The organism is Arthrobacter sp. MMS24-T111, assembly GCF_054888995.1.
This window is the reverse complement of the sequence record NZ_JBTZRO010000001.1, coordinates 3,992,955-4,223,640: the sequence shown is the minus strand read 5'-3', so window position 1 is coordinate 4,223,640 and position 230,686 is coordinate 3,992,955. Positions and strand designations below refer to the sequence as shown.

Here is a 230,686-nt window from a genome sequence, read left to right as displayed (position 1 = left end):
ATGGCCGGCACGCGGGCCCGGCACGTCAGGAAGTGTCCGGCGACAACGGCGAAGGCAAAGCAGGCGATGCCGGCAAGCAGGAGCTTCAGGATGTCGTCCGGTCTGGTTGCCACGATGTATGCAGGAGGCGCGATCAATGCGGCCATCAGCCCCAACCGCAGTGCCAGGACTTCCCGGCTGCGGCCGGCCGCCCTTCGCCGCGCCCAGACAGCGGCCAGCTGCTTATCCCGGACAGCCTGGGCTTTGATACGCCATTGCCGCTGGGAACCGAGGTGAAGCCGCACGAGGGCGCGGGCGGCAGCGAGCTCTTCAGGGTTCTCGCGTCGAAGCGCTTCCACAGCCGGGTCTGGTTCATCCGCCCAGGCGCTCCTCAGCCGGCGGTCAATGGCTGCTGCCATCACGTCCAGGCTAAGGTTCGCGGCGCCCTCTGCCACCTCGGCCGGAGCAGAGCCCGGCGGCGCCGCCTGCACTGCGCTCGCCGAAGCTGTGCGGTGCCCATAGCGTGGCGAGCCGTCGGCGAGTTGGTATTCATTGCTCATGTTTCCCCCAAGAGGGCCCCGCCGAGGCAGTAGCCCTAAGATCTGTTCCAGTCCCTCGAAGAAAGTCTTCGCCGCATGGACTGCTGAAAATATTGTCCGGGAGGCGGCGGGCGTAAAGCGCAATTCTTGGCAAATCCTTCGACGCTTTTGAGCCGACGTTGAGGAATCCAAGGAAGTCTTGAGGTCGCTCTGGTCGAATCAGCCGGACATGTTGTCCGGATACCGAGGGAACCCTGGGGTAGTCTTAAACTTGCAAAGGAACGTCGAGGTAGTTTCCTACCCCGACGTTCTTTTCATGAATTCGATATGCTACTTGGTGCTGGAATTTCCGGAGCAAGAAGCCATCGCACCCGTGCCGGAGCCGCTGTTCTTGGAGACACTCGCGCCGTCTACCAGGATTTCGCAGGTAACAGAAGTGGTAGCGCTGAAGTCGCCTGTGACGCTGAGGGTGCTGAAGCTGATCCCCTTCGCGGTCAGGTCTTTCTTCCAGTTGGCGGCAATGTCCTCGTTTGAGGAACCATTACCGTTCCAGTAGGTGACCTTCGCAGGGCCTGTGGTGGTCACGACGTACTCAACCTTGTGTTCTTTGTTCAGCGCATCGTTGACCCCGTTCGCAGCTGCAGCGACCAGCGACGTCACGATGATGGCAACTATGATGGCGACCGCGCCCAAGATAAGGCCGGCGATGGAAGTGCCCTTTTTAGTGAATTTCCGGGTCAGGCCAATAGCCCCGAAGATTATGGCCAGTGGGCCAAGAATGAATGCGACAGTTCCCAGAATCGGAATGATTGCGAAGACGATGCCGACAATGCCGAGGACCAGGGCCGTGGTCCCGAATCCGTTACCTTTCAGCGGCTGGTTGGTGCTCGGCGTGGAAGAACCTTGGGCAAGGGGAGGGGAATAGGGTTCACTCATGACTGTCCTTTGTGTGATGCGGTCTAGATAATGCCGCGGTCAACCAATTCAGGTGGAGTGACAAGTTAGGCTCGTTCCCCCCAAGCAACGGCGATCTCAGTGTATGCAACTTTTGGACGAATGGCGTGCTCTTTCCCTACCCAACTGAATTATTTCGATTCGGACATTGAAGTTGCAGGCTGGAGCAGGTGAATTTGATTGGATCCTGCGGAAAACCTGCGCCAAAACTTTAGTTAGGCCAGCCCCGATGGGGCTATGATCTGCGAACGGGTTGAGATGGAGCTCATTCTGTTTTTCAGGGGGAAATTTGAAAGTCTATAACTCGCCGAACAACTGGCCTCGACCGCCACTAGGCTGGCAGCCACACGAGGGCTGGCACCCGGATCCTGCGTGGGGACCTGCTCCTCCGGGACACAATTTCTGGATTGAAGTTCCTGAGACGGCTTTTGCTCCGGAGCCGCAGGGTAAGACGCTTACGACAACAGCATTCGTGCTGGCGGCTGTGGCAATCGTCTTGTGTTGGATTCCGATTCTCAACATCCTGGGATTTCTCTTGGGACTCAGTGCGGTGGTTATGGCCATCATTGCTTTGACTACCACGCGACGTACTGGGTTCCCGGTGCAGGGTATGACTATAGCCGCCCTGGCTATCGGAGGAGTCTCGCTAATCGGCGTTATTACATTTCAGATGGCTTACTCCTCATCTTCGAACGAACGACACAACGCAGGCGCTTCATCAGCGGTTACGCAGTCGGCCGTGCCGTCGGCTACTTCGGCGCAGCCGCCAACGAGCAGCCCCGAAGCAGTTGTGGCTGTGGAGGGGTCTGCTGAAAAGCCTCACTCCCTTGGTACCGCTGCCATTGTGGGAAGCGATTATCAAGTTCAAGTTCTTAGTGTCAAGCTCAACGCGACTGACGAGGTAGTCGCCAACAACATGTTTAACAAGTCTCCAAAGGGAAGGTACGTCCTCGTCGATCTTGCCGTGACCTACGCAGGGGCTAAAGAGGGGAATCCTTGGATTGACTTGTCACCAACGTTTGTAGGCACAGATGCCAGGCAATATGACGCCAGTTCGTGCGGGGCTTCTCTGGACAATGGAGCCATGCAGGTCCCGACCCTTGAAAAGGGCGGTCGGGCAGACTATCAGGTCTGCATGGACGTGCCCATCGGGGCGATTGACGGTGGCAAGATCTTCATCCAAAAAAGCTTTTCCACGAATAGCAACTCCAGGATCTACTGGGGACTGAGTTAGTGCTGAAATGGGGGACCAATGACCGAGAACATCCCGTCGATACCGCCCGCGCCGAGGTCTGTGCCGAATTACCCGTCGCACGCGCCTTCTGGATCCGCCCCGGGCCATGAAGCGGCCTACGGAACGTCGCAGCCCTACGACCTGTCGCCGCCCACCTTCGGCCAGCAACCCCAATTTCAGCATCCTCAGTACGGCGAAACGCCTCTGCAATTTGCGCCGCAGTGGTACACGCCGGCGCCAGAACCCAAATCTTCGGGCTTACGGGTTGCAGCGGGCATCGTTGGCATAGTGCTCGGCGCCCTCCTGTTGTTCCCGGCTTTGGCGGGATTCGCGCACAATGTGATCGCTGGCTTCCTCTTGCTAGTGGCGGCACTGGGGAACGTCACCACCGGAATTGTTCTGTTAGCCAGTCAGCGCAGTCGCAACCGCGGTGCGCCAATCACCTCCCTAAGCTTCGCCGGATTCGCCCTCTTAACGGCCCTTCTGGCGGTCCCGTTTCTCGGCGGGGCTGTGCTCGTCTTCGCGGTTCTTCTGGCGATCCCGGTCGTAATCCTCATGGGCATTGGGCTCGCACGGGAGAAGAGTGCCGCTTAGTCCGTCTGGGTACCTGAGCCAAGCAGTCCTGACTTTTGTCGTCGCGGCAAGGGTACTCGCATTGCTATCCGGGCACCGCTGCCTTCGCCGCGCGGGTCGCGTTCATCCACTCGGTCAGCCATGGGGCCCGGACGCTTGAGGTGATCCGGCAGTCCGCAACAAAAGTTCCGCGAGCGCCGGCGTCGATCCAGTGCTGCAAAGCGGACAGGTCATCCAGCGAGCGGATCACCGCCGACTCAGCCCCCAAAGCCCGCGCGACGCCACTGAAGTCCACCTCGGGGATCAGCATGGGCTTCTCGGTCAGGCCCTGCGAGCCGTACTGGTGGATCTCGGCCCCGTAGGCGGCGTCGTTGTAGATCACCACGATCGCGCTGCGGGCCGTACCGATGAGCGACTCGAGGTCGGACAGGCCCATCAGGAATCCGCCGTCGCCGGAGGCCAGCACCAGGGTGCGGCCGTCCTCCAGCGCGCGGCCGGCCCCGACGGCGCTGGCCAGGCCCAGCCCGATGGTCTGGTAGGCGGTCCCCACCATTACCAGGTCCTGCGGCCGCGGGATGTTCCAGTACATGGGCGCCCAGCCGATGAAGTGGCCGCCGTCCTGGACCACCGTGCGGCGCTCCGGCAGCACGGCGTCGAGGGCGGTGGCGAGGGCGCGCGGGTCCAGCCGGCCGTCCACAGTTTCGGCCGAACCGGGGTGGTGCCCCGGCCCCGCAGCCAGTCGCCGGGAAGCTTCCGCCCGCCAATCAGCCACAGCAGCCTCGCGGTCCAACAGAGACAACAGCCGCGAAGCAGCGGCCTTCGCGTCCGCGCTGACGAACAGGTCAACCCGCGGGTTGGTCGGCTGCAGGGCGGTGTCGATCTGGATGACGGTGCTGTCCGGGCCCAGCAGGTGCCCGAAGCGCATGGTGAATGGGCTCAGGCTGGCCCCGGCCACCAGGACCACGTCGGCCTCGCCCATAAGTCCGGCCGCGGTGTCGGTGCCGAAACCGCCGGCGACGCCCAGGTACCCCTCGCCATTGAGGAGGTTGAGCGCCAGGGCGGTTCCGGCGGTCAGTGCGCCGAGCCGGTCGGCGAGTTCGCGGAGCTCCTGCCCGGCGCCGGCGAGGTGCGCACCCCGGCCGGCCAGGATCAGCGGCCGCCTGGCACCGGCGAGCAGGCGGACAACCTGCCCAAGTCCGCCGTCGACGTCGTCCGCCACCTTGGGTGCCGTTGGCTCCGAAAGGTCCTCGTCCGCAGCCTCGAGTGCGGCGAGGTCGTAGGGGATGGCGAGCACGACGGCGGTGCGCCGGGTGAGTGCGTACTCCACGGCCTGTCGGGTGATGGCGCCCGCGGCGTCGCGGGTGACGGTGAAGGTGGCCGCGCCGAGGCCGGCGGCGATGGCCGCCTGGTCCACGTCCCAGGGCCGGGCGCCGGTGGTGGGGGCGTCGCCGGTGACCAGCACCACCGGGATCTGCGCCTGGACCGCCTCCGCGAGGGCGGTGAGCGCGTTGGTATAGCCGGGCCCGTAGGTGGTCGTGCTCACTGCCAGCCGCCCGGAGGTGCGGTAGTAGGCGTCTGCCGCGGCGATGGCGGCGCCCTCGTGCCGGACCGGCGTGAAGCGCAGGCCCTGCTGCTCCGCGGCGTCCAGGAAGTACACATTGCCGTTGCCCATGACGCCGAAGACGTCGCTGACGTAGCTGCTGAGAACCTGCGCCACGCGGCCGGAGACGGTAAGAGAAGTCATGCAGGCATCGTGTGGCCTGCATCTCATGTTTGCAATACCGCAGGATTCAGCTGGGACTTTTGGCAGTAAGGGGGTGAGAAGGTGACAAAACGCCCAGCTAAGCCAACAACTGAGGTGCGGAGCCACTCTTTAGTTGGAGTGTTTCAGTAGGGCCGGCTCACCCGTCGACGCCTAAGTTTGAGCGCCAGATCGCTGAGGGACCATCCGGTAGCGCCACATAGGTATGGCTGCTGCTCGTGAGATCAGCAGCCATACCTATGGAATTAGCGAGGCCGAGCAAATTGGTGCGGTCCTACCCTGCGTAGACCGTCACGGTCATATGCTGCGGGGTCAGTTCTTTTTGAGGTTTACCGTCAGGGTAGTTCCCAGTGCACTGACCTTGTAGCTGATGCTGCCGCCTTCGTACTTGAATTCCTTGGTCGCGTCACTGGATGCGAGGAGTGCCGACTTGGTGGCATCGACATCCCGTTGCGACGTCCAGGTGTAGGGCTCACTGGCGCTGGTGGGGCCGGCGAACGTGCCAACCCAGTAGATCGAGGTCGTATTGCCACCGTCGGAAACCCACTCGATAGTCATCTTGTCGGCGGTGATGCTTGCCTGCTGGTACGACTTCTCGCTGTTCGGGTTGCTCTGCTTCCAAGCGCCAGTCAGGTCTGGGACCTTCGGAGCCTCCTGCGTCGTCTTGGAGTCGGAAGCAGCGCCCGCGGTGCTTCCTGCGCCGCCGCAAGCCGTCAAGGCAAGAACGGCAACGAGAGCAAGTGATGAAATGGACTTTTTCAAGGATTCCCCCAAATGGAAATAGGTAATTGAAGCATCAAGAATCATATGCCGGGGGACCGCCGGTGGTCGCACGCAGAACCACGAGTCGCGCGCCCAACAATAGAGACATTCTGTTGCGGCAAAGTTGCAAACATTCCAAGCGCCTCTATGTGGGTCCTTCGGATCGCTATGTCACCGCGCCTAGTCAGCCGGAAGCGATTCCTGCTCCGACAGCCGGCTGATCAGCCCGTCATACCGCGGCGGCATGAGTTCCAGGATGGAGATGGCGGTGCTGGTCCGCTCGATCCCGTCGATTTCCAGGATCTCGTTGGTGATGCGGTAGAGGTCGGCCGTGCCGCGGGCCACCACCTTGGCCATGAGGTCAGCGTCCCCGGTGGTGGCGTGCACCTCGATGACTTCCGGGATGGCGGCGAGCCCGTTCTCCACCGAGCCTGTCCGGGTCTGGCTGATGGAGAGGGAGAGGAAGGCCATGAGTTCGTAGCCGAGTGCGGCGGGGTCCAGCCTGCGGCTGAAGGAGCGGAGCGCACCGCTGCGCTCCAGCCGCGCCAGCCGGGCGTGGACGGTGTTGCGGGCGACGCCGAGCGTCCGGGAGAGTGCCAGGGCGCTGGCTTCGGGGTCCTTGTCCAGGGCAAGGATGATCCGGCCGTCGAGCGAATCGAGTGTGCGAGAGTTCACGATGGTCATATTTTCACCAGAGGTACTAGAAGTTGAGCAGAAGTCCCAAGCACCGGAGCCTACCTTGCATTGTGGTCCGGGTCACTTCCATGATCGGACTTCATGACCAGTGATCAGCTTGTGGCCGCCCCCGAAACTGCGTTGCCCACCCTGCGTGGCGCAGTGACCGGGCTTCCGTCCTACGTCCCGGGCCGGCGTGGCGCGGGCGCGGACATCGCCGCCCTTGCCAGCAACGAAAGCCACTACGAGCCCCTGCCCGCAGCCACCGCTGCCGTGGCCGAGGCGGCCGGCAGGATGAACCGCTACCCGGACATGGCCGCCGTCGAACTCCGCGAACGGCTCGCCCGGCACCTGGGCGTGACCGCAGAGGAGGTGGCGGTGGGGCCCGGCAGCGTGGGTGTCCTGCAGCAGATCATCACCGGACTGTGCGACGCAGGGGACGAGGTGGTGTTCGCGTGGCGCTCCTTCGAGGCCTACCCCATCCTGGTGGAGCTGGCCGGCGCCCGGCCGGTCCGCGTCCCGCTGAACGACGCTGAGGGCCACGACCTCGACGCCATGGCCGCCGCCGTCACCGACCGCACCAAGGTGATCCTGCTCTGCACACCCAACAACCCCACCGGCGTGCCGATCAGCCACGACCGCCTCGAAGCCTTCCTGCAGACCGTCCGCTCCGACGTCCTGGTGGTGATCGACGAGGCCTACGTGGAGTACGCCGACGCCGGCAGCGGCCCCGATTCCCTGACGCTCTACCGCCAGTTTCCGAACGTGTGCATCCTGCGCACCTTCTCCAAGGCCTACGGGCTCGCCGGCCTGCGCGTCGGGTACGCAATTACGACGGCGGCAATCGCCGAAGGTCTGCGCCGCACCGCCCTTCCTTTCGGCGTGAGCGCGCTGGCCCAGAAGGCGGCCGTCGCGTCGCTGGACGCGGGGAGGAGATGGAAGGGCGGGTTTCGATGGTGAAGCTGGAGCGTGCCCGGATGGCCGCTGAGCTGGCAGCCCAGGGCTGGAAGCTGCAACCGAGCCAGGGCAATTTCCTGTGGATCCGTACCGATGCTGACCTGTTGGCGAGGCTGGTGGACGCGTTCGATGGCGCGGGCATCCTGGTCCGGGCCTACCAGGGGGACGGCGTGCGGATCACCGTTGCCGATCCCGCCTCCAACAACCGCGTGCTCCGTCTCCTCGAAACCCACGCGGCACTGGCAATTCTCTGATCCTTTCCCATTCCGTTCCACCGACAAGTAAGAGGAACCCCCATGGAACAACAGACAACGACGTCTGCGCGCCCTCTCGGCGCAGCCCTCAAACCACGCCAGCTCACCATGATGGGCCTGGGCAGCGCCATCGGTGCGGGCCTGTTCATCGGCTCCGGGGCCGGCATTCAGGCTGCCGGCCCGGCGGTGCTGATCTCCTACCTCGTCGCAGGCACGCTCATCATCCTGGTGATGTGGGCCCTTGGCGAGATGGCCGCCGCCAACCCGGACAGCGGCGCCTTCTCCGTCTACACCGCCAAGGCGTACGGGTCGGTGGCCGGGGCCACGGTCGGATGGCTGTGGTGGATCCAGTTGGTGGTGGTCATCGCGGCCGAAGCGCTCGGTGCGGCGGGCCTGCTGGCCACGATCTTTCCTGCCCTGCCGGTGTGGCTGATGGCCTTGATGTTCATTGTGGTGCTTACCGCCGTGAACCTGACCAGCGTGAAGAACTTTGGCGAGTTCGAGTTCTGGTTCGCCCTGCTCAAGGTGGCGGCGATCGTCGGGTTCCTCCTGGTGGGCTTTGCGCTGCTGTTCGGCTTGGTACCGGGCGTGCAGTCGCCGGGCCTGGGCAACTTCATGGGGGAGGGCTTCGCGCCGAGCGGTTTCGGCGGGATTGCAACGGCCCTGTTCGTGGTGGCATTCGCGTTCGGCGGCACCGAGATTGTCTCGGTGGCGGCAGCCGAAACCGCAGAGCCGGCCCGCAGCGTGAGGAAGGCTGTGCGGACCGTGCTGTGGCGCATCCTGGTGTTCTACATCGGTGCCATCTTCGTGATCGCCGCGGTGGTTCCCGTGGGTTCGGTTGGACTGAAGAGCCCGTTCGCCGCCGTGCTGGACGCGGCCGGTATGCCCGGCGCTGCCACTGCCATCACCCTGGTGGCCGTCGCGGCGCTGCTCTCGGCTCTCAACGCCAACCTTTACGGTGCTTCGCGGATGGCTTTCTCCCTGGCCGAGCGCGGTGAAGCACCTCGCGTGCTTGCTGCGGTGTCGAAGGCACGTGTTCCGGTTGTGGCAGTCCTGGCCAGTGTCGCCTTCGGTATTGTCACGGTGGTGCTGGAGCTGGCCTTCCCCGAGAAGGTCCTTCCGGTCCTGCTGAACATCGTGGGCTCGACCTGCCTGCTGGTGTGGACCTCCGCGCTCCTGGCCCAGCTCGCGCTCCGCCTCCGTGCCGACCGAGAGAGAACCGAGCTTCCCCTCCGGATGCCCGGATTCCCGTGGCTGACTGTTGTTGGGCTGGTCATCCTCGCGGCGATCTTCACGGTGGGCTTCATCGGCGAGGACTCCCGTCCCCAACTGCTCAGCACCTTCGGGCTCGTGGCGGTTCTTGCTGCTGGGTGCTGGCTGAACCACCGGTCGGGGAGGTCTCTGGCCGTCGTTGAAGCAACTGACCAAGCCAAGCGTCGAGTGCTCATCGACTGAGATAGCCGCTGGGTCGGATATGCAATTGGATGATTGGTCCGCGTACTCGCCAATAAGCGATTCAACTTGCCTCAGTGCCGGCACTGAGCGGAGCTTATGCAACTGCAATGTCCGTTTCTTGAGGCGATGCCTTCGATCTTCGCCACCATATCGAGGCGTCCGTCGCTAAAAGCTCGAAGAGCTGAACGAGATTCTCAAGATTAGCCCAACTTCGGAAGCGACCTATGGGGACTGCCTTACTATCGCAGGTATGAGCGGCGGGTTCACTAAACTGGGTTACAAAATCGAGCTTCTTGATGGACAAGCCGTCCTGCCCCAGGGTGGTGATTTATGGCATTTCTGCGAATGGAATGATGCAGCCGATAAAATCCGGCTATACAAAGAACATGCCGTTGGACACCGACTCAATGCCCATGAAAGTCATCCGGTCGAGCTTGCACTTGTGCATCGCCCAGACAATGAATACAACAAGTACGCAATATCTATTTCAGCACCAACGCATTACGGCGGTGATCGAGAGCAGCGATTCTTTGGCTACTTCTATGACTATCAACTAAAGAGCATAGGCATGACGCGCCTTGCTGATCTTGCAGAGACGACAAATGGTGCAATCCGGTGCACCGGCATCGCTACCCAACAGGGATTGGTTATCGACCTTGCGAAACCCAAAGCGTTGGCGCACGCGATTGACGTGTTCCTCGGTTATGAAGCCACAAAGACACATACAAATCCTAGTTCTGTTACTGAAAAAGCCTATGACTCTCTAATCGCGTTCGACGCGGAACAATTTGAAATTGATGGGCTTCACTTGGAAACATTCTTTGGTCGAGATGGCCGCAGAGTGATACTCAGGGATAAATCCACGCGAAGACTGGTCGGATATCTTGACAAACGCTTTCTCGTTCTCGAGGACGAACGCGAACGAGAGAATGTTTTGAAGTTGCTTTCGAGATTGGACGTTCCAGTTCGCCGGCCAATATCCGAAGGCCGGGTTGATCTGAAAGCCGATTGGCCCCTGAGTCGGGCTCCGAACCTTCAAATGGATATCACAGCCGAGGTGTATCAGTTTCCTCCTGTGGTCCCGATAGCTCGATACAACCCGAAAACGAGGAAGTTGTGGGTGGAAGACAGTCGGCTGGTCGGCCCGTCGTTGTGCTATGCAGCGCGAGTCGGTCTGGAAGTGGTCGAAGTTGGCGTCCCAAGGAAACCATGGAGACTCGATGATGAAGTACCCTTCGACGTTCTTAGGAATTACGGGCGGAGGAATGAAGTTCGTCGTAAGCAAGAAAAAAAAGTCGAGCACACGATTCGTTCTATTTATGATAAGGCTTGTGAGGCAACCCTGCAGCGTCTGATAACTAAAGACATGCTCCATGCTAAATCCTTCCAAATTATGCATGGTTTGCTTCTTGAATCAAAACATGAAGCAATATTCAATGAATCATTTGTGAAGACTCGGAGCAATCTGTTCGGTGCTCTCATCCTAACGCACAAACTTGATAAATGCCGGCTTTGTGGACGGATGGCGGCAAAATTTAAAGCCTCGATTTGCGTGGAGGAGCTGGCATACTGTCACAAGTGTCTCGAGTTCGCAAGTACTGGACTGTTTGAGAATCGTCCCCGCGCCGTTGAAGCGCTGAAGCTGATCGCCGAACTCGAATTTAATGATGAGCCGATGCTGGAAGGGCAGCTTGAAAGTCTGCATTTAAATCCCGAGATTTCGGTGACGGCTGAATTTATAGATAGGCTTTTACTATTGCGATTCCTAGTCAAACGACAAAAGTTCCCCTGGACCTTACTCTTGGAAGCGGCCGGTTTCGCCAAGGATGGATTGCGCCTTAGCCGAGGTACTCTTATGCGCGCGCGTGATGGTCATTTGTGTTTCTCGATGCGGGAAAAGGCCATTTGTGACTTTTTGCATCAGTTCGGTGTGGAACATGAACGGGAGCCTTTATATCCCTTGGATGAACTACTCAATCCATTGCAGCGACGCAGGGGTGATTGGCGGCTTGCTGATGGAACTTTCGTTGAGTTTTGGGGACTGCCAAATGATCCTACCTATGCTGTGAAGATGCGCGAGAAGCGTGAGCTGGCCCGAAAGCATGGGCTTCCTTTGATCGAAATAACGGATCCGGATCTCCCCAGACTGCCGCTCGTTTTTGCGCCATGGCTGCGGGTAGCGACGCCTGGGGCTACCTCCTGGGTTTGGTCGCCGATGGTAGAGCCGGTCAAAGAAAATACCAAGCAGAAAAGCAGTGATGGGCACGGACGAAACGCGACCAATGCAGCTGCACGACGGGACCGGATTGATCGGTGCCGACGCGCACTCGAGCTGCAGTTGAATGGCTCCAGTAGGAGAGACATATCGACGGTGCTCGGTGTTAGTCAGGACGGAGTCAAACTATTGCTCCGTGACGCCAAATTCTTTGAAAACCCAGCCTCAAATGAACGTCGACTACAGCGGGCTCTCGCGGCCGATTCTGCGCAGAAGCGTGGGCTGACCAAGGCTCAGTACAAAGAGGAGAGCGGCTTCGACGACCCTCAAGTGAATCAGTCATGGAAGGATGCAGACGCTCTGAATCTGTCGGAGATTCTCGGGCGAGGGCAGACGAAGCGAGAAGAATGATCGCGTACCTTTGTACGGTCTTGAAGCGAGCAGTTGTCTACCGACAGCGATACTGGAAACTAATCAAGTCTGGGGCTTGCGTTTCGCCCAACTGGCACTTAATGGATCGTTTATATGAGAAGCCCTTATTGCCGCCGCCAGCACGGCTGGTCTTGTGTAAACGACGTTTGGTGTTCTTAGATCTAGGAAATAGCCTGGCGCCATGGACAAGTTCGTCGGAGGACAAAGTAGTGCGGCGCTGCCTGAACGACTTTATGAACTTTTGAAAAAGTGAGGGGCTCAGGCTCGATTGGACGCGTACGAGGTTTAGACAACGACGTCTAACCGCGCCCTCGGCGCGGCTCTGAAACCCCGGCAGCTCACGATGATGGGGCTGGGCAGTGCCATCGGCGCGGGCCTGTTCATCGGCTCCGGCGCGGGCATCCAGGCCGCCGGCCCGGCGGTGCTGATCTCCTACCTCGTGGCCGGCACGCTCATCATCCTGGTGATGTGGGCTCTGGGCGAGATGGCGGCCGCCAACCCGGACAGCGGCGCGTTCTCCGTCTACACCGCCAAGGCCTATGGCCCGGTCGCTGGCGCCATGGTGGGCTTGCTCTGGTGGATCCAGCTCGTGGTGGTCATCGCCGCCGAAGCCCTCGGCGCGGCAGGCCTGCTGGCCACCATCTTCCCGGCCCTGCCGGTGTGGCTGATGGCCCTGGTGTTCATCGTGGTACTCACGGCCGTGAATCTCACCAGCGTGAAGAACTTCGCCGAGTTCGAGTTCTGGTTCGCCCTGCTCAAGGTGGCGGCAATCGTGGGGTTCCTCCTGGTGGGCTTCGCGCTGCTCTTGGGCTTGGTGCCGGGTGTTCAGTCGCCGGGGCTCGTCAACCTCATGGGGGAGGGCTTCGCGCCCCGCGGGTTCGGCGGAATTGCGACGGCGCTGTTCGTGGTGGCGTTTGCATTCGGCGGCACCGAGATCGTGTCGGTTGCGGCAGCTGAGACCGCGGAGCCGGCCCGGACCGTGAAGAAGGCCGTCCGGACCGTGCTGTGGCGCATCCTGGTGTTCTACATCGGCGCGATCTTCGTAATTGCGGCCGTGGTACCGTGGGGTCTGAAGGCCTGAAGAGCCCGTTCGCCGCCGTCCTGGACGCCGCCGGCATGCACGGTGTGGTTGGCCTCGTCATCCTCGCGGCGATCTTCACGGTGGGCTTCATCGGCCAGGACTCCCGGCCGTAACTCCTGAGTACGTTGGGCTTGTGGTGCTTGTTGCGGTGGGGTGCTGGGTGAAAGACGGCAACCGGGACGTTTCCCGGCCAGGTGTCGAGTCCTCCGAAAGCAACAAGCAGACGGCGCTCCTCAACTGAGTCAGGCGCATTGGGCCCTTCCGAGTTGTTTGCATGTAAGGTACACGGCACGGGCTTGCGCGCAGACGGATTGATCGCAACAACCTGGCGAAAAGCCAGTCCCCGTCGCCCTTGTGGTCCCGGGCGTTAACGACACCGAGGACCTGCTTGGTGTTCATAACCATGATCGTTGTCATCCACGGCTCGAACCGTGTCCACGCCTTCGTAGCGGGATTCTGGAAGCAGCGCACCGACTGGAACCGGTGCTCGTCAACGCCGAGCCTCTGGGCGGTGAGCTTGAAGACTTCTGGCAGCCGCAGCAGACACGCCTCGTTCACTGCGGCCCGTACTATCCACCAGGACAGGCGCGTCGTCAGTTCATAGCAGTATTGGTTCGAAGCATGCGGTGATGAAAAGCGTGTGGGAAGCACTCAAAGACGCGGGTCAAGCATGCCGAAGGCCCGGATCGTCCCCGGACAAGATAAGTTTGGTGAAGTTTACAGATCACAAAGCAGAACGAGGTAAGAACATGGCTGGGGCATACACGATGGTGCCGTACCTGGTGACTATGAGGACGAAATACGCGCAGGGTGACCACGACAAGCCCCTTAGCAATGTCGATGGCTCAGGTACGACAATGTTCAGCTTTCTTGCCGGCATTCTTATTTCTTCTTATGAAGCGAACCGTACGTTTCGTATGGGTCCGGTCGCGCGCGGCCGAACATATAACATCACCACCCTTTCCACCTCAGATAATGCCATTTACTTGGAAATTCAGATCGGGACCCGCGGAGTTCGGAGTGTTCTCACTGATGAAGACTCCGGCGAAACCTTTACCAGGACGACTAAGATTCCTGAGCATGTGACGCTTCGCAATTGGATTGTATTCCCTGAAGGAGGTCGGCACGCCGTGCTTTTTGCAGAACATCTGCACGGAATCGGCGTTGCGGGATTTCTGGGCAAGCTCATTGTCGATTCAATGAGGGTGCTAATGGATGGGCTCACTACAACAGTTCGTCCCCTTACGACTCTCGAAGGGCTCAAATCTGGACACTACACGGGCATTACCTTTAAGGCTCCTCGGAAGCGAGATTCACAGGGCCACTTCCTGGATGACGGCGTTAGAGTAACTGTTACCGCTAAGTACCCGGGCGCTAGATCCCTGAAGGATCTTCAATCAGAAAACGGCAATATTGAAACCGCAAAAGTATTTGGCGTACTCGAGAGCCAACTAGGGCATCCCGCGGGGAGTTCTGTTGATATGGGCTGGAACGCGGCGCTAGCAATCCAATTGCCCAGTGGCCACCAGCGAAGTTTCCAAGTTGGGAAAGGGGCTCCGGGTCTCGTTTACTCGGTCGAAGCGGCCGCTCACCAGATGTCACAGCCTGGTGCTACAACTGAAACCGATGGCGCGGTGGGAACGAATAACGACGTTGACTACCCTACATACGATGACTTCGTGACCTGTTGCGCCGTCGCTCTTGCAGAACTCGAGGGACAGTATTCGATTACGGCTTCAACCAAGGACCTGCTTCAGGCGCCGGTTGGTTGTTGGCCTGAAGAAGACTTCCCCAGAAGGAAGGTGACCTGGAATGACCCTCTTGCACCCCAGCAGGATACTTAGAGATCAATTCACTAGGCCGAGGGACGGGAAGTCTGGCCGGCGGGCTCCCTCCTGGCTGCAGGGACTGTGGATCCTACTAGCAACGGGTGTCGGCTTCAGTCTATGGCTTGGCGACGTAGCTACTGTTGCAGTTGGTGCCCTTTTGACTGCAACTTCTATAATGACGGGCCTGACCTTCACCATGGCTATGCGTTTTTGGGAGCGCCGAGTGGATGCCCGGAGCGATCCAGACATTATGTTCGACTTGCAAAGGGTAAATCTTCTAGACGCAATGAGTACGCATCTTCTTTGGACAGTAGTAGCTGGTATCCTGAGCACTGCTTGGCTCGCAGGAGCTGCTCTTGTCTCTGGTAGTAGCGTCGCTCCCTGGGCGTCCGGAATAGCAGGTGGACTTTTTGCATACCAGCTAATGCTCGTACTGCATGGCCTAGTAAAGCTGTACAGCGCAGCAACAGAACTTACGTGATTGCTGTCAATTAGCGCGCTCGGTGACGAGTTGAAGCCTCCCGGAATTTCACAAAAAGTACCGAACTTTCGCTGGTGTCCTGCTGGAAAGGTCAGTCTGTCCCTACTGCCTCTACGATTGTCCTTGCTGCCTGGTGTAGACCTACGACAGGGTTGAGGTTGCCGGAAACGCGAGCCGGCAATTCAATTCTGAAATTAACTGAACGTGCATCGATATGCCTGAAGGGCATTAGGTCGATTGAATGCAAAACCTCAATGTTACTATCGGTCATGTCATAGCAGCGGACAAACCGCGTGACAAAGGGGCGGGTGTAGGAAGCGTCTTGTGACATGCTCCTGTGATTGTAACCAAGTTCCGCTCCGGAGCCGTATTCGCGAATGTGTGCTTCGAGGGTATTAATTAACTCAGCCTTCCCCGCAAGTTGGGGGCGGAGTCGACACGAGTGATGATGGAGTCCACCAGCATAGGAATGGAGTAGGCACCGTCGGCGTCCGCCACCCAATCGAGCCCGATGCTAATGAGAAACAGTCCAGCTTCCGGTCCATTATTTTCATCACCGTCTTGGCGCTCAATTTGATGAATTCCTTGAAGCGTGTGAGAGGAAGTAGAGCGCGTTGTTGTCTTCACCTCTATACCAATTCCTCCCCAAGAGAAGTCTCTCAGAGATTCCCGCCAACCGTCCCAGGCTCCGAGTAGCATCGCGAGTTGGGCGTCGTCCACTTGCCGGGTTAGAGCTTCGAAGATCAATAGTTCGCCGGCCAGCCCAAGCAGCGCTTGGTCTGAGAGTCGTAGACGCTTGATCGAGAGTGCGATGATGGGTTCTACCTCGGCGAAGGCTAATGCCAAATTCTCGTCGGCGCCGCGTCTGATCAGTTCGACGCAAATGAAGGCTGCGACCTGGTCGTAGTGGCCAACGCTGGGCAATACAAGCCTGTTTGCCTCGAAGGATGCTAGACCCCGCGCACGATGCCACGTCTGATAATCCAACGCTTCCCGTACGGGTCGAGATGACGGAGCAAGTTCCGGCCCTGATAGGAATATTTCAAGTTTGCCATCGTTTGTCCTGGATAAGCCCACGACGCCCCTTGGCGTAGCCCATGCGATTTCTCGTTCAGTAGAGGACTCAGGTGATTCCAGGGTGGCGATCCGGTGTAAAAGTGCCTCGTAGCTTGTCATTGATACTTCGTCCGTCAGGCCAACGCCAGGGCCGGCTGCGGCAACACCGCTGCTGTGAACTGTTCAGGACCTCCAACAGGGATGCAGACACCCACCGCAACTGTGGGGTGCGGCTGCCCCGGCGGCTGATTGACATAGAAAAGGATCAAGCCATCGGAGCCCACAGGGCGCCACGGTGGTTCATTGGACGGCTGGTTAGGGACGGGCTCGCTTCGGAAGTAGTAGTCCAAGTACTCGTCTCCACGAAAACCCGTTTCGCCAGCTCCGGGATCCCGCGAGCCCCATGTGGCAACGATTTCTCCATCGACAACCCTACGATTAACAGCCCGAATTTGGAACGGCAGAGTGGCAAGGGGACCGGAAGACACCGCACTTTCGCTGCCATATCGTATGCCCACCCAAAACCGTGGCTGTTGCTGGTTCTTCAGTGGCAAATTGACCATCGACCATTGTCGTAACGGACCATCGGTGGGAAAAAGACCCCGAACGTGCCGAGAGAGACATGCCGACCAGAGACGGAAATACGCAGCAAGGGCGTATGGGCAATCACGTCTAACTTCCGAGGACGCAGCGCCTGCCTCTGGTACTCGAGGCCTGTATAGGTCGCGGCTATTTCCATAGCTTCCTTCGGCCTGTACGCGAGTTTGTACTTGAGCCCATATTTTGCCCTGCCAGTTGTCTGCACCGGGACGGTAGCCGTCAAATTCAAGACTGTCGAGGAGTTCAGCTGCAGATTCCAACGATAGGGGTTGGTTTAGCATTCTTCCCCGAACTCGCTGAGAAGCCCGAACATTTGACGAAGCATTGCTACTGAACAGCTCGGCCAAGAGTCTGACGTTTGGGTCTTCCCGGTGACCTTCATTGATCAGTCGAATGAACGGTTTGGGCCCCGGGCACAGCGGCTGATTACCCAGGTTTGCTATCTTTCCCGTTGCCAGGAATCGGCGGCCTTGCAAGACTAAGGGATCTGGGGCACCTCCACCTTCAGCCATAGCATTTGTTATTACTTCTCGCAGCGCCTCATCCACGTCGTGATATGCAGAGAAAAAGTCGAGCTGAGCTTGAGACGCAAAAAGGCGACATAACTCGAGGTAAGAGCCTCGATAACCAAACCAACGTTGCATCTGCATCTGGCTGTCCGAAAGCGCTTGATTAGAGGTTCGCAGAAAAAGAGTGGTGGTAAGCCCCTCCAGTGTTAGGCCGCGCGCCATAACGTTACCAGAAACGAAAATGGTGGATAAATCGCGCGGTGCATGCCACTTCCCGTTTTCATCTTCCCACGGCTCATACTCGGGTCGGTCGTCAGCGGCGGGATCGCTATTAACTACAGCTACCCTAGTCCCCGGGATGACTTCGCTCTTCAGAACCTGTTTGATTGTTACCCAATCCGGAATGACGGCGGGAGTTGGAGTGTTGAATACACTTTGGATTGCATTAGCGGAGGCTTGGTACCGGTCCGCCCACACCCGCCATTTCTCTTCTTCCGCATCCACATTGGCAGCAAAAGTGCTGGGAAGGTATCCCGCGCTCGACTCTAGAAGTGTTTTTGCCGCGCTCAAATCTCTCACCCCGGCCCAGCGTAAAATGCTTGCCGCGGCACTGAAATGATCATCAACGAGCGCTGAAGGATGCACAAGCATCGAGTGCGGTGGCGGTACGGAATCTAGGACGTCATTACGGGTGTCAAATTCGAGTTGTGAAGCCGACCACGGGCCCAATGGCTCGCTGGCGCGAAGACTGCGGATGGCGCCCGCTACCAAGAAGGCCCTTATGGCTTCGGCTTGGTCCTCTGCATGATTGTTGCCCGTGGCAATGCACAGCCCCGCTGCACCGCCACGACGATAATAAGCTTCGCCGCCGGTGTAGTAGCTTTCCATTCCTCGCGGTTCGAAGTAGGTGGACGACCTAGGTTCTATCTCACCTCTATCAAATGGTGTGCGCAGGGAAACTACAAATTCGCGCGGGGCAAGAGGATTATGCTCCTCCTGCAAAAAATTTGCTTGTGGAGTGGCTGTATAGCCGACATATGTAGCATAAAGGTTTGGGGGAGTACTTTCCACCAAAGGCGGAGCCCAAAGATCTGCAATTGCTCGTGGAATCTGCTTCAAATTTCCGTAAATAGGATCCTCCGATGCTTCAACTCGTGCATCAAGAATCGATCCATCATCCGCTTCATCGTCAAGCACTAGAATGTGAGCTGACCTGTCCAATCCGTTCACCGCCGGAAATACCGCTTCACGAAGACTGCGTCCCAGAGCACGGAGGTGATCAGTCTGCTTCATCGCCACGATCACGATGGGTCGCTTGTTCTGAAGTGCGCGCCGGATTTGGGCCGGTTGAATTCGGTAAAGGGACGCCAGGGGTAGGGACCCGGTTGATAGATACTCGCTCCCCGCAGGTGGAAGGAGTAGGCGTCGGCGTTCTTTCTCGATGGAGTCGGGCCCATCGTCAAGTTGAGAGCGTAACCTGCCGTATGTTTGGCGCCAAAGTGAAAGACGGGTACCCGCAAGGACTATCACCACATCGATGCCGTGATCCAACGCTAGCGCAGCGACTCCAAGCATTGATGCTGTCTTACCCGACTGTACAGACCCCATAACCAGCCCACGCCGGACTCTGTTTGTTGGCCACTTCTCGGAACCGGGTTCGTCTGCACCAAAGATTCCATTGTTCACAATGTACTGGCAGTCGGCCGTGAGTACCCTTTGTGCCGTGCTGGTAAGGGGAGTCAGCCTGGCAGCATACCGAGACCACCACGTATCCTCCGTCGAAGGAGGAGCCATGTACACCCGTTCGGTATCACCCAATACCTCACCGGTTTGATCAGTTGTCGCCATCGTCAATGACCGCCCATAGTGAGTCAACGCCAGAGGATCCAAAGCGTGCGCTAATGGCAGCTGACGCACTGGCTTCTTCCACCTGCAGCAGACGTACGATGTCCCGAGATACCTTTGCGATAAATTCCCATTGGGTTCTCGTCTGCGTTTTCGTGGGTCGCTTCCACAGCTTGCTCGCCTCGTAAATTTCTGACCCGTGTTCGTATACTCGTCGTTCGATGCCTTCCGGGTCGGCCGCATTAGCAATGGCGATCCCGAGCAAACTACCGACGAGCTGGAGTTCTTGCCACTTGGCGCCGCTGCCACCGTCACGGAACTTGGAAGACCAGAGTTCAGTATTGGCGGCATGAATCTCTACAGACTCTGCAAGCCAATGGAATAAGTCACCAATGACATCTGGGTTCCTCAGGGGATCCTGACGATTATTCTGAATCCGTTGGAGCAACGTGTCGATATGCTTTGCTGTTGAGGGTAAGGTCTCACTTCGACTTTCGCCGAGGAGCGAGGCGACGATCCACGACAGGACCTTGGTGCATCTGTACCGAGAAGCTCCAAATCCGTATCCGCGAAGGGTTTCCTGAAGCGGCTGGATGTTGGACCAATTGCTTTCAAGGGATGGGGCAATCTTAGTTATGTCTGCCCGGGGATCGGAGTCACCGGCAGACACCAAAATCGCACGAGTGAACTCCAGTTCGTGGAAAATGGCATTGCGGATCTCTTCAGCATTTAGGTGCGTTCCCTGCTTGTTATATAGGTTAAAAACCTCATGTATCTGACGCTGATTTGCCCGGCTATACAGGATGATAGGAATGCGGTAGTCGCTGTGTCCCTCAAAAACGCGACGGACCGGGACATCATTGTCAGCAATTCGTATGACTTCATCCTTTATCTGGGTGTAGTACTTACCCCTCAACGGCATCAGCCATTGACCAGCAAGCCCGCGTTCGTCCGTGCGGAGCTTAAACGGAAAGTAGTACTCCTCCTCAAGTGCCGTTGTAAGCGGCTCATGAAAAAGAGCTTTCCAGGCCGCTTTGAACTTGGGGTAGTTGGTGTTGAAAAGCTCGCGTAGATTATTTTCCGGGAATTGGTCATGTGCGCGCTCAACACGTTCAATCGCTAGCGGGTGTTTTCCTACGAAACGAAGAATTGAAGTTAGCCGTTGCTTTCCGTCGACGACTTCGTACTGTTGGTCCTGAGCGTCGGAAGGCATGAGAAGAATTACTGAGGGCAGCGGTATGCCGCGCAATATCGATTCTACAAGCATTTGGCGCGCGCCGGTGCGCCAAACGTCGCCACGCTGGTAAGAAGGGGCCAGGTTCAGTTCTTGCTCTTTGGCTAACCCGATAAACTCTTCAATTTTCCAGGTATCAGCCTTGGCAGAAACTGGTTCTACCGGTGCTTCCTCCCTTAGGTCACTTTCGTCTTCCCAAGCTGCCACCCAAACTCGTGTCGCAGAATTTCGGGTTCCATCTTCGGACTCAAATTCATCGAGAAACACTTGCTGCAGTCGGGCAGCTGCTTCCGCCCGCACGCGAAGCCGGTCCAGCGCCTCAGTAGTAAGTCGCGGAATACCACCAGAGGAATCAAGAGCTTCTGACGTGTCGGTGAAGCCCAGTGATCGGGCTAGGGCGCGAAGGAAGTTTGCGGTGTTATCGCCGGGTAAATAATCCTCGAAGTGGAACCATCCTTGGACCTCAGCAAGCCTTGTCATCCAGAGTCCGTCGTTAAAACTGACGTCGTTTGAATCGAAGGGGGCAGCAGTTTGATCGAAGTCTGAAGGAGTGTCGACTGCGGTCGACAATGCGGCAAGAATCTCGGCTACATCACCCTCAAGTTGTGTCGCAAGTTCATCAGTAACCCCATCCTCGAGTTCATTAGCTACAGTCATTGCTCGCCCTCCTCTTCCCTCTGTTTATTAAGCTGCCGTGCATACTTCGCTCTCGGGCTGCAAGTCCGATGCAATGCCCTTTAGGAGCGGAGCGGCGATCGCGGCCACCACCCGGGCATTGACGGCGTTGCCCAAGGCCTTATAAGCGATAATCTCGTTTTCAGGTAACTGGATGCCAGCGAGACTTTGTAATTCTGCGCATTCCGTCGGCGTCATGTAGCGACGTTCTCCCGCGATATCTGCTCCCAATATTGGTACTTGGGTATTGGTCATGGCAATAAGGCTGGGCGCCGTTGACGTCCGCTTCACACGAATGCCAGACGCGCGCACCTGAAGAACATACTGATCAATTTTGCGTACACCGCCCTGTGCGTTCCATTCAAATTTCTGGAAACTGGACGGAAGTTGCCACGGCTGCCACTCTTCAAGCCAGGGGTCAATCCAGGACCGATTGGCACTGTAGAATGCTCGGTTCTGCCGAATGAACCCTCGTTTCCACTCGGGGAATTCGTAATCGTTATCACGTCGGGCATGGCTTGGCAGCCGTGCATATTGCTCGTCCTTAGACATGCTAGCTAATGGTCTGCCAAAACTACCCAAAAAGTTGGATAACCCTTTACTGCCGTTTTCGGCCCACAGTGCGGAGGGAGTTGCCTCTTCGTAAGGGTAACTTGCCCGAAACTCCATTGACCATATTGGGAAGTACGGGAGCTTGACACCTTCAGGGGATCGACGGAGAAAGTCATCCCACATGTCAATGGCGCGCAAAGTTTGTTCGGGGATTGAACGAGCTTGGCGGCCGGGCTTGTGCAGTACAGATGTGATATCTGTCTTTTCCTTGTGTTCTTCTGGCCACGCAAAATCATCGAGCCCCTCGAGTGATCCTACGAAATAGGCGCGCTCGCGAACCTGTGGAATTCCGAATTGGTGAGGAGAAAACCGATGGATTGCTACCGTGTATCCTATTTCCTCCAACTTCGCCACAATAGTTTCTTTTGTCTTGCCCCCGCGATGACGAAGGATGTTGGGCACATTCTCAAGTATGAAACGACGCGGTCGTTTTTCGTTCAGGATGTCAAAGACTTTAAAGAACAGTTCGCCTTGGAGCGTGTGCTCGAAACCGAGTTGTTCGCCAGCTTTTGAGAATGGTTGGCAGGGAAATCCAGCGGTGAGAATATCGTGGTCAGGAATCGCCTGGGCGATTACTTCGGGTGTCGTGAGCGTGTTAACGTCAGTCCAGGGGCTCAGCCCGAAGTTAGACCTATAGAGTTTATTTAGCGTGGGTTCCCATTCTGCGGCAAATACTGCTTCTCCGCCAAGATCGCGAAGCGCCACATGGAAGCCTCCGAGCCCTGCAAAGAGATCAATAAAGCGAAAGCTGGTTGCAGCCTCGGTCACTTCCCCCCTATTCAACTGGTTCGTCGTCCACTATATCCGTGAGCTAAGACAACGGCGTTGATGAGTGGCCAGCGACACGCTGACTGGCTCCAAGCATCAGTTCGACGAACTATGCTGCGGCATACCCCACCCCTCAGGTCATGGATGGCCGTTCTCATGCGAGCGGAACGAACCAGGAAATGGTCTCGGGCCGACCCGGCGTGAAGGGGCTTCCGGACCGCGGGGTACGTGCCTCCGACCTTTCCTCGCCCTTGGACCCAATGTCGAGCCGTCGTTCGCCCTTCCCGGCCACGTTGTCGTCGCTGTGTTTGGTAGATGCCTGCAAACCTTGACGACCCAACCAGTGCCACGAAGGTATCCGCAGACCGCTGCGACAACTTCATATTCTGCAAGGAGCAGATCTGGATTTCTACCAGGTTTCTGAGCAGAACGTTCACGCCTCTCAACAATATTCGCAGAGCGCGTTCACTGGACCGAGTCCCCGGGCGTCAGCATTCTCTAGGGGCTGACCGATCCATAGGGCATTCATGTGGGCTGCTCGGGCGGCCCAACTTCGGTTGTTCGGCGGAGTTTGTTGGGCTACTGGCAGACGCGGCCCAGCGGGCGATCATGCGCTTTCGCCCCAGCACATCCCCGGTGGGCCGTAGGTGCGGGCCAGCCTGTCCGCGCGAGTTGCGGCGGATGGTGGAGGAGCGTCTCCGCTATAAAGCGGGAATTGGCGATGTTCTTGCCGGTGATGTCGAAGGCGGTGCCGTGGTCCATGGAGGTGCGGATCACGGGCAGGCCCACGGTGATGTTCACGCTGGACTCGATGCCCAGCACCCTCACCGGGCCGTGGCCCTGGTCGTGGTACATGGCCACCACAAGGTCGTAGTCGCCGCGGCCGGCCAGGAAGAACAGCGTGTCCGCCGGCAGCGGGCCCACGGCGTTGATGCCGTCAGCCTGGGCGGCCTTCACACCGGGCTCCATCTTCTCCGCTTCCTCGCCCAGGGGGTTGAGTGACTTTGGCCGAGGAAGGCTGTGGGTCTGTAGGGCCGCCGTGGCGACTCGAAGCACGGCATTCTCGCGACGTTGCCTGCAAGGAGTTGTCTTCGGGCGCAGTGAATTCTGTAGAAGCGGCTTGCCATGCTGAGTTGTTTGCACAGAATGGGAAATCGCCCTTCACCGACCTCGTACAGTCGCAAAAGGTGTAGGCATATAAATGGTTGGTTAGCATCGCGAAACGGGGCGTCCGCTCAGTTAGATGCCGCCCAGGGGCTTTTCTAGGCCTCAAAACTCCAGCCGGAATACCCACAGCAGCACATCCTCGCCCGGCACGTACCAGTCACGGTTCGGTGCGCGGCGGAAGCCCAGTGACCTGTAAAGGGCGTGGGCGCGTTCCATAAACGTGGCGCTGGTGATGCTGATCGCCTGGATACCGGGCAACTGCCGGGCATGCTCCACGATCTCCCGCACCACGGCCCGGCCTACGCCGCCGCCCTGGTGCGCCGGGTCCACCGCGAGCATCCTGAACTCCAACTCTCCGTCCTGCGCAATTTCGATGTACTGCTCAGCAGCGAAGGTCAGTGTTACCGCGGCCACCACCTTGCCGGCGGTCTCCGCCACCCATACCTGCGCGTGCTCGGCGCGGTGCTCCACGTTCTCCAGCATGCTCATGTAGGGATGGTCGGCGGCGAAGTGCCCGGCCCGGAGGTAGGCGTCGCGAGTGATCCGCCGGACCTCCGGGAAGTCCACCGGCACCGCCCGCCGGAAGGTGACAGTCAACGGCAGAGTGACAGTCACGAGGAAGCACCAGCAGCAGCGGTCCGCTCCACGTAGTGGCCCAGCTGTGCCAAGTCCGGTTGCGAGGACGGGTCGCCTACGGCATTGGCGCCCACGGCGTTCGCCACGGCCAGCGCCCGCCCGTAGTCCATCCCGCTCTGCAGTGCCAGGACCAGGGCGGCGCAGAACGCGTCGCCCGCGCCCACGGTGTTCGCCACCGCCACAGCAGCCGACGGCGCATCGGCCACCTTCCGGCCGCGCTCGAACATTGCCGAGCCGTCCCTGCCATACGTCACCGCCAACAGCTTCGCCTCCGCAAGGGCAGGGATCAGGGCATACTCGCTCTCATTGACGATCACCAGGTCGCAGCGCTCCAGCAGTTCCGCCGGCAGGTCCATGGCCGGCGCCGCGTTCAGCACGAAGAAGCCCGGCGCCTTCCGGGCTGCCTCCAGCACCACATCCAGTCCGACCTCCAGCTGGCACAGCACCGTCTCCTCCGGACCGAACACCACTCCGTCCAGCGACAGATGCGAGTTGGCGCCCGGGCACACGACGATCTGGTTCTCGCCGTCGCGGTCCACCACGATCAGCGCCGTCCCGGTCGGCTGAGGCAGCTGAGCAACATCAGAGGTGTCCACGCCGGCAGCAGCAAGCGCCTCCAGCATCCGCTGCCCGGACGCGTCCTCGCCGACGGCGCCGACCATCCGGGCACTGCCGCCCAGCCGTGCCGCGGCCGCGGCCTGGTTGGCGCCCTTGCCGCCGGGCTGCTCGGACAGGACGGCGCCGCCGATGGTTTCGCCCGCCGTCGGAAGCCGCTCGGCGGCGGCGATCAGGTCCAGGTTGATGCTGCCGACCACGGTGACGGCAGGACGTGTTGTGTTCATGGGAGTCAAATACGATCCCTTCTGCTCGAACAAAGGAGTGATTTGAACACCCCCACCCCTGCCGAAGCCGCGCCTCCCGCGGAAGGAGGCACCGCCGTCGTACTTTCCCAAGACGACGCGGCCAGGCTCTCCGGCCGCCGCGCCGCCCTGCTGATCTCCACCCTGCTGCTGGGCGTGCTGTCCTTCCAGCTGAACGCCAGCATGGCACCCCCGCGCTGCCCCGCAGATCGCCGCGGACTTCGGAGAAAGCGCGGACAGCGCCGCCCCCGTCCAGTCCATGTTCTTCCTGGCCGGCGCCATCGCCGGGCCCGTGATCGGCCGGTGGAGCGACTTCATCGGCCGCCGCGCCGCGCTGCTACTGGTCCTGGGCGTCATGGGCGCCGACACCATCCTCTGCATCGCCGCGCCCACCCTGCCATTGCTGGTCACCGGGCGTTTCCTGCAGTCTCCAGCGCCGTGTTCGCGCTCGCCTACATCGTGCTCAGCGAGAACCTGCAGGCCAAGGTCTTCGGCACGTCCGTGGGCATCATCGCCGCCATCAACGGGGGAGTCGGCGGCGTGGACGGGTACGTGGGCGGGCTCATGGCCGAGACCCTCGGCTTCCTGTCCATCTTCGTCGTTGTCCTGGTCCTCACCGCCATCGCCGCCGTCTGCATCCTCCGGCTGGTGCCCGCCGGACGGCCTGTGGGGGTGCGGGGTGCCATGGACTGGTGGGGCTTCACCTCGAGCGTCTGGCGGGCGCCGGCGAGAACCTTATCGAAGGGGCGGATGCGTTGGATGCCGATGCGGGGAAGTGTGTCCGAGATGAAGCGTTCGACGCCGCGGTGCGCCCTGATGAGGCCGTCCCCCTCGAGGAGCATAAGGGCTTCGGGGACCATGGTGCGGCTGACCTTTATGTCGGCGCCGAGTTCGGTTTCCCTGGGGATCATGGAGCCGGGAGTAACGAGGTCGTTGCGGACGGCCTTGCAATCCGCGAGTACACCGCCACGCGCAGCGGTGAGCCGGGCCGGGCGGCCACCGGCTCCTTCCATCAGCAGCTTCTACTGACCCCAGGTCCGTCAGTTCAACTAGCGGAGGATGCGCGAAACGCGAGGTACCGGGCATCGGCGCGTCCCACAAGCTGGCCGAGGGCTTCCACCGCGCGGGGATCTCGGGAGCCCATATCCGTGGACAACCATCGGACGAGGAGGTTGGCACTCCCACTGGCCCGCACCGCCGACCCCACGGCCACGTCCAGCTGGTCCCGCAGCAACTGCACGGCCAAGGCCCCGGATCGCGAAAGCAGGGGAGCGGTGTACGCCTCCAGAGCCTCGGCCACCCGGCCGTCGCGCAGCAGCCGCAGTACCCTCCCCGAATCCGAACACCCGGACAAGCCCGCAGCCAGCCGGTACGGATTCGACTCCACAGCGTCGCCCAGCATCGCGCGGACGCGGAACATCTCCGTGCGGATGGCCTGAGGCGTGCCCGCGTCGCCGTGAAGCTCGTACGCCAGTTCCTCGGCGCTCCACCCTTGCGACCGGGAATCCAGCAGCGCCAGGATCTCCGCCCGGCGCAGCGTTAGCGGTACCCGGCTCCCGTCGGCAAGCACCGCGGCAGGCCGGTCACCCAGCAGCTCCAGCGACGAAACAGCAACCTCAGCCCGGCGGACACCCTGCCGGGACGCACGAACGGAAGACGACGCACCCAAGGAGGCGCCGCCGTCGGAAGTTCCCAGCAGCGACTCCGCCACCCGGACCGCGCACCGCACCATCCGCAACGTGTCCGCGCTGATGGTGTCCAGCGGTCCGGAAACATCGAGCACGCCCACCAACCCGCCCGTCAAAGGGTCCGTGATCGGCGCAGCCGTGCAGGCCCACTCGTGGTGGGTGCGGACCAGGTGCTCGGCGGAGAACAGCTGCACCGGACCGCCGGTGACCAGCGCCTCGCTGATGGCGTTGGTGCCGATCCCCGCCTCGGACCAGTCCGCCCCTTCGGAAAACTCCAGCCGGTCCGCCCTCCGCAGCGCCTCCCGGCTGCCCACCCGCCACAGGATCTCGCCGCCGGCGTCGGTGAGCACCAGCAGGTGCCGGCCGGAACTGGAATCGTCGGCCAGCAGGTCCTGCAGCGCAGGCATCACCTGCTGCAGCCGGTGCTCCCGCCGCAGCTGGTGCACCTCCGACGGATCGTGTAGGTGCCGCGGGCTGTGCTGGTCCGGACTGATGCCCAGCGCCATGGACCGCCGCCACGACTCCGCCAGCGGCACCGGGATCTCCGGCCGCGGGACACCCGAAATGACCAGCTCGTGTGCGCGGCGGAGGGCACGCGCGTACTTCGCCGGGTCCGAAAACCTCAGGCCGTAGTCCACCGTCTCCTCCTCACCGCCGGCATCGTTGCCGGCAGTGCCCGTGTAACGCGCTTGTTACCCCCGCCACGTTCCAATAGTGATGCAGCTCACGCCCGCCCCAGCATACCGCAGTGACCCGGGCGGACGGGGCCGCCCGGACCACCTGAGGGACCGCACACAAAGGAGTGGAGATGACCGAAACACCCACCGCCGCCACGCAGGCTTGGCTGGCCAGCCTGGACGGCGCGCTGCAGCGCCGCGACGTGGACGCCGCGCTGGACCTCTTTGAGGATGAAAGCTACTGGCGCGACTTCGTGGCATTCACCTGGAACCTGAAAACACTGGAAGGCAAGGCGGACATCCGCCGCATGCTCGAGGCGACGCTGGACCACGTCCAGCCCGCCAACTGGGCGCTCGCCGAGGACGCCACGGGCAGCGCCGATCCAGATGGAACCGTGGAAGCCTGGATCACGTTCGAGACCGGCGCCGCCCGTGGCTACGGCCATCTCCGGCTGCGGAACGGCAAATGCTGGACGCTGCTCACCACCATGCAGGAGTTGAAGGGCTTCGAGGAGAAGAAGGGCGCTCGCCGCGAACAGGGCGTGGCGCACGAAATCGTCCGCGGCCGCCGCTCTTGGAAGGAACTCAAGGAGGAGCAGGCGGCGCGGCTCGGCTACGAGGAGCAGCCCTACTGCGTGATCATCGGCGGCGGGCAGGGCGGCATCGGCCTCGCAGCGCGGCTCAAGCGGTTGGGCGTGCCCACCCTCGTGATCGAGAAGAACCAGAACCCGGGCGACTCCTGGCGCAACCGCTACAAGTCCCTGCACCTGCACGACCCCGTCTGGTACGACCACCTGCCGTACCTGAAGTTCCCGGACGACTGGCCCGTCTTCGCCGCCAAGGACAAGATCGGCGACTGGCTGGAGCACTACACCCGCATCATGGAGCTGAACTACTGGTCCGGCACCGAGTGCGTGGGCGCGGAGTACGACGACGGCACGCAGGAATGGGCGGTCAGCGTCCTCCGCAACGGGTCGCCTGTGACGTTGCGGCCCAAGCAGCTCGTCTTCGCCCTGGGCGTCTCCGGCTACCCGAACATCCCCGCGTTCGACGGCGCGCAGTCCTTCCTGGGCGAGCAGCGGCACTCCTCCCAGCACCCCGGCGGCGGGGACTGGACCGGAAAGAAGGCCGTGGTGATCGGCTCCAACAACTCCGCGCACGATATCTGCGCCGACCTCTGGGAGCACGGCGCCGACGTCACCATGGTCCAGCGCTCCTCCACCCACATCGCCCGCAGCGAATCGCTGATGGACCTGGCGCTGGGGGACCTGTACTCGGAAAAGGCGCTGGCCAACGGCGTCACCACCGAGAAGGCCGACCTGCTGTTCGCGTCCCTGCCGTACCGGATCCTGCCCGAGGCACAGGTGCCCGTGTACCAGGAGATGGCCAAACGGGACGCGGAGTTCTACTCCCAGCTGGAGGCCGCCGGGTTCGACCTGGACTTCGGCGTGGACGGGTCCGGCCTGTTCCTGAAGTACCTGCGGCGCGGCTCCGGCTACTACATCGACGTCGGCGCCTCCCAGCTGATCATCGATGGGCGGGTGAAGCTGAAGTCCGGGCAGGTTTCCAAGATCACCGGCAACGCCGTGGTGATGGCGGACGGGACCGAGCTGGAGGCGGACCTGATTGTCTACGCCACCGGGTACGGGTCCATGAACGGCTGGCTGGCGGACCTGGTCTCGCCTCAGATCGCCGACCGCGTGGGCAAATGCTGGGGATACGGCTCAGACACGCCAAAAGACCCTGGCCCATGGGAGGGGGAGTTGCGCAATATGTGGAAACCAACCAACGTCCCCAACCTCTGGATCCACGGCGGCAACCTGCACCAGAGCCGGCACTACTCCTCCTACCTGGCCCTGCAGCTCAAAGCCCGGATGGAGCGCCTGGAGACGCCGGTGTACGAAGTGCAGCCCAGCCACCACACCCGCTAAAGGAAGAACCCATCATGAAGGCAGCACGATTCCACGCCCGCAAGGACATCCGCATCGAGGACATCCCGGAACCGGAACTCCGGGCGGGGACGGTGAAGATCGACGTCGCGTGGTGCGGCATCTGCGGCACCGACCTGCACGAATACCTGGAAGGGCCCATCTTCTGCCCGGCACCCGGGCACCCGCACCCGCTGTCCCACGAGGAATCCCCGGTGACCCTGGGGCACGAATTCTCCGGGACTGTCTCCGAGGTGGGGGAAGGGGTGACGGGCCTGGCGAAGGGGGACAACGTCGTCGTCGAACCCTATTTTGTGGACGGGAGCTGCGACATGTGCCAGGCGGGCAGCTACCACCTGTGCCGGCAGATGGGCTTCATCGGGTTGTCCGGCGGCGGGGGAGGGCTGAGCGAGAAGATCGTGGTGGACCAGCGGTGGGTGCACCCCATCGGGGACATCCCGCTCGATGAGGCGGCGCTGATCGAGCCGCTGTCCGTGGCGCACCACGCGGTGGCGCGCAGCGGCGTGAAGGCCGGCGACACGGCGCTCGTGGGCGGCTCCGGGCCCATCGGGCTGCTCACCGCCGCGGTCCTGAAGGGCATGGGGGTGACCACGATCATCAGCGAGCTCACCCAGGCGCGCAAGGAGAAGGCCACTTCAAGCGGTGTGGCGGACCACGTCCTGGACCCGAGCAAGGAGGACGTCCCGGCGCGGGTGCGGGAGCTCACCGGCGGCACCGGGGCCGACGTCGCGTTCGAATGCGCCGGCGTGAACGCGGTGCTGGACACCATGCTCGACGCCGTCCGGCCCGGCGCCGTGGTGGTTAACGTGTCCATCTGGGGCGCGCCCGCCACCATCGACATGCAGAAGATTGTGCTCAAGGAGATCGACCTGCGCGGCACCATCGCCTACGTCCGCGACCACCCCGCGGTCATCAAGATGGTGCAGGAGGGCAAGGTGGACCTCAAGCCGTTCATCACCGGCCGGATCGCGCTGGAGAACCTGGTGGAGCAGGGCTTCGACACCCTGATCAACCACAAGGACACGGCGGTGAAGGTGCTGGTGCACCCGTAGGTTCTGGCGGGTAGACGCCCGGCACGCGAGGACGGACGACGGCGGAAGGGGAGTTTCGTCGTCGTCCGTCCCTTCCTTCGCGCTGAGGCGCCGTTGTAGGGTCGGGGCGTGATCGTCCCCGATATCTCCCAGGACGCCGTGGCGGTGGCGGATCACTACGACGAGCTCGATCCCGTCTACCGCCGGGTATGGGGCGAGCATGTCCACCACGGACTGTGGACGACGGGCCGCGAGACACCTGCCGAGGCCGTCGAGGCGCTGGTGGACTCTGTCGGCGACCGGCTGGGCCTGAAACCCGGCCAGGCGTGCGTGGACATCGGCTGCGGCTACGGCTCCACCGCGCGGCGGCTTGCGGTGATGCGCGGGGTTAGTGTCACCGGCTTCACGCTGTCGGCTGAGCAGGCCCACTATGCCGCCGCGCACCCCGTGGCCGGCGTGGACATCCAGGTCCGCGACTGGCTCGACAACGGGCTGGCCGACGCCTCCGCCGACGCCGCGTGGGCCATCGAGTCGAGCGAGCACATGGTGGACAAGCCCAGGTTCTTCGCCGAGGCGCACCGCGTGCTGGCACCAGGCGGACAGTTCGTCATCTGCGCGTGGCTCGCCGAGACCGATGCGAGCGGTTGGAAGGTCCGCCACCTTCTGGAGCCGATCTGCCGCGAGGGGCGCCTGCCCTCGATGGGCACGCGCGAAGAATATGAGGCAATGGCAACGGCTGCCGGCTTTGAGATCACCGGCTATGAGGATGTCAGCCGCCGCGTCGCCCGCACCTGGCCGATCTGCGCTCGCCGGCTGGTGAAGGCCCTGCTCGTGGATCCCGAGATGCGCCGGCTGGCCCTTCGCGCCCGCAACCGCGTCTTCGTCCTGAGCATCCCGCGCCTTATCCTGGCCTACCGTACCGGTGCCATGCGCTACGGGATCTTCACGCTCGCCAAGGCCGGGGCGGACAGTACGCAAACCGGGCCGAGCGGCTCAGCCGAAGCCGACTGACCGGAAGATCGCGCTCCGGCCCTGGGTTCAGGGCAGCGGCTGACGCTCGCCCACGCGGACTGAGGCCGACGCCGGAAGGTAGTCACGCCGTCGTCGTTCCATCCGGCGCTGCTGGCCCGGAGACGGGATCCTCGCCCGCTTGGCGCGGTTGCACCTGGCGCACGCGGCAACAAAGTTCTGGAGACTGGTGGAGCCGCCCTTGGACCACGGGTAGAAGTGGTCGCCATGCTCGGCGGGGCGCCCACAGCGACGCCCGAAGCCCGCTTCCAGTTCGCACAGGCCGCCAGCGCGGGCCATCCCTTCGCGGCGCTGCTGGCGGGTGAAACGGCGTACCGGATCCCGGCGTCGGACATCCCGGCTCGTCATGACGGCCGCAACGATAGCCAGGACCGCTGCGGCTGCCCCCGGAAGCACTGCTGCGGAGCCAACCCGGCCCAGAATGCCCTGAAATGCGTCAGCGACGACGGCCACCCCCGCCCCGCCAACCGGCGCCGCCTTCGCCATCAAGCCCGTCAGCACCGAGAAGGCGAGCCACAGCAGAACCGCCGAATACGCCAGGCGTAGCCCCTGACGCGTCCAATAAATCCGGCCCATTTCCGGCATAAATTCCCCCAAGTGTGGTCGCCCGGAATCCCTTGGTCCCGGGTGTCCAGGAAAGCGTATAAGCAGGGTGCACTCCGGTGCCTCAGGGTTGGCTCAGTTTTTGCCGAGCTTCCGCGCCGGGTTCTCTTCCTCCCCGGGATCAGTTGCTGGTGCGAAGCCGGCCGGAGAAGTGCCCGTCTGCAAGGATGGAGCCATGAACCAGAGCAGCCCCCGCCAACACCAGGATTCCGTCACGGTCAACGCATCAGCCGAGACCCTCTACAGCCTGGTCTCCGACGTCACCCGCACCGGTGAGTGGAGCCCCGTCTGCAAAGCGTGCTGGTGGGACGACGAGACCAGCGCCGGCCAGGTGGGCGCCTGGTTTACCGGGCGGAACGAGCTCCCGCACCGGACCTGGGAGACCCGCTCGCAGGTGGTGGCCGCCGACCGCGGACGCGAGTTCGCCTGGGTGGTGGGCGGCAAATACGTCCGCTGGGGCTTCACCCTCACCCCGGCAGGCACGGGAACCGTCCTCACCGAGTCCTGGGAATTCCTGCCCGAAGGGATCGCCATGTTCGGAGAAAAGTACGGCGCAGACGCCGACGCGCAGATCGCCGACCGCACCCAGCAGGCGCTGGACGGCATCCCGAAAACACTCGAGGCAATCAAACGGATCGCCGAGTCCATCGCCGCACACGACGACGTAAGGTCCCCGCTGTGACCCGCGAACAGCACCAAACCGCCGCGCCGGCACTGGAGAGCACGGACCTTCCGGCATTCGAGGCCGCCTACCAGGCCGCCCGGAAGAGCCTGGCCGAGGGCGGGATCCCCATCGGGGCTGCGATCGCCCGGGACGGCGAGGTCTTCGCCAGCGGGCACAACGAACGGGTCCAGAACGCCGATCCGATCGCGCACGGCGAGATGTCAGCGCTCCGCGCCGCCGGCCGGCAGAAGAGCTACCGGGACACCACGCTCTACACCACGCTGGCCCCGTGTGCCATGTGCGCGGGGACCATCATCCAGTTCAAGATCCCCCGTGTGGTAGTGGGGGAGGCGCGCACGTTCGACGGCGAACTGGACCTCCTGCGCGCACGCGGGGTTGAGGTGGTGGTCCTGGATGATCAGCGTTGCGTGGACATGATGCGCTCGTTCCAGTCCGACAAGCCGGAGCTGTGGGCCGAGGACATCGCCGAGTAGGTTCAGGTCAGTGTGGCCAAACAGTCACGTCTAGGGATGGACCGGTGAAGCGGCTTCGTTGCCCAATACCGTGGTCCACGGGCTGGCGGTCCACGACGTCACGACGCCGTTGATGACGTAGGGGTCCGCTTCCGCAAACGCTTTGGCGGCCTCGAGCGGGTTCTCGCCGGTGAAAATCAGCAATCCCTTGAAGGGGCCTTCGCCCGCTGCTCCGCCCAGCAGAAGCTCGCCGCGTTCCACTGCTTCCCACCCCGCCCGGAGGTGGTCGGCGCGGTACTGTTCGCGGCTCTCAAGGTAGTCGTCGGCGTAGGTGTATTCGAGCACGGCATGCATGCGGGTCTCCATTCCGGTCAGGGGTGTGGCGAGGTGTAGAAGTAGCCTACGCGGGGTTTCGACACGCTCAACCACCGGAAACCGCAGCCACCGGCCGCCCAGGCAGTCCACCTCGATGCCATCGCATTCGGCCAGCTCCAGCAGCGTGTCGTTCAGCAAAGCCAGATCGCGGCGGAACGTGGACGCCGTCACCATGGACTTCGCCGAGAGCTCCTCCGCGGACGCGAGGCCAGTGGTCACGGCAAGGTGGTAGATCTCCTCGGGCCGCGCGTTTGCGCTGAGCATTCCCGGTCTCCGACACCCTCATCAACCACAAGGACACGGCGGTGAAGGTGCTGGTGCACCCGTAGCTGCTGGCGAGCGGACACCCGGCAACGAGGGACGGACGACGGCGGGACGCAAGTGCCGCCGTCGTCCTTCCTGCCCTGCCTGCTCGCGGCTGCCCGGTGTTGCCGGAAACATATCAAGGGGCCTTTCCCCCTATCCACCCGGCCCGTGTGCGCGGAAGATTACCCCATGAAAAAGCTTGTGCTGGCGAGCTTCGCCACCCTTCTCCTGGTTATTGGCAGCCTGCTGGGCGCGGTAGTCCCAGGCAACGCCGCGCCCGGCCCGGCCATCACGGAAGGGCAGATCCTGGTCAAGTTCCGCGATAAGGCCGGAGCCGCAGGCGCCCTCAGATCGCACGGGCTGACCGATGGCCCCGACGTCGGCAGCACCGGCGCGCACCTGATTACCGTGCCGGCAGGGAAGGAGCTGCAGCCGTCGAGGCCCTGTCACGGAACCCGGTGGTGGAGTACGCCGAACCGGACTACGTGGTCACTCCGGCCTCGGACGACACCTACTTTCCCCGCCAGTACGCCCTGCAGAACACAGGACAATCGTTCACGAATACCGACGGTACGGTGACGGTTCCCGCGGGGATCCCTGACGCCGACGTGGACGCCGTGGAAGCCTGGACCGTCACCACCGGCACGGGAATCAAGGTGGCTGTCCTCGATTCCGGCGTCGCCCTGGACAACCCCGACATCACCCCCAAGGTGGTGGCACGGGTCAACTACACAACGTCCAGAAGCAACGACGACAACTACGGGCACGGAACCCACGTCGCCGGGATCGTCGCGGCCACCGCCAACAACGGCATTGGCGTGGCCGGCGTGTGCCCGGGATGCAGCATCCTGGCCGGCAAGATCCTCAGCGACACCGGAGCAGGGTCCAGCTCAGGCCTTGCGAACGGCATCAACTGGGCCGTCAAGAATGGCGCCCAGGTCATCAACATGAGCCTGGCGGTGGGTGCGTCAGCCACCCTGCAAACCGCGGTGAACAACGCCTGGAACGCCGGCGTGGTGCTGGTTGCCGCAGCCGGCAACGGCGGGAACACCAGCATGAATTACCCGGGAGCCTACCCGAACGTCATTGCCGTAGGGGCAACGGACAACAACGACAAGAAGGCGTCGTTCTCCACCTATGGCGCCTGGGTGGATGTTGCCGCGCCGGGGGTCAGCGTCTACTCCACCTTCCCCAACCACAAGTTCGTCCTCGCCAGGGAGTACAACCGTTCCCAGGGGTATGACATCGGCAGCGGAACCTCGATGGCCTCACCGATTGTTGCCGCAGTCGCCGCGCTCGCCCGCAGCACCAACCCCGGCGGCACCGCCTCAGACATCCGCGCCAAGGTGGAATCAACCACCGACCCCGTAGGCGTCATCGGGACTGATTGGGCCCACGGGAGGGTGAACGCCTGCAGGGTGGTCGGGGCAATTGGTTGTTGACCTCACCCGGCGGCCGGGTTTGAGATCACCGGCCATGAGGATGTCAGCCGCCGGGTCGCCCGCACCTGGCCGGCCTGCGCTCGCCGGCTGGCACTTCGCGCCCGCAACCGCGTCGTCGTCCTCAGCATCCCGCGCCTGATCCTGGCCTACTGCACCGGTGCCATGCGCTACGGGATCTTCACGCTCAGCAAGCCCGACGGCGGAAGGTAGCCACGCCGTCGTCGTTCCATCCTGGGCGGCTGGCCCGGAGACGGGAACCTTGCGCGCTTGGTGGGGTTGCACCTGGCGCATGCCGTAACGAGGTTCTGAAGACTTGCGGAGCCCACGTCCCAGCTCCAGCTCCTGACCCGGGCAGCACCCAGAACGGCGGCTTAAGCAGGTACATAATCAGCAAGCTGCTGAATAGCAGGAGTACCTGCCGGTCAGAGTCGAGTACCTGCTACTGGTGACGGGTTTTGGACCGGATTATAGGCTCTGCTGACCGGCCGCGGCTGATGGCTGACTGGCGCTGGGGGGTTTGAGCCCGGAGCGTGACCGGATGAGAGCTGGTGCCATGCCCTGCCTCAAGGGGTGTGGCGTTGCATGATCCGATCAGTCCGGGAGAGATGACGATGAAGCGTTCTGTTAGATGGTTGGCCCAGTTACTGGCCTTGGCTGCTGTACTGGCCGGGAGTGTCCTTGCTACTTCGGGCCTTGCGGTGGCTGACACCGCATACGGGCATCCGAGTATCAGCTATTCAACCGTGGCAAATCCTCCGACATCTGACAAACCCCAGAGCAAGCTCTGGTGGAATGACGGTTCGTGGTGGGCGGATATGTGGAAGTCCGGCAGCGGATGGCATATCTACCGGCTGGACCGTGGCACTGAGACGTGGGTGGACACCGGCCTGCTGAATGACAGCCGTCCCAGTACCCTGTCGGACACGCTGTGGGACGGCACTCATCTGTACATCGCCTCCCACGTTGTCACGCTGTCCACCGAAGTGGCGCCCCAGCCGTCCTTGTCCGGGCAGCCCGCATACCTTTACCGGTACAGTTACGCCGCGGGAAAATACACACTGGACAGTGGATTCCCGTCAGTCATCACCAACAACAGCAGCGAGTCGATGACGATCGATGAGGACAGCACAGGCGCCATCTGGGCCACCTGGACACAGGTGAGCGGCGATTCGACCTCCGGGTACACCAACACCGTCTACGTGAACAACACCAACGCGAGCGGAACCAGTTGGTCCAAGCCTTTCGTCCTCCCGGTTTCCAATCCGCACCCGGCACCGGATGACATCTCAGCTGTCGTGGCCTACGGGGCCAAGAAAATCGGGGTGATGTGGAGCGACCAGCTCACCGGAACCGTGTGGTGGGCAACGCGTACCGACGGAACCGCTCCGGCATCGTCATCGTCCTGGAACGTCCAACCGGCCATCAAGGGCAACGGGCAGGCCGACGACCACCTCAACCTTAAAGCGCTTCAGGCCGATTCCTCGGGCCGGGTTTTCGCGGCGGTCAAGACCAGCTTGGACACCGTCTCATCAGACCCCACGCTTCCACAACTCATGTTGCTCGTCTTCAAGCCAGGCACGGGCGCCTTTACCAAGTCGACGATTTCCACCACCGGCGACTGCGCGACGCGCCCGCAGATCGTGCTGGACCCCGAAAACAACCTCGTGCACGCGTTCCAGACAGCGCCGGCCACCTCGGCCACCGGCTGCGCCTACGAGGGAGCAGCAGGCAGCATTTACGAAAAAACCGCCTCCATGGACAACCCGGTGTTCGCGTCCGGCCGCGGTACCCCCGTCATCCAGGACCCGGCTTCGCCCAACATGAATAACGTCACCAGCAGCAAGCAGCCCGTGACCAGCGCATCAGGCCTGGTTGTGCTGGCCAGCGACCATATCGCCAAACGCTACTGGTTCGCCGACAGGGCGCTGGGTGTTGCTCCTGTGCCCACCGTTCCGGGAGCATTCGTTCCGGTGGCCCCGACCCGGCTCCTGGATACCCGTAACACCGCCCCGGTGGGCGCGTTTTCCTCGGTGTCCTTCCAGGCCGCGGGGACTGCAGGGGTCCCGGCGAAGGTCTCGGCCATCGTCTTCAACCTCACCGTGGACCGGCCCCAGGCCAATGGCCACATCATCGCGTACGCCTCCGGCACCACGGTCCCGGTGACGTCCAACGTGAACTTCGTCGCCGGGCAGACCATCCCGAACTCGGTCACGGTCCCGGTGGGGACCAACGGGAGGATCACCCTTCAGAACAACTCACCGGGCACTGCCGACCTCATCGCCGACATCTCCGGCTACTACATCGCCGGAAGCCCGACCGTTCCGGGAGCGTTCGTTCCGGTGGCCCCGACCCGGCTCCTGGATACCCGTAACACCGCCCCGGCGGGCGCGTTCTCCCCGGTGTCCTTCCAGGCCGCGGGGACTGCAGGGGTCCCGGCGAATGTCTCGGCCATCGTCTTCAACCTCACCGTGACCCGGCCCCAGGCCGCCGGCCACATCATCGCGTACGCCTCCGGCACCACGGTCCCGGTGACGTCCAACGTGAACTTCGTCGCTGGAGAGACCATCCCGAACTCGGTCACGGTCCCGGTGGGGACCAACGGGAGGATCACCCTTCAGAACAACTCACCGGGCACTGCCGACCTTATCGCCGACATCTCCGGCTACTATATCGCCGGAAGCCCGACCGTTCCGGGAGCGTTCGTGCCGGTGGCCCCGACCCGGCTCCTGGATACCCGTAACACCGCCCCGGCGGGCGCGTTCTCCCCGGTGTCCTTCCAGGCCGCGGGGACTGCAGGGGTCCCGGCGAATGTCTCGGCCATCGTCTTCAACCTCACCGTGACCCGGCCCCAGGCCGCCGGCCACATCATCGCGTACGCCTCCGGCACCACGGTCCCGGTGACGTCCAACGTGAACTTCGTCGCTGGAGAGACCATCCCGAACTCGGTCACGGTCCCGGTGGGCACCAACGGGCGGATCACCCTTCAGAACAACTCACCGGGCACTGCCGACCTCATCGCCGACATCTCCGGCTACTTCATCGCCGGAACCGCGCAGTAGGGACTGATCGTCCGGTGGACACGGACCCCGCCTTGGGCGGGGTCCGTGTCTGCTGTGCGGAGCGTGAAAACCCATAGGCGGGGAACAGCCCGTGCAAGAATGACGCCATGGCCCACGAGCAGCATGAATTCGCCGCGCCGGCACCGGACAGCAACGATCTTCAGGCATTCGAGGCCGCCTACCAAGCCGCGAGGAGGAGCCTGGCCGACGGCGGGATCCCCATCGGGGCCGCGATCGCCCGGAACGGCGAGGTCTTCGCCAGCGGGCACAACGAACGGGTCCAGAACGCCGATCCGATCGCGCACGGCGAGATGTCCGCCCTCCGTGCCGCGGGCCGGCAGAAGAGTTACCGGGACACCACGCTCTACACCACCCTGGCACCCTGTGCCATGTGCGCGGGAACCATTATCCAGTTCAAGATCCCCCGCGTGGTAGTGGGGGAAGCACAGACGTTCGACGGCGAATTGGAGCTTCTGCGGTCACGCGGGGTTGAGGTGCTGGTCCTGGATGACCAGCGCTGCGTGGACATGATGCGCTCCTTCCAGGCAGACAAGCCCGACCTTTGGGCGGAGGACATCGCCGAATAAGCGATGGGCGGCCATCTCGGCGAGCCGTTCCGCCCGTCTTGCCCTTAACGGCCCGTCCGGCCCTTGACAGCCCGTCCGGCCCTTAGGACCATCAGAGGTACCGATCGGCCGGGCCGTTCTTCGCAAGCCGGCCATCGGCCAGGCTCCTTGAAGGGGGTATCGGATGCAGGCAGCGCTCCCTCGCCGCAGACCCTTCCGGCGTGTGGCCGCAATTGCCGGCATCCTCCTTGCAGCCTCCACCGCCGGGTGCGCCCAAGAGCCGGCACCGGCGGCATCCGGACCCCGCACTGGTGAGATCCGGATCGCTGCCGTGGGGGACATGAACGGCGTCAGGACAGGCGCTGCCGATACACCCTCCGGCCGGAACGGTGCCGCGATTGCCGAGCTGGTGGAGAACAACGAGATTGATGCGTTTCTGGGGCTGGGGGACTTCCAATACGACTCCGCGCACTGCGATGACTACGTGAAGTACTGGACGCGCTTGTGGGGCGGCACCAAGTCCAAGCTGTACTGGGTGTCCAGCCCCAACCACGACTGGAAGCCCGGCCGCAACGAAGACCTGGACAACTTCATGAACGGACAGTGCCCTGGAGCTCCTGAGAAAGCCGCGATCAATAAGGAACGCGGATTCATCGCCAACGGCCAACCGTACTCGAAGGATTTTGGGAACTGGCATTTCGTATTCCTGTCCTCCGCGCCCTGGACATACGACACGGAGCAGGCCTGGGCGCTGACCGGGTGGCTGGACAAGGACCTCACGGCTGCCCAGGCCGAGGGTAAGCACCTGGCTGTCGTCTACCATGAGCCCTACTTCACGTCGAACACGGAGGCACATGGTCGATCCGCCGATCACAAACCGTGGATTGACGTGATGTGGAAACACAGGGTCCGCCTGACCCTGTCCGGGTCGCAGCACAACTACGAACGGTCCTGCCCGGTGAACAACGCCGACCAGTGCGTGCCGGACGGGATGATCGCGTTCCAGGTTTCCACGGGAGGTATCGGGCTGCGCCCGTTTACCAGCAGTCCGTCCTACATCGAGAAGCGGTTCAGCGACACCCACGGGTTCCTGCGGCTGACCCTCCGCGGCGACGGGTCTTTTGACTGGAACTTCGTTCCAACCTCGGGTTCGAGCACGGACTCCGGTACGCGTGCCGCACCGTAAAACCCCGATCCCCGCCGCCCCGTTCACGGCAGCCGTTGCCGCCGTCCTGCTGGCCCTCTCAGTGGCGGGCTGTACCAGCCCGCCAAAACCCCCACCATCCCCGGTACCGGACGTCCGCCTTGCAGCAGTGGGGGATATGAACCCCGCCGGTGACGTGGACCCCGGCAGCCCGTCCGGCCGGAACGGTGCGGCGATCGCCAAACTGGTGGAAACCAACGAGGTTGACGGGTTCCTGGGGCTGGGGGACTTTCAATACGACACCGGCAACTGCGATGGCTATGTGAAGTACTGGAAGTCGTTGTGGGGAGGCACCCTGCCCAAGTTGTACTGGGTGTCCGCCCCCAACCACGACTGGGAACCTGGCCGCAACGAAGACCTGGACAACTTCATGAACGGCCAATGCCCCGGGGCGCCCGAGAAGTCCGCGATCAACCAGGAGCGCGGGTTCATTGCAAACGGGGACCCGTACTCGAAGGACTTTGGCAACTGGCACGTCGTTTTCCTGTCGTCCGCACTGTGGCGGTACGACAAGGGAGCGGCCGCGGACGCAACAACGTGGCTGGACAAGGACCTCGGCGCGGCCAAGGACGCCGGCAAGCACCTCGCCGTCGTGTACCACGAGCCCTACTACACCTCCGACACGGCGGAGCACGGGCGGGCCGCGGACCAGAAGCCGTGGATCGATGTGATGTGGAAGTACCGGGTCCGGCTGACCTTGTCCGGGTCCCAGCACAACTACGAGCGGTCCTGCCCGGTGAACAATGCGGACAGGTGCGTTGATGACGGGATGACGGCATTCCAGGTATCCACCGGCGGCATCGAATTGCGGCCGTTCACCAGCAAGCCGAAGTACATTGCCAAACGGTTCAGCGACACCCACGGGTTCCTGCGGCTGACATTGCACGGCGACGGGTCCTTCGACTGGACCTTCGTTCCGACCACCGGGCAGAGCACGGACTCGGGTTCGCGCTCCGCGCCCTGACCGCTGCCCGGCAGGCGCAACACTATGGACGGATCGTCCTGTAGATCCCCGTGTGGTCCAGGTCGCCGTCGCCTGCCGCGTCCATCTTTTCGAAGACGCCCCGCAGGCAGCCTGCCAACGGGAGTTTCACGCCCGAAGCCCCGGCCGTCTCGGCGATGAAGTTGAGGTCTTTCAGCTGGTTCTTTGCCGAGCCGCCGCCGTCGAAATCCTGGTCGATGAAGCGCTGTCCCTTTTGGGCCAGTACCTCCGAGTTGGCCAGGCCGCCCGCAAGGACGGACTGCACGTCCGCCAGGTCCAGGCCTGACGCCGCAGCCAGGGCCATGGCCTCGGCCAGCGCTGTCACGGTGGCGGCAACCACGATCTGGTTGCAGGCCTTGACGGTTGATCCGGCTCCGGTTTCCCCGAACCACGCCACTTTGGTGCCGTACAACCCAAACAGCGGGACGCAGCGTTCGAAGGCCTCCCGGGGACCGCCGGCCATGATGCTGAGCCGGCCCTCCGCCGCACCGATGGTTCCGCCGCTCAGCGGCGCGTCAACCACCGTCACGCCCCAGTTCGTCCGGCACTTCTCACCGAACGCCGCTACGGCCACGGGCGAGACCGTCCCGTGGATCACGAGGATGGGCTGCTCGGTGCCGGCGCGCTGCCACCCCGCCAGCAGCCCGTCGTCGCCCGCCAGCAGGGCCTCGACCTGCGGCAGGTCCGGCAGAACCGTCAGGACAATGTCCCGGGCGGCTCCGGCGGGGGAGGCCGCGATGTTGCCACCGGCAATGGCTCGGGCCTTGTCCGGTGTCCTGTTCCACAGTGCCAGCGGGACCCCGCCGGCCAGGATGTTCCGTGCGATGGGCGCCCCCATCGGTCCGGTGCCCAGGAGGGCCACGGACCCGTGGATGGCGGGCGGCTGCTGTTGCTCAACGGTCAATGTGGTCATGTTCTCTAGAAGGGGATGAGGCCGGCGAGGGCGGGGAGGAAGGTGCTGAACCACGGCACGGCCGCGAGGACGAGCAGGCCGATGAACACCGCGATGAGGTAGGGCCAGAAGTGCTTGAGGCTCTTCTCGACGGTTTCGTGTCCGGTGGCGCAGGCTACATAGAAGCCGACGCCGGCCGGTGGCGCGAAGGAGCCGATGCCCATCGAGATGATCAGCACCATGGCGTACTGCACGGGGTTGACGCCGAAGCTGGTGGCGATGGGCAGCAGCAGGGGAGCGAAGATCAGGACGGCCGGCAGGCCCTCGAGCAGCTGGCCCATGATGATGAGCAGCACCACCGTGAAGAGCATGAAGAGGACCGGCGAATCACCCAGGCTGGACATCAGGTCGTGGATCTGCTGGGAGACGCCGGCAAGGGCGAGCGTCTGCGCCAGGGGCGAGGCGGCGGCGATGATGAACAGCACCATGCCCGCCGTCGTGGTGGTTTCCCGCAACGTGTCACCCAGCAGACGCTTGCTGCCGCGGCGGTAGGCGGCGGCCAGGATGAAGGCGTACGCGACGGCGACGGAGGACACCTCGGTGGGGGTCGCGAAGCCGCTCAGGATCCCGGCCACCATGCCCACCGGAAGCAGCAGCGTGGGAATCGCGAAGAAGGTGGCCGAGCCGCGGGTCCGCCACGTTGCCTTCGTGCTGGCCACGCCGCCCTGTTTACGGGCACGGACGAACACAAGCGCCATCACCACAAGGGCCAGGAAAGCCGCCGGCAGGAATCCGGCCAGGAAGAGGGTGGTGGTGGAGATGGTGGTGATGGATCCAAGGACGAGCAGGACGATGCTCGGCGGGATGGTTTCGCCCATGATGGCGGAGGCCGACAGGACCGCCACCACCTCGCCGCGGGGGTATTTGCGCTCTTCGAGCATGTTCCGCATGGTGGTGCCGACGGCGGCAACGTCGGCCACCTTGGAACCCGAGATGCCGGAGAAAATGTACATCGTCACGACCACCACCTGAAGCAGGCCGCCACGCAGGTGCCCGATGAGGGCGTCAACGAGTTTGGCCAGGGGGAGCGTCAGCCCGGCGGAGTTCATCACTGTCCCGGCGAGGATGAAGAACGGGATGGCGAGAAGCACGAAGCCCTTGGCGCCGGAGGCCATGCCGATGGGGATGGCGCTGACGTCCGAGATGCCGCCGAGGTAGAGGTAGATCCCGGAGGCCAGGGCCAGGACGAAGGCGATGGGAAGGCCCAGGAAGAGCAGGATGAACAGCACCGCAAGGACGACGCCGAGGAGAAGATTGGGAGACACGTAGTAGAAGAGCGGCTGGCTGAGGACCACCAAGGCAATGAGTACCGCGGTGATGCCGGCCGCCACGAACACGGGACGCAGCTCCTGCCGCTTCAGCTTGACCAGGGCGAACCAGGCGATGAGGACCATCCCCGCCGAGAAGGGAAGGGACACCCAGAACACGGGCAGCTGGAGGATGGGGGTTTTCTCTTCGATCTGCTGGACCAGGGTGGGGACGTAGAGGGCAAACGATCCCGCGCTCATGACGAAGACCAGGCAGTCGACCAGCGCCGCAAGGTATGGCTTCCAGGTGGCCGGCAGCCGCATGATGAGCGCCTGGACTGACATGTGCGCACCCTTGGGATAGGCGATCGCGCCGCCGATGAAGGCGATGGTCAGGAGCGCGATCTCCGACACTTCCTGGGTCCAGAGCACGGAATCGCCCGTGACCAGCCGGACCATGATGTTCAGCAGGATGACCAGGAGCTCGGCGATGATCGCCGCGCCAACGGTGCCTTCGAGGACCTTGTCGAACCACACGGCACCGCTCCAGCGCGGCGGGACGTGACCGTGGTGCAGGATCTCCTCCGCATCAGAGGGGAGGACCTCCTCGAGTTCCGCGGGAGGGAGGGTGCGTTTCATGTTCTTCCAGACTGTCGACGTTGAGAGCGGATGCGGCGCATGGGTGCCGGGGCAGTACGCCCCGGCACCTGCTTGCGGTTAGTTGGAGGCGGTGAAGGCAATCGCCTGGTCGAAGAAGTCCTTGCCGATCAGCTCGGAGAACTTCGGGTACAGGCCCTTGGACGCGGTCTTGAATTCCTCGATGGCGGAGGCGCTGAGCTCGTTGGCCTGCATGCCCTTGGCCTTCAGGTCGTCCAGCTGCTTCTTGGACTGCTCTGCGTCGTAGCCGGTCTTGAACGTGGCCGTCTCAGCCGAGGCATCGGTGAGGGCCTTCTTTTGGTCGTCCGAGAGCGTGCCCCACTTCTTCGATGACAGGGCCAGGACCCACGCGTCATTGATGTGGTTGGTCAGGGACACGTACTTCTGCACCTCGGAGAACTTGTTGGTCCAGGGCACCTCGATCGGGTTTTCCTGCCCGTTGATGGTCCCGGTCTGCAGGCCGGTGAAGACCTCGGAGAACGCCATGGTGGTGGGACTCGCACCGAGGGATCCAAAGTAGTCAGTCCACAGCGGGTTGCCGGGGACACGGATCTTCATGCCCTTCAGATCGGACGGCTGCTGGATGGGGCGCACCGAGTTGGTGATCACCCGGCCCGTCCTGGTCATGAAACTGAGCGCCACCGTGTCCTTCTGGGCCAGCTTGTCCTTCAAGACCTGGCCCGGCTTGCCGTTTAGGAAGGCCGCCTCCTGGGTGGTGTCCTTGAACAGGTACGGGATGCTGATGCCGTTCATTTCCGGCACCACGGAGGCGTATACCGACGTTGACAGGATCAGGGCGTCCAGGGAACCACCCTGCAGGCGGGTCACGGCCGCGTTCTGGTCGCCGCTGAAGCTTGTTCCGTTGGGAACCACGGTGACCTGGACGGACCCGTTGGAGGTCTTCTTGACCTGGTCTGCAAAGTGCTGGGCCGAAACGCCAACGGACGAGTCGATGGGATCGGGGATGGAGAGCTGGATCTTCGCTGGGGCTGCGCCGCCGGTCCCGCCGGCCGTGCCGGAGGCGCAACCGGCCAGGAGGGACGCGGCGAGGGTGCAGGCCAGCGCTCCGGTGAGGGCGCGGAATTTCGAATTCATGTGAAGCCTTTCTTCGTTGGAAGGAGTCAGTGCAAAACGGGCCGGTCAGGCGGTGAGTGCAGATTCGGTGACAAGCGCTTCGGTTTCCCGGCGCAGTTCCAGGGCCTGGGCCAGGGAGTCGTCCATGATGACGTCGTCCCAGCCCACGATTGCGCCCTTGGCGATGTCATTGCGCAGTTCCACGTGGTGGGCGAGTGCTACGGGCAGTGCCCCGGTTTCCACCGAGTGCCTGGCGGACACGAGCTTGCCCCAGACGGTGTAGCCGCCTTCGCCGTCGAGGAACTCGCCGGCCCTGAGGTCCTTCTTGGCCGTTGCCACCACGTCGCCGAAGAATCCCACCGGCGAGCCGGTGGCAATGCCGCGGAGGGCGGCGTTGGCGATGGAGACGTTGAGTTCCAGGCCGACGTAGTGGTACGGCCGGTACAGGGCCGCGTACTGGCCGGTGGGGTCCGGGTGCCAGGGGTATTCGGTGAAGCAACCGGAAACATATCCGTTCGTTGCCTTCACCACCACGAAGACGCCCTCTTGGGTGTTGTGGCTGATCCAGCTGCCGTCGCGGTTGACGCTGGACATGACGTCGACGCTGCCTTCGTGGGCGAGGGAACCGCCCACATCGCTTGGCCGGCAGACCGTGGCGATCTGCTCGACGTCGCCAGGGGTGAAACTCAGCCCGTTATCTGACGGGACCAGCCCGGCACCGTTGGCGACGGCGGCCATCTCGATGGACGCCTTGGTGCCGTCCCGGAACGAGGTGTGCATGTACGGGTTCAGCTGGCCGGAGTCGGTGAGTTCCTTCGAGAATTCCCAGTTTTCCCATACGTTGTCCGGGTTCATCTCGTGGTAGTGCTCAAGGTACTTGGCGCCCTTGCCGGCGCAGACAACGTCGAAGCCGCTGGTCCTCGCCCAGTCAACGAGTTCCATGATCAGGGCCGGCTGGTCACCGTAGGCCATGGAGTACACCACGCCGGCGGCCTCCGCACGGCGGGCCAGTGCCGGCCCGGCCAGGGCGTCGGCTTCAACGGTCACCATGATGATGTGCTTCTTCGTCTCGATGGCCCGCAACGCATGCTTCACCCCCACGATCGGGTTGCCGGTGGCTTCAACGATGACGTCGATGTCGACGTCGAACAGCTCGTCCGCGTTCGCAATGATCGCTGTGCTTCGGTCGCGGAGGGCGGTGGCGATGTCCGGTGCGATCTGGTTCCTGGGCCAGCCGACCAGTTCGAAGGCTCCTTCGGCGCGCTTGACGTTGATGTCGGCGATGGCCACCACATGGATCCCGGGGATGTTGTTCGCCTGGGCGAGGTACATGGTGCCGTACCTGCCGGCACCGATGAGTCCCACTCGGATGGGACGGCCCTGCTGCTCGCGGTCGCTGAGGAGCTTGTGAAGGTTCATGGGGGATCTTTCTGATTGGCTTTTCCGCGTCCGGGAAGCACCTCCACCGCACGGGTGGGGCAACTTCTTTGTCGCGGGATGTGAATTCGAGGGCCGGAGTGGAACCGGTTCCACTTTTGTACCAGCGGGTGCTAGGCTGTGTCAACGGTCACAACGAAAACGCGATTTTGGGCGCCTTTCATGACGGCGAACTTTCGATGCCGGCGATCGGGTAGAACCTTCAATGAGGAGGAGAAGTGAAGAAGGCTCCAACAATCCGCGACGTCGCGTCCGCCGCGGGAGTGTCGGTTTCCGTGGTGTCCCGGGTCCTGAACCCGGAGTCGGGCCCGGTGGCACCGGCCAAGCGGGACATGGTGCTCAGGGTCATCGAGGATCTCGGTTACCGGCCGCGTGCCGCCGCCCGTGAACTGAGCGTGGGCCATGCCCCCACCGTGGGGCTGGTGGTGGCCGACCTGGCCAACCCTTTCTTCGCCCAGCTGGCGGACAGGATTGTCTGGGAGGCGCGCAGCCATGGAGTCCAGGTGGTGGTCATGACCACGCAGGAAGATCCGCACCTTGAAGCGGACTCCCTGGACACGCTCCTTGACCGGTCCGTGGGCGGCGTGATTGCCACGCCCACCGGAGCGAACGTTGAAAAGTGGGCGCGCCTGCAGTCCCTGGGCGTCAATGTCGTCTTCGTCGACCGCACCATTCCGGAGCTGGCGGACGTTGACGTTGTGAGCATCGAAAACGTGGACTCGGCCCGTCGTGCCACCGAATACATGCTCAGCCTGGGGCACACCCGGATCGGGTTGATTACCGGGCCTGTCAGCACGTCCACGGGACGGTCCAGGATCCAGGGGTACCAGGCCGCCCACGACAGCTGCTCCGTCACGGTGGACCCGCAGCTGATCCGGGATGTGCCGTTCCGCGGTGACGGAGGGGGCGACGCTGTGGGGTCCCTGCTGGCGCTGCCGGACCGTCCCACCGGGATCATCGTGGCCAACACCGCCCAGGTCCAGAGTGCCGTCCGGCGCTTGGTCCAGACGGGCACCCGCATCCCCAACGACCTTTCGGTCATCGTCTTTGACGACAGTCCCTGGACCGAGCTGACCAGCCCGCCGCTCAGCATCATCCGGCAGCCCATCGGCATGCTCGCGCTTCATTCCCTGGAACTGGTGCTGGGGCGGATGCAGGGCAAGTTGCCCGACGGTCAGCGGACCATCGAGGTCAAAGCGGACTTTGTTCCGCGCAACAGCTGCTCACCAGTCGTGCTCACCCCAACCAGATAAGGAATACCCACCATGACCGTCATCGTCACCGCCGTCTTCACGCCCAAGGACGGAGCCTTCGACGCCGTTGCCTCAGCCCTTGCCCCTGCCATCGCCGAGGTGCACAAGGAGCCGGGCTGCCAGCTCTACGCCATCCATGAGGCCCCCAACGGCCAGATCGTCATGATCGAAAGATGGGACTCGGCCGAACTGCTGGACGCACACGGCGCGGGAGAAGCCGTCGCGCGGCTGAACGCTTCACTTGAGGGCCTCCTGCAGGAGCCGGTGGACGTCACCAGGCTGACCCCGATGCCCGCCGGAACGGAGCACCAAGGAGAGCTCTGACCGTCATCGGTGGTAGGGCCTCTTCGAAACCGCGAGCCCTCGAATCGCCGGAAGGATGCCGGGACGCCGGAAAGGGACGGCGAGCCGGCACCTTTCCGGCGGTCTCAGCCCTGGAACTGGTGGCGCCAGGCCGACCACGTGCGGCAATGGAGGTCTACAGTGGAGCCATGGCTCTCAGCCGCAATCCGCTCGAAGACCTGCGTGAAACCATCGGCCACCTCGCCGATCAACTCAAGCTGCCCGGTTCGGAACGCGTCGACGACCTCGTCGGCGACCTCATGGGTGCCAGGCCCGGGCCCGCGCGGCCGCTCTCCGAGCTGCAGGCCGAGCTCGACGCGCTGGTGGGACTGGAAACCGTCAAGGAACAGGTGCGGGCCCTGGTCGCACTGCTCCAGGTCCAGGCACGGCGTAAGGCGCACGGCCTGCCGGAAGTAGCCACTTCACAGCACCTGGTGTTCCTCGGAAACCCCGGCACGGGCAAGACCACCGTGGCCAGGCTCCTGGCCGAGATGTACCGGGCGGTGGGCCTGCTGCAGAAGGGCCACCTGGTCGAGGTGGACCGTTCGGGCCTGGTGGGGCAATACGTCGGCCAGACCGCGATCAAGACGGACCGGGTGATCCGGCGTGCGCTGGACGGCGTCCTGTTCATCGACGAGGCCTATGCGCTGGCCCCGGAGGACGGCCGGATGGACTTCGGCCCGGAAGCCATCGAGGTCCTGCTCAAACGCATGGAGGACCACCGCCACCGCCTGGTGGTGATCGTGGCCGGGTACCCGCGGCTGATGGAGGCCTTCCTGCTCTCCAACCCAGGGCTGCGCTCCCGGTTCGCCCGCGAGATCACGTTCCCGGACTATTCCGTGGACGCGCTCCTGGCCATCTTCAGCCAGATGCTGGCCCAGCACGAGTACATCCTGGAACCGGATGCGGACCAGATGCTGCGCCGCATCTTCACCGGGCTCCACGCCGGTGAAGACTCCGGCAACGCACGGTTCGCCCGCACGCTGTTCGAGCAGGCGCTCAACCGGCAGGCGCTGCGGCTCTCCCTGGACGAGGAACAGAGCCTCGACGCGCTCGACCGGGAGGCCGTCATGACGCTCACCGCTGACGACCTCGTCCAGGCCGCGATGGCCTTGGGCGAGGAGCCGGAGCCGGAACCCGAACCGGCGCCGCCACCCGAGCAGCCACGCTGGAAGCGCTGGCTGCTGGCCTGACTCTGTCTACGCCGGTCCTGATTCCGCCAGCCCTTATTCCGCCAGCCCTCGAAATCGCCGGAGCGGCGCGAACCCGCCGGAGCGGTGCGACCTCGCCGGAACGTTCCGGCGACCCGGACACCGCTCCGGCGAGCTCGGCGCCAGCGGCAAAACTGCACATTTGTGCAGGCACCTCTGGGAGCCCGTCCACGCCGCGCGAGAACCAAAAATAGCTACTCACCAGTAACAATACCTGTGCCGCGGGTCACATCCGGCCTGCGCGGCCGCGCTGCGGGGACGGGATTTTGGCCGCACATCCGTGCAGTTCCGCTGTGCAGGAACAGCATCGCTGCAAGCATGGAAAACCTCAGCCGGTCCTCATGGGTCCCCCAAAACCATGAGGCCCGGCGCCCCGCAGACAGACGAACAAAGAGGTTTCCATGTCATTCCTAACCCGGGCCCTGTCCGTTGCAGCAGCCGCTGTCCTTGCCTCCTCCCTGGTGGCAGTCCCTGCCCAGGCCGTCGATGTTTCCCCGCCGGGCGCCAACGACTGGACCTGCAAGCCATCTGCAGAGCATCCGTATCCGGTCATCCTTGTTCCCGGCACGTTCGAGAGCATGGAGAAGAACTGGTCCACCATGTCGCCCTACCTCAAGAGCCAGGGCTACTGCGTCTTCGCCCTCAACTACGGCGCCACCAACGGTGTGTACGCCACAGCTCCGGTCAAGGATTCCGCCAAGGAACTCGCACCGTTCGTTGACGCCGTCCGCTCCGCCACGGGCGCCAAGCAGGTGGACCTGGTGGGCCACAGCCAGGGCGGCATGATGCCCCGTTACTACATGGGGTTCCTCGGCGGCGCCAAGTACGTCCACCAGCTCGTCGGCATCGCCCCGTCCAACCACGGCACCAAAGGCGTGATCCTCCCGCCGCCGGACCTGGTTCCCACTCCCGACTACACGGCCGCCGGCTGCGCTGCCTGCGCCGACCAGCAGGCAGGCTCGCCGTTCATGCAGGAACTCAACTCCATCGGCGATACCGTGGCCGGTCCTGCCTACACGGTCATCTCCACCACGCACGACGAGGTGGTCATCCCGTACAACAGCCAGTACCTCAGCGGTTCGGCGCGGCAGGTCACCAACATCACCATCCAGGACAAGTGCCCCGCGGACGTCATCGAACACGACCAAACGCCCAATGATCCCGTGGTCCACCAGCTCGTGGGCAACGCCCTGGGCCAGCCGTCCGGCCCCGCAGACCCGGCGTTCCAGCCCGTTTGCCTCTAACCCCTGAAGCAACGCCTGACCCTTGAAGCAATTGACGACGGCGGGCGGCCGGCACCCGCGCCGCCCGCCCGCCGTCGTGCCCGGCCAAGAGGCCTAAAGCGTTGGGGGAATGGCCCGTCGTCCCGGAAAGAGCGCGGCGTACTGTTTCCGGTACATCCGCCGCCCCACCAGCTTGTAGGCAAGCCGGACGGGTGCGGGGATTTCCTTGAACAGTTCAACCTGGTCTTCCGGCGGATTCGTCGCAAGCACCATGCCGAGGTAGCCCACCAGGAATTTCTTGTCGAGTTCCTGGATCCCATGCTGCCCCACCGCGGCAGCCTCCTTCTCCGTCATCACCCTGTCCGCAACCGGCATCATCTCCGTGACCTCGCGGCGCAGATGTACATTGAGGACGCCGGACAGGTCTTCATAGCGGGCCGCGAGTTCCGCGCCGGACTCCTCATCCGCCGTCCGCATCCAGCGCAGCCGGACCGGCTCAATGGCCTGCAGCCTCTGCGTGACCTGCCGGTGCTGCTCTAGCATCTGCCCCACATGCAATGCGCATGCCGGTGCCCGCTCCTTCAGCTGCGGGTACATCAGGAGGTCTTCGCCTTCGTGGTGGATATGCAGTACCTTGTCGAAGTTGCCCAGCACTTCGCCCACGTAGGCTGCCCGGGCAGTGTCGCCGGCGGCAGCGGAGCGCACCAGTCCCGGTGCCTCGCCGTAGGCCCAGAGGAAGAAGCGGTGGATGCGGCGCATGGCGGCCGTCCCGGTACAAAGCACCGGTCCGGGCGGCAGCGGAGCTGCGGTCTCGCCGGGCTGCATGGTGAAGAAGTCGGTCATGTGCGTGGCCCTTTCCAGTCTCGCGAGACTAAGGACCTCTCCCCGCGAGAATCGTAGCCCCGCGCCCCGGCGCACACAATGAGCATCGCAACAGGCTTCCGGACGGCGACGGCGTAATTTGGGACCCGTCAGGCCCGCGCCTGCAGCCCCGGAACGCCGTCGCGGATTTCGAAGGAGGCCTTCGTGGACACCGGTGCCCCGGGCGTGGTCACGTGGTCCAGCACCCGGAAGTCCGCGGTGATCGCGTCCCTGGTGATGCGGGTGGCCACGTAGCCGCGGTTGTCGTTGTAGAACTTCAGGTGCGGGTTCCAGGCCATGGTGGCATCCGTCGTGGAGCCGGTGCCGTCGCCGGTGGAGGTGATTGAGGTGCACACGAGTTCCGAGCCCACCACGGGGGAGGCGGGGTCCTTGTAGTCCACCTTGACGTCGTTGGCCCAGTTGCGGTGCACGTCGCCGGTGAGGACGACGGCGTTGCGGACGTTCGCGTCCACCCACCCCTGGGTGATGCGGCGGCGGGAGGCCGCGTACCCGTCCCAGCCGTCCATGGAAACGTCGTCGATGTCCGGTGCCTTGTTCCGGTCGCGCTCCGCGAAGAAGACCTGCTGGCCCAGGATGTCCCAGCGCTGGGTGGAACTGCGGAACCCGTCCAGCAACCACTTCTCCTGCTCGGCGCCGGTGATGGTCCGGTCCTCGGCAAGCCGCCCGGCCACATTCTTCTGCCAGCCGTCGCCTGCCAGCTGGTCGTCCCGGTACTGCCTGGTGTCCATCATGTGGAAGTTGGCGAGCTGGCCCCACTGGACCCGGCGGTAGATCTTCATATCCGGTCCGGCCGGCAGCGAGGACGGGCGCAGCGGCATGTTCTCGTAGTACGCCTGGAACGCGGCGGCCCGGCGCTGGCGGAAATGCTCCACGCTGTCATTGAGTTGGCCGGCGTCCTTGTTCTCCGGAACGTCGTCCGCCCAGTTGTTGTCCACCTCGTGGTCATCCCAGACCACCAGCCACGGCGCGGCGGCATGCGCAGCCTGGAGATCGCCATCGGCCTTGTACTGTGCGTGCCGCTGGCGGTAGCTTGCCAGCGACACCGTCTCCGGGCCCTCGTGGTCGCGCGGGTTGCCGCCGCCGATCACGTAGCTGTCCTTTTTGTACTCGTACAGGTAGTCGCCCAGGTGCAGCACCAGGTCCGGGTGGTCCTCCGCCAGGCGCCGGTACGCGGTGAAGTAGCCGTGTTCGTACTGCGCGCAGCTGGCGAACGCCATGGCCAGTGCGGCCGGCGTCTCGTGCAGGGCCGGGCTGGTGAGGGTCCGTCCCACCGGGCTGACGTGCTTGCCGGTGCGGAACCGGTAGAAGTATTCGCGGCCCGGCTTCAGGCCCCGCAGCTCCACATGCACCGAGTGTGCGGTCTCGATCCTGGCCTGCTCCACGCCGCGGGCCACCACGCTGCGCATGCCTGCGTCCTCGGCAACCTCCCATTGCACGGCCACCGGCCGGGACGGCATGCCGCCCAGCCCGTCCTCCGCTACCGGGTTGACGGCCAGCCGGGTCCACAGGACGAAGCCGTCCGGCCAGGGCTCGCCCGACGCGATGCCGAGCATGAAGGGGTCGGTGCGGAGTCCGGCGTCGTCCGCGGTGGAAACGGCGACGGCGGCACCCGGCAATGCGGCGACCAGGCCGGCCCCGAGGCCGGCGGAGATAAGGGATCGGCGGGAAATGTTGTCCATGGCTCCCACCGTATTTCCAGCCCTTGTACAGGATTTTAGGAGCATATGAATGGCTGGTTAACGGCATGACAAGAAATGACAGCTAGTTCGGGCGGATCTCGGAAGGAGCCGCCGGACTTTAGTCCCTGTTCTGGAGTAACCCCCGGGAGTACCGTCAACAGTGGATCCTGCGACTGCGGGAACCGCGTTAGTAGGGGGCATCATGGCCAAGGCCGGGCTTTCGGTTCTCAGTGTTTTGGGGCTTAGCGCCACGATCATGCTGACAGGGTGCTTTGGCCCGCCGGCCCCGTCCCCCAGCACCAGTTCCGCGGCACCAAGTACGACGACGGCCCCCACCTCGAGTGCCACGGCAAGCCCTTCCGCCGCGCCAACCTCCACGGCCCCCACCACAACGCCGGCCACGACGGCACCCGCGCCGGGCACTACCGCTGCCGCGCCGCCGTCGTCCGCCCCTGCCAGCCCGACGGCTACGCAGGAACCCGGCCCAACCGGCCTCCCGGAGCAGGTGGGCCCGCTGACCATCTACTACGTGGCCGTGGGCGACAACGGCGTGTCCGGTCCCAAGATCGGCTGCGGGGACAGCCTGGTGGCCACCACCACCGGCCCCGTCCGCTTCACCGACCAGGTGGGTCCCAGCGTCGGGACCCTGCTCGCGAACAGGAGCCGTGACGTGGGGATGTCCGGGCTGATCAACGTGCTGTACCAGTCGAGCCTTACCTATGTTGCCGGTGAGCTCGACGGGAGCACCATCACCATCTGGCTGACCGGGCAGTTCATGCTGGGCGGCGTGTGCGACATCCCGCGGGCGAAGGCCCAACTGGAGTACACCGCCATGGCCGCCTCCGGTGCCACCAGCGCGCAGGTGTTCGTCAACGGCCGCCCCATCGATGAGGTCCTCAGCCTCAAGTAGCGCTGTCGGGCCCACTGCTTGAAGGCAAGGGAGCAGGTGCAGCGCCACTGTCGGTCCGGCGTCGTACTCTTGGATCCATCCACTCCTTAAGTGTGCGAACGGACCTACATGCCAGAGCTGAATGTGCAGGAACGGACATCCCTCCTGCTGCCCATTACCGAGGCAGCCGGCCTGACTGCGGACCAGGCGCTCGCACGGCTCGGGTCCGGTCCGGGCGGGCTCACCGGCGAAGAAGCTGAACGGCGCCAGGCGGAGATCGGGCCCAACGCCGTCCGCACCCACCGGGCCAACGGCTGGGCCGTGCTGGGCCGCCAGTTCGCCAGCCCCATCCTGATCCTCCTGCTCATCACCGCCGGGCTGTCCCTTTTCCTGGGGGACGCCACCAACTCGATCGTCATCGGCGTGATCCTCCTGGTCAGCGTGGGCCTCGGATTCACCAACGAGTTCCGGGCCGAGCGCGCGTCCGAGGCCCTGCACGACCGCGTTACCCACCGTGCCGTGGTGCTCCGCGACGGAGCCACCACGGAAGTGGACGTCACCGCACTGGTGCCAGGCGACGTCGTCCACCTCTCCCTGGGCGCCATCATCCCGGCGGACATCCGCCTCCTGGCCACCGGCAACCTCCTCTGCGACGAAAGCATCCTGACAGGGGAGTCCCTGCCCGCCGCCAAGAACCCCGCCGCCGTGCAGGCCGGCGCGGCACTGGCGGACCTCTCCTCCTGCGCGTTCATGGGCACCGTCATCCAGTCCGGCAACTGCACCGGCGTGGTGGTGGCCACCGGCGGCCGGGCCGAATTCGGCCGGATCGCCCTGGGCCTGGGCGAACGGCAGCCGCAAACCGAATTCCAGCTGGGCCTCAAACGGTTCTCCTTCCTGCTGCTCCAGGTGGCCATCGGGCTCACCACGCTCATCTTCATCGCCAACCTGCTGCTGCAGCGCCCTCTGATCGAATCGCTGTTGTTCTCCCTGGCCATCGCGGTGGGCATCACGCCGCAGCTGCTCCCCGCCGTCGTCAGCACCTCCCTGGCCACCGGCACCCGCCAGCTCGCGAAGCGGAAGGTCCTGGTCAAGCGGCTGGTGTGCATCGAGGACCTGGGGGACATGGACATCCTGGTCACGGACAAGACCGGCACCCTCACGGAAGGGAAAATCAGCTTCGCGGCCGCCCTCCCGGCCACGGCGGAGCTGCCCGGCGACGCCCTGCTCACCCTGGGCCTGCTGGCCACCGAGGCGGACTACACCGAGGCGAAGCTCACCTCCGCCGGGCAAAACCCGCTGGACGCCGCCCTGTGGGACAGCCCCGGCGCCTCCGGGTTCGATCCCGGCCGTTACGAGCGGCTGGACATGATCGGCTTCGACCACCAGCGCCGCCGCACCACCGTGCTGGTGCGGGACGCCGGCGGGCCGCCGCAACTGGTCACCAAGGGCGCCCCCGAGGACGTCCTCGCCCTGTGCGGTCCGGTCGCGCCGGCCGTGCAGGCCCTGCTGGATGAACAGTTCGACGCCGGATCCAGGGTCGTCGCCGTCGCCACCCGCCAGGCCGACGGGCAGGGCACGCTGACCGCGGCCGATGAACGCGGCCTCACCCTGGCAGGCTTCCTGGTGTTCCTGGACCGGCCCAAGGCCAACGCCCGGCAATCGTTGGACCGGCTGGAGGAACTGGGCATCTCGGTTAAGATCGCCACGGGTGACAACGCCAAGGTGGCCGAGAAGGTCTGCGCCGACCTGGACGTCATCTCGGGCGGCACCCTCACCGGGGCGGACATCGACGCCCTGTCCGACGCCGACCTTGCCGCCTCCGCCCGCACGGCCACCATCTTCGCCCGGGTATCGCCCGAGCAAAAAGCCCGCATCATCGCCTTGCTGCGCCAAAGCGGCGGGTCCGTCGGGTTCATGGGCGACGGCGTCAACGATGCCCTCGCCCTGCACAAGGCGGACATCGGCATCTCCGTGGACAGTGCCACGGACGTCGCCAAGGACGCGGCCGACGTCGTCCTCCTGGACAAGGACCTCGGCGTCCTGGCCGAAGGGGTGATGGAGGGCCGGCGGATCTTCGCGAACACCATCAAATATGTCCTGATGGGCACCTCCAGCAACTTCGGCAACATGTTCAGCGCCGCCGTCGCGTCCGTGGTGCTGAGCTTCCTGCCCATGCTCCCCGGGCAGATCCTGCTCAACAACCTGCTGTATGACAGCGGCCAGCTGGCCATCCCGGGCGACCGCGTGGACAAGGAACAGCTCCGCGCCCCCTCGCACTGGAACATCGCCTTCATCCGCCGGTTCATGTTCCTCTTCGGGCCCATCAGTTCGCTGTTCGACTTCGCCACGTTTGCCCTGATGCTGTTCGTGTTCGATGCCGTACCGGGGGAGTTCCGGGCCGGCTGGTTCATCGAGTCCATCGCCACCCAGACCCTGATCATCTTCGCCATCCGCACCCGGCGCGTGCCGTTCGTGCGGAGCCGGCCATCCGCCGGGTTGATCACGGCGTCCCTGGGCGTGGTGGCGTTGGGCATCCTCCTGCCACTGTCTCCGCTGCAGGGGGTGCTCGGGTTCGACCCCCTGCCCGTCCCATTCTTCCTTGCGCTGCTGGGCATGATCGTCCTGTACCTGGTGCTGGTGGAGATCGCCAAGGCATGGTTCTTCGCCCGCGCCGCCCAGCAGGTGCCAACTGTCCCGGTCCGGCGCCGGGCGGACACCCACCACATCGCCCGCCGCGCCTTCCGCTTCAGCATCCCCGTCAAGGTCCCCCGGATCACGGCCGGCCCGGCAGGAATCCGGCCTCCCGGCGGGCGCCGGCACCGGGTCCAACCAATTTCCCCTGGCCAGGGTCCGGTGCGGCGGTCCGGGGGTTAGCATGGCATGGAGAGGGTCTTGGACTGTCTTACCCGGATTCAGGGCGATGAAGCCCGCCGTGGATCATGCTGGTCAACCGACCGAGGTGTCTTATCGTGTGGCGTGAACCTATCAGGCGGCGGACCCGCGAACTCCTCCGCGAGTTCGTGGACCGGGCAGACGAGCTGGTGCGGACACAGGAGCATGTGGAGGGCCTCCTCGGTGCGGTGGTGTCCCTCGCGGAAGACCTCAGCCTCGAAGCGGTCCTTGACCGGGTGGTGCAATCCGCCTGCGAACTCGTCGGCGCGCGCTACGGAGCGCTGGGCGTCATCGGCGACGACCAGCAGCTCAGCCACTTCATCACCGTCGGCATTGACGACGACGGCATCCGCGTCATTGGTGACCTCCCCACCGGCCACGGCGTTCTTGGGCAGCTGATCCGCGAACCCAAGCCCTTGCGGCTCCATGACCTGGGCGAGCATCCGATGGCTGTCGGCTTCCCGGCCAACCACCCGCCCATGAAGACCTTCCTTGGCGTTCCGGTGCGCGTCCGGGACACCGTCTTCGGAAACCTCTACCTGACCGAGAAAATCGACGGCCAGGACTTCACCGCAGAGGACGAGGACCTGGCCGTTGCCCTCGCCTCAGCCGCGGGCGTGGCGATCCAGAACGCGCGCCTGTACGAGGACAGCAGCAGCCGCCAGCGCTGGCTGGAGGCAGGGATGGAAGTCAGCGACCGGCTGAAGGCCAACCCGCGGTCCGATACGGAGAACTTGGAAATGATCGCCGAGGCGGCAATACACGCCTCGGCCTCGGCTTTGTCCCTGGTTGCGTCAGTTGCCGATGACGGGACCCTGCGGTGCCGGACCTCCATGGGCGTCCAGTCGGTACCAGCCGGGCAGGAACTGCCCGCATCACCCGTGGTTGCCCAAGTGCTTGCGTCGAGGCAGTCCAAGACCCTGACCGATCCCCGCCAGGTGTTTGAGCCGGCGTCGGGGGAAAAACTTGGTCCGGTCCTGGTGGCCGCCCTGGGCAGCGACACGGACGGCGAGCGCGACAGCGTGCTGATCCTGGCCCGTTCAGCCGGCGGAGCACGTTATACGGACCTGGACGTTGAACAGAGCGCGGTGTTCGCCTCACGGATAGGGCTGACGCTTGAACTCCTCAAAGCGAACCAGCTGCGGGAAGAACACGCACTGTTCATCGACCGGGAACGGATTGCGGCGGACCTGCACGACCTGGTCATCCAGCGGCTGTTCGCTGCCGGACTCAGCATCCAAAGCCTGCGGCGCTACACCTCTGACCCGGATGCCCATGAACGCCGCATTGCGGGCATCACCGCCGAGCTGGACGACTGCATCCACCAGCTCCGTGACACCATCTATTCGCTTCAGGCCCGGCAGCCTGACCGGGAGCTCCTGAGCGGCCGCGTCCTCCGCGCCGTCCTGGAGGCTGCCAATGCCGCCGGCTTCCTGCCGAGGGTCCAGCTTTCCGGACCCGTTGACCTGGTGGGCGACGACATCGCCGAGCAGCTGCTTCCGGTGCTGACCGAAAGCGTCAGCAACGCGGTGCGGCATTCAGGATCGGAGGATATCCATGTGGTGCTGGCCGCCCTGGACAGCGAGGTTGTCCTGACCGTGCGCGACCATGGGCGGGGCTTCGAGAATCCCGGACGGGTCAGCGGGCTGGAGAACATGAAAATCCGTGCAGCCCGCCTGGGCGGCAGTTGCGTTATCGACAGCACTCCCGGCGAGGGTACGAGGGTGACCTGGACGGTCCCCACCACGGTCTGAGGGGCGCCGGTGTGACGGTCGCCGTTTGCGGGCCGTCAGGACACCACGTCCCAGGCCCGGGGGATGGGAACCGGGACCAGCGGGTTCCGGCGCCGGAAACCCAGTTTCTGCAGGACAGAGGACACACTGGCAATGACGGCGTCCTCTGTTAGCCGCATTTCCTGCCCGATCTGCCGGTTCGTCAGCCCCCGCGCCATGAAGGCGAGCACCTTCCGTTCCATATCGGTGAGGCTCTTCAACCACAAGGCAGACGACGCGGCGTAGAGGCTTTCGGCAACCCGGTCCCTGATTTCAGGGGTGAACAAGGGGTCCCCGGCGGCGGCGCTGCGGATACGGTTCAGCAGTTCCCTATGGTCCCTTACCTGTTTGAGGAGGTACCCGGACGCGCCTGCCAGGACGGCTGCCCGTGCCGCATGCTGTTCGTCCCAGCTGGTCAGGATCAGGGATTTCACCGCCGGGGCCGTGGCGCGGAGGTCCCGGCAGACCTCTATCCCGGTACCGTCCGGCAGCCTGTCGTCCAAGACGGCCAGGTCCGGGCTAAGGCTGGGGATGAGGCGGCGTGCCTCTGCAGCCGAACCGCTCTCACCGGCCACAGCGAAGCCGTCATTTTCGAGCAGGTCCCGAAGGCTCCTCCGCACCGGTTCGTGGTCGTTGAGGATGAAGATCCGCGCGGACGCGGGGGGCCGGAACACATCCCGGGGTGCTGCGGGTGTTTCCATCTGAATGCTCTCGTCGGCTCGTGGCCCTTCCCGGCCGCCGGTTTGACTCAGCCGCCCCTGGTGGAAGGAACCTCAAACAATCATCCCGCAGCACCTTCCCAGGCTGGCAGGGTCCAAAGTCCGTAGCCAGTTGCTGCACGGATCAACAAGGCGGGAGGCGGGGGCTTTGTGCCCTGTTGGGCGCCGAGGATCCCGCCCTAGCCTGAATTAGGCAGAGCGGTTCCCGGCCGCCTGCCGTACCCGGGAGGCGTACCGTGAAATCGACAAACGCGAGCATCATCGCAGGCATAGTCCTGATCGCGCTGGGTGGGCTGTTGCTGCTGGACCGGCTCGGCGTCACGGACAGCGGGGCCTTTGTGGCACCACTGATATTCGCGGCGGTGGGGGTCCTGTTCGCCGCCCTGTTCGTGCGGCGCCGGGAAAACTGGTGGGCCGCCATCCCCGGCTCGGTTTTCCTTGGCCTGGCGGCCGTCATCGTCGCGACCCAACTGACGGACGGTGCCTGGGGCGCGGCGTTCCTGTTCCTCTTCATGGGCGCTGGATTCGCGGCCGTCTACCTGCGGGAGCGGGCCAACTGGTGGGCGCTCACTCCGTCCGGGGTCATGTTCACCCTGGCAGCAATTGTGGCCCTGCCGCAGGCAATGCAGGGCACCCCCACCGCCGCCGTGCTGTTCCTGGGCCTGGCGGCCACGTTTGGGGTGCTGTCCCTGGTTCCGGTCCATGAAGGCGGCCCTGCCGGCAATCAGGCGGAGCGGATGAAGTGGCCGCTGGTCCCGGCCGGCATCCTCGCCGCCATGGGCGCAATCTTCATCCTTCAGTCCGCGGCGGTGCTCATCCCGTTGGACTTCGCGTTCCCGGCGGTCATGATCCTGGCAGGGCTCGCCTTGATGGTCTACGCCTACCTCGCCCACCGCGACGGACGGCAGAAGGCGCACAGGCCCGGGCCTTCGGCAGGGTAAGGCTCAACCGGCATTTTCGGCCCGGCCCCAGTGGGCGCGGAGCAGCCCGGCTACCCGCCCAGGCTCCGCGCGGTGCGGCGGGTCGAAGTGATGGCGCCCCGGAAACACTTCCAGCCGGTAATCGCGGAAGACCCGGGACAGCCTCTCCGCGTTGTCGCCCTGCTCGTCCGGGCTGCTCATGCCGCCCAGCACGAACAGCACCGGTTTCGCGAAGGCGGCCAGGCTGCCGCGGTCCAGGTCGTAGGTGCCGAACTCGTGCAGGAAGGCGCTGATTCCGGCCGGCCGCTTGGCCATCCACGGCGGTGGCGGGCCCGGCGGCGGAGGCGGCAGGACGGCGTCGGGCTTCACTTGGAGCTTCATGAAGGCCGGCAGGAACTCGTCCTGCGGCAGGCCGCTGAGTTCGCCATAGCGTTTCCACAACTCGGTGTGCGCCGGGCTCCAATCCCAGTTGCCTGCCCAAGCCGGCTCCAGCAGGGCCAGGCTGCGGACCCGGCCGGGATGGGAGGCAGTGAGCGCCAGGGCCGCCGCGCCGCCGCCGGAATAGCCCACCAGGTGGAAGGTGTCCCAGCCACGGGAGTCGGCCTCGCGCAGCACCCCGTCCGCTTCGGTGTCCAGGGTCCAACCCGGCGGCGGGGCGTCGCCGGCATACAGTTCGAGGTCCTTGGCGATCGCGTCCGCGTCCGGGCCGAGGGCTTCCAGCAGGCCGTCATAGGCCGGGCCGGCGGGGAGGACGCTTCCGGGAAGCAGGATCACGCGGAACGGTTTCACAACTTGACCTCCGTTGGGTGCCGGTCAGCCCCGCGCTGCCAGGTGTTCAGTCACGTACTCGGCGTCCGGGCCCACGCCCACCAAGGTGGCCGAAATATGCCGGGTGAGCCAGGGAAGCCCGACGGCGTAAAGCCCCGGGTGCTCCGTCACGCCTTTGCTGTGGCGGGGGTAGTTCCACTCGTCCAGGAGCGGAAGGTCCAGCATGCTGAAGTCCAGCCCATACCCGGTGGACCAGATGATGGAGGTGACTCCTTCCTCCCGGAGGTCCAGCCGGGAACCGGGCCCGTCGGGCTGCCAGCTGTCCGGTTCCGCCGGCTCGGCCTCGGGGGCGTCGATCCCCGCGGCGTCGATGTAGGCGTCAAAGAGCTTCTTGAACCGCTGGCTGAACCCCGCCTCCGCGGCGGCCAGGCGCTGGGCGAGGTCGTCGGTGAAGACGGGGACGCCGTCGTCGACCCTCTCGAACCGGCCGTGCAGCCGGACCCCGCGCCGGCCCAGTCCGCGCAGCCGGACGCTGTGTCCGCCCCCGGTGCCGGACAGCAACGGGTTGCACAGGAACCGCCCGGAGGGGGAGGGCAACTGGTCCACCAGCAGCGCGTTGATGCCGTAGTCGGGGCCATGGACGTTCACCTCCCGGATCCAGTGGAAGATGTCCTGGCCGCGGTAACGGCGCGGCGCCTCCGGGCAGGACGACACCGACAGGTGCACGGTCCGGCCGGCGTCGAGCAGGTCCTCCGTGATCTGCCCGCCGGACTGCCCCGTCCCCACCACCAGGACCGCCCCGGGCGGCAGTTGGTCCGGGTTGCGGTAGTCATGGCTGTGCAGCTGCAGGACCTCCGGGGAGATGCCGACGGCGGCGGCAGGGATCCGTGGGCGCTGGAACGCGCCGCTGGCGAGCACCACATTCCGGGCTGTCCAGGTGCCTTGGCCCGTGAGGACGGTGAAGCCCTCTTCCGTCGGGGTGATCCGGGTAACCCTGGTGTCCAGTTCCACCGGAGCCTGGATGTCCCTGGCGTAGCCGCGGAAGAACCCGATGGTGGCTTCCTTGGTCAGGAACCCGTCCGGGTCCGGCCCTGCATAGGGGGAGCCCGGCAGATCGACGGAGAAGTTCGGCGTGTTCAGGTAGAAGGAGTCCCACCGGTCCTGCCAGGCGCCGCCGAGGGCGGGCCGCTGCTCCAGGATTCTGTGTTCTACGCCGCGCTGCGCCAGCCAGTAGCTGGTGGCCAGGCCAGCCTGGCCCGCGCCCACCACCAGGGTGTTGGTGTCCTGCCGGGGAACTGCGGAGGCGGACACGGCTACCGCGCCGCTGTCCCGCGGCCGCCGGTCCGGGGCGCCCGGGTTTTGGGTTCCTTTGGCGGCAGGGTGGCCACGTAGTCCAGGGCTTTCCCGGCCCAGGCACGCGCCCGGGTGTCGTCGCCGTCGCCCTCTTCGTTCCAGACGTCAGGCAGCCCGGTGTAGCCGCCCATGGGCCGCTCCGCGGGCCCGAAGGGCACTGTCCGCTCGGAGGACTCCAACAGTTCTTTGTCCTCGCGGGAGAGCTTCAGCCCGATGGTGGAACCGAACAAGCCCGCGAACATGTTGCCGTTGACGAACGCGCCGAGGTTGCCGAACATCGGCTTCACCACCACGCCCGGATGGTCCGGCACAAGGCGCCGGAAGCGTTCCTTTTCTTCCTCCGTCGCTTTGGGCATTTCCATGGCGTGACCTCCCGGTGGCAGCGTGGTTGTCAGCTGATATGGATGCAGGATATGCCTGTTTGGAACAGTGGGCGAGGGGCGGCTGTCCTCCGTTCCGGCCGGCCCAACGCTCCGGGACATTCCGGCAACAGTCCGGTGCCGGATGACGGCGCACGGCGGTGGCCCCTGCTTAATTAGGCGTGGGCCGAATCTCCTGTAGTGTTGAACCTGTTGTTGTGTTTATGCAGTTGGTAGTTCAGGCAGTACGCGCGGTCGAAAGTCCGTGTTCTTCTGAAGTAGCGGTTTTTGAACACCCCACACCGGAGGGCCCGAAAGTCGGGATTTTCCCTCCACCTTCACGAAGGACAAAAATAATGGCTACTGGTACCGTCAAATGGTTTAACGCTGAAAAGGGCTTCGGCTTCATCTCCCCGGACGACTCCTCGCAGGATGTTTTCGCGCACTACTCCGCGATCAACTCCAACGGCTTCCGCTCCCTCGAAGAGAACCAGAAGGTTTCCTTCGACACCGAGCAGGGCCCCAAGGGTCCCCAGGCCACCAACATCCAGGCTCTCTAATTTCTTAGGGTTCCGGGACCGTTAGGTTTCCAAGCAGGGCTTGCCGTCACCGGCAGGCCCTGCTTTTGTTAACCCGGCTGTGCGAAATCTATGTGCCTGCGCAGATCGCCCGGCCGCGTCCGCTGTTCGCGGGGCCGCAGTGGGTTATCCGAGTTCGGTGAGGACCGCTGCAATCCTGCGGGAGCGCGTTTCCTCGGTGCGTGCGCCGGTTACCGCGAGCACATGGCGCCGCTGGTTGCTGTAGGAGAGGGACTGGAAACGTTCGGCCGCGGCAACATTCGCAGCGAGGGCGGCGGCCAGGTCCTCAGGAACATCCACCGAGCGCGGCTTGTCGTCCGGGATGAGCTCCACCGTGACCTCATCGCCGGCCTTGATGCCGGCGAGCTTCCGGATCTCCGAGCTCACCGGGACCTTGGGTTCGCCCTTCATGGTGGCCACCGTACTCGGGTATTCAACACCGTTGATCGTGACCTGGACGGGGAAACGCTTGCCTCCGCCGAGGGCGGCGACCACGTCGTCGGGGACGCGGATTCCGGTGGCGGTGGCGCCGTCGAGCTGGAGGATGGTTGTGAACTTCAAGGCTGGCTCCTGTCAGGCTTGCGGGCAGGGAATGCTGCGGGGAACAAGTTCAGCATGGACCACGCCGCCGCGGCCATCAATATCCAGGACTTCAAGACTTCTGTCAGTGCGCCCACGGCCGGGTCCGGGACGCCCAAGCTCTCGGCTGATTCCCGGCAACCGTGCGGCAGCGATGGGAGTCCCTGCTGGAACCCCCATCCGCCGAAGGTTTCCCTTCTCGACAAAGTTCGGTTGAAGGAGCAATCTAAAAGGTGCGGGCCTCTGCCGCGTGGCAAGCCATGGCGGCGGCGCGTGGACAACCAATATTCAACCTCTGCGACACCAGTTGGGGTGGTGCATGTCCGGCGTATTGTCGCGCCGGAACCGGAGCCCGTGCTCCCCAGCCCGGGCGTCCGGCACCCTATTACTCCAGAATCAGTGGCCCGTTTGGCCCGTGGGTTGAGTTGAACCGGCCACCGCTGCATCGGCCTTGAGCCGAATACCGTTCAAGAGAGCGTTGCCATGAAGCAAAACCGGGGAAACACAACAAGATTCAACAAACTCGCATTTATTGTCGCCTTCGCTGTTGCGCTGCTGGCCTCACTGGCCGCGGCCGGTCCGGCATCGGCCGACGGTGGAGGGCATCGGACCTGGCAGGTCCAAGTGGGCTCCGAGTCCCGCGACCAGGAAATCCAGGGGATGTCCTTCCTCCCTTCGGAGATCTTCATCAACGAGCACGACACCATCAACTGGGCGGCAAACGCCGCCGAGATCCACACAGTAACGTTCTTGGCCGCAGGCCAGGTGCTGCAGGATTTCAATCCGTTCAACCCCGACGATCTGCTGAAGCGCGGAGGGGACAGCTACGACGGGCACTCGTACTACAATTCCGGCCTTCTTTCGAACGTGGAAGTGCCGGGATTCCCTGCCACGACAAGCTACAGCCTGACCTTCCCGCGCGAGGGCGACTTCACCTACTACTGCCTTGTCCACGGCCGGATGATGAAGGGGACGGTCCACGTCCGCGAGCAGGGCACGGATTACCCATACAGCCAGGCTGACTACAACAAGGCATCCCTGGCGCAGGCGCGGGCCATCCTTCGCGACGGACGCCAGCTTGACGCCTCGCTGGCCCAACAAGCCAGCAACCACCGGGTCATGGCAGGCGGTGACGACGGCGTTGCAATGGTCATGCGCTTCGTCCGGCCCAGCGTAACGGTGCATGTCGGCGATACCGTCGTGTTTGCCAACACCGGAATGGGCGCACCCCACACGGTCACCTTCGGCACGGAACCGGCGAATATCTTCGCTCCGTCCGGAACGCCGTCGAACTTCACCGGTGGCGACCTCAACTCCGGCATCATTCTGCCGGGCGGTGAGTTCTCGGTGACCTTCAACGCAGCGGGAACGTTCAAGTACATCTGCGCACTCCATGACTTCATGGGCATGATGGGCCAGGTGAGGGTAGTCGACTGACACCAACTGCGGCGATGGTCCGGCCGAAGCGGAGGCTCCGGCCGGACCATCGGCGTCTTGGCTGTCAGTGCAGTCCCATCGCCTACCGTGTGACCACAGTGAAGACCGCGTCGGTCCGGTTGAGGGTGTTTGCGTCGTTGGCCCGTATGGACAGCGATGCGAAGGATGAACCGATGGCAGCCAGTCCTGCGTAGTCACCTACGAAGAACCCACGGGACGAGGGCGCCGTCATCATGTCGGATGGGCCGTGCACGTGTGTCTCGCCGCCGAGGGCAAGGGATCCCACGGGGGACGAAGTGAACCAGTAGTCCGTTGGCAGCGTACTCGTGTTCCCGGCGGTGAGGCTCCGGAAGTCGTAGTATGCCACCCCGACGTTCCCGCCGGCGACGCGAACGCTGGGGGTGAAGGCCGGGACGCCATGGGGAGTGTTGGCCCGCTGCGGTGCGCTCCAGGTCACGCCGCCGTCAGTCGACGTCGAAATCGCGACTTCGTCGTAGTGGCCGCCATTGAACCGCGAATCCTGCCACACGACGTATAGTTGCCCGGTGGCGGGATCGACGGCAGGTTCCGGGATGATATCGCCAGTCCGGACGGCCGCGCCCGTATTGGGATCGGTCACCCCAACAGAGTTCAACTTCGCGATAACCTGCGGGGCCGTCCAGGTGCTGCCACCGTCAGTCGACTTGGTGTAGGCCACATTCAGCCCGTGCAGCTTGTCAATACCGTTTTGGCCGGTGCCCAGGATGAGGTCGAAGAAGTTGTACAGTGTCCCGTCCGGGCCGATCACGATCTGGTTGCCGATGGTCTGCTGTTTGTTTCCGGTGGGAACGATGGCTGTCGGGGCGCTCCAGGTGACGCCCGCGTCTGTGGTCTTGGAGAAGAGCGTGGGTCCCGTGTACGCGGCAGCATGGGCCGCTGACCGCGGATTGTCGGTCGGTGATACAAGGCGATCCCACACTGCGTAGGCCGTTCCTGGAATCACGGGGTCGGCCGTGACCGACTCCTTGTCATTGAAGAACTGGGCCGACCCGAGGTCTTCAACCAAGGATTTCGGCGGGCTCCATGTTGCTCCGCCGTCGCGGGAGGTCGAGGCGAGAACGGCATTGTCGTAACCGACCCCTCGGAAGGAGATGGATACCGAATATGCTGTGCCGTCGGGTCCGATTGAGACCCAGGGGTCGGACGCGCGGTCGTAGCGGGAGGGCCCGCCGGCGGCGCACGCCGAGAACGGCTGTGCTGCCTCACTCCAGGTCTTGCCCCCGTTCGTGGAGTATCCGGCCACGAGGCCGCGAGATCCGCCGTCGGACCAGCGGTCCTGCTGCCACACGCCGATGATGTTGTTGGAACGTTGCGGATTGACGGCGACCCACGGCTCGACCTCGGCGTTCGTGTAGTTCACGGCGCCGGGCGCAGAGCCTTCCGTGCAAGTTGCGAATGGACTGGTTCCGCTCGGAACCGTCAGGGGTGTGAGAGTCGCGGCGGCGGCTCCGCTCATGTTAAGCATGAGCGCTGCCGGCAGCATGGTGAGCAATGCGGCTCCGCGCGCGTATTTGTGGATCACTGGAGTTCTCCTACCTGGGAAGGGTCTGGTGCGGCGACGGCCGAAGGGGCCGTGGAGGGCCGATGAGTTCCTAAGGGCTAACTTTCGGAGTCATCGAACGCCCGGCATGACGGCACAAAATCGGCGCTGCCGTGAAGGCCGTTGAGCCGGGACTGGATGCGGCCGCTGTTCGTGGAAGGGAGCCACAAGGTCCGTCGGGCCCTGGTTCCGTGCCCGCAGCGGATCGGTGTGCGGAAGGCCGTGGATTCGGCGACGCCGCTTGTCCATGCAGTAAAGAGGACCATACGCTTGTCCACCACGCAAGGGCCTGGGTTTGGCAAATGTGGGTAGCCGATGTGGGTCAAAATCCATGCGCTGCTGGGAACACCTGGCGCCCCGCCGTCGTTGTTTCCCTTGGTGTGCCCTCCCGGTGCGCCGCCCGCCGACCGAAGGACACCCCTTGACTCCTCGCACCATCGTGATCACCGGCGCCAGCGACGGCATCGGCGCGGCAGCCGCCAGGACGCTGGCCAAGGCAGGGGAGCGGGTGGTCGTCGTCGGCCGGTCTGCGGAGAAGACCCGCGCCCTGGCCGCAGAAATCGGCGCAGACCACCACGTCGCCGACTTCGCCGACCTGGCCCAGGTCCGTGCCCTCGCCGACACCCTGCGCTCCACCTACCCGCACATCGACGTCCTGGCCAACAACGCCGGCGGCATGATGGGAAAGCGCACGCTCACCGTGGACGGCAACGAGCTGACATTCCAGGTCAACCACCTGGCGCCGTTCCTGCTCACCACCTCCCTGATGGACACGCTGGCCGCCAGCCAAGCGAAGATCATCAACACCGCCAGCGCCGCCAACTTCTCCGGCAAAGTGGACCTGTTCGACCTCAACGCCGAGCACGGATACCGCACCTTCCGCGCCTACGGCACCGGCAAGCTCGCCAACATCCTTTTCACGTCCGACTCCACCGCCGCTTCCACGACCGGGGGATCACGACGGCGGCCTTCCACCCGGGCGTGGTCCGCACCAACTTCGCGGCGGGTTCCAACAGCCCGTTCCGGCACTTGTACAAGAGCGTGGCCAACCGCTTCATGCTCAGCCCGGACCAAGGTGCCGACACCATGCTGTGGCTCATCAACGGGACGGCCGGCACCGACTGGATTTCCGGCGCCTATTACGCCAAGCGGGCCTTGGCCAAAGCCAACCGCCAGGCGTACGACGCCGACCTGGCCCGCGGGCTGTGGGAGAAGAGCGAAGAGCTGGTCAAAGCCGCCGCCTGATCCATGCCACGGGCACGGGGGCCGGAGATCTGCGAGGAAGCTCCCAAATAACCCCTCCGGTTCAGGCGTGGTTGTCCGGACCGTCGGCGCCCGTTCACCCGCTGTCGCGAGGCTCTCTTGGTGAGTTCACCATGCAAAGCCCACGAGGGCGAAAGTAGTTCCCTGTCCCCTTCCCGCCGCGGATTCCTGGCAGCAGCGTTGGCCGGCGCCGCCGTATCGCTGGCCCCCATGTCATTCGCCGCCGCGGATGCGGGCACCAGCAAGACCCAGACCATCACCGGCCACCTGGATCCGGGTGCCGCCGACTTTGTGTACCTCCCGGTGCAGGTCCCGGCCGGGGTCAACAAGATCAGCGTCTCCTACAGTTACAGCAAGCCCACGGTCACCCCCGGGCTGCTGTCCAACGCCTGCGACATCGGCGTCTTTGACGAAAAGGGCACCGACCTTGCCGGCAAGGGGTTCCGTGGCTGGTCGGGCGGATTCCGGACGGAGTTCTTCATCAGCGCGGCCGAAGCGACCCCCGGCTACCTTCCGGGGCCGGTCGGCAAAGGCACCTGGAACATCGCCTTGGGCCCCTACCAGGTGGCAGAGCAGGGAATGGACTACACCGTCAACGTCACGCTCGAATACGGTGCGGACGGAGCGGCTTTCCGTCCGCAGTACCCGCCAAAGCAGGTCACCGGCCGGGGCGCGGCCTGGTACCGGGGTGACGCGCACCTGCACACCATCTACTCGGACGGCAAGCGCACCCCCGCCGAGGTTGCGGCCGGCGCACGCGCAGCGAAGCTCGATTTCATGATCAGCACCGACCACAACACCCCGGCTTCCCATGGCGTCTGGGGCCCCTTGGCCGGTGACGACCTGCTCATCCTTACCGGTGAGGAAGTCACCACCCGCAACGGACACTACCTGGCCCTGGGGATCGAACCCGGAGACTGGATCGACTGGCGCTACCGGGCCCGGGACAAGGGCTTCGAACAGGAGGCACAGCATATCCATGCCTCCGGCGGCCTGGTGGTGCCGGCGCACCCCTACTGCCCGTACGTCGCCTGCCGCTGGAAGTTTGGCTATGACGACGCGGATGCCGTCGAAGTGTGGACGGGTCCGTGGACCGCCGATGACGAGTACGCCATCAACACGTGGGATTCCATGCTGGCCCACTCCGTCCGCACCGGCGGCCGCTGGGTCCCGGCCATGGGCAACAGCGACGCGCACAGCGAACCCCAGGTCATCGGCCTTCCGCACAATGTGGTCAACGCCGCAGCGCTCTCCCATGACGCTGTCCTGGAGGGCATCCGCCACGGGCGCAGCTGGATCGCCGAGTCCGCCGCCATCTCCCTGGACTTCACCGTGTCCGCCGGCGGGCGGAAGGCAGGGGTCGGGGAGCGGCTGGACGTTAAGGCCGACTCGCCGGTGACGGTCAGCATCGATGTCACCGGCGTCCCCAATGGCGTTATCCGGATCATCACCGACGAAGGACAGACCCAGCAGGTCACCCTGCCGGCTTCGGGCCAAGGAACCCATACCTGGGTCACCACCGCGCAGCTCTCCGCCTACGTCAGGGCCGAAGTGCGCCACCCCATGGCAGACGGCAGTGCCAGCAACGGCACCAACATGGGCACGACGCTGCTGCTTGGCCCGATGGCCGCGCTGACCAACCCGATCTTCCTCGGCGGAAAATAGGCATTACCCGCAAACACCTGGGGCCGGGCCGCGAAATTCGCAGCCCGGCCCCAGGTGTTTGCCTTGAGGACGGTCAGTGGCCGGAGTTGTCCGCTCCGCCGCCCTGGACGTTGCCATTGTGGCTGATGGAGGTGACGGCGCCGGACTGTTCGTCCAGCAGCACCTTGTCGTTGCGCTCGTGGTGGAAGTTGAACATCGCGTCCACGGATCCTGCCGTCGCGTCGGCCGAGGAGTCACCGATCTGGCCGGTGTGCCAGTTGTCCTCGATGAACCGCAGGATGGAGGCCTGGTCCGTCTCGGTGTGGTCCACGAAGTTCTTCTTCGCATAAGGGGAGATGACCACCAGCGGCTGGCGGGGTCCGGGGCCGCACCGGTCGGCGTAGCCCCCTGCCACCGGGACGCCGTTCGCTGCGGCATTCAAGCACCATGCGGCGTCGTCGGATCTGGTGGAAGCGTTCTTCGGCTGGGCGGCGACGTGGTCGTACCAGCCGTCCGAGTCGTCATACGCGAGCACGACGGCGGTGTTGTCCCAGTTCTTGGACTGCTGGATCTGGTTGACGGTCTTGGTGATGAAGTTCTGCTCGTCCACCGGATCCGAGTACGCCGCGTGGCCGTCCTGGAACTCGGAGGCCTTCAGGAAGGACACGGCAGGCATGTTGTCGCTGTCCACCACCTTGCTGAAGTCGGCGAGGTCGTACTGGTGGTTGGCCTGGCCGTTGTGCCCGATTTCCGCGTCCGAAGCGGGCGGAAGGTGGTGCGGGTTGGCGGTGGAGGCGTAGTACTGGAACGGCTGGTGGTGCGGGGAGTAGTCCACCACGGAGGCGCCGGCGGCGTTGGTGTGGGCGGCCATGCAGGATGCGGGAGCGCTGCCGGTGGCCGCGGTGGTGGGGGCGAAGCCGCCCTGGAACCAGCCCCAGGATGTTCCCTGGGCGTTGAGCAGGTCGCCGATGTTCCGGCCGGTCATGCCCGCCAGGTTGTTGGCCTTGGCATGGCTGCTGTTGGAGCAGTCGTCGTAGACAGGGTCGGGGTCGTTGATCACGGTGCCCACGCCGTTGGCGTCCGGCTGGCGGACGGCGCTGCTCCCGGCGGCCGGCGTGGCCACGGGCGCCCCGGCGGCGTTGTATTCCTTGACGCCGTGGGTTTGGCCCGAGATCAGGTTGAGCGCGCCCGGAGTCGAGGGGCCGAAGACGGTGCTGAAGTGGTTGTCGCTCATCGCGTAGTTCTGGGCGTAGTTCCACATTCCGGTGACGGTGTTCCCGTCGTAGTAGTCCATGGTCAGGCCGGGGCGTCCGTACTGGTTGGTCCCGCACGCGTCACGGCTGGTGAACTGGACGAACTTGTCCATCGCCCCGCCGTTGTAGGCGTTCTGTTCGGCTTTGTAGCCGTGGTCCTGGTCGCACGTAACGGCCTGCATCGGGGACAGCCGCGAGGGCTGGACCGAATTGGGGTTCTTCGGTGCCAGCAGTCCTGCATTGGCCAGGGTGTTGATGTCCTTGGGCGTGTCCGTGGACGCGGTGAATTTAGCCGCCGGGGCACCGGAGCCCTGCTGGGTTTCGCCGGGGGTGTTGGCCGCGTTGGGGTAGGTGGCGAAGTAGTGGTCGAACGAAACGTTCTCCTGGAAGAGCACCACGACGTGCTTGATCGGCGTCGCCGTGTCGTTGTGGGTGCCGGCGCTCGCCGGGGCGGCGCCGAAGCCGACCAGCCCGGCCGTCAGGGCGGTGGCCGCCAAGGCGGCCGCACCGGTGGCGGCGGTGACGCTCTTCCTGGTGAATCTGGGTGCCGTATAAGGCATGGGGTTATCCAATCATTCCTGGTGGGTGCACCGCCGCGGCCTGCGGCGGTTGCGGGAGAGTGCTACTTTGCGGGGGTGGCGTCGGCTTCGTAGGTGAGGATTTCGGTGCCGTTGCCCTCATCGCCGTTGTCGGGGGCCACCGTCATGGTCAGGTGCCCGCCGTTGGCGGTCATTTTGAACGGGTTGCGGGTGGCCACGTGCCCTGCGGTGGACCACTTCTGGAACGGGACCTCACGGGTCACCTCATGGGACTTCAGGTCGATCATCGCCATGCCGCCAAGTTCGTAGGTGGCTGCGGTCCCGCCGGCCGGCGGGGTTTGCGGGAGGTTGGTGACTCCTGCGCAGAGCATTTTGGCGTTGGGGATGTACTGGCAGTCCTGGTAATCGATGAAGTAGTTCGGGTTTTGCCACGTGGACAATTCCTTGCCCTGCAGGTCCCACTCCGCGAACCGCCGGGAGCCCCAGGTGTTCCCGACCAGGTGGCCCGTCTGTTTGTCCAGTACGATGCCGCCGAAGTGGTCCTTGACCTCGAACTGCTTGTGGACGTCCAGGGTCTCCGCATCAACCTTGTAGATGATGGCGCTGCTGTCCGGCCGGTATTGGGCTACCGGCACCCAGACGTTGGTGCCATCGAAATCGATGCCGCCCGGATGGTACATGTCGCCTTCGCCCAGGGTGATGTCCTTTTGCAGGTTGCCTGCCTTGTCCATGACGAACAGGTGGCCGATGCCCTTGCCCGGTGTGCGGTCGTAGCCGTCCTGCGGGGCGGGGTACTTGACCGTGGGTTCGAGGATCTGGACGGCGGAGAGGAAGATGTGGTCCTGGCTGTAGGCGATTCCCTCGGTGTGGTACGTGGGGAACTTCAGTTTCAGTTTGGACGTTTGCTGCCAGGCTGTGGTCCGGCTGACGGAGTCGAAGGCGTCCGCCAGGTCGGTGTTTGTTTCGTGGTGGGTCCCGGAAGCGGGGCTGCCGCCGTTGTTCCGGGTGTCCGCTTGTGCGGCCGCCGTACCGGCGGCCGCGCAGGCTGCAACGAGCAGGGACGCGGCCACGGTGAGGGCACGTCGCGTGGGAGTGGAGCTCATGGGGCCTCTTAAGGTTGGGGTCTCAACAGGAGCTCTCAAGTTACTAATGGGTAATGAACCAGGCATGGCGCCCCGGTGAACTGCCGTTGTCGCCGGACTGTCCGGTTGACGCGTTTCCGTCAGGAGGCCACGGAAGCCCTTTGCGGTCCTGCCGGGCCAGCGCCTCGCCGATGACGCGTGCGCCGTCCGGATACGCGCCCGGGTTGGGGCCCGAAAAGTTCAGCCTGATGAAGGCCCCGGCGGGCTCCGCCGGGAACCACTCCGTGCCGGCAGCGATGATGACGCCGGCATCTTCGCAGTCGCGCGCCAGCCGCGGGAGGTCCGTGCCATCGGGCAGGCGCACCCACAGGTTCAATCCGCCGCGGGGCAGGTTGTCGATGTGGGCCCGCGGGACGTGTTCGCCGAGGCTGGTGGCCAGCAGGTCCCGGCGCGACTGGAGCTGCTGGCGGAGGCTGCGCAGGTGTGTCTGCCAGCCGGGCTGCGTGACCACATCCAGGGCTGCGGCCTGAAGGAGCCCGCTGACGTACATGGATTCCGCCGCACGCTGGCCGAGGATGCGTTCCCGCGCCGGACCCCGGGCAATGACTGCCGCGATGCGGATGGCAGTGGAGACGCTCTTGGTCAGCGACCGGATGTACACCACGTGGCCGGAATCATCCCGGGTGGCCAGTGGCACGGGATCGGAAGTGATGCCGAAGTCGTGCGCCCAGTCGTCCTCCACCAGGAACGCGCCGTGCCGGCGGGCCACGTCCAGGATGTCGCCGCCGCGTCCCGCCGCCCACTGCGTGCCGGTGGGGTTGGCATAGTTGGGCTGCACGTAGAAGGCACGGGCCCCGGTCTCGGCGAAGGCGCGGTCCACGTCCGCGGGGTCGGGTCCGTCCGGCCCGGTGGGGACCGGCACCAGGCGCACCCCGGTCTGTGTGGCGGCCAGGATGGCGCCCCAGTACGACGGCGATTCGATGAGCATCGGCTGACCGGCGCCCACGAGGGCGCGGAAGATGGAGCTGAGGCCGCTCTGGCTTCCCGGCAGCACGATGACGTCATTGGGCGTAGGCGGGGTGACCCCTACCGGTGTGGCCTGCCCCAGTTCGCGGGCGAACCATTGCTGCAGCTCCGGCATGCCGGCGGCGGGCGGGCGCGACAACGCGGCATCTCCGCGGGCAGCGCGGGCCAGGGCTGCCCGCACCAGCCGTTCGGGGAGCAGTTCCCGGTCCGGGTATCCCGAATGCAGCCAGATGGCATCGCCGGGCACGTTGCGCATGGTGCTCGACGACGACGGCAGCGGCGAGGACGGGGACCGCAGTGCTGCGGTCTGCCAGGCGTAGTCGGACGGCCGGGCTGTCCTGACCGCACGGACGAAGGTCCCGACGCCGGGCCGGCTTTCAATCAGTTCCTGGGCGGCAAGGGCCTGCAGGGCTTTCTGCACCGTCACGGGGCTTGCCTGGTGTTCGGCCACCAACTCCCGGGTGGACGGCAGCCGCGCGCCGGGAGCCGCACTGCTGATCCACTGACGGAGTGCCGCAGTGATGCGCGAACTGCTATCGTTGGTCATGAAAGATTATAGTAGCGCTACTGTCCTTGAGCGCCCAGCGATACCGCTGGGAATGTCGGCCGGAGTGTGGTGGGGACTCCTTGGCGTGGCGGCGTTTTCCTTCACCGTGCCCTTCACCCGTGTGGCCGTTGCCGGGATCCCGCCACTGTTCATCGGCTCAGGCCGTGCCGTCGTCGCCGCACTCCTCGCCGCCGCAGCGCTTGCCTTGACCCGGCAGCGGCTGCCCCGGCGCAGCACCTGGCTGCGCCTTGCCCTCGTGGCCGGGGGCGTCGTCGCGGGCTTCCCGCTACTGACGTCCTATGCTCTCACCGCGGTTCCCGCCGGGCACGGTGCCGTCGTCATCGCCCTCCTGCCGGCGGCGACGGCGACGGCAGCCGTGCTCCGCACCGGCGAGCGGCCGGCCGCCGCCTTCTGGGTGGTCATGGCGCTTGGCTCGCTGGCGGCGATCGCCTTCGCCTTCCTGCAGTCCGGGGGAGTGGGGCACCTGCAGTGGGCAGACCTGCTGCTGCTGGGTGCGGTGGCCTGCGCCGCCGTCGGATACGCCGAAGGGGGACTGCTGGCCCGCGAACTCGGGTCGTGGCAAACCATCGCCTGGGCACTGGTCCTCGCCGCCCCGGCCATGCTGGTCCTGGCCGTTGCCTCCGTCCTCAGCCAGCCGCCGTCGGCCACTCCCGTCCAGTGGGCGGCCTTCGGCTACCTGGCAGTGGTCAGCATGTTCCTGGGTTTCGTCGCCTGGTACCGCGGGCTGGCCATCGGGCCCATGGCGCAGGTCAGCCAGATCCAGCTGCTGCAACCGGTCCTCAGCATTGGTTGGGCGGCGCTGCTGCTGGGGGAGGCACTCACCTGGACCACCATCCTGGGCGCCCTTGCCGTCATCCTCTGCGCCGCCGCGGCCGTCCGCGTCCGCCTTAACCGTCCCGACCGCTAACCGAAAAGGAGCACCCATGTACATTCCCGCGCACTTCGCCGCCGCGGCCGAAACGGTCCACAGTTTGCTGGCAAAGCCCGGCGCCGCCAACCTCATCACCATGACGGACCAGGGCCTGCTGGCAACGCTGCTGCCCTTTGCCTACAACCCCGGCGTGGGGGCGCACGGTTCCCTGCAGGCGCACATGGCGCGGAACAACCCGCAGTGGGCCACCCTGCCCACTGGCGAAGCGCTGGCCATCATCCAGGGCCCCGACGACTACATCTCGCCGTCATGGTACGCCGCCAAGGCCGAGCACGGGCGCGTGGTGCCCACCTGGAACTACACCACGCTGCATGTCTACGGCGAATTAGTGATCCATGACGACGCCGGCTGGCTGGCACGGCACGTCCGGCACCTGACCGGCCTGCACGAGGACGGCCGGGAGCGCCCTTGGGCCGTGGACGACGCCCCGGAGAAGTTCATCGCCGGGCAGCTGCGGGCGGTTGTCGGCGTGGAATTGCTGGTCAGCCGGATCCAGGCGAAGGAAAAGATGAGCCAAAACCGGTCCGACGCCGATGCCGCCGGGGTAGCGGCAGGCCTTCGGGCCGAGGGGCGCGAAGCCGGCGCGGCCGCCGTCGAACGCGCGCGCCGAAACTGACGCTTAAGGGCCCTAAGCGGCACGTTCCAGCAGCACCATCACCTCGTAATGCGTGGTCTGCGGGAACATGTCCAAAACCCGCGCCCGCCGCGCCGTGAAGGACGGAAGGTTCGCCAGGTCGCGGGCCAGCGACTGTGCATTGCAGCTGGAGTACACCACGTGCTGCACGTCCGAGGCTTCCAGCCAGCCGCACAGTTCCGTGCCGATGCCGCGGCGGGGCGGGTTCACAATCACCAGGTCCGGCGACTCCTCAGCAGCCAAGGCGAAGGCGGTGGCGTCGCCGGCCTGGAACTCCATTCCCTCCAGGCCTGCCTCCCCGCTGCTGAGCCGGGCGGACACGATTGCCTCGCTGCTGGTTTCAATGCCGGTGACGGTGCGGGCCGGGGCGGCGCAATGCAGGGCGAAACCGCCTACCCCGCAGTAAAGGTCCCAGACGGATGCGGGCGCGAGCTGGTTAACCCACTCGCGGCCCTGCCGGTACAACGCCGCGGCCATCTCGCTGTTGGTCTGGAAGAAGCTCTGCGGGCGCAGGTGCAGGGTGACGTCGTTGACCCGCATGGCCAGGGTTTCCTGGCCGGTCAACAGGATCTCCCGGTCACCTTCCAGGACGGCCTTGTGCTCCGGATGCAGGTTGACCGACACCACTTTCACCTGGGGCAGCGCCGCCAGCAGTTCCGGCAGGTGTTTGCGGATCCGCGGCACCACCTGTTCGGAGCGCAGGACCAGGCGGAGCATGACCTCGCCGTCGGGGGATTCGGTGATAATCACGTGCTTGAGTTCGCCGGTGCGGCGCGGCACATCGTAGGGCGTCAGCCGGATCCGGCGGATGATGTTCGCCAGGGCCGGGAAGCAGGCCAGCAGGCCGGGGGAGCAGACGCCGCACCGGCGCAGGTCCACGCCGTGGCCGTCTGCGTCGAGGATTCCGATGGTGGGGTTCTGTGCCGTTCCGCCGATCACCATCTTGGCCTTGTTGCGGAAGCCGGACTCCCGGCTGGCCACCGGCGGCAGCCATTCAAGTCCGGCGTGACCGGCGAGGAGGCCCTGGCAGTGGCGTTGCTTGCCGGCCAGCTGCTCGCCGTAGGGCATGCCCATGTGGGTGCAGGAACGGCAGGCGCCGGCATCGAAATAGGAGCAGTCCATGACCGGACAAGTTTACCCGCTGCCTTTCGCAGCCTCGAAGTGCACGGACGACGGCGGCACTTGGCTCAGTGCCGCCGTCGTATTTTTACTGGCGGGGAAGCGGTATGCGCCGTGCCTTCGGGCCGGTACTTCCGGCCGGGCCCATGACCGCAGCGAGCACTACGGCCGGGGAGGCGGCCACGAGGCTGGCTCCTTCCTCTTCTCCCGAGCAGCCGTAACCCCAGCTTGCGAACACCGCGGGAATGCCGTGGATTGTGGCTCCGGCAACGTCGTAGCTGCGGTCACCCACCATGAGCGGGGCGGCGAGGTCCACCTTTGCAGCCTCCAGCCTGCCGAGCGCTTCGGCGATAACATCCGCCTTGCTCCACCTCGCGTCCAGGTCCGACGCACCACAAATGGTGGTGAAGTAATGGTCCAGCCCAAAACGGCGGGCCATCCGGACTGCCTGGTCTTCGGCCTTGGACGTCGCCACCGCCATCGGTATGCCGGCAAAGCGCAGTTGTTCCAGCATTTCCCGGACGCCCGGATACGGAACCGACTGGTTCGCGCCGGCGTCCGCATAGGCTTGCCGGTAATGGGTGAGGGCCCGCCGGGCGAGGACTTCATCGTGTCCCAGTATCTCCCTGAAGGATTCAAGCATGGGCGGCCCTACCAGGCGGAGCAGCCCTGCAGGCGCTGGAACCGGCGCCCCCACGGCAGCCAAGGCAAGGGCGGCGCTGGCCGTGACACCCGGTGCCGAATCGAGGAGCGTCCCGTCCATGTCGAACAGCACGCAACCGTAGGCTGCCGTGGGGCGTTGGAGGCTCTGGTGCCGAAGTATCATCTCTTAGTGCTTTCATTCTGGAGCCGGGCCGACTCGTGTCTGCTGTTGGGAGTTCATACGGTGAAGGGTGGACATGGATCGGGCTAGTCTTGATCGGATCGATCAGAGCATCCTGGCGGAACTGACGCGCAACGCCCGCATCAGTCATGCGGAGCTGGCAGCGAAGGTGATGCTCTCCCGCAACGCTGTCCGGCAACGGATCGACCGAATGGAACGGCAGGGCTATATCCAGGGCTATACCGTAGTGGCCGGCGCTCCGGGACAGGGCACAGTTTCGGCCTTCCTGATGGTCTACCGGAAGGACAGGGTTCGCGGGGCCGACGTCATTGCGGTGCTGCAGTCGATCCCGGAAGTGGTTCTGTGCGATGTGGTCAGTGGCGACTTCGACCTCCTGGTGCGCGTAGAAGCGCGTTCGCTTGAACGGATCCAGGAGATCTGGGAGCAGATTGCGGCCACGCCCGGTGTAACGGACACGGTAACGGCAATGACCCTGTCCAACTATGTCCGGCGCGGCGCAGGAGTGCTGCCGGACTAGCCAACGGAACCGGGCATCCGGGTGCCACCTCCGGCCATGGCAGCATCCACCACGGACTTGGCCGATGCAAGGTCCATCAGTTCCTTCCCGGCCACGATGTCCACCACGGCTTCCCCGCTCCGGAGTGCCTCCTTTGCCACCGCCGCAGCGGCCGCGTATCCGATGCTTGGTACCAAGGCTGTGGCGATGCCGGCAGATGCTTCGGTGCGTGTCCGAAGCAACTGGGTGTTGGCTTCAATTCCATCGATGCAGAGGGTGCGCAGGCTCGCAGCGCCCGCTCCCAGCCAGCCAATGGACTGCAGCAGGACATGGGCCATCACGGGTTCGAAGGCGTTGAGTTGCAACTGCCCGTTATCCGCAGCCATTGTCACCGTGGTGTCCGCTCCGGCCACGGCAAAGGCGATCTGGTTGACGGCCTCCGGAATGACCGGATTCACCTTGCCGGGCATGATGGAAGAACCGGCCTGGCGCGCCGGCAGGGATAATTCGCCGAGTCCGTTTTGCGGCCCGCTCGCCAGCAACCGCAGATCGCTGCAGATCTTTGAGAGTCGTATCGCAGCGCGTTTCAATATTCCGGACAAGTGCATGAAGGCGCCGACGTCCCAGGTGGCCTGGAACAGATCGCCGGCGGCACGGACCGGAAGGCCCGAGATTTCCGCGAGGGCGGCCAACGCCCGCTGCTGGAATCCGTCTTCGGCTGTGATGCCGGTCCCCACAGCCGTCCCGCCGAGGTTGCATTCGAGCATCAGGTCAACGGATTCCAGGATCCGGGCGCAGTCCTCCCGGACAGTGGTGCCGAAGGCGCGGAACTCCTGCCCCAGTGTCATGGGGACGGCGTCCTGCAGTTGGGTGCGCCCAATCTTCACCACGCCGCTGAACTGGGTTCCCTTGGCCAGGGCCGCGGCCGCAAGCTGTTCCAATTCCCCTGCCAGTTCCAGCGCACCGGCGGCCAGCGCCAGCCGGAGGGCCGTGGGATAGGTGTCATTGGTTGACTGGCACTTGTTGACGTGGTCAATCGGATGCAGGTGCCCGTAGTCGCCGCGGCCATGGCCCAACTTCTCCAGCGCCAGGTTGGCGATGACCTCGTTTGCATTCATATTGGTGCTGGTGCCGGCCCCACCCTGGATGACGTCCACGCAGAACTGCCCGTGATGCTGTCCGGCCAGGATCTCCTGGCAGGCTTGCCGGATTGCACGGACCTTGTCCTGTGAGAGCACGCCGAGTTCTCCGTTGGCGCGGGCAGCGGCGCTCTTGACCATCGCCAGAGCCCGAACAAGGTGCGGATGGGTGGATACGGGGATGCCTGTGATGGCGAAGTTTTGCAGGGCCCGAGCGGTGTGGGCTCCCCAATAGGCGGCCGCCGGGACGGCGACGGGCCCTAGTGTGTCCGTCTCGATGCGATATTCCATGGTTTCTTTCGCGGGGAAGGATCTTGTGGTTTTTGGGAACGGCAGGTCCGCTCCGTCATGGGCGCTTGATGCAGACAACCTTGGGCTGGGTCATCTCCTCGTAGGCGAAACGCACGCCTTCGCGGCCCATGCTGCCGTACTTGGATCCCCCGAACGGCATGCCGTCGAAGCGGTAGTCCGACGAGTCGTTGACCATGACGCCGCCCGCCTCGAGGCGGGACGCCGCCTGCAGCGCTGTTTCCAGCGACCGCGTGAAGATTCCGGCATGGAGGCTGAAGTCCACGGCGTTGGCCATCTCCAGCGCTTCGTCAAAGGTTGAAAACGGCTGGAGCATGGCCACCGGCCCGAAAACCTCCTCCATCCAGAGCCGGCTGGCCGGGCTGACTTTCTCCAGGACCGTGGGCTGGAAGACGTTGCCAGCCCTGGTGTTTCCCGCGAGGACGGCAGCCCCGGCGGCGACGGACGTTTCTATCTTTGCCGTGAGCTGGTCCACGGCTGCGCCGGTGATCATCGGCCCCATGTCGGTTGCTTCGTCGTCCGGGTCCCCGGTTACGAGTTGCGCCGTCGCGCGCAGGAAGTCGCGGCGGAATTCCTGGTAGCGGGATTCGGCTACAAGGATGCGCTGCACACCCACGCAGTTCTGGCCCGCCGCCCAAAAAGCTCCCGAGACACAGGCCTGCACGGCAGCGTCGATGTCGGCGTCATCCATGATGATCACCGGGGCATTCCCACCAAGATCCATGGAGAGCTTCTTCAGGCCTGCGGTCCTGGCGATGGCTTCCCCGGTGGAAAACCCGCCCGTGAAGGACACCATGCGGATCCCGCGGTTTGCCACGATCGCCTCCGCAACGCCCCTGTCCCCGTGGACCACACTAAGCACCCCCGGCGGCAGGCCGGCTTCGGAAAGGACCTCCGCCAGCAGTTCCGCGCACAAAGGCGTCAGGGCGGATGGCTTGAGGATGACGGCGTTTCCTCCTGCGATGGCGGGGCCTACTTTGTGCACCACCAGGTTCAGGGGGTCGTTGTAGGGCGTTATGGCCGCGATGATCCCCAGGGGTTCGCGGGAGAACCAACCCGTGCGGTCCTCCGAGCCCTCGTAGGAATCGAAAGGAATTATCTCGCCGGCGTTGCGGCGGGCCTCAGCCGCGGAGAGGCGCAGGGTGTTGACTGCGCGCAACACCTCCTTGCGTGCCTGGCGGATCGTCTTTCCGCTCTCCGCCGTGATGATCCGGGCAAATTGCGTGCGCCGTTCCTCGATCTTCGAGGCGGCGCTGTCCAGGATTCTTCCCCGGGCATGGCGCGACATCGCCCGCGCCTGCCGCGCACCGGCCCGGGCCGACGCGACAATCGCGTCCACGGATTCCGGTTGGGCCATGGCGACTGTCCCCACCACCCGGCCATCGTAGGGGCTCACAACGTCGCGGAAGACGCCTGATTCAGCCGCAAGGGGTGCAATCATCGATTCACGCATCTGCAGCCACCTGGTTCCGCGCACCGTGCATGGCGATGATGTCCGACAGGAGGGCGAACGCAGTCTCAACCCGTCCGGCTCCTGGCCCTGAAACGGTAACTGGACCGAGGAGGTTTGTATTGAACGAGACGGCGTTATTCGCGCCGGACACTCCCGCGAGGCCGTGGTCCAGGGGGAGGGCCGCGGGGGCAACCGAGGCGCTGACGGTTCCGTCCTGGTTCCTCCGCGCCGAACCCACGAGTTTCCAGCGGCGGCCCTCGTTCCTTGCGCTGCTGAGGTCCTCCGGGGTCAGGGACGAGATACCTTGGCGCTCAACGTCCGCCAGCCGAAGGTCCGCGCCGAGCAGTTCGTTCGCCAGGATCAGGACTTTGAGCTGGACGTCATAGCCGTCGATGTCGGCCGTGGGATCCGCCTCGGCATACCCACGCTCTTGGGCTTCCCGGACAGCCTCCTCGAACCCGAGGCCTTCTTCCATCCGGCCCAGGACATAGTTGCTCGTGCCGTTGAGGATGCCCTCGAACCCGTTGAGGGTCAGCCCGGGAAACAGTTTTTTGGCGAAGCGGATGACGGGGGTCCCGCTCATCACGGCGCCTTCGAATTCGAAATGCAACCCGTTCCGCTGTGCAAGTCCGGTGAGTTCGGCACCGTGCAGGGCAACAGGGCCCTTGTTGGTGGTGCAGACACTCTTCCCCGCTTCGAGGGCCCACCGCACATGCGAAGCGGCCGGTTCCCCGGTTGCGGGGTTGGTGAAGGTCGCCTCGCAAACGATGTCAGCGGAACACGTCCTGATGACACGCTCGTTGTCCGGGTCGGCGGATCCTCCGTGCGCTGCGAAGGTCTCGTCCGCCGGGTTTATCCGCAGGGCCATGTCCATGTCGATTCCGCCGTCCCGGACCAGGGAACCGAGCCGAAGGTCCGTGATGGCCACAACCCGCAGGCCAAAGCCCAATTCACGGCTGAGGTCATCGCCCCGGGTTGCGATCAGTTCGGCGAGCGTTCGGTTGACGCCGCCGAAGCCGATCAGTGCAATGTCGTAGGTGGTCATGGTGCTCCTTTGATGTGGTGGTTTGGTGTTCCCATCGTGGCCCCGGCCACCGTCCGTCGGGATATGCCCAAACGCACTATCGGGCGGCCACATCGACCATTTGAGAACCACATCGACATACGGCGTCATGACCACGTGCGTGCAACATTCGCATTTTCATATGATTTTGATGACTAAAACTTCCTTTTCGTGTTACTTTCGTCACTGTCGACGCGCTACCAGCTCCTTTTGGACAGGCCATCGAACCGCGGCCGTCCTTCCTTCCCACCGTTCCCCACTGGAGGCATCTCTTGGAATCTTCGACCCCCCTAACCCTCAAGCCGGAGCCTGGTGCACCACCGGCCACAGAGTCGGGCCTGCGCCGCTCCATGGGACCCCGGCACCTGGTCATGATCGCCATGGGCGGCGTGATCGGTTCAGGCCTGTTCCTCAGCTCGGGATACACCATTTCCCAGGCCGGCCCCCTGGGCGCCGTGCTCGCCTACCTGGTGGGCGCCTTCGTGGTCTATTTGGTCATGGCCTGCCTGGGTGAGCTCGCCATTGCGTACCCGGTGTCCGGTGCTTTCCATATCTATGCCGCACGGTCCATCGGTCCCGCCACCGGATTCGCCACGGCCTGGCTCTACTGGCTGTGCTGGGCCGTTGCCATCGGATCCGAGTTCACCGCCTCGGGCTTGCTGATGCAGCGGTGGTTCCCCGGCGTTGACGTGTGGGTTTGGTGCCTCGTGTTCGCCGCCACGCTGTTCGGACTCAACGCGGTGTCGTCCAAGTTCTTCGGAGAGTCGGAATTCTGGTTCGCCATCATCAAGGTAGGGGCCATCATTGCGCTCATCGTCCTTGGCGGGGCAGCCCTTCTGGGCTTCCATCCGCTGAGCGAATCCGGCACCCATCCTTTCCTGTTCGAGAATTTCAACACCGACGGCGGGCTGTTTCCCAATGGGTTCACCGGCGTCCTCGTGACCGCGCTCGCCGTCTTTTACGCCTTTTCCGGCTCCGAGCTGATTGGTGTGGCCGCGGGCGAGACGAAGGACCCCGCCACGAGCATCCCCAAGGCGATGCGCAGCACGGTTATCCGACTCCTGGTGTTCTTCGTGGGTGCCATCGCCGTTATTGCGGCCACCATTCCGTACCAGGAAGTTGGGCTGGATGAGAGCCCCTTCGTTACAGTGTTCACGGCTACCGGCGTCCCGTTCGCCGCAGACCTGATGAACTTCGTCATCATTACGGCGCTGTTGTCTGCCGGCAACAGCGGCTTGTTCTCATGCGCCAGGATGCTCTATTCCCTCGCCGATGAAGGCCACGCACCGCAGGCGCTGAAGAGGTTGACGGGGCGCGGCATACCCATGATCGCACTCTCGGTGAGCATGCTCGGCGGCCTGGCCTCACTCATCAGCAGCGTGGTCGCCCCGGAGTCCGTCTACCTGGCGCTCGTCTCGGTTGCGGGCTTCGCCGTGGTGGGAGTGTGGATGTCCATCACAGCCTCGCATTTCTTCCATCGACGGTCTTTCGTCCGGAACGGCGGTGACGTTTCCACGTTGCCATACCGTGCCCCGCTCTTTCCGGTGGTGCCGGTCCTGGCGTTTTCCCTCTGCGTCCTTTCCCTCGTCGGCATCGCTTTGGACCCGGCCCAAGTCGCGGCCCTGTACTTTGGCGTCCCTTTTGTTGCCGCCTGCTACGGCTATTTCCACTTCAGGTATGGACGGAAGTCCCGGGCGGTCAGGGCGGACTAGCACAAAAGGCCGCATTGGGGCCTGATGAGGACGGCTGAACCACATCTGCACCGGGCCCCGCCTGTTGGGCGGGGCCCGGTGTTGCTTTGGGGCCGTGAAAGCCACTCCCGTGTGAGGATAGGGTGGTTGCCGGTCGGAAGGAGCAGTAAGCGTGGATAACTCCCCGGAGGCGTCTTCCCTGGCGCAGGGGCTGCGGATCGTGCGCCTGGTGGTTGACCGGGAAAAAACCGGCAAGCAGCTATTAGGCGTCTCGCAACTGGCCGCCGAACTGGATATGGACCAGAGCCGCGTCTCCCGCCTGACGCAGGAGCTCTGCGATCTTGGCCTGCTTGAGCGGCGCGAGCGGGGCCCGTTCCGGGTGGGAAGCGCCTTCTTCAGCCTTGCCGCCACGCTCAACACCGGTTGGGTAAGGGACGCCGGAGCGGAACTCGAGACCCTGGTGGCCTCCACGGGGCTGCGTGCCCGGGTATCCGTCCGTGACGGTTACCGGGCCATCCTGCTGCTGGCCTCCAGCAACGATTCGCAGGCCGGCAGCTTCGTCCAGCCTGGCATGGTCACCCCCGTCTGGTGCACGGGAGCGGGGCGGGCCCTGCTGTGGGACCATAGGCGGCGAGGTTTTGAGGCGTTGCTTGCCGACGTGAACTTCGTAGGGGTCGGAGGCCCCGGACGTCCGCATTCCAGCGCGGAGGCCTGGGAGTTGATGGCCAGGGACAGGCCCCGGGGTTACGTCGTAGCGGCCGAAGAGTTCGAGCATGGCATCACTGAAGTGGCCGTACCCATCCGCGGTCCGGAGGGCGGCATCCTGGCGTCACTCAGTGTGCTGGGTGGCCGTGCCGATGTTGACGGCCGGGCCGGGGAAGTGGCGGATATCCTCGCCGGGGCCGCGGGCAGGCTCGGATCCGGCCGTGTCCCTGTCCGCCAGTAATGCCGTCCGCAGGGCCTAGGGATGGTGGTTCGCCGAATGCCCTCCGAGCATGGCTTCAAGCCATTCACCTTCGCTTCGGAGCGCCTTTGCATGTTCGGCTTGCTTGGGTTCGATGCGGCTTTTCAGCCCAACCACCTGCAGCGCGGCCACGACTCCACCACTGAAATCCCTCACGGGCACCGCCAGGGAGTAGAGCCCCGGTTCAGCTTCCTCGTCGACGACTGAATAACCGCGCAGGCGTGCCGCCCTCAGGCGCTCCAGGAATTCCTCAACGTTGCCCGGAGTGTTGGGGCCGTGCTGTTGGAAAGTTACCCCCGCGAAGATCGTACGGACTGCGTCATCGGAGGTTTCCCAAAAAAGCGCCTGACCGGCGTCACTGCAGTAGGCAGGGTAGGGCCGGCCCAGCCAGGACCCCACCATTCTGCTGCTGGCGGGGATGCTTTCCCCCACAGTCACAGTGCTGTTGCCGCTGAGGACCCCCAGGAAACACCCCTCGTCGGTCTGGCCCGCAAGGTGCTCCAACGCCGCTGCCCCGTCCGAATGCAGCCGACGGCGGGTCAGCAGATGGGCATCCGTCAAGACACCCCAGTCCAAGGCAAAAGTGCGCTGGGGCGTCCGCTGCAGGAAACCCTCCTGCTCCGCTGTCCGCAGGCTCCTGGAGACCTGGCTGCGGTCTTTGCCGAGGTCCGCGGCGATCTCGGCCACCGTGCCGCCGGGGAGGCCGTGCGCGTGGCGCTCCCCGGCGGCCAGGACTGCCATGATTCCCCGCCCCATGCTTGTAGTCCTCAACATGGTCCGAGTCTAGATGACCCTTGGCGGAGGTCAGGAGATGGCAAAGACGCGGGCGGGAAAGCCGCTGCCTTCACGTGGCTTTGCCCAGCTGGCCACCACCACGGCCCCGGACTCCGGGAGCCCGGTCAGGTCCGCCAGCAGCTCTATTTGCCAGCGGTCCTGGGCGAGGATATAGGTTTCCAAGCTGAAGTCTCCCCTGGATGTTGCCGCCCCGGGGTCCGTATCCGTCTGCTCATGCCCCACAGCCGAGACCGAACGTTCCTCGATAAGGAAGGAAAGCACCTCCCGGGACCAGCCGGGGGTATGGCTCACGCCTTCGGCATCCCTGTTGGCCATGGCGTCGCTGTCCGGCCACCGCCGGCTCCATCCGGTCCTCAGGGCGACAAAAGATCCTGCAGGTACCGTTCCGTTCCGGTCCTCCCACGCCCGCAGATCCTCCAGGGCAGGAGTTGCATCAGGATCTTCCTCAACGCGCCGGCTGATGTCCAGCACAACAAGGGGCAGGATCATGTCCTGGACCGGAATCCGGTCCAGGGTGCGGCCGCCGCGGATGAAGTGGGACGGAGGGTCCACATGCGTTCCCCATTGCCCAACGATCGAATACCGGTGGGCCGTAAATCCGTCGCCCTTTTCAAGATCGAAAAGCGCCTCCCGGCTTTCGTCCGGAAAAGCGGCGAAACGGGGCTGGCCCGGGTGGAAGGCGTGGGTGAGGTCCGTAAACGTCCTGCCTGCCAGCGCGGACTGCAGTGCCGGCCAGGCGGCGGTGGTGGTGAGGGTCATGACGCCGCCTTTGAAGGAGTATTGCGGTGCAGGCCGCCGGCAACGCTGAGCGGACCGCTCACCTCGATGACGGGCAGTTCCCACGGGTGGATGGCCACCAGTTCCTGCATGGCGCGCTCCAGGACGGCATCGTCCAAGGCGGAATCAAAATAGGTGGTGAAGACGAACGTGGGCGAAAGCGTCTGCTCGCCAACCTGGCCGAGGGTGGGAGTCGCCCCCTCGCCGCAGGAGAATCCCTCGAACCCGATTCCAGATTCGAAGACGTGCTTGTAGTTCCCGAAATCACCAAGGTCGGGAAACTGTTCAACGGCCTTCAGGAGCTCTGCCAGCCCTGCATCCTGCTGGACCGCGTCAGCGTTTCCGGCTGCAATGCGGCTGAAGGTTTCTGCGCTGATGGGCCAATGGACCCGCAGCTTACGGACGCTGTTCAGGTGCACACTCACGAAATTCTCCTCTTGGGGTGGTCATCAATGCAGTCATGGTGACACACAGTGATATTCATTACAAGCATGGGAAATTGTCTATAATGAGTAAAACTGCACAAACCGACCGGAGTTGCGATGCCCCACCGTCTTTCCCTTGCCACCGAACTTGAGGGCGGCGCGCGCTTGGTCTCCGATGGCGCCCTTGCCACCGAACTTGAAGCGCGCGGCTGCGACTTGAACGATCCGCTGTGGTCCGCCAAGGTCCTCCTGGAGCAGCCCGAACTCATCAGGGACGTGCACCGGGACTATTTCGCCGCCGGGGCCAACATCGCCACCACCGCCAGCTACCAGGCCACGCCGCAAGGGTTTGCTGCCCGGGGGATCGGCCGGGAGGAAGCCCTGGACCTTGTTGGCTTGTCGGTCCGGCTCGCGGATGAGGCCCGGCGGGAGCATATGGTGACCCACCCTGACTCCGGTCCGCTGCTCATCGCGGGATCGGTCGGTCCGTACGGCGCCTACCTCGCAGATGGGTCTGAGTACCGCGGCGATTACGTCCTCAGCCCCGCGGAATTCCGTGCTTTCCACGGGCCCCGCATCAGTGCCCTGGTTCAGTCCGGCGTCGACCTCCTGGCCTGTGAAACGCTGCCCTCCTTCGCCGAGGCGGAGGCCTTGCTGGCGCTCACTGCGGAAGCCGGCGTCGAGTCCTGGTTTTCCTTTACGCTGCGCGACGACGCCAGCATCAGCGACGGCACACCCCTGGCGGACGTGGCCAGGCTCCTCGATAGGCGCCCCCATGTTGCCGCCGTCGGGGTCAATTGCGTACCCCTGCACCTGGTGGCTCCGGCACTGGCAGCCTTGCGGCAATACACGCGCAAGCCCCTGCTGGCTTATCCGAATTCCGGCGAAACCTACCACGCGGACTCCAAGACGTGGGGTGCGCCCGGAACCGGCGGGGCGCAAGACGGGGCGCCACAGGACCTCGCCGCAGGAGTCCCTGCCTGGCGTGAACAGGGTGCCCGGATCGTTGGGGGTTGTTGCCGGACCGCTCCGGGTGACATCGCCGCCGTCGCCGCCTTGTAGTCGACTTCCTCGCACGGTCCACCGGCCGGCGCCCGGTCGGGAACACCACACCCTCCCCGCATGTTAAGAACTGTGGAGAGATCAATCATGGACAGCAGAACGTACCAAGCACTCGTTGTACCGGCCAACAACGCCGAGCCCATCCGCATGGAGCTGGTGGGAGCGGACCTGCCGGCCCTGGAGTCCCTGGTGGAAGGGCCGCTTGAATCCGTGATCCGCGGCGACTGGCACGTGTACCTGAACGCCGAAAGCGTGGCTATGCTGCTGCCGGTGAATTTCCGCGCCGGCCAGCTCATGCACGAATGCGGTTTGGACCTGGACGGGATCCGCGGCACCGCCGTCTTCCTCGGCCGCGGCGAACACGGAAGCGAAGCGGACGTCCCGGAGCACCTGCCCCGGCTCGCGGAGGAGCTGTTCGGGGCGCCGCTGGCGGCCTGACCTAGCGGGCGCGGACGCCATACGTGCTGAGCACGTTCCCCTTGCTGGTCCGGGACTGCTCCTGCAGCTCCAGGCGGGTCAGCGGGTCGCCGTCCTCAAACAGGCGGCGGCCGGTGCCCGCGATGACCGGATGGGTCATCAATTGAAGCGAATCCAGCAGCCCCGCAAACAACAGCTGGCGCACCACGGAGATGCTGCCGCACACGGCGATCTCACCGCCTTCCCGCTCCTTCAGGGCCGCCACGAATTCCTCCAGCGGCGCATCCATCAGCCGGGAGTTCTCCCACTCAAGCGGCCCTGCCATTGTCCGCGACGCCACGTACTTCTCCACGGGGTTGATGAAGGCGGCAAAGTCCTGGTCGGCGGAGGCGTTGGGCCAGTAGCCCGCCCACTCCTGGTAGCTGACACGGCCCAGCACCACGGTGTCCACGGTGTTCATCATCCGGGTCAGCCCGCGGCCAAGTTCCTCATCGAAGCTGTCGAACTGGAACTTGAACGGTTCCGACACCACCCCGTCGACTGAGTGGAACAGGCCGGCAGAGACTTTGCGCATGGGTCCTCCATTGATCGAGCGGTCAGCCCTACGCTATGTGCCCGGAGGCGCCGGGCGGAAGGGTTCTACAGGGCTTATTCGGCCCCGGAATCCGTACGACGCCGGGCGCCCGGGTTAGTTTGGTCACTCGCCGTAGCGTCTTGCGCAGTTTCGCGCGGGCCGGGCCCCATACTTGTCTTGAACGGCCTTCGCCGTCCCCGGGCCAGGCAGGAGGAAGTGCATGGAAACCCTGAAGAAAATCGTGACCAACCAGTATTTCCCTGCCGGATCCGTGCTGGCGGCCGTGCTGCTCTTCTGGGTGGTGGGGTTGTTCGGCGGACTGTCGCTGCTGAACAACAACCAGCCGCCGCTGACCACGCTGACCTGGCTGCTGTTCGTCTACTCCGCTGCGGTCCTCAGCCCCGTCGCCGGACTGGTTGCCGGCATCGACCTGGTCCGCCGCTGGCGCCGCAACCGCGCCGCCGCTCCGGAAGCCCGCCCGGAATTCGAGGCGGAGACCTTCAGCGGTGAGGCACTGTCGGACTCCACTACTGCGCCCTCAGCCATGCCTGCAGGCCCCGCGGAAGCAGATGCCGTGAAGCCTTCTCCCGCTGCCGCGCAAGCGTCACGCCCGCCACTGCCCGCAAAGAAGCCGCGGCAATCCGGCCGGGAAGCAGCCTAGGCCTTCCCGCCCTTAACGTCCTTTCAAAGCATTGAGCGCCTCTTCGGCGTGCTGCAGGGCCGGTATCAGCCTGTCGCCCGGCTCGGGCAGTGAGAACAGGTAGCCCTGAAGGGAGTCACACTCCAAGGCGGTCAGATAGTCCGCCTGCGCGGCCGTCTCGATCCCCTCCGCGGTGACGGTCAGGCCCAGGCTGTGGGCCATGTTGATCATGGAGCTGAGGATCGGCAGCCGCTCGTTTCCGGTCCGCACCATTGAGACAAAGGTTTTGTCGATCTTGACGGTGTCCACGGGCAGGTCCTGCAGCCGGCCAAGCGAGGAATACCCGGTGCCGAAGTCGTCCAGCGCCACCCGGGCGCCGGTGTTGCGCAAGATCCCAAGCTGGTCGATCAGGTCGCCATCAGCGTCGAAGAAGACGCTTTCGGTGACCTCCAGGACAAGTTGGTAGGGGGCCACCCCGCTGGCTTCCGCGAGCTTGAGGACTGTCTCGGCGAAGTCCGGCTCCTGCAGTTGGACGCCGGAGACGTTCACGGCGAGTGACCGGGAAGGATCCTCGCTCAGCCAGCGTGCCAGCTGCACCATGCCGCTGGCCATCACCTCGGCCCCGATCTCGTTGATCAGGCCGGTGCGCTCGGCGAGCGGAATAAAGATCGACGGCGGCACCCGTTCACCGCCGCGGTCCCACCGGGCCAGCGCCTCCAGCTGGACCACCTGCCCCATGCGGTGCGAAACGATCGGCTGGAAATCGACCGTGATCTCGCCGCGCGGAACCGCCAACTGCAGGCCGCTCTCCATGTGCGTCCGCTGTACCAGCGCCTGCATCATGTCCGGGTGGAAGCGCAGGAACCGGTTCTTGCCCGCGGCCTTGGCCGCGTACATGGCGATGTCCGCGTGCCTGAGCAGTTCGGAGGGACCCACGCTGTCCTGCCCCAGGGAGGCAAGCCCCAGGCTCAGGCTCGGACGCAGCACGGTGCCGCCGATGGTCACCGGCACGTGCAGGCACCGCACAATGCACGCCGCGATCTCGTCAGGGTCGGGACAGGCTGTCAGGAGCACCACGAATTCGTCGCCGCCAAGGCGTGCCACCACATCCGCCGTGGGTGTACAGCCGCGAAGCCGGCGCGCCACCTCCACCAGCATGTCGTCGCCGGCCTGATGGCCAAGGATGTCATTGACCTCCTTGAAGTCGTCCAGGTCAAGGAGCAGGACGTCCACCGTCTTCAGCCGTGGCTCCGTGAGCGAGTTGGCCAAGGCCTCGTTGAACACGGCCCGGTTGGCGAGCCCGGTCAGGGGGTCTTGGAAAGCCATGGCCCGAAGCTTTTCGGCCTGCTCCGCGAGGTCCTTCAAAGCTTGGTGGGCTTGCTCCTGTGCCTTCCGCCGGGGCGTCGCGTCCCGGAAACTCCACACCCGGCCCACGATCTTCTCACCGACCCGTTGCGGTCGTGAGTACCGTTCAAAGGTGCGCCCGTCGAGCAGCTCCACAACGTCGTGGCTTTCCGCAGACGGGTCCTCCTGGACTTCATTCAGCCGCGCCGTGAAGGAAACAGGGTCGGCCACCTGGGCCATCACCACCCGGAGTGCCGGCTCCTCGCTGTCCGCTTCCAGCAGGGCGGGCGGAATGCCCCACATGGTGAGGAACTGCTCGTTGAATCCGGCCACACTGCCATCGATGCCCATCACCAGGATTCCGTCCGCCGTCGATTCCAAGGTGGCCGTGAGCAGTGACATGGCCTCGCGAAGGTTGTCGTTGGCGGCTTGGCGGTGTGCTGTGCCCCGGGCGGAGAGGAGCAGGTGTGCTCCGGCGGGGCCGGTGCCCCCGGCGGGGATGAGGGCAGGATCGGACAGCGGCCCCGCCGGAAAGACGGCCGCGGCAACCTCAAGGGGAAACTCGGATCCATCACTGCGGAGGCCCGCGATCTCACGCGGCGGCTGCGGTTGGTCAGGGTGGGCCAGGAGCTGCCGGAACAGGTTCTCCACCTCACCGCGGAATCCTTCGGCGATCAGGGGCCGGTGGTCCAGGCCGGCAAACGCTTCCTGGGGCAACCCGAAGAGCCGGGCCGCAGCAGCGTTGGCGCAAAGAATCATGCCGTCGGTATCCAGTGCCAGCAGGGCATCCGGACTGGCATTCATGACCGCGCCAAAAATTTGTAATGCCACATCATTGCCACGGCCCGAAATACCGGTCATAACACCACCCCTTGGCCATCATAAAGGGCAGATCCGCAAATTGGGCGGCTCACTGGCAAAGCTGTTGGGCGGCTTTCCGGTTCGCCGGTGCGTTCTTCGGGAACGTGAAAAGACGCCGGTCTCCTTTAGGGAGTCCGGCGCCTTTTTACGGATGGGACAGGTGGTGGGGCGCTATACCCTGCGGCCGCTGCGGTTGGTGATTGCGCCGTAGACGAGCAGCACGATGATCGAGCCGAGGATTGCCAGCAGCCATGTCCGAAGGTCGAAGAATTCGGCCAGTCCGCCGCCGAAAATCAGCGATCCGATCCAGCCGCCCAGGATGGCACCCACAACTCCGAGAACCATGGTTACCACCCAGCCGCCGCCTTGGCGGCCCGGAAGGATGGCTTTGGCAATAGCGCCGGCGATCAGGCCCAAAATGAGAAATCCGAGAATGCCCATGTTGTCACTCCTTGTCAGTAAGTTGTGCCGGGCCCCCATTTCCGGTTCCCTTATTCAATCAGCAGGCTTATTTGTTGTGCAAGGCTTCGAATATCACAGGATGGGTGTCACTTTAGGCGGGACAGGCCAATGTAGTCCGCCCCGGTGAAGCAGCTGCCGGGGATAGGATTTGGATGTCCCGCAACTGACCAAGGAGTCCAGGCATGCCAAGCCAGACCGCCAGGCCGCGTGCCGTGTTCCTCGACATCGACGGTACGTATGCGGACCACGGCCTGGCCCCTGATGCCCACGTGGACGCGGTCCGGACCGCCCGCGGGCTGGGCCACCTGGTCTTCGTCTGCACCGGGCGGCCGCTGTCGATGGTGCCCGGCCACATCCTGGACGCCGGCTTCGACGGGACCATCACGGGGGCCGGTGCCAGGGTGGAAGTCAACGGTGAGGTCCTTCGGGACCAGCGCTTTGAGCCGGACCTGGCGGCGCTCATCGTGGAAACCCTCGATGCCCACGGGGCCGCCTACATCCTGGAAGCACCCGAGGCCCTGCACGGCCGCACCGGCGTGGACCAGCGGCTGAGGGAAGTCCTGGGCCCCATCTTCGCCGGCCGCCCCCGGCACGATGGCGTCCTCAGCACCGACGTTGACCCGCTGGAGGACATCCTGGGGCCGATGCAGTACAGCGACGACCTCCGCAGCACCTCCTATGCCAAGGTCTCGGTCTTCGATTCGACAGTCCCGCTGAAGCGGCTGATGGAAATGCTCGGTTCCGGCGTCGGGCTGATCCCCAGTTCCCTCTCGGCGCTGGGGGACCGTGCGGGGGAGATCTTCATGGCGGGCACGCACAAGGCGGTGGGCATCCAGGTGGTGGAGGCCCGGCTTGGCCTCCACCGGGCGGACATCGTGGCCATCGGTGACAGTGCCAACGATATTGAAATGCTCGAATACGCCGGCGTTGGCATTGCCGTTGAAGGCGGCCATCCGGCCGTCCTCGCCGTGGCCGACAAGACCACCGCCGGACCGGCTGGGGCAGGTGTTGCATTGGCGTTCGCCGATCTGGGGCTCCTGGGCTGAACCTCAGCTCACCGCAGCCGGGGCCGTGACCGCGCCGGCGGACGTTCCAAGCCCGCACACAGTCCAGCCGTCCGCCTGCCATGCCGCGGCGTCCAACACGTTCCGCGCGTCCAGGACTGCCCGGCGTCGGACCAGGCTGCCGGTGGCGGCAGGGGAAAGCTGCCGGTACTCGTCCCATTCGGTCAGCAGGAGCACCAGCTCGGCGTCTTGGAGTGCCCGCTGGGTGGACACCTCGAACCGGAGCCGGGGGTAGCGGCGCCAGGCGTGGTTCACCGCCTTGGGGTCCGTCACGGTGACGTGCGCGCCGGCGGCGGCCAGCCGGTCCGCCACGTCCAGGGCGGGGGAGTCGCGGATGTCGTCCGTGTCCGGCTTGAAGGAGGCTCCAAGCACGGTGATGGAACGGCCTGCCAGCGAGCCTCCGCACATAGCCGCTGCCAGGTCCACCGTGCGCGCCCGTTGGCCCAGGTTCACCGAGTCGACCAGGCCCATCCAGTCCTCCAGCGCGGAGGCGCCCAGCGCGGTGGCCTGGGTCCGGAAACTCCGGATGTCCTTGGGCAGGCAGCCTCCGCCGAAGCCCAGGCCCGCGTGCAGGTAGCGGCTGCCGATCCTCGGATCCAGCCCCATCGCTTCGCCCAGTTCGCTGACATCGGCTCCGGCGGCGTCGCACAATTCGGCGACGGCATTGATGAAGCTGACCTTGGTGGCAAGGTATGCGTTCGCGGCCGACTTGATGAGTTCCGCCGTGGCAAAGTTGCAGACCAGCCGGGGGATCCCGGCGCGGAGCAGCGGTTCGTAGACGGCGTCCAGTGCCGCCGTCACGCCCAGCGGCGCGCCGGTAGCGTGGTTGAAGGCCGCGGCCCGGCCCCCTTCCACGCCGTACACCAGCCGGTCCGGCACCAGGGAGTCCTTGACGGCGGTTCCCTGCCGCAGGAACTCGGGGTTCCAACCCAGCAGCACGTCGGGCCGCGGCGCCAGCACACCGCGGAGCATGTCCACGGTGCCCACGGGCACGGTCGATTTGCCCACGACGACGGCGCCCGCGGCCAGGTGGGGCAACAAGGCTTCCGAAGCGGTGACGAGGAAGGTGAGGTCGGCGGCGTCGGACGTCTTCTCCTGCGGGGTCCCCACACACAGGAAGTGCACCTGTGCCGCCTTGGCCCCGGCGGGGTCCGTGGAGAAGCGCAGCCGGCCGGTGGCGAGGCCGTCCTGGAGGAGCTCATCGAGGCCGGGCTCGTGGAACGGTGCCACGCCGCCGTTCAGTTGCGCCACCTTGCGGGGATCGACGTCGATGCCCACCACGGTATGGCCCATGGACGCCAGTGTTGCGGCATGGACGGCTCCGAGGTAACCGCAGCCGATCACGGAGATTTTCACAGGTTTGCTCCCTTGCTGTTGACCGGCGCCGTTGCCACCGGGACGTCCGCGATGACGTCGGCATAGTGCTGCACCAGTTCGGTGCAGAGGGCGGGCCAGGTTCGGTCCTGTACAGAGGCGTGTGCCGCGGCGGCGAACGCGCGGCGCTTGGCGTCGTCGCCGATCAGGTCTTGCACCCGGGCACGCATGGCGGAGAGGTCGCCCGGCTCGTACAGCCAGCCCGTCCGCGAGTTCTCCACTAAATCCAGGGGGCCGCCCCGGCCCGTAGCCACCACCGGCACGCCCGATGCCATGGCTTCCTGGATGGTTTGGCAGAAGGTTTCGAACTCGCCCGGATGGACGAACAAGTCGAACGACGCCACGGCGCGTGCCAACTCATCCCCGCCCAGGAATCCGGTGAAGGATGCACCGGGGAGCGCGGCTTCCAGTGCGGCCCGCTGCGGCCCGTCGCCCACCACCACCAGCTTCGCGTTGGGTATCCCGGCCAGCGCGGCGAGGTCTTCCACCTGCTTTTCCACCGCGAGCCGGCCGACGTAGCCGATGATCCGCTCGCCGCCGGGGGCAACCGAAGCCCGCCACCCGTCGTCGCGCTTTCCCGGCGAGAAGCGCGCGGTATCCACCCCGCGCCGCCACATCCGGACCCGGGGAATCCCCCGCCCGCGCAAGTGGTTCAGCGCGAACGTGGACGGCACCAGGGTGCGGGTAGCCAGCAGGTGGATGTTCTCGACCCGGTTCCAGGCCCAGTTCTCCAGGAACGGCACCCCGTACCGGGCGGCGTAACTGGGAACCTCGGTCTGGTAGATGGCCACCGACGGGATGCCGAGCTGATGGGCAGCCTGGGCAGCCCGCCAGCCCAGCACGAACGGCGAGGCAAGGTGCACCACGTCAGGGGCGTACTCGGCAAGGATTCGCTTGACCCGGTACACGCCCCCCAGTGCCACCCGCACGTTCGTGTAACCCGCCAGCGGGACCGCGGGAAGCCGGTGGACAGCAGCGCCCTTGACCCGTCCCGGCGCCTGCCCGTCATGGGCGGACGGCGCAATGACCAGGACGTCATCGCCCCGGTCCTGGAGGTGGTCCAGGACCCGCAGGATGGAATGCGTGACGCCATTCATCAGCGGCAAGAATGTTTCGGCAACGATTGCGATCCTCACCCTTCAACCGTGGGTGGCCGCCTTGAAATGGCGGGGGAGAGGGCATGACCCGCAGGAAAAGGTTGGGTGAACAGCTGCCCCAGCAGCGAGAAAACTACTAAGTAAGCTTGGCATTTGATGCTAAGCATGCTTACGTTAAACGGGTAGCCAGCGCCAGCCTCAAGCAGCCGGGGCAGGGCCCGGACACCGGGGCTAACCGGTGCCCGGGCTCCGGGCTGGCAAACCCGGTACAAAGACACAACCAAGGAGACGTCATGCTCAACAGGGAAAACCTCGAAAGCCTGCTTGCCAAGGGCGGCAACGTCGTGGGTACCGATGGGGCGAAAATTGGTTCGATCGGCCAGTTGTACGCTGACGACGACACGGGCGAGCCCACCTGGGTCACCATCAAGACCGGCCTCTTCGGCACGTCCGAGACCTTCGTCCCCGTCGAAGGGGCCCGCAGCGAGGGAGAAAACCTGGTGGTTCCGTTCACCAAGGAGCACGTGAAGGACGCTCCCCGGGTGGACGCTGACGGCCACCTCACCCCTGAAGAAGAGGACCGGCTGTACACGTACTACGACCGCGGCGCACGGACATATACGGAAGCCAGGAGCGATATGGAATCCGACGCCGGCGACGTGGACCTGCAGGGCGATGCGGACCTGAACGCGGGCACCCCCACCGCCGGAATCAGCTCCGAACGGGACACCGCACCCCGGCTTCGGAGGTACGGCCACTGAGCTGGCCCTTCGGCAGTGAACGGCGCCGGGAACCTTGGGGGTTCCCGGCGCCGCACCGTTAAGCGCTGGTGCAACCACGCTGTATGCCGTGGGTGCACCAGCCAGTAGGACGAATATCTTCAGAACTTACGGTTCATCTCTCATTCGCGGCTCCTGTTTCCCGGTTTACGGATCCGGGTCCTTGGCGCGGCAACGCGGCGCCGAAACACATCGCACTGCGTCCGGGTGGGCGGGTGCTGGTTTAGATACCAATTTTACGGCCCGGCCCTGGAAAAAGCGCCGGACGTACCTCCATTTTGATTGTTCACCCAGTGCCGCCGCGGAGCCTGTCGCTCGCGGGCAGGAGGCACCCGGCGTGACACCATGGAACACGATGAAACTGCGTGCTGATCAGACCGGAAACCGTGGCCTCCCCATGCCGTTGTGGCTGCAGGGCGCCCTTGAAACAGCACAGGCGGCCATCATTTCCGCGCTGGTGGTGATAGCCCCCATTGTCGCCGTCTGGGCCACCGCGGGTTTCCAGAACGGGCAGTTCGAGGTCTTGGCCCGCTTGGCCGGCCAGTCCTGGCTCCTGGTCCACGGCGTGCCACTGGAACTCACGGGAGCGGGGCCGGCGCCGGCAGCACACGCCGGCTCGGATATCCTGAACCTGATTCCCCTTGGCCTGACCCTGATCCCCTTCCTGCTGGCCTGGCGCGCCGGCCGCCGCCTGGCCCGGGCCTCCTACACCGACCAGCTGTGGCAGGCCCTGCTGGGCTCATGGGTGGTTTACGCCGCCTTCGGTGCAGCCACCGGATTCGTGTGCCGCAGCACCGACGTCGTCATCAATCTCTGGTACGCCATGCTGGTGCCGCTCATTCCCTACGGGCTCGGCATGGTAATCGGCGCCCGCAGGGAAGCTGGCTCCTGGAGCCGGCTCATCGGCGTGGACGCAGTGGACTGGATTTCACGCAGCAGCCAGCACTCCCGCTGGGCCGGTTCATACTTCGCCTCTGCCGCGAAGGCCGGCTTCGTGGCGGTAGTGTCGGCGCTTACCCTGGCCGCCGTGCTGCTGGCAGTGGACCTGCTCATCCACTGGAACCTCGTGGTCTCCGTCTATGAAGCGCTCCACGCCGGTCCCGTAGGAGGGGCCGCCCTGACCATCGCACAGCTCGGCTTCCTGCCGAACCTGGTGGTGTTCGCCCTCGCCTGGACCTCAGGTGCCGGTTTCGCCATGGGCGTGGGTTCCCAAGCCGGGCCGCTGGGCACCGCGGTGGGGCCCATGCCATCCGTTCCCGTCCTGGCGGCCATCCCGTCCGGCCCCATGGACTACGCTTTCGTGGCATTGATCGTACCGGTGCTGGCGGGCGTCGTGGCCGGGTGGTGGTTCCTTCGGGAGGGGGAGAACCACTTCGACGAATGGCTCGCCATCAAAGTCCGCGCACGCTGGTTCACCGCCACCGTCTCCACCGTGGTGCTCGGGGCCCTCGCCGGACTGGCCGCAGGGGTTTTGACGATGTGCCTTGCCTGGGTGGCGAGGGGATCCGCGGGGGTCGGCCGACTCACGGATATCGGGCCCGACCCGCTCTGGACCGGCCTGTGGGTGGCGGCCGAGGTGGGCATCGGCGTCGTCATTGGCTACGCGGCCGGGCCGTGGCTGGAACGTGAGGAAAGCGTCGCCGCGGAACGCGACGCCGAGCGCGTCAGCTAGGCGCCTCGCCGGCGCGCTAACCCACCTTGGTGGGCAGCAGATCCTGGAACTGCGTCACGCACGCATTAGCCGCCCGGTCCGTAAGTGCCCGCCCCACGCACCCCTGGTAGTCGCGCACCTGGTTGAAGAAGACCATGGCGGTCAACAGCAGCGGCACCATGACCACGGCCATCACCAGGCCCGAGATGGTGCCAACCAGAACCAGTTTGGATTCCCTCAACCGGATGGCCCTGACCAGGAGGAAGATCCCCAGGGCCATGCCGGCCGCCGTGAGGACGGTTGACAGCCACAGGTAGTTGACGTCCAACTGGTAGACGAACAACGCGCCGAGGACCGAAACCAGGAACATCCGGAACAGGGCAAAGGTCTTGGTGCGGGAGGCCTTTGCTGCCTCGCTGAGCGGGGGTTTGGCCTGTTGCTGGACGCCCCGGCCCGGTTGGCTGTTCATGTTTTCCAGCGTACGCGAGCGTGCACCTAAGCTGGACCAATGCGTATCGTCGTCCTCGTCTCCGGCACCGGGTCCAATCTCCAAGCAGTCATCGACGCCGTCAAGGCGGGCGAACTCGACGTGGAAATCGCCGCGGTGGGGGCCGACAGGGAGGGGACCTTCGGCGTCGAACGTTCCGCCGCGGCAGGCATCCCCACGTTCGTGGTGGATTTCAAGTCCTACCGGGACCGCGCCGACTGGAACGCCGCGCTGACCGACGCCGTGGCCGCCTTCAAGCCGGACGTGGTGGTGTCCTCCGGCTTCATGCGGATCGTCAGCCCTGAGTTCATTGATGCATTCAAGGGCAGGTACCTGAACACCCACCCCGCCCTGCTTCCGGCCTTCCCCGGGGCCCACGGCGTGCGGGATGCCATGGCCTACGGCGTGAAGGTGACCGGCTGCACGGTGCACTGGGCCGACGCCGGCGTTGACACCGGGCCAATCATTGCCCAGGAGGCCGTGACCATCGAGGACTCGGACACCGAGGAGACCTTGCACGAGCGCATCAAGGTGGTGGAGCGCCGGCTGCTGGTGTCCACCCTGGCCGCCCTCGCCGCAGACCCTTCTTTCGCGTAGCGGTTCGCCTTACTGGAGGCGGCGCTGCCGGGTTTCCGGGGAGAAGAAAGCCATCCACAGCACCGATACCAGCACCAGGGCACCCGCCAGCGCAAAGGACGTGGCGAGGCCCAGTTCCGGCCAAAAGTAGTTGGCAAAGATCAGCGGCCCAAAGCCGGCACCCAGGCGGGAGAACGTTGATGCCCAGCCAAAGCCGCTGCCCCGCAGTTCCGTGGGGTAGAGCTCGGAGACGTACGCGTACAGCACCGGGATGGCCACCTGCACCACGAACCCGAAGACCAGCAGCCAGAACACCGCAGCCGTGGGAATGTCCACCACGAACGCCACGATCACCAGGGTCAGGGCGGACAGCGGTCCGGTGATGGCCAGGATCCACTTGCGCCCCACACGTTCGACGAGCAGCGCTGCCACCACCACGCCAAGGAAGCCGACGGCGGCCATGGACGCCGTGGTGACGAACGCCTTGTACTCGGCGAATCCGGCGCCGATCAGGATCCTGGGCATCCAGGTCAGGGACAGGTAGTAGACCAGCAGGATGCTGAAGAACAGGGCCCAGGCCGCCGTGGTGATCTTCCAGTTGAACTGCCAGACGGAGCGCAGCTGGGTCCAGGCGCTGCCGGCCGAAAGCCGCGGCGCATCCTTGGCATCGGGCAGGCTGTAGGCCCGTGCTTGGGCGCCTGTGGCCAGCACCAATCCGTCAATAATCCTGGCCGCTTCTTCCCGCCTGCCCTTTCGGATCAGGAACAAGGGGGACTCGGGAACGCTCCGCCGGACCCAGAACACCAACAGGGCCGGGAGCACCATCACCAGCATGGTCAGGCGCCAGTCACCGTTCAGGGCCACCAGGCCGGCCGAGACGAACCCGGCAAGGGCGGCGCCAATGGGCCACCAGCCGTCCATGGCCGTCAGGACCCTGCCGCGCTGCTTCCGCGGCGTGAACTCACCCACCAAGGCGTAGTCCACCGGAATGCAGCCGCCCAGTCCGAAGCCTGCCAGGAACCTGAAGATGCAGAACCACATGAAGTCGGGCGAGAACGCGCCCAGTACGGTGAAGATGGAGAACAGGAGCAGCGTGGCCGTGAACGCCTTCTTTCGGCCCACGGTGTCTGCGATGGTTCCCCATGCGAAGGCCCCGAGGGCCATGCCGACCAGGTTGGCCGTACCCACCCAGGCGGCCTCGCCTGGTGTCAGGGCCCAGTGCGTGGACAGCAGCGGGATGAGGATGCCGTTCAGCGTCACATCCCAGGCGTCGAACATGAAGCCGAGGCCCCCGATCAGGAAGATCCTGCCCTGGACTTTCCATCGCCAGGGCAGTTCCTGGACCACCTGTTCGCCGCTGGGCACAGTGGTGTAAGTATTCATCGCCGCCTCCTGCTGAAGACTCTATCCGGGCCCGCGGACGTTCACACTCCGGAGCACACAGGGGGTAACCGTTGCCTTCGCGATAAACTGGCCGTATCCCCACCAACCGCGGCCCTGTTCCGCGAGATAAGACGGAGACATTTGTGAGCTTCACGCAGCATGAGCGCGTATCCATTGACCGTGTACCCATCCGCCGGGCCCTCATCTCGGTTTACGACAAGACCGGTCTGGAGGAACTCGCCACGGGCCTGCACGCGGCCGGGGTGAAGCTCGTCTCCACCGGTTCCACGGCCAAGAAGATCGCCGCCGCCGGCATCCCCGTCCAGGAGGTGGAGGAAGTCACCGGCTCCCCGGAAATGCTGGACGGCCGCGTCAAGACACTGCACCCCCGCGTGCATGGCGGCATCCTGGCCGACCGCCGCGTCCCCGCCCACATGGAAACCCTCTCCAGCATGGACATCGAGGCCTTCGACCTGGTGGTGGTGAACCTCTACCCGTTCGTGGAGACGGTGAAGTCCGGCGCCGCGCAGGACGACGTCGTTGAGCAGATCGATATCGGCGGACCCGCCATGGTGCGCTCTGCGGCGAAGAACCACGCCGCCGTCACCATTGTGGTGGACCCCAACTTCTACGGTCAGGTGGTTGAGGCCGCCGCGGCCGGCGGCTTTGACCTCAAGACCCGCCGCCGCCTCGCCGCCAAGGCGTTCGCCCACACCGCCGCGTATGACAACGCCGTGGCCACCTGGACGGCCGGCCAGTTCCTGGATGAAGACGGCGACGGCGTCGTCGACTGGCCCGCCTACGCCGGTCTCTCCCTGGAACGCTCCGAGGTTCTGCGCTACGGCGAGAACCCGCACCAGCAGGCGGCACTCTACGTGGACAAGGCTGCGCCGGTGGGCATTGCCCAGGCGGACCAGCTGCACGGCAAGGCCATGAGCTACAACAACTTCGTGGACGCTGACGCCGCCCTGCGCGCCGCCTACGACTTCAGCGAACCCGCCGTCGCCATCATTAAGCACGCCAACCCCTGCGGCGTTGCCGTCGGCTCAGCGGACGCCGCCGACCCCATCGCCGACGCACACGCCAAGGCCCACGCCTGCGACCCCGTCTCCGCATTCGGCGGCGTCATCGCGGCCAACCGCACCGTCACCGCCGGCATGGCCAACACCGTCAAGGACATCTTCACCGAGGTCGTCATCGCCCCCGGCTTTGAACCCGAAGCCGTGGAGATCCTGTCCAAAAAGAAGAACATCCGCCTGCTTGCCCTGCCCGAAGGCTACGGCCGGTATCCGACGGAGTTCCGCCAGGTATCCGGTGGCATGCTGGTCCAGGTCAGCGACAAGGTGGACGCCGACGGCGACAACCCCGCCAACTGGACCCTCGCCGCCGGTGAGGCCGCGGACGAGAAGACCCTCGCGGACCTCGCCTTCGCCTGGACCGCCTGCCGCGCGGCGAAGTCGAACGCCATCCTGATTGCCGACAACGGCGCGGCCGTGGGCATCGGCATGGGCCAGGTGAACCGGCTTGATTCGTGCCGCCTGGCCGTGGAGCGGGCCAACACCCTGGGCGTGGAGGTTGCGTCCGACGTCGACGGCGCCGGCGGCGCCTCGAATGCGGACGCGAGCGGCGCACCTGAGCGGGCCCGCGGTGCTGTGGCGGCTTCGGACGCGTTCTTCCCGTTCGCCGACGGCCTGCAGATCCTGATCGACGCGGGTGTCCGCGCCGTGGTCCAGCCCGGTGGCTCGGTCCGCGACGAGGAAGTCATCGCGGCAGCCAACGCGGCCGGCATCACCATGTACTTCACCGGAGCCCGGCACTTCTTCCACTGACCGGCTGCACCGATTGCTTCCCACGGGTACGGAGCAATCGATGGCGGATTGAACCAACGACGGCGCCCGTCCCCTGAGAAGGGGACGGGCGCCGTCGTCTTTTGTGCGGTTAGTCCTGGTCCGCCGGGCCGGGTGCCGGAAGCTTCAGCTCCCGGGGCCGGGCTTCTGCCATCCGTTCCTCCGTCCAGTAGTCGAGGACTTCCTCGCTGGACTGGTCAAGGTCGACGTGGCTGACGGGGTCCTGGTCCGGTGCGGGTTCTTTAGGATTTCGCGGCATTGGTGTACGTCGCCTGGATAACCGAGCCCCAGTACGGGCCGTACATGACGGCGGAGCGGTTGTAGCCGTAGCTGTTGATCGAGTTTTGCAGCCCGTCGGACCCGCTGCCGATGAACCACGGACCGCCCGAGGACCCACCGGTCATGTCGCAGGGAATGCCCTGGGTGCCGAACTGCGGGTTGTTGGGATCGTTTGTCGCTGTGCCGGTGCAGCTCCACAGGGACGTGCCGTCGAACGGTGAGGCCTGCGGGTAGCCGTAGGCCGTGTAGGTCAGGCCGCGGGCCTGGTTGAAGGCAGTACCCGAGCCGCCCACGACGTCCGTCAGCTTCTGGCCGTTCAAGGGGTTCATGACGGCGAAGCCGGTGTCATAGGTCATGTCCCCGTTGGACACCCACTGGGTGGGGGCGTACAGGCCCTTGGCGGTCCACTTGCCGTAGGGGGCTGCGCCGTTGTCGTAGGCGGGCACGAAGACGAAGTTGGTGGCGTAGGCGCCACTTTCGTTAACGCAGTGTCCGGCCGTTGCCACCGTGCTGCCGTTCGCGGAGGAGACGGCGTTGCCCGAGCACACGTAGTTGGTCGTGCCCATGGTGAAGAAGACCTTGCCGATGTGGGCGACGGGGTTTTCACTCTTGGCGATGGTGGGCTTTCCCTTGGTTCCCTTGGTGGTGGCGGGCTTGCCTTTCTCCACCACGGCGAGGTTGGAGCGGTTGCCGCGCTCAAGCGCCTTGCTTGCCAGCGTGTCACCTGGAAGGGCGCTTTGCATCCGTTCGGGCGTCCAGTAGTCAGCTGCTCCGCCGGCGTCGACAGTGATGCTGGCAACCGATGGATTCGACTTACTGTCGGACGGTGCGGGAGTGGCGGAAGCCCCGCCGGCTGACGTAAGTGCCAGTACGGCGGCTGCGGAGAAGGTCAGGAGGCCGGATGCCAGGGACCTGGTACGTGTCATTGTTGTCCTGTCTGAACGGGGTTGGGCCCGGGATCGGGAGTGACTTAGCGAACTTATCGCCGCGTGCGGAGTTTGTACACACTCGTGACCAATCATCCGGCGGCACGAGCCGGGCCGGCGCCCGGCACCGCCCCAGCTGCGGCGATGGCGGCGATGCACCCGGAAGCGTGCCGTCGTCGGGCGTTCTCTATCGCTGTAATGCTGCTCTCACCGGGGTAATCCGGGAGGCCCGTTAAGGTTCAAACCGGCGTCCTCGGGTAAGTTGTACTTGGTGAAATAGACAAAGATTTCACAACCAAGCCGACCTTCAGGGAGACGCCCGCGCATGTCCAAGATTATCTACACCCACACCGACGAAGCGCCGATGCTGGCTACCTATTCGTTCCTGCCCATCATCGAGGCCTTCGCTTCGACTGCAGGTGTGGAGGTGGAGACCCGCGACATCTCGCTCGCCGGCCGCATCATTGCCGTGTTCGGTGACTACCTCACCCCGGAGCAGCAGATCGGTGACGCCCTTGCTGAACTTGGTGAGCTGGCGAAGACGCCGGAAGCCAACATCATCAAGCTGCCCAACATCAGCGCCTCCATCCCGCAGCTGAAGGCGGCCATCGCCGAGCTGCAGGGCCAGGGCTACGCACTGCCGGATTACCCGGACAACCCCACCTCGGATGAAGAGACCGCCATCCGCTCCCGCTACGACAAGATCAAGGGCTCCGCCGTGAACCCGGTCCTGCGCGAAGGCAACTCGGACCGCCGCGCTCCGCTGTCCGTCAAGAACTACGCCCGCCAGAACCCGCACTCCATGGGCGCCTGGACCGCGGACTCCAAGACCAACGTGGCCACCATGGGCCAGGACGACTTCCGCTCCAACGAGAAGTCCGTGGTCATCGAGGCCGACGGCACCATCGCCATCCAGCTGGTCCGCGAGGACGGTTCGGTCAAGGTCCTGAAGAAGGCGTTCCCCGTCCTGGCCGGTGAAGTCATCGACGGAACCGTGATGCGCGCCGCCGCCCTGGACGAGTTCCTCAAGGCCCAGGTTGCCCGCGCCAAGGAAGAGGGCGTGCTGTTCTCAGCCCACCTGAAGGCCACCATGATGAAGGTCTCGGACCCCATCATCTTCGGCCACGTGGTGAAGGCCTACTTCTCCGAGCTGTTCGAGACCTACGGCAAGCAGCTTTCCGCCGCCGGCATCAGCCCCAACAACGGCCTCGCAGCCATCCTGAGCAGCCTTGAGGACCTGCCGGCGGACGTCCGCGACGGCGTCCAGAACCTGATCAAGAAGGGCCTGGAAGACGGACCCGCGCTGGCCATGGTGGACTCCGACAAGGGCATCACCAGCCTGAACGTGCCCTCCGACATCATTGTGGACGCCTCCATGCCAGCCATGATCCGCAGCTCCGGCCACATGTGGGGCCCGGACGGCAAGGAAGCCGACACCCTCGCCGTCCTGCCGGACAGCTCCTACGCCGGCATCTACCAGGTGGTCATCGACGACTGCCGCGCCAACGGCGCCTACGATCCCACCACCATGGGCACCGTCCCGAACGTGGGCCTCATGGCGCAGGCCGCTGAGGAATACGGCAGCCACGACAAGACGTTCGAAATCCAGGAAGCCGGCAAGGTACAGATCGTTGACGGCAGCGGCAACGTCCTGATCGAACACGACGTGGTCCCCGGTGACATCTGGCGCGCCTGCCAGACCAAGGACGCCCCCATCCGCGACTGGGTCAAGCTGGCTGTCACCCGCGCCCGAGCCTCGCAGACCCCCGCCGTGTTCTGGCTGGACGAGGAGCGTGCCCACGACGCGAACCTCATCGCCAAGGTCAACGAATACCTGAAGGACCACGACACCGAGGGCCTGGACATCCAGATCATGTCCCCGGTCAAGGCCATCGCCTTCACCTTGGAGCGGATCCGCAAGGGCGAGGACACCATCTCCGTCACCGGCAACGTGCTCCGCGACTACCTCACGGACCTGTTCCCCATCCTGGAACTGGGCACCAGCGCCAAGATGCTCTCCGTTGTTCCGCTGATGAACGGTGGCGGCCTCTTCGAGACCGGTGCCGGCGGTTCCGCCCCCAAGCACGTCCAGCAGCTGCTCAAGGAAAACCACCTTCGCTGGGACAGCCTGGGCGAGTTCCTGGCCCTGGCCGTCAGCTTCGAGCACCTGGCCACCACCACCGGCAATGCCCGCGCCCAGGTCCTCGCAGACACCCTGGACCGAGCCACCGGCACGTTCCTGCTCGAGAACAAGTCCCCCAGCCGCCGCGCCGGTGAGTTGGACAACCGCGGCAGCCACTACTTCCTGGCCCGTTACTGGGCTGAGGAGCTGGCCAAGCAGACGTCCGACGCCGACCTTGCCGCCGCGTTCAGCTCGGTCGCCAACGAGCTTTCTTCCAACGAGGAAACGATCGTCGGCGAGCTGGCTGAAGTCCAGGGTTCGCCAGTCGATATCGGAGGATACTACCGCCCGGAGGACGCCAAGGCCTCCGCCGTGATGCGTCCGTCCGCCACCCTCAACAAGGTCATCGCCAGCCTGGCCTAGCCCGCCGCGGCTTCGGCAGCAATAGGAGGGGCGGTGCTCCGGATGATTCCGGGGCACCGCCCCTTTGCATGTCAGCGGACGGGCGCAGGCTAGTTTTTGCCCTTGCCCTTGTCGCCGCCGCTGTTCTTTGCGCCGCCGCTGCCGGCATTACCTTGGGCCGGGGCAGGTTGAGGCGCGGGCGCATCCGCCGTGGGGGATGGGCTCTGCGCCGCTTGCTGTGCCGCTGTCCGTGCGTCCTCGGCGGCCTTGGCGGCAGCCTGCTGGGCGGCAACGGCATCGTTGAGGTCTGCCCTGACGGCGCTGGCGACTGTGGTGATGCTGCGGCTCCGCTCCTCAGAAACCTGGCCCTTCGCCGCTGCCGCCGAGAGGTCGGATTCAAGCCCGTCCAGCGCTTTCAGGGCCGAGGCAGGATCGTCCTGCGAGGCAGCCTGGGTAACCTCGAGTACCCGCGCCTGGAACTGTGTGGCGGCCTCCCGCTGCAGGCCGGAACCGGGCGGGGCACACGCGGCCAGGAAACCGGAGACGAGCAGCGCCGCGGTGCCGGCCACGGCCAACCGCGCCGTGGTGGTCTGGCGCAACGTCACGGGGCCACGCTCTTTTGGAGTTCCTTCAGATGGTCACCCAGGGTGCCGGTGACCGTGGGATAGGGGACGACGTCGGCGGGCCGGGCGGACACGCTGATCATCACCGCTGCCACAGCAGCGGCAATCACCACTAGGCCGAGGACCACGGACAACAGGATCCGTTTGTCCCGGAGGAACCGGCGTACGGATGAGGTGCTTTTCTTTGCCGGGCGTGGTGCGCTCACCGGGGCAGCCGCTTCGCGCAGCTCATCCACCGATTCTTCGGCAGTGATGGACGGCGGGTGGAAGGGCATGGCCGGCAGCACCCGGGTGGTCTCCGCAGCCAGTTCACCGGGGGTGGAGGCGGGCGAGACCATGGCCTGGCGCAGCGAGGTCTCTATGTCGGCGGCCGTTGGCCGTTCAAGCGGTTCGATGGACGTCATGGAGCGGATGAGCTCAGCCCATTCGGAGGGGACGTCGTCGGGGATTTCAGGGGCGCGGTGCAGCCGCGCCACAGCGGATTCCACGGCACTGCCGGGGTACTCAACGGTGCCCTTAATGCACTCGAGCAGCACCAGCCCCAGCGAATAAATATCGGTTGCGGGGGACAGGGGCTTGCCGAGTGCCTGCTCGGGGCTGAGGTAGGCGGCGGTGCCCACCATGGTCCCGGTGGCAGTGAGCCTGGTGGAATCCACGATCCTGGCGATGCCGAAGTCCGTGAGCTTGGGGCGCAGCGGCTCGCCGGGACGGATCTGGACCAGCAGGATGTTGCCGGGCTTGATGTCGCGGTGGATGATGCCCAGGCCGTGCACGTAGGCGAGGGCGTCGGCGATGCCTGCACCGATGACTGACAATTCTTCCAGCGGCACCCGGCTGTGCCGGATGCGGCCGCGGAGGTCTTGTCCCTCGACGAGCTCCATGGTCAGGAAGGGCCGGGGTTCGTCCGGAATCCTGTCATCAATGCCGGCGTCGAAGAGCGTGACCAGGCCAGGGTGGTTGAGCGTGGCAAGAAGCTGGATTTCGGCTTCCTGGCGCTTGAGCTCGTCCGCATCCGGGGCCTGCGGAGCGAAGAGCTTCAAGGCGACGTCGCGGCCGAGGTTTTCGTCGCGGGCGCAGTACACCGATGACATACCGCCGCGGCCGATTACTTCGCTCAAACGGTAACGTCCGCCGACCACTTCATTCTTGATGGAGCTAGGCGATTCCGCCACCATGACCGTTCCTCCCGGTGCGCTGCGGCACTGTCGTACCCCAAATTATACGAGGGGCGCGGTTAAACCACAGATTTGGCGGTGCGCATGCCAACGGTCCGGCGGCTGGTTGAAGCATTTCCGCCGGACCATTGGCTACAAGGACATGTGTGCTGATGACATGTTTTGTGTGTGCTCAGGTTGTTCCGGGTGAATGACCTCCTCTCACCGGCCCGCGCGGGGCAGCCCTTTCAGGCGGCCGCGCGCGGGCGCTGCCTGGTTGAAAGAAGAGAGCCCTAGGAGACTTTGCGTTTCCGGAGCACCAGAAGTCCTGCCACCAGGAGCAGCAGTGCCAGGGGCACCAAGGAGCCGTCCCAGCCGGTCTTGGCGAGGCTGGTGTTCGCGGTTCCGGTATTGGCGAGGGCGGAACGGCCCTGCGCGGAGTTGCTGAGCGGGACGGTGACAGGTGCGATGGCTCCGCTGACGGCCCTGGAGCCTGCGGATGCCGCGGGGACGCCGCCGGTGCCCTGGTTGCTGGCTCCTGGATCAAGGATGCCGGCGTCATTGGCGGTGCCGTCGCCGCCCGCTGAGGTGCCGGTCCCGGGATCAACAGTTCCGGCGTCTCCTGCCGTGCCATCACCCGGGTTGCTGGTTCCCGGGCCACTACTTCCCGGCGTGCCGGGGGCGGTGGCCGTGCCGAGGTTTACGGCTGCGCCGAGGTCGGCGGTTGTGCCGTCCGTGGTCCTGGTGCCGTTGGTGCCGAGGCCGAGGGTGACGTCGGCTGTGGTTGCCAGGTCGGTGGCGCTGGTTGTGGATGCGGGGGCGGTGGCCGTGCCGAGGTTTAGGGCTGCGCCGAGGTCGGCGGTTGTGCCGTCCGTGGTCCTGGTGCCGTTGGTGCCGAGGCCGAGGGTGAAGTCGGCTGTGGTTGCCAGGTCGGTGGTGCCGGTTGCGGGGGCGGTGGCGGTGCCGAGGTTTACGGCTGCGCCGAGGTCGGCGGTTGTGCCGTCCGTGGTCCCGGTGCCGTTGGTGCCGAGGCCGAGGGTGACGTCGGCTGTGGTTGCCAGGTCGGCGGTTGTGCCGTCCGTGGTCCTGGTGCCGTTGGTGCCGAGGCCGAGGGTGACGTCGGCTGTGGTTGCCAGGTCGGCGGTTGTGCCGTCCGTGGTCCTGGTGCCGTTGGTGCCGAGGCCGAGGGTGACGTCGGCTGTGGTTGCCAGGTCGGTGGTGCCGGTTGCGGGGGCGGTGGCGGTGCCGAGGTTTACGGCTGCGCCGAGGTCGGCGGTTGTGCCTGCGGTGGTCCCGGTCCCGGGACCGGTCCCGTCGGTGGTGGTTCCGAGGTTGACATCCACTGCGGCGGCGACGCCCGTTGCGCCGGCCGGCGTTGGGTCACCCAGCAGGCCCAACGACGTCGACTGAGCGGGCGCCGCCGCCGAGATCAGGGCGGAGGCGGAAAGATCCGTCCCGCTGGTTGTGTCCGCCGCGTTGGCGGCAGCGCAGCCAAAGGCCAGAAGGCCGCTGGCGAAGAGGGTGCTAAGCAGCCCCCTGCGAAGGGTGCAGTTCATGATGGTGACTCCTGAATAGTTGATGTTGTTCGGGCGCTGATCAGCTGCCCGTAAAGCCACGTGCTGCCCGTTAGAGGGCAGGCGGCCTCAACTAGTCAGGGGAGGAACCGGGGTCGAATGACACCGGTGCAGGGGCGTGCTCGAAGGTCTCACCGGCGGGAACAGTGCCGGGACGTTCAAAGCCAAAGCAGGCAGGGCTCAGCCATGCTGCGGCACTGGCTGGACCGCCGGATGATGCACCGCTGCCCGTGCCGGATGCCGGTCCGGCAGGAACCTGGGCACGCAGCGGTGCCGGATCGACGGGAAGGGGCTGTCCTGAGGCGGGCCCAGCAGGGACAGACATGCCAGCTTGCGGGGCAGGCGTGTTCGCCAAGGCGGCGCTGCGTACCGTCGCAAAGCCAGCGCTGCTGCTGCCGGACGGCGCCGTGGGCAACGCCTCTGCTCCCTGATCCGCTTCCGGGAGCATTCCCGGTACATCCGGAAGCGCTTCCAAGGCCTCGGGCCCAGCTGCGGGAACAGGAGCAACCACGGAAGGAAGATCTGCCAGCACGACGTCGACGGTCGGAGTGGGAAGCGGAAGCGGTGTTGCGGTGGCACCGGTCAGGAGATCAGCAACCGGTTCGAGTGCGGGTTCAAGTGCCGGGACGGCCTCGGCTGCTGGGGCTGCAATAACCTCCGTCACCCCGGTCGCTAGCTGGTCGGCCATGCCACCAATTGGAGTGGAGACAGCGGAAACGCTTCCCGTCGGAACCAGCTGGTCCACAACGGGAACCGTGGAAATGATGGTGTCCCCAGCCTCGGATACCGGTGCTGCCACCGTCTGCACCAGTCCGGGTGCTGCAGCAGGTCCGTCCGGAGAGGCCACCGGGGATGCCGGATTCGCAAGATCGTGGGTCATTGCTGAAACCGCGCCGGTCACGTTGCCGAGCAGGGGCGGGGTGCCAGGACCGGAGTCGGCCGACGCTGTGGCTGACGACAGCGTCAGCCACATGACTGCGGCCGCTCCGGCGAGAAGCGCAGGGCGCAGGGCACCCCATGGCGAACTCCTTCGAGCCATGCGTACCACCCCCCAGTGACCGGCGCAATTGATGCTGCCTACAGGGTAGGACCGGGCATTCCGGGAAGTCTAGGGGTAGTCGCAAACAATCTGGGAACCCCGCCCACACCCTAGCGGTTGTCGTTCGGGTAGGTGACGCCCAGCTGCGCGCGAACGCCGTCGAACAGCCGCATCGTGTTCAGTGAATCCTCCAGTGGCATCACCGGGCTCTCCGTAAGCCCCTGTTGGACGCACCTCATCACTTCGCGCAATTCGTAGGTGTAGCCCTTTCCGACGACGTCGAACGTTTCCGTCCGGCGGTTCTCCCACCCATTGGCGATGACGAGTTCACGCGGACTGTTGATTGATCCGACGCTCTGCAGGAAACCCAGGCTTCCGGCAACGGTGGCGGTACGGGGCCCATGCGCCAGCAGCGATGAGGTGAGCTGGACCTGGGCAGCGTGGCTGTAGCCGAGGGTCAGTGCGTTTTGGGCGTCCACGCCGTCGTCGTTCACGAATCCGGTGGCGCTCACGGTCTGCGGAAAGCCGAGGGTTCCGAGAGCCCAGAGAAGCGGATAAACGGACAGATCCAGCAGCGCACCGCCGCCGTCTTCGCGCGCCCAGAGCCGGGCAGTGGGGGAGTAAGGTGCAGGAAAGCCGAGGTCGGCGCTGATCCAGTGGATGTCGCCCAGTTCACCCGATGCAGCAATGTCGAAAGCCCGCTGCATGGACGGCAGGAACCGGCTCCAGACGGCTTCCATCAAGAAGAGCTTGTGTTTGCGGGCAACGTCGATGAGTTCGGCGGCTTCCCGGGCGTTGATGGTGAAGGCTTTTTCGCACAGCACGTGCTTGCCGGCGTTGAGGGCGGCGAGGACAATCTCGTGGTGCTGCGCATGCGGCGTTGCGACGTAGACGACGTCCACGGCGTCGTCGGCGAGGAGCCGCTGGTAGCCGGGGACGCCGTCGTCGTCCCCGTAGGCTTTCTCAAAGTCGTAGGCGACGGCGAACGCGTCGGCAGAGTCCTGGGCCCGGGAACTGACGGCGTACAGCCGGGCGTCCTGGAGCAACGCAAGATCCTGTGAGACGGCGCGGGCAATGCTGCCCGTTGCGATGATTCCCCAGCGCAGGGGCGTTCCGGTGGCGGAGCGGGGGTCCTGGTCAGGCTGGCCGGTCAGCCATGGCGTGGCGATGGGAGCAGTCATAGTTGCCATCCTGTCACAGCGCTGCGGGGTGGGGGAGTGCGGCGCCATGCGGGACGACCGGAACAGGACAACGGGCTCAAGGCGGGGCGCGGTGCCCCGCCTTGAGCCCCGGGCGCCTCAGGCAGAAGCGGCGACGGCGGCCCGGCCGCGGACGGGTTCCTCCGTCAGCTTGCCCTGCTGGAGCCGGAACCGGCGGTCGGTCTTGTTGGCCAGGGCGCGGTCGTGCGTCACCACCAGGATGGTGGTGTTGTGGTCCAGGCTCAGCGAACTGAGGAGCTCTATGATGTGGTCGCCGGTTTGTTCGTCCAGGTTCCCGGTGGGCTCGTCGGCCAGGATCAGCTTGGGTTCGTTGGCGAGTGCCCGGGCAATGGCCACACGCTGCTGCTCGCCACCGGAGAGCCTGTTGATGCGCCGCTCATGCTTGGAAGGGTCCAGCTGGACCTGCTCCAGCAACTCCTTTGCCCGCTGCAGCCGGGCTGCCTTGCGCATGCCGGCGAACTCCATGGGCAGCATGACGTTGTCCACGGCCGACAAGTTGGGGATCAGGTTGAACTGCTGGAAGACGAAACCGATATCGCGCCGGCGGTATTCGGTCAGCTTGGCGTCGGGCATCCCGGCGAGGCTGACCCCGTTGACCAGCACGTCACCGCTGGTGGGCTTGTCAAGCGCGCCCAGGAGGGACAACAGGGTGCTCTTGCCGCTGCCGCTCTTGCCAACGATCGAGGCGAGGGTTCCTTGCTCCAGGACGAAGCTGACATCGTTGACCGGCTTGATGGTGCGGTCACCGGAGTTGAAAGTACGGACCAGGTTCTTGACTTCAATCATGGCTATTCTCCTCGCAGGACTTCGATGGGACGGATACGCGCCGTGAGCAGCGCGGGAACCAGGGCGCCGACGATGGCGACACCGAACACGGCCGCAACACCGCCGGCGATGACTCCCGGCGATGCGCTGGCGGTCACGGAGTTCAACAGCTGGGAGGCGCCACCCAAAGGACCGCCTTGGCCGCCCGGGAAGCCGCCGCCCCCGCCCGGGAATCCGCGGCCGGTGGTTGTGGCCGCAGCCGTGGTGGTGTTGCTGCTGATGAGGGCAGCGGCAATGCCGCCGCTGGCGAATGATGCGATGCCGGCTCCCACCGCGCTGCCCAGTGCGGCGAGGACCAGAGCTTCCAGCACGAACTGCAGTCCGATGGTGCGGTTGGGTGCACCGATGGCCTTCAGCACACCGATCTCGCGGCGGCGCTCGCGGACCAGCATCACCATGATGAGCAGGATGATCAGGCCTGCCGTGCCAAGGGCGGCGATGAATGCGATCAAGGAAATGTTCTTGACGCTGTCCAGGGAGCTGACCGCCGTCTGCAGGTTCTGGCCTTGGGTGACGTCAGCCTTGTCGGTGCCTAGCGCTGATTGCAGAGCTGTCTTGGTGGAGGCCACATTGTCCATCGAGTTGACCGTGACAATCATGCTGGACAGCTCATTGGGCGTCCCGGCCAAGGTCTGGGCAGTAGGCAGTGTCACGTACACAGCGTTGTTGCCGAATGCGGTGCCTGCATCGAACAATCCGGCCACCGTGTAGGCCTGGTCATTGATGGTGAAGGTGGAACCGATCGTGAGGTTGTTCTTCTCAGCCAGCGTGGTGCCGAGCAGCGCGCTGGTCGACGCGGCTGAGTAGTTTCCTAGCCCGGAGCCCTGCGTGATGTTCAAGGCTTTGCCCGTGGTGTCCACCTCTGCGCCGATCCCCGTGGCAGTGATGGGCAGGGACCTGACGGCTTGGGTGCCCCCGGTGGAACTGGTGGACCCGGTGGTTCCGTTGGCCTGCTGGTTGCGGTTGCCCAGCGTTCCGGCGTCAACCGCTGCGGTCAGGCTCGTGGTCAAGGAGGTTGCGGACTGGCCGCCCGGGCCGCCCTGCCCGCCTCCGGGACCGGCCTGGCCCGTCTGGCCTGCGGCTGCCTGCGCTGCAGCTTCAGCAGCATTGCGGAGTCGGAGTGATGAGGTCCCGACGACGGCAGTGACGTTGGGTACGGCGGCCGCGGCGGCTGCCTGGTCGGCGGTGAGGGGCTCCCCGCCGCCTTCAAAGCCTTGGCCGCCGGCGGGGTTGACAGTCAGGACGGTGCCCACGGAGGCGTTCAGCTCCTGGACTTTGGCTCCGACCGCCTGGTTGGCCACCAGCATGGCCAAGGCCAGTCCAATGGCGACGGCAAGCACCGCGACAACAGCTGCGGTGCGGACCTTGTTTCTGAAGGCATTGCCTACGCTTCGGGCAAGGACGCTCACGTTACTCCTATGACTCAGGTGCCGGCGCGGAGGGCCGGCTTCGCCTCAACACTCGCCGGGCATGCTGTGCAGGAATCCGGCCGCGCCTGTGTTTGTGCTGTGAAGGCTGTTACTGCTGAGCAGGGACGCAGGAAAGCCCGGCCCCATGAAGGGACCGGGCTTTCCTGTAGCCGGTTTTACGCCGGCTGTTGCACGGGTGCTACTTGGTGATCGGGCCGAGTACGGGGTCGTCCGTGTAGGCCGTCTTCACGTTGGCGGAGGTCACGATGACCGGCTCCAGCAGGTAGGCGGGTACAACCTTGTTGCCGTTGTTGTAGGACTTGTCGTCGTTGACCTCAGGCTTCTTGCCGGCCTGCAGGTCCTTGACCATGGTGATTGCGTGCTCAACGAGCTTGCGGGTGTCCTTGTTGATGGTGGAGTACTGCTCGCCGGCGAGGATGGACTTGACCGACTCAACCTCGGAGTCCTGGCCGGTGACCACCGGGATCGGCTTGCCTGCGGCCTTGACGGAGGTCAGGATCGCGCGGGCCAGGGTGTCGTTGGGGGACAGGACGCCGTCAACGTTGGCGCTGCTGTAGCTGCCGCTGAGCAGGGTGTCCATGCGGCGCTGGGCGTTCTCAGCCTTCCAGCCCTGGGTTACGGCCTGCTCGAAGCTGGCCTGACCGGAGACAACCTTGAGGGTGCCGTCGTCGATCTTGGGCTTCAGGATGCTCATGGCGCCGTCGAAGAACACCTTGGCGTTGGCATCGTCCGGTGAACCCGCGAACAGTTCGATGTTGTAGGGGCCGGACGGCTTCTTGGCCTTGAGGCCGTCCAGCAGGGCCTGGCCCTGGAGAACGCCGACCTTGAAGTTGTCATACGCCACGTAGTAGTCCACGTTGGCGGTGTTCAGCAGGAGGCGGTCGTAGGCGATGATGGTGGCGCCTGCGTCCTTTGCCTGCTTGAGCTGGGTACCCAGCTGGGAGCCGTCGATGGCACCCACGATGATGACCTTGGCACCCTTGGTGACCATGGCGCTGATCTGGTTCTGCTGCTCGGAAACGCCGCCGTTGGCGAACTGGACGTCAGCCTTGAACCCTGCGCCGTTCAGGCCGTCGTTGAACAGCTTCTCGGCCAGGACCCAGTTCTCACTGGTCTTCTGCGGAAGCGCGACGCCGATGGAGGAGTTCTGGTCGAATCCTGCGGCACCGCTGCTGGAACCACCGGAGGGTTCCGAGCGTCCACAGCCCGTCAGCGCCAGTGCTGCGATGGCAGCAACCGCTGCGGCCTTCCCTGCTTTACCAAACATTCGCATTGTTGGTTCTCTTTCTTTGTGTGATGGAACAGTATTCAGGCTGCAAACTTCAGGCTTCCCTGGCGATCGCTTCCTTGGTGGAGGTTGTTTCGTCAGGCTGGATGGGGCCGCTGGGGCCGGCGGTGTTGCGGTTCATGTTCCGGGTCAACATGCCGAGGATGGACCGCTTGCCCTGCGACTTGTTGTAGACGTCGAAGGCGACGGCGATCAGGAGGACCAGGCCCTTGATGATCTGGGTGAGGTCGGCGCCGACGCCCAGGAGCTGCAGGCCGTTGTTGAGCACGGCCATGACCAGGCCACCGATGATGGAGCCGACCACGGTGCCCACGCCGCCTGTCACTGCCGCGCCGCCGATGAAGACAGCGGCGATGGCGTCCAGTTCCCAGCCGACGCCGTCAAAGGGGCCGGACGCGGTGGAGCGGCCCACGAAGATCATGCCGGCCAGTCCGGCCAGGATGGACATGTTCATCATGACCAGGAAGTTGACCTTCTTGGACTGGACGCCGGACAGTTCGGCTGCGTGGCGGTTGCCACCGACAGCGTAGACGTGGCGGCCAACGACGGTGCGCGAGGAGATGAAGCCGTAGATCAGGACCAGGACGGCCAGGATCAGGCCGGGGATGGGGAAGGACGTGCCGGGCCGGCCCGTGGCGAACAGGTACGTGGCGTAAAGGATGGCGGCGCAGATCAGCACCAGCTTCACCACGGTCACCCACATTTCGGGGACGCCGGCGCCCAGCGCCTTGGCCCGTGCCCGGGCGCGGAGTTCGCCTACGACGACGAAGACCGCAACGGCGATGCCCATCAGGAGTGTCAGGTTGTTGAACCCGGTGTCCGGTCCTACCTCAGGAAGGTAGCCGGAGCCGAGGTACTGGAAGTCTTCCGGGACGGGAATGGTGTTGGACTTGCCTACGAACTGGTTGAAGCCGCGGAACAGGAGCATGCCGGCCAGGGTGACGATGAAGGCCGGAATGCCCACATACGCGGTCCACAGGCCTTGCCAGGCTCCGATCAGGGCTCCGAGCAGCAGGCCCAGGAGCACACCCGCATACCAGGGGATTCCCCAGTCGCGGATGGCCAGGGCGACGCTGACCCCGACAAACGCCGCGACCGAACCCACGGAGAGATCGATGTGGCCGGCGATAATCACCAGGACCATGCCGATCGCCAGGATCAGGATGTAGGAGTTGCCGTTGAAGAGGTTGATGACGTTGCCGGGAGTGAGGGTGCGGCCGTCGGTGAAGATCTGGAAGAAAATGATCAGCGCAACCAGCGCGAAGATCATGCCGAATTGGCGGGTGTTGCCGCCAAACAGCTTTTTGAGGGCGTTCATGGTGTCAGTCCTTGTGTCCGGAAGGTTCTGGGGATTGCCAGAAGGTCAGGCGGCTTTTCGGGTAGCGGAGGTCATCAGTTTCATCAGGCTTTCCTGGCTGGCCTCGTCTTTGGTCAGGACACCGGTGATGGCGCCTTCGAAGATGGTGTAGATGCGGTCGGACAGGCCCAGGAAGTCGGGTAGCTCCGAGGAGATAACGATGACGCCCTTGCCCTGGTTGGCGAGCTGCTGGATGATGCCGTAGATCTCATACTTGGCGCCGACGTCGATGCCGCGCGTCGGCTCGTCGAGGATCAGCAGGTCGGGGTCCGTGAACATCCACTTGGCGAGGACCACCTTCTGCTGGTTGCCGCCGGAGAGCTTGGCGACGCCTTCTTCGACGGAGGGCGTCTTGGTCCGCAGCGACTTGCGGTACTGCTCCGCAACCGTGAATTCCTGGTTGGCGTCCACCACGAAGTTGTGGCTGATCTTGCGCAGGTTGGCCGCAACGGTGGTTGTCTTGATGTCATCCAGGAGGTTCAGGCCCAGCGATTTGCGGTCCTCGGTGACGTAGCCCAGTCCGGCGTCGATCGCCTGCCGGACGTTTTTGAGGACCACTTCCTTGCCATCCTTGTAGATGTGGCCGTCGATGAAGCGGCCGTAGGACCGGCCGAAGACCGAGCGGGCCAGTTCCGTGCGCCCGGCACCCATGAGTCCGGCGAAGCCGACGATTTCGCCTCGGCGGACGAAGAAGTTCGAGCCCTTGCAGACCAGGCGGTCCTGGATGGCCGGGTGGCCAACAGTCCAGTCCTTGACCTCGAAGAACACCTCGCCGATCTTGGGTGTGTGGTCCGGGAATCGGGATTCCAGTGTCCGGCCCACCATGCCTTTGATGATCCGGTCCTCGTCCACGCCGTCCTTCTTGACGTCCAGCGTCTCGATTGACTTGCCGTCGCGGATGATGGTGATCGAATCGGCCACCTGCTCGATCTCGTTGAGCTTGTGCGAAATGATGATCGAGGTGATGCCCTTTGCCTTCAGGCCCAGCATCAAATCCAGCAGATGCTGGGAGTCGGATTCATTAAGGGCTGCAGTGGGCTCGTCCAGGATCAGGATCTTCACGGACTTGTTCAACGCCTTGGCGATTTCCACCAGTTGCTGCTTGCCGACGCCGATTTCCTTGATGGGGGTGTCCGGGTCATCCCGGAGGCCCACCCGCGCCAGCAGGTCCAGGGACCGCAGCCGGGCCTCGGCCCAGTCGATGACGCCCCGCTTGGTGGGTTCGTTGCCCAGGAAGATGTTCTCCATGATGGACAGCTCGGGGATCAGCGCCAGTTCCTGGTGGATGATGACGATTCCGGCGTGCTCGCTGGCCCTGATGTCCTTGAACTGCTGGACCTGGCCCTGGTACACGATGTCGCCGTCGTAGCTGCCGTAGGGGTAGACGCCCGAGAGAACCTTCATGAGGGTGGACTTGCCGGCGCCGTTTTCGCCGCAGATGGCGTGGATTTCGCCGGCCCTGACCCGGAGGCTCACGTTCGACAAGGCTTTAACGCCGGGGAATTCCTTGGTGATGGACCGCATCTCAAGGATGATCGGATCCGTATGCGTGGTCTGGGACGTCATGAGCCCTAACCCTCCAATGCAATGACTTCTTTGTCCGGCCGGCAAAGCGCAGGGCCGTCTGAACCAAAAGTAAACTGGATCACAGCTGTTGTCGTCAAGTCTTAACGCAATTGCCGGATAACGAAATGGTCTACGAGCGTCGGATACCTGCGTGCTGGAACACCAAAGCGGCCGCCCCCAGGGCCTCGGCGCGGTCGCCCAGCGAGGACATGGCCAAGGTGGTTGTTTCGCCGATCACCGGCACGGCATGCCGTATCAGCCCCCTGCGGATAGGGTCCAGCAGGATGTCGCCCAGGCCTGCCAGCGGCCCGCCCACCACGATGACTTCGGGGTTGATCAGGTTGGCCACGTTGCCCAAGGCACGCCCTACTGCCAGGCCTGCGTCGTCCACGACGCGCAGGGTTGCCGAGTCCCGGTTCAAGGCTTTCCTGACGATGTCGGCGGGCGTCAACGGCCGGTCCTCGCCGCGGCTCAGGAGCTCGATCATGGTGGTGGTGGACGCGATGGTTTCCAGGCATCCGCGGTTCCCGCACCGGCACACCAGCCCTTGCTCGTGGATGGTGGCATGGCCGATTTCGCCGGTGATTCCCACATTGCCGTAGTACGGTGCGCCGTTGAGGATCAGGCCGGCACCGATGCCGGATCCGATCTTCAGGAACAGCAGGTTGCTGACCCCCGAATGCTGCCCCCAGGTGACTTCTGACCACGCGCCCAGATTCGCGTCGTTGTCCACAAACACGGGGATTCTCAAGGTTTCCTCAAGATGCTGGAGGATGTTGATGCCCACCCATTCGGGAAGGATTGCCCCTTGCGCGACGGTACCGGTCCGCCGGTCGATCGGGCCAGGAATTCCGACGCCGGCGCCCACCATGTAGCTCCGTTCCACGCCGCTTTCCCGGAGCAGTTTCTCCAGCAGCTCCACCGCCGCCTGGATGCCGTCGTCCGCCTGGTGGCCCAGCGGAAGCATCACGGACTCTTCGGCAATGACGTGGTAGCTGAGGGAGGCCAGGACCACCCGCAGGTGCCGGCGGCCAAAATCGATGCCAACCGCAACGGCACCGTTGCTGTTGAGCCGTACGTTCAATGCCCGGCGGCCGGAACTGGTAATCGGTTCGGTGGAGGCCAGGCCGGAGTCGAGCATGATCTTGACGATGTTCGAGACGGTGGCAGTGGAGAGCCCTGTCTGCCGGGCGAGCTCCGCCTGCGTGGATGGACCCCCCATAAGGGCCTCAATGATCCGCTGCTGGTTCAGCTGCCGCAGGGCTGACTGCGAGCCGGGATTCTTGGGCTTGCTCCTCGTTGAGCGCGTGGTTGCGGACATGCTAAGAAGATTGCCCTATCGTTCCTCTTGTAGTCAAGAAGTTAACGCATAACGACGGGCGGGTGTCCAGTGAACGCGCCCGATCGCTGCCGCGAGCCGCCCGTGGGCATTCCGTCCCGCAGCGGGGATGGACGGGTCCAAACGACCCGTCGCCTTCCACGCGGCGCTGGCTAGGCTGGAGGAGTGAACAGTCCGGCCCGTCCAGTCACCACGGGCAGGCATACAGAAGGTGGTAATGATGCTGCTGTCCGTCCTGCAGGCAAACGCCGCGGTCCTGGACGTTGAGGCGAATCTCCGGACCATTGATGAGGCTGCCAGCCGGGCCGCCCGCGCCGGCGCCGGCCTGCTGCTGACGCCGGAGCTGTTCCCGGTGGGCTACGCCCCGCTGCGGCTGCGCAGCGAACTGGACCCGGCAGCCCTTCCCGCACTCCGCGAAAGCCTCGCCGGGATTGCCCGCCGCCACGGGATTGGCCTCGTCTACAGCCTCCCGGCCGAAGCTGCCGAAGCCGCCGAAGCTGCCGAGGCCGCCGGTGCCGCCGACGAAGGGGGCGACGGCTCCGGGGACATGGACCGTGCGGGCGGCGCCGGCTGGCACATTTCCGCGTCCCTGGTGGACGCCTCCGGCGCGGAACTTCTTAGGTACGCCAAGGTGCATCTCTTCGGCGACGAGGAACGCACGGCGTTCGTCCCGGCCGGGGAGCCGCCCGCCGTCGTCGACTTCCTCGGCATCCGCACCTCACTGCTGATCTGCTACGACATCGAATTCCCCGAAGCCGCGAGGGCCGCAGCCGCGCGCGGCGCGGAACTGCTGCTGGTGCCCACCGCCTTGTCCGCGGGCTACGGGGCGGTGCCCCAGGTCCTTGTCCGCGCCCGCGCGCTGGAAAGCCAGCTCAACGTGGCCTACGCCAACCACTGTGGCGCCGAGGATTCCTACACGTTCGGCGGGGGAAGCGTGGTGGCGGGGCCGGATGGCGGCCTGCTGGCCGCGGCGGGCAACGCTCCGGAACTGCTGTTCGCCACGGTGGGCACGGAGGCCGTCCGCGCCGCCAGGGACGACGTGCCGTACCTGAGGGAGCGCCGGCCGGAGCTGTACCGCGAGTGGGAGGCCCGGCTTGCGCCAGGCCCGGCCCGGCCCGCGGGTCACCTGGCCTAGCTGCTGCCCGCCGTCGGGCCCGTCAACGTGTCCGCGTACTGCAGTGCAATCCACAGCTCTGCCCGCACCTGCACCTGGTTCAAGTCCATCCCGAGGAGGTCTCCAAGGACCCCTACCTGGCGCCGCACGCTGTTCCGGTGAAGTCCCAGCAGCTTGGCGGAGCCGTCCCAGCTGCCGTTCTCGGTCAGCCAGCCGCGCAGCACCGCCAGCAGCGGATCGCGCCGGTCCGCTTCCAGGGACAGCACCGGATGTAGGAGCCGTTCCGCCAGCATGGTCCCTGCTTCGCGGCCCAGCAGCCCGGCCACCGACCATTGAACCTCGTCGGCGCGCACGCTTTGCCCGCTCCTCTGCACGCGGCTCCGCAGGGAACTCGCATCCTGGTACGCGGCGGCAAGGCCGGTGAGTTCCGTGGGTTCGCCAACCACCAGGCGCCAACCGAGCTTTTCGACCTCGGCGAGCAGGGAGTCGTCCACCTTCAACCGGGTCACTGCAGCGAATCCGTAATCGGTGATTTCCACCAGCTTGGTATCAAACAGGCGCCGCCACTGCAGGAGCTCCGCACCGGGCTGTCCCCGGCGGGCCACTCCGGTGCGTCCATCTTGATGCCCTGCACCACCCGCATGGCCGCGGACCGGGTGGAGGACAGGCTCTGCGCCATCAGGTCCCTGAGTGCGTTCAGGTGCCTGGCGCTCCCGCTGGTGAGGCTTTCGGGGTGCAGCAGGACAGCCGTAGCCAGCTGGCTGGGTGCCAGCGAACCGCTGGTTCGCTGCCGGACCAACAGTTCGAGGAGTCCGACGGCGGACTGGACCACGTTGTTCTGCGCCGGCGTCAACGGTGCGTCTGAACCCAGGACCAGTGCCCCCAGGTTCGCGTCCTTGGTGCTGCGCAGCGGATGGCCAACCACCAAGGCCGAGCCGGGCAGGTCAAACCCGTCCATCTCCACCCGGGGGCCGCTGCCGGAGAACAAGCGTTTGAGCATGGGTTCCAGCAGGGAAAGTTCGACGGCGGGGCTGCCGCCGCCACTGGTGCCGCGGGCCCGGACCCGGCCGTCCGCTCCCACCATCACTGCCCAGACGGGCACGCGCTGCACCAGTGCCGCCAGCAGTTCGTGTTCCGGCCTGGGTGAGAGGACTGCGCGCATCAGCTGCCGGTTGGTTTCCGCCAGTTGCCGGAAGACCCGCGCAGTGTCGGACTCCAGAAGCTGGGAGAATTGAAGGCCGATTGCCGCGAAGGGCAGGGATTCCGGTACTTCGAACAAGGTGAGGTTGTGGTGCCGGCACGCGTCGATGACCACGTCCGGGACGGCGTCGAAGTAGGGCCTGATTCCGAATCCCAGGGCCGCTACCTTGGCGTCCACCAACCGCCGGACATACGCGTCCACGCGGGCGGGCGCCCCGCCGTTGCCCAGGAAGGGAAGGCCCGCGGTCAGCAGGAACTCGCCCTCGGGCAGGTAGGGCGTTGGATCCTCCAGTTCGCTGGGCTCCACCCAGCGCAGCAGCCGTTCGCCGCTGCCGCCGTCGTGGAGCGTCTTCAACAGCGGCGGCAGTTGGTCGAGGAACTGCTGGAGCGTGACGAAGCTCAGCCGCCCGGCGGCTGCGGGCTCAGTGGGCATGGCGGACCGGGACGGCGGAGCGGCCCGCCCGGACTGCGGTTGGCCCGTGGTGGCGGTGTGCAGATAGTCTCATGGTTGGCAACTATAGGTCATATTGCACCGCCCTGAGAGTTGGCTCACATGCCAACCTTGGGGAGGGGAAACCGAAAACTACTCTGAAGGGACGTCAACGGTGACTGTGCCTGTGACCACCGAAAAACCCATTGCGCCGGGTGCCACCCGGCCCCGGCTGGCAGACCAGCTCCTGCGCCGCAAACCAATCGGCCAGATGGTCAGCGAAGCCGGAAGCGGCGAGGGCGGCACTGCGCTGGTCCGCAGCTTCGGCGTCCTCCACCTCACCATGATCAGTGTTGGCGCCACACTCGGGACCGGGATCCTGGTGATCCTTGGCGAGTCGGTGCCGCTGGCCGGGCCGGCCATCTGGATCTCGTTCGTCATTGCCGGCCTGGCCGCGCTCCTCTCCGCGGTGTCGTATGCCGAAATGGCCGGCCTGGTTCCGGTAGCGGGCTCCAGCTACTCCTACTCCTACGCCACCATGGGCGAGGGCATGGCGTGGATCTGCGGGTGGTGCCTTGTCCTTGAGTACGCCGTTTCCGTGGCCGCAGTAGCCGTAGGTGCCGGCCAGTACGTCAATGAAGCGCTGGCCGCGTTTGGGCAGGTCCTGCCGGATGCGATGTCCCAGCCTCCCGGCGACGGCGGACTGGTGAACATCCCGGCGATGGCCATCGTGGTCCTGGCCATGGTCCTGCTGGTCCGCGGTGCCCGGGAAAGCGCCTGGATCAACACAGCCGTGGTGATCATCAAGATCGGCATCCTGCTCTTCTTCTGCGCCGTTGCCTTTACCGCCTTCAATGCGGGCAACTTCGAACCGCTCCTGCCCATGGGCGCCGCCGGTGTTTCCGCAGCTGCCTCGCGGGTGTTCTTCTCCTACATCGGCTTCGACGCAGCCTCCACAGCCGGCGAAGAGGCCCGGAACCCCAAGCGCGACCTTCCCCGGGCCATCCTGCTTTCCATGGTGATCGTCACCAGCGTCTATGTCCTCGTGGCGGTTGCCGCCATCGGCGCCCGGCCCTGGGGCTGGTTCGACGGTACCGAGGCCGCCCTCGTCCAGATCCTGGAGGAGACCACCCACCAGCCATGGATTGCGCTGGTCTTCTCGATCGGCGCCGTCCTGGCCATCGCCAGCATCGTCCTCACCGTGCTGTACGGCCAGACGCGCATCCTGCTCTCGATGTCCCGGGACGGCCTGGTGCCAAGGGTCTTCGGTCGCGTCTCCGCCCGGACCGGCACCCCTGCCGCCGGAACGCTCATCGTGGGAACCGCCGTCGCCCTGACCGCAGGACTCGTGCCGCTCGGCGCGCTGGCGGACGCCACCAGCATCGGAACGCTGTTCGCCTTCGCGCTGGTCAACGTCGCCGTCATCTACCTGCGGCGCAACCGCCCGGACCTGGAGCGCAGCTTCCGGGTGCCCCTGTACCCGGTCACGCCCGTGCTGGGAACGCTCATGTGCGCCTACCTCATGGCGAACCTCGGCGCCGATACCTGGGTGGTCTTCGGCGCCTGGATGCTCGTGGGGATTGCCATTTACTTCGGCTACGGACGCCGAAACTCGAAGGTAGCGGCCCTGAGCGAGCTCGACTACCGTGAACTGACCGCCAAGGCCCCGCGCCAGGAACCTGTGAAAGCAGAACACTCATGACCACCGCCACCGAACTGCCGGCCTTTGATCCCTCCAGCACCTCCACCCGGCCGGACACAGCAACCGGGCAGGGCCCCGACGGCCGGGCGCCCATCACCATGCTGAACCCCGATTTCCCCTTCAGCTACGACCACTACCTGGCCCACCCGGACGGCATGGGCTCCGTCCCGCCGGAGCTCTACGGCACCGAAGTGGCCGTCATCGGAGCCGGGCTCTCCGGCCTGGTGACTGCCTATGAGCTGATGAAACTCGGCCTGCGCCCGGTGGTCTACGAGGCAGACCAGATCGGCGGCCGGCTCCGCACCGCCGCCTTCCCCGGCTTCCCGGCGTGGTGGCGGACCTCGGCGGCATGCGGTTCCCGGTCTCGGGCAAGGCCTTCTACCACTACGTTGACCTGCTGGGCCTGGAGACCAGTGAGTTCCCCAACCCACTGGCCGAGGCCACCTCCAGCACCGTGATCGAGCTGGCAGGCAAGAAGCACTATGCGGAAAAGCCGGGCGACCTTCCACCCTTCTTCCGCGAGGTCGCCGACGCCTGGAAGGCGGCCGTCAACGACGGCGCCAAGTTCACCGAAATGCAGGACGCCATCCGCTCCCGCGACACGGCCCGGATCAAGGAACTGTGGAACGAACTGCTCCCGCTGATGGATGAGCAGACCTTCTACGGATTCATTGCCGCGAGCGATTCGTTCAAGCAGGCAGGGTTCGCCCACCGGGAGGCTTTCGGCCAGGTGGGGTTCGGCACGGGCGGCTGGGATACTGACTTCCCCAACTCCATCCTGGAAATCCTCCGCGTGGTCTACACCGACGCGGACGACCAGCACCGGTTCATCCGCGGAGGAGCGCAACGGTTACCCGAGGCACTCTGGCAGCACGCGCCGTCGGACCTGGTCCACTGGCCCGCCGGCACCTCCCTTGCTTCGCTCCACTCCGGCTCGCCCCGCGGCGCTGTGGGGAAGATCAGCCGCGATCCGGACGGAAACCTGCGGATCCGTGAACGCTGGGGCCGCGAGGCCAGCTACCCGGCCGTAGTGAGCACCTGCCAGTCGTGGCTGCTGTCCACCCGCATCCACACCGAGGAAGCATTGTTCCCGGCTGAGCTGTGGACCGCCATGGAGCGCTCGCACTACATGCAGTCGTCCAAGACGTTCGTCATGGTGGACCGGCCGTTCTGGAAGGACACCGACCCGGACACCGGCCACGAAGTCCTGTCCATGACCCTGACGGACCGGCTGAACCGCGCCACGTACCTGCTGGACAACGGCCCGGACCAGCCCGCCGTGATCCTGTTGTCCTACACCTGGAACGACGACGCCCTGAAATGGCTTGCCCTGGACGCGGACGAACGTGTGGAGCTGATGCTCCACTCACTGGAACAGATCTACCCCGGCGTGGACATCGCCGGGCACATCGTGGGGCAGCCCATTACCGTGTCCTGGGAAGCGGACCCCAACTTCATGGGCGCCTTCAAAGCCAACCTGCCCGGGCACTACCGCTACCAGCAGCGGCTGTTCACGCATTTCAAGCAGGACGCGCTGCCCGAATCCCAGCGCGGCATCTTCCTGGCCGGCGACGACGTCTCTTTCACGGCCGGCTGGGCCGAAGGCGCCGTCACCACCGGCCTGAACGCCGTATGGGGCGTGGTCAACCACCTGGGGGGGTCATCCGCGCCGGGCAACCCCGGCCCGGGTGACCTGCTGGACGAACTGGGCCCAATAAGCCTGGACTAGCGCCCGGCTCGGCGCGTCGAAACCTACTGGTGGAGCTCGCGGTGTTGTGCTGCGAGCTCCACGTACCGGGCAGCATTGGCGCGCACGCCGTCGAACTCTTCCTCCGTGAGTTCGCGGCGCACCTTGGCGGGCACCCCGGCAACCAGGGACCGCGGCGGAACCACGGTTCCTTCCAGGACGACGGCGCCGGCCGCCACCAGCGAGCCGGCACCGATCACGGCGCCGTTGAGGACGGTCGCGCCCATCCCGATGAGGCAGTCGTCCTCCACCGTGCAGCCATGCACGACGGCGGCGTGCCCCACGCTGACCCGGTCGCCCACCGTGCAGGGGAAGCCGGGGTCGGCGTGCAGCACCACGTTGTCCTGCAGGTTGCTGCCGGTACCCACGGTGATGGCCGCGGTGTCGGCCCGCACCGAGACGCCGTAGAACGCGCTTGAGTCTGCGGCCAGTGTTGCCTTGCCGATAATCGACGCTGACGGGGCCACGAACGCTGAATCATGGACAGCCGGGGAATTGCCGGCGAAAGGGTATAGAGGAGCCATGGCTTCACCCTAAGCCACCCCTCCCGGCGGCGGCATCGGTGTCCATTGCGACTGGTTTGTTGCGGCTGCCGCCGCAGGGGGAGGGGGCTTAGTTGAAGACCACCGTCCGGTTGCCGTCCAGCAGCACCCGGTGCTCGGCATGCCACTGGACGGCCTGGACCAGGGTGCGCCCCTCCACGTCCCGGCCCATCTGGACGAACTGCTCCGCCGTGCGGGCGTGGTCAACGCGGATGACTTCCTGCTCGATGATCGGGCCCTCGTCCAAGGCGGCGGTGACATAGTGTGCCGTGGCACCGATGAGCTTCACGCCGCGTGCGTGGGCCTGATGATACGGCTTGGCTCCCTTGAAGGACGGCAGGAACGAGTGGTGGATGTTGATTGCCTGGCCGGTCAGCTCGTTGCAGAGGTCGTCCGAGAGGATCTGCATGTAGCGGGCCAGGACGGTCAGCTCGACGCCGTGTTCGGCAATAATGCCGCGCAGCTTGTCCTCTGCCTGCACCTTGGTGTCCTTGGTGACCGGGATGTAGTGGAACGGGATGCCATAGAACTCAGCGAGCCCGGCCAGATCCTGGTGGTTGGACACGATGGCGGGGATCTCGATGGGCAGGGTCCCGGAACGCTGCTGGAAGAGAAGGTCGTTGAGGCAGTGCGCGGCGGTGCTGGCAAGTACCAGGGTGCGCACCTTGTCGCCTACAGTGTTCAGGCTCCACTGCATGGAGAAGGCCTCCGCCACCGGTTCAAGGGCCGCACGCAGTTCTGACTTGGGTGCGGCTGTGGTGACCTCCACGCGCATGAAGAAGTTGCCCGTTGTGGGGCTGCCGTACTGCTGTGAGTCCGTGATGTTGCAGCCTGCCACCAACAGGGCTCCGGCCACGGCGTGGACGATTCCGGGACGGTCCGGGCAGGACAGGGTTACGACGTACGCTTGGTTCAGCAGCTGTTCATTCACGCGTAACAGCCTACCCGCGCCGCGGGCGCCGGTTTTGGTAGGCTGGAAGGGTCGCAACTGGCGTTGGGTGGCTAACCACCAGGGAGCGGCAATCACGAAGACCACGGATCGTACGCCTGGGCCGAGGGTCATGTTTTGCCGGAATTGGGGCTGCCACGCGCCAGCGCAGCAACAGTATGCCGTGCTTCCACGCCCTGTCATCAACGCGGTGGGAAAGCGCGCCAGCCGGTAGCCTGACCTAAGCAGTGCCCGTATCCCTAGCCAGGAGTTCTTCGTGACTACTACAGCCACCTCTACCACAGCAGTCAGCAACCAGCCGCTGGCTGAGCTCGACCCCGAAATCGCCGCAGTCCTGGACCAGGAGCTTGGCCGCCAGCGCGGCACCCTGGAAATGATTGCCTCCGAGAACTTCGCGCCCCGCGCCGTGATGGAAGCCCAGGGCTCCGTCCTCACCAACAAGTACGCCGAGGGCTACCCTGGCCGCCGCTACTATGGCGGCTGCGAATACGTCGACGTTGCAGAGCAGCTGGCCATCGACCGGGTCAAGGCCTTGTTCGGTGCGGAGTACGCCAACGTCCAGCCGCACTCCGGTGCCCAGGCCAACGCCGCTGCCCTCTCCGCCATGATCACCCCGGGCGACAAGATCCTGGGCCTGTCCCTGGCACACGGCGGCCACCTGACCCACGGCATGAAGCTGAACTTCTCCGGCAAGCTGTACCAGGTTGCCGCCTACCAGGTCGAGGAAGACAACTTCCGCATCGACATGGACAAGCTGCGTGAGCAGGCCATCGCCGAAAAGCCGCAGGTCATCATCGCCGGCTGGTCCGCCTACCCCCGCCACCTGGACTTCGCAGCGTTCCGCTCCATCGCCGATGAAGTGGGTGCGCTGCTCTGGACCGACATGGCACACTTCGCGGGCCTGGTTGCCGCCGGACTGCACCCCAGCCCGGTGCCGCACTCCGACGTCGTCACCTCCACCGTGCACAAGACCCTCGCCGGTCCCCGCTCCGGTGTGATCCTGGCGAAGGAACAGTGGGCCAAGAAGCTGAACTCCAACGTCTTCCCGGGCCAGCAGGGCGGCCCGCTCATGCACGTCATCGCCGCCAAGGCCGTTGCCTTCAAGATCGCCGGCACCCAGGAATTCAAGGAGCGCCAGGAGCGCGTCCTCGAAGGTGCCAGGATTATCGCCGACCGGCTGAACCAGGCCGATGTCGCCGAGGCAGGCGTCTCCGTCCTCACCGGCGGCACCGACGTCCACCTGGTACTGGTTGACCTGCGCAACTCCCAGCTGGACGGCCAGCAGGCAGAAGACCTCCTGCACTCCGTGGGCATCACCGTCAACCGCAACGCCGTGCCCTTCGACCCCCGCCCGCCGATGGTCACCTCCGGCCTGCGCATCGGTACCCCGGCCCTGGCCACCCGCGGCTTCGGCGCTGCCGAGTTCACCGAGGTCGCCGAGATCATCGCCACCGCCCTCAAGGCAGGCAACAGCGCCGACGTCGAGGCCCTGCAGTCCCGCGTTGACAAGCTGGCAGCCGATTTCCCGCTCTACCCGCAGCACGAGCAGTGGTGACCAATGACTGAAACCACCACCGCGCAGATCCTTGACGGCAAGGCCACCGCCGCTGCCATCAAAGCCGAGCTGACTGACCGCGTGGCCGCACTCAAGGCCAAGGGCGTCATTCCGGGGATCGCCACCGTACTGGTCGGGGCGGATCCGGCCTCGCAGCTGTATGTGTCCATGAAGCACAAGCAATCTGCGCAGATCGGGATGAACTCCATCCAGCGCGAACTTCCCGCGGACGCCACCCAGGAGCAGGTGGAGAGCCTCATTGACGAACTCAATGCGGACCCGGCCTGCCACGGCTACATTGTGCAGCTGCCGCTGCCCAAACACCTGGATACCGACGCGATCCTGGAACGCATTGATCCCGCCAAGGACGCCGACGGGCTGCACCCCACCAACCTCGGCCGGCTGGTGCTGAACGTCAACCACAAGATCACCACGCCGCTGCCGTGCACGCCCCGCGGCGTCATCGAGCTCCTTGAGCGCAACGGGTACAGCCTGGCGGGCAAGCATGTTGTGGTGGTGGGCCGCGGCGTCACGATCGGCCGGTCCATCGGCCTGCTGCTGACCCGCCGGGACGTCAACGCCACGGTGACCCTGACCCACACCGGCACCACGAACCTCTCGGAACTGCTCCGGCAGGCGGACGTGATCGTGGGTGCTGCCGGCGTCAAGCACATCGTCAAGGCGGCGGACGTCAAGCCGGGCGCGGCGTTGCTGGACGTCGGGGTCACCCGCGAGACCGATCCGGAAACAGGCAAAAGCCGCGTGTACGGCGACATCGATCCCGCCGCTGCCGAGGTGGCCGGCTGGATCTCGCCGAACCCCGGCGGCGTCGGACCCATGACTGTGGCGCTGCTGATGACCAACGTGGTTGAGGCGGCAGAACGCGCAGCCGGCATCGCGCAGTAGTCCCGCCACCGGGCGCACGACGGCGGCACGGCACCTTTCGCAGGGAAGGCGCCGTGCCGCCGTCGGCCGTTAACGAAACTGCCGGCGTCCTGCCACTTGCGCGCCGCCGGAGCCTGTTCCGGGGGGAGTGCCCCTGTTCGCCGGGGGTGGAAGAGGGCCGGAGCACAGCCGGCCATTTGAGACAATGGCTGCATGCGAACTTTGGGCAGCTCACCGTCATCCTCCAAACCCGCCAGGGGCGGCTTTTCGATGTTCCGCATCAGCGGGCCGGGCCTGATGGTCCTGGTAACGGCGTTCATCGTGGCCGTCCTCTTCGCCGCAAACCAGAACGACGTCGTGGGTTGGGTGGTTGCCATCATCGCCGGCTTCTGGCTGGCCTTGGCTGCGTTCGTGGTGTTCAGCATTCAACGGGCCGCCAGGAAGGCGGGGGCAAAGCTCACCGAGGCGCAGAGCGCCTTCAACACTGCCACCGGCCGCGCTCCCGCGCCCGCTTCCGCCGACCACGGCGGAACCCGTGTGATCTACGAACGCTCCGAAGCTGACGAAGTACGTGACCTCAAGCTTGACCACTCCTTCAAGATCGTCCAGGTGCAGGTCCGCGTGGTGGAAGAGGAGCGCGCCAAGGGTGCGGCCGCCAATCAGGACACCATCAACCGCGCCCTGGAGACCATCGAGATCACAGCCACCAATGCCCGGGACATGATCAAGTCCTCCGGCGGCAGCGGAGAGCCGGTCGCGGGAACCATCATCGACTAGAGTGGAGCGGGTGAGCTCGGCATTGAACAAGGACCACCTTCGCATCGCATCCGTCAACGTAAACGGCCTCCGGGCTGCCTACAAAAACGGCATGGCGGCGTGGCTTGAGCCGCGGGACGTGGACATCCTCTGCCTGCAGGAGGTACGCGCCCCCGACGCGATCGTCCGGCAGCTGCTCGGGGATGACTGGCATATCCTGCACGCCGAAGCGGAAGCGAAAGGCCGTGCCGGCGTCGCCATCGCGTCCCGGCAGGAACCCCTGGCCACCAGGAACGGGATCGGCGACGACTACTTTGCCACGGCCGGGCGCTGGGTGGAGGCCGACTTCCGGTACCCGGACGCCGCCGGGAACCCCGTTCAACTCACCGTAGCCAGCGCCTACGTGCACTCGGGCGAGGTGGGGACGCCAAAGCAGGACGACAAATTCCGTTTCCTGGACGCCATGGTCACCCGGCTGCCGGAGCTGGCCAAGCACAGCGACCATGCGCTGGTGGTGGGAGACCTGAACGTCGCCCACACACCGTTCGACATCCGGAACGCCAAGGGCAACGTGAAGAAGGCCGGGTTCCTGCCGGCGGAACGCGAATACTTTGACCGCTTCCTGGGCGGGGAAATCGGCTGGCACGACGTCCACCGGAACCTGTCCGGCGAGATGGACGGGCCCTACACCTGGTGGTCCCAGCGCGGAAAAGCCTTCGACAACGACACCGGCTGGCGCATCGACTACCACCTGGCCACGCCCGGGCTGGCGGCCGGCGCCCTGTCCGCCGTCGTCGACCGCGCCGCCTCCTGGGACACCCGCTTCTCCGACCACGCCCCGCTGGTAGTGGACTACCAGCTCTAAGCCCGAAAGTTCTTCGATGACCAGCCAGACTTCCCAGACAGCCAAGAAGCGCATCCTCTCCGGCGCCAAGCCGACCGCCGATTCCCTCCACCTGGGCAACTACATCGGAGCCGTGCGCAACTGGGTGGATATGCAGGCAGAGTACGACGCCGTATTCTTCGTCCCGGACCTGCACGCCATTACGGTGGACTTTGAGCCCGGGGAACTTGCCAAGCGGACCCGCATCGTCGCGGCCCAGTACATCGCCGCCGGGATCGACCCGGACAAGAGCATCTTCTTTGTCCAGTCCCATGTGCCGGAGCACGCACAGCTTGCCTGGGCGCTGAACTGCATCACGGGCTTCGGCGAGGCGTCGCGGATGACCCAGTTCAAGGACAAGACCCAGAAATCCGGAGCAGATTCCGCCACGTTGGGCCTGTTCGCGTACCCCACGCTGATGGCGGCCGACATCCTGCTCTACCAGAGCGACCTTGTCCCCGTTGGCGAGGACCAGCGCCAGCACCTTGAGCTGACCCGCAACCTGGCCCAGCGTTTCAACACCCGGTTTGGCCAGACCTTCACGGTGCCCGAGGCAACGATCGTCAAGGAAAGCGCCAAGATCTACGATCTCCAGAACCCCAGCGCCAAGATGTCCAAGACGGGTGAGTCGCCCAACGGTGCCATCCAGCTGCTGGAAGATCCCAAGATCGCAGCCAAGCGCATCAAGTCCGCGGTCACCGACGCCGGAACGGAGATCCGTTTTGACGCCGAGGAAAAGCCTGGGGTGTCCAATCTGTTGACCATCTATTCCGCCCTCACCGGCAAATCGGTCGCCGAGCTGGAAGCCGAGTACCAAGGAAAGATGTACGGCCACCTCAAGGTGGACCTCGCCGAGGTGGTGGTGGATTTCGTCACCCCGATCCGCAACCGCACGAACGAGCTCATGGCCGATCCCGCCGAGCTCGACCGGTTGCTGGCCCTGGGCGCCGACCGGGCCCGGGAGATCGCTTCGGTCACCCTCGCACGGGTCTACGAGCGCATGGGCTTCCTGCCGTCCCTCAGCCTCGCTGGAGTCCGCTAGCGCCATGTCTTCGAAAAACGCTACCGCCAGGGGAGGCGCGTGCCCTGCCGGCGAGGCGGAGCGGACCCGGCGTAACCGTTACGAGGACCGGTCCGGGCAGGATGCCGTGGCGGAAGGCGGCGCGGCCGGGACCGAAGACGTCAGCGTGGGCGTCATCCTGGGTTTCCCGGACGAGATTGCCGCGGAGCTGCAGCGCTGGCGTGCGTCGTTCGGGGACCCGATGGCCGGAGTGATACCGGCGCACATCACCCTGATCACCACCACGCCCACCCAGGATTGGGAGGCAACCCGTCGGCACGTCCGCGAGGTTGCCCGGTGCCAAAGGCCCTTCACGGTCACAATCGCCGGGACGGGAACGTTCCGCCCCGTCTCGCCTGTTGTCTTCATCAAAGTGGAGGAAGGGTTCGAGCACTGCGTGGATTTGCACCGCAGGCTGCAGCAGGGTCCCCTGCACCGCGAGCTGCCGTTCGCCTACCATCCCCACGTCACCATTGCCCACGACGTCGCCCCGGAAAGCCTGGACGAGGCCGAAACGGCACTGAAGAACTATAAGGCAACCTTCCCCGTGGTTAGCATGGGACTCTATGAGCATGATGCCGACGGCATCTGGCAGCTAAGGGAAGAGCTGGATTTTGGGACCGAAACTAACAACGACGCCGGCACCCCCTTCACGGACGCTGCCGCGAACACCGCAACGGACGCCGTCTGACCAGCAGCCCCTGCCTACCGAAATCGCCCGGCTGAAGCTGGACGTCATCCAGAAGCGCAGCGACTGGCATAAGGCGCGACGCTCCGGCGGCAAGGTTCGTGCCCTGCTGGCGTGGGTACAGTTGTTCACTGCCCGGCTGAACGTCGTGCGGCCCATGCGGGCATTCAGGCATTACGGACTCCACTATGGGCCGTTGATGAGCGCGGGCATCGGCTTCAACATGTTCTTCTCCATCACGGGCCTGCTGGCCACCGGCTTTTCCGTGGCCGGCCTGGTACTCCGCGGTCAGCCGGCCCTCCTGGACACCATCATCAGCAGCGTGGCCAGGAGCGCCCCGGGCCTGTTGAAGATCAACGGCGGCGATGGCCTGGTGGACCCCAAGGACTTACTGGATCCCAGCGGACTGGGCTGGACGGCCGTAATCAGCGCCGTGGTCACCGTGGTTACTTCGCTCGGCTGGATCAACGGCCTCCGGGACGGCCTCCGCGGGGTAGTTGAGTTGCCTCCGCTGGTGGTCAATCCCATCCTGCTCAAGCTGCGCGACGCCGGGACCCTGCTTCTGCTGGGCGTGGCGCTCGTCATCAGTGCGGGCGCATCGCTGGTGTTCGGCACCGCCGCCGGTTGGGTTGCCGATTTCCTGCATCTCAGCGACGCCCTGGCCGGCCCGCTGACCACGTCCGTCAAGATTGTGGTGCCACTGGTCCTGAACTGGGTCACCGCGCTGATCATGTTCCGGTTGGCTGCCGGGTTGAAGCTTTCCCGCCAGGCCCTGCTTGAGGGAACGATCCTTGCCGCCGTGGGCACCACAGTGCTGCAGATCTTCAGCACGGAACTGTTGGGCGGTGCCAGCCGGAACCCCATCCTGGCACCGTTTGCCATCATCATCGGCCTGCTTATCTGGTTCAACCTGGTCAGCCAGGTTTATCTCGTGTCCGCAGGGTGGTCAGCGGTGCGCGAGGCGGACCTCGCGTCCGGCGGCAAGCCCCGCAAAACGATCCTTGGTGCCCGCCGGGCGACACCCCAGACCTGACCCCGGCGAAGGGGTCCTAGGGGAAGGGCAGCAGCCCTTCCCACCGCACTGTCCAGCCCGGCGGGAAACCGGGGGAGCGACGGTCAGGGCCGGCGTCCCATCCGGCGGCCATCAATGCTGTGGCGGCCAGGAGGCCGCCGTTGCCAGGCAGGTACAGCGGCAGGGAATCGGTTTGGCGGTTGTGCCCGTTGGGCAGGACCGTATTCTTGCCCGCATCCTGCAAAAGGACGTCCACAGCGGCCTCCGGATCACCCAGGCGGGCAGCGGCCATGGCCATGACCGGGTAATCCCAACCCCAGGTACTTTCCCAATCCCAGCCAGCCAGGACATCGGCCAGTGTGGCCCGCATGATGTTTTCGTCAATGAGGTCCGTCCGCGGCAGGACCCCCAATGCGCACAGCATCGACGGGTGGTCAGTCCTGATGGTGAAAGGCTCCACGTCTATCGCTGCGTAGACGCCGTCCATGATGCGCGGCGGAACGAGTCCTCCTGCAACGTCCTGCCACGCCGCCACAGGTTCCAGGCCCAGCCGTTCCCGCCATAAAGCGGCGGTCCGGAGGCCCCACTGCCAGTACGCCAGCTCAAAGGTGGGATTCGTGACGGAGGCCCTGAGCGCGCCGTAGCTCTCCTGGGCCGGAACAAGGGGCGGCCCCAATTCGAATCCGCGCGCTGTGGGGTGCGCAAAACTGGCCATGAACGAGGCCGACTCGAACACGATCTCCGCGAACTCCGCCAGGACCTCCTTGCACGGATTGGCGCGATAGACGAGTTCTGCGAGATAGATGGGGTGCGGCTGCTGCCAGAGAAGGAAGGTGCCGATCGGGCTGGGGCTCTCCCGCCCGTCCGGGCCCACCTGCTTGGGCCAGCGGACGCCGTCGAACCCTTGGGCCCTCGCCGTCTGCCGCGACGTCTCGAGGACCGTGGTGTACCACCGCAGGGACGGCAGCAGGAGGTCTGCACGGCCCCAGAGGGCGAAATGTGCAGCGTGCCACCAGTGCATCTCAAGATGGAACCGTCCGCGCCACGAATTGCAGACGAGCCCGGTTTCCTGGGGCGGGAGGGAGCCGGCGCAGTTGACCGCTGTCAGGTACTGGGAGAGGACAATGCGGCGCTCAAGCTCCTTGGCACGGGCGTCCGCGGTGGCATCCAGTTCCACGGCGGCCCCCGTGCTCCAAAATCCCTCCCAATGGTCCGCGGAGGCAGCGGCAATGCTGTTGCCGGGGCTGTTGCTGCCAGGGAAGGGCCCGACGGCGGCACCGGCTTTTGCGTCTCCGCGCGGCAGTTGCACCGGCGGAAAGGCGTCGTCCACGGTTCGCGGGATGCAGTCGCCATCGCCGGCGGACACAAAGGCCAACGCGACGTCCAGCACTCCGGGGCCGCCGGGCAAGGTGCTGATCCGGATCCGGTGCCTGCCCGTTTGTTCCACGACGAGTCCGGCGCCGCTGACCAGCATCCGGTACCGGGCGTCGTCCAGTTCACGGTGAACGGTCCACGTTGTCGAGCCAGGATGGACCTCAGACGCGACAGGCTCCCCGAGGGTGGTGGTATGGGCCTCCGGCCGGTTCCAATCGGCGGCGTTGTGCCAGGCCTCGGATCCGTATGGGAAATCAACGCAGAGCACCAGCCCTTCGTGGAGGACGGGTGATTCCACGTGGAGGCCCAGTTCATCGCGACGCGGATGGCAGGCGGTAAGGACGTTGACCGGCCGGCCACCAAGGGTGAAGCCGCTGTGGACGGTGCCTGTCCACAGGTCGAGGGTCTGCCCGGTGCCTGCCAGGTCTGTTCGGCTGATGGCCTGTTCGGTTGGGCCTGGTGCCAGCATGAAGCCGATGCGAGCCAGGTCCAGCCGGTGCGGGTTGGCCCGCAGCCACGTTTCGGCGGCCGAGGTGCCGGTCTCGCGGTCGTTGACGATGTCACCCACCATGTCCACGTAGGGCACAGGCCCGCGAGGCGAATCGTAGGAAACGGTGGAGCCGGCCAGTCCGTAGGGCTCTTCGGCGGGACGGGAATGCCAGCCCCACTGGGACAGCGTACCGAGGAGTGTCCCGGGCGCGAGGGCGTCGTCGCGGGCACCCACCGGATATTCGGCCGGGAAGGTCTGCACGCCGGTCAGGTCCATCGTGAAGGCAAACTCGCCGTTCCCCACCGACACCGGGCTTCGCGGGTCCAGAGTTCGCTGGCTGACGTTGTGCCTGCTGACCAGCGCCTTCCTGTCGATGGGCACGGTGCTGCCCGGCGCGGCATTGGGCCTAACCGGACGGTCGGTGGCGCCTTGGCTGTGCACGCTGAACGGCCTCCTGGGGAGTGGGGGTGAGGACACGGTTACGGAAAGCCGACCGGCCGGGGAGCTTAGGGTGCGGGATGGGGGAGCAGAAAGCGTTTTCCCACTTCCTATCCTCGGGGCGTGAAGGGGCCACTGTCAACGGTCCGCCCGCAACCCGCGGGGCACACAACTATCGGAGTTGCAGGGAAAGCTCACGTTGCACTTGTGCCCGACAATCGGTCCTTGACGTCGGAAGCAGGCTTTTGATACGTTTCACGAAATCGCTTTCCCATCTCGGAAGAAGCTTGCCCAATGACGCGAAAAGTTGTCCGAACCCTTCGTAAATCAACTGCCATCCTGACGGCCGTGGCACTCCTTGGCCTCACCGCCGCATGCTCCAGCACCCCATCCACCAAGCCTGAGGACGGTCCTGTTGAAATCCGGTTCTCCTGGTGGGGCAACGCAGGCCGCGCCGACCTGACCAACAAGGCCATCGCCGAATTCGAGAAGGCCAACCCGAACATCAAAGTCAAGCCGGAGTACGGCGACATCGGCGGATACTTCGACAAGCTTGCCACCCAGGTGGCCGCCAATGATGCTCCCGACGTCATCACCATGGGTGGCGCCTATCCGGCGGAGTACGCCAACCGGGGTGCCCTGCTGGATTTGGCTACAGTCAAGGGCCCGCTGGATCTGTCCAAGATGGACCAGGGCGCACTGGAAAACGGCCAGGTCAAGGGCAAGCAATACGGGGTTTCCACCGGCGCCAATGCCCTGGCGATCGTCGCCAATCCGGCGGTGTTCTCGGCGGCGGGAGTTCCGCTGCCGGACGATACTTCCTGGAGCTGGGACGACTTCGCGAAGATCGCGGCGGATGTCACGGCCCATAGTCCCAAGGGGACCTACGGAACCGCTACGGTACTCACCCACGACTCCCTGGACGCCTTCGCCCGCCAGCGGGGTGAATCGCTGTACACCCAGGACGGCCAGTTGGGGCTCGGCAAGGAAACGGTCCAGGACTACTTCGACTACTCACTGAAGTTGAGCGAAACCGGGGCGGCGCCAAGCGCCTCCGAGACCGTCGAGAAGCTCAACGTCAGCACCGAGCAAACCCTTATGGGCATGGGCAAAGCGGCCATGATGCTGACCTGGAGCAACTCGTTGTCGGCCCTCAGCAAGGCATCCGGCGCCGACCTCAAGCTGCTCAAGCTCCCGGGTGAAAAACCCACGCCCGGAATCTGGCTCCAGTCCTCGCAGTTCTACACCATCTCGGCCCGCAGCAAGCACGCGGACGCTGCGGCAAAGCTCGTCAGCTTCCTGGTCAACGACCAGTCGGCGGCCAGGATCATCCAGAGCGACAGGGGCGTTCCCAGCAACGCCGACATGCGCAACTCCATCAAGGGCATGCTCACGCCGCAGGGAAAGGTGGAGGCCGACTACATCAGCCAAATCGGCAAGATGGACTTCGCCCCCACGTACATCGGACCCACAGGCTCAACGGCCGTCTCCGAAATCACGGCCCGGATCAACACCGATGTCCTGTTCAAGAGGCTGGCGCCGGACAAGGCGGCAGACGAGTGGATCAGCGAGAGTAAGGCTGCCATCGGCAAATAGCCCGGGTGCCCGGGCGCGCTCCCTGGAACGGGGTGTGTTTCAGGCGTCGAGGTACTGGTCGGCCCACGCCGCGATGATCCGGGCGGCGCGGGCGGCCTGGCCCTTTCCGGTCAGCAGGTGGTCGCTTCCCTCGAGGGAGACGAAATTGCGCGGGTGCCGGGCGGTCTGGAAGATCGTGCTGGCGTTCTCGATCCCCACCGTGTTGTCGGTGGGGGAGTGCAGCACCATCAGCGGTTTGTGCAGCTGCCGGATGCAGTCGGTCAGGTCGGCGTTCTCCAGGTCCTCCACGAAGTGCCGGCGGATCTCCACCCGCTTCCCGCCCAGGTCCACCTCGGCACTCCCGTCGCTGAGGATCTTGTCCAGGGCGGCGTCAAAAACGTGTGCCACATGCTTGGGGGAGAAGGGCGCGCCCACCGTCGCCACGGCGTCGAGCTCGGGGATCTCCCGTGCGGCCGCCAGCACGGCGGCACCACCAAAGGAATGGCCCACCAACAGGGAGATTTCCTTCCCCTCCGCACGCATGAAATCCGCGGCTTTCACCGTGTCGGCCACTTTGTGGCTGAACGAGCCGGCAGACCATTCGCCTGCCGAGCCGCCCAGGCCTAGGTTGTCGAACCGCAGCATGCCAATGCCGCTGTCCGCCAGGGCCTTGCACATCCGGGACGCGGATGGGCTGTCCTTGCCGAGCGTGAACCCGTGCGAAAACACTCCCCAGCCCTTGACCGCGCCTTCCGGGACGTCGATGATTCCGGACAGCGTCTCACCGGTTGAGCCTGCGAAGGATACTTTTTCGGAGCGGGACATGCTGTTCCCTTTCGCTTGGTAGGAATGGCTGTGGGCCCATGCCCGCAGGGTTCCCGGGCCGAGCGTGCACGGTCAGGGGGCGGGTGGGGAGAAACAACGACGGCGCCCCCACCAGATCTGGTGAGTGACGCCGTCGGCCGTTCTTGCTGTTGTTGGACCTGCTAGATCTTGCGGGCGAGGATGGCCTGCTTGACCTCTGCGATGGCCTGGGTCACCTGGATGCCGCGGGGGCACGCCTCTGAGCAGTTGAAGGTGGTGCGGCACCGCCACACGCCTTCCTTGTCGTTCAGGATCTCCAGGCGCATGTCGCCGGCGTCATCACGGGAATCGAAGATGAAACGGTGGGCGTTGACGATCGCGGCGGGGCCGAAGTACTGCCCGTCCGTCCAGAACACCGGGCAGGAGGACGTGCACGCCGCACAAAGGATGCACTTGGTGGTGTCGTCGAAGCGCTCCCGGTCCTCGGCGGACTGCAGGCGCTCCCGGGTGGGCTCGTGGCCCTTGTTGATCAGGAACGGCATGACTTCGCGGTAGGACTGGAAGAACGGCTCCATGTCCACGATCAGGTCCTTCTCCACCGGCAGGCCCTTGATGGGCTCCACCGTGATGGGCTTGGAGGTGTCCAGGTCCTTCAGGAGGGTCTTGCACGCGAGGCGGTTGCGGCCGTTAATGCGCATGGCGTCGGAACCGCACACGCCGTGGGCGCAGGAGCGGCGGAAGGAGAGGGTTCCGTCCGTCTCCCACTTCACCTTGTGCAGGGCGTCCAGTACACGGTCCGTGCCGTACATGGTGAGGTGGAAGTCGTCCCAGGTGGCTTCCTCGGAAACCTCCGGGTTGTACCGGCGGACCCGCAGGTGGACATCGAACGTGGGGATTTCCCCGCCCCCGCCAACGCCGGCAGGCAGTTCAACCTTTGAGGCTGGCTCAGCGATTTCAGCGGTCATCTTAGTACTTCCTCACCATCGGCTCGTAGCGGGTAAAGACAACCGGCTTGGTGGCGAGGCGGATGCCGGCGATTGATTCCGCCGATCCGTCGGCCGGCGCATGGTCATCCTTGTACGCCATGGAGTGCTTCATGAATTTCTCGTCGTCACGCTCGGGGAAGTCCTCGCGGAAGTGGCCGCCGCGGGATTCCTCACGGTGCAGGGCGGCCACGGTCATCACCTTGGCCAGTTCCAGCAGGAAGCCGAGCTCAACGGCTTCCAGCAGGTCCAGGTTGAAGCGCTTGCCCTTGTCCTGGACGTTGATGCGCTTGTACCGCTCCTCGAAGGAGGCGATGTCGCGCAGCACCTGGTTCAGGGTATCGGCGGTACGGAACACCTGCATGTTGGCGTCCATGGTGTCCTGCAGTTCCTTGCGGATCTGGGCAACCTTTTCGTCACCGGTACCGTTGCGGGCAATGTCCAGAAGCTCGGTGGTGTAGGCCAGCGGGTTCTCCGGCAGCTCCACGAAATCGGCCGTCTTCGCGTACTCGGCGGCGGCCACGCCGGCCCGCTTGCCGAACACGTTGATGTCCAGCAGGGAGTTGGTGCCCAGACGGTTGGAGCCGTGGACGGACACGCATGCCACTTCACCGGCGGCGTAGAGGCCCGGCACTACGGTGTCGTTGTCCTGCAGCACCTCGGTTTGAATGTTCGTCGGGATGCCGCCCATGGCGTAGTGCGCCGTGGGGAACACCGGTACGGGCTCGGTGTACGGTTCCACGCCCAGGTAGGTACGGGCGAACTCGGTGATGTCCGGGAGCTTCGCGTCGATGTGCGCCGGTTCCAGGTGGGTCAGGTCCAGGAGGACGTAGTCCTTGTTCGGACCGCAACCGCGGCCTTCACGGACCTCGTTGGCCATGGAGCGGGCCACGATGTCGCGGGGCGCCAGGTCCTTGATGGTGGGAGCGTAGCGCTCCATGAAGCGCTCACCCTCGGAGTTGCGCAGGATGGCACCTTCACCACGGGCTGCTTCGGAGAGCAGGATGCCCAGGCCGGCGAGGCCGGTGGGGTGGAACTGGAAGAATTCCATGTCCTCCAGCGGGATGCCGCGGCGGAAGGCGATGCCCATGCCGTCGCCCGTAAGGGTGTGTGCGTTCGAGGTGGTCTTGAAGACCTTGCCGGCGCCGCCGGAGGCGAACACCACGGACTTGGCCTGGAAGACGTGCAGTTCACCGGAGGCGAGGTCGTAGGACACGACGCCGGCCACGCGCTTCTGCTTGTAGGGCGTGCCGTCCTCGCGGACAGCATCCTCTTCGACCGTCAGCAGGTCCAGGACGTAGTACTCGTTGTAGAACTCAACGTTGTGCTTGACGCAGTTTTGGTACAGGGTCTGCAGGATCATGTGGCCGGTGCGGTCTGCGGCGTAGCAGGCACGGCGCACGGGAGCCTTGCCGTGGTCACGGGTGTGGCCGCCGAAGCGGCGCTGGTCGATGCGTCCCTCGGGCGTGCGGTTGAACGGCAGGCCCATCTTCTCGAGGTCCAGCACGGCGTCGATGGCTTCCTTCGCCATGACCTCTGCAGCGTCCTGGTCAACCAGGTAGTCGCCGCCCTTGACGGTGTCGAACGTGTGCCATTCCCAGTTGTCTTCCTCGACATTGGCAAGGGCTGCACACATGCCACCCTGTGCCGCACCCGTGTGCGAGCGGGTGGGGTAGAGCTTGGTCAGTACTGCTGTGCGCGCGCGCTGACCGGACTCGATCGCGGCGCGCATGCCAGCGCCACCGGCACCGACGATGACGACGTCGTACTTATGGACCTGCATACCAGACGCTCTTTCTCTCAAAATTCGCTATCAAACAACGGGGCGGCTTCGCCTGCTCCGCAAAACAAGGCCCGCGGGTAAGCCCGCGGGCCCGGGGTTGTGCCTGAACTAGGCAGGGCAGAATCCGCCCGGAAGGGCCACGCCGTCCACCACGGGGCAGGGGTTGAAGGTGAAGATCACCAGGGTGCCCAGGAGGATGATGACCACGGCGGCCGCATAGAGGACGGTCTTCAACCAGCGCCGCGTCCCCGTCTTTTCGGCGTAGTCGTTAATGATGGTCCGCACGCCATTGGTGCCGTGCAGCATTGCCAGCCACAGCATGGCCAGATCCCAGAACTGCCAGAACGGGTCCGCCCACTTGCCGGCGACGAAGCCGAAGTCGATGGCGTGGATGCCCTCGCCGACCATGAGGTTCACGAACAGGTGCCCGAAGATGAGGACCACCAGCACCACGCCGGAGAGGCGCATGAACAGCCAGGCGATCATCTCGAAGTTGCCGCGCGAACCGCCGCTGCGGCGGTACTGGGGAGCTACCCGGCCGCTGCGGGGGCTCTCGATGGTTGCAGTCATGGCTTAGTGACCTCCGAGGGCGAGGGACAGGTGGCGGATGGAGAACGCAAGCATGGTCACGATCCAGAGAGCCAGGACTGCCCACAGCATCTGCCGCTGGTACTTGGCGCCCTTCTTCCAGAAGTCGACCGCAATGATCCGCAAGCCGTTGAAGGCGTGGAACACGATCGCGGCGACAAGGCCGGTCTCGCCCAGCGCCATCAGCGGGTTCTTGTAGGCGCCGATCACCGCGGTGTAGGCCTCCGGCGACACACGCACCAAGGAGGTGTCCAGGACGTGGACCAACAAGAAGAAAAAGATCACTACACCGGTAATGCGGTGTCCTACCCAGGACCACATGCCTTCACGGCCGCGGTACAAGGTGCCAGCTGGTTTTGTCGGCACTGATAAACCTCCCTGCAACACAGCGGCGCTGGCATGAGATCCATGCGGGGGAACGCCTGCTGCGAGAGCACTCGTAGCTCAGGCCTAAATCTAGGCTTCGCTTACAGCTTATTCAATTTAGGAGTTTCTTGGAGGCCAGCACTGGAGCGGTTTTTCGGCGAGAATGAGACGAACACCACACGGAAGCGGTGTTTTGGGCACTGGGATGACGGAGCGCGCCGGACGGCGGCCCGTGGCGGGCCGCCGTCGCCGGTCTCGGGCCGTCAGCTAAAGTAGCGGTGATGAGTACAGACAAAGTGACAAGCCCGGCCTCACCCCTTGACCGCTTCATTGCGGTGATTCCGGCAGGCGGAGTGGGGACCCGCCTCTGGCCCCTGTCACGAGCAGCAGCTCCCAAGTTCCTTCACGATCTCACAGGATCGGGCAGCACCTTGCTGCGCGCCACCTACGACCGGCTCCACCCGCTCGCGGGCAGCCGGGTGCTGGTGGTCACCGGAAAAGCGCACCGCGACGCCGTGTGCCGCCAGCTTCCCGAGGTCCAGGACGCGGACCTTGTCCTGGAATCGGAGCCCAAGGACTCCGCGGCGGCGATCGGCCTTGCCGCGGCCATCCTGCACGAGCGGGACCCGGACACCATCATGGGGTCCTTCGCCGCGGACCAGGTGATCAGCCCGGACCACCTCTTCCAGGACGCCGTCCGGGAGGCAATCCATACCGCCGCGGCCGGCAAGATCGTGACCATCGGCATCAAGCCCACGCACCCGTCCACCGGGTTCGGTTACATCCGCTCCGGCAAGGCATTGAACATCGACGGAGCCCCGAGCGCCCACGATGTGGTGGAATTCGTCGAAAAGCCCGACGAAGTAGTAGCCCAGCAGTACGTCGACAGCGGTGACTACGTGTGGAACGCCGGCATGTTCGTAGCCCCCGTGGCACTGATGCTCAAGCACCTCGAGGCCAACCAGCCCGAGCTGTTCAAGGGCCTGCAGGAAATCGCGCAGGCCTGGGATACCCCCGAACGCGACGAAGTCACCGCCCGGATCTGGCCCACCCTGCCCAAAATCGCCATTGACTACGCAGTGGCCGAGCCCGCCGCCGAAGCCGGGGACGTCGCCGTCGTGCCCGGCACCTTCCGCTGGGACGACGTTGGCGACTTCGCCTCCGTCGGGCGGCTCAACAGCGCCAAGGAAGTGGACGATGTCACCGTCCTGGGCGAAGGCGCGCGGGTTTTCACGGAGAACTCAAGCGGTGTGGTGGTCACGGACACCAAGCGCGTCATCGCCCTGATCGGCATCCAGGATGTGGTCATCGTGGACACGCCGGACGCCCTGCTGGTCACCACCATGGCCAACTCCCAGCGGGTCAAGGCAGCGGTCGACGCACTCAAGGCCAGCGGGGACACGGACGTCCTCTGATCGCCCAACCTGCCGGCGCGTCACGGCGCCGGCAGGTTCACGTTGTAACGGGGCGTCAGTGAATAGCCCTTATCGGGGCCGTGATCGCTAGAGTAAAACAGTGCGCAATTACACTACTGAAGCCGAGCCCACCGCCTTGGTGGCGCCGTGGCTTGAACCGCTCCTGCCGGAACTGATCGAATTCCGGCGGGACCTCCATGCGCACCCGGAGCTTTCCTTCAAAGAGTTCCGCACCACCGACAAGCTTGCGGAGCGGCTCGAGGCCGCCGGGCTGAGCCCCCGCCGGCTCGAAGGCACCGGCCTGACCGTGGACGTGGGCGAAGGCCCCATCGCCACCGCGCTGCGCGGCGATATCGACGCCCTCCCCATCATCGAGGAAACCGGCCTGGCATTCGCGTCCAAGAACCATGGCGTCACCCACGCCTGCGGCCACGACGTGCACACCACCACCATGCTGGGCATTGCCCTGGTGTTGCAGCGCATGCACCAGGAATCGCCCCTGGGCGCGACGGTGCGGATCATCTTCCAGCCCGCCGAGGAGACCATGCCCGGCGGGGCGCATGCGTGCATTGAGCAGGGCGTGCTGGAGGGAGTTCCCAGGATCCTCGCGCTGCACTGTGACCCCCGCATCGAGGTGGGCAAGGTCGGGACCCGGATTGGCGCCATCACGTCGGCCTCGGACACCATCCGGATTGAACTGTCCGGCCGCGGCGGCCACACGTCCCGACCGCATCTCACCGAGGACCTCGTCTTCGCGCTTGCCCAGATAGCCGTCAACGTTCCGGCCGTCCTGTCCCGCCGGGTGGATGTCCGCAGCGGGGTGTCCGTGGTGTGGGGCCAGATCACCGCCGGGTCGGCGCCCAACGCCATTCCCGGCTCGGGCTACATGGCCGGAACCATGCGCTGCCTGGACCGTGACGCCTGGCACGCCGCCGGGGAACTCCTCGACGAGGTGGTCCACCAAGTGGCCGCGCCGTATGGGGTGGACGTCCACCTGGAACACACCAGGGGGGTGCCGCCCGTGGTGAACTCTGAACACGAAACGGCGATTATCGAGGCGGCGGCGCGCGCAGAGATCGGCGAAAGCGCTGTGGTGCTGACCCCGCAATCCATGGGTGGCGAGGACTTTGCCTGGTTCCTCGCGGAGCTTCCCGGTGCCATGATGCGGCTGGGTACCAAGACGCCAGGCGGGGAGGACTACGACCTCCACCGCGGCGATTACATCCTGGACGAGCGGTCGCTGGGCCTGGGGATCCGCGTGCTCACGGCGGCAGCGTTGAGGACCATCAGGGACATCGAACAGCCGCCCGCGCTGTAGCCGCCAGCCGCGCCGCCCGTGCCCGGAGTCCTTGCTCCAGCGGCTTATTTGCGCCGGGCCCGGTAACGCCGGTGGATCACGACGACGGTCAACGGGTTGCTCTTTTTGCTCCAGTTAAGTTGTGCACAATTTAATTGTGGGCTATTGTTTTGTCATGACCGAAGCTCCCCGCCTGGACCGCCAAGTGTGTTTTGCCTTGTATTCGGCTTCCCGGGCCGCCACCGCCGTGTACCGGCCCGTGCTGGACGAGCTGGGCCTCACTTACCCGCAGTACTTGGTGATGCTGGTGCTGTGGGAGGACGAGCCCCGCGGGGTCAAGGAACTTGGCGGGGAAGCTCGGGCTGGACTCGGGGACCCTGTCGCCCCTTCTCAAGCGGCTGGAAGCACTGGGTCTCGTGGAACGCCGGCGGTCCGGCGAGGACGAACGGCGCGTTGCCATTCACCTCACGACTGCAGGCCGGCACCTTAGCGTTCCGGCCCGGGCCATCCCGCAGCGGCTGGCTGACGCCGCGGGGCTCTCGCACGGAGAGCTCGAACAACTGCGCGCCACCCTGGGCAAGCTCACGGCCGCACTGCACCAGTCGCTCTAAGCGGCGCCACACTGCACCATCCCACCTACAGGACGGACATTTTTCGTGAAGACTCTCTACACCGCCGAGGCGCTTGCCTTCGGCGAAGGCCGTGACGGCACCGCACGCAGCAACGACGGCAAACTGGCCGTGGACCTGGCCAGCCCCGTGGAGCTGGGCGGCAGCGGCCGCGGCACCAACCCTGAACAGCTTTTCGCCGCCGGGTACGCGGCCTGCTTCCACTCCGCACTGCGACTGGTGGGCCGCAAGGCAGGCGCCGACCTCACCGATTCGGCCGTTGCGGCGAAAGTCCACCTGGGACAACTGGACGGCGGAACGGGTTTCGGGCTTGCCGCCGAACTGGAAATCGCCCTCCCGGCGCTGGACCTGTCCACCGCCGAGGAACTGGTGGCCAAGGCGCATGAAGTGTGCCCCTACTCGAACGCCACCCGGGGCAACATCAACGTCGACATCAAGATTTTGGAGTACGCAGCATGAACACCGCACTTGCCACCAGCACCCGTGAAATCCGCCTGGCTTCGCGCCCTGTGGGCCGTCCTGCCAGCGATAACTTCGAGCTCGCCGAGTCCCCGCTGCCCGCCCTCGAGGACGGCCAGATCCTGGTCCGGAACCTCTTCATGTCGGTCGACCCCTACATGCGGGGCCGGATGAATGACGTGAAGTCCTACTCCGCGCCGTTTGCCGTGGGCAAGGCGCTCGACGGCGGCGCGGTAGGCGAGGTGGTCGCGTCCCGTTCGTCGGCACACAAGGAGGGCGACGTCGTCGTGCATTCCCTCGGCTGGCGGGAGTACGCCGTGGTTGACGGCGCTGCAGCCACCCCGGCCCGAACTGACCTGGCCCCGGCTTCCGCCTTCCTTGGTGCCCTGGGCATGACCGGGCTGACCGCCTACTCCGGCCTCTTGAAGGTCGCCGAATTCAAGCCGGGGGACGCTGTGTTCGTCTCCGGTGCCGCCGGCGCGGTGGGCTCCCTGGTGGGCCAGATCGCCAAGGCCATGGGCGCCTCCCGCGTGATCGGCTCCGCCGGTTCGCCGGCCAAGGTGGCCCGGCTCCTGGAGCTCGGTTTCGACGCAGCCTTCGACTACCACGATGGTCCTGTGCTGGACCAGCTGCAGAACGCCGCGGGTCCCGCCGGCATCGACGTCTACTTCGACAACGTCGGCGGCGAACACCTCGAGGCCGCCCTGGCAGTCCTCAACGTCGGCGGCCGGGTGGCAATGTGCGGTGCCATTGCGCAGTACAACTCCACCGAACCGACCCCGGCGCCCCACAACCTGATGCAGGCCATCGGCAAGCAACTGACGCTCCGCGGCTTCCTGGTAGGCGGTCAGCGGCAGCACGCGGCGGAGTTCGCAGAGAAGATGTCCGGCTGGCTGGCTGACGGCACCGTGCGCTACGACGAGACGATCGTGGACGGACTGGAGAACGCGCCGCAGGCATTCATGGATCTCCTGGACGGTGCGAACACCGGAAAGATGCTCGTCCGGCTCTAGCCGGCGGTCACAACTAAAGAACCATCAGCAGCAGGGGCGCCTCCTTTGGGGGCGCCCCTACTGCTTGGTAACAACTTGTAAACAATCTCCGGGGTCAGCTTCCGGCGTGCTATGGGGACGTGGCGCAGGCCACTAAAGTAAGTGGCATCAGTGCGCTCCGGCGCAGTGCTGCGTGCCTTCAGTGAAAACAGAATTTCAGCGCCGAAACGGACACTCATTGAATTCCAGCCCGTAGTGCCACTCGCATCATCCCTGGAGGAAAATTGAAGAAATCACTGCGTGCCGGCTTCAAGCGCGGTTCAATGGCCGGTGTGGCCACTCTCGGTGCGTCCGCCTTGCTGCTGACCGGCTGCGGGGCCGCCCCGTCCGCGTCCGGCCCTTCGGGTTCAGCCACCGCCTCGGACTACACTGCCTGCATGGTGTCCGACTCCGGTGGATTCGACGACAAGTCGTTCAACCAGTCCGGCTACGAGGGATTGCAGGCCGCGGTCAAGGACCTCGGCATCCAGGAAAAGCACGTCCAGTCCAAAGCTGACACCGACTACGACCCCAACCTCCGTTCCATGGTCCAGCAGGGCTGCAAGCTCACCGTGACCGTTGGATTCCTGCTCGGCGATGCCACAAAGTCGATCGCCACGGCCAACCCGAACAGCCACTTCGCGATCATCGACTACAACGACCCCACGTTCCCCAAGAACGTCAAGCCGATCGTCTATGACACGGCCCAGGCCGCGTTCCTGGCCGGCTACCTGGCAGCAGGCACGTCCAAGACCGGCAAGGTCGCAACCTTCGGCGGCATCAACATCCCCACGGTCACCATCTTCATGGACGGTTTTGCCGACGGCGTGAAGTACTACAACGAGAAGAAGGGCAAGAGCGTCCAGCTCATCGGCTGGGACAAGGACAAGCAGGACGGCACCTTCGTCGGCGACTTCAAGCAGGTGGACAAGGGCAAGGTCCTCACCCAGGGCTTCCTTGACCAGGGCGCAGACATCGTCCTTCCCGTGGCCGGACCCGTAGGCAGCGGCGCCGGCAGCGCGATCCTCGACGCCAAGTCCAAGGGCAAGGATGCCAAGCTCATCTGGGTTGACTCCGATGGCTACCTGACGGCCCCCGACTACAAGTCCGTGATCCTTTCTTCTGTCCAGAAGACCATGGCCACCGCTGTGGAGACGGTCATCAAGGACGACAAGGACGGCAAATTCGACGCCTCGCCGTACATCGGAACCCTTGCAAACGGAGGTGTTGCCCTGGCTCCGTTCCACGACCTCGATTCCGCCGTGCCGGCGGACCTGAAGAGCGAACTGGACCAGCTCAAGAAGGACATCATCTCCGGCACCGTCAAGGTCGAGTCGAAGTCCAGCCCCACCAAGTAAGCACTGAACAGCGGGGCGCGCTGCCCTTCCGCCGTTACCCCGGCCGGAGGGCAGCGCGTTCTGTTTTGCTGGCAACACACGCTTACCAGCGCTATGCAGGCCGCACTTTTCCCGCCTGCCCGCCCTGCCCAGGAACCACCCAAAACACTAGGCTGGGACTACCCGCTGCCTCGCCGCCGACAGCGCGCCGGAGCAGATCCATACACACACAGATTGGTTGGGGTTTTGAAACTCGAACTGAAGGGGATCACGAAGCGATTCGGGTCCCTGGTAGCCAATGACCACATCGATTTGGTCGTCGAACCGGGGCAGGTGCACTGCCTCCTGGGAGAGAACGGCGCAGGGAAATCCACCCTGATGAACGTGCTCTACGGCCTGTACGATCCGACCGAAGGTGAAATCCTGGTCGATGGCAAGCCCGTCGTCTTCAAAGACCCCGGCGAGGCCATGGCGGCCGGCATCGGAATGGTCCACCAGCACTTCATGCTCATCCCGGTCTTCAGCGTGGCCGAGAATGTGGCGCTGGGTAATGAGACCACCAAGGCCGCCGGCCTGCTCAACCTGGAGGCTACGCGCGAGAAGATCCGCCGCATCTCGGACCAGTATGGATTCGACGTCGACCCCGACGCCATGGTGGAGGACCTGCCCGTTGGCGTCCAGCAGCGGGTAGAGATTATCAAGGCACTGGTTCGCGATGCCGAGGTGCTCATCCTCGATGAACCCACCGCCGTATTGACGCCGCAGGAGACCGACGAACTCCTGGACATCATCCGGCAGCTGAAGCGCGACGGTAAGTCGATCGTCTTCATCTCCCACAAACTGCGTGAGGTCAAAGCCATCTCGGACACCATCACGGTCATCCGCCGCGGCAAGGTCGTGGGGCAGGCGGATCCCACAGCTTCCCCCACCGAACTGGCGTCCGCCATGGTGGGCCGCGCCGTGAGCCTGACGCTTGACAAGGCACCGGCGAAGACCGGTGAGGTGACCTTCAAGGTCCGGAACCTGACCGTCACGGACCACAATGGCCAGCACGTGGTCGATGACCTGTCATTCGACATCGCCAAGGGCGAAGTCCTTGCCATTGCGGGAGTGCAGGGCAACGGCCAGACGGAGCTGACCGAGGCGATCCTCGGCGTGCAGCCGCACGTGGCCGGGTCCATCACGCTCGACGGCGAGGAATTGTTGGGCAAGAGCGTCAAGCATGTGCTCCGTGCGGGCGTGGGCTTCGTCCCCGAGGACCGCACCCTTGACGGCCTGGTGGGCACGTTCACCATCTCCGAGAACATGATCCTGGACCTCTACGACAAGGCTCCCTTCGCACGCGGCGTGGGGATGAAGCCGGGCGTCATCGCGGAGAACGCCGCCAGGAAGGTCGAGGAATTCGATGTCCGCACCCCTTCCGTGTCCGCCGCCGTGGGCACCCTCTCCGGTGGCAACCAGCAGAAGGTCGTCCTGGCCCGTGAGCTCTCCCGCCCGCTGCGCCTGTTTATCGCTTCGCAGCCCACGCGTGGGCTTGACGTCGGCTCGATCGAATTCGTCCACAAGCGCGTCATCGCCGAACGCGACCACGGAACGCCCGTCATGATCGTGTCCACGGAACTTGACGAAGTACTGCAGCTGGCAGACCGGATCGCGGTGCTCTATCGCGGCCGGCTGGTGGGAATCGTACCCGCCGGCACGTCCCGCGACGTCCTGGGCCTGATGATGGCCGGTGTCCCGGCCGCGGAAGCCGAAGCCAACGCCTCCGCCCAAGCTTCCGGCGCAACGGCCGCACCGGCGGTATCAGAGCCTGCCGGCCACGAAGGAGAAACCCATGTCTGAGAAGACAACCCCGGACCCGCAGGCCACAAGCCATAACAGCGCCCCCGGGCCGGCCCCGACCCAGATGCCAGGCGGCACCTCCTCGGAGGCCGTCGCCTCCGACGTCGCGCTGGACACTGCCGGCGGCCAGATGCCACCGTCCGCCGTTCCGGCGGCCACCCAGCTGCGCGGCCGGGACCACCGGGACGGGGACGGATCCGTCCTGCACCAGATCTTCACCGGCAACGCCATGGTCTCCTTCCTCTCCGTGCTGCTGGCCATCGTGCTCGGCGGCATCCTGATGGCGGTGACCAACCCCAAGGTCGCCGTCACGGCCGGTTACTTCTTCGCCCAGCCCGGAGACCTCCTGACCGAGGTCATCCGTCCCTATACCGCACTGGTGCAGGGGTCAATCTTCAACTGGGCCGGCGCCGACCTGGCCGCCCAGCTGTACCCGATCACCGAGACCCTCACGGTCGCAACTCCGCTGGTCTGTGCCGGGCTCGGCGTCGCGCTGGCGTTCCGCGCCGGCCTGTTCAACATCGGGGCGCAGGGGCAGATCATCTTCGGCGCGCTTTTCGGCGCCTACGTCGGCTTCGCCTGGCACCTGCCCATCGGCCTGCACCTGCTGGTCGTCATCCTCGCCGGCCTGGTTGGCGGCGCGGTCTGGGGCGGTGTCGTGGGCCTGCTGAAGGCACGGACCGGCGCCCACGAGGTGATCGTGACCATCATGCTCAACTACATCGCCAACTTCCTGCTGCTCTTCCTGCTCACCACCCCCGCTTTCCAGCGCAAGGGTTCCACCAACCCGATCTCCCCGTTCCTTGACTCCACCGCGTTGTTCCCCGAACTGCTCGGACCCCAATTCCGCCTGCACGCCGGTTTCCTGGTCGCCATAGCGGCCACCGCCTTCGTCTGGTGGCTGCTGAACCGCTCCACGATCGGTTTTGAGTTCCGCGCCGTCGGGGCCAACCCGAGCGCTGCCCGTACCGCCGGAATCAACGTTGCCCGCAGCACCATCCTGGTGATGGCGATCGCGGGTGCGCTGGCCGGCCTGGCCGGCGTGGCGCAGGTGTCCGGCACGGAAAAATACCTCTCCGGCGGTGTCGCCGCCTCCATCGGTTTTGACGCCATCACCGTCGCACTGCTGGGACGCTCCACGCCGTGGGGAACCTTCTTTGCGGGCCTGCTGTTCGGCGCCTTCCGCGCCGGCGGCGTGGCCATGCAGGCACAGACCCAAACCCCCATCGATATTGTGCTCGTCATCCAGTCCCTGATCGTGCTGTTCATCGCAGCACCGCCGCTGGTCCGTGCGATATTCGGACTCAACCCCCGTAAGAAGAAGACCACCACAAGTGGGACCGCAGGTTCGCATACCGGCGGCGTCAAGAGCGGAGCGGCAGCATGAGCGCCACCACACAATCTCCCGCGAGCAAACAACCTGGAACCGGGAAAACCACCGGAGCCAACCGTGCCGCAGGCCGGGCAGGGACAACGGAACTGGTGAGCTGGAAGGCCGGCGTCGGCCTGGGCCTGCTCGCCATCCTGGGCACCGTGCTGTTTGGATTCCTCGCCAACACAAAATCCGCCGGGTTCCGGATCGCCGAAGCCCGCGACCCAAACGCCTCGTCCACCGCAGCCTGGATCACCCTTGTCGTGGCGCTGGCTGCCGCCGGTTACCTCGGCTACCGCTGGATCAGCCAGCGCCGCGAGGGCGGGGGAGTGGACCGCTGGATTCCCGCCACCACCATCGCTGCCGTCGTCGTCCTGGGCCTCGCCGCCCTCGGCGTTGCCCAGGTGGAGAAGATCACCGTGCCCTCGATGGTCTTCGGCTGGATTTGCGCCCTCTTGCTGCTCGGCCTGGCCGGGTACGCCCTCCTGCTGACCCTGCAGCGGCGGCGCACCCCCGGATGGCTGGGCGGTCTCTTCGCCGTCGTCTTCCTGGTCGGGTTCATGATCTGGATCGTCGCCGGCGGCCGTGACCCCGAACCGTCCATTTCCCTGGGCGGCCTGATGGCAGGAGCGGTGACACTGGCCGTACCACTGGTGTTCGGCTCGCTGTCCGGAGTGCTGTGCGAACGGGCCGGCGTGGTCAACATCGCCATCGAAGGACAGCTCCTGCTCGGTGCGTTCTCCGCCGCCGTCGTAGCCACCGTGACAGGCAATGTCTACGTGGGACTCATTTCGGCGGCCGTCGCCGGTGCACTCGTGTCCCTGGTCCTGGCCGTGGTGAGCATCAAGTACCTCGTCAACCAGATCATCGTCGGCGTGGTCCTCAACGTCCTGATCAGCGGCCTCACCAGCTTCCTGTTCTCCACCCTGCTCACGGCGGACCCGGAACACCTCAACAAGCCCGGCCGGCTCCAGGCAGTGGATATCCCGTTCCTTGCCGACATCCCGATCATCGGACCCATCCTGTTCCGCCAGTCCCTGGTGGGCTACCTCATGTACGTGGCCGTGATCGTGGTCTACGTCGGGCTGTTCCACACCAAATGGGGCCTGCGGGTGCGCGCTGTCGGCGAACACCCCCAAGCGGCGGACACCGTGGGCATCAATGTCAACCGCACCCGGTTCATCAACGTCCTGATGGGCGGGGCGATCGCCGGCATCGGCGGCTCCTTCTTCACCCTGGTGTCCGTGGACGCGTTCAGCAAGGACATGTCCGGCGGCCGCGGCTACATCGCCCTTGCCGCCATGATCTTCGGGCGCTGGAATCCCATCGGGGCCTTCCTGGCCGCACTGCTCTTCGGGTTCGCCGACAACCTGCAGAGCATCATCACCATCATTGGCTCGCCCGTGCCCAGCCAGTTCATGGCGATGCTGCCGTACGCCCTGACCGTCATCGCCGTCGCCGGCCTCGTGGGGCGGTCCCGGCCGCCCGCCGCCGACGGCATCCCGTACGTCAAGGGGTGACCAAGTGACAGAAACCGGAGCCCCCGGCACCCAAGGAAATCCCGGCGTCGATTGGGCCGCCCTTGAGGCTGCCGCCGTAGCCGCCATGGCAAATGCCTACGCGCCGTATTCGAACTTCGCGGTGGGGGCGGCCGCGCTCACCACGGACGGCCGGATCGTCAGCGGCTGCAACGTCGAAAACGCCAGCTACGGCCTCACCCTCTGCGCCGAATGCGCCCTCGTAGGCAACCTGCACATGACCGGCGGCGGCCAATTGCGCGCGTTCTACTGCGTCGACGCCGGCGGCACGGTCCTGATGCCGTGCGGCCGCTGCCGGCAGCTGCTGTACGAATTCCGCGCCCCGGACATGGAAGTCATGACCACCCAAGGCATCAGGACGATGGACCAGGTGCTGCCCGACGCATTTGGCCCCCAACATCTGGAGGAGACCCGGTGACCCAAACCACCAGCAACGCCGAGGCATTCGATGCCGTGGACATCATCCGCATCAAGCGGGACAAAGGCAAGCTGAGCCCCGAACAGATCGACTGGACCATCGACGCCTACACGCGCGGCGCCATTGCCGACGAGCAAATGGCGGCCTTGAACATGGCCATCCTGCTCAATGGCATGGACCGGGCGGAAATTGCCCGCTGGACCGCCGCCATGATCGCGTCCGGGGAGCGAATGGACTTCTCCAGCCTGCGGCGCCCCGACGGCGGCCTGAAGTACACCACGGACAAGCACTCCACCGGTGGGGTAGGGGACAAGATCACCCTGCCGCTCGCCCCGCTCGTGGCAGTGTTCGGCGTCGCCGTCCCGCAGCTCTCCGGCCGCGGCCTGGGCCACACGGGCGGCACCCTGGACAAGCTCGAGTCGATTCCCGGGTGGCGCGCAAACCTGACCAACGGTGAGATCCTGGCCCAACTCCAGGATGTCGGGGCAGTGATCTGCGCCGCCGGTGCAGGCCTGGCCCCGGCGGACAAGAAGCTTTACGCGCTGCGTGACGTAACCGGCACCGTGGAAGCCATCCCGCTCATCGCCTCGTCCATCATGAGCAAGAAGATCGCCGAGGGCACGGGCTCGCTGGTCCTGGACGTCAAAGTGGGCAGCGGAGCGTTCATGAAAGACCAGTCCCGGGCCCGGGAACTGGCCGAGACCATGGTGGCCCTGGGCAAGGACGCCGGCGTCAACACGGTGGCGCTGCTGACCAACATGGACACGCCACTGGGCCTCACGGCCGGCAACGCCATCGAAGTCGAGGAGTCCGTGGAGGTCCTCGCCGGCGGCGGCCCGGAAGACGTGGTGGAGTTGACCGTCAGGCTCGCCGAAGAGATGCTCGCCGCTGCAGGAGTGCACGACGCCGACCCCGCCGCCGCGCTCAATGACGGCCGCGCCATGGACGTGTGGAACCGGATGATCTCCGCCCAGGGAGGCGATCCGCACGCAGCCCTGCCGGTGGCCACTGAATCCGACGTGGTCTACGCCCCCGCGGACGGGGTGCTGGTGGAACTCGACGCCCTGGCCGTCGGTGTGGCCGCCTGGCGGCTGGGGGCAGGCCGTGCCCGCAAGGAGGATGCCGTCCAGGCCGGAGCCGGGGTGCGGATGCACGCCAAACCTGGCGCCACCGTCCGGGCCGGGGAACCCCTGATGACCCTGCTCACGGACACACCGGACCGGTTTGCCCGCGCCCGGGAAGCTCTCGAACACGCGGTGGTCATCGCTCCGGATGGTTCGCGGCCTGCCCAACAGCTGATCATCGACCGCATAGCATAGGGACCAATGCAGGCCATCAACGACTTCATCCTCGCCGCAGCCGGACAGCCATGGGTGCTGGTCCTGGTGCTGGCGTGCTGCGTCATTGACGGCTTCTTCCCGCCCGTGCCCAGCGAATCCGTGGTGGTGGGCCTCGCCGCCGTGGCCGCCACCGCGGATGTACCCAACCCCCTGCTTCTGGCCGGAGTGGCTGCCGCCGGAGCCTTCGCGGGCGACAACATTGCCTACCTCCTGGGCCGGCGGGTGGGCACCACCCGCTGGGCCTGGATGCGCGGACCGCGGATGCAGGCCGCCTTCCGCTGGGCGGGCCGGGAACTGCGTAAGCGGCCGGCGTCGCTGATCCTGGTGGCCCGGTTCGTTCCGATCGGCCGCGTGGCGGTCAACCTGACTGCCGGCGTCACCCACTATCCGCACCTGCGGTTCGTTGGCCTTACCGTCCTCTCCGCGAGCCTGTGGGCCGGATACTCCGTGACGATCGGGCTGTTCTTCGGCCAATGGTTCGAGGACAACCATGTCCTGGGTGCCGCGATCGCCATTGTTTGTGCCGTAGCCCTGGGCATCCTGGTGGACCTGGTGATCAACAAATTCCGGGGTAAACCCAATGTGGTGGAACGGATCCGGGAACCCGGGACCTGAGCCCCGCGTTTAACCGGATAATTCCGCGCGCCGGGGCGTAGCGGACTGCGTCCCGGCCATGGGACACTTAGGAACGATTTCCGCTTTGGCTGCGGCGCTTCGGCCGTGCCATTTTTTTACAGGAGCAACACCGCGTGGAGTTTATTAATGAGGCCGTGCTCCATGCAGCGGGCCAGTGGTGGATCTACCCCGTGCTGCTGGTGTTCTTCTTCGTGGACGGCTTCGCCATGGTGGTCCCCAGTGAGACCCTCATTGTGGCTTTGGCGGCCTTCTCGCGGCACAGCGGCGAACCCAATCTCTGGATCCTTGGCCTGACGGCCCTGATCGGCGCGATCTGCGGCGACAACATGGCCTATATGCTCGGCCGAAAGATCGGACTGGACCGGTGGGCGTGGATGCGCCGGCCCAAGGTCCGGAAAGTTTTCGCCTGGGCCCGCTACGAGCTCGAGAAGCGCGGAGCGGTACTCATTTTCACCGCCCGGTACATCCCCTGGGGCCGGGTGGCCGTTAACTACGTGGCCGGCAGCACCGGATTCTCACACCGCAGGTTCTTCGTCTTCGACGCCTTTGCCTGCGTCACGTGGGTGGGCTACTCGCTGGGCATTGGCGTGCTGGCCAGCTCCTTCCCGTGGCTGCACCACAACCCGCTCCTGAGCGCCGGCATCGCCGTCGTCTTCGCGATAGTCCTGGGCGTCGTGATCGACCACGCCCTGCGCTGGTGGCACAAACGGCTGGGACGCCATGATGCGCCCGAGGCTGACGCCGACGTGGACGGGTGGGCCGAAAACGCCCCGGGCCAGGAAGGACGGCCCGGCACCCGGCCCCTCACGGTGCCATCGGCGGATGCGGGTCCCGCAGCCAAGTAGCGGCTGGCTTTGAACCCCGCCCCACCCTAAGGTGGGAACGTGACTGAGCCCATTCTTGACGCTGCCCCTGCCATTGATTTCGACCTGAAGAGCCTGCCCAAGGTTTCCCTTCACGACCACTTGGACGGGGGACTCCGTCCGGCCACGATCATCGAATTGGCCGAAGCCGTAGGGCACACCCTCCCCTCGACGGAGCCGGTTGCCCTGGGCGAGTGGTTCCGCGAATCCGCCGACTCCGGCTCCTTGGTCCGCTACCTGGAAACCTTCGACCACACCGTGGCCGTGATGCAGACCTACGACGGCCTGTTCCGCGTGGCCAAGGAGTTCGTCGAAGACCTGGCGGATGACGGCGTTGTCTACGGCGAGGTCCGTTGGGCACCCGAGCAGCACCTGCAGAAGGGGCTCAGCCTGGATGAAGCCGTGGAAGCGGTCCAGGACGGCCTGGAAGCCGGCGTCGAGGCCGTGTCCGAGTCCGGCCGGGAGATCCAGGTGGGCCAGCTGATCACCGCCATGCGCCACGCAGACCGCGGCCAGGAAATTGCCGAACTCGCCGTGCGCCACCGCAACCAGGGTGCTGTGGGCTTTGACATCGCAGGCGCGGAGGACGGCTTCCTGCCCAGCCGTTTCAAGGACGCCTTCACGTACCTGGCCCAGCACAACTTCCCCGCCACGGTGCACGCCGGCGAGGCCGCGGGGCTGGAGAGCATCCAGTCCGCACTGGTGGACGGCCGGGCCCTCCGCCTGGGACACGGCGTCCGGATCGCCGAGGACATCATGGTGGAATTCGACGAGGACGACGAGGCCGGCGACACCGTCGGCCTGGTCACCCTCGGCGACCTCTCCAGCTGGGTCCGTGACCGCGGCATCGCCCTGGAAATCTGCCCGTCCTCCAACCTCCAGACCGGAGCCATCGCCGAATTCGGCGAGGGTATCGAGAGCCACCCGCTGGACATGCTGTACCAGCTGGGCTTCAACGTGACCATCAACACCGACAACCGCCTGATGAGCGGCGTCACGCTGACGGACGAGTTCAACCTGCTGGTGGAGACGTTCGACTACGACCTTGACGACCTGCTGGAACTGACCCTGAACGCCGCCGAGGCATCCTTCCTGCCCTTGGAGGAAAAGGAAGCGCTGGTGGAATACATCAACGACGCCTACGCCAATCTTGGCTGACCAGGTTCCTCCTCCCGGCAGCTCCGCCACCGCGGAGCTTGCTGGAAAAGATGGCCCAGCTGCGCGAGCACTGCCCCTGGATGGCTGCCCTGACGCACGCCTCGCTGGTGGAATACCTCCTCGAGGAGGCCTACGAGGTGGCTGAGACCATCGAGGAGGGCCACCCCGACGCCGAACTCCAGGGCGAGCTCGGTGACGTCCTGCTCCAGGTGGTGCTGCACGCCCGTCTGGCAGAGGAACGCGGGGCGTTCACGTTCGACGACGTGGCGCGCGGCCTGGCTGCCAAGATGGTCCGCCGGAACCCGCACGTCTTCCGGCCCGACGGATCCCTGCAGGACACCTTCCCTGCCACGGTGGCGGAAATTGAGCAGACGTGGGACGCGGTCAAACGGGCAGAGCGCCCGGAGCGGCGCCATGCCTTCGAAGGAGTCCCCGCTGCCCTCCCGGCACTGGCCAAGGCGCAAAAATCGCTCGACCGTGCAGCCCGGGCAGGACTCGGGCTGCCCGCAGGGGTTCCCGTCCCCGAAAGCGAGGAGGAACTGGGAACCCTGCTGCTCGCCGTCGTGCGGTCCGCCCGGGACCGCGGCATGGACGCCGAGCGTGCCCTCCGTACCGCCGTACGCCGCTACCACGGCGACCAAGCAGCATCATGACGTCCGGGCCTTGACCGGTTTGAGTAACCCGGAGCACTCTCGACTACGCTAGTCCCTGACGAGTACGTCGAGTTTTCTGCCTGATTCCCCCCGTTAATCGCCCATAAGGAGCAAATTCATGGCGCTTATCGATGCCATCCACGCCCGCGAGATCCTTGATTCCCGCGGCAACCCCACTGTTGAAGTTGAGGTCCTGCTGTCCGACGGCCAGATCGGCCGCGCCGCAGTTCCCTCCGGTGCTTCCACCGGTGAGCACGAAGCCGTTGAACTGCGCGACGGCGACAAGGGCCGCTACCTCGGCAAGGGCGTGCAGAAGGCCGTCGACGCCGTGATCGACCAGATCGCCCCCGCCCTGACCGGCTTCGACGCTACCGACCAGCGCAGCATCGACCAGGCCATGCTGGACCTGGACGGCACCCCCAACAAGGGCAAGCTCGGCGCGAACGCCATCCTGGGCGTCTCCCTGGCCGTCGCCAACGCTGCCGCAGCATCCGCCGACCTGCCCCTCTACAAGTACCTGGGCGGCCCGAACGCCCACGTCCTGCCTGTGCCGCTGATGAACATCCTCAACGGTGGGTCCCACGCCGACTCCGATGTCGACATCCAGGAATTCATGATCGCCCCCATCGGCGCCGAAACCTTCTCCGAGGGCCTGCGCTGGGGCGTAGAGGTGTACCACAACCTCAAGTCCGTCCTGAAGGAACAGGGCCTGTCCACCGGCCTGGGTGACGAGGGCGGCTTCGCCCCGAACCTCCCGTCCAACCGCGCGGCACTGGACCTGATCCAGGAAGCCATCAAGAACGCCGGCTACACCCCGGGCAAGGACATCGCCCTGGCCCTGGACGTCGCCTCCTCCGAGTTCTTCAAGGATGGTGCCTACCAGTTCGAAGGCAAGGCCCTGTCCGCCAGCGAGATGAGCGCCTACTACGCCGAACTCGTTGCAGACTACCCGCTGGTGTCCATCGAGGACCCGCTGGACGAGAACGACTGGGAAGGCTGGAAGACCCTCACCGACGCCATCGGCGACAAGGTCCAGCTGGTGGGCGATGACCTCTTCGTCACCAACCCGTCCATCCTGCAGCGCGGCATCGACACCAAGACGGCCAACTCCCTGCTGGTCAAGGTCAACCAGATCGGTTCCCTGACCGAGACCCTGGATGCCGTCAGCCTGGCCCAGCGCGCAGGCTACACCACCATCACCTCGCACCGTTCCGGTGAAACCGAGGACACGACGATCGCCGACATCGCGGTGGCCACCAACGCAGGCCAGATCAAGACCGGTGCACCTGCCCGCTCCGAGCGCGTTGCCAAGTACAACCAGCTGCTGCGCATCGAAGAGGAACTCGACGACGCCGCACGCTACGCCGGCCGCAGCGCGTTCCCGCGTTTCAAGGGCTAGTAACCGGCTAAACGCACCGGCGGTGGCTATGGTTGGAAGACCATAGCCACCGCTGTTGTTTTCCGCAGCTTTGGTCTCAGCAGTGTTTGTCCAGCACAGATAGTGGCGGCCCAGGGAGGCTGCGTTTCAGGAGTGTCATGGCTACCCGCCGCCCCAAAGTTCCCAAGGTCGCCCCCGCACGTCCGGCAAAGGATACGGCCGACGACGGTACCTCCGGCGGGGCCGAGGTCATCCGGGCGGATTTCCGCCCGGCGAAGGACGCCGGCACAGCAGGCGCGTCACCGGGGCACGGCTACGGGAGCCGCGGAACTGCAGCCCGGCCCGCCGGAAAACCGGGGGACGCAACCACGACGAAGACGTCCGCCGGACGCAAGGGCAGCAAGCTCCGTTGACGGCAAGGACGGCCGGGGCGGCGATGACGATCAGCACCCTGTCCCCGCCAAGGCGTTCTCCGGCCGCATGCTGGCCCTGGCCGTGGTGATGGTGGCCATCACCATCATGCTGGCGCCCACGGTGAAGATCTTCTTCGACAAAAAGGCCGAAATCGACGCGCTGAACGCCGATATCGCCGCACGCCAGGCCCAGGGTGATGCCCTCCGGCAGCAGGTTTCGCGGTGGCAGGACCCCAACTACGTCAAGCAGCAGGCCCGCGACCGCATTAACATGGTTATGCCGGGCGAAACCGGCTACTGGGTTTTTGGCAGCGATGAACCGGCTGGAGAAAGCAGTAGCCCCGCCGGCGCAACAGCACAAGACCCCGCCGATCTGCCGTGGGTGGATTCCCTGTGGGAGTCCATCAGGCGTGCGGCCACAGACTGAACCGCACAGGAAGGACGGCCCGCGACAATGGAACACAGCACGGAAGCCGCCCGGGACGAATCCCGCCAACCGACAGCACACGACCTTGACGTACTGAGCAGGCAGCTGGGGCGTCCTGTCCGCGATGTCGTGGAAATTCCGGCGCGGTGCGTCTGTGGCAACCCGCTGGTCGCCGCGACCGCACCCCGGCTCAGCAACGGGACCCCGTTCCCCACCACGTTCTACCTGACCCACCCGGTGATCACCTCCGCAGTGTCCCGGCTGGAAGCCTCAGGCGTCATGAATGAGATGAATGACCAGCTCGCCGGGGACCCCGCGCTCGCGGCGGCCTACCGTTCGGCCCATGACGAATACCTGGCCGCCCGGAATGCGATCGGCGAGCGTTCCGGCATCGGCCCGGTGCCGGAAATCGACGGCGTCTCGGCCGGGGGTATGCCCGTACGCGTCAAGTGCCTGCACGTCCTGGTGGGCCACTCCCTGGCGTCCGGTCCCGGCGTCAACCCGCTCGGCGACCAGGCCCTTGGAATGATCAGCGAGTGGTGGACGGCGGACAAGTGCTACTGCGACGGCGCCTGGGACACCACCGGGGAAGCCCCGTCCAGGGACCTCAGCCGCCACGGCCCCCAGGGCCTGCCGGGCATCGTCGGCCGCCCTGCGCCCGTCCGCAAGCCTTCCCGCGACGCCGGGGTGGCGGAATGACGCGCGTGGCCGCCATCGACTGCGGCACCAACTCCATCCGGCTCCTGATCGCGGATATCGACCGCAGCAGCGGCAGCGCGGCCCTGACCGACGTCGTCCGGGAAATGCGCGTGGTCCGGTTGGGCCAGGGGGTGGACGCCACGGGCGAGCTGGCTCCGGAAGCGCTGGAACGCACCTTTGCCGCCGCCGCCGACTATGCCCGCCTCATCCGTGAGCACGGGGCGGAACGCACCCGGTTCGTCGCGACCTCGGCAAGCCGCGACGCGCGCAACCGTGACGTCTTCGTGGACGGCATCCGGGAGCTGCTGGGAGTCGAACCTGAGGTCATCTCCGGTGACGAGGAAGCGGCCCTGTCCTTCGCCGGCGCCAGCAGTGTGCTGCCCATCCTCGACGGCCGCGAAGTCCTGGTGGTGGACCTCGGCGGCGGAAGTACCGAATTTGTCCTCGGCACCGCCTTCGGGGTTACGGCCGCCAAGTCCGTGGACATCGGCTGCGTTCGCCTCACTGAGCGGCACCTGCGTGACGATCCGCCCACCGCCGAACAGGTGGCGGCCGCCGAAGCCGACGTCGACGCCGCCTTGGCCCGTGCCGGACGCGACGTTCCGCTGGAACGCGCCGCCGCCGTCGTCGGTGTGGCCGGGTCCGTCACCACCATCACCGCGCACGCCCTCCGCCTGCCCGAATATTCGCCGCAGGCCATCCACGGCGCTGAGCTGCCCCTTGGGGAAGTGCGCGCCGCTGCCACCGACCTGCTCACCATGACGCGGACCCAGCGCGCCGGACTGCCGTACATGCACCCGGGCCGGGTGGATGTGATTGGCGCCGGGGGACTGGTATGGCGCCGCATCCTGGAACGGATGGGCACGCTGACCGGCGGCAGGATCACGTCCGCCACCGCGAGCGAGCACGACATCCTTGACGGCATCGCCCTGAGCATCGGCTAGTCCCATGCAGTCCACCCCAGCTCCGACCCCGCTTCCGCGCCGGGCCGCCGCCCTTGTCGCTGTCCTGCTCGCAGCATGTTTCCTGTGCGCCGGCCTCTTTACCGCCCCCGCGGCCAAGGCCGACGATTGGCGCGACAAAGAATATTGGCTGGCAGATTCCGGCATCACCAAGGCCTGGGAGGTCTCCAAGGGCGCCGGAGTCAAGGTAGCCGTCATCGACAGCGGCATTGACGCCCAGCATCCGGACCTCAAGGGTGCGGTCACCGGCGGATATGACGCGTCCGGCTCGGGCCAGCCGGACGGCCAGAAAAGCGTTGGTTCCAAGCCCGAACATGGCACCTTGGTGGCCACCATGCTGGCAGGCCGCGGGCACCAGCCGGCCAATGCCTCACCCACCCCCAGCCCCGGGCCTGCGGGCACGCCGCCGGACGGGATCATGGGCGTGGCACCGGAAGCGCAGCTCCTTTCCGTCTCCACCTGGCTGGGTTCACCGAACCCGTCCGGCAAGAGCGACCAGGACCAGATTCCCGAGGCCGTCCGCTGGGCCGTGGACAACGGTGCCAAGGTCATCAACATTTCGCTCGGCAGCACGACACCCCAGTGGCCCCAAAGCTGGGACGCGGCGTTCCTGTATGCCGAACAAAAGGATGTGGTCATCGTGGCCGCGGCCGGCAACCGGGTGGGTGGCAACACCCAGGTGGGCGCTCCTGCAACCATTCCCGGTGTCCTCACCGTCGCCGGCCTGGACCGCAAGAACACCGCCAGCGTGGATGCTTCGTCGCAGGGGATCAGCATCGGTGTGGCCGCGCCGGCGGAGAACCTGGTGGGCGGGCTCCCCGGCGGGAGCTACGCGGAGTGGGCCGGAACGTCGGGGTCCACGCCGATCGTTGCCGGGGTGGCCGCCCTGATCCGGTCCAAATGGCCGGACATGAGTGCGGAGCAGGTCATTAACAGGATCGTCTCGACGGCTAGGGATGCCGGTGCGCCCGGCAAGGACCCGCTGTACGGCTACGGCATCCTCAACGCGGAGGCCGCGCTCAAGGCCGACGTCCCGGAAGTGTCGGTGAACCCGCTGGGCACCATTGCCGAATGGATCCGTGTCCACCGGCGCGGCAACGCAGCACCGGCAACCCCGCTTCCCTCCGCCACCCCGGCGCCCAGCGCGGCGCCGACCCTGCCGGAGGCAACCGTCCCGGCCGCCAAGGCCCCCTCGCAGCGCGACAGTGCCATCGGCGCCGCCGTCGTGGTTGGTTTCGCCGCCCTGTTCGTGGCCATCGTCGCGGCAGCCGCCTTCCAGCTCAGGCGGGCATCCCGCAACCCGGCCCTGGCCGGGGAGGACCCGGACACAGGAGTGGTGGAACGGGTGAATCTGCCCCGTGAATCCCACGTTACGGACCAGCGACCAAGTTAGTGAAGATTTTCACAAACTGCGCTATCCTTAAACTATGGCAACCACCCCACAGCTCCAGGACCGTCCCAGGGTACTCGTCGTCGGCGGCGGGTACGTCGGCCTGTACGTAGCACTGAAACTGCAGAAGAAGATCGCGAATGCCGGTGGCATCGTCACCGTCGTTGATCCCCTGCCCTACATGACTTACCAGCCCTTCCTTCCCGAAGTAGCCGGCGGCAACATCGAAGCCCGCCACGCGGTGGTGTCCCACCGCCAGCACCTCAAGCAGACGGAACTGATCCAGGGCCGCGTCACCTCGATCGACCACGTCAACCGGACGGCTGTGGTGGCTCCCTCCGACGGCGGCGAGAACTTTGAGGTTCCCTACTTCGATGTCGTCCTCGCAGCCGGCGCCATCACCCGCACGTTCCCCATCAAGGGCCTGGCGGATAAGGGCATCGGCCTGAAGACCATCGAGGAAGCCGTTGCCCTGCGCAACAAGCTGCTGGAGCGCATCGAAGTTGCCTCCACCATGACGGACCCCGCTGCACGCGCCAAGGCCCTCACCTTCGTGGTGGTCGGCGGCGGCTTCGCCGGCATCGAATGCATCACCGAAATGGAAGACCTCGCCCGCGCCGCCGTGCGCAACAACCCGCGCGTCAAGCAGGAGGAAATCCGCTTCGTCCTCGTTGAAGCCATGGGCCGCATTATGCCCGAGGTCACCGCCAAGCAGGCCGACTGGGTAGTGGAGCACCTCCGCAGCCGCGGCATCGAGGTCCTGCTGAACACGTCGCTGGACAGCGCCGAGGGCAGCCTGAAGCTCATCAACCTGCCGGACAAGACCCCCGCGCAGGAATTCGAGGCCGACACCCTGGTGTGGACTGCAGGCGTGCAGGCCAACCCCATGGTCCGTTCCACCGACTTCCCGCTCGAGCCGCGCGGCCGCGTCCGCGTCCTGCCGGACCTGCGCATCGCGGGCGACGAAGGCATCGTGGAGAACGCCTGGGCAGCCGGTGATATCGCGGCTGTTCCGGACCTCACAGGCAAGGGCCTTCCGGACGGCACCTGCGTCCCGAACGCCCAGCACGCCCTCCGCCAGGCCAAGCGCCTCGCGAAGAACCTTTGGGCCTCGCGCTGGGAGAAGCCGCTGGGGGACTACAAGCACAAGAACCTCGGTGCTGTGGCCGGCTTCGGCGAATGGAAGGGTGTTGCCAACATCAACCTCCTGGGCCGGATCGGCCTCAAGGGTGGTCTTGCCTGGCTGGCACACCGCGGCTACCACGGCATGGCCATGCCCACCGTTGAGCGCAAGTTCCGCGTCATCCTGAACTGGATCATCAGCTTCTTTGCCGGCCGCGACACGACGCAGCTGCTGGACCTGGACAACCCGCGCGGCGCCTTCGTCGCGGCGGCCACCCCGGCGCCCAAGCCTGCGGCCGCACCCGCAGCCGTTCCTGCGTCCGGTTCCGGTTCATCCGCCACGCCCGCTCCCAAGGAAACGGTGGCTGCCAACGCAAAGTAGCGCGTCCACGCCGCTTCAGCACGCCGACGGCGGCCGTCCCTTTTCCGGGACGGCCGCCGTCGGCGTTTCCCGGCAATGCGTCGCCGGCAGGTACCATTGACCCGGCGCCCCAGTAGCCCAATTGGCAGAGGCAGCGGACTTAAAATCCGCGTGTTGTGGGTTCGAGTCCCACCTGGGGTACAACTGCCACGCGCGGGGAAGTGACGCCCCACCATCGAAAGCCGCCTGCATTGCAGGCGGCTTTTGCCATTAATTCCACATAGGCAACGACTGTTATAAGGCTGTGACCTCAGTCACTTAGATTCACTGCCCTCCATGCACTAGCTTGAACCTAAATCAGGAATACCTGGTCCCATTTTCGGGCGCCGCAGCGCCCCATTGATCCGCACGCGCATCGCATGGCCCTGTTTCGGAAGGCAGACAAATGTACCGAAAGAAAGTCCTCACCTCGTTGGCAGCAGCAGCCACATTCAGCATGCTGCTGTCGGCCTGCGCCAACCAGGCGGGCCCCGGCACCACCGAAAGCTCCGGCTCCTCCAGCAAAGTGAACATCCCCGCCATTTCGAAGGTTGATGTTCCTTCCGGCGCGGTCAAGCCGGCCGGCGACGGCAAGGCAACCTGCCCGGCCACCACCACGCTGGCCTATGCCGGCGCGCAGACCGGCCCGAACGCCCAGCTGGGCGTCAACATCTTCAACGGCATCCAGCTCGCCATCGACCAGCACAACAAGGCCAACCCCGGCTGCCAGGTCCAGTTCAAGAAGTTCGATACCGAAGGTGACCCCAACAAGGCGACCGGCCCGGTGACCCAGTTGGTGAGCGAGTCCGACATCCTTGGCGTCATCGGCCTGCCGTTCTCCGGTGAGTCCAAGGCAACCGGCAACATTTTCGAGCAAAAGGGCCTGGTCCACATCACCCCGTCGGCCACCAACCCCACGCTGACCGGAAACGGCTGGACCACCTTCTTCCGCGGCCTCGGCAACGACGCCGTCCAGGGCCCGGCCGCCGCTAAGTTCCTCACCGGCAAGCTCGGGGCCAAGAAGGTCTACCTGGTCCAGGATGACTCCGACTACGGCATCGGCCTGGGAACCTCCACCTCCGCAGGCCTGGGCAGCGCCCTGGCCGGCACGGAGAAGGTCACCACGGGGCAGAAGGACTTCTCCGCAGTCATCTCCAAGATCATGAACGCCAAGGCCGACGCCGTCTTCTACGCAGGCTACTACGCCGAAGGCGCACCGTTCGATCAGCAGCTGGTCGGAAAGGGATTCACCGGAACGTTCGTGGCACCCGACGGTGTCAAGGATGACCAGTTCATCAAGCAGGCAGGCGACGCCTCGAACAACGCCTACTTCACCTGCCCCTGCCTCCCGGGTGAACTGATCCCGGACTTCGCGTCCGCTTACAAGGACGTCTCCAAGGGCGCCGAGCCCGGCACGTACTCCATTGAAGGCTACGATGCCGCAACGGTGCTCCTGTCCGGCATCGACGCGGGCAAGCAAAGCCGCGCAGACCTGCTGTCGTGGGTGAAGTCCTACGACAAGGACGGCTTCAGCAAGCACTACAAGTGGGATGCCAAGGGCGAGCTCCAGGCTCCGACCGTCTACGGCTACAAGGTGGAAAACGGGAAGATCGTTCCGATCGGCCCCATCGGGGAGTAGCAAACCCGGCGGGAATCGGCTGTGGGGGCCAGCACTTCGGGCCCCCACAGCCTTTTCTTCGCTTGGCAACAAACCCAGGACCAAGCTACGTCACTAGACACAAGTCCCACGGCCGGGCCAAAAAGGCCCCGTGCAACTGGATCAGGATGTTCCCATGCTTCCCTCTCTCGTACCACTGCTCCCCACTGAAAATGACTGGATCACTTTCGATATACCGTCGCTGGCCCAGAATTTCTGGAGTGCCACCTTTGACGGCCTGACGTTCGGCGCCATCTACGCGCTGGTCGCCCTTGGCTACACCCTCGTGTACGGCGTCTTGAACCTGATTAACTTCGCCCACTCTGAAGTGTTCATTGTTGGCTGCTACGCCGTCTTCTTCACCCTGAGCAGCCTTGGCTTCGGCCCTTCCGTTCCCCGCCTCGACATCTGGGCCATCATCCTAAACCTGCTGCTGGCCTTGGTCCTTGCCATGCTGGCCTCAGCTGCCACGGCCTTCCTGCTTGAGCGGATTGCCTATAAACCGCTCCGGCAACGCAACGCCCCGCGCCTGGTCTTCCTGATCACCGCCATCGGCGCTTCCTTCACCATCCAGTACCTCATCTACCTGTGGCGCGGTCCCAGTCCCGAACTTGCGCTGACAATGTTCCGGCCTACCCCCATCTTTGATGTCTTCGGCACCATCGTCGATTCCCAGCAGCTGGTGATTATCATCGCGGCCGTCATCATGATGGTCGGCATCGACCGTTTCATCAGCAAGTCCCGCACCGGCCGCGGCATCAGGGCCGTCGCCCAGGACCCGGACACCGCGACGTTGATGGGCGTCAACAAAGAGCGCATCATTATTACCACCTTCATCATCGGGGGCCTGCTCGCAGGAGCCGCCGCATTGTTCTACGTCATGAAAATCCCCTCCGGTGTCCAGTACAGCGGCGGATTCGTCCTCGGCATCAAGGCTTTCGCCGCAGCGGTGCTCGGCGGCATCGGCAACGTCCGCGGTGCCCTGCTGGGTGGACTGCTGCTTGGCTTGATCGGCAACTACGGCCAGATCCTGCTCGGCAACTCGCAGTGGACCGACGTCGTGGCCTTCGTGGTGCTGGTACTCGTGCTGCTGCTGCGGCCCGAAGGCATCCTGGGAACGTCCCTTGGAAGGAGCAAAGCATGAGCATGACGGATGGACCCACGCCGCTGCAGACGGCGGCCGCCGCGCAGGCGGCTGAGGACCGGGAAGCCTCGTCCAAGGTTGCCGGCAGGAGCGATCTGCGCCAGCGCGGGAAACGCAAATCCGGGTACTTCTCCGACCGGTGGCACGCCCTGTCCCGCCAGCAGCAGTGGGCATTCCTGGTCATTGTCGTTGTCCTGGCCTACCTGCTCCCGCTGCTCAACCCGCCCATCATCACCACCGAACCGGGCAACAATTTTGCCCTGGCGTGCTTCGACATGGCACGGTTTGCCCTCATCGCGGTAGGCCTCAACGTGGTGGTGGGATACGCAGGCCTGCTGGACCTTGGGTATGTCGCCTTCTTCGCTGTTGGCTCCTACTGCGCGGCGATGCTGACCAGCCCCGACTCACCGTTCCTGCACATCCCGTACCTGTGGACCATTCCGGTGGCCATGGCCGTGACAATGTTCTTCGGCGTGGTGCTGGGTGTCCCCACGCTCCGGCTTCGGGGCGACTACCTGGCCATCGTGACGCTTGGATTTGGTGAGATCGTCCGCATCCTGGCCACGATCATTCCGGCCATGAAGGGCCAGGTCGGTTTCCAGAACGTCGGCCATCCGCCCGGCACCGAAGCTGACGGTACGCCCATCTTCTCCAACTCGAACGGTGTGCCCTGGTACTGGCTGACCCTGACAATCATCATCATCGTCACCCTCCTGGTGGGCAACCTGGAGCGCAGCCGGGTTGGCCGTGCCTGGATCGCCATCCGCGAGGATGAAGACGCAGCCGAAATCATGGGCGTTCCCACCTTCAAGTACAAGGTGTGGGCCTTCGCCATCGGCGCCGCGATCGGCGGCCTTTCCGGCGCTCTCTTTGCCGGGCAGGTGGGGTTCGTCAACAACCAGAAGTTCGACGTCACCACCTCAATCCTGTTCCTGGCTGCCGTCGTGCTCGGCGGGGCCGGCAACAAGGTCGGCGCCATCCTGGGCGGGGCCTTGGTCAGCTACATCCCCTTGAGGTTCACGGCCATCGCCGAATACAAATACCTGATCTTCGGGATCGCCCTGGTACTGATCATGATCTTCCGCTCGCAGGGGCTGCTCCCGGCACGGCAGCGCCTGCTCGCCTATGGCCGGACGGCTTTCAACAAGGTCACGGCCCGGGACACGGAAACCAAAGACACGGACAATCCAACAGCCGGCCCCGGGACCCGCACGGCCGGAGAAAGGGGCGCGGAGGCATGAGTTCCCAGGAACGGCAGGCAGGCTCCGGCGGCGTCGACGAGCAGCCGGACAAGGGCAGCCCGGCAGCTGTAGCACCGGAAATAGACATCGAAGCCCTGGCCGAGGCAGGGGTGGACCAGGAACTTGCCGAAAAAGTGGCGCCGGACCGCGATATCGCGGTTGCCGTGGGCGACAACATCGTGGAGGTCCAGAACCTGACCATCAAGTTCGGCGGCCTCGTGGCGTTGGACAACATCAGCTTCAACATCAAGCGCGGCGAGATCCTGGGACTTATCGGTCCCAACGGCGCCGGCAAGACGACGTGCTTCAACGCCATGACCGGGGTCTACAAGCCCACCAGCGGGAAAGTCGTGTTGGAGGGCCAGGTCCTGAACGGCATCAAGCAGCACAAGATCACGCGCCTGGGCCTGTCCCGCACTTTCCAGAACATCCGGCTCTTCGGCGAGATGACGGCGTTGGAAAACGTGGTGGTGGGCCTGGACGCGCGGCACCGGACCAGCGTGGGCGGGGCCCTGCTGCGCCTGCCCACCCACATCAAGGAGGAAAAGTCCGCCATCGAGCGCGGCATGGCACTGCTGGACTTCGTGGGCATCAGCAGCCACGCCCACGTACTGTCCCGCCAGCTGCCCTACGGCTTCCAGCGCCGGCTGGAGATCGCCCGGGCACTGGCCACCGATCCGAAGGTGCTCTGCCTCGACGAGCCGGCCGCCGGCTTCAACCCGGCCGAGAAAGAGGAACTGATGGCGCTCATCCGCACCATCAGGGACGAGGGCTACACCGTATTGCTGATCGAGCACGATATGAAGCTCGTGATGGGTGTGACCGACCGGATCGTGGTGCTGGAGTTCGGCAAGAAGATCGCGGACGGACTGCCGCGCGAGATCCGCGAAGACCCGAGGGTCATTGCCGCCTACCTAGGAGAGCCTGAAGATGACGTTGCTTGAACTTGAGGACGTTTCCGTCCATTACGGCCGCATCCAGGCGCTGCGGAACATCTCCTTCACCGTGGAGGAAGGCGAAGTGGTGGCGCTGATCGGCGCCAACGGTGCCGGCAAGACCACCACCATGCGCACCATCTCCGGCCTGTTGAACTGCTCCGAGGGAAAGATCACCTTCGCGGGCCAGGACATCACCAAGATGAAGGCGCACATCCGGGTGGTGCACGGGATTTCGCAGGCGCCCGAGGGCCGCGGGATCTTCCCGGGCATGACGGTGATGGAAAACCTCGACATGGGCACCTTTGGGCGCAAGGACAGAAGCGGTGTATCCAAGGACCTGGACCGCGTCTTTGACCTGTTCCCGCGGCTGAAGGAACGCGAGAAGCAGTTCGGCGGAACCATGTCCGGCGGTGAGCAGCAGATGCTCGCCATCGGACGGGCCCTGATGTCCAACCCGAAGCTGCTCCTGCTGGATGAACCGTCCATGGGCCTCGCGCCGCAGTTCATCCGGCAGATCTTCAAGATCATCAAGGAGATCAACAACCAGGGAACCACTGTGCTGATGGTGGAGCAAAACGCCAACCAGGCCCTGGCGGGAGCGCACCGGGCCTTCGTCCTGGAGACCGGCGAGATCACGCACAGCGGCACCGGCAAGGAACTGCTGGAAGATCCCTCCATCAAAGAGGCCTACCTGGGCGTGGGATAGCCGCCCGGCGGGGCCCGGTTGTCCGGGTGGCAACGGTCACGGTTCGGTTGCAACCGGGCCCCGCGGGAACTTTCACCACAGCCGCCACGTGGGACTTGGTAGCGTAACCAACAGCTCATCACCCACACCCACATGGAGGAATTCCGCAATGGCACTTGGCGGCAACCCGATCTTCAACGGAAAGAGTTTCCGTGGCGCCACCCAGGCACAGCCTGTCCCGCAGGCACCCTACGGTGCTCCTTACGGCCAGGCACCCTACGGTCAGCAGCCGTACGGCCAGCCGTCGTATGGCCAGCAGGGGTGGAGCACCCAACCCCAGGGCATGACGGACGAACAACTCCAGCAGATGTACAACCAGCCGTCTGCAGGCCCCGCCGACACCGGCAGGATGACATTCGACGACGTCATCATGAAGACCGCCGCCTGCCTCGGTGCAGTGGTGGTGGGCGCAGCAGTCACCCTGGTGGTGGCGCAGGGCCTGGCTTCCCTGCTGATGATCGTCGGTGCCTTGGGCGGCTTCGTGCTGGCCATGGTCAACACCTTCAAGAAGCAGCCCTCACCCGCGCTGATCCTGGCCTACGCCGCCCTGGAGGGCCTGTTCCTCGGCGGCCTGACCCGCATCCTGGACGGCATGTTCCCCGGCGTCGGCCTGCAGGCCGTTATCGGCACCCTCTCCGTCTTCGCCGTGACCCTGGTGCTGTTCAAGAGCGGCAAAGTCCGCGCTACGCCCCGTGCGATGCGCTTCTTCATGATCGCCCTGATCGGCTATGCCGTCTTCGCGCTGATCAACATGGTGATGATGTGGACCGGAGCCGTGCAGTCTCCGTTCGGCCTCCGCACTTCCTTTGAGATCTTCGGCATCCCGTTGGGTGTCTTCATCGGCCTGCTGGCCATCGGCCTGGCAGCCTTCTCGCTGGTCATGGACTTCACCAGCATCGAGGCCGGAGTCCGCAGCGGTGCTCCGCAGCGCTTCTCCTGGACCGCCGCCTTCGGCCTGACTGTCACGCTCGTCTGGCTGTACGTGGAGATCATCCGCCTGCTGGCCATCCTGCGCGGCGACGATTAGGCACCGGCGGCTACTGCCGCCGTCGTCAGCAACGGCCGTGGGCCCCACCAAACGGTGGGGCCCACGGCCTTTTTACGTGCCGCAGCCCGTCAGGGTCGCGCGACCGCGCGCCTAGGCAATACGCATGGCTCCAGCGGCCGGGGAGACAGTGAAGATGTCCGGTGCCTTGAAGCCGGCGTCGGAGAAGGCCTTGGCGACGGCGGTCCGAACCTGCTGCTCCGCATCCACCGGGGTCAGGGCGATCGCGGCCCCGCCGAACCCGCCTCCGGTCATGCGGGCGCCGAGGGCCCCGTTCGCCCGGGACGTGTCCACGGCCAGGTCCAGCTCCGGGCACGAAATTTCAAAATCATCGCGCATGGAGGCGTGGCTGGCATCCAGCAGGGGGCCAATGGCCGCCGGGCCGGCACCGTCCAGGAGTTCGACGGTCTGGAGTACCCTGTCGTTTTCGGTCACCACGTGCCGCACCCGCCTGAACGTCACCTCATCGAGCAGCCCGGCGGCCTCTTCAAGGTCACCCACCTGGACGTCCCGCAGCGCCTTGACCCCGAGGACTTCCGCCCCGAGCTCGCAGGACGCGCGCCGGGAGGCGTAGCCGCCGTCGGCATGGGAATGGGACACCTTGGTGTCGATAACCAGCAGCACCAGGCCGGCGGGTTCTGTCTCGAACGGAACCAGGGCGGCTTTCTGGTCCCGGCAGTCGAGGAACACCGCATGGCCCTTGGCGCCGCGCAGCGACGCGGACTGGTCCATGATCCCCGTGGGCGCGCCCACGAAGTCGTTCTCCGCACGCTGCGTTGCCAGCACCATCTCCTCGGCCCCAAGCCCGGCGCCGGTGAGGTCGTTGAGTGCGGAGATCACGGCGCATTCGATGGCGTGCGACGACGACAGGCCGGCGCCCAGCGGCACGGTGGAGTCCAGGAGCAGGTCCAGGCCGGGGACGTCGATGCCCCGCTCCCTGAGGGCCCACATGACCCCCAGGGGGTACTTGGTCCAGCCCTTGGCCGTTCCGGGGTGCAGGGAGTCCAGTGACGTCGTCACGATGCCCTGGTCACCGTAGGTGGACAGCAGCCGCACGGTCCGGTCCGGGCGGACCGCGACGGCCACCCGGGCGGTACGGTCGATGGCGAACGGAAGGACGAACCCTTCGTTGTAGTCGGTGTGCTCGCCGATGAGGTTGACCCGTCCCGGCGCCTGCCACACGCCGTCGGCTGTGCCACCGAAAGCCTCGGCGAAGCGGGCGGCGAGATCATCGGCGGAGACCGGGGCTGTCCCGGCCTGGTCCTGGCTGCTCACGCGGAAGCTCCTTCTGGTGCGGCCGCCATGGCGGACGGCTTTGTCGACGACGGGACAGAGACACTGCGCAGGCGCTCCGCCACGCTTTCCGGCGTGGTGTCGTTGATGAACGCGCCCATCGCTGCTTCCGAGCCGGCGAGGTATTTCAGCTTATCCGCTGCCCTGCGCGGGGAGGTCAGCTGCAGGTGGAGGTAGCCGGCCGGGCGGAGGACATCATCCAGGGGAGCCTGGTGCCATGCGGAGATGTAGGGCGTGGGCGTGGGATAGAGGGCATCCACCCGCTTGAGCAGGTCGAGGTACACCTGCGCCAGCTCGTCCTTCTCCTCCCCATCCAGGGCAGCGAGGTCGGGCACGTGCCGATGCGGGACCAAGTGGATCTCCAGGGGCCACCGGGCGGCGAAGGGTACATAGGCGCTGAAATGCGTCCCCTCCACCACCATCCGGCTGCCGTCTTCCCGTTCCGCACGCAGCAGGGAGCCGGTCAGGGTTTCGTTCCCGTCCTTGGCGTCGTAGTACTTCCGGGCGGCGGCGCCCAGGACGCCGGCGCGGGGTGTGACGTAGGGGTAGGCATAGATCTGTCCGTGCGGGTGATGCAGCGTTACGCCGATATCGGCGCCCCGGTTCTCAAAGGGGAACACCTGCTTGATGCCGGCCATGGCGCTGAGCGCAGCGGTGCGCTGTGCCCACGCCTCGATCACCGTGCGGGACCGTTCCCGGGTCAGTCCGCTGAACGAACCGGTGTGTTCCGGGGTGAAGGAGACCACCTCGCACCGGCCGTAGGCGGGACCTTTCGTTCCCCATCCCGGATCCGCCGGAACAGGCCCCAGCGCAGGGCCGAGGGACGGGAAGCGGTTTTCGAATACCACCACGTCATAGTCGGAAGCCGGAATCTCTGACGCGTTGGAGTCCGTGGTGGGGCAGATGGGGCATTGGTCCGCCGGGGGCAGGTGTGTCCGGGTCTGCCGGTGTGCAGCCACGGCCACCCATTCCCCGGTCAGTGCGTCGAAGCGGCTTCGCCCGGTTCGCCCCTGGGCGGCAGCCCGCGATGGTCCGTGGTGAGTTCCGCGGTCCGGGGCGTGGTGGTGCCCGCATCGTCGAAGTACATCAGTTCCCGACCGTCGGAGAGCGTGGTGGTGGTCATCCCTGTCATGGCAAAAGTTTCTCATAAACGCTCAATAAAGAATAGTTAACAACAAAAAGTAACAGTGACGCTCATGCGGGTGCGGCGCCGCCCGTTATACGGTAGGCCCATGACTGCCTCTTCCCAACCTGAAAACCAGGGTGCCGCGTCCCTCCCGTCCTGCGCCACCGGCCGCCAATACGAACTGCGCCGCGGCGATGCCGCGGCCGTGGTCACCGAGCTGGCGGCAGGCCTGCGCTCGTACCGCCGTGGCGGTGTCCTGCTCACGGAAACCTACGGCGATGACCAGATCGCTCCCGGTGCCACCGGTATCACGCTGGCGCCCTGGGCCAACCGGGTGGAGGACGGGACCTGGCTCCTGGACGGGAAGAAGCAACAGCTGGACATCACGGAAGTGTCCCGCAACAACGCCAGCCACGGACTCCTCCGGAACACCGGCTACTCGCTCGTGGGGATGTCGGAGCACTCGGTGGAACTTGAAGCCACCATCTTTCCGCAGCACGGGTACCCCTTCCTGGCCCGGCACCGGGTGCGGTACCAGCTCACCGAAGACTTGGGACTCCACGTCAGGCAGACGCTCATCAACGATGCCACGGCGCCGGCCCCGTTCGTCCTGGGCGCACACCCCTACCTGCGGGTCGGCGACACCCCGGTTGAGGAGCTGGTGCTGACAGTCGCTGCCGAAACCCGGCTGGTGGCCGATGAGCGCCTGATCCCGCGCAGCACGGCGCCGGTAGACGGAGATACCGACTTCCGTTCCGGCAGTGCCATTGCCAATCTCGCAGTGGATGTTGCCTTGACCGGCCTGCGCTACGAAGGGGGCAGGGCGCGGCACACCCTGGCCGCCGCCGACGGCGCCGCGGTGTCGCTCTGGCAGGACGAAGCCTGCCGCTACGTCCACGTTTTCGTCAGCACCGAGTACCCGGGACGGACCCGCGCCGTAGCCGTGGAACCGATGACCGGTCCAGCGAACGCTTTCAACTCCGGAGACGGCCTTCGCTGGCTGGCGCCGGGCGAATCCTTCAGCATCGAATGGGGGATCGACTATGTCCCGGCCCATGCCGGGGCGTTGGTTTCCCATTAGCGCAAGGCTGCGGAAGGATTGGGTTATGACGCCACATGAGGACGCCGTGACCCAGGCAACCCGACCTTCTGCCCCCGCCGCCCCGCTGAGGGTGCTGACGGATCGTGAGCTCGACAAGGACATTCCCTACGGCGTCCGCATCGCGGCATCCTGGTCCTGGCGGCTGGGCCTGATCCTGCTGATGGCAGGAACCCTCGTGTGGCTGCTGAGCAAGATCACGCTCCTGATCATTCCGATCATGGTGGCCGCGCTCCTTGCAGGACTCCTGAGCCCTGTTACCCATTGGCTGAAACGCCGTCGCCTGCCCGCCGGCCTCGCCGTCGCCGTGACGGTCCTGGGCTTCATCGGGGTCATCGCGGGTGCGCTGGCCCTGGTGGGCCGCCAGCTTGCGGTCGGGTTTGGAGAGCTCTGGTCACAGGCCCTCGAGGGAATACGGCAGGTCCAGGACTGGCTGTCCACGGGCCCCCTGCACCTCACGGACGCCCAGGTGGAGCAGTACGTCAAGGACGCCAGCGACGCGCTGCAGAACAACAGCAGCAGCATCCTCAGCGGTGCGCTCTCCTTCGGCAGCACCGCCGGACACTTCGCCGCCGGGATGCTCCTGTCGCTGTTTATCCTCATCTTCTTCCTGCTGGAAGGCGACCGGATCTGGGCTTTCCTGGTCAGGCTGCTGCCCCGAAAGGCCCGGGCTGCAACCTTCGGGGCTGGCCGCAAGGGCTGGGCGTCAATGGTCAGCTATGCGCGCATCCAGATGTTTGTGGCTGCCGTCGACGCGATCGGAATCGGCGTCGGTGCGGCCATCATTGGTGTCCCGCTGGCCCTTCCGCTCGGCGTGCTGGTCTTCCTCGGCTCCTTCATCCCGGTGGTGGGCGCCCTGGTGACGGGCGCCGTCGCCATCCTGCTCGCACTGGTGGCCAACGGCTGGGTCAATGCCCTGGTGATGCTGGCCATCGTCCTGCTGGTCCAGCAACTCGAGGGCCACATCCTGCAGCCCCTGGTCATGGGCAAGGCAGTCTCGCTCCACCCGGTGGCGGTAATCCTCAGTGTGGCGGCGGGCTCGTACCTCGCCGGAATCCCCGGGGCGCTGTTCTCGGTACCCATCCTGGCCGTAGCAAACTCGGCCGTTCGCTACATTGCCGCAAGAACGTGGGAACATGAACAGGTGCCGGTCATCGCCGGAAAGCCCATCACAGCCGGAGCGGGCGGGGACAACACCATCGAGGACGTTGAACCGCAGGCTGCAACCGATGCCGGGCTCGAGGCGGCCGGCGCAACAGCCGAACACCGCGATGCCCGCACCGCCTCCCGAGAGGGCACCGGAGCCGAATCCAGAGGAGAGTAGTCCGTGAAGATCCTTGAAACCCTTCCCGTCACACTGGACGATGTCCTTGAGGCGCAGAAGCTGCTTGACGGGATTATTGCGCGCACCCCCGTGGAATCGTCCCGCGCGCTGGGCGGCATGGTGGGCGGTGACGTCTACTTCAAATGCGAGAACCTGCAGCGGGCCGGGTCGTTCAAGGTGCGCGGTGCCTACGTCCGCATGGCGCGGCTCTCCGCGGACGAAAAGAAGCGCGGGGTGGTGGCCGCGTCCGCCGGTAACCACGCCCAGGGTGTGGCCGTCGCCGCCAAGAGCCTTGGCATCAAAGCCCGTATCTACATGCCCCTGGGAGTGGCGCTCCCCAAGCTCGCGGCAACCCGCAGCCATGGCGCCGAAGTGATCCTGCATGGCCATAACGTCGACGAAGCGCTCGCCGAAGCACAGCGCTACAGCAACGAGACCGGAATGGTCTTTGTCCACCCGTTCGACAACGTGGACGTTGTGGCAGGGCAGGGGACTGTTGGCCTGGAAATCCTGGAGCAGGTGCCCAACGTTGACACCGTACTCATGGGCGTAGGTGGCGGAGGGCTCCTTGCGGGGGTCGCCGTTGCCATCAAGGCCCGGGCAAGGGAACTCGGCCGCGAGATCCGCATCATCGGGGTCCAGGCGGAGAATGCCGCCGCCTACCCGCCCTCGCTGGCAGCCGATGCCCTGGTGCCCCTGAAGAAGGTTTCCACCATGGCTGACGGCATCGCCGTGGGCCGCCCGGGGCAGTTGCCCTTCAGCATCATCCGCGAACTGGTCGATGACGTGGTCACCGTCAGCGAGGACTCCCTGGCCCGCGCCCTGATCTTCCTGCTGGAACGGGCCAAAATGGTGGTGGAGCCCGCCGGTGCGGTGGGCGTCGCGGCCCTGATGGACGGCAAGATCGAGAACCCGGGAACCACGGTGGCGGTCCTCTCCGGCGGCAACATCGACCCCATGCTGATGCTTAAGGTCATCCAGCGCGGCCTCTCCGCCGCGGGCCGCTACATGACCGTCCGAATGATGTTGGACGACCGTCCCGGCTCCCTGGCCACCATTGCGCGCATCATCGCCGAAAACGATGCGAACGTCACCGGCCTGGACCACACCCGCGTGGGTGGTTCCATCAGCATGGGCGACGTATCCATCACGGTGAACCTTGAAACCAAGGGCCACCAGCACGGCGAGCAGGTCCTCAGCGCACTCCGCGCTGAAGGTTTCCAGCCGATCGTCGTCCACTAGGACAGCGCATGGCCGGACCTGCTGGTAACGCACGCTTCCCCGGGCGCCAAACCCTGGCGTCGCGCGCGAAGGGCGGCCTGGCGGTGCTGGGCGGCTTCCTTGCCCTGTTGTTCGCCCTGGAGGTGGCCAACTCGCTGATGATGGGCGCGCTGGTCAGGACGTTCGGGCTGCGGCCCAGGAGCGTCGACGGGCTGCTGGACATCTTCACCTTCCCGCTGCTGCACGCCAACCTGAACCACCTGCTCTCCAACAGTTTTCCCCTGGTTATCTTCGGGTTCCTGGTGTTCCTGTCCGGGCTGCGCGTCTTCCTGACTGCGCTGGCCTTCAGCTGGCTGGGCAGCGGCCTGACCGTGTGGCTCATTGGCGACGGCGTTACCGTGGGGGCATCCGGCCTGGTCTTCGGGCTGTTCTCGTTCCTCCTGGTGCGCGGGTTCTTCAACCGGAGCTGGCGGCAGATCCTGCTCGCCGTGGTCCTGTTCATGGGATACGGGAGCATCCTGCTGGGCGCACTGCCATTCGTTGCCGGCTACGTGAGCTGGCAAGCCCACCTGGGCGGTGCTGCCGGCGGCGTCGTGGCGGCGCTCCTCCTTCGGCCCCGCATCCCAGCAGCCGTGGAGCCCTGAGCGAGGTAACGGTTCGCCGACCCGGGCGGCACTTAAACACTGCGGCGGCCGTCTCCCTTGAGGGGACGGCCGCCGCAGTGTACCGGCGTCAACCAGGCGGGCGAAGGCTAGGCTGCGTAGGGCTTGGCGGAGAGGATCTCCACCTTGATGTCCTTGCCGTTCGGAGCGACGTAGCTGAGGGTGTCCCCCTCCTTGTGGCCCACGATGGCGGCACCAAGCGGCGACTTTTCACTGAAGACATCCAGATCGGAGTCGCCGGCGATTTCACGGGAGCCCAGCAGGAACGTCTCTTCGTCTCCCGCGATCTTGGCTACCACGATCATGCCCGGTTCCACGATGCCGTCATCGGCAGGGGCTTCACCCACGTGGGCATCCCGAAGCAGCACCGTCAGCTGGCGGATGCGGGCTTCAATCTTGCCCTGCTCCTCCTTGGCTGCGTGGTAGCCGCCGTTTTCCTTGAGGTCGCCCTCTTGCCGCGCTGCTTCAATCTTCTGGACGATCTCCGCCCGGCCTGCGCCGGAAAGGTGGTCCAGCTCTGCCTTCAGGCGGTCAAAAGCTTCCTGGGTGAGCCAGGCTGCAGAAGCGCTGTTGGTGGTAGACACGGACTTCTCCTCTGGTGGTCCTACATGCAAAAGACCCCGCCATGGTGGCCACTTGTGGAGCAGCAACCAGCTCAGCGGGGTAAAGGTATCTGTCCAGTGTAGTCAATCACTTGGAGATAACCCAACCTGGACGAGTCCCGGGTCACATCCCTTATTGCGCCTGGCTGGGAATCCAGCAGCTGTCCACCAGGCCCGACACGGACTCGGACTCGGTCAGCAGGCTGACGCGCTGGGCGACTGTCCTGCCGCCGTCGGCCGTTCCATCCGCCGCAGACGGCGGGATATCAACCACCTTCCAGCCCACGACGGCGAACTTGGAATCCAGTGCCTTGACGGCACACTTCACGGCGTTCCCGGGTTCGCGGGTGACCTGGAAGTCGACCTCGGCGACGGTGGAATCGGTGGTGCTGTAGCCGATGTCCTTGTACGTCACCCCGGACAGCGAATTCGACGTCGAAACCCAGGCGAGGAACCCGATTCCGGCCGCCAGGGCGATTCCGATGGCGGTGCGGGTGGCCTTGGGAGTGAACCGGCGCTTTTTAGCACCATACCGATTGGCTAGGCTAGTGTCTGCGGGCGCGGGTTGGGCCGGCTGGTCCGGGGAAGTCACCAGACCAGTTTAGTGCCCTTTCCGCCGGCTCTCCGCGGCGGCCATGGCCGCCGGTGAGGCACTGCGCCCGCGACAACATCCTTCGGCTGCCACAAGCCGCGAAACAAGAATAAGGAGCCGTCCTTTCCATGACAGCGTCCAGCAACTCCCAGGTGCCGCTCCGGCTGCTCGCAGTCCATGCCCACCCGGACGACGAATCCAGCAAGGGCGCTGCGACCATGGCCATGTACGCAGCCACGGGCGTGGACGTCATGGTGGCAACCTGCACGGACGGGTCGCGCGGCGACATCCAGAACCCGGCAGTCGAAGGCGAACCACACCCGAAGCGGGACATGGCCGGTGCCCGCAGGCTGGAAATGGCCAACGCAGCCTCCATCCTGGGCATCAAGCAGGCGTGGCTTGGATTCGTGGACTCGGGACTTCCGGAAGGCGATCCCCTTCCGCCGCTTCCGGCTGGTTCGTTCGCCACGTTGCCCCTGGAACGGGCTGCGGCGCCGCTGGTTCGGCTGGTCCGTTCGTTCAAGCCGCACGTCATCCTCAGCTACGACGAAAACGGCGGCTACCCCCACCCTGACCACATCATGGCCCACCGTGTGGCGGTGGAAGCTTTCGAAGCAGCCGGCGATCCGGGACGCTACCCGGACGCGGGGGAGGCGTGGGAGCCGAGCAAGCTGTACTATGACCGTGCCTTCAGCCCCGAACGGTTCCGGGCGCTGCACTTTGCGCTGGAAGAAGCAGGCCTCCAGTCCCCGTACGCCGAGCGTTTGGCCGCGTGGCTCGAATCCGACGCCGAGGGCCACACCCCGCCGCCCGCGGCCCACCCCACCACCACGCAGATCGACTGCGGCGACTACTTCGAAGTTCGTGACGATGCCCTGCGCGCCCACCGGACGCAGGTGGACCCGCTGGGGTTCTTCTTCGCCGTCTCACCCGACATGCAGCGCCGGACCTGGCCCTGGGAGGACTACTCCCTGATCCATTCGAGGGTGCCGTCCGAGCTTCCCGGAGAAGGACCTGTTCGCCGGGCTAAGATAGTCAGAGCAGGCTATTTCTATCCAGCGTAGAAGTCGGGTGCGGCCCAGGCCCGTGCTGTCCGCCTCCTGCTGCATCCGTTCCACTAAAAGGTATCAATCGTGCATTCACTGCTCCTCCGCCTCGCCACCACGCCGACCCCGTTGCCCACGCCGACGCTTCGGGACGGGATCTCCGAGGACCAGGTGACCCCCGGCCTGCTGGGGTTCGTCATGACGGCTTTCTTCGTGGTGGCCACGGCCTTGCTGATCGTCGATATGGTGCGCCGGATCCGCCGGGTGCGCTACCGCGCCCAGGTGGAGGAAGAACGCATGGCGGCCGCAACCGCGGCAGACGTGGAGGCGGCTGACGCGCAGGACGGGCTCGACGACGGTCCGCGCCCGGCAGCGCCGGAGTCCAACGGAAACGGGCTCCAGCGGCCGGGGGAGTAAACCGGCGTCAGGCGAGGACGGCCAGGGCGATGGCAACGAAGTGCGCTGCGAAAGCCAGCACCGTCAGTGCATGGAACAGTTCGTGGAAGCCGAAGTGGTGGTAGCTGAAGTTTGGCTTCTTCAGGGCGTAGAAGACGGCGCCGGTGATGTAGAGAACTCCGCCCACGCAGATCAGGACCGCTGAAGCCGGGCTCGCCTGGAAGAACTGCGGCAGGTAGAACAGGGCGCCACAGCCCAGCGCGATGTAGATGGGCACGTACAGCCAGCGGGGCGCATCGGTCCACAACAACCGGAACAGCACGCCAAGGATGGCCCCGGACCAGATGACCCACAGGAGGATCACCGCCTGCGGGCGTTCCAGGAGCGTCCATGCCAGCGGCGTGTAGGTGCCGGCGATGACGAGCATGATGTTGGTGTGGTCCAGCCGCTTGAGGACCAGCTTGACCCGTGGGGACCAATTGCCGCGATGGTAGACGGCGCTGACACCGAACAGCAGCACGCCGGTGGCCGCAAAGACGGCAGAGGTGACCCGCCGGTCCGCGGTAGGGGCCAGGAGAACCAGAACGATGCCCGCGGCAAGCGCCAGCGGGGCGGTGACGGTGTGGATCCAACCCCGCCATTTCGGTTTGATCATCAGCAGTTCCGCCAGGCGGACGGCAGCATCATCCACTGCGTTGGGCCCGGGCCCGTCGCCGGGGTTGCTGCCCTCCGGCCCGGGCGGCCGGGAACTGTGCGGAGCCTCGCTGTTCATTGGTCCAGAATAACTTACGCATCGGTAAGTTACTCGTTGGTAACTTAGCGTCGGATCTGCCTCCCGGACCCCGGCGCGTCCCGGAGCGCTGCTGGCGGTAGCCTAGGATGTGGATGTACGTACGGCAGGAAAGTCAGGTGAGTGGACGCGTGGAGTTGCCCGGGTTCCTCTATGGCTACTACGAACGCCGGCTGCTGAAGGATCTCCCGCGCGACCGGATTCCCCGCCACATTGGCGTCATGGTGGACGGCAACCGGCGCTGGGCCAAGCAGTTCAACGCCCCCACCAGCCAGGGCCACCAGGCGGGCGCGGACAAGATCCATGAGTTCCTCGGCTGGTGCCAGGAACTCGGCGTCAAGGTGGTCACGCTGTACATGCTGTCCACTGACAACATGAACCGGTCCAGCGAGGAATTGGACCTCCTGATGGGCATCATCGCCAACACGCTGGACCGGCTCGATGACGACGCCAATATTTCCGTCCACGCGATGGGTGCCCCTGAACTGCTTCCGGACTACTTGGCCGAGCGGCTCAACAAGCTGACTGCGCGGACTCCGGTGCGGGAAAAGATCCACGTCAACGTCGCCGTCGGGTACGGGGAAGGCGGGAAATCGTCGACGCCGTCCGCGAACTCCTGCACGACGCCGTCGCCAAGGGCATGGACATTTCCAAGCTCGCCGACGACCTGTGCGTCGATGACATCTCGCGCTTCCTCTACACCCGCGGCCAGCCTGACCCGGACCTGGTGATCAGGACATCGGGGGAGCAGCGGCTCTCCGGCTTCCTCATGTGGCAGAGCGCCTATAGCGAGTTCTATTTCTGCGAGGCCCTGTGGCCTGCCTTCCGCAAGGTCGATTTCCTCCGCGCCCTGCGGGACTACGCCGGCCGGCAGCGGCGCTTCGGCGCCTGACACCCGCGGTTCAGTACGAGTTAATCGACGCGCAACGGGAATCGCCGCGTAATGGTTGCGGAAACTTGCCCGGGTGGATTTACGTTATATCCATCAGCAGGCAAAACCGCCGGCTGATCGGGGAGGCCAATACATGGAGCGAAACATCGCACCGGTTGTATGGGAGGCCGGACCCGGCCTCGTGGCCGAGCCGCCTCACCAATAACAATTCCGGGCGGGTGCCCGGGGCTGGAGTCGATGTGGCTACTTCTGAACAACTGCCCGAGGTCCTGGCTGGACAGGGCGGAAAAGCTACCTCTCGCGCCGAGCGCGTCACTTTTGAAACCGGCGCAGCAACTGATGCTGCGGCCGGTTTCGCTGTCTCCGGAAGGGAAGCCGACATCCACACGTTCGTCATCGACACGTCCGTCCTGCTCTCGGACCCCCGGGCACTCCTGCGGTTCGCCGAGCATGAAGTCGTGGTGCCAATCGTTGTCATCACCGAACTCGAGGCAAAACGGCACGACCCCGAACTCGGCTACTTCGCCCGGAAGGCGCTGCGGCTCCTGGACGATCTTCGGGTCAAGCACGGCGGACTGAACCAGGCCATTCCCATTGGTGATGACGGCGGCACCCTGGTGGTGGAGCTCAACCACATTTCGGCGGAGGTCCTGCCGCTCGGCTTCCGCAGCGGTGACAACGACAGCCGGATCCTTGCCGTCGCCAAGAACCTGGCCAACGAGGGCCGCAACGTCACGGTCGTGTCCAAGGACCTCCCCATGCGGGTCAAAGCGTCCGCCATGGGCCTCACCGCCGACGAATACCGCAATGAGCTCGTCAAGGACTCAGGCTGGACCGGAGTCGCCGAAATCGAAGCCGACGAACAGGAAATCTCCACCCTGTACGGGCACGAGCCTGTGTTCATTCCCGCCGCGGCGGAACTGCCGGTCAACACCGGCCTGGTCCTGCTGTCCAACCGCGGCTCGGCCCTGGGCCGGGTGGGCGCGGACAAGCAGGTGCGCCTGGTCAAGGGCGACCGCGATGTCTTCGGCCTCCACGGCCGGTCCGCCGAGCAGCGGCTCGCCATCGACATGCTCATGGATCCGGGCGTCGGCATCGTATCCATTGGCGGACGCGCCGGCACCGGAAAATCGGCGCTCGCCCTTTGTGCGGGCCTCGAAGCCGTGCTCGAACGCCGCGAACACCGGAAGGTGATTGTGTTCCGGCCGCTGTACGCCGTGGGCGGCCAGGAACTTGGCTACCTGCCAGGTTCGGAATCCGAAAAAATGAACCCGTGGGCCCAGGCAGTCTTCGACACGCTTGGGGCCCTGGTCAGCCAGGAAGTGGTGGAGGAAGTCATGGACCGCGGCATGCTCGAGGTCATGCCGCTCACGCACATCCGCGGCCGCTCCCTGCATGACGCCTTCGTGATCGTGGACGAGGCGCAGTCGCTGGAGAAGAACGTGCTGCTGACGGTCATGAGCCGGATGGGACAGAACTCCAAGATCGTCCTCACCCACGACGTCGCCCAGCGGGACAACCTCCGCGTCGGGCGCCACGACGGAATCGCCGCCGTCGTCGAAACCCTGAAAGGACACCCGCTCTTCGGCCACGTCACCCTCACCCGCTCCGAAAGGTCCCCAATCGCCGCCCTGGTGACAGAGCTGCTCGAAGGGTAGGTCGCTTAGTGAGAGGCCGTGGGCGGGTTCGCCGGGCCACGGCCCTTCTCCGTCGCTTAGACACGACGCATAGGGGCGCCTGCGGTCGTTCGGCGAGCTGCGCACATGTCCGGTTCGAGTCCTTCGCGTAGGAGCGCATCGCCGACCAGAGCGTTGCGCAGGTCGCCCAGCGACCGTAGCGGCGCGCCGGGAGGTGTCTAAGCGACGGCGAAGGGCTCGAAGCGGACGAACCCGGCCACTAAATCATGCCTAGGAACTTCGCCGCTGCTTCGTGGCCCTCCACCTTCAGCTTCCATTCGGGGCGGTTGAAGGTTTCGGGGGTGAGGCGGACGTGCTGGAGCGTTTCGACTTTGGTGCCCCAGGCTTTGCGGGTGATCCCGTTCAGTTCGTAGCCAAGGGAGCGCGAGACGCCCAGGGAGGGGTCGTTCCAGGCCGCGGCCTCGGATTCGGCCACCTCTGCCCCGAGCCAGTCAAAGGCCCACAGCACGACGGCGGCACGCATCTCCGTGCCCAGTCCGCGCCCTTGGACGGACTGCTGAAGCCAGGAGCCGGTGCGGACGGTCTTGAGGTGTGCGAAGTCCTTGGCGCCAATGTCCTGGCAGCCGACGAATCGTCCCTCGTGCCAGATGCCCAGCAGCAACGTCCAGTTTTCGGGGGCGCATTCGGCTCTGCACCGCCAGTACCAGCGGGCCATGTTCGGGCCCAGTTCGGCTTCCGGAAGTTCCGTCCAGGGCATACTGAACGGGTTGCGGCCGGCCTCGTGGATGCCGCTGCGGGCCGCTGCCACGGCGGCGGGCACGTCCTGATCGGTGATGGGCCGGAGCTTCAGCCGGGGCGTGGCCAGCCGAAGGTCGAACAGGGGCCAGATGGAGCTCAGGGAAGTCATCCGCGAAGCCTAGCTGATCATCACCGGCGGTACCTGTCACGCTCAGGCGGGGAGGTCCCAGGTGATATGCCGCCGGACGTCCGTGAGGTTCATGGACTGGGCCAGGAACAGGTCATCGAGCATGTATTCGTCCACGGCAATGATCCGGATCCAGTGCCCATAATCCCCGGTCTCCGGTTCCAGTGACCGGCTGGCGACGCAGACCCCGGTGCCCACGTCCACGTGGAGGCGCGTGCGTCCGGGAAGGCACAACGGTGCAGCAGCATCCCCCGGGTGGTAAGCGGCGTTCGGGACCACCAGCGCTTTCAGGGCGGCCCTGCCTTCGTGCTCGACATGCTGGACCTCCTTGATATCAAGCGCGTTGCTGCCCGGAAATTCGATGGGAACCGGAGCATTGCCGGCGAGCTCAACGGGGTCCAGGGCGGCCGAGAAGCGACCGTTGCCGAAACCCGGTTCGCCGTACGCTGCCTCAGGCCTGCGGCGGACCTGTCCGGCGTCGTCGTAGACGGGAGTGACCAGATGGGGCGGCAGGAGCCAGGACTTGCGGGTGGCGCTGACGTAGAAGTCGCCCCGGGAATCGTTGATTCCGGTGGTGCTGTGCAGCACCAGGCCATCCGGACTTTCCAGCCGGAGCGCCCCGGGCCGCCGCAGCCATGCCCGGACGAACGGCGCCCCGGGCCCGGGAGCCGCATCGAATGGCTGGTCCCAGTACTCGAACCTCAGGGACTGCCACTTCCAGGGGGATGACCGGCACAGGTTCCGGAATGCGGCAGCCGGGTCCGCGGGCGTGCCGGGAGGGTCCGGAACCGTCCGGCGCCGGGACTCCCAGGTCGACATATCCACAGTTTACGCGGCGGCGCTACGGCAGGTACCGACGGATCCAGTAGCATCCGAGGGGTGATCGTACGACTGGGCGACCTGTGGCAGTACACCCCCGTGGCCTTCTGGCTGGTGCTGGCCGCCTGCCTCTACTTTGTGGTGATGGCTGTGCGGCTCACCGTTATCGATGTCCGGCACCATCTCCTGCCCAACAGAATCGTTTTCCCCTCCTATGCCGTGGCGGGATTCCTTCTCCTGGCCGCAACGGCGGTGGCGGCCTGGAGCGGGGCGGTGACTGCGGCGGGGGATCCGAACGGCGCCCCCATCATGGCCGTCGTCAGGATGCTGGCAGGGGCCGCGATCCTGTGGCTCTTCTACTTCGTCCTTCGCCTCGCCTATCCGCCCGGGATGGGGTTCGGCGATGTGAAGCTGGCGGGCGTGCTGGGCATGTACCTTGGCTACCTCAGTTGGGGACATCTCTTCGCCGGTACCTTCCTGGCGTTCCTGCTCGGCGGCCTGTGGTCGCTGGCGCTCCTGGCGTCCCGCAGGGGAACTCTGAAGTCCGCCATACCGTTTGGCCCGTTCATGTTGGCAGGGGCCGCGGCCGCCATGCTGCTGCCGGCATAGGCGTGCGGCCCTGGGACGTCTTTGGCCTTGGGTAGGCTGGCAGTATGCCTGCACCTGAATACGTCCTGAAACTGCGCAAGAAGATCGGCAACGACCCCCTCTGGGTTCCCGGCGTCCGGGGCGTGGTGGTCGATGACGGGGGCAGGATCCTGCTGGCCCAGCGTGCGGACAACCGGCAGTGGGCCCTGATCAGCGGGATGCTGGACCCGGGGGAGCAGCCTGCCCGGGGCCTTGTCCGGGAGATCTTCGAGGAAACGGCCGTGGTGGCGGAAGCCGAGCGCGTGGTATCCGTGGGGGCGGTGGGTCCGGTGACCTACCCGAACGGCGACGTCTGCGAATTCCTCGACGTCGTGTTCCTGTGCCGGTATGTGTCCGGCGAAGCCAGGGTGAACGATGACGAATCCCTGGCGGTTGGCTGGTTCGGACTGGACGAGCTTCCCGAGCTCATGCCGGGCCACCTGACCAGTATCCGCCAGGCGCTGACGCCGGCAGGAGCCGTCTACTTCGAGCCGTAGGGCTGCTCGGGGCCTGCCCGTTCCCGGCCGGGCCCGGTGCCAGGTTGGCGGTACGGAACAGGGACGCCGCAACCCCCAAGATTGCGGCGTCCCTGTTGGTCTCAGCCGGCCCTGGGTGCCCAGGCCCGGCACCCGGCCAGCCACGGCTGCGCCAGGCGTCCGACGACGGTCAGCGGCCCGGGGAGACCAGCTCGCCGTCGTCGTCCTTGGCATGCTCGTCTGCAGCGCGGGCCGCAAAGCTGGCGGGCAGCCCGGCAGCGAGCCGTTCTGCTTCCTCCCCGCCGACTGCCTCGCCGCGTGCCACCATACCGGCGGTATCCGACAACGGGATCTGCTTGAGCGTCAGGGCCAGCAGCAGTGCCACGGCAATGAACGGCAGCAGATACCAGAACACGGGGGCCAGCGAATCGGCGTAGGCGTTCACGATGGCGTCGCGCAACTGTGAGGGAAGCTGGCTCAACGCCTGCGGGTCCAGCGTCCGGGTGGACTGCCCGGCCTGCTCGGCGGAGGCTCCCGCCCCCGTGAAGGCAGCGGTCAAGGCCTCGGAGAGGCGCGTGGTGAAGATCGACCCGAAGACGGCGACGCCCATGGCGGCGCCAACTTCGCGGAAGTAGTTGTTGGTGCTGGTGGCGGTGCCGATCTGGTCCGCGGGGACGGAGTTCTGGACCACCAGGACCACTACCTGCATGATCAGGCCCAGCCCGGCGCCGAACACGAACAGCTGAAGGCAGATGACCCAGATGGGGGTGCTCGCGGCAAGGGTGGTCATCCACAGCATGGCGGCCATGGTGAAGGCGGCACCCAGGATGGGGAACATCTTGTATTTGCCGGTCTTGGAGATCCTGATGCCCGAGTAGATGGACGTGCCCATGAGGCCGGCCATCATGGGCAGCATCAGCAGCCCGGATTCTGCGGCCGGCGTGCCCGAGGACATCTGCAGGAACGTGGGGACGAAGGCGATGGCGGAGAACATGCCAAGGCCAAGGGTGAAGCCGATGGCTGTGGCGTTGATGAAGATCCGGTTCCGGAACAGGCTCAACGGGATGATCGGATCCTCGGCTCGCCGTTCCACCAGCACGAACGCGGCCGCGGAGACCAGCAGGCCGGCTCCAAACGCCCAGGTGAGGGGTGAATCCCAGCCTTCGTCCTTCTTCCCGCCGAAGTCGGTGAAGAAGATCAGGCAGGTGGTGGCCGCGGAGAGCAGGACCACGCCCAGGATGTCGATCCGTTTCTCGGCCTTCTTGTTGGGCAGCGTCAGGGCGAACCAGGCGATGGCGAACGCGGCAACGCCCACCGGAATGTTGATGTAGAAGGCCCACTCCCAGGTGAGGTGGTCAACGAAGAAGCCGCCCAGCAGCGGGCCGGCCACGGCCGAGAGGCCGAAGATGGCGCCCAGCGGGCCCATGTACTTGCCGCGCTCCTTGGCGGGCACGATGTCGGCGATGATGGCCTGGGACAGGATCATCAGGCCGCCGCCGCCCAGGCCCTGGATGGCGCGGAAGATGACGAAGCCCCAGAAATCCGTGGCCAGTGCGCAGCCCACGGAGGCGAGGGTGAAGAGGGCGATGGCCACCAAAAACAGGTTGCGGCGCCCCAGGATGTCCCCGAATTTGCCATAGATGGGCATGACGATGGTGGTGGCCAGCAGGTAGGCCGTGGTGATCCAGGCCTGGTGTTCCACGCCGCCCAGCTTGCCCACGATGGTGGGCATGGCGGTGGAAACGATGGTTTGGTCCAGGCTGGACAACAGCATTCCGGCGATCAGCGCGGAAAAGATGATCCAGATGCGTTTTTGCGTCAGCAGGAGTGGCCCTGCCGGCGCCTTGGTGGTGGCGGTACTCATGATTGTCCTTCTGCGGCGGTGGTGTCCGGAATGTCGAATGGCTGGGAGAAGAGCAGGCTGGCAGAGGAGATGTTCTCCAGGAGCAGGTCCCGGTACGGGCGTGTGTTGCCGTCGGAGAAATAGGCCATGCTGCTCTTGCGGGCGATGGTGCTCAGCAGGACGACGGCCATCTGCACCACCGGGTGGTCCGGTGCCACGCCTTCGCGCCGTGCCACGTCTTTGGCGAACTGGGCTTCCCGCTGCTCGGTGACGCCGATGATGCGGAGGATGAGCTGCGGTTCCTTGCGGACCACGCCTATCAGTTGCCGGGTGTCTTCCTCGGACGCCGTCATGTCCTCGGCCAGCCGCAAGGAAAGCCGGACCAGGTCCCGGAAGAGGGTGGGGGAGATGGTGCCGGCCGGTGAACCCGAACCGCCGGCCACGAAGTCGTCGATGACCGCGGACGGGACGTCATCGTCCGCGTGGCCGATGATGGCGTCTTCCTTGGTGGGGAAGTAGTTGAAAAAGGTCCGGCGGGAGATACCCGCAGCCTCGCAGACTTCCTCCACGGTGTAACCGTTGAGCCCGTGCTCGGCGGTCATGCTGCGGGCAGCGGCTGTGATGGCGCGCCGGGTGGCAGCCCGTTTGCGTTCACGGAGGCCGGGGTCCGAAGTTGCACTGTTATCCACAAAGTAAAGTTTTGCACTAAGACAATACAAGTGCAAGTTTTTCGCGAAGCCGGCAGGGGACTTAAACGACGACGGCGGCCGGTACCTTTCCTGCGAAAGGTGCCGGCCGCCGTCGGACGCTGTGGCGTGTTAGGCCTTGTGCGCCGGAGCCGTCATGGTGGTGACGTCCAGGGCCTTGTCCAGGTCGACTTCGGACACCTTCCCGTCACCGTCGCCGACGAAGCCAAGCTGCTCGGTGGCCTGGCGGATGGTCAGGCCCTCCTTGACGGCGGTCTTGGCGATCTTGGCGGCGTTCTCGTAGCCGATGTACTTGTTCAGCGGGGTGACGATCGAGGGGGAGGCCTCGGCCAGGAAGCGGGCGCGCTCCACGTTGGCGGTGATGCCGTCGATCATCTTGTCCGCCATGACCCGGCTGGTGTTGGCCAGCAGCCGGATGGACTCGAGCAGGTTGGCGGCCATGACCGGGATGCCCACGTTGAGCTCGAACGCGCCGTTGGTGCCGGACCAGGCGATGGCGGTGTCGTTGCCGATGACCTGGGCGGCCACCATGATGGAAGCCTCACAGATGACCGGGTTGACCTTGCCCGGCATGATGGAGGAGCCCGGCTGCAGGTCCGGGATGGCGATTTCGCCGAGGCCGGTGTTGGGGCCGGAGCCCATCCAGCGGAGGTCGTTGTTGATCTTCATGAAGGAGATGGCGATGTTGCGCAGCTGGCTGGACGCTTCGATCAGGCCGTCGCGGTTTGCCTGTGCTTCGAAGTGGTCGCGTGCTTCGGTCAGCGGCAGGCCGGTGTCCGTGGCGAGCAGTTCGATGACGCGCTCGGGGAACCCGGCGGGGGTGTTGATGCCGGTTCCCACGGCGGTGCCGCCCAGCGGAACTTCGGCGACGCGGGGGAGCGAGGCGTTGATGCGCTCGATGCCGTAGCGGACCTGCGCGGCGTAGCCGCCGAACTCCTGGCCCAGCGTTACCGGGGTGGCGTCCATGAGGTGGGTGCGGCCGGACTTGACCACATCCTTGAACTCGACGGCCTTGCGCTCCAGCGACTCGGCCAGGTAGCCCAGCGCGGGGATCAGGTCGTTGATCAGGGCGGAGGTGGCGGCGACGTGGACGGACGTGGGGAACACGTCGTTGGAGGACTGCGAAGCGTTGACATGGTCGTTCGGGTGGACCACTTTGTCACTGCCTGCAGCCTTCAGGGCACGCGTGGCCAGCTCTGCCAGGACCTCGTTGGTGTTCATGTTCGAGGAGGTGCCGGAGCCGGTCTGGAAAACGTCGATGGGGAAGTCGCCGTCGTACTTGCCGGCGGCCACCTCATCGGCAGCGTCTGCAATCGCCTTGGCCAGCTCGCCGTCGAGCACGCCCAGTTCTGCGTTGGCCTGGGCGGCAGCCTTCTTGACCCGGGCCAGCGCCTCAATGTGGGTGCGTTCCAGGGTCTTGCCGGAAATGGGGAAGTTCTCCACTGCCCGCTGCGTCTGCGCGCGGTACAGTGCGTTCACGGGGACGCGGACTTCGCCCATCGTGTCATGTTCAATGCGGAACTCTTCAGTGGAAGTCATGGGGCTAGCTTATGGCGATCAGGTGCCCCATCGAAAACCGTAAGGGGGCCGCACGGAGGTCCCGTGCAGCCCCCTTGACGGTGTGGCTACAGCTCGCCGATTCCGTAAACCAAGTCAGCGCGGCCTTCCGCCAAGCGGTAGGAAAGGCCAACGACGGCAGTGCGGCCGGCCTCGATTGCGTCGGAAATCACACGGGAGCTGTCCGCCAGGCGCTGCGAGGTCTGCTTGACGTGTTCCACCACCATGTCGTTGACCTCGTGCTGGTCGTTGCGCAGCGAGGTCAGGACAGAGGGCGTGATGCGCTCGACGAGGTCGCGGATGAAGCCTGCCGGCATCTCGCCGGTCTCCACGGCGTCCTTGGTGGCTGTCACGGCGCCGCAGCTGTCGTGGCCGAGGATGACAATCAGGGGCACGTTCAGCACTCCCACGCTGTACTCCAGGGAGCCCAGGACGGCGTCGTCGATCACTTGGCCGGCGGTGCGGACCACGAAGACGTCGCCCAGGCCGACGTCGAAGATGATCTCCGCCGCAAGCCGGGAGTCGGAGCAGCCGAAGATCACCGCGAACGGATTCTGCGTCTCCACCAGCGATGAGCGGCGGGACGCGTTCTGGTTCGGATGGGAGGACTCGCCGTTTACGAAACGTTCGTTGCCTTCGCGCAGGCGGCGCCAGGCCAGTGCAGGGGTCAGGTTAGTCGTCACGGCCCCAACCTTACGGCGTGGGGGCCGCCGAGGGTGAAACTGTGACGGCCGGGTTGCTGTCCAGGGAGGTCACGACGGCGGCCGCCAGTGTGGTGAATTCGTCCAGTTGGGCGGCGCCGGAGAGGATGACGGTGCTGCCCCGGTAGTTCAGGATCATCGACTTTTCGCCCTTGCCGGTGTCACGCAGTTCCCAGTCCTGGCCGCCGGCGTTCCGGGTACCCGTAACGGGGGCGTTCTTGGTCTGTTGGAGGAGCCAGGTGGGGTTGGCACTCTTGGTCTGCACGAGGGCGATGAACGAGGTCTTGGGCGTCAGGTAGCCAACTTCCCACGTGGGCACCCCGCTGCCCGTCCCCGCCTCCCACCGCGCGTAGTTGGCGCGGAAGGCGTTGCCGGTATCCGGCGCGACGGGTGTGAATCCGGCCACATCGGCAGCGTTCCGGGCCACCGACGCCACGTCGATGTCCGGCCGGTAGCCGTCACTCTTCGGCTGCGGGTTCATCAGGACCACAGGCAGGAACGCGGCAATGCTGAGTACCAGGGCAATGATCATGCCGATCACCGAGGCGTTGGCCCGTTTGGCGGCCGCCGCCGGAATGACGGGCTTTACGGGGGTTTCCGCACCGGTCCTTGCGGCCTCGGGCCGGCCCCCGGGCTGTGCCTGGCCGGAATTGGGGCTGGTGGCTTCCTGCATGTCATTCACTTCTCTATAGTCGCCCATCCCGGAGCCGTAGTTCCATTCGGGGGTCAGCAGGCCGCGGCGGCGGATGTCCGGGCACATTGCGCCGCCGCGTCATGGGCCGCCCGCCGCGCGGCGCCGCGACTATGATCGGTACCAGAGGAATCACCGCTCTGCTGCACCGGCAAGCGGGTTCAATGATCGCCACTCGAAGAAGAGGTTCACGTGTCACCAGCGTCCATGACCCAGAAGTACTCCACGATTTCACCGTCCCTTGCGGTGGGCCACGACGAGCCGGACCGCAACCTTGCCCTTGAACTCGTCCGCGTCACCGAAGCCGCGGCCATTGCCGGCGGCCACTGGGTCGGCTTCGGCGACAAGAACACCGCCGACGGTGCGGCCGTCGATGCCATGCGCTCCTTCCTGCAGACGGTCCACTTCAACGGCGTCGTGGTCATCGGCGAAGGCGAAAAAGACGAAGCCCCGATGCTGTTCAACGGCGAACGCGTCGGCGACGGCACCGGCCCCGAGGTTGACGTGGCCGTGGACCCCATTGATGGAACACGGCTGACCGCCCTGGGCATCAACAATGCGCTGGCCGTCCTGGCCGTCGCCGAGCGGGGCTCCATGTTCGACCCCTCCGCCGTGTTCTACATGGAAAAGCTCGTCACCGGTCCTGAAGCGGCGGACATGGTGGACCTGCGCCTGCCGGTCAAGCAGAACCTGCACCTGATCGCCAAGGCCAAGGGCGTGAAGGTGAACCAGCTCAACGTCATGATCCTGGACCGGGACCGGCACCGCCCGCTGGTGGAGGAAATCCGCGAAGCCGGCGCGCGCACCAAGTTCATCATGGACGGCGATGTCGCCGGGGCCATCGCGGCGGCCCGCTCCGGCACCGGCGTGGACGCCCTGATGGGCATCGGCGGTACCCCTGAGGGCATCGTGGCCGCCTGCGCCATCAAGTCCCTCGGCGGCGTCATCCAGGGCCGCCTCTGGCCCACCAGCGACGAAGAGAAGCAGAAGGCCATCGACGCCGGCCACGACCTGGACCGCGTGCTTTCCACCAACGACCTCGTCTCCAGCGACAACTGCTACTTCGCCGCGACGGGCATCACCGACGGCGACCTGCTCAAGGGCGTCCGCTACTCCAAGGACAAGGTCCTGACCCAGTCCATCGTGATGCGTTCAAAGTCGGGAACCATTCGCTTCGTGGACGGCGAGCACCAGGCCAGCAAGTGGGAGGGCTACGCCCGCAAGAGCTGATCCGCGTCCGGAAACGGATACCAGGGCCCCGGGGCGCCGTGCGCGCTACCGGGGCTTTGGCGTTAACGCCTTGGTATAGGGTTTAAGCCATGATTCCTGCCGTTGTGCCCTGTATTGACCGCGCCCTCTGGGACGAATTTGTCGACCGGTTCCAGGGCCACCCGCAGCAGCTGTGGGGCTGGGGAGAGACCAAGGCGATGCACGGCTGGTCGGTGGACCGGGTCCTCGTCAAGGCCGGCGACGAAACCATTGGCTGCGCCCAGCTGCTGGTCAGGAAGCTGCCCGCACCGTTCCGCGCCCTGGTCTATATCCCGCGCGGTCCGATGTGCACCGTGGAGAATGCGCAGGAGGTACTCAACCGGCTGGCCGAGCACGCTGCCCTCCGCCACCGGGGCGTTGCCCTGAGCATCGAACCGGACTGGGACCGCGGCTCTGCCTTCGCCGGTGCCGTCGCCGCTGCCGGCTTCCGGGAATCAGCCAACACCGTCCTGATCCCCAGGACCCTGATCCTGGACCTCACCCGGTCAGACGACGAACTGATGGCGGAGATGTCCAAGTCGACGCGGGCCAACATCCGCAAGGCGATGCGCAGCGACGTGGAATTCCGCAAGGTCAAGAACGACGCCGAGCTTGAGCAGGTGCTTGCCATCTACCACGACACGGCCCAGCGTGCCGGCTTCGGCATCCACGAGGACCAGTACTACCGCGACATCTTCCGGAACCTGGGGGACGCCTCGCCCATCATCGCAGCGTTCGACGGCGAACAGATGCTTGCGTTCACCTGGCTTTCCCGCAGCGGCACCACCGCGTTCGAACTCTACGGCGGCGTGTCCGCCGAGGGCCAGAAGCAGCGCGTGAACTACGGGGTCAAGTGGGCGGCATTGCAGTCGATGCGGGAAGACGGCTGCAGCCGGTATGACTTCAACGGCCTCCTCAACGACGGCATCTCCGACTTCAAGAAGCAGTTCGCCAAGCACGAGGACATGCTCCTGGGCACCTGGGAGAAGCCGTTGTCGCCGTTCTACCCCGCGTACTCCACAGCCATGCCGCTGGCCCGCAAAGGCCTCCAGGCGGCCCGCCGGCTGGTCAAGGGCGCGGCGGGCCGGGCGCAGGCGCTGATTAAGCGGCGCTAGAGTCCTGTAGTCACGGCGAAGGCCAGGGCGGGCTCATTGCTGCCTGCCGCGCGGTGGACGTTGACGGGGGCCTCGGCAGCAGCCACGAACGCGCTGGAACCGCGGGACAGTTCCAGGTCGCCCTTGGGTGAGTCCAGGTAGACGGCACCGGCCACCACTATGACCACGGCGGCGCCGGACTGGGCCAACGGGACGGGGCCGGAGTCCGGGCCCAGCTCGATGCGCTGAAGCTGGAACTCCCCGAACGGCGGCCGGTACACTTCCTGGTCCATCATGGTCTTCCCGGCATGAAGCATCGGAACGGCCACCGGGTGGAAGTCGATGGTCTTCAGGAGCTCCGGCACGTCGATGTGCTTGGGGGTCAGGCCGCCGCGCAGGACGTTGTCCGAGGACGCCATGACCTCCACGCCGAGGCCATGCAGGTACGCGTGGACGTTTCCTGCCGGCAGGTAGACGGCCTCGCCGGGCTGCAGGGAGATCCTGTTCAACAGCAGCGAGATGAGGACTCCGGGATCGCCGGGGTACTTCTCATTGAGGCTGATGACGGTTCCGAGCTCGGCCTCGTACGGCGCCAGGGAAGCTCCTGAAAGCAATGCTGCCACCACGAGGGCCGTAGCCTCGGCCACGGCCTGCCCGCCGGTGATGAGCCGTTCGAAGGCATCGTGGAGGCCAGCGCCTTCATCTGCCGCGGAGAGGTCGGACAAGAGGTCCCGCACCAGGGCAGGGCACTCGTCCGGCGACGGGAAGGCCCCGGCAACGTGGTCCAGGATCTTCCGGGTCTCAGCCGCCGGGCGGAACCCGCACAACGCTTCGAACGGCGTGAGGGCGAAGATCATTTCCGGCTTGTGGTTGTCGTCCTTGTAGTTCCGGTTGGCGGCATGGGGGTCGAGCCCTGCATCCTTTTCCCGCGCGAACCCGGCCCTTGCCTGCTCCAGGCTGGGATGGACCTGGAGGGACAGCGGCTGGGCTGCTGCCAGGATCTTGGCCAGGAAGGGCAGCCGCGAACCGAAGGCCGCCACTGATTCCGCGCCCAGGAAATGCTCAGGGTCGGAGGCGATCAGGTCGTCGAGGGGGCGTCGTCCGCCGTCCTCGGAAATGTGGGCCACCGACGGCGAATCAGGGTGCGCGCCGATCCACAGTTCGGCCTCGGGCCGCCCGGATTCGGGGCGGCCGAGCAGCGAGGCGATCGCCGTCGTCGAGCCCCATGCGTAGTCCCGAAGGACGTTCTCGATCTCGTACAAGGATGTTCCGTTTCCCTAGGTGTGATGGGACGGCTACAGTGCGGCGCACTGGCCGTTGGTGGCCACGAGGTTGCGGATGGCCTGCTCGTTGCCCTGGCGCTTGAAATCGTCCAGCATCTGCTCCGTGATCGGCTCGCCGTCGGGGGTGGTGGTCACCGGGGTGAAGTCCGACGGCGCCGTGGACTCATGCGGCAGTCCTCCGGTCATGGCTTGGGAAAGCCCGGCCGGCCCAGCCGCCTGGACGTGCCCGGCACCGGCTGCCGGTGAGTTGATCGTGTCGTCGGACGCCCCTGTTGCCTGGGCTCCTGACGCGGACGCCAGCAGCTGGTCCACACGGTCGTGGATCTGGTCGAAATCGGGGTTGGTGGAGAATGCGGGGTCGAAGTCCGGCGGCCCGATAGTCAGCCGCTTGACCTCCTTGCCCTTGGCCTTGATGGCCAGGTCCACAAAACTGCCCAGCTGGGTGGAGGAGATGTTGGACTCCACCACCTTGGTCCCGGCGTTGGCAATGTCCTCGAATTTGGACAGCAGGGTGGCCGGGTCCAGCTGCTTGAGCATGGCCTGCTGTACGCATTGCTGGCGGGCGATGCGGGCGTAATCATCCACGAACTCGCGTGACCGCCCGAACCAGAGGGCGTGGTAGCCGTCCAGGGTGTTGTCGCCGGCCGGTATCCAGCCCAAGGGCATGCCGTGGATGCCGTTGGCTTCGTCGATGGTTTCACCGCTGATGGGCACCCAGCCGCCGGCCTTGATCCTGATGCCGCCCATGGCATCGATCAACTTGGAAAAGCCGTCCATGTCCACCAGGACGTAGGCCTGGATGTCCATGCCAAGCGTTCCGGATACGGCCTCCAGGGTGGCCTGTGCCCCCGGGTCCGCCACGCCCGGGTAGAGATTGGCGTGCTCGTTGGTGACCTCGGTGTTGATGGCGTTGATCAGGCATTCGTCACCGCAGTCGTAGCCGTCGGGGTAGAGGGCGCGCATGGGCGAGTTCGCGCTGAACTGGGCATTTTGGAAGTTCCGCGGGATGGAAATGATGGCGGTCTGGCCGGTCTTGGCGTCAACGCTCAGCACGGAGAGGCTGTCGGGTCGGCGACCGGTGCGGTCGTCGCCGGCGTCGCCGCCCATCATCAGGAAGTTGTATCTGCCGTCCACTGGCTTGATGGCGGGCCCGGACGAGAAGATGCTGCCGATCGCATTACGGCCCACGTTCAGAAGGTAGGCGGCGTACCCCAGGGACCCGCTGCCAAGGACCAAAGCCAATACCAGGGCGATCCCGACGGCGGGGCGGGCCGGCGGTGCCAGCAGGACCGGCCGGATGATTCGCAGGGTGTTGACGAACAGGAGGGCCCAGCCAACAGCCAGGGCCGTCAGCAGGATCACGAGGACCAGTGACGTGACGGGGTTGGTGAACACGTTGATCACCAGCGTCCGGTCCAGCAGCAAGAGGATCGCTGCCAGGACCAGGAGTGCCCAGATGCAGAGCGTGACGCGCAACGCGATCCTGCCCAGCTTCCGGTCGCCGGCCACGAGCTGGGCGCTCCCCGGTACCAGCAGCGTCAGGAGGACCAACACGAAGGCCCGTTTGGTGCGGACTGCCGGGGAAGCGCCGGCCGGGTAACGGACCGGATCAGTCAAGATCGCTCCGGTGCCCGGCTGCTGCGGGCTGCTGGCCATGCCCGCCGCCCTAACGGCTGCCCCGAAAGGAGTTGGACACATCAGGGAAGACTTCGCTGACTTTCTGCCGGAGATTGGCGCCCTTGCGCGAGGCGACGGCGTTGAGGTCGGCGGCGAAATCCAAGAAGCTCGGCGCGCAGTGACGCGGCGAGTTCGTCGGTACCGGCGGCAAGCATCCGCACGGCCAGGAGGCCCGCATTGCGTGCACCGCCGATTGACACCGTTGCCACCGGCACACCTGCAGGCATCTGGACGATGGACAGCAGGGAGTCCATGCCGTCAAGGGTCTTCAACGGGACGGGGACACCAATGACTGGCAGGGGAGTGACGCTGGCCAGCATGCCCGGCAGGTGTGCAGCGCCGCCGGCCCCGGCGATGATGACGCGCAGCCCCCGCTCGTGCGCCGTCTGGCCGTAGCGGATCATCTCGGTCGGCATCCGGTGCGCTGAGACGACGTCGGCTTCGAACGGGATGCCGAATTCGGCGAGGGCCTCGGCCGCTGCCTCCATGACGGGCCAGTCCGAGTCTGAGCCCATGACCAGGCCCACCAGGGGGCTGGCCCCGGTAGCGGTGGCTGGGATGGCTTCGGCGCTCATGCGTTCTCCTCGTAGATAGGGGAAGGTTCCTCGGCGCCGGCGCGTCCATCACGGATGATGGCCGCAACCGCCGTGGCCCGGCGCCTGACCGAGTCAACGTCCGCCGTCGAACTTCCCACCAGGTTGACATGGCCGATCTTACGTCCGGGCCGCACGGATTTGCCGTAGCAGTGGACCTTGGCGGCCGGCTCGCTGGCGAGGGCCATCGGGTAGGCGGAAAAGAGGTCCTGGTTCTCCCCGCCCAGGAAATTCTTCATCACGGTGACGGGGGCCAATGCGTCGGTGGCACCCAGTGGAAGGTTGAGGACGGCGCGCAGATGCTGTTCGAACTGGCTGGTAATGGAGCCATCCTGGGTCCAGTGGCCGGTGTTGTGTGGCCGCATGGCCAGTTCGTTGACCAGGAAGCCGGCGCCCGCGCCCGGCGTCTCGAAAAGTTCAACAGCGAGGACGCCGGTGACGTTGAGCTCCGCTGCGATACGCAATGCGGCGTCCTCGGCGGCTGCGGCCACCTCCAGCGGGATGTCCAGCGCGGGTGCGATCACCTCGTCACAGACACCATCCACCTGGATGGTGTGGACCACCGGCCAGGCCCGGGCTTCGCCATCCGGGGTCCGCGCCACCAGGGCGGACAGTTCGCGGGTGAACTCCACCTTCGCTTCGGCCAGCAAGGGGCTCATGGCGCTAAACCACTCGTCGGCGTCGGCAGCTTCCTCTGCGGAGGCAATAATCCGGACGCCCTTGCCGTCGTAGCCTCCGCGCGGCATCTTCAGCACCACGGGCCAGCCCGTTTCCTCGCCGAAGCTGACCAGGTCTGCGACATTGGCCACTGACGCCCAGGTGGGATTGGGCAGCTCCAACCGGTCGATGGCTGCGCGCATGACCAGCTTGTCCTGTGCATGGACCAGGGCGTCGGGTCCGGGCTGGACATTGACCCCCGCTTCCTGGAGGGCCCGAAGGTGCGCCGTAGGAACGTGCTCGTGGTCAAACGTCATCACGTCGAGGCCCCGGGAAAAGTCCAGGAGGGTCTGCAGGTCCTTGTAATCGCCTACCGGCGTGGCCGGTACGGCAGAGACCGCGGAAACGTCCTCGCCTTCGGCGAGGACACGGAGTTCGAAGCCGAGTGCTGTAGCGGCAGGGGCCATCATTCGCGCAAGCTGGCCGCCGCCAACTACACCTATTACTGGAAAAGTCACGTATGCCAGCCTACCGAAGACGCACCGTATCCCGCTTTTACGGCCCGGCGGGAGCGTGACATTTTCTGCTGCAGGCCGGCAGCGGGGGCCGTCCGGGGCCAGTCCAAAGCTTTGGGGGCTAAAATAGGTCCTTGGCCGAGTGGCCCACAGTTCGGACGGCCATGGAGGGTTATGTTTAGCGCACTTGCAGATCGTATCCGGGGGCTTGCCTCGCTCTTCTGGCGGGAGGTGGCCAAATTCGGGGCCGTGGGCGGTGTGGCATTCGTTATCGACAACGGGCTGACGTACTACCTGATGCACGGCCCGATGTCGGACAGCGAAGCCAAGGCGCGCTTCGTGGGCGCCACCGTGGCCACGGTCTTCTCGTGGGTCGCAAACCGTTTTTGGACTTTCCGGCACCGGCGCCAGGCCAATGTGCTTCGCGAGTTCGTCATGTTCGTCATCATCAACGGCATCGGGATCGGGATCTCCACCGGATTCACCGCGCTGGCCAAGTACGGGATGGGTATCGACGACAAGAACCTGCTCTTCCTGGCAGGTGTCGCGGGCATCCTCGTCGCCACTGTTGTCCGGTTCTTCGCGTACCGCTTCCTGGTGTTCAACCAGGAAGCTGGACCAGGAGCCGGAGTTCTCGCACGACCACGAACTCATCGAAGCGCACCCGCACCGTGAGTCCGCCCGTGCCGAACGTCCCGCTTCCGCCCCTGTCGACGGTGGCCCGAAGGCCTAGGACCGGCGCCTGCTAGCTGCCGTGGATGCGTTCGTCGGCCAGCAGTTTGTCCGTGAGTTCAACATGCGGGTGGGTCAGGACCACGGAACCGCCGTGCTGCCAGGCGCCCAGTGCGTTGGACAGCGCCGACTCGAGGCCGTTGCCCGCTGGAATGTGGATGCGGACGCCTTCCCCATGTGATGCGCCAAAATCCGTGAGCAGGTCTTTGTGCTCCACCGGACGCCCGGCGCCCGTCAGGAGCGCGCGGGCTGAGGGATCCGGATCCCCATGCGGCATGAACACGTCCCCGTGGGACCGTACCTCTGCCGCGTAGTCGATGAAGCCACCCGGAAGTTCCCCTGGCCAGCGCATGGCGAGGGCGGGCAACGCGACGGCGATCACGGCGCCGTGCCCTTTTGTCGCCTCGCCAGGGGCGGCTGTCACCAGGAAGTCTGCCGGGCCGCCGTCGAGCACTGCTTCCAGGCCAAGCTGCCAGCCGGCCAGCGCCCAGACCAGGGCCTTCCAGTGCGCCGGAAGCGCAAGTCCGAGGCGCATGCCCGGCTCTGCGTCGAGCTCGTCCTGGAGCAGGTTGCTGGTCTTGGCCACCCAGTTGTCCAGGACGCGGCCCGACAATTCAACCCGTTCCGAATCCGGCCCGTACCACGTCAGGCGCGGTGCCGTGGAGTTGCCGGAGCGGAGGCTGCCCATCAGGGTGATGGCGGGGATCGATGTCATGGCTTAATCGTGCCATCCTGGAATCCCCGGGGCACCAGCAGCTGGATAACGCCGCCGCATCCACTGGAAAAGTGATGTTTATCACGTGACCTGCTAAGGGTGCTTGCTATTTTGGCTCAAAGCGGGTATTTTCCCCGTCGTGGCGCTGTTTTTGCACCCCTTGCGTCCCAAATATGCAGCTTCCCGCCCGCGCCACGCCGAGGCCCGGAAAAAAACCCGGGCGTGGCGTGCGCAAAGTTCTCAGGTTTCACTGTCTATTATCCCGGCTACGGCTTGACTCGCCCTAGTTACACACGTGTAATTAGGTATCTAAAGCAATTGCGTAAATACCGGCACACAACCGAGTGTCCACGTATCAAGGCAGTGGCTGCAACGTCAGGAGGGTCGCCGTGGGGCAAGCAGAGCGTATCCAGGAAGATGCCGTCGTAGCCGGCCAGGCAACGGCAAAGTACCGTGCGCGGGGGGTGCCAAGCGATTGGTACGTTGACCCTGCCGATCCTGATGCTGCGGAACGGTACAAAAGGAATACCGGCAGCGTCCTCGAGGACCAGGCCACTGCGTTCCTCGCGGCGCATGAGGCCTTGCTGGACGGCGCGGAGCCGGAGGACGATCTGGACCCGCCCATGGAGCTGGCCGCCCCCGGCGGAGCGCAGCCGGTATGGATCGGGCTGCCACTCCAACAGGACTTCGATGACGAAGGTGAACTGGGCTGGCAGACTGACGCTTTGTGCGCCCAGACTGACCCGGAGGCGTTCTTCCCGGAAAAGGGCGGTTCCACCCGCGACGCCAAGAAGGTGTGCGGCGCGTGCAACGTACGGTCGCAATGCCTGGAGTACGCGCTGGCCAATGACGAACGGTTCGGCATCTGGGGAGGCCTTTCCGAGCGTGAGCGCCGGCGGCTTAGGAAGCGAGCGATCTAATTCTTCAGGATGTCCATGTCACTGCCGTTGTGGTCGCCCACAACGGCAGTGTCTATCTGCCCAGAACCCTGTCAGCCTTGGCTGGCCAGACCCGGCCTGTCGACCGTGCCATCGGCGTTGATGCCGGTTCCGCCGACGACTCGTACAGCCTGCTGCGGGAATCCCTGGGCGACGCCAGCGTCCTGGCCTGCCCGCGGACCAAGGGCGGCATGGGGGCGGCCATCTCCGCAGGACTCGCCGGTCTGGTTCCTAAAGCCGGGTCGGGCAGCGGCGACGGGACGGAATGGATCTGGCTGCTACACGACGACGCCGCCCCGGCGCCTGATGCACTCGCTGAACTCCTCGGCGCCGTGGAGCGTGCGCCCTCCGTGACTGTGGCCGGGTGCAAACAGCTCGACTGGCACTCGCCGCGGCGGCTCATCGACGTCGGACTTTCCACCAGCCGCTGGGCTGAGCGGCTCACCTTGATCGACGCCGATGAGCTGGACCAAGGCCAGTACGACGGCCGTACCGACACTTTCGCCGTCAATTCCGCGGGCATGCTGGTCCGCCGGGACGTTTGGGACCAACTGGGCGGTTTTGACCCCGCTCTGCCTGGCAGCGGCGACGACGTTGACTTCTGCTGGCGGAACCGGCTGGCAGGCCACCGCGTCGTGGTGGTCCCCGCAGCCCGTATGTTCCATGTGGCGCACCGGCCCCACGCGTTGGGAAACCCCGCAGCTGCCCGCAAGGCGCAGGTGCACCTGCGGCTCAAGCACAGCCCGCTCTGGATGGTGCCTGTCCACGGCCTCGGGGCGTTGCTGGGCAGTCTCTTCAAACTCGTCCTGAGCATTGTGGTCAAGGATCCCGGCCACGGCATTTCACAGCGTGGCCACCTGTGCGGCCCTGGGCCGTCCACGGGCGGTGGCAAAAGCCCGAAGGGCGGCCAAACGGACCCGGCGGATCCGACGCTCGGTGATCCGGAAGCTGCAAACACCACGCCGCGAAGTGTGGAGCCACCGCCGGTCCCTGATGGAGGCGCTGGGATCGGACGGATCCGGCGCTGACCACCTGGTGCAGGATCCGCTCGCGCACCAGCCCACCGGTGACGCCGCTGATGACTTTGCCGCCCTCGCCACCGCCAGGAGGGGATGGGTGGGCAACGGCGCCCTCGCTGCCGTCATCATTGCGTCAATCGCCTCGCTCCTGGCCCTCACCGGCTTGTTCCGGGCCAATGCCGTCACTGGCGGTGGCCTGATCCCGGTTTCGGCCGGCCTGGGCGACATCTGGCACAACGCCTCCGGCTGGTGGATCAGCCTGGGAGCCGGACTCCCCGGCCACGGCGACCCCTTTGACTATGTGCTGTGGATTATCGGTGTCCTGGGTGGCGGCGATGCCAACCCGGCCATGGCCTGGCTCCTCCTCCTGGGCGCCCCGCTCTCCGGCCTTACCGCCTGGTTTGCGGCAGGCGGCCTGACTGGCCGGCGCCGGCTCCGGCTCGCAGCGGCCATCTTCTGGGCGGCTGCCCCGGCCCTGCAGGTAGCCCTCAACCAAGGCCGCGCCGGCGCGCTCGTAGCGCACATCATGATTCCGCTGGTGGTCCTGGGCCTGCTGCGGGCCACGGGTTCAGCCGTAGGCCACGGCAGCTTCAGCCTGGAAGCCCCGGTTGATGCACGTCCGGCCGACCAGGCGCCCGCCAAACCGGGAGTCAATGGCATGCCGTCCTGGACTGCATCGGCTGCAGCCGGCCTGGCGCTGGCCGTCACCACGGCCTCGGCCCCTTCCCTGCTTGTCCCGGCCGTTCTGCTCATTGTCCTCTGCGGGGTCCTGCTGGGCCGGCGGGGGCGGACCGTGTGGTGGGCCCTGCTGCCCACTGCAGCCCTGTTCGTACCGTTCGCCCTTTCCACCATGGACCGGCCGCGCGCACTCCTGGCCGACCCCGGACTTCCGCTTGGCTTCGACGCCGCGCCTCTGTGGCAGCAAGTTATGGGACAGCCCCTGGCGTTCGACCCCGCCGGCGGGTTGCAGGGACTGGGTCTGTTCTCCGGCGGACCGGTGCCCTGGGCCCTGCTGCTGGCACTCCTGGTCGCTGTTCCGGTTGTGGCCCTGGCCATCGTTGGCCTCTTCGTCGCGGGACGCCCGGTCCGGGCCGTGCGCTGGTTCTGGATTGCGGCTCTGGTATCGCTGGCCAGCGGATGGCTGACCAGCCACGTTGCCACGGGCATCAACGCCGACTCCCTGGTGACCCCCTTCCCGGGACCCGCGGTCTCGGCTGCCACTTTCGCCCTGCTGTCCGCCGCAATTCTGGGCGCCGGCCAGGTCATGTCGGCCGTGGACCGCCGGTCCGCTGCCGGGTCCAAGGCCACTGCGGCGCGCGCCGGGCTGGCAGTGGGCCTGGTAGTCCTGCTCGCCGGACCGTTGGCCGGGATGGCCGCGTGGTCCGCGCAGAACCTCCTGCGTCCGGCCACGGCCCCCGCCTCTGCGCCGGCAGCACCGGCGGATACGCCTGCGCCATCCGGCTCCGCGACGGGCGGAGCACTGGGTGCCGCCCGGCTGGTGGAAGCCGCGAACGCACGGTCCCTGCCTGCTACGGCAATCGACCGTGGTACCGGGCCCGAACAGACCCGCACCCTGCTCATCAGCACCAGTGACGACGGAACCTATAAGGCTTCCCTGATGCGGGGGTCCGGAACCACCCTGGACAGCCTCTCGGCCATTGCCTCCGCCCGCACCATCATCGGTGCCCCGGGCGCGGAAGAGGTCCGTGACGACGACGACGTCACAGCCTCTGTCCGCCGCGTCGTCGCCACCCTGGTTGCCGGGCAGGGAGTGGATCCCCGTGCGGACCTCGAACAACTTGGCGTCGGGTTCGTGGTGCTGCGGGCCGCAGACACGGCAGCCCAACTGACGGCCAGCCGCATGGATGCCGTACCTGGCCTGGTGGCGGTGGGGCAGACGGACGTCGGCTGGCTCTGGCGCATCAGCCCGTCGAACCAGGCGGTGCTGCAGGCTGCGGACGTCGCCCACCGCGTCCGCATCGTGGATCCGCGCGGCGCCACCATAACCTCCGTCCCCTCCGGGAGGGACGGCGTTGACGCTGCCGTCCCTCCCGGTCCGGAGGGCCGTCTGGTGGTGCTTGCCGAGCGGGCGGACCCCGGCTGGAGCGCCTGGCTCGACGGCCGCAAGCTGACGTCCACCACATCCGGCTGGGCCCAGGCCTTCACCCTCCCGGCCTCGGCCGGCCAGCTTACGGTCCGCTACGACAACCCATGGGCTTTCTGGGCCGCTGCCGGCCAAATCACGGTGATCGGCCTGACCGTAATCCTCGCTGTCCCGATGCCGACGCAACGGCCGCGGACCGGCCTCTCACGCGACGAGGGCTCCCTGCGTAAGGAACACCAAAATGCATGAGCACATCCCGCCGGCGGCCGCCGAGGCTCCTGCCCCGGTCCACGCACGGGCCACAGTCCAAGGCGAAACCGGCGGTGACGCCAAACGGTCCGGCCGCGGTTCCACCCGGGTGCCTCGCGGCAGGGGCCGGGCAGCGGCCGTGGCCGGAGCAGCCGCAGGGGTGCTCATCCTCGCCAGCGGTGGAGCCGTAGTCGCTGCCGGGTCGCTGGTGCAGGGGCAGGCGTCGAGCCGTGTCCTGCCGGTGGTGCGGGCGGCCGTTCCGGCAGGAGCCAGTGTTGGCGTGTGCCCGGGTCCCGCGAGGCTGCTGGAGGGTACGGGCACCGGTACCGACGCCCAGTTCCGGCCGGAGTCGGCCACGGCCGCGACCAAGGTCACCGCGGCCGTGCTGGGCGCCGGCGGCGTGTTGCCTGCGAGCCGCCTGACCCGCCTGGACGGGACGGCCGTCGTTGAGATCGCCAAGGACAGCGGGAAGTCTCCGGCGGCCGGCGCACCACAGGAGCTCCCCGCCGGAATTGTGGCGGACCGGGCCACGGACCAGGTCAACGTCCTCAGCGCCAATGCCGTGGCCAACCAGAACGCGTCCGCGGCCGGTGCCATGAAATACACCGCCACCGACGGCGACTTGCAGGGGAGTGCGGCAGCCACCTGCGGACAACCTTCCAACGACCAGTGGCTGGCAGGTGCCAGCACCACAGTGGGCCGCACTTCCGTCCTGGCACTGACCAACGCCTCCAGCACCCCTGCCACGGTAAGCCTGGAACTGTACGGTGGCGCAGGGCAGATCCAGGCGCCGGGCAGCCGTGGCCTGCTGGTGGCCCCGGGCACTACCCGCAGCGTCGTCCTTGCCGGTCTGGCGCCCAACGTTCCCCAGCTCAGCGTGCGCGTCCGCAGTGCCGGCGGACCCGTGGCTGCCTCGATCCAGCAGAGCGTCCTGCGCGGCCTGACCCCGGGCGGCGTGGACTTCATTGCGCCGGGGACTGCGCCGGCCATCCGCCAGGTAGTGCCCGGAGTGGATATCCAGGATCCGGCCGGGCTTGCCGCGCTGACGTCCCGCAACGGCTACGGGGATGCCGCCCCTGCGCTCCAGCTGACGGTTCCAGGCGCTTCGGACGCCGTGGTGGAGATCAAACTGTATGGTCGGGACGGCCAAACTGCGCTCCCTGCCGGCGGCGTGGTCACCGCCAAGGCCGGCTCCGTCACGGAAGTGTCCCTGGCCGGGGTACCGGCGGGCCAGTACACCATTGCCGCCTCATCGGACGTTTCCTTCGTGGCGGCCGCCCGAATGAGCCGCGGCCTCCAGGCCGGCCAACCCTCGGACGTGGCGTGGGCCGGATCCGCCGTGCGGCTGGGCAGCCAGCATGTTGTTCCCGTCCCCAAGGGCGGCCTGCGCCAGCTGGTATTCGGTGCCCTGGACACGCGGGCCACCATTACCTACGCGCCAATCACCGCCGACGGCAAGGTCCGGGCGGCCGCCACTGCGGACATCGCCGGCGGAACCACCGCCACCATCACCGTTCCGAACCAGGCTGAGGGTGCCGACGTCGTCGGGTATGTGGTGTCGGCGTCGGGGGATGCCGCCTACGGTTCCGTGCTCTTAGGCCAGGACGGGCGCAACGACATCTCCACCCTGGCCCTCCTGCCGGCTGCCGCCGGACAGGAAACCGTCCCGGTTACCCTGGGCTACTAGGATTTCTGACAGCCGGGACGCCCGGTCAATATCCAAGGAGGAGCCGCCGCGCGGCTGCCCGGCGCCGGGGTCAGTAACGGCGGCGGTACACCGGGTCCAGGGTCTCCGGGGCCACGCCGAGCATCTCCGCGGTGTGCTCCACCACGACGTCATGGACCAGGTCCTGGAGCTCCTCCACGCTTGAGCAGGCGTTCTCAACAACACGGCGGTACACCGTAATCATGGGCCCCTCGCCATGAGCGGCGGGCGTGTAGGCCCCCATGGGCGCAGTGGTGCCGTTGGCGGCCAACTCTTCGAGGTCCGGCGGGATTTCGTCGACGCCGAACCGGACGCCGTCAAGGGTCTTGCCCCAAATGTCATGGAGCCGCTGCGCCGAGTCCAGGACCAGATCGTCGAAGCGGTCGCCGCGGGTCCGGTAGCCGGGGTGGGTGGGAAGCATTACTTCGCCGCGCAGGCCGCGTCCGTGGCGGTTCCGGCGCCGCCGCAGGAAGCTCCTGCCGGTGGTTTCCACGCCCGGCGCAGCCGAGGCGTCCGGGTCAGCCAACCGGACCGAAAAACCTGATTCATGGTTCGATGACTGCATATACCGACTCTAAACCCGGGGGCGGATTTACGCGATATATTCCCGTGGCGGCCCGTGCGCGTCGGTGACTGCAGCCAATGCACGGCTTTCGAGGGATATAAGGGTAGTCTGTGATGTCGTGGGAGCTATCCGTCAATGTTCAAGGTCCGCCTGCCGCCAGTCGGCGGTAGCGACCCTGACGTACGTCTACGCGGACTCCACCGCAGTCCTCGGTCCGCTGGCCACCTACGCCGAGCCGCACTGCTACGACCTCTGTGAACAGCATGCAGGCTCGTTGACGGTTCCGCGCGGTTGGGAAGTTTTGCGGCTGGCCATGCCGACCACCCCGCAACAGCCCGGCCCGGACGACCTCCTGGCCCTCGCAAACGCCGTCCGTGATGCCGCGGCGCGCCCGGCGGAGCCACAGCCGCCCACCCAGCGCGGGCACCATTCTGCCCTCGAAGCGCCGGCCGGAACCGAAGGGACCCGGCGGGGGCACCTGCGCGTCCTTCGAGAACCTTCCTGACCGGCATCTGGCGGTAGGCTGGTTGCTGCACATCTTTTCCGCTACCGGCGCGAGCGCGCCCGCCAGGGAGCAAGAACACATGCCAAAGATCAGTCCCGAGCTGTTGTCCGTCCTGCGCTGCCCCGTGACCGGCTCGCCCCTGGTCCAGGAAGGCGAAGAACTGGTGGCCACCACGGCAGATGAAGCCGGCGTCAAGAACCGGTACGCCATCGAAGACGGAATTCCGTTGCTCCTTCCGCCGGAACTGCTGGCGGCAGCGGCAACAGCGGGCTCGGACCAGCACGATCCTGCCGCGGCAGGGCAATAATCCACCTGCACCAGCCCGCAACGAGAAACAGCAGGACGGGGACCAGGACCCCGCCTCAAGCAAAGGACCCTTCATGACTTTTGAGTACAAAGTTGCCGACATCTCCCTGGCGGAAGCCGGGCGGCACCAAATCCGACTGGCGGAGCACGAAATGCCCGGCCTGATGTCCCTGCGCGAAGAATTCGGGCCGACGCAGCCGCTCAAGGGCGCCCGGATCGCAGGCTCCCTGCACATGACGGTGCAGACCGCGGTGCTGATCGAAACCCTCACCGCGCTGGGCGCGGAGGTCCGCTGGGCCTCCTGCAACATCTTCTCCACCCAGGACGAGGCCGCAGCGGCAGTCGTCGTGGGCAAGGGCACCGTCGAGGACCCGCAGGGCGTGCCCGTTTTCGCCTGGAAGGGCGAGACCCTCGAAGAATACTGGTGGACGGCCGAACAGATCCTTACCTGGCCCGGTGCCGAGTCCAACCCCGAACTGGGTCCCAACATGATCCTGGATGACGGCGGCGACGCCACCATGCTGGTCCACAAGGGAGTCGAGTTCGAGGCCGCGGGCAACGTCCCCTCCGCAGACCCCGAAGATTCCGAGGAGTACGGCATCTTCCTCGAGGTGCTCCGCCGCTCCCTCGCCGCGGACCCGCAGAAGTGGACCCGCACCGCGGCCACCATCAAGGGCGTCAGCGAAGAGACCACCACCGGCGTCCACCGTCTGTACCAGCTCGCGGACCAGGGCAAGCTGCTTTTCCCGGCCATCAACGTCAATGACTCCGTCACCAAGAGCAAGTTCGATAACAAGTACGGCATCCGCCACTCCCTGCCCGACGGCATCAACCGTGCCACCGACGTGCTCATGGGCGGCAAGGTCGCCGTTGTCTGCGGGTACGGCGACGTCGGCAAGGGCGCCGCGGAGGCCCTCCGCGGCCAGGGCTCACGGGTGATCGTCACCGAGATCGATCCCATCTGCGCGCTGCAGGCAGCCATGGACGGCTACCAAGTGGCCAAGCTGGAATCAGTCCTGGCGCAGGGTGACATCTTCATCACCACCACGGGCAACAAGGATGTCATCATGGCCGAGCACATGGCGGGCATGAAGAACAAGGCCATCGTGGGCAACATCGGCCACTTCGACAACGAAATCGACATTGCCGGCCTTGCCCGCGTTCCCGGCGTGAAGAAGGTTGAGATCAAGCCGCAGGTCCATGAGTGGGTCTTCGACGCCGGCAGCGACGCCGAGCGCTCCATCATCGTGCTGTCCGAGGGCCGGCTCCTCAACCTGGGCAACGCCACGGGCCACCCGTCGTTCGTGATGAGCAACTCGTTCGCGAACCAGACCATCGCGCAGATCGAGCTGTGGACCAAGAAGGACCAGGACGAGTACGACAACAAGGTGTACGTCCTGCCCAAGGTCCTGGACGAAAAGGTCGCCCGCCTTCACCTGGATGCCCTGGGCGTGGAGCTTACGGAGCTGACCAAGGACCAGGCTGAATACCTGGACATCGACGCGGCAGGCCCCTACAAGCCTGAGCACTATCGTTACTGACACGTGAGGGCCCGGGCGCAGCAACGCGCCCGGGCCGTTATTTTCTGCACGTAGGATCGACACTATGGAGCCTGAGGAAAAGCCCCGCCGCCGGGGGAGCGTAAAGAAGATTCTCGCTGTAGCAGCCGTGTGTGTCCTGGCTGCCGTGGGTGGGGTTTTCGCCGCCGTCGCACCGGGCCTTGCCGGGGGTCCGCTCGAATCCGAAGCTGCCTCCGCACTGCGGACGTCCCCCGGAATCGCTTCCCCCGTGGTGCCCCCGGTGACACTGGATGCATCGCCGGCCAACGGCGCCAAGCAGGTCAACCCCGCGGCCCCGGTTTCCCTGAAAGTGGCCAACGGGACCATCCAGCGCGTCACCCTTACCAGTACCGCCGGGAAGATCGTCGAAGGCAGCATCGACCCCAACGGGACGGCATGGTCCGCCACCGGCCCCTTGGAGTTCAACACGGACTACAGCTACACGTACGTGGTCAAGGACTCGGCCGGACGCGAAACCAGCACCACCCAGGCCTTCAACACAGTGTCCAGCTCGCATGAAGCGGATGCCGCCATCTATCCGCTCAACGGCATGAAGGTGGGCGTGGGGCAGCCCTTGCAGATCATCTTCAGCGAGCCGGTAGTCAATCGCGCCGCCGTCGAAAAGGCCATCAAGGTCACCACGACGGCAGGCCAAAGTGGTGCGTTCCACTGGTACAGCGACACCATGGTCCGGTACCGGCCGGAAAACTTCTGGGCAGCCAATTCCACCATCACCATGGACATGCAGCTCTTTGGTGTCGACCTGGGCAACGGCCAGATCGCGAATTTCAACAAGAAGGTCAACGTCTCGATCGGAGACAAGAAGGTGGCGGTCGCGGATGCCACCGCGCACACGTTCACGCTCAGCGTCAACGACCAGCCGGTCAAGACCCTGCCTGTCAGCATGGGGGACAAGCGGTTCCCCTCGGCCAAGGGGTACGCGGTGCTGATGGAGAAGAACAGGTTTGACCATTTCCGGGCCGCCACCATCGGACTGAAACCCGGTGACCCCGCCTACTACGGTGAAGCCGACGTCGAATACACCATCCGCCTCACCCTGAGCGGCGCCTACATCCACCAGGCACTCGAATCCGCCTACCCCTACATCGGGAACACCAACGTCTCCCACGGCTGCATCGGATTCCTGCCCGACGGCGCAGCCTGGGTGTTCGACAACATGGGAACCGGAGACGTGGTCCAGATCATCAACACCGAGGGCGACTACGCGGCCAACACTGACGGCTACGGGGACTGGAACATCCCGTGGAACGAGTACGCCAACTGAGTCAGCCGTTGAACGGCAGCCGCTGGAGCCGTTGACCCACCGCCGAATTCCGGCGGCGCGATTCAGAAAGCCTGGTGAACTCCCGGTTCCGGCGCTCGGCGACGACGGCGGCCAGGAAGTGGTCAGGGCCGGTCCCCGGGGGCGGCGCGGGGGATACGTGCGCCGATAGTTCAGAGGCGATCGCCACCGCCATCTGCGCCCTGGACTGCGGCGCCATCCGGCCGGCCTGGCGAATGAACTGCGCTGCCCTGCGGGCCGTGGCGTCCGGAATCCGGCCGATGTCCGCGGCCGCTGCCCAGGGCTGCAGGTGGGGCGGCACGAACACGCGGATTGCCTCGTCGGCAGGCACCCGGCTGCGGACCGCGTAGGTGCCGGCCAACATATCGCCCAGGCGGCGGGATTTGTCGTTGAAGAGCGCCACGGCACATGCCAGGCCGCCGAAGGTCAGGTAGATTTCGAGGAATCCCGTCAGTCCCCGGATCAGCGCGTGCCGGAACCTGATACTGCCGCCGTCCTCGCGGACAACCCGGAGGCCGGTGGCCAACTTGCCCAGTGATCTGCCCCTGCTCAGGGTCTCAACCCCCACCGGAACAACGACGAGGCAGAACACCGCGGCGGCCAGGGCCAGCGCACGCGCGGCGGCCTCATCCAAGCCCCGGCCGGCGGCGGCCAGGCCAAACATGAATCCCACCAGCAGGACCACGTGGAAGACGACGTCGATGGCCAGGCCCAGAGCGCGGGCGGCGAAGGTGGCCGGCCGAAGTTCGAGGACGACTGCCTCGCCGGTGATGATCGGACTCACTGCGTCCCTGCCCTTCGCAGCTGGGGATGCGGACGACCGCACGTTATGGACGGTCAAAGTCTAATGCCGGGCGCTAGGCTGTAGCCGTGGATATGGACGCCTTCTCCGCAGTGAATGCGGACAAGTGGTCGCGGCTGAAGGAGCTCGCTGCCAAACGCAGGCTCACGGGTGCCGAGGCCGATGAACTGCTGGCCCTCTACCAATCCGTGTCCGGACACCTGTCACTGGTCCGTTCCATTGCGCCGGAGAGTGCATTGTCCGCCTCCCTCTCCGCCGCGCTCGCCCTGGCCCGGACCCGCTTCACCGGTGCCCGGTCCAACGCGATGGCGGACCTGGCACGGTTCTTTGTGGCGGCCCTGCCGGCCGCGCTGTACCGCCTGAGGTGGCTCACGGTATCCTGCGGGGCAGTATTCGTCCTTGTCGCCGCCACCTACGCGGCATGGATCGGAACGTCCCCGGATGCCCTCCGTGCGGTGGCATCCGAATCCGCCGCTGCGCAGTATGTCGATCAGGACTTCATCAACTATTACTCGGAAAATCCGGCAGCATCCTTCGCCGGTGCCGTGTGGACCAACAACGCCTGGATCTGCGCACAGGCGGTGGCCCTCGGAATTACCGGCGTCTGGGTGCCGATGATCCTGTTCAACAACGCCCAGGGCGTGGGGATTGCGGCCGGGATCTTCGCGTCGGCCGGCAAATCCGATGTCTTCTTCAGTTACATCCTGCCGCACGGCCTGATGGAGCTCACCGCCGTCTTCGTGGCCGCGGCCGCCGGCCTGCGCATCTTTTGGGCACTGGTCTCACCGGGTCCGCGGACCAGGAGCCGCGCCGTGGCCGAAGAGGGCAGGTCGCTGGTAACGGTGGCCCTGGGGTTGGTCCTGGTGCTGTTCGTCTCCGGCCTCGTGGAAGGTTTTGTGACGCCTAGCCCGCTGCCGGCCTGGGCCAGGATTGGCATCGGCGCGGCGGTTCTGGCTGCGTACTGGGTCTATGTCCTGGTGTGGGGCCGCCGGGCCTTTTTGGCAGGGGAACGCGGTGACCTTCGCAGCGAAGACGCCGGTTACACGGAAATCGCTGCCTGAATCGTTGTAATCCACCCGGGGTGGTTCCTCGCCCAGCAGAAGTTTCGGACGGTAGGCTCGAGGGCAGAATGAAGCGCGCCGGCAGACTTGGACCGGTGCGGAACCTGACGGAAGTGACGCTGCTGTGAACGACGAAACACCGGCCCGCGCCAAAAGCGAAGCGCCGCAGCCGGAGCCGATCCTGGACACCTCCGGGGATTCCGACGAGCCCGCGTTTTCCTGGCTGACACCTGCCGGCGGCAAGAAATCCGGCCGGGAAGAAGCTGCACAGGAAACCAAACCACCGCAGGCGGACAGCAGGGCGGGCCGCCGGGCGGCGGAATCCGCCGTGAGCTCCTCGGCCACGGGATCTGCGGCCGACGGGTCCTCGAATGCGGCCGCCGGGACCTCCGTCGATGAGCCGCGCGGCACCGCCGGCCAGGTCTTCAAGGAACCGCTTCCCACCTCCGCCCTGCACGTCCGGCCGCCCGAGGCAGAGGTGGAGCGCCGCAACGCCCAGCGCGAAAGCGCCGCGAACGCCAAACCGGTTGCCCCCCGCGTCATGCAGGTCCTGCTGGCCATCATCTACCCCTTCATCCTCCTCATCCTGGCCGTCCGGGCCGTGACCAGCCCGCTCTTCCTGTGGGTGGAATACAACCGTCCCGGTTTCCCCGGCGACGGATACGGCTTCAGCACTGACGACAGGATGACCTACGGCTCCTACGCCGTTGACTACCTGAGCAACTGGGCCGGCCCGCGGTACCTGGGAGACCTGGTGCAGCGCGGCGGCGAAAAGCTCTTCAAGGACGGCGAAGTCAGCCACATGGCTGATGTGAAGGTGGTCATCCTTTCCACCTTCGGCGCCGGCACCGCGCTGCTCATCCTGGCCCTGATCGCCCTCGTGTACCTTCGCAGGCGCAGCACCGGCGGAATCCGGCGCGCCCTCTTCGCCGGTTCGCTCATTACCCTCGTGCTGATCCTGGGCTTGGGCACGCTGGCGGCCTTGGGCTGGCAGCAGTTCTTCACCGAATTCCACCGGATCTTCTTTGCCGACGGGTCCTGGACCTTCAGCCTGGACGACACCCTGATCCGGCTGTTCCCGAGCCAGTTCTGGATCGACGCCGGCATCGGCATCGGCGGCATGGTGCTCCTGGCATCCATCATCACGCTGGTGCTGACGTGGCCCACGCGTCGCCGTCGCGGTATTGTCCGGGAAGACACAGACGCCGCCGCGGAGCCTGCGCCGGCGGATCAGCCGTAGATCTTGGCGATTTCCGCCTGGTATTCCTGAACCACGGTGGCCCGCTTCAGTTTCAGTGACGGCGTGAGATGCCCGGACTCCACGCTGAATTCGGTGTTGAGCAGCGTAAAGGTGCGCACTGACTCGGCTTTGGACACCAGCTGGTTGGCCAGGTCCACCGCTTCCTGGAGGGCGGCGAGGATCTGGGGATCGCTGATGGCCTCGCTGAGGGGGAGCGGCGGAAGGCCACGCTCCTCCCGCCAGTTGGCCACGCCTTCCGGGTCAAGGGTAAGCAAAGCGGACACGAACGGCTTCCCATCTCCCACCAGCACCGCATGTCCCACCAGCTGGTGGGTCCGGATCTTCTCTTCCAGCGGTCCAGGCGCCACGTTCTTGCCGCCGGCGGTGACCAGCAGATCCTTTTTCCGGCCGGTGACGGTGAGGAAACCGTCCCTGTCCAGCACCCCAAGGTCTCCGGTCCGGAAGAAACCATCCACGAACGCTTCGGCGTTCGCGGCCGGGTTTGCGTGATAGCCACGGAACACGCCAATTCCCTTGACCAGGATCTCTCCGTCTTCGGCCACCCGGATGGTGGTACCCGGAATGGGGATCCCCACTGTTCCCACCTTGGTGCGGGTCGGCGTATTGGCCGTGCACGGGGCCGTGGTTTCGGTCAGCCCGTAGCCTTCCAGGACGGGAATGCCCACGCCCCGGAAAAAGTGCGCGTCCTCCAAAGCAAGCGGACTGGCCCCGGACACCGTGTATCCCACCTCGCCGCCCAGCGCCTGCCGCAGCCGGGGATAGACCAGCCGGTCGAACAGTCCGTGCCGCACGCGGTTGAGCAGGCCAGGGCCTGGTCCCTCGCCCCGGCTCTGCCGGTCTTGCTCCCTTGAGTATTCGATCGCTGCGTTCGAGGCCGCCTCGAAAAGCCGGCCCTTGCCCGCCACCGCTGCCTTATGTGCCGCCGTTGCCCGAACCTTCTCGAAGATCCGCGGCACCACCAAAAGGAACGTTGGCCGGAACGAACCCAGGTCCTCCAGCAGCTGTGCCGCGCCCGGGGTGTGCCCCAGGGTGGCCCCCGCGGTGAGGCACACCACCTGCACGGCCCGGGCCAGCACATGGGCCAACGGAAGGAACATCAGTGTGCGGGGCTGGCCCTTCTGCAGGATTTCCGGCAGGAAAGCAACGATGTTCTTGGCCACCAGCGCGAAGTTCCCGTGCGTGATCTCGCATCCCTTGGGCTTGCCGGTGGTGCCCGACGTGTAGACCAGGGACGCGAGGTCGGCCAGGCCGGCGTGGCTGCGCTGCCGTTCCAGCTCGGCGTCGCTGACTCCGGCGCCGGCCGCGGCAAGGCTGGCAAGGTCCGGGGCCTCGCCGTCGTAATCCATCCGCACCACGTTGACCAGGCGGTCCCTGAGCGCGTCCGAATCTGCCAGGACGGCCGCCACCAGCTGTACCGTCGCATGGTCGCCGGCGAACACGCGGCGGACTCCCGCGTCCTGGATGATCCACTCCACCTGGCTGGCGGATGACGTTTCGTAGATCGGCACCGTAACGCCGCCGGCGAACCAGATGGCGAAGTCCACCAGGGTCCACTCGAAGGAGGTGCGGGACATCACCGCCACCGTGTCGCCGGGTTCAAGGCCGCCGGCGATGAGCCCCTTGGCCAGGGCGCTGACGTCCTGGAGGAACTTCTGCGCGGAAACATCCACCCAACCGTTTGGGCCCTTGCGCCGGTACAGCGCGTGGGCGGGGTTGGCGGCATGCTGCTCCAGCAGCAGGTCAGTCACGTTGCTGTTGGCATCAAGCTCTACCAGCAGTTCCGTGCTCGCTTCTCTCACAGCAGGTCTCCGTTTCCGCTGCCACGCCGCGGCGGCGGCTCTAACAGGTCTCTATTGCCATCCTGCCCTAGATCCAGGACGGCATCCACATCCGGACTTTCCAGTCGACATAGGGGATGACCTCGGCGGTCCAAATCGGGTAGAAGAATGCCGACAGCAGGACTGCGGCGGCCAGGTACAGTGCCACCAGGTACAGGCCGGAGCGCCGCCGCCAGGGCGGGTCCGTGGCGCGGCCCAGCACCAAACCCAGGCAATACGCCAGGGCAAGGATCAGGAACGGCTCAAAGGACACCGCGTAGAAATAGAACATGGTGCGCTCGGGGTACATGAACCACGGCAGGTAGCCGGCCGCCACGCCCGCCAGCACTGCGCCCGCGCGCCAGTCCCGGCGGCCTGCCCACCAGAACAGCAGGACCACCAGCGAGATGGCCGCCGCCCACCAGATCAGGGGGTTTCCCACGGACAGGATGGCGGTGGTGCACTTTTCCACGTTGCAGCCCGGGGTGCCCTGCGGCGGGGATTCGTAGAAGAACGACGTCGGCCGTCCCATCACCAGCCAGCTCCAGGGACTCGCCTGGTACGGGTGCTCGGAGCTCAGGCCCTGATGGAATTTGTAGGCTTCCAGGTGGTAGTGGATGAGGGACCTGACGGAGTCCGGCAGCCAGCCCCATTCGGTGGAAGGGTTGCTCTCGGCCCAATGGCGGAAGTAGGCGTTGTCCGAGAGGAACCAGCCGGTCCATGTGGCCGAATAGACGATGCCGGCCACGGGCACCAACCCGCCGAAGGCCGGAAGGCCGTCCCGGATGACACCGCCACTGATCCAGCCCCGAATACCCGCGACCCGACGCGCGTTAAGGTCCCACAGCACCGTGAGGATGCCGAATCCGGCGAGGAAGAAGAGGCCGGACCACTTGGTGCCCACGGCCAGGCCAAGGCAGATACCGGCGGCGATCCGCCACCAGCGGACGCCAAGCCATGGCCCGGCCAGCAGCGCCCCGCCCGGCGGCTGCCCGCCGTGCGCGGCGGCAATCCGCGCCAGCCGTGCCGCCAGCCGGCGGCGGCCGTCGTCCCGGTCCATGAGCAGGGCGCCGAATGCTGCAAGGATCCAGAACGCCAGGAAGACGTCCAGCAGCGACGTGCGGGACATGACGAGGTGGTGGCCGTCGACGGCGAGGAGCAGCCCCGCCGCGCCCGCCAGCGGAAGGGAACGGAACAGTTTCAGGGCGATCAGCGAAACGAGCAGTACCGTGAGGGTCCCCGTGAGCGCGGCGGCGAAGCGCCAGCCGAACGGATTCTCCGGCCCGAAGAGCCACATCCCTGCCGCGATCATCCACTTGCCCACTGGCGGGTGGACCACATATTCGGGTGTATTCAGCAGGACGTCCGGATTGCCGGTGTTGAACGAGTCGTTGGCTTTGTCCGGCCAGCTGCGCTCGTAGCCGCTGATCAGGTAGGAGTACGCGTCCTTGACGTAGTAGGTCTCGTCGAAGACCAGCTTGTGCGGTACCTCGAGCCGCACAAACCGGAGGACCCCGCCGATAAGCGCCGTCAGGACCGGAACCAGGATGAACCACAGTCGCAGGGATATCGGGTGGTCCCGCCAGGATGTGTGTGCGCCCAGAAGCCGTGCCGTCAGGGCCTGGACGGTGAACGCCTCCTCCGGCCGGCTGACCCATCGATGGGTGTGTTCTCCGCGCCCGGCAGCCGTTGCAGCGGCTCCGGCCGGGGAAGGCGGCGGGGTGGGTTCACCGGCGCCGGCCGGCCGCGTCGAGGTCTGCGTCACGAGCCCCATGCTACCTTTTGCGGCTGGAAGACCCGGCGGCAGTAGGCTTGACGGGTGGACCCGAACCCCAGCCCCCTTCCTGATCCAGTGCCGTTGACGACGGGACGGATCGTCCTGGCCGCCACCCCGATCGGGAATACCGGTGATGCCTCTGCCCGGCTCGTGGAACTGCTGGGTACCGCCGACATCGTGGCGGCAGAGGACACCCGGCGCTTGCACCGCCTGGTCCAGAGCCTGGGCGTGGAAGTGTCCGGCCGGGTTATCAGCTACCACGAACACAATGAGGCGACCAGGACGGCAGAGCTCCTTGACCAGGTGCGGGCCGGCAGCACGCTGGTCATGGTGACCGACGCAGGCATGCCGGCCGTCTCGGACCCCGGCTTCCGGCTGGTGGAGGGCGCCATCGCGGCCGGGCTTCCGGTCACCGCCGTCCCCGGTCCGTCCGCGGTCCTTACGGCACTGGCGTTATCCGGCCTGCCTACGGACAGGTTCTGCTTTGAAGGGTTCCTCCCGCGTAAGGCCGGAGAGCGGGCATCGCGCCTGGCCGACCTCGCCGCGGAACGCCGCACCATGGTGTTCTTCGAAGCCCCGCACCGCCTCGAAGCGATGCTCCGGGCGCTGCGCGAGCGGTTCGGCCCGGACCGGCCCATCGCCGTGTGCCGGGAACTGACCAAGACGTACGAGGAAGTGATCCGCGGAACCACCGGTGATTTGCTCCAGTGGGCCGAAGACAACGAGGTCCGCGGCGAGATCGCTGTTGTCCTCGGCGGGGCTCCGGAACAGGCCGCGGGCAAGCCGGAGGACCATGTGGCCGCCGTCGACGAGCTGGTGGCCCAGGGTATCCGGTTGAAGGAAGCGGTTGCGGCCGTGGCCGAGGACGTCCGGGTCAGCAAGCGGGAGCTCTACTCGGCCGTTCTCGCAGCCCGGTAGCGGCCTCTCCCGGAACGCCTTCGAATCTGTGCAGATGCACAGCGTAGGGCTAATGTGGCAGTGCGCAACGGCGTAGACCGGGGGAGGGGCCCGCAGTAGTCTGGCTGTTAATCAGCCCAATGATCCCGGTCACTCCGGCCGCGGCGCAGGGCTGCCAGAAACCCTACTGACGAGGGAGTCATCGTGACTGTCACTGCACAGCCGGCCGTTACCGCCGAGCGCGAAACCCGGCTTTTGGCCTCCGTTCCCACCGGGCTGCTTATCAACGGTGAGTGGCGCGACGCCGCCTCAGGCAAGACGTTCGACGTCGAGGATCCCGCCACCGGCAAGGTACTGCTGAGCATTGCCGACGCCGGCGCGGACGATGCCGCCGCGGCCCTGGACGCTGCCGCTGCTGCCCAGGAATCCTGGGCCAAGGTGCCCCCGCGTGAGCGCGGTGAAATCCTCCGCCGCGCGTTCGAGCTGGTCACCGAACGGGCCGAGGACTTTGCGCTGCTGATGACCCTGGAAATGGGCAAGCCGCTGGCAGAAGCCCGCGGCGAAGTTACCTACGGAGCCGAGTTCCTGCGGTGGTTCTCCGAGGAAGCCGTCCGGGCCTTCGGCCGGTACTCGGTCTCCCCGGACGGCAAGTCCCGGCTGCTGGTGACCAAGAAGCCGGTGGGCCCCTGCCTGCTGATCACGCCGTGGAACTTCCCGCTGGCCATGGCCACGCGCAAGATCGCCCCGGCGGTTGCCGCAGGCTGCACCATGGTGCTGAAGTCCGCCAACCTGACGCCGCTGACGTCCCAGCTGTTCGCCGCCGTCATGCAGGAGGCCGGCCTGCCCGCCGGGGTCCTGAACCTCATCCCCACCTCCACTGCCGGAGAGACCACCGGGGCCCTGATCAAGGACTCCCGGCTGCGCAAGCTCTCCTTCACCGGTTCCACCGAGGTGGGCCGCCGCCTGCTCTCCGATGCCTCCGGAACCGTGCTGCGCACCTCCATGGAACTGGGTGGCAACGCCCCGTTCCTGGTTTTCGAGGACGCCGACATGGACGCCGCCGTCACCGGTGCGATGCTGGCCAAGCTGCGCAACATGGGTGAGGCCTGCACCGCAGCCAACCGGTTCATCGTGCACGAATCCGTGGCCGCCGAATTCGCGGAGAAGTTCGCGGCCAAGATGAAGGACATGACCACCGCCCGCGGCACCGAACCCGAGTCCAAGGTGGGCCCGCTGATCGATGCCAAGAGCCGGGACAAGGTCCACGAACTGGTCTCCGACGCCGTCGCCTCCGGCGCGAAGGCGGTCCTGGGCGGCGCACCGGTGGAGGGCCCGGGCTACTTCTACCAGCCCACCATCCTGTCCGGCGTCTCCGAAGGCACCCGCATCCTCTCGGAGGAGATCTTCGGGCCCGTCGCCCCGATCATCACCTTCTCCACCGAGGACGAAGCCGTGCGGCTGGCCAACAACACCGAATACGGACTGGTGGCGTACGTCTTCACCAAGGACCTCAACCGCGGCCTCCGGATGGGTGAGCGGCTCGAGACCGGCATGCTCGGCCTGAACGCCGGCGTGATCTCCAACGCCGCCGCGCCGTTCGGCGGCGTCAAGCAGTCCGGCCTGGGACGCGAAGGCGGACTCGAAGGCATCGAGGAATACCTCTACACCCAGTACATCGGCATCGCCGACCCCTACGCGGGATAGCTTCGGCGGTTCCAATTCCGCACGTGCCGGCCGGGATCCTTCCCGGCCGGCACTTTTGCGTTCAGCCCCTGCCCGTCCCGCGCCCGCCGTCGTCCGCCGCAGCTTCCGGACGCCCCGCCACCGGGGCTCCGGACGTTGCGGCGGGACGGCTCTTTCGGAAATGGGCAGCCGTCTGGGCGGCTTTCCGGATGCCGCTGCCGGCTGCCCGGAACGGCAGGCCCAGCAGCAGGCCCAAGCGGCGGATGACGGACGGCGGAAGCCACTCCGCCCGCAGGCGGCGCGGCAGGGTGGCGTTCTGCCGGAGCGAGGCCGCGAGTGCGGTGACCCCGGCCCGCATGTCCTGGCCGGCAGGCTGACCCGGCCGGCTGGTTGCCGGGGAGCTGTTGTCCGGCCGGCCATACCTATGCTGCTCGAAGGCGGACGTCAGAAGCGCCACGGCCTGGTGCGCTTCCTGGTCCAGGCCGCCGGGTTCACCGAGCAGCGCTTGCCGGAACCTGGCGGAATACGCCCTTGGAGTCTCGCTGGGTGCGGCTCGAACGCCGTAATCGATGCCAAGGTCCGTCAGTTCGTTCCACGCCAACGGGACGGCCTGGTTCGGGGACCTCGGGTTCAACCGGCGCGTCCTGGTCCCGGAACGGACCAGGTGCGGTGCGGCCGCCAGGAGCAAGGCGCCCAGCACCGATGCCGTGCCAAGGAGCCACGGCATCACACCGGCCGAATCGCCGTCGCCGCCGCCCGTCCCGCCGGGGACCGGCAAGGCCGACGCGCTTGGGGAGGCGGAGGGCGCCGGGGCAGCGTCAGGGACGAGGCCGTCATTGTTGCCCAGGGTATCCGGGACGGCGGGCACCGGCGCGTCGGTGGCGTAGTCCGGGACCACGCCCCGCGACGGCGTAGGTTCGAACGGCACCCAGCCCAGGCCCTGGAAGTACAGCTCGGGCCACGCGTGGGCGTCACGGGCGTCCGCTTCGTATTCCGGGAGCGCACCCTGCCCGGCCACGGTTATGGTCGCCCCGGTCAACCGGCCCGGGGCATATCCCACGGCAATCCTGCTGGGGATTCCTTCCAGCCGCGCCATCACGGCCATGGCGGAGGCGTAGTGGATGCAGTATCCGCTCTTTTGCTGCAGGAAATCCGCCAGGACAGAGAGCCCGTTCCCGTCATAGCCGCCCTGGACCGGGGACTGGAGGGAATAGGTGAACTCGGACGAGCGCAGGTATCTCTGGAGGGCCATCGCTTTCTGGTACGGCGTCCCTGCAGTGCCGGCCACCGTCTTGGCGGTGGCCTTGACGATGTCCGGGACATTTCCCGGAATCCGGCTGAAATCGTCAGGGATTCCCCGGACGGGGCCGGACGCCTGGGCGAGGAGCGCGGCCGAAAGCTTTGGCTCGGTCGACGTCACGACGTACTCCTGGCGCCGGGTGGTGGTGTCGGTGCCCTTGATGCTGAGCGTGGCGGGGTCCCAGGTCCACTCGCCGCCGAGGCCCCGGATGGTTTCGGGCGCATATGGGACCGGCAGGTAGGGGCTGGTGAAGGAACCGGTGTCGACGGCGGTGACCAGGCGCACCTGCTCGTCCGCGAGGACTGCGTAACCGGGATCGATCCGCCCGTCCAGCGGGACCCGGGACGCGGTGCGGTCATCCGGACCCCACGAGTCGCCGTCGAAATTGTCCACGGTGACAGAACGCAGGTAGAGCGGCGTGGGGGAATTCGTGGCATAGGTGATCCGACCGCTCCCGTCCGGTGCGCGCAGGCTGCTGCCCAGCGTGATCATCGGGTTCAGAACGGTGGCGCCGCCCCACGGGTTGAGCCTGGACCCCTGCGGGAACGTGCCTTGGTCGAAACCGGGAATCGCCAGGGGCAGCAGCAGGGTGGCCACCATGGCCGCGGCTCCGGTCAGGGCTGCCCGCCTTGCCAGGCCGGGGCTGCGGGGCGCGCCGGACTGGAGCTGTCCGTCCGGGGCAAACCGCTGGCTGCAGGCCAGGATCAGCAGGTACCCGGCCGCCGTGGCAGCGAAGCTCCACACGCCCACGCTCTGGGGCTTGATCATGGCGGGAACCACCAGCAGCGCCAGCAGGCCAACCCCTGAGGCGGCGGGCATGCGGAGGGGCACGGCCAGGGCGTCGACCAGGATGACGGCGAGGCCCAGCACCGCACAGACCACCATCACGATTCCGGCGTTGGGAGCCACCGGCGCTGTCTCCGACAGGACGGTTTCGCTGGCCCGCCGCATCAACCGGTCAAGGTCGGGGAGCGTGGCGCCGGTCGGAATAACCCACAGGAAACTTGAGCCGCGGAAGAACGTCAGCGTGAGGACGGCAGCCAGTGAGATGAATCCGCCTGCCGTGACCAGGAGGGGCTGGGCTCGGACCGAACGCAGGGCCGCCAGGGCCACGCTGACCGTCAGCACGGTGGTCAGGACGGGCCAGAACCAGTTCCAGCCCCGAAGGACGCCGTTTAGAGACAAGGCCGCTCCGCAGACAGCCACCGAAATCGCCAACGCCATGGCCCACGGATAAGCGCCGGCCTGCGGACGCCGGGCCGGCGGTTCGGGCTGGTTGCGGGCTTCATTCCCGATGCCTGAAGGCCGGGCTGGTGCCATTGTCATGTGGCTACTCCTGCTCCACGGCGGACCTCGGACGCAGGGGCCACGGGCACGGCAGGGTCTTCGTCGAACTGTCCCCAGGCCGCCGCCAGAGCGGTACGCGGCGTCACGGCGGCAGCGCGCCAGCCGTTCTGCTGCAGCACGTCCAACACGCCGTGGAAGTCAGCCGGCTTGTCCACGGCCAGGAGGGCGAATGCGTTGGTTCCGTAGGCTGCGGCCGGCGCCAACGCCGTCGCCTCCTCGGCACTGATCCTTCCCAGCACGGCGATCAACGGTCCGCGCATCCTGTGTGCGCCCAGTTTGTCCATCAGGTGGTCGTCAAAGGCCGGTGGCTCCTGGTCCGCGCCCGGGGGCTGCCCTCCGCCGGCGGCCCGGCGCCGGCTGCTCCGGCCCTGGGCGTCCCGGGCCGCAGTGTCCCGCCGAGTGTGGGATGGCCCGGACAGATGGACCGCGGCGAGGCTCTCGGCTATGGACTGCAGCCCGGAGGTGCCACTGAACTCGTCGGCCCCAGGTTCCGGGGACGACGGTGAATGCAGGAAAGCCGGGTTGCCGCCGGCATCGAGGATCCGGAGGCTGTAGTTGCGTTCAGCCAAGTGGGCGCTGACGGACATGGCGGCGACGACCGACCATTCAAATGTCTCGCTGGTGGCCAGTCCGTGCCCGTGTCGCCCCGGCAGCCCTGGCATCGTCATCCCGGAGGGGCCGCCGAAGGCAGCGGAACGGTGATCCAGGATGATGGTGGCTTCCGGCGTGGTGACGGATTCCTCCTGGCGGACCATGAGCTCGCCGTGCCTCGCCGTGGCGGCCCAGTGGACCCGGCGCATGGGATCCCCGTGCCGGTATTCGCGGGTCATGACGTCGTCGTCGCTCGGATTTGCGCGGGTGCGCGTGGCGGTGACGCCGTCGTTGCCCCGCGCTCCGTCCAGCGCCGTGGCAGGCAGCACGACGGCGGCCGGCGTCACGGTGAGGATGTCGCCGTCGTCGATGGCCTGGCGGTGCAGCGACAGTCCGAACGGGTCGGTGAACTCCGCCGTGACCGGCCCGATCCGGAACAAGCCGCGGTAGCCGGACGTCAAGTGGTATTCGTAGCGGCTGGTGCCGCCAGTTGCGGAACGGGAAGGAAACCGGAAAGCCGGCGCCTGGCCGAAGTGCGGGGGCAGGCGCTCCTCCATGATCACCTGGCCGGTTCCCGGGCCCGTCCTGCCCACCGCCAATTGGACGATGGTTGGCGCGGATGTTTCCACGGGTGAGGGATTGAACTCGCGGTACACCCGGAATTTCGGTTTCACCAGCCGGATTCCTGCCAGGGACACCAGCGGCAGCACCAACAGCAGCAGCGCCAGCGTTAACAGGTCCCGGCGCCCCATGACCTGCGCGGCGGCCAGTGCGAACGCCCCGGCGGCAAGCATGCCCCAGCCACGCCTGGTGAACAGGTGCCGGGGAAGCTTGTCCAGGAACGCCATGGTCCGCCCCTAGCGGTTCCTGCCGCCGGCCGCCGCCGCGGGCCGCGTCGCCTGGCCCGGGGGCGCCTGCGGAACGGGCAGGCGCGAGAGGATTCCCTGCAGGACGCTGTGCGGGTTTTCGCCAGCGCCGGCAGCCTTGCGCTCGACGATGATCCGGTGCGCCAGCACGGCCTCGGCGACGCCTGCGACATCGTCCGGCAGGACAAAATCCCTTCCGTCCAACGCAGCCGTGGCTTTGGCCGCACGCAGCAGCTGGAGCATGGAACGGGGGCTCGCCCCCAAGCGGAGCAGCGGACTTTCCCGGGTGGCGCGGCCCAGTGACACCGTGTATTCCTTCACGGCTTCGGACACGAAGACCTGCTGGACGGTGGTGGTCATCGCCGCCACGTCAGATGCCGTCACCACCGGGCTGACGGCGGCCAGCGGCGATACCGCCTGGTGGGTCTCAAGCATTTCGATCTCGGCTTCCTTGTCCGGATAGCCCATGGAGATCCTGGCCATGAAGCGGTCCCGCTGGGCCTCGGGCAGGGGGTACGTCCCTTCCATCTCGATGGGATTCTGGGTGGCCACCACCATGAAGGGTTCATCGAGCCTGTACGTGTTGCCGTCCACCGTCACCTGGTGCTCCTCCATGCATTCCAGCAGGGCGGACTGGGTCTTGGCGGAGGCGCGGTTGATTTCATCGCCGATCACGATGTTCGCGAACACGGCGCCGGGCCGGAATTCAAAGAGCCGGGAGGCCTGGTTGTAAATGGACACCCCGGTGACGTCCGAGGGCAGCAGGTCGGGGGTGAACTGGATGCGGTTGACGGTGCAGTCGATGGTCCGGGCGAGCGTCTTGGCGAGGAGGGTTTTTCCGACGCCGGGCACGTCCTCCAGCAGCAGGTGGCCCTGTGCGAGCAGGACAGTCAGCGCCAGCTTGGCGGCATCCGATTTGCCGTCGATCACCGTGTTGACGGTGGTAAGGATGCGTTGGGCCGCTTCATGGAACGACTCCGGGTCCATGGCGGCGGCCCGGTGCCCGTTCAGCCGGCTGACGGCATCCGCGACGCCGGCCAGGTTAAGGTTCGGTGCGCTCCCATTGTTGGCAGTGCGTCGGTGGGGTTCCATCGGCAACCTTTCAGCCCGGGTTTCACCTGGACGGGACAGCAAGCCTGCCTTCGCCCGTCGGTGGGCGTGCGCGTGTGTTCGTTCCAGACTACTAACACAACTGCCGTGCCTGACAGAGAGTTCCGGCAAATATGCCACCGCTTTCGGCGGATAGGCTGGGTGGATGTGCAATCCGCTGACTCCCGCCGCCTATCGGGCACCTGACACAGGCCCCTTGGACCCGGAAGCTCCGCCCCGCAAGCAGTATCCGCCCGCGCCTGAACCGTTGCCTGTACCCGTGATGGACAACCACACCCACCTGGACTTTCCTGATGGAACGGCGCCGGTGGGAATCAAGGCCGCGCTTGATGCCGCAGCGGCCGTGGGGGTCCAGGGAGCGGTCCAGGTGGGCTGCGACCTGGCGTCGTCGCGGTTCACGGTGGAAGCCGTGGACCGGGACCACCGTCTCCTGGGCGCCGTGGCCCTCCATCCCAATGATGCTCCGCACTACGCCGCCAGGGGCGAACTTGAGGCGGCCCTGGCCGAGATCGAACGCCTCGCGGCGCACCCGCGGATCCGCGCGATCGGAGAGACAGGGCTGGACTTCTACCGCACGGAAGGCGAAGGACTGCGCCACCAGGAGCATTCGTTCCGGCGCCACATCGACATTGCCAAGCGCCTGGACCTCACCCTCCAGATCCACGACCGGGACGCCCACGACGATGTGGTGCGGGTGCTGCGGGAGGAAGGTGCCCCGGAGAGGGTGGTGTTCCACTGCTTCTCCGGCGACGAGGAGCTTGCCAGGACCTGCAACGAACAGGGCTGGTGGATGTCCTTCGCCGGGACTCTGACTTTCAAGAACGCCGCGAATCTTCGTGCCGCGCTCGCCGTCGCTGACCGCCAACTCATCATGGTGGAAACGGATGCGCCGTTCTTGACGCCGCATCCGCACCGTGGGCGGCCAAATGCCAGCTACATGGTCCCGTACACGGTCCGGGCCATGGCAGAATTGACAGGCTCCGACCTCGCCGGGCTGTGTAACTCCATCAGTGAAAATACCGTGCGGGCATACGGATCCTGGAGCTGAAATCGCACCCCGTCCCGTGATCTTGGACAATACCTGGTATGCAAAAATGTTGGTCGCTTTATAACGCTACGGTTACAGTGGACAACTATTAGCCGGGGTCGGGGAAGGCCAACGGGTAATTTCGCTCCAATCGCAGCCGCTCCGGGCACATCAGTTCCCGGCCACGCCGCTGCGCGGAGTGTGGCGGTGCATCGATGCCCGGACGGTCTATTTGAGGTTGCTCCGGGCATTCCCTTGCGCGATTCCCCGTGCCCGGATGGACCTAGAGTTACGGGCAATCGTGATCAAGTTCTTCACAACGGACGGCAAGTTCAGCTATATCAAGGTTGGCGCCCAACTTCTGGTGCTCTGCGGCCTCGTCGCAGGCCTCGTGGCTTTCGTGGGCAATAACAAAACAATCACGCTCAACGTGGACGGCAAAGCCTCGTCCGTGCAGTCCTTTGGTGGAACAGTGGCGCAGGTAGTCAAGAGTGCCAACCTCGACCTGAAGCCCGGCGACCGCGTATCGCCGTCCTTGGATTCATCCGTGCAAAACGGCACCGTCATCAACGTGAACCAGGCCAAAGAGGTCAAGGTCAGCCTTGACGGGGCCGAAAAGACCGTCAACACCACCGCCCAGGACGTGGAAGGCCTCGTCAGCGAGCTCGGCGTCGCCAGCGCCTCGGCCGTATCGGTGCCCAAGGATGCCACCCTCGCACTGGCCGGTTCCTATGTCTCCATCTCCACCCCCAAAACCGTCAGCATCGTGGCCGATGGCAAGGTGAACACCGCCACCACCACCGCCGCGACCGTGGGCAAGGTCCTTGAGGATTCCGGTGTCACCCTCGGCGCCAACGACCGCTCCTCCCAGCCGGCCAATGCCAACGTGGTTAACAACATGGTCATCAAGGTCTCCCGGGTGGACACCAGCAAGACCGCCGTTACCAGCGAAGACGTGCCCTTCGAGACCGTCACCGCCGAAAGCGCCGACATGCTCAAGGGTGACAAGCAGGTGACCCAGGCCGGGTCGGCCGGAAAGATTGAGCGCACCTTCAAGCTGGTGCTCGTTGACGGCCGGGAAGCGTCCCGCACCCTCGTGTCCGAGAACGTCGCGGTGCAGCCGGTTACCGAAAAGGTCACCGTGGGCACCAAGGCCAAGCCCGCCGTCGAGGCGGCGCCCGCGGCCGCAGCCGCCAACACCGGTGCAGCAGCGCCTGCCATGATGAACGAAGCCATGTGGGACAAGATCGCCCAGTGTGAGTCCAGCGGAAACTGGAGCATCAACAGCGGCAACGGCTACTACGGCGGCCTCCAGTTCGACATCCGCACCTGGATCGGAGCCGGCGGCGGCGCGTATGCCCCGAACGCCAGCCTGGCCACCAAGGCGCAGCAGATCGACATCGCCAACCGCGTCTACGCCCAGCGCGGGCTCTCACCGTGGGGTTGCGGCTGGGCAGCCAGCAGCTGATTCAGCGGACGAGCACGACGCCTGCAGCGTGGCCGGGCCCGGATATCCGGGCCCGGCCACTGCCGTTAAGCCGACAGGGCGGAGCTGCCACGCGGGATAGGATACCTAGGTGACTGAACCCATCCCTGCCGTGCCCGCACCATTGTTCGGCGCCTCCGACATCCGCCGGCTGGCAGAGGAAATCGGGATCAGGCCGACCAAAACCCTGGGCCAGAACTTCGTTATCGACGGCAACACCATCCGGCGGATCGTCACCGCTGCCGGAGTGGGGCCCGATGAAACCGTCCTCGAGGTCGGCCCGGGCCTTGGCTCCCTGACCCTGGGCCTGCTCGACGCGGCGGCGGCCGTTGTCGCCGTCGAAATCGACCCCGTCCTGGCTGCGAAGCTTCCCGAAACCGTCAAGGAATGGCGCCCGGCCGCCGCCAACGCGTTCCACCTGGTACACGCCGACGCCATGAAGGTCACCGAACTGCCGGTCGAACCCACCGCGCTGGTGGCCAACCTGCCCTACAACGTGGCGGTTCCGGTGGTACTGCACCTGCTGCAGCACTTCCCAAGCCTGCGGCACGGACTCGTGATGGTGCAGGACGAAGTAGCGGACCGGCTGGCCGCGGGCCCGGGGTCCAAAACTTACGGCGTGCCGTCCGTCAAAGCCGCGTGGTACAGCCAGATGCGCAAGGCAGGCGTCATCGGCATGAACGTTTTCTGGCCCGCCCCCAAAATCCACTCCGGCCTGGTGGCCTTCACCCGCCGCGAGCCGCCGGCCACCACTGCCACCCGTGAGCAAGTGTTTGCCGTGGTGGACGCCGCGTTCGCGCAACGCCGCAAGACGCTGCGGGCCGCCCTCGCCGGCTGGGCAGGCGGAGCCCCGGAAGCGGAGCGCTGCCTCGTTGCTGCCGGCGTGGACCCCACTGCCCGTGGCGAGGTCATCGACATCCAGGCTTTCGCCAGGATCGCCGAAGCCAAGGAATCACGGCCGTGAACGCTCCGGCAGGCCGCTTCGCGGCCAGGACGGTCCGGGTCAAAGCACCCGGCAAGGTCAACGTATCCCTGGCGGTGGGCCCGCTCCGCCCGGACGGCTACCACTCCGTCGCCAGTGTCTACCTCGCGGTATCGCTCTACGAGGAAGTTGCCGCCACCAGCACAGCAACGCCGGGAATCACGCTCAGCCTCAGCGCGGAAAGCACCCTGGACCTCGACGCCGTCGACATTCCCCTGGACAGCAACAACCTGGCCTACAAGGCAGCCGCCATCATGGCTGACGTGTCCGAGCACGCCACCGGCGTGCACCTGGAGATCACCAAACGCGTCCCGGTCGCCGGCGGCATGGGCGGCGGGTCAGCCGACGCTGCTGCCACGCTCCTGGCCTGCGACGCCCTTTGGAACAGCGGATTGTCGCGCGAAGAGTTGGCCCACCTTGCCGCGGAACTGGGCGCGGACGTGCCCTTTTCGCTGCTCGGCGGCACCGCCGTGGGCCTTGGCTTGGGCGACAAACTTTCCCCGGCCCTGGCCAAGGCACAAACCCACTGGGTACTGGTGGCGGCAGACTACGGCCTGTCCACCCCGGAGGTGTACCGCACCCTGGACCGGCTGCGGGACGCCGAAGGCATCACCGCGGACGAGCCAACCGGCGTCGACCCGC

General features: G+C 65.6%; 187 protein-coding genes, 1 tRNA gene, 16 pseudogenes and 1 riboswitch (2 of these 205 only partly in view). Of the genes and pseudogenes, 111 read left to right on the top strand and 93 right to left on the bottom strand.

All coding sequences use genetic code 11. The features are described from left to right. A protein-coding gene (locus tag ACX5I6_RS19635) for a hypothetical protein (RefSeq protein ID WP_461841584.1) crosses the window boundary here: on the bottom strand, positions 1–539 show its 5' portion. It extends 178 nt beyond the left edge of the window; only the first 539 of its 717 coding nucleotides appear in the window; it begins with the start codon at positions 537–539; the stop codon falls past the left edge of the window. A 309-nt stretch (positions 540–848) separates the two neighbouring features. After that, complete coding sequence (locus ACX5I6_RS19630) at positions 849–1,454, bottom strand: hypothetical protein (protein WP_461841583.1); 606 nt, start codon at positions 1,452–1,454, stop codon at positions 849–851. Positions 1,455–1,956: 502 nt separating this feature from the next. Between ACX5I6_RS19630 and ACX5I6_RS19625 the strand changes: the two genes are divergently transcribed. Beyond that, positions 1,957–2,706 carry a hypothetical protein gene (locus ACX5I6_RS19625; protein WP_461841582.1) on the top strand — a complete coding sequence of 250 codons (750 nt, stop codon included), beginning with the start codon at positions 1,957–1,959 and terminating at the stop codon, positions 2,704–2,706. 18 nt (positions 2,707–2,724) lie between these two features. Next, positions 2,725–3,300, top strand: a complete 576-nt coding sequence (locus ACX5I6_RS19620) for a hypothetical protein (protein ID WP_461841581.1) — start codon at positions 2,725–2,727, stop codon at positions 3,298–3,300. Between the two features lie 64 nt (positions 3,301–3,364). On the opposite strand, the gene ACX5I6_RS19615 is transcribed toward ACX5I6_RS19620, so the two are convergent. The 3 genes from ACX5I6_RS19615 to ACX5I6_RS19605 form a co-directional block, all read right to left on the bottom strand. Further along, entirely contained in the window at positions 3,365–5,023 is a 1,659-nt protein-coding gene (locus ACX5I6_RS19615; RefSeq protein ID WP_461841580.1) for a thiamine pyrophosphate-binding protein, read from the bottom strand. Between the two features lie 330 nt (positions 5,024–5,353). Next, positions 5,354–5,848, bottom strand: a complete 495-nt coding sequence (locus ACX5I6_RS19610; RefSeq protein WP_461841579.1) for a hypothetical protein — start codon at positions 5,846–5,848, stop codon at positions 5,354–5,356. 135 nt (positions 5,849–5,983) lie between these two features. Continuing rightward, the gene (locus ACX5I6_RS19605; RefSeq protein WP_461841578.1) at positions 5,984–6,487 is read right to left on the bottom strand and encodes an Lrp/AsnC family transcriptional regulator; all 504 of its coding nucleotides are present in this window, start codon (positions 6,485–6,487) and stop codon (positions 5,984–5,986) included. Between the two features lie 93 nt (positions 6,488–6,580). Between ACX5I6_RS19605 and hisC the strand changes: the two are divergent. From hisC to ACX5I6_RS19580, 5 genes and pseudogenes are all read left to right on the top strand, one after another. Beyond that, a pseudogene (gene hisC, locus ACX5I6_RS19600) lies at positions 6,581–7,689 on the top strand (histidinol-phosphate transaminase). Between the two features lie 42 nt (positions 7,690–7,731). Then, complete coding sequence (locus tag ACX5I6_RS19595; protein WP_461841577.1) at positions 7,732–9,144, top strand: amino acid permease; 1,413 nt, start codon at positions 7,732–7,734, stop codon at positions 9,142–9,144. Positions 9,145–9,394: 250 nt separating this feature from the next. Then, entirely contained in the window at positions 9,395–11,770 is a 2,376-nt protein-coding gene (locus ACX5I6_RS19590; protein WP_461841576.1) for a hypothetical protein, read from the top strand. Between the two features lie 364 nt (positions 11,771–12,134). After that, positions 12,135–12,946: pseudogene (locus ACX5I6_RS19585) on the top strand (amino acid permease); the annotation flags it as partial. Positions 12,947–13,582: 636 nt separating this feature from the next. After that, positions 13,583–14,716 carry a hypothetical protein gene (locus ACX5I6_RS19580; RefSeq protein WP_461841575.1) on the top strand — a complete coding sequence of 378 codons (1,134 nt, stop codon included), beginning with the start codon at positions 13,583–13,585 and terminating at the stop codon, positions 14,714–14,716. A gap of 865 nt (positions 14,717–15,581) precedes the next feature. Here the strand turns inward: ACX5I6_RS19580 and ACX5I6_RS19575 are convergent. From ACX5I6_RS19575 to ACX5I6_RS19545, 7 genes are all read right to left on the bottom strand, one after another. Further along, positions 15,582–16,358 (bottom strand): PD-(D/E)XK motif protein, encoded by a 777-nt coding sequence (locus ACX5I6_RS19575; protein WP_461841574.1) that lies wholly within the window; start codon positions 16,356–16,358, stop codon positions 15,582–15,584. A 14-nt stretch (positions 16,359–16,372) separates the two neighbouring features. After that, entirely contained in the window at positions 16,373–18,652 is a 2,280-nt protein-coding gene (locus tag ACX5I6_RS19570; RefSeq protein WP_461841573.1) for a Z1 domain-containing protein, read from the bottom strand. A gap of 529 nt (positions 18,653–19,181) precedes the next feature. After that, positions 19,182–21,083, bottom strand: coding sequence for a GmrSD restriction endonuclease domain-containing protein (locus tag ACX5I6_RS19565; protein ID WP_461841572.1), 1,902 nt, complete (start codon positions 21,081–21,083; stop codon positions 19,182–19,184). Positions 21,084–21,110: 27 nt separating this feature from the next. Further along, the gene (locus ACX5I6_RS19560) at positions 21,111–22,481 is read right to left on the bottom strand and encodes a DNA cytosine methyltransferase (RefSeq protein WP_461841571.1); all 1,371 of its coding nucleotides are present in this window, start codon (positions 22,479–22,481) and stop codon (positions 21,111–21,113) included. A 579-nt stretch (positions 22,482–23,060) separates the two neighbouring features. Next, entirely contained in the window at positions 23,061–23,537 is a 477-nt protein-coding gene (locus ACX5I6_RS19555) for a 4-hydroxythreonine-4-phosphate dehydrogenase PdxA (RefSeq protein WP_461841570.1), read from the bottom strand. 213 nt (positions 23,538–23,750) lie between these two features. Next, a complete protein-coding gene (locus ACX5I6_RS19550; protein ID WP_461841569.1) occupies positions 23,751–24,263 on the bottom strand; it encodes a GNAT family N-acetyltransferase in 513 nt (170 codons plus the stop codon). Then, a complete protein-coding gene (locus tag ACX5I6_RS19545) occupies positions 24,260–25,126 on the bottom strand; it encodes a ribokinase (protein WP_461841568.1) in 867 nt (288 codons plus the stop codon). Before ACX5I6_RS19545 ends, ACX5I6_RS19550 begins: the two co-directional genes overlap by 4 nt. A 42-nt stretch (positions 25,127–25,168) precedes the next feature. On the opposite strand from ACX5I6_RS19545, the pseudogene ACX5I6_RS19540 reads away from it, so the two are divergent. After that, a pseudogene (locus ACX5I6_RS19540) lies at positions 25,169–25,843 on the top strand (MFS transporter); the annotation flags it as partial. A 158-nt stretch (positions 25,844–26,001) separates the two neighbouring features. Here ACX5I6_RS19540 and ACX5I6_RS19535 read toward each other — a convergent pair. Further along, positions 26,002–26,055 (bottom strand): annotated as a pseudogene (locus ACX5I6_RS19535) (hypothetical protein); the annotation flags it as partial. 134 nt (positions 26,056–26,189) lie between these two features. Beyond that, positions 26,190–27,470 (bottom strand): GAF domain-containing protein, encoded by a 1,281-nt coding sequence (locus tag ACX5I6_RS19530; RefSeq protein ID WP_461841567.1) that lies wholly within the window; start codon positions 27,468–27,470, stop codon positions 26,190–26,192. 170 nt (positions 27,471–27,640) lie between these two features. Here ACX5I6_RS19530 and ACX5I6_RS19525 point away from each other — a divergent pair, with 170 nt between their 5' ends. From ACX5I6_RS19525 to ACX5I6_RS19515, 3 genes are all read left to right on the top strand, one after another. Then, positions 27,641–29,440 (top strand): NAD(P)-binding domain-containing protein, encoded by a 1,800-nt coding sequence (locus tag ACX5I6_RS19525; RefSeq protein ID WP_461841566.1) that lies wholly within the window; start codon positions 27,641–27,643, stop codon positions 29,438–29,440. 14 nt (positions 29,441–29,454) lie between these two features. After that, the gene (locus ACX5I6_RS19520) at positions 29,455–30,510 is read left to right on the top strand and encodes a 2,3-butanediol dehydrogenase (protein ID WP_461841565.1); all 1,056 of its coding nucleotides are present in this window, start codon (positions 29,455–29,457) and stop codon (positions 30,508–30,510) included. 108 nt (positions 30,511–30,618) lie between these two features. Continuing rightward, a complete protein-coding gene (locus ACX5I6_RS19515) occupies positions 30,619–31,500 on the top strand; it encodes an SAM-dependent methyltransferase (RefSeq protein WP_461841564.1) in 882 nt (293 codons plus the stop codon). A gap of 27 nt (positions 31,501–31,527) precedes the next feature. Here ACX5I6_RS19515 and ACX5I6_RS19510 read toward each other — a convergent pair whose 3' ends face one another. Beyond that, complete coding sequence (locus ACX5I6_RS19510) at positions 31,528–32,094, bottom strand: HNH endonuclease (RefSeq protein ID WP_461841563.1); 567 nt, start codon at positions 32,092–32,094, stop codon at positions 31,528–31,530. A 202-nt stretch (positions 32,095–32,296) separates the two neighbouring features. Between ACX5I6_RS19510 and ACX5I6_RS19505 the strand changes: the two genes are divergently transcribed. Together ACX5I6_RS19505 and ACX5I6_RS19500 are read left to right on the top strand one after the other, a co-directional pair. Then, positions 32,297–32,803, top strand: coding sequence for an SRPBCC family protein (locus ACX5I6_RS19505; protein ID WP_461841562.1), 507 nt, complete (start codon positions 32,297–32,299; stop codon positions 32,801–32,803). Continuing rightward, positions 32,800–33,279, top strand: coding sequence for a nucleoside deaminase (locus ACX5I6_RS19500; RefSeq protein WP_461841561.1), 480 nt, complete (start codon positions 32,800–32,802; stop codon positions 33,277–33,279). Before ACX5I6_RS19505 ends, ACX5I6_RS19500 begins: the two co-directional genes overlap by 4 nt. A 30-nt stretch (positions 33,280–33,309) precedes the next feature. Here the strand turns inward: ACX5I6_RS19500 and ACX5I6_RS19495 are convergent, their stop codons facing one another. Both ACX5I6_RS19495 and ACX5I6_RS19490 read right to left on the bottom strand, forming a co-directional pair. Next, positions 33,310–33,612: a YciI-like protein gene (locus ACX5I6_RS19495; RefSeq protein ID WP_461841755.1), complete on the bottom strand. Its 303-nt coding sequence runs from the start codon at positions 33,610–33,612 to the stop codon at positions 33,310–33,312. A 150-nt stretch (positions 33,613–33,762) separates the two neighbouring features. After that, positions 33,763–33,897 (bottom strand): annotated as a pseudogene (locus tag ACX5I6_RS19490) (DeoR/GlpR family DNA-binding transcription regulator); the annotation flags it as partial. A gap of 503 nt (positions 33,898–34,400) precedes the next feature. Here ACX5I6_RS19490 and ACX5I6_RS19485 point away from each other — a divergent pair. The 5 genes from ACX5I6_RS19485 to ACX5I6_RS19465 all read left to right on the top strand — a co-directional run bounded on the left by ACX5I6_RS19485 (position 34,401) and on the right by ACX5I6_RS19465 (position 41,174). Beyond that, positions 34,401–35,381 (top strand): S8 family serine peptidase, encoded by a 981-nt coding sequence (locus tag ACX5I6_RS19485; protein WP_461841560.1) that lies wholly within the window; start codon positions 34,401–34,403, stop codon positions 35,379–35,381. Between the two features lie 743 nt (positions 35,382–36,124). Then, on the top strand, positions 36,125–38,440 hold the full coding sequence (locus ACX5I6_RS19480) for a hypothetical protein (protein ID WP_461841559.1): 2,316 nt from the start codon (positions 36,125–36,127) through the stop codon (positions 38,438–38,440). Positions 38,441–38,547: 107 nt separating this feature from the next. Further along, a complete protein-coding gene (locus ACX5I6_RS19475) occupies positions 38,548–39,027 on the top strand; it encodes a nucleoside deaminase (RefSeq protein ID WP_461841558.1) in 480 nt (159 codons plus the stop codon). A 202-nt stretch (positions 39,028–39,229) separates the two neighbouring features. Continuing rightward, positions 39,230–40,192 carry a metallophosphoesterase family protein gene (locus tag ACX5I6_RS19470; protein ID WP_461841557.1) on the top strand — a complete coding sequence of 321 codons (963 nt, stop codon included), beginning with the start codon at positions 39,230–39,232 and terminating at the stop codon, positions 40,190–40,192. Beyond that, entirely contained in the window at positions 40,179–41,174 is a 996-nt protein-coding gene (locus ACX5I6_RS19465) for a metallophosphoesterase family protein (RefSeq protein WP_461841556.1), read from the top strand. Before ACX5I6_RS19470 ends, ACX5I6_RS19465 begins: the two co-directional genes overlap by 14 nt. 22 nt (positions 41,175–41,196) lie before the next feature. On the opposite strand, the gene ACX5I6_RS19460 is transcribed toward ACX5I6_RS19465, so the two are convergent. From ACX5I6_RS19460 to ACX5I6_RS19445, 4 genes are all read right to left on the bottom strand, one after another. Then, complete coding sequence (locus tag ACX5I6_RS19460) at positions 41,197–42,105, bottom strand: NAD(P)-dependent oxidoreductase (RefSeq protein WP_461841555.1); 909 nt, start codon at positions 42,103–42,105, stop codon at positions 41,197–41,199. Between the two features lie 5 nt (positions 42,106–42,110). Next, the gene (locus tag ACX5I6_RS19455) at positions 42,111–44,030 is read right to left on the bottom strand and encodes a TRAP transporter large permease (RefSeq protein WP_461841554.1); all 1,920 of its coding nucleotides are present in this window, start codon (positions 44,028–44,030) and stop codon (positions 42,111–42,113) included. A 78-nt stretch (positions 44,031–44,108) separates the two neighbouring features. Further along, a complete protein-coding gene (locus ACX5I6_RS19450) occupies positions 44,109–45,143 on the bottom strand; it encodes a DctP family TRAP transporter solute-binding subunit (protein ID WP_461841553.1) in 1,035 nt (344 codons plus the stop codon). Positions 45,144–45,188: 45 nt separating this feature from the next. Then, positions 45,189–46,541, bottom strand: coding sequence for an NAD(P)H-dependent oxidoreductase (locus ACX5I6_RS19445; RefSeq protein WP_461841552.1), 1,353 nt, complete (start codon positions 46,539–46,541; stop codon positions 45,189–45,191). A gap of 236 nt (positions 46,542–46,777) precedes the next feature. Here ACX5I6_RS19445 and ACX5I6_RS19440 point away from each other — a divergent pair, with 236 nt between their 5' ends. From ACX5I6_RS19440 to ACX5I6_RS19425, 4 genes are all read left to right on the top strand, one after another. Further along, the gene (locus ACX5I6_RS19440; RefSeq protein ID WP_461841551.1) at positions 46,778–47,812 is read left to right on the top strand and encodes a LacI family DNA-binding transcriptional regulator; all 1,035 of its coding nucleotides are present in this window, start codon (positions 46,778–46,780) and stop codon (positions 47,810–47,812) included. A 12-nt stretch (positions 47,813–47,824) separates the two neighbouring features. Next, positions 47,825–48,136, top strand: coding sequence for a putative quinol monooxygenase (locus ACX5I6_RS19435; RefSeq protein ID WP_461841550.1), 312 nt, complete (start codon positions 47,825–47,827; stop codon positions 48,134–48,136). Positions 48,137–48,303: 167 nt separating this feature from the next. Then, the gene (locus ACX5I6_RS19430; protein WP_461841549.1) at positions 48,304–49,347 is read left to right on the top strand and encodes an AAA family ATPase; all 1,044 of its coding nucleotides are present in this window, start codon (positions 48,304–48,306) and stop codon (positions 49,345–49,347) included. Between the two features lie 419 nt (positions 49,348–49,766). After that, positions 49,767–50,609: an esterase/lipase family protein gene (locus ACX5I6_RS19425; RefSeq protein WP_461841548.1), complete on the top strand. Its 843-nt coding sequence runs from the start codon at positions 49,767–49,769 to the stop codon at positions 50,607–50,609. A gap of 93 nt (positions 50,610–50,702) precedes the next feature. Here ACX5I6_RS19425 and ACX5I6_RS19420 read toward each other — a convergent pair whose 3' ends face one another. Continuing rightward, on the bottom strand, positions 50,703–51,431 hold the full coding sequence (locus ACX5I6_RS19420) for a hemerythrin domain-containing protein (protein ID WP_461841547.1): 729 nt from the start codon (positions 51,429–51,431) through the stop codon (positions 50,703–50,705). Positions 51,432–51,559: 128 nt separating this feature from the next. After that, positions 51,560–53,149, bottom strand: coding sequence for an alkaline phosphatase D family protein (locus ACX5I6_RS19415; protein WP_461841546.1), 1,590 nt, complete (start codon positions 53,147–53,149; stop codon positions 51,560–51,562). A gap of 202 nt (positions 53,150–53,351) precedes the next feature. Here ACX5I6_RS19415 and ACX5I6_RS19410 point away from each other — a divergent pair, with 202 nt between their 5' ends. The 3 genes from ACX5I6_RS19410 (at position 53,352) to ACX5I6_RS19400 (ending at position 58,684) form a co-directional block, all read left to right on the top strand. Then, a complete protein-coding gene (locus ACX5I6_RS19410; RefSeq protein ID WP_461841545.1) occupies positions 53,352–54,059 on the top strand; it encodes a hypothetical protein in 708 nt (235 codons plus the stop codon). Between the two features lie 108 nt (positions 54,060–54,167). Next, entirely contained in the window at positions 54,168–56,912 is a 2,745-nt protein-coding gene (mgtA, locus tag ACX5I6_RS19405; RefSeq protein ID WP_461841544.1) for a magnesium-translocating P-type ATPase, read from the top strand. A 95-nt stretch (positions 56,913–57,007) separates the two neighbouring features. Beyond that, complete coding sequence (locus ACX5I6_RS19400) at positions 57,008–58,684, top strand: GAF domain-containing sensor histidine kinase (RefSeq protein ID WP_461841543.1); 1,677 nt, start codon at positions 57,008–57,010, stop codon at positions 58,682–58,684. A gap of 35 nt (positions 58,685–58,719) precedes the next feature. Here ACX5I6_RS19400 and ACX5I6_RS19395 read toward each other — a convergent pair whose 3' ends face one another. Then, positions 58,720–59,403: a response regulator gene (locus ACX5I6_RS19395; protein ID WP_461841542.1), complete on the bottom strand. Its 684-nt coding sequence runs from the start codon at positions 59,401–59,403 to the stop codon at positions 58,720–58,722. Between the two features lie 254 nt (positions 59,404–59,657). On the opposite strand from ACX5I6_RS19395, the gene ACX5I6_RS19390 reads away from it, so the two are divergent. Further along, positions 59,658–60,362, top strand: a complete 705-nt coding sequence (locus tag ACX5I6_RS19390) for a hypothetical protein (protein ID WP_461841541.1) — start codon at positions 59,658–59,660, stop codon at positions 60,360–60,362. A gap of 3 nt (positions 60,363–60,365) precedes the next feature. Here ACX5I6_RS19390 and ACX5I6_RS19385 read toward each other — a convergent pair whose 3' ends face one another. The 3 genes from ACX5I6_RS19385 to ACX5I6_RS19375 are packed head-to-tail and all read right to left on the bottom strand — an operon-like array spanning position 60,366 to position 62,824. Further along, a complete protein-coding gene (locus tag ACX5I6_RS19385; RefSeq protein WP_461841540.1) occupies positions 60,366–61,130 on the bottom strand; it encodes an alpha/beta fold hydrolase in 765 nt (254 codons plus the stop codon). Between the two features lie 24 nt (positions 61,131–61,154). Then, positions 61,155–62,420: a flavin-containing monooxygenase gene (locus ACX5I6_RS19380; protein WP_461841539.1), complete on the bottom strand. Its 1,266-nt coding sequence runs from the start codon at positions 62,418–62,420 to the stop codon at positions 61,155–61,157. A 2-nt stretch (positions 62,421–62,422) separates the two neighbouring features. Beyond that, positions 62,423–62,824: a TfoX/Sxy family protein gene (locus tag ACX5I6_RS19375; RefSeq protein ID WP_461841538.1), complete on the bottom strand. Its 402-nt coding sequence runs from the start codon at positions 62,822–62,824 to the stop codon at positions 62,423–62,425. A 353-nt stretch (positions 62,825–63,177) separates the two neighbouring features. On the opposite strand from ACX5I6_RS19375, the gene ACX5I6_RS19370 reads away from it, so the two are divergent. Then, complete coding sequence (locus ACX5I6_RS19370; RefSeq protein WP_009372930.1) at positions 63,178–63,381, top strand: cold-shock protein; 204 nt, start codon at positions 63,178–63,180, stop codon at positions 63,379–63,381. Between the two features lie 144 nt (positions 63,382–63,525). Here the strand turns inward: ACX5I6_RS19370 and ACX5I6_RS19365 are convergent, their stop codons facing one another. Beyond that, positions 63,526–63,960, bottom strand: coding sequence for a YdeI/OmpD-associated family protein (locus ACX5I6_RS19365; protein ID WP_461841537.1), 435 nt, complete (start codon positions 63,958–63,960; stop codon positions 63,526–63,528). Positions 63,961–64,461: 501 nt separating this feature from the next. Here ACX5I6_RS19365 and ACX5I6_RS19360 point away from each other — a divergent pair. Then, the gene (locus tag ACX5I6_RS19360; RefSeq protein WP_461841536.1) at positions 64,462–65,415 is read left to right on the top strand and encodes a plastocyanin/azurin family copper-binding protein; all 954 of its coding nucleotides are present in this window, start codon (positions 64,462–64,464) and stop codon (positions 65,413–65,415) included. 82 nt (positions 65,416–65,497) lie between these two features. On the opposite strand, the gene ACX5I6_RS19355 is transcribed toward ACX5I6_RS19360, so the two are convergent. Beyond that, positions 65,498–66,976 (bottom strand): sialidase family protein, encoded by a 1,479-nt coding sequence (locus ACX5I6_RS19355; protein ID WP_461841535.1) that lies wholly within the window; start codon positions 66,974–66,976, stop codon positions 65,498–65,500. Positions 66,977–67,415: 439 nt separating this feature from the next. Between ACX5I6_RS19355 and ACX5I6_RS19350 the strand changes: the two are divergent. Both ACX5I6_RS19350 and ACX5I6_RS19345 read left to right on the top strand, forming a co-directional pair. Continuing rightward, a pseudogene (locus ACX5I6_RS19350) lies at positions 67,416–68,239 on the top strand (SDR family NAD(P)-dependent oxidoreductase). A gap of 120 nt (positions 68,240–68,359) precedes the next feature. Continuing rightward, positions 68,360–69,922, top strand: coding sequence for a CehA/McbA family metallohydrolase (locus tag ACX5I6_RS19345; RefSeq protein WP_461841534.1), 1,563 nt, complete (start codon positions 68,360–68,362; stop codon positions 69,920–69,922). A gap of 73 nt (positions 69,923–69,995) precedes the next feature. On the opposite strand, the gene ACX5I6_RS19340 is transcribed toward ACX5I6_RS19345, so the two are convergent. From ACX5I6_RS19340 to ACX5I6_RS19330, 3 genes are all read right to left on the bottom strand, one after another. Continuing rightward, on the bottom strand, positions 69,996–71,714 hold the full coding sequence (locus ACX5I6_RS19340; RefSeq protein WP_461841533.1) for a phospholipase C: 1,719 nt from the start codon (positions 71,712–71,714) through the stop codon (positions 69,996–69,998). A 62-nt stretch (positions 71,715–71,776) separates the two neighbouring features. Beyond that, entirely contained in the window at positions 71,777–72,796 is a 1,020-nt protein-coding gene (locus tag ACX5I6_RS19335; protein WP_461841532.1) for a DUF6454 family protein, read from the bottom strand. A gap of 43 nt (positions 72,797–72,839) precedes the next feature. Then, complete coding sequence (locus tag ACX5I6_RS19330; protein WP_461841531.1) at positions 72,840–74,348, bottom strand: aminotransferase-like domain-containing protein; 1,509 nt, start codon at positions 74,346–74,348, stop codon at positions 72,840–72,842. A 52-nt stretch (positions 74,349–74,400) separates the two neighbouring features. On the opposite strand from ACX5I6_RS19330, the gene ACX5I6_RS19325 reads away from it, so the two are divergent. After that, positions 74,401–75,276, top strand: coding sequence for a DMT family transporter (locus tag ACX5I6_RS19325; RefSeq protein WP_461841530.1), 876 nt, complete (start codon positions 74,401–74,403; stop codon positions 75,274–75,276). Positions 75,277–75,292: 16 nt separating this feature from the next. Beyond that, the gene (locus ACX5I6_RS19320) at positions 75,293–75,916 is read left to right on the top strand and encodes an FMN-binding negative transcriptional regulator (protein ID WP_461841529.1); all 624 of its coding nucleotides are present in this window, start codon (positions 75,293–75,295) and stop codon (positions 75,914–75,916) included. Positions 75,917–75,928: 12 nt separating this feature from the next. On the opposite strand, the gene rlmC is transcribed toward ACX5I6_RS19320, so the two are convergent. Next, positions 75,929–77,056, bottom strand: a complete 1,128-nt coding sequence (gene rlmC / locus ACX5I6_RS19315; RefSeq protein WP_461841528.1) for a 23S rRNA (uracil(747)-C(5))-methyltransferase RlmC — start codon at positions 77,054–77,056, stop codon at positions 75,929–75,931. A gap of 85 nt (positions 77,057–77,141) precedes the next feature. Beyond that, a complete protein-coding gene (locus tag ACX5I6_RS19310) occupies positions 77,142–77,828 on the bottom strand; it encodes an HAD hydrolase-like protein (protein WP_461841527.1) in 687 nt (228 codons plus the stop codon). A 124-nt stretch (positions 77,829–77,952) separates the two neighbouring features. Here ACX5I6_RS19310 and ACX5I6_RS19305 point away from each other — a divergent pair, with 124 nt between their 5' ends. Beyond that, complete coding sequence (locus tag ACX5I6_RS19305) at positions 77,953–78,414, top strand: Lrp/AsnC family transcriptional regulator (protein WP_461841526.1); 462 nt, start codon at positions 77,953–77,955, stop codon at positions 78,412–78,414. On the opposite strand, the gene ACX5I6_RS19300 is transcribed toward ACX5I6_RS19305, so the two are convergent. Genes ACX5I6_RS19300 through ACX5I6_RS19290 form a run of 3 tightly spaced genes read right to left on the bottom strand, consistent with a single transcriptional unit; the run spans position 78,411 to position 82,339 of the window. Continuing rightward, the gene (locus tag ACX5I6_RS19300) at positions 78,411–79,823 is read right to left on the bottom strand and encodes an aspartate ammonia-lyase (RefSeq protein ID WP_461841525.1); all 1,413 of its coding nucleotides are present in this window, start codon (positions 79,821–79,823) and stop codon (positions 78,411–78,413) included. The two genes, ACX5I6_RS19305 and ACX5I6_RS19300, sit on opposite strands and share 4 nt — an antisense overlap. 55 nt (positions 79,824–79,878) lie before the next feature. After that, positions 79,879–81,294 carry an aldehyde dehydrogenase family protein gene (locus ACX5I6_RS19295; protein WP_461841524.1) on the bottom strand — a complete coding sequence of 472 codons (1,416 nt, stop codon included), beginning with the start codon at positions 81,292–81,294 and terminating at the stop codon, positions 79,879–79,881. Continuing rightward, positions 81,287–82,339 (bottom strand): homoserine dehydrogenase, encoded by a 1,053-nt coding sequence (locus ACX5I6_RS19290; RefSeq protein ID WP_461841523.1) that lies wholly within the window; start codon positions 82,337–82,339, stop codon positions 81,287–81,289. Before ACX5I6_RS19290 ends, ACX5I6_RS19295 begins: the two co-directional genes overlap by 8 nt. Before the next feature lie 290 nt (positions 82,340–82,629). Between ACX5I6_RS19290 and ACX5I6_RS19285 the strand changes: the two genes are divergently transcribed. Next, positions 82,630–84,069 carry an amino acid permease gene (locus ACX5I6_RS19285; protein ID WP_461841522.1) on the top strand — a complete coding sequence of 480 codons (1,440 nt, stop codon included), beginning with the start codon at positions 82,630–82,632 and terminating at the stop codon, positions 84,067–84,069. A 151-nt stretch (positions 84,070–84,220) separates the two neighbouring features. After that, positions 84,221–84,994: an IclR family transcriptional regulator gene (locus ACX5I6_RS19280; RefSeq protein WP_461841521.1), complete on the top strand. Its 774-nt coding sequence runs from the start codon at positions 84,221–84,223 to the stop codon at positions 84,992–84,994. A 15-nt stretch (positions 84,995–85,009) separates the two neighbouring features. Here the strand turns inward: ACX5I6_RS19280 and ACX5I6_RS19275 are convergent, their stop codons facing one another. Genes ACX5I6_RS19275 through ACX5I6_RS19265 form a run of 3 tightly spaced genes read right to left on the bottom strand, consistent with a single transcriptional unit; the run spans position 85,010 to position 87,009 of the window. After that, positions 85,010–85,786: an IclR family transcriptional regulator gene (locus tag ACX5I6_RS19275; protein ID WP_461841520.1), complete on the bottom strand. Its 777-nt coding sequence runs from the start codon at positions 85,784–85,786 to the stop codon at positions 85,010–85,012. A 30-nt stretch (positions 85,787–85,816) separates the two neighbouring features. Beyond that, complete coding sequence (locus tag ACX5I6_RS19270; RefSeq protein ID WP_461841519.1) at positions 85,817–86,566, bottom strand: cyclase family protein; 750 nt, start codon at positions 86,564–86,566, stop codon at positions 85,817–85,819. Continuing rightward, positions 86,563–87,009: a hypothetical protein gene (locus ACX5I6_RS19265; RefSeq protein ID WP_461841518.1), complete on the bottom strand. Its 447-nt coding sequence runs from the start codon at positions 87,007–87,009 to the stop codon at positions 86,563–86,565. Before ACX5I6_RS19265 ends, ACX5I6_RS19270 begins: the two co-directional genes overlap by 4 nt. Positions 87,010–87,126: 117 nt before the next feature. Between ACX5I6_RS19265 and mmuM the strand changes: the two genes are divergently transcribed. Further along, positions 87,127–88,071 carry a homocysteine S-methyltransferase gene (mmuM, locus tag ACX5I6_RS19260; protein ID WP_461841517.1) on the top strand — a complete coding sequence of 315 codons (945 nt, stop codon included), beginning with the start codon at positions 87,127–87,129 and terminating at the stop codon, positions 88,069–88,071. 87 nt (positions 88,072–88,158) lie between these two features. Continuing rightward, positions 88,159–88,509, top strand: a complete 351-nt coding sequence (locus tag ACX5I6_RS19255) for a DUF3846 domain-containing protein (protein ID WP_461841516.1) — start codon at positions 88,159–88,161, stop codon at positions 88,507–88,509. 1 nt (position 88,510) lies between these two features. Here ACX5I6_RS19255 and ACX5I6_RS19250 read toward each other — a convergent pair whose 3' ends face one another. Next, a complete protein-coding gene (locus tag ACX5I6_RS19250) occupies positions 88,511–89,062 on the bottom strand; it encodes a dihydrofolate reductase family protein (protein ID WP_461841515.1) in 552 nt (183 codons plus the stop codon). Positions 89,063–89,282: 220 nt separating this feature from the next. On the opposite strand from ACX5I6_RS19250, the gene ACX5I6_RS19245 reads away from it, so the two are divergent. Continuing rightward, a complete protein-coding gene (locus tag ACX5I6_RS19245; protein WP_461841514.1) occupies positions 89,283–89,723 on the top strand; it encodes a hypothetical protein in 441 nt (146 codons plus the stop codon). A gap of 12 nt (positions 89,724–89,735) precedes the next feature. Here the strand turns inward: ACX5I6_RS19245 and ACX5I6_RS19240 are convergent, their stop codons facing one another. Then, positions 89,736–91,850 carry a putative bifunctional diguanylate cyclase/phosphodiesterase gene (locus ACX5I6_RS19240; RefSeq protein ID WP_461841513.1) on the bottom strand — a complete coding sequence of 705 codons (2,115 nt, stop codon included), beginning with the start codon at positions 91,848–91,850 and terminating at the stop codon, positions 89,736–89,738. A gap of 228 nt (positions 91,851–92,078) precedes the next feature. Next, entirely contained in the window at positions 92,079–92,348 is a 270-nt protein-coding gene (locus tag ACX5I6_RS19235; RefSeq protein ID WP_285244753.1) for a GlsB/YeaQ/YmgE family stress response membrane protein, read from the bottom strand. 203 nt (positions 92,349–92,551) lie between these two features. On the opposite strand from ACX5I6_RS19235, the gene ACX5I6_RS19230 reads away from it, so the two are divergent. Then, a complete protein-coding gene (locus ACX5I6_RS19230; RefSeq protein WP_461841512.1) occupies positions 92,552–93,415 on the top strand; it encodes an HAD hydrolase family protein in 864 nt (287 codons plus the stop codon). 3 nt (positions 93,416–93,418) lie between these two features. On the opposite strand, the gene ACX5I6_RS19225 is transcribed toward ACX5I6_RS19230, so the two are convergent. Beyond that, positions 93,419–94,789 (bottom strand): UDP-glucose dehydrogenase family protein, encoded by a 1,371-nt coding sequence (locus ACX5I6_RS19225; RefSeq protein WP_461841511.1) that lies wholly within the window; start codon positions 94,787–94,789, stop codon positions 93,419–93,421. Next, on the bottom strand, positions 94,786–95,943 hold the full coding sequence (locus tag ACX5I6_RS19220) for a glycosyltransferase family 4 protein (RefSeq protein ID WP_461841510.1): 1,158 nt from the start codon (positions 95,941–95,943) through the stop codon (positions 94,786–94,788). The genes ACX5I6_RS19225 and ACX5I6_RS19220 overlap by 4 nt, the downstream gene beginning before the upstream one ends. A 254-nt stretch (positions 95,944–96,197) precedes the next feature. Between ACX5I6_RS19220 and ACX5I6_RS19215 the strand changes: the two genes are divergently transcribed. Together ACX5I6_RS19215 and ACX5I6_RS19210 are read left to right on the top strand one after the other, a co-directional pair. After that, positions 96,198–96,665 (top strand): PRC-barrel domain-containing protein, encoded by a 468-nt coding sequence (locus ACX5I6_RS19215; protein ID WP_461841509.1) that lies wholly within the window; start codon positions 96,198–96,200, stop codon positions 96,663–96,665. A 373-nt stretch (positions 96,666–97,038) separates the two neighbouring features. Then, positions 97,039–98,355 carry a cell division protein PerM gene (locus tag ACX5I6_RS19210; protein WP_461841508.1) on the top strand — a complete coding sequence of 439 codons (1,317 nt, stop codon included), beginning with the start codon at positions 97,039–97,041 and terminating at the stop codon, positions 98,353–98,355. Between the two features lie 16 nt (positions 98,356–98,371). On the opposite strand, the gene ACX5I6_RS19205 is transcribed toward ACX5I6_RS19210, so the two are convergent. Next, the gene (locus tag ACX5I6_RS19205) at positions 98,372–98,803 is read right to left on the bottom strand and encodes a hypothetical protein (protein WP_461841507.1); all 432 of its coding nucleotides are present in this window, start codon (positions 98,801–98,803) and stop codon (positions 98,372–98,374) included. Between the two features lie 39 nt (positions 98,804–98,842). On the opposite strand from ACX5I6_RS19205, the gene purN reads away from it, so the two are divergent. Then, entirely contained in the window at positions 98,843–99,418 is a 576-nt protein-coding gene (purN, locus tag ACX5I6_RS19200; RefSeq protein WP_285249348.1) for a phosphoribosylglycinamide formyltransferase, read from the top strand. A 9-nt stretch (positions 99,419–99,427) separates the two neighbouring features. Here the strand turns inward: purN and ACX5I6_RS19195 are convergent, their stop codons facing one another. Then, entirely contained in the window at positions 99,428–100,780 is a 1,353-nt protein-coding gene (locus ACX5I6_RS19195; protein WP_285249347.1) for an MFS transporter, read from the bottom strand. Positions 100,781–100,923: 143 nt separating this feature from the next. Between ACX5I6_RS19195 and purH the strand changes: the two genes are divergently transcribed. Further along, entirely contained in the window at positions 100,924–102,609 is a 1,686-nt protein-coding gene (purH, locus tag ACX5I6_RS19190; protein WP_461841506.1) for a bifunctional phosphoribosylaminoimidazolecarboxamide formyltransferase/IMP cyclohydrolase, read from the top strand. A gap of 109 nt (positions 102,610–102,718) precedes the next feature. Here purH and ACX5I6_RS19185 read toward each other — a convergent pair whose 3' ends face one another. Beyond that, positions 102,719–102,886, bottom strand: coding sequence for a hypothetical protein (locus tag ACX5I6_RS19185; RefSeq protein ID WP_285249345.1), 168 nt, complete (start codon positions 102,884–102,886; stop codon positions 102,719–102,721). After that, complete coding sequence (locus tag ACX5I6_RS19180) at positions 102,870–103,832, bottom strand: trypsin-like serine peptidase (RefSeq protein WP_461841505.1); 963 nt, start codon at positions 103,830–103,832, stop codon at positions 102,870–102,872. Before ACX5I6_RS19180 ends, ACX5I6_RS19185 begins: the two co-directional genes overlap by 17 nt. 325 nt (positions 103,833–104,157) lie before the next feature. On the opposite strand from ACX5I6_RS19180, the gene ACX5I6_RS19175 reads away from it, so the two are divergent. Next, the gene (locus tag ACX5I6_RS19175) at positions 104,158–106,377 is read left to right on the top strand and encodes an NADP-dependent isocitrate dehydrogenase (RefSeq protein WP_461841504.1); all 2,220 of its coding nucleotides are present in this window, start codon (positions 104,158–104,160) and stop codon (positions 106,375–106,377) included. 89 nt (positions 106,378–106,466) lie between these two features. On the opposite strand, the gene ACX5I6_RS19170 is transcribed toward ACX5I6_RS19175, so the two are convergent. From ACX5I6_RS19170 to ACX5I6_RS19120, 11 genes are all read right to left on the bottom strand, one after another. Further along, positions 106,467–106,961 carry a hypothetical protein gene (locus ACX5I6_RS19170; RefSeq protein WP_285249342.1) on the bottom strand — a complete coding sequence of 165 codons (495 nt, stop codon included), beginning with the start codon at positions 106,959–106,961 and terminating at the stop codon, positions 106,467–106,469. Then, positions 106,958–108,154 (bottom strand): serine/threonine-protein kinase, encoded by a 1,197-nt coding sequence (locus ACX5I6_RS19165; RefSeq protein ID WP_461841503.1) that lies wholly within the window; start codon positions 108,152–108,154, stop codon positions 106,958–106,960. Before ACX5I6_RS19165 ends, ACX5I6_RS19170 begins: the two co-directional genes overlap by 4 nt. 272 nt (positions 108,155–108,426) lie before the next feature. After that, a complete protein-coding gene (locus ACX5I6_RS19160) occupies positions 108,427–109,689 on the bottom strand; it encodes a hypothetical protein (protein ID WP_461841502.1) in 1,263 nt (420 codons plus the stop codon). 91 nt (positions 109,690–109,780) lie between these two features. After that, positions 109,781–110,746 carry a hypothetical protein gene (locus ACX5I6_RS19155; RefSeq protein WP_461841501.1) on the bottom strand — a complete coding sequence of 322 codons (966 nt, stop codon included), beginning with the start codon at positions 110,744–110,746 and terminating at the stop codon, positions 109,781–109,783. Positions 110,747–110,856: 110 nt separating this feature from the next. Further along, entirely contained in the window at positions 110,857–111,927 is a 1,071-nt protein-coding gene (locus ACX5I6_RS19150; protein WP_461841500.1) for a Gfo/Idh/MocA family protein, read from the bottom strand. 117 nt (positions 111,928–112,044) lie between these two features. After that, positions 112,045–112,752, bottom strand: coding sequence for an ABC transporter ATP-binding protein (locus tag ACX5I6_RS19145; RefSeq protein ID WP_461841499.1), 708 nt, complete (start codon positions 112,750–112,752; stop codon positions 112,045–112,047). A 2-nt stretch (positions 112,753–112,754) separates the two neighbouring features. Then, positions 112,755–114,200 carry an ABC transporter permease gene (locus ACX5I6_RS19140; protein WP_461841498.1) on the bottom strand — a complete coding sequence of 482 codons (1,446 nt, stop codon included), beginning with the start codon at positions 114,198–114,200 and terminating at the stop codon, positions 112,755–112,757. A gap of 199 nt (positions 114,201–114,399) precedes the next feature. Then, on the bottom strand, positions 114,400–115,494 hold the full coding sequence (locus ACX5I6_RS19135; protein ID WP_387457284.1) for a substrate-binding domain-containing protein: 1,095 nt from the start codon (positions 115,492–115,494) through the stop codon (positions 114,400–114,402). A gap of 49 nt (positions 115,495–115,543) precedes the next feature. Continuing rightward, complete coding sequence (gene mmsB / locus ACX5I6_RS19130; protein WP_461841497.1) at positions 115,544–116,827, bottom strand: multiple monosaccharide ABC transporter permease; 1,284 nt, start codon at positions 116,825–116,827, stop codon at positions 115,544–115,546. Positions 116,828–116,872: 45 nt separating this feature from the next. After that, positions 116,873–118,432 (bottom strand): multiple monosaccharide ABC transporter ATP-binding protein, encoded by a 1,560-nt coding sequence (mmsA, locus tag ACX5I6_RS19125; RefSeq protein WP_461841496.1) that lies wholly within the window; start codon positions 118,430–118,432, stop codon positions 116,873–116,875. 130 nt (positions 118,433–118,562) lie between these two features. Then, complete coding sequence (locus tag ACX5I6_RS19120) at positions 118,563–119,753, bottom strand: ROK family transcriptional regulator (protein ID WP_285248329.1); 1,191 nt, start codon at positions 119,751–119,753, stop codon at positions 118,563–118,565. Between the two features lie 235 nt (positions 119,754–119,988). Between ACX5I6_RS19120 and ACX5I6_RS19115 the strand changes: the two genes are divergently transcribed. Next, a complete protein-coding gene (locus tag ACX5I6_RS19115; protein WP_461841495.1) occupies positions 119,989–120,906 on the top strand; it encodes a nitrilase-related carbon-nitrogen hydrolase in 918 nt (305 codons plus the stop codon). Here ACX5I6_RS19115 and ACX5I6_RS19110 read toward each other — a convergent pair. Beyond that, positions 120,903–122,518, bottom strand: a pseudogene (locus ACX5I6_RS19110) (PucR family transcriptional regulator). The gene ACX5I6_RS19115 and the pseudogene ACX5I6_RS19110 overlap by 4 nt on opposite strands. 172 nt (positions 122,519–122,690) lie before the next feature. On the opposite strand from ACX5I6_RS19110, the gene ACX5I6_RS19105 reads away from it, so the two are divergent. Together ACX5I6_RS19105 and ACX5I6_RS19100 are read left to right on the top strand one after the other, a co-directional pair. After that, the gene (locus ACX5I6_RS19105; RefSeq protein ID WP_461841494.1) at positions 122,691–124,217 is read left to right on the top strand and encodes an amino acid permease; all 1,527 of its coding nucleotides are present in this window, start codon (positions 122,691–122,693) and stop codon (positions 124,215–124,217) included. Further along, a pseudogene (locus ACX5I6_RS19100) lies at positions 124,214–125,946 on the top strand (flavin monoamine oxidase family protein). The gene ACX5I6_RS19105 and the pseudogene ACX5I6_RS19100 overlap by 4 nt, the downstream one beginning before the upstream one ends. 23 nt (positions 125,947–125,969) lie before the next feature. On the opposite strand, the gene ACX5I6_RS19095 reads toward ACX5I6_RS19100, so the two are convergent. After that, positions 125,970–126,488: a gamma carbonic anhydrase family protein gene (locus ACX5I6_RS19095; protein ID WP_461841493.1), complete on the bottom strand. Its 519-nt coding sequence runs from the start codon at positions 126,486–126,488 to the stop codon at positions 125,970–125,972. An 88-nt stretch (positions 126,489–126,576) separates the two neighbouring features. Beyond that, complete coding sequence (gene purU / locus ACX5I6_RS19090; protein WP_461841492.1) at positions 126,577–127,437, bottom strand: formyltetrahydrofolate deformylase; 861 nt, start codon at positions 127,435–127,437, stop codon at positions 126,577–126,579. Positions 127,438–127,480: 43 nt separating this feature from the next. Beyond that, a riboswitch (ZMP/ZTP riboswitch) is annotated at positions 127,481–127,566 on the top strand. A 145-nt stretch (positions 127,567–127,711) separates the two neighbouring features. Here purU and glyA point away from each other — a divergent pair. From glyA to ACX5I6_RS19055, 7 genes are all read left to right on the top strand, one after another. Continuing rightward, a complete protein-coding gene (gene glyA, locus ACX5I6_RS19085; RefSeq protein WP_461841491.1) occupies positions 127,712–129,010 on the top strand; it encodes a serine hydroxymethyltransferase in 1,299 nt (432 codons plus the stop codon). A 3-nt stretch (positions 129,011–129,013) separates the two neighbouring features. Beyond that, positions 129,014–129,916: a bifunctional methylenetetrahydrofolate dehydrogenase/methenyltetrahydrofolate cyclohydrolase gene (locus tag ACX5I6_RS19080; protein ID WP_461841490.1), complete on the top strand. Its 903-nt coding sequence runs from the start codon at positions 129,014–129,016 to the stop codon at positions 129,914–129,916. A gap of 192 nt (positions 129,917–130,108) precedes the next feature. After that, positions 130,109–130,672: a hypothetical protein gene (locus ACX5I6_RS19075; RefSeq protein ID WP_285248321.1), complete on the top strand. Its 564-nt coding sequence runs from the start codon at positions 130,109–130,111 to the stop codon at positions 130,670–130,672. A 10-nt stretch (positions 130,673–130,682) separates the two neighbouring features. After that, entirely contained in the window at positions 130,683–131,516 is an 834-nt protein-coding gene (locus ACX5I6_RS19070; RefSeq protein ID WP_461841489.1) for an exodeoxyribonuclease III, read from the top strand. 16 nt (positions 131,517–131,532) lie between these two features. Beyond that, positions 131,533–132,576, top strand: coding sequence for a tryptophan--tRNA ligase (trpS, locus tag ACX5I6_RS19065; protein WP_461841488.1), 1,044 nt, complete (start codon positions 131,533–131,535; stop codon positions 132,574–132,576). A 4-nt stretch (positions 132,577–132,580) separates the two neighbouring features. Beyond that, positions 132,581–133,285 (top strand): 2'-5' RNA ligase family protein, encoded by a 705-nt coding sequence (locus ACX5I6_RS19060; RefSeq protein ID WP_461841487.1) that lies wholly within the window; start codon positions 132,581–132,583, stop codon positions 133,283–133,285. Further along, positions 133,209–134,315: a YihY/virulence factor BrkB family protein gene (locus tag ACX5I6_RS19055; protein ID WP_461841486.1), complete on the top strand. Its 1,107-nt coding sequence runs from the start codon at positions 133,209–133,211 to the stop codon at positions 134,313–134,315. The genes ACX5I6_RS19060 and ACX5I6_RS19055 overlap by 77 nt, the downstream gene beginning before the upstream one ends. A gap of 16 nt (positions 134,316–134,331) precedes the next feature. Here ACX5I6_RS19055 and ACX5I6_RS19050 read toward each other — a convergent pair whose 3' ends face one another. Then, positions 134,332–136,599: a hypothetical protein gene (locus ACX5I6_RS19050; RefSeq protein ID WP_461841485.1), complete on the bottom strand. Its 2,268-nt coding sequence runs from the start codon at positions 136,597–136,599 to the stop codon at positions 134,332–134,334. Positions 136,600–136,890: 291 nt separating this feature from the next. Between ACX5I6_RS19050 and ACX5I6_RS19045 the strand changes: the two genes are divergently transcribed. Then, positions 136,891–138,192 carry an ABC transporter substrate-binding protein gene (locus ACX5I6_RS19045; RefSeq protein WP_461841484.1) on the top strand — a complete coding sequence of 434 codons (1,302 nt, stop codon included), beginning with the start codon at positions 136,891–136,893 and terminating at the stop codon, positions 138,190–138,192. Positions 138,193–138,231: 39 nt separating this feature from the next. Here the strand turns inward: ACX5I6_RS19045 and ACX5I6_RS19040 are convergent, their stop codons facing one another. The 5 genes from ACX5I6_RS19040 to sdhC form a co-directional block, all read right to left on the bottom strand. Then, positions 138,232–138,996: an alpha/beta hydrolase family protein gene (locus ACX5I6_RS19040; protein ID WP_461841483.1), complete on the bottom strand. Its 765-nt coding sequence runs from the start codon at positions 138,994–138,996 to the stop codon at positions 138,232–138,234. A gap of 161 nt (positions 138,997–139,157) precedes the next feature. Continuing rightward, positions 139,158–139,940, bottom strand: a complete 783-nt coding sequence (locus tag ACX5I6_RS19035) for a succinate dehydrogenase iron-sulfur subunit (RefSeq protein ID WP_018761929.1) — start codon at positions 139,938–139,940, stop codon at positions 139,158–139,160. Between the two features lies 1 nt (position 139,941). Beyond that, entirely contained in the window at positions 139,942–141,741 is a 1,800-nt protein-coding gene (sdhA, locus tag ACX5I6_RS19030) for a succinate dehydrogenase flavoprotein subunit (protein ID WP_018761928.1), read from the bottom strand. 108 nt (positions 141,742–141,849) lie between these two features. Beyond that, entirely contained in the window at positions 141,850–142,311 is a 462-nt protein-coding gene (locus ACX5I6_RS19025) for a succinate dehydrogenase hydrophobic membrane anchor subunit (RefSeq protein ID WP_018761927.1), read from the bottom strand. 3 nt (positions 142,312–142,314) lie between these two features. Beyond that, positions 142,315–142,695 carry a succinate dehydrogenase, cytochrome b556 subunit gene (gene sdhC, locus ACX5I6_RS19020; RefSeq protein WP_081624141.1) on the bottom strand — a complete coding sequence of 127 codons (381 nt, stop codon included), beginning with the start codon at positions 142,693–142,695 and terminating at the stop codon, positions 142,315–142,317. A gap of 281 nt (positions 142,696–142,976) precedes the next feature. On the opposite strand from sdhC, the gene ACX5I6_RS19015 reads away from it, so the two are divergent. From ACX5I6_RS19015 to ACX5I6_RS18880, 28 genes and pseudogenes are all read left to right on the top strand, one after another. Continuing rightward, a complete protein-coding gene (locus ACX5I6_RS19015) occupies positions 142,977–144,110 on the top strand; it encodes a mannose-1-phosphate guanylyltransferase (RefSeq protein WP_461841482.1) in 1,134 nt (377 codons plus the stop codon). Positions 144,111–144,210: 100 nt separating this feature from the next. Then, the gene (locus ACX5I6_RS19010) at positions 144,211–145,428 is read left to right on the top strand and encodes an amidohydrolase (protein ID WP_109863486.1); all 1,218 of its coding nucleotides are present in this window, start codon (positions 144,211–144,213) and stop codon (positions 145,426–145,428) included. 154 nt (positions 145,429–145,582) lie between these two features. After that, positions 145,583–146,018: pseudogene (locus ACX5I6_RS19005) on the top strand (MarR family winged helix-turn-helix transcriptional regulator). 45 nt (positions 146,019–146,063) lie between these two features. Continuing rightward, positions 146,064–146,495: an organic hydroperoxide resistance protein gene (locus ACX5I6_RS19000; protein ID WP_461841481.1), complete on the top strand. Its 432-nt coding sequence runs from the start codon at positions 146,064–146,066 to the stop codon at positions 146,493–146,495. Beyond that, positions 146,492–147,508, top strand: coding sequence for an NADP-dependent oxidoreductase (locus ACX5I6_RS18995; protein ID WP_461841480.1), 1,017 nt, complete (start codon positions 146,492–146,494; stop codon positions 147,506–147,508). The genes ACX5I6_RS19000 and ACX5I6_RS18995 overlap by 4 nt, the downstream gene beginning before the upstream one ends. Before the next feature lie 263 nt (positions 147,509–147,771). Then, the gene (locus ACX5I6_RS18990) at positions 147,772–148,884 is read left to right on the top strand and encodes a BMP family lipoprotein (RefSeq protein WP_461841479.1); all 1,113 of its coding nucleotides are present in this window, start codon (positions 147,772–147,774) and stop codon (positions 148,882–148,884) included. A 225-nt stretch (positions 148,885–149,109) separates the two neighbouring features. After that, on the top strand, positions 149,110–150,705 hold the full coding sequence (locus tag ACX5I6_RS18985; protein WP_461841478.1) for an ABC transporter ATP-binding protein: 1,596 nt from the start codon (positions 149,110–149,112) through the stop codon (positions 150,703–150,705). Further along, complete coding sequence (locus ACX5I6_RS18980) at positions 150,698–152,092, top strand: ABC transporter permease (RefSeq protein ID WP_461841477.1); 1,395 nt, start codon at positions 150,698–150,700, stop codon at positions 152,090–152,092. The genes ACX5I6_RS18985 and ACX5I6_RS18980 overlap by 8 nt, the downstream gene beginning before the upstream one ends. Further along, positions 152,089–153,597 (top strand): ABC transporter permease, encoded by a 1,509-nt coding sequence (locus ACX5I6_RS18975; protein WP_461841476.1) that lies wholly within the window; start codon positions 152,089–152,091, stop codon positions 153,595–153,597. The genes ACX5I6_RS18980 and ACX5I6_RS18975 overlap by 4 nt, the downstream gene beginning before the upstream one ends. Positions 153,598–153,601: 4 nt before the next feature. Next, on the top strand, positions 153,602–154,033 hold the full coding sequence (locus tag ACX5I6_RS18970; RefSeq protein WP_461841475.1) for a cytidine deaminase: 432 nt from the start codon (positions 153,602–153,604) through the stop codon (positions 154,031–154,033). Next, complete coding sequence (locus ACX5I6_RS18965; protein ID WP_461841474.1) at positions 154,030–155,352, top strand: thymidine phosphorylase; 1,323 nt, start codon at positions 154,030–154,032, stop codon at positions 155,350–155,352. Before ACX5I6_RS18970 ends, ACX5I6_RS18965 begins: the two co-directional genes overlap by 4 nt. A 6-nt stretch (positions 155,353–155,358) precedes the next feature. Further along, entirely contained in the window at positions 155,359–155,988 is a 630-nt protein-coding gene (locus ACX5I6_RS18960) for a DedA family protein (protein ID WP_285320112.1), read from the top strand. 134 nt (positions 155,989–156,122) lie between these two features. Then, positions 156,123–156,854, top strand: a complete 732-nt coding sequence (locus ACX5I6_RS18955; protein WP_461841473.1) for a DedA family protein — start codon at positions 156,123–156,125, stop codon at positions 156,852–156,854. Between the two features lie 39 nt (positions 156,855–156,893). After that, complete coding sequence (locus ACX5I6_RS18950; RefSeq protein ID WP_461841472.1) at positions 156,894–158,030, top strand: adenosine deaminase; 1,137 nt, start codon at positions 156,894–156,896, stop codon at positions 158,028–158,030. Between the two features lie 80 nt (positions 158,031–158,110). After that, positions 158,111–158,683: a MazG nucleotide pyrophosphohydrolase domain-containing protein gene (locus ACX5I6_RS18945; protein WP_285248339.1), complete on the top strand. Its 573-nt coding sequence runs from the start codon at positions 158,111–158,113 to the stop codon at positions 158,681–158,683. Positions 158,684–158,801: 118 nt separating this feature from the next. Continuing rightward, positions 158,802–160,082 carry a phosphopyruvate hydratase gene (eno, locus tag ACX5I6_RS18940; protein ID WP_018761911.1) on the top strand — a complete coding sequence of 427 codons (1,281 nt, stop codon included), beginning with the start codon at positions 158,802–158,804 and terminating at the stop codon, positions 160,080–160,082. Between the two features lie 137 nt (positions 160,083–160,219). Further along, a pseudogene (locus ACX5I6_RS18935) lies at positions 160,220–160,901 on the top strand (FtsB family cell division protein). Positions 160,902–160,928: 27 nt separating this feature from the next. Continuing rightward, a complete protein-coding gene (locus ACX5I6_RS18930) occupies positions 160,929–161,600 on the top strand; it encodes a DUF501 domain-containing protein (RefSeq protein WP_018761909.1) in 672 nt (223 codons plus the stop codon). Beyond that, positions 161,597–162,544, top strand: coding sequence for a Ppx/GppA phosphatase family protein (locus ACX5I6_RS18925; RefSeq protein ID WP_285248300.1), 948 nt, complete (start codon positions 161,597–161,599; stop codon positions 162,542–162,544). Before ACX5I6_RS18930 ends, ACX5I6_RS18925 begins: the two co-directional genes overlap by 4 nt. A gap of 4 nt (positions 162,545–162,548) precedes the next feature. Continuing rightward, complete coding sequence (locus ACX5I6_RS18920) at positions 162,549–163,955, top strand: S8 family serine peptidase (RefSeq protein WP_461841471.1); 1,407 nt, start codon at positions 162,549–162,551, stop codon at positions 163,953–163,955. 34 nt (positions 163,956–163,989) lie between these two features. Beyond that, positions 163,990–165,456, top strand: coding sequence for an NAD(P)/FAD-dependent oxidoreductase (locus ACX5I6_RS18915; protein ID WP_461841470.1), 1,467 nt, complete (start codon positions 163,990–163,992; stop codon positions 165,454–165,456). Between the two features lie 106 nt (positions 165,457–165,562). Further along, positions 165,563–165,636: transfer RNA gene (locus tag ACX5I6_RS18910), tRNA-Leu, on the top strand. Between the two features lie 244 nt (positions 165,637–165,880). Further along, the gene (locus tag ACX5I6_RS18905; protein ID WP_461841469.1) at positions 165,881–167,113 is read left to right on the top strand and encodes a branched-chain amino acid ABC transporter substrate-binding protein; all 1,233 of its coding nucleotides are present in this window, start codon (positions 165,881–165,883) and stop codon (positions 167,111–167,113) included. A 154-nt stretch (positions 167,114–167,267) separates the two neighbouring features. Beyond that, positions 167,268–168,275 (top strand): branched-chain amino acid ABC transporter permease, encoded by a 1,008-nt coding sequence (locus ACX5I6_RS18900; RefSeq protein WP_387458169.1) that lies wholly within the window; start codon positions 167,268–167,270, stop codon positions 168,273–168,275. Then, on the top strand, positions 168,272–169,516 hold the full coding sequence (locus tag ACX5I6_RS18895) for a branched-chain amino acid ABC transporter permease (RefSeq protein ID WP_461841468.1): 1,245 nt from the start codon (positions 168,272–168,274) through the stop codon (positions 169,514–169,516). The genes ACX5I6_RS18900 and ACX5I6_RS18895 overlap by 4 nt, the downstream gene beginning before the upstream one ends. Beyond that, the gene (locus ACX5I6_RS18890) at positions 169,513–170,460 is read left to right on the top strand and encodes an ABC transporter ATP-binding protein (protein ID WP_461841467.1); all 948 of its coding nucleotides are present in this window, start codon (positions 169,513–169,515) and stop codon (positions 170,458–170,460) included. The genes ACX5I6_RS18895 and ACX5I6_RS18890 overlap by 4 nt, the downstream gene beginning before the upstream one ends. Further along, positions 170,447–171,160, top strand: a complete 714-nt coding sequence (locus ACX5I6_RS18885; RefSeq protein WP_285248294.1) for an ABC transporter ATP-binding protein — start codon at positions 170,447–170,449, stop codon at positions 171,158–171,160. The genes ACX5I6_RS18890 and ACX5I6_RS18885 overlap by 14 nt, the downstream gene beginning before the upstream one ends. Positions 171,161–171,308: 148 nt before the next feature. Continuing rightward, positions 171,309–172,226, top strand: a complete 918-nt coding sequence (locus tag ACX5I6_RS18880; RefSeq protein ID WP_285248293.1) for a Bax inhibitor-1/YccA family protein — start codon at positions 171,309–171,311, stop codon at positions 172,224–172,226. A gap of 111 nt (positions 172,227–172,337) precedes the next feature. On the opposite strand, the gene galK is transcribed toward ACX5I6_RS18880, so the two are convergent. Continuing rightward, positions 172,338–173,519 carry a galactokinase gene (gene galK, locus ACX5I6_RS18875; protein ID WP_461841466.1) on the bottom strand — a complete coding sequence of 394 codons (1,182 nt, stop codon included), beginning with the start codon at positions 173,517–173,519 and terminating at the stop codon, positions 172,338–172,340. Continuing rightward, positions 173,516–174,669 (bottom strand): annotated as a pseudogene (galT, locus tag ACX5I6_RS18870) (galactose-1-phosphate uridylyltransferase). Before galT ends, galK begins: the two are co-directional and overlap by 4 nt. A 100-nt stretch (positions 174,670–174,769) precedes the next feature. Between galT and ACX5I6_RS18865 the strand changes: the two are divergent. The 4 genes from ACX5I6_RS18865 to ACX5I6_RS18850 are packed head-to-tail and all read left to right on the top strand — an operon-like array spanning position 174,770 to position 178,951. Continuing rightward, positions 174,770–175,744, top strand: a complete 975-nt coding sequence (locus ACX5I6_RS18865) for an aldose 1-epimerase family protein (protein ID WP_461841465.1) — start codon at positions 174,770–174,772, stop codon at positions 175,742–175,744. Positions 175,745–175,769: 25 nt separating this feature from the next. Then, positions 175,770–177,086 (top strand): AI-2E family transporter, encoded by a 1,317-nt coding sequence (locus ACX5I6_RS18860; RefSeq protein ID WP_461841464.1) that lies wholly within the window; start codon positions 175,770–175,772, stop codon positions 177,084–177,086. A 3-nt stretch (positions 177,087–177,089) separates the two neighbouring features. Then, entirely contained in the window at positions 177,090–178,328 is a 1,239-nt protein-coding gene (gene ilvA / locus ACX5I6_RS18855) for a threonine ammonia-lyase (RefSeq protein ID WP_387458146.1), read from the top strand. A gap of 8 nt (positions 178,329–178,336) precedes the next feature. Continuing rightward, the gene (locus tag ACX5I6_RS18850; protein WP_461841463.1) at positions 178,337–178,951 is read left to right on the top strand and encodes a rhomboid family intramembrane serine protease; all 615 of its coding nucleotides are present in this window, start codon (positions 178,337–178,339) and stop codon (positions 178,949–178,951) included. Positions 178,952–179,058: 107 nt separating this feature from the next. Here ACX5I6_RS18850 and greA read toward each other — a convergent pair whose 3' ends face one another. Together greA and ACX5I6_RS18840 are read right to left on the bottom strand one after the other, a co-directional pair. Further along, positions 179,059–179,553 carry a transcription elongation factor GreA gene (gene greA, locus ACX5I6_RS18845; RefSeq protein WP_018761893.1) on the bottom strand — a complete coding sequence of 165 codons (495 nt, stop codon included), beginning with the start codon at positions 179,551–179,553 and terminating at the stop codon, positions 179,059–179,061. A gap of 151 nt (positions 179,554–179,704) precedes the next feature. Beyond that, positions 179,705–180,163: a DUF4307 domain-containing protein gene (locus tag ACX5I6_RS18840; protein ID WP_461841462.1), complete on the bottom strand. Its 459-nt coding sequence runs from the start codon at positions 180,161–180,163 to the stop codon at positions 179,705–179,707. Positions 180,164–180,291: 128 nt separating this feature from the next. Here ACX5I6_RS18840 and mca point away from each other — a divergent pair. Both mca and ACX5I6_RS18830 read left to right on the top strand, forming a co-directional pair. Next, positions 180,292–181,198: pseudogene (gene mca / locus ACX5I6_RS18835) on the top strand (mycothiol conjugate amidase Mca). Positions 181,199–181,296: 98 nt separating this feature from the next. Continuing rightward, positions 181,297–181,626, top strand: a complete 330-nt coding sequence (locus ACX5I6_RS18830) for a hypothetical protein (RefSeq protein ID WP_109863465.1) — start codon at positions 181,297–181,299, stop codon at positions 181,624–181,626. 7 nt (positions 181,627–181,633) lie between these two features. Here the strand turns inward: ACX5I6_RS18830 and trhA are convergent, their stop codons facing one another. Beyond that, entirely contained in the window at positions 181,634–182,377 is a 744-nt protein-coding gene (trhA, locus tag ACX5I6_RS18825) for a PAQR family membrane homeostasis protein TrhA (protein ID WP_461841461.1), read from the bottom strand. Positions 182,378–182,526: 149 nt separating this feature from the next. On the opposite strand from trhA, the pseudogene ACX5I6_RS18820 reads away from it, so the two are divergent. Further along, positions 182,527–183,287, top strand: a pseudogene (locus ACX5I6_RS18820) (isoprenyl transferase). Between the two features lie 239 nt (positions 183,288–183,526). Continuing rightward, a complete protein-coding gene (locus tag ACX5I6_RS18815; RefSeq protein ID WP_461841460.1) occupies positions 183,527–184,945 on the top strand; it encodes a PhoH family protein in 1,419 nt (472 codons plus the stop codon). 238 nt (positions 184,946–185,183) lie between these two features. On the opposite strand, the gene ACX5I6_RS18810 is transcribed toward ACX5I6_RS18815, so the two are convergent. Then, positions 185,184–185,831: a GNAT family N-acetyltransferase gene (locus ACX5I6_RS18810; protein WP_461841459.1), complete on the bottom strand. Its 648-nt coding sequence runs from the start codon at positions 185,829–185,831 to the stop codon at positions 185,184–185,186. Between the two features lie 42 nt (positions 185,832–185,873). Next, complete coding sequence (locus tag ACX5I6_RS18805; RefSeq protein ID WP_461841458.1) at positions 185,874–186,668, bottom strand: hypothetical protein; 795 nt, start codon at positions 186,666–186,668, stop codon at positions 185,874–185,876. 60 nt (positions 186,669–186,728) lie between these two features. Between ACX5I6_RS18805 and ACX5I6_RS18800 the strand changes: the two genes are divergently transcribed. Further along, the gene (locus ACX5I6_RS18800; RefSeq protein ID WP_461841457.1) at positions 186,729–187,277 is read left to right on the top strand and encodes a prepilin peptidase; all 549 of its coding nucleotides are present in this window, start codon (positions 186,729–186,731) and stop codon (positions 187,275–187,277) included. 44 nt (positions 187,278–187,321) lie between these two features. Next, complete coding sequence (locus ACX5I6_RS18795) at positions 187,322–187,792, top strand: NUDIX hydrolase (RefSeq protein ID WP_461841456.1); 471 nt, start codon at positions 187,322–187,324, stop codon at positions 187,790–187,792. Positions 187,793–187,961: 169 nt separating this feature from the next. Here the strand turns inward: ACX5I6_RS18795 and ACX5I6_RS18790 are convergent, their stop codons facing one another. The 5 genes from ACX5I6_RS18790 to ACX5I6_RS18770 form a co-directional block, all read right to left on the bottom strand. Next, complete coding sequence (locus ACX5I6_RS18790; protein WP_461841455.1) at positions 187,962–189,635, bottom strand: MDR family MFS transporter; 1,674 nt, start codon at positions 189,633–189,635, stop codon at positions 187,962–187,964. Then, positions 189,632–190,303, bottom strand: a complete 672-nt coding sequence (locus tag ACX5I6_RS18785) for a TetR/AcrR family transcriptional regulator (protein WP_461841454.1) — start codon at positions 190,301–190,303, stop codon at positions 189,632–189,634. Before ACX5I6_RS18785 ends, ACX5I6_RS18790 begins: the two co-directional genes overlap by 4 nt. 129 nt (positions 190,304–190,432) lie before the next feature. Further along, entirely contained in the window at positions 190,433–191,860 is a 1,428-nt protein-coding gene (locus ACX5I6_RS18780) for a class II fumarate hydratase (protein WP_461841453.1), read from the bottom strand. Positions 191,861–191,946: 86 nt separating this feature from the next. Further along, positions 191,947–192,561, bottom strand: a complete 615-nt coding sequence (locus ACX5I6_RS18775) for a carbonic anhydrase (protein ID WP_285248277.1) — start codon at positions 192,559–192,561, stop codon at positions 191,947–191,949. A gap of 10 nt (positions 192,562–192,571) precedes the next feature. Then, positions 192,572–193,339, bottom strand: a complete 768-nt coding sequence (locus ACX5I6_RS18770) for a DUF4245 domain-containing protein (RefSeq protein WP_461841452.1) — start codon at positions 193,337–193,339, stop codon at positions 192,572–192,574. A gap of 138 nt (positions 193,340–193,477) precedes the next feature. Between ACX5I6_RS18770 and glpX the strand changes: the two genes are divergently transcribed. Continuing rightward, positions 193,478–194,500, top strand: a complete 1,023-nt coding sequence (glpX, locus tag ACX5I6_RS18765; protein ID WP_285248337.1) for a class II fructose-bisphosphatase — start codon at positions 193,478–193,480, stop codon at positions 194,498–194,500. Between the two features lie 89 nt (positions 194,501–194,589). Next, positions 194,590–195,633 (top strand): lipid II:glycine glycyltransferase FemX, encoded by a 1,044-nt coding sequence (locus tag ACX5I6_RS18760; protein WP_461841451.1) that lies wholly within the window; start codon positions 194,590–194,592, stop codon positions 195,631–195,633. On the opposite strand, the gene manA is transcribed toward ACX5I6_RS18760, so the two are convergent. The 4 genes and pseudogenes from manA to ACX5I6_RS18740 form a co-directional block, all read right to left on the bottom strand. Beyond that, positions 195,630–196,874: a mannose-6-phosphate isomerase, class I gene (gene manA, locus ACX5I6_RS18755; RefSeq protein ID WP_461841450.1), complete on the bottom strand. Its 1,245-nt coding sequence runs from the start codon at positions 196,872–196,874 to the stop codon at positions 195,630–195,632. The genes ACX5I6_RS18760 and manA overlap by 4 nt on opposite strands. A gap of 33 nt (positions 196,875–196,907) precedes the next feature. Then, on the bottom strand, positions 196,908–198,551 hold the full coding sequence (locus ACX5I6_RS18750) for an LCP family protein (protein WP_461841449.1): 1,644 nt from the start codon (positions 198,549–198,551) through the stop codon (positions 196,908–196,910). A gap of 10 nt (positions 198,552–198,561) precedes the next feature. Continuing rightward, a pseudogene (purE, locus tag ACX5I6_RS18745) lies at positions 198,562–199,147 on the bottom strand (5-(carboxyamino)imidazole ribonucleotide mutase). Next, entirely contained in the window at positions 199,144–200,340 is a 1,197-nt protein-coding gene (locus ACX5I6_RS18740) for a 5-(carboxyamino)imidazole ribonucleotide synthase (RefSeq protein WP_461841448.1), read from the bottom strand. Before ACX5I6_RS18740 ends, purE begins: the two are co-directional and overlap by 4 nt. Before the next feature lie 171 nt (positions 200,341–200,511). On the opposite strand from ACX5I6_RS18740, the pseudogene ACX5I6_RS18735 reads away from it, so the two are divergent. Continuing rightward, positions 200,512–201,070 (top strand): annotated as a pseudogene (locus ACX5I6_RS18735) (GtrA family protein). 12 nt (positions 201,071–201,082) lie between these two features. On the opposite strand, the gene ACX5I6_RS18730 reads toward ACX5I6_RS18735, so the two are convergent. After that, a complete protein-coding gene (locus ACX5I6_RS18730) occupies positions 201,083–201,784 on the bottom strand; it encodes a TIGR03089 family protein (protein ID WP_461841447.1) in 702 nt (233 codons plus the stop codon). A gap of 389 nt (positions 201,785–202,173) precedes the next feature. On the opposite strand from ACX5I6_RS18730, the gene ACX5I6_RS18725 reads away from it, so the two are divergent. The 3 genes and pseudogenes from ACX5I6_RS18725 to ACX5I6_RS18715 all read left to right on the top strand — a co-directional run bounded on the left by ACX5I6_RS18725 (position 202,174) and on the right by ACX5I6_RS18715 (position 207,781). After that, on the top strand, positions 202,174–202,704 hold the full coding sequence (locus tag ACX5I6_RS18725; protein ID WP_461841446.1) for a WhiB family transcriptional regulator: 531 nt from the start codon (positions 202,174–202,176) through the stop codon (positions 202,702–202,704). A gap of 29 nt (positions 202,705–202,733) precedes the next feature. Then, a pseudogene (locus ACX5I6_RS18720) lies at positions 202,734–206,094 on the top strand (glycosyltransferase). Beyond that, positions 206,087–207,781 carry a DUF5719 family protein gene (locus ACX5I6_RS18715; protein ID WP_461841445.1) on the top strand — a complete coding sequence of 565 codons (1,695 nt, stop codon included), beginning with the start codon at positions 206,087–206,089 and terminating at the stop codon, positions 207,779–207,781. The pseudogene ACX5I6_RS18720 and the gene ACX5I6_RS18715 overlap by 8 nt, the downstream one beginning before the upstream one ends. 70 nt (positions 207,782–207,851) lie before the next feature. On the opposite strand, the gene ACX5I6_RS18710 is transcribed toward ACX5I6_RS18715, so the two are convergent. Continuing rightward, positions 207,852–208,364, bottom strand: a complete 513-nt coding sequence (locus tag ACX5I6_RS18710; protein ID WP_461841444.1) for a metallopeptidase family protein — start codon at positions 208,362–208,364, stop codon at positions 207,852–207,854. A gap of 118 nt (positions 208,365–208,482) precedes the next feature. Between ACX5I6_RS18710 and ACX5I6_RS18705 the strand changes: the two genes are divergently transcribed. The 4 genes from ACX5I6_RS18705 (at position 208,483) to ACX5I6_RS18690 (ending at position 212,019) form a co-directional block, all read left to right on the top strand. Next, positions 208,483–208,869, top strand: coding sequence for a DUF3499 domain-containing protein (locus tag ACX5I6_RS18705; protein ID WP_285248265.1), 387 nt, complete (start codon positions 208,483–208,485; stop codon positions 208,867–208,869). 79 nt (positions 208,870–208,948) lie between these two features. Beyond that, a complete protein-coding gene (locus tag ACX5I6_RS18700) occupies positions 208,949–209,176 on the top strand; it encodes a Trm112 family protein (RefSeq protein WP_026264923.1) in 228 nt (75 codons plus the stop codon). 73 nt (positions 209,177–209,249) lie between these two features. After that, a complete protein-coding gene (ahcY, locus tag ACX5I6_RS18695) occupies positions 209,250–210,716 on the top strand; it encodes an adenosylhomocysteinase (RefSeq protein WP_461841443.1) in 1,467 nt (488 codons plus the stop codon). 64 nt (positions 210,717–210,780) lie between these two features. Next, a complete protein-coding gene (locus ACX5I6_RS18690) occupies positions 210,781–212,019 on the top strand; it encodes a L,D-transpeptidase (protein WP_461841442.1) in 1,239 nt (412 codons plus the stop codon). 1 nt (position 212,020) lies between these two features. Here ACX5I6_RS18690 and ACX5I6_RS18685 read toward each other — a convergent pair whose 3' ends face one another. Beyond that, complete coding sequence (locus ACX5I6_RS18685) at positions 212,021–212,821, bottom strand: RDD family protein (RefSeq protein ID WP_461841441.1); 801 nt, start codon at positions 212,819–212,821, stop codon at positions 212,021–212,023. 86 nt (positions 212,822–212,907) lie between these two features. Here ACX5I6_RS18685 and ACX5I6_RS18680 point away from each other — a divergent pair, with 86 nt between their 5' ends. Then, the gene (locus ACX5I6_RS18680) at positions 212,908–213,900 is read left to right on the top strand and encodes a stage II sporulation protein M (RefSeq protein ID WP_461841440.1); all 993 of its coding nucleotides are present in this window, start codon (positions 212,908–212,910) and stop codon (positions 213,898–213,900) included. Between the two features lie 124 nt (positions 213,901–214,024). Next, the gene (locus ACX5I6_RS18675; protein WP_461841439.1) at positions 214,025–215,140 is read left to right on the top strand and encodes a TIGR01906 family membrane protein; all 1,116 of its coding nucleotides are present in this window, start codon (positions 214,025–214,027) and stop codon (positions 215,138–215,140) included. Here the strand turns inward: ACX5I6_RS18675 and ACX5I6_RS18670 are convergent. After that, positions 215,131–216,960 carry an AMP-dependent synthetase/ligase gene (locus tag ACX5I6_RS18670; protein ID WP_461841438.1) on the bottom strand — a complete coding sequence of 610 codons (1,830 nt, stop codon included), beginning with the start codon at positions 216,958–216,960 and terminating at the stop codon, positions 215,131–215,133. The two genes, ACX5I6_RS18675 and ACX5I6_RS18670, sit on opposite strands and share 10 nt — an antisense overlap. Before the next feature lie 67 nt (positions 216,961–217,027). Then, the gene (locus ACX5I6_RS18665) at positions 217,028–218,752 is read right to left on the bottom strand and encodes a dolichyl-phosphate-mannose--protein mannosyltransferase (RefSeq protein WP_461841437.1); all 1,725 of its coding nucleotides are present in this window, start codon (positions 218,750–218,752) and stop codon (positions 217,028–217,030) included. A gap of 45 nt (positions 218,753–218,797) precedes the next feature. Between ACX5I6_RS18665 and rsmI the strand changes: the two genes are divergently transcribed. Further along, positions 218,798–219,673 (top strand): 16S rRNA (cytidine(1402)-2'-O)-methyltransferase, encoded by an 876-nt coding sequence (gene rsmI, locus ACX5I6_RS18660; RefSeq protein ID WP_461841436.1) that lies wholly within the window; start codon positions 218,798–218,800, stop codon positions 219,671–219,673. 183 nt (positions 219,674–219,856) lie between these two features. Beyond that, positions 219,857–221,356 (top strand): NAD-dependent succinate-semialdehyde dehydrogenase, encoded by a 1,500-nt coding sequence (locus ACX5I6_RS18655; protein ID WP_461841435.1) that lies wholly within the window; start codon positions 219,857–219,859, stop codon positions 221,354–221,356. A 61-nt stretch (positions 221,357–221,417) separates the two neighbouring features. Here ACX5I6_RS18655 and ACX5I6_RS18650 read toward each other — a convergent pair whose 3' ends face one another. Genes ACX5I6_RS18650 through ACX5I6_RS18640 form a run of 3 tightly spaced genes read right to left on the bottom strand, consistent with a single transcriptional unit; the run spans position 221,418 to position 226,531 of the window. Next, a complete protein-coding gene (locus tag ACX5I6_RS18650) occupies positions 221,418–223,961 on the bottom strand; it encodes a transglutaminase TgpA family protein (protein ID WP_461841434.1) in 2,544 nt (847 codons plus the stop codon). Beyond that, positions 223,958–225,421: a DUF58 domain-containing protein gene (locus ACX5I6_RS18645; protein ID WP_461841433.1), complete on the bottom strand. Its 1,464-nt coding sequence runs from the start codon at positions 225,419–225,421 to the stop codon at positions 223,958–223,960. Before ACX5I6_RS18645 ends, ACX5I6_RS18650 begins: the two co-directional genes overlap by 4 nt. A 9-nt stretch (positions 225,422–225,430) precedes the next feature. Then, on the bottom strand, positions 225,431–226,531 hold the full coding sequence (locus ACX5I6_RS18640) for an AAA family ATPase (protein ID WP_461841432.1): 1,101 nt from the start codon (positions 226,529–226,531) through the stop codon (positions 225,431–225,433). A 163-nt stretch (positions 226,532–226,694) separates the two neighbouring features. Between ACX5I6_RS18640 and ACX5I6_RS18635 the strand changes: the two genes are divergently transcribed. The 4 genes from ACX5I6_RS18635 to ACX5I6_RS18620 form a co-directional block, all read left to right on the top strand. Beyond that, entirely contained in the window at positions 226,695–227,597 is a 903-nt protein-coding gene (locus ACX5I6_RS18635) for a TatD family hydrolase (RefSeq protein WP_461841431.1), read from the top strand. A gap of 280 nt (positions 227,598–227,877) precedes the next feature. Next, positions 227,878–229,044 (top strand): transglycosylase family protein, encoded by a 1,167-nt coding sequence (locus ACX5I6_RS18630; RefSeq protein ID WP_461841430.1) that lies wholly within the window; start codon positions 227,878–227,880, stop codon positions 229,042–229,044. 109 nt (positions 229,045–229,153) lie between these two features. Beyond that, the gene (gene rsmA / locus ACX5I6_RS18625) at positions 229,154–230,026 is read left to right on the top strand and encodes a 16S rRNA (adenine(1518)-N(6)/adenine(1519)-N(6))-dimethyltransferase RsmA (protein ID WP_461841429.1); all 873 of its coding nucleotides are present in this window, start codon (positions 229,154–229,156) and stop codon (positions 230,024–230,026) included. Next, positions 230,023–230,686, top strand: partial view of a 4-(cytidine 5'-diphospho)-2-C-methyl-D-erythritol kinase gene (locus ACX5I6_RS18620; protein ID WP_461841428.1) — the 5' portion only. It continues 299 nt past the right edge of the window; 664 of the gene's 963 nt are visible here — the first part of the coding sequence; the start codon lies at positions 230,023–230,025; the stop codon falls past the right edge of the window. Before rsmA ends, ACX5I6_RS18620 begins: the two co-directional genes overlap by 4 nt.

What these genes read in the sequence shown, in the direction of transcription:
- ACX5I6_RS19630 (WP_461841583.1), bottom strand. Translation starts at nt 1,454, where the DNA reads ATGAGTGAACCCTATTCCCCTCCCCTTGCCCAAGGTTCTTCCACGCCG.
- ACX5I6_RS19620 (WP_461841581.1), top strand. Translation starts at nt 2,725, where the DNA reads ATGACCGAGAACATCCCGTCGATACCGCCCGCGCCGAGGTCTGTGCCG.
- ACX5I6_RS19615 (WP_461841580.1), bottom strand. Translation starts at nt 5,023, where the DNA reads ATGACTTCTCTTACCGTCTCCGGCCGCGTGGCGCAGGTTCTCAGCAGC.
- ACX5I6_RS19610 (WP_461841579.1), bottom strand. Translation starts at nt 5,848, where the DNA reads ATGATTCTTGATGCTTCAATTACCTATTTCCATTTGGGGGAATCCTTG.
- ACX5I6_RS19605 (WP_461841578.1), bottom strand. Translation starts at nt 6,487, where the DNA reads ATGACCATCGTGAACTCTCGCACACTCGATTCGCTCGACGGCCGGATC.
- ACX5I6_RS19595 (WP_461841577.1), top strand. Translation starts at nt 7,732, where the DNA reads ATGGAACAACAGACAACGACGTCTGCGCGCCCTCTCGGCGCAGCCCTC.
- ACX5I6_RS19590 (WP_461841576.1), top strand. Translation starts at nt 9,395, where the DNA reads ATGAGCGGCGGGTTCACTAAACTGGGTTACAAAATCGAGCTTCTTGAT.
- ACX5I6_RS19575 (WP_461841574.1), bottom strand. Translation starts at nt 16,358, where the DNA reads ATGACAAGCTACGAGGCACTTTTACACCGGATCGCCACCCTGGAATCA.
- ACX5I6_RS19565 (WP_461841572.1), bottom strand. Translation starts at nt 21,083, where the DNA reads ATGACTGTAGCTAATGAACTCGAGGATGGGGTTACTGATGAACTTGCG.
- ACX5I6_RS19545 (WP_461841568.1), bottom strand. Translation starts at nt 25,126, where the DNA reads ATGAACACAACACGTCCTGCCGTCACCGTGGTCGGCAGCATCAACCTG.
- ACX5I6_RS19525 (WP_461841566.1), top strand. Translation starts at nt 27,641, where the DNA reads ATGACCGAAACACCCACCGCCGCCACGCAGGCTTGGCTGGCCAGCCTG.
- ACX5I6_RS19520 (WP_461841565.1), top strand. Translation starts at nt 29,455, where the DNA reads ATGAAGGCAGCACGATTCCACGCCCGCAAGGACATCCGCATCGAGGAC.
- ACX5I6_RS19510 (WP_461841563.1), bottom strand. Translation starts at nt 32,094, where the DNA reads ATGGGCCGGATTTATTGGACGCGTCAGGGGCTACGCCTGGCGTATTCG.
- ACX5I6_RS19505 (WP_461841562.1), top strand. Translation starts at nt 32,297, where the DNA reads ATGAACCAGAGCAGCCCCCGCCAACACCAGGATTCCGTCACGGTCAAC.
- ACX5I6_RS19495 (WP_461841755.1), bottom strand. Translation starts at nt 33,612, where the DNA reads ATGCATGCCGTGCTCGAATACACCTACGCCGACGACTACCTTGAGAGC.
- ACX5I6_RS19475 (WP_461841558.1), top strand. Translation starts at nt 38,548, where the DNA reads ATGGCCCACGAGCAGCATGAATTCGCCGCGCCGGCACCGGACAGCAAC.
- ACX5I6_RS19460 (WP_461841555.1), bottom strand. Translation starts at nt 42,105, where the DNA reads ATGACCACATTGACCGTTGAGCAACAGCAGCCGCCCGCCATCCACGGG.
- ACX5I6_RS19455 (WP_461841554.1), bottom strand. Translation starts at nt 44,030, where the DNA reads ATGAAACGCACCCTCCCTCCCGCGGAACTCGAGGAGGTCCTCCCCTCT.
- ACX5I6_RS19450 (WP_461841553.1), bottom strand. Translation starts at nt 45,143, where the DNA reads ATGAATTCGAAATTCCGCGCCCTCACCGGAGCGCTGGCCTGCACCCTC.
- ACX5I6_RS19445 (WP_461841552.1), bottom strand. Translation starts at nt 46,541, where the DNA reads ATGAACCTTCACAAGCTCCTCAGCGACCGCGAGCAGCAGGGCCGTCCC.
- ACX5I6_RS19435 (WP_461841550.1), top strand. Translation starts at nt 47,825, where the DNA reads ATGACCGTCATCGTCACCGCCGTCTTCACGCCCAAGGACGGAGCCTTC.
- ACX5I6_RS19430 (WP_461841549.1), top strand. Translation starts at nt 48,304, where the DNA reads ATGGCTCTCAGCCGCAATCCGCTCGAAGACCTGCGTGAAACCATCGGC.
- ACX5I6_RS19425 (WP_461841548.1), top strand. Translation starts at nt 49,767, where the DNA reads ATGTCATTCCTAACCCGGGCCCTGTCCGTTGCAGCAGCCGCTGTCCTT.
- ACX5I6_RS19420 (WP_461841547.1), bottom strand. Translation starts at nt 51,431, where the DNA reads ATGACCGACTTCTTCACCATGCAGCCCGGCGAGACCGCAGCTCCGCTG.
- ACX5I6_RS19415 (WP_461841546.1), bottom strand. Translation starts at nt 53,149, where the DNA reads ATGGACAACATTTCCCGCCGATCCCTTATCTCCGCCGGCCTCGGGGCC.
- ACX5I6_RS19410 (WP_461841545.1), top strand. Translation starts at nt 53,352, where the DNA reads ATGGCCAAGGCCGGGCTTTCGGTTCTCAGTGTTTTGGGGCTTAGCGCC.
- mgtA (WP_461841544.1), top strand. Translation starts at nt 54,168, where the DNA reads ATGCCAGAGCTGAATGTGCAGGAACGGACATCCCTCCTGCTGCCCATT.
- ACX5I6_RS19395 (WP_461841542.1), bottom strand. Translation starts at nt 59,403, where the DNA reads ATGGAAACACCCGCAGCACCCCGGGATGTGTTCCGGCCCCCCGCGTCC.
- ACX5I6_RS19375 (WP_461841538.1), bottom strand. Translation starts at nt 62,824, where the DNA reads ATGGAAATGCCCAAAGCGACGGAGGAAGAAAAGGAACGCTTCCGGCGC.
- ACX5I6_RS19370 (WP_009372930.1), top strand. Translation starts at nt 63,178, where the DNA reads ATGGCTACTGGTACCGTCAAATGGTTTAACGCTGAAAAGGGCTTCGGC.
- ACX5I6_RS19360 (WP_461841536.1), top strand. Translation starts at nt 64,462, where the DNA reads ATGAAGCAAAACCGGGGAAACACAACAAGATTCAACAAACTCGCATTT.
- ACX5I6_RS19340 (WP_461841533.1), bottom strand. Translation starts at nt 71,714, where the DNA reads ATGCCTTATACGGCACCCAGATTCACCAGGAAGAGCGTCACCGCCGCC.
- ACX5I6_RS19335 (WP_461841532.1), bottom strand. Translation starts at nt 72,796, where the DNA reads ATGAGCTCCACTCCCACGCGACGTGCCCTCACCGTGGCCGCGTCCCTG.
- ACX5I6_RS19330 (WP_461841531.1), bottom strand. Translation starts at nt 74,348, where the DNA reads ATGACCAACGATAGCAGTTCGCGCATCACTGCGGCACTCCGTCAGTGG.
- ACX5I6_RS19325 (WP_461841530.1), top strand. Translation starts at nt 74,401, where the DNA reads ATGTCGGCCGGAGTGTGGTGGGGACTCCTTGGCGTGGCGGCGTTTTCC.
- ACX5I6_RS19320 (WP_461841529.1), top strand. Translation starts at nt 75,293, where the DNA reads ATGTACATTCCCGCGCACTTCGCCGCCGCGGCCGAAACGGTCCACAGT.
- rlmC (WP_461841528.1), bottom strand. Translation starts at nt 77,056, where the DNA reads ATGGACTGCTCCTATTTCGATGCCGGCGCCTGCCGTTCCTGCACCCAC.
- ACX5I6_RS19305 (WP_461841526.1), top strand. Translation starts at nt 77,953, where the DNA reads ATGGATCGGGCTAGTCTTGATCGGATCGATCAGAGCATCCTGGCGGAA.
- ACX5I6_RS19300 (WP_461841525.1), bottom strand. Translation starts at nt 79,823, where the DNA reads ATGGAATATCGCATCGAGACGGACACACTAGGGCCCGTCGCCGTCCCG.
- ACX5I6_RS19295 (WP_461841524.1), bottom strand. Translation starts at nt 81,294, where the DNA reads ATGCGTGAATCGATGATTGCACCCCTTGCGGCTGAATCAGGCGTCTTC.
- ACX5I6_RS19290 (WP_461841523.1), bottom strand. Translation starts at nt 82,339, where the DNA reads ATGACCACCTACGACATTGCACTGATCGGCTTCGGCGGCGTCAACCGA.
- ACX5I6_RS19275 (WP_461841520.1), bottom strand. Translation starts at nt 85,786, where the DNA reads ATGTTGAGGACTACAAGCATGGGGCGGGGAATCATGGCAGTCCTGGCC.
- ACX5I6_RS19270 (WP_461841519.1), bottom strand. Translation starts at nt 86,566, where the DNA reads ATGACCCTCACCACCACCGCCGCCTGGCCGGCACTGCAGTCCGCGCTG.
- mmuM (WP_461841517.1), top strand. Translation starts at nt 87,127, where the DNA reads ATGCCCCACCGTCTTTCCCTTGCCACCGAACTTGAGGGCGGCGCGCGC.
- ACX5I6_RS19255 (WP_461841516.1), top strand. Translation starts at nt 88,159, where the DNA reads ATGGACAGCAGAACGTACCAAGCACTCGTTGTACCGGCCAACAACGCC.
- ACX5I6_RS19250 (WP_461841515.1), bottom strand. Translation starts at nt 89,062, where the DNA reads ATGCGCAAAGTCTCTGCCGGCCTGTTCCACTCAGTCGACGGGGTGGTG.
- ACX5I6_RS19245 (WP_461841514.1), top strand. Translation starts at nt 89,283, where the DNA reads ATGGAAACCCTGAAGAAAATCGTGACCAACCAGTATTTCCCTGCCGGA.
- ACX5I6_RS19240 (WP_461841513.1), bottom strand. Translation starts at nt 91,850, where the DNA reads ATGAATGCCAGTCCGGATGCCCTGCTGGCACTGGATACCGACGGCATG.
- ACX5I6_RS19235 (WP_285244753.1), bottom strand. Translation starts at nt 92,348, where the DNA reads ATGGGCATTCTCGGATTTCTCATTTTGGGCCTGATCGCCGGCGCTATT.
- ACX5I6_RS19230 (WP_461841512.1), top strand. Translation starts at nt 92,552, where the DNA reads ATGCCAAGCCAGACCGCCAGGCCGCGTGCCGTGTTCCTCGACATCGAC.
- ACX5I6_RS19215 (WP_461841509.1), top strand. Translation starts at nt 96,198, where the DNA reads ATGCTCAACAGGGAAAACCTCGAAAGCCTGCTTGCCAAGGGCGGCAAC.
- ACX5I6_RS19210 (WP_461841508.1), top strand. Translation starts at nt 97,039, where the DNA reads ATGAAACTGCGTGCTGATCAGACCGGAAACCGTGGCCTCCCCATGCCG.
- ACX5I6_RS19205 (WP_461841507.1), bottom strand. Translation starts at nt 98,803, where the DNA reads ATGAACAGCCAACCGGGCCGGGGCGTCCAGCAACAGGCCAAACCCCCG.
- purN (WP_285249348.1), top strand. Translation starts at nt 98,843, where the DNA reads ATGCGTATCGTCGTCCTCGTCTCCGGCACCGGGTCCAATCTCCAAGCA.
- ACX5I6_RS19195 (WP_285249347.1), bottom strand. Translation starts at nt 100,780, where the DNA reads ATGAATACTTACACCACTGTGCCCAGCGGCGAACAGGTGGTCCAGGAA.
- ACX5I6_RS19185 (WP_285249345.1), bottom strand. Translation starts at nt 102,886, where the DNA reads ATGCCGCGAAATCCTAAAGAACCCGCACCGGACCAGGACCCCGTCAGC.
- ACX5I6_RS19180 (WP_461841505.1), bottom strand. Translation starts at nt 103,832, where the DNA reads ATGACACGTACCAGGTCCCTGGCATCCGGCCTCCTGACCTTCTCCGCA.
- ACX5I6_RS19175 (WP_461841504.1), top strand. Translation starts at nt 104,158, where the DNA reads ATGTCCAAGATTATCTACACCCACACCGACGAAGCGCCGATGCTGGCT.
- ACX5I6_RS19165 (WP_461841503.1), bottom strand. Translation starts at nt 108,154, where the DNA reads ATGGTGGCGGAATCGCCTAGCTCCATCAAGAATGAAGTGGTCGGCGGA.
- ACX5I6_RS19160 (WP_461841502.1), bottom strand. Translation starts at nt 109,689, where the DNA reads ATGAACTGCACCCTTCGCAGGGGGCTGCTTAGCACCCTCTTCGCCAGC.
- ACX5I6_RS19155 (WP_461841501.1), bottom strand. Translation starts at nt 110,746, where the DNA reads ATGGCTCGAAGGAGTTCGCCATGGGGTGCCCTGCGCCCTGCGCTTCTC.
- ACX5I6_RS19150 (WP_461841500.1), bottom strand. Translation starts at nt 111,927, where the DNA reads ATGACTGCTCCCATCGCCACGCCATGGCTGACCGGCCAGCCTGACCAG.
- ACX5I6_RS19145 (WP_461841499.1), bottom strand. Translation starts at nt 112,752, where the DNA reads ATGATTGAAGTCAAGAACCTGGTCCGTACTTTCAACTCCGGTGACCGC.
- ACX5I6_RS19135 (WP_387457284.1), bottom strand. Translation starts at nt 115,494, where the DNA reads ATGCGAATGTTTGGTAAAGCAGGGAAGGCCGCAGCGGTTGCTGCCATC.
- mmsB (WP_461841497.1), bottom strand. Translation starts at nt 116,827, where the DNA reads ATGAACGCCCTCAAAAAGCTGTTTGGCGGCAACACCCGCCAATTCGGC.
- mmsA (WP_461841496.1), bottom strand. Translation starts at nt 118,432, where the DNA reads ATGACGTCCCAGACCACGCATACGGATCCGATCATCCTTGAGATGCGG.
- ACX5I6_RS19120 (WP_285248329.1), bottom strand. Translation starts at nt 119,753, where the DNA reads ATGTCCGCAACCACGCGCTCAACGAGGAGCAAGCCCAAGAATCCCGGC.
- ACX5I6_RS19115 (WP_461841495.1), top strand. Translation starts at nt 119,989, where the DNA reads ATGATGCTGCTGTCCGTCCTGCAGGCAAACGCCGCGGTCCTGGACGTT.
- ACX5I6_RS19095 (WP_461841493.1), bottom strand. Translation starts at nt 126,488, where the DNA reads ATGGCTCCTCTATACCCTTTCGCCGGCAATTCCCCGGCTGTCCATGAT.
- ACX5I6_RS19080 (WP_461841490.1), top strand. Translation starts at nt 129,014, where the DNA reads ATGACTGAAACCACCACCGCGCAGATCCTTGACGGCAAGGCCACCGCC.
- ACX5I6_RS19075 (WP_285248321.1), top strand. Translation starts at nt 130,109, where the DNA reads ATGCGAACTTTGGGCAGCTCACCGTCATCCTCCAAACCCGCCAGGGGC.
- trpS (WP_461841488.1), top strand. Translation starts at nt 131,533, where the DNA reads ATGACCAGCCAGACTTCCCAGACAGCCAAGAAGCGCATCCTCTCCGGC.
- ACX5I6_RS19060 (WP_461841487.1), top strand. Translation starts at nt 132,581, where the DNA reads ATGTCTTCGAAAAACGCTACCGCCAGGGGAGGCGCGTGCCCTGCCGGC.
- ACX5I6_RS19045 (WP_461841484.1), top strand. Translation starts at nt 136,891, where the DNA reads ATGACGCGAAAAGTTGTCCGAACCCTTCGTAAATCAACTGCCATCCTG.
- ACX5I6_RS19040 (WP_461841483.1), bottom strand. Translation starts at nt 138,996, where the DNA reads ATGTCCCGCTCCGAAAAAGTATCCTTCGCAGGCTCAACCGGTGAGACG.
- ACX5I6_RS19035 (WP_018761929.1), bottom strand. Translation starts at nt 139,940, where the DNA reads ATGACCGCTGAAATCGCTGAGCCAGCCTCAAAGGTTGAACTGCCTGCC.
- sdhA (WP_018761928.1), bottom strand. Translation starts at nt 141,741, where the DNA reads ATGCAGGTCCATAAGTACGACGTCGTCATCGTCGGTGCCGGTGGCGCT.
- ACX5I6_RS19025 (WP_018761927.1), bottom strand. Translation starts at nt 142,311, where the DNA reads ATGACTGCAACCATCGAGAGCCCCCGCAGCGGCCGGGTAGCTCCCCAG.
- ACX5I6_RS19015 (WP_461841482.1), top strand. Translation starts at nt 142,977, where the DNA reads ATGAGTACAGACAAAGTGACAAGCCCGGCCTCACCCCTTGACCGCTTC.
- ACX5I6_RS18995 (WP_461841480.1), top strand. Translation starts at nt 146,492, where the DNA reads ATGAACACCGCACTTGCCACCAGCACCCGTGAAATCCGCCTGGCTTCG.
- ACX5I6_RS18980 (WP_461841477.1), top strand. Translation starts at nt 150,698, where the DNA reads ATGTCTGAGAAGACAACCCCGGACCCGCAGGCCACAAGCCATAACAGC.
- ACX5I6_RS18975 (WP_461841476.1), top strand. Translation starts at nt 152,089, where the DNA reads ATGAGCGCCACCACACAATCTCCCGCGAGCAAACAACCTGGAACCGGG.
- ACX5I6_RS18960 (WP_285320112.1), top strand. Translation starts at nt 155,359, where the DNA reads ATGCAGGCCATCAACGACTTCATCCTCGCCGCAGCCGGACAGCCATGG.
- ACX5I6_RS18945 (WP_285248339.1), top strand. Translation starts at nt 158,111, where the DNA reads ATGGCTGCCCTGACGCACGCCTCGCTGGTGGAATACCTCCTCGAGGAG.
- eno (WP_018761911.1), top strand. Translation starts at nt 158,802, where the DNA reads ATGGCGCTTATCGATGCCATCCACGCCCGCGAGATCCTTGATTCCCGC.
- ACX5I6_RS18930 (WP_018761909.1), top strand. Translation starts at nt 160,929, where the DNA reads ATGGAACACAGCACGGAAGCCGCCCGGGACGAATCCCGCCAACCGACA.
- ACX5I6_RS18925 (WP_285248300.1), top strand. Translation starts at nt 161,597, where the DNA reads ATGACGCGCGTGGCCGCCATCGACTGCGGCACCAACTCCATCCGGCTC.
- ACX5I6_RS18920 (WP_461841471.1), top strand. Translation starts at nt 162,549, where the DNA reads ATGCAGTCCACCCCAGCTCCGACCCCGCTTCCGCGCCGGGCCGCCGCC.
- ACX5I6_RS18915 (WP_461841470.1), top strand. Translation starts at nt 163,990, where the DNA reads ATGGCAACCACCCCACAGCTCCAGGACCGTCCCAGGGTACTCGTCGTC.
- ACX5I6_RS18905 (WP_461841469.1), top strand. Translation starts at nt 165,881, where the DNA reads ATGTACCGAAAGAAAGTCCTCACCTCGTTGGCAGCAGCAGCCACATTC.
- ACX5I6_RS18900 (WP_387458169.1), top strand. Translation starts at nt 167,268, where the DNA reads ATGCTTCCCTCTCTCGTACCACTGCTCCCCACTGAAAATGACTGGATC.
- ACX5I6_RS18895 (WP_461841468.1), top strand. Translation starts at nt 168,272, where the DNA reads ATGAGCATGACGGATGGACCCACGCCGCTGCAGACGGCGGCCGCCGCG.
- ACX5I6_RS18890 (WP_461841467.1), top strand. Translation starts at nt 169,513, where the DNA reads ATGAGTTCCCAGGAACGGCAGGCAGGCTCCGGCGGCGTCGACGAGCAG.
- ACX5I6_RS18885 (WP_285248294.1), top strand. Translation starts at nt 170,447, where the DNA reads ATGACGTTGCTTGAACTTGAGGACGTTTCCGTCCATTACGGCCGCATC.
- ACX5I6_RS18880 (WP_285248293.1), top strand. Translation starts at nt 171,309, where the DNA reads ATGGCACTTGGCGGCAACCCGATCTTCAACGGAAAGAGTTTCCGTGGC.
- ACX5I6_RS18865 (WP_461841465.1), top strand. Translation starts at nt 174,770, where the DNA reads ATGACTGCCTCTTCCCAACCTGAAAACCAGGGTGCCGCGTCCCTCCCG.
- ACX5I6_RS18860 (WP_461841464.1), top strand. Translation starts at nt 175,770, where the DNA reads ATGACGCCACATGAGGACGCCGTGACCCAGGCAACCCGACCTTCTGCC.
- ACX5I6_RS18850 (WP_461841463.1), top strand. Translation starts at nt 178,337, where the DNA reads ATGGCCGGACCTGCTGGTAACGCACGCTTCCCCGGGCGCCAAACCCTG.
- trhA (WP_461841461.1), bottom strand. Translation starts at nt 182,377, where the DNA reads ATGAACAGCGAGGCTCCGCACAGTTCCCGGCCGCCCGGGCCGGAGGGC.
- ACX5I6_RS18810 (WP_461841459.1), bottom strand. Translation starts at nt 185,831, where the DNA reads ATGACTTCCCTGAGCTCCATCTGGCCCCTGTTCGACCTTCGGCTGGCC.
- ACX5I6_RS18805 (WP_461841458.1), bottom strand. Translation starts at nt 186,668, where the DNA reads ATGTCGACCTGGGAGTCCCGGCGCCGGACGGTTCCGGACCCTCCCGGC.
- ACX5I6_RS18795 (WP_461841456.1), top strand. Translation starts at nt 187,322, where the DNA reads ATGCCTGCACCTGAATACGTCCTGAAACTGCGCAAGAAGATCGGCAAC.
- ACX5I6_RS18790 (WP_461841455.1), bottom strand. Translation starts at nt 189,635, where the DNA reads ATGAGTACCGCCACCACCAAGGCGCCGGCAGGGCCACTCCTGCTGACG.
- ACX5I6_RS18780 (WP_461841453.1), bottom strand. Translation starts at nt 191,860, where the DNA reads ATGACTTCCACTGAAGAGTTCCGCATTGAACATGACACGATGGGCGAA.
- ACX5I6_RS18770 (WP_461841452.1), bottom strand. Translation starts at nt 193,339, where the DNA reads ATGTGCCCGGACATCCGCCGCCGCGGCCTGCTGACCCCCGAATGGAAC.
- glpX (WP_285248337.1), top strand. Translation starts at nt 193,478, where the DNA reads ATGACCCAGAAGTACTCCACGATTTCACCGTCCCTTGCGGTGGGCCAC.
- ACX5I6_RS18760 (WP_461841451.1), top strand. Translation starts at nt 194,590, where the DNA reads ATGATTCCTGCCGTTGTGCCCTGTATTGACCGCGCCCTCTGGGACGAA.
- ACX5I6_RS18750 (WP_461841449.1), bottom strand. Translation starts at nt 198,551, where the DNA reads ATGGCCAGCAGCCCGCAGCAGCCGGGCACCGGAGCGATCTTGACTGAT.
- ACX5I6_RS18730 (WP_461841447.1), bottom strand. Translation starts at nt 201,784, where the DNA reads ATGACATCGATCCCCGCCATCACCCTGATGGGCAGCCTCCGCTCCGGC.
- ACX5I6_RS18715 (WP_461841445.1), top strand. Translation starts at nt 206,087, where the DNA reads ATGCATGAGCACATCCCGCCGGCGGCCGCCGAGGCTCCTGCCCCGGTC.
- ACX5I6_RS18710 (WP_461841444.1), bottom strand. Translation starts at nt 208,364, where the DNA reads ATGCAGTCATCGAACCATGAATCAGGTTTTTCGGTCCGGTTGGCTGAC.
- ACX5I6_RS18700 (WP_026264923.1), top strand. Translation starts at nt 208,949, where the DNA reads ATGCCAAAGATCAGTCCCGAGCTGTTGTCCGTCCTGCGCTGCCCCGTG.
- ahcY (WP_461841443.1), top strand. Translation starts at nt 209,250, where the DNA reads ATGACTTTTGAGTACAAAGTTGCCGACATCTCCCTGGCGGAAGCCGGG.
- ACX5I6_RS18690 (WP_461841442.1), top strand. Translation starts at nt 210,781, where the DNA reads ATGGAGCCTGAGGAAAAGCCCCGCCGCCGGGGGAGCGTAAAGAAGATT.
- ACX5I6_RS18665 (WP_461841437.1), bottom strand. Translation starts at nt 218,752, where the DNA reads ATGGGGCTCGTGACGCAGACCTCGACGCGGCCGGCCGGCGCCGGTGAA.
- ACX5I6_RS18650 (WP_461841434.1), bottom strand. Translation starts at nt 223,961, where the DNA reads ATGACAATGGCACCAGCCCGGCCTTCAGGCATCGGGAATGAAGCCCGC.
- ACX5I6_RS18645 (WP_461841433.1), bottom strand. Translation starts at nt 225,421, where the DNA reads ATGGCGTTCCTGGACAAGCTTCCCCGGCACCTGTTCACCAGGCGTGGC.
- ACX5I6_RS18640 (WP_461841432.1), bottom strand. Translation starts at nt 226,531, where the DNA reads ATGGAACCCCACCGACGCACTGCCAACAATGGGAGCGCACCGAACCTT.
- ACX5I6_RS18635 (WP_461841431.1), top strand. Translation starts at nt 226,695, where the DNA reads ATGTGCAATCCGCTGACTCCCGCCGCCTATCGGGCACCTGACACAGGC.